Below are 230686 nucleotides of genomic sequence, written 5' to 3'. Positions count from 1 at the left end.
CATCTGCTGTAGTATACCCTCCTCCAGCCGCACTACCTTTGACTGTTCCCATAAAAATATTTTTTTGAAACTTGTTAGGATGTATATTCGAAAGTGTATATCCTTCTGCAGCATTTTCAATAGGATGATCGATGTCAAATAATCCCGTATTCTTCATACCTGCTATAGAAAAAATATTGTCTTCTATATATTGTTCATAAGATATTTTAGAAACTTCTTCAATAATCTTAGCAAGTAGTATATAGTTTGTATTTCTATACGAGAATCTTTCATTTGGCTTAAACTCCATTGGTTTATTTTCATACAATGATGCTAAATCGTTCATATTCCTATAAATATCTTTGGAAGTATTTTTCAATTCTTCTGTACCAAAATAATTAGGCATACCACTTCTATGAATTAGAAGTAACCTAACGGTCACAGAATCTCTTACGACTTGGTTAGGGTAATCAGGAATAAACTTCCCAACATTATCATCTAATGATAACTTTCCTGCTTGAATTAATTGAAAAATTGATACAGCTGTAAAAGATTTCCCAATTGAAGCATATGAGAATTTTGTATTTATATTATTTGAAACTTTATGTCCTAAATGTGCATATCCATATGCTTTATTAAACAATACCCTATCTTCTTTAGCTATTAAAACAACACCACTAAACCCATCTATAGAGTTTAAATAGCTTTCTATTTCCAATATTTCAGAAGGAGTTTCATTTAATAGGTTTTTTTCTTGATTACTAAAAAGTGTAATTAGGGATACAAGAATCCAGATTGTTGCTTTCATTAGTTTTGATAATTTTATATTAGTGCTTTAAATTTTAAGCAAAAGTGAGAAGCCTGAATAGATAAACAGGTTAAGTAGAGGTTAATAGAAGAGTTAATGTACTTAGCTAAAAATGTACTGTATCATTAACTTTAGACATCTTTCCTTAAAAACAAGCATCTTCAAAGGTATTCAACGTTAACGTTCGGTTAATGAGGTCGTTTTATAATGTGAAACTTAGCTTTATTAATACTTTTGAATTGTTGAATGTAACACATGAAAAACAAAAACACCATATTAATTATAACATCAATACTCGCGTTATTGGCCTTATCTGTAATACAAGCATATTTAATAAGTAATACTTATCAATTAGAAAAAGATGCCTTTATTAAAGAAACTAAAAGCGTTATTTCTAATATCGATATTAGTCGTGATAGAGTATTAGATTCATTATTTTCTGATGCTTGGGGAGGTGATTTAAGTAATCACTTATCAGATTATATAAACAAAAGAATCTCTAAAGATGATGTCGTAAAAGAAGCTAAACTTAAAGCTGATAGCATAAATTTAATTTTCATTACTTACTACAAGAAAAAACTAGAAGCATTAGGGTTGACATATGATATAAAGTTTAAGAAAACACTAGAAAGTATTGTCATTTTTCAAAATAATACATTAGATAGTATTTATTCATCTACTCCTAATACACAATTAAAACTATTTGGTGATGATTTTGCTTTAGAAGATGGTAATACAATCAATGATGCTAGATGGTTTACTGAATTTGATTATTTTGATGACTCCGGAGATAATCTAATTTCACGTTCATATGATTTAGAAGTAAGAACAAATGAATCTATAGAAATTAAAGATTGGAAAGAAATTGTTTTAAAAAGAATGACAACTCTTTTATTAGCATCCTTATTAATCTTTTTGTTTGTGATAGGCCTTTTATACTATTCTATCAAAAAGCTAATCAATCAAAAAAAGATTACTGCCGTTAAAACTGATTTCATTAATAATATTACTCACGAACTCAAAACCCCTTTAGCTACTCTAAGCATTGCCTCCAAAAGTTTAAAAAATATTGATATTCAAAAATCTAAAAAAGCTTTTAATAACACCTTAAACATTGTTGATAGGCAAAATAATCGTTTACAAAAACTTATTGATCAAGTAATGACTAATAGCCTGAGTTCAAAAGACATTGTATTACATAAAGAGCAAGTAATAGATAATCTTTATTTTAACAATCTTATTGAAGATTTTAAACTCTCAACGCAGCATAAAAATATTTCAATAAAAAATGAGGTTTATTCTCCTGAAGTATTAATTAGGATAGACACATTTCATTTTACAACTGCTTTACTAAATATTCTCGAAAATGCTGTAAAATATGGAACTGAGAGTATAGATATCAAAATTAAAACTGAATTACAGAATACCAACTATATTATACAAATTCAGGACAATGGTATTGGTATTTCTGAAAAAAATCAACAATATATTTTCGATAAATTTTATAGAGTAAGTCAAGGGAATCTGCATAATACAAAAGGATTAGGACTTGGTTTATATTATACTAACCAAATTATTAAAGCTCATAACGGATCTATTACATTTACTAGTGAAATAAATATGGGTAGCAACTTTATTATAAAAATACCTTTAAACTAATGCATAAAACTCAAGTATTATTAGCTGAAGATGATTTTGATTTTGGATCTATTTTGAAGCAATATCTGGAAATTCACGATTTTGAAGTCACTTGGGCAAAGGATGGAAAAGAAGCTTTGGAACTGTTTAAAAGTTCACTATCAAAAAATCATGTCTTTAGCATTTGTGTTTTTGATGTTATGATGCCAAAAATGGATGGTTTTACTCTAGCTGAAAAAATAATAACTATAGATCCTGAAGTTCCTTTTGTGTTTTTAACGGCAAAAAAGATGAAAGAAGATAAAGTAAAAGGTTTGAAACTAGGCGCCGATGATTATATCGTTAAACCATTTGAAGCAGACATTTTAGTACTTCGCCTAAAAAATATATTAAAACGTTCGAAAAAGGTATTAGTATCCTCAAAAAATGAACATAGTTTTAACATAGGCAACTATGTTTTTGACCCTTTAAATTATCACTTAAAGATAAATGATACTGTACAACATGTTACTGAAAAAGAAGCACAATTAATTCAGTATTTATACAAAAACAAAAATCAAATGATAAAGAGAGATAACTTACTTAAAGACGTTTGGGGAAGTGATGATTTCTTTTCTGGTCGAAGTATGGATGTATTTATAAGTCGACTACGTAAATATTTTAAACAAGATCCTAGCATAGCTTTAGAAAGCACACGTGGTGTTGGATTAACCTTTAAAATTCCTTTTTGACATTAATTAAAAAACGACAATCATGAAAACAATACTAATTTCAATCAGTTTTATCACACTTAACACTCTTAGCGTTTTTTCGCAACAACTACCACCACCACCACCTAAGCCTCCTATAATGGGAAATAATACCTCTGGTTATTATTCTAAAAACACATCGATTGGTATTCATGATAATCAAAAATCTAATGTTTCTATTTCTATCTCTAGTACCGATGCATTCTATAAATTAAAAGCGAAGTTTCCTAAGGATAGAACTTTGGAAATCAAAGATGTTCTGATGAGTGAAATGGGTAGCAATAATTTGGTGAGTAAAAAAAATCAAGATATCTGGTCAGTAAAATCAAATGGAGATGATATATATGAAATCAATTTAAGAAATGGTAATATCTCAATGTATATTGATAAAGAAGTAGCATCTTCGGCGCTTGTTGAAAAATTTGGAGATATAGGGTTGATAATCAAATCTTTCATTTCTGGTAATGACGATGATAACTCTGAAATGCGTGAAGCTGATAGATTACAACGTGAGGCAGAGCATATGAAAAGAAATGCAGAACATATGCAACGTGAAGCAGATAGACTAGCTATTTCTAATCGTAATCATGATGCAACTCGCTATAGCAACCAAGCAAAAGAATATCAGGAAAAAGCTAATCTTATGGAAGAAGAAGCCAAACATAAGGGAGGTGTGAGCTCTATTATTAGGAAATTGTTAAATGATAATAAAACATATTTTAATGATAATAATACATTTCCTAATTGGAAATGGCCAGCATTCCAGAAAGAACTTCTTACTTATTCATCAAAGAATAATATTATACGTAATGATACGGAAATAAATTTATATACTGATGAATCTGGTATCTATATCAATGGGGGAAAATTAAACAACTCTCAGGAGTCTCATATTACTGGCTTGTTTAAAGCCCATGATTTAGAGTTCGAAAATTTTTCCTTTAATAAAGAAAAACAGCATATTGTTGTTATAGATGGATCTCATTTAGATATAGAAAAATTAATTGATAGTATGGTTGAAAAAGGGCTTTTGTCTTCAAAAACCAAAAACACAAAAATAGAGATAAATGGCACTAGCGTTATTAAAGATGGTAAGTCATTGTCAAGTTATAATGTAGAAATATATAATGATTTACTGCACCAACATAATGTTATACCAGCTCCTGGGAAAACTATAGAAATTTTAAAATCTAAAATTTATAAGGTAGGTTACGATGTTGGTGAAAAATCTTTCATAGGAACATGGTTCCATAATAATTAAAAAAGCGCCAATTGGCGTTTTTTAGCTTTCATTTTCATCATAATCTGGATATAGAAAATGATTATATGGAAAACGTTGTACATGAATTTTTCTAACCTCATCATACACACGCTTTTTAAAATCTTCAAGATTCTCTTTATTTAATGCCGAGATAAATAAAGCGTTATCACCAATTTTAGCCATCCATGTATTTTTCCATTCTTGTAATGAATAGTTGGCTTTTGTTCGTTCGGCAATTAAATCGGTATCATCAAACGGCTCCGCCTCATAAGCATCTATTTTATTAAATACCATGATGGTTGGTTTATCATCACTTTTAATATCAGTCAAGATGTTTTGTACCGATTCTATGTGTTCTTCAAAATTTGGGTGCGAAATATCTACAACATGTAATAATAAATCGGCTTCACGAACTTCGTCTAAGGTGCTTTTAAAAGATTCTATTAATTGAGTAGGTAGTTTTCTTATAAAACCAACCGTATCACTCATTAAAAAAGGCAGGTTTTTAATCACAACTTTTCTAACAGTAGTATCTAAGGTTGCGAATAATTTATTTTCGGCAAACACTTCAGATTTACTTATCACATTCATAAGTGTCGACTTCCCAACGTTGGTATAACCCACTAAAGCCACTCTAACCAATTTACCTCTATTGCCACGTTGCACTTCCATTTGTCTATCTATCTTCTTAATTTTATCCTTAAGAAGTGCTATTTTATCTCTTACTATACGTCTATCTGTTTCAATTTCGGTTTCTCCTGGTCCACGCATTCCAATACCACCTTTTTGTCTTTCAAGGTGTGTCCACATACCTTTTAAACGAGGTAATAAATATTGACATTGTGCTAATTCTACCTGTGTACGTGCATAACTTGTTTGTGCACGTTGTGCAAAAATATCTAGGATTAAATTTGTTCTATCTAGTACCTTACAGTTAAGTATTTTACTAATATTTCGCTCTTGTGCTGGCGATAATTCATCATCAAAAATAGCTGTACCTACTTCATGTTCTTCAATATAAAGCCTAACATCTTCCATCTTTCCTGTTCCTATAAAAGTTTTGGGATTAGGCATATCCATTTTTTGAGTAAAACGCTTTAAAACGTCTCCTCCAGCTGTATAAGTTAAAAACTCCAACTCATCTAAATATTCTTTAGACTGTTCCTCGTTTTGATCTTGGGTAATAATTCCTATTAAAACCGCTTTTTCTAATGCTATGTCTTTCTTTTCTATCATAAATGAAGATGCAAAGGTACAAATAGAAATGCAGATTATAATTGTACTTAGGCTAATAAGATTTTAGTATTTTAGACGCTTATTGAGACATATGACCACAAATTACCATACCATCGCTTTTTATAATCTTGAAAACTTATTTGATACTTTTGATGATAAATTTACATTTGATGATGATTTTTTACCGAAATCGGAAAAAAACTGGACTGAAAAACGCTATCGAAAAAAAGTTAGAAAATTAGGCTATGCCATTTCTAATATTGGGGTAAAAACAGCAAAAATATATCCAGCAATTATTGGCTTAGCTGAGGTTGAAAACAAACTGGTAATTGATGACCTCCTAAATTCTAAGTTTTTAAAAGACAAACCGTACAACTATGTCCATTACGATTCGCCTGACGAACGAGGAATAGATGTCGCAATGCTATATGACACAAATGTCTTTGAGGTAATTAACTCTGAAGTATTCCCTTTAGATTTATTTGATGAAGATGGTAGCAGAGATTATACTCGAGATATTTTAATGGTAGAAGGCAAACTAAATGATGAGCGTATGTATTTCATAATTAATCATTGGCCTTCACGACGACAAGGTACAGAAGAAAGTGAACCAACTAGACTCTTAGCATCAAATAAGGCTTTAGAAGTTATTTCTAAAATAAAAAGTGAAGATGGGCATGCAAAAATTATCATTATGGGCGATTTTAACGACGGTCCTTTAAACAAAAGTGTCAAGCAATTGGTTCATACTGAAGATTTATTTAACCCTATGGAACAACTTAAGTCGTTTTTTAGAGGAAGTTTAAGTCATCGTCGACAATGGAATTTATTTGATCAAATATTATTCACTACTAACTTTTTTGAATATCAAAAAGGGGAACACAGTTTTTCTAAAGCTGATATTTTTGATAAAGACTTTTTAAGACAATATAAAGGTAAGTACAGAGGAAATCCTTTTAGAACATTTGTTGGCAAAATATACAAAGGAGGTTATAGCGATCACTTTCCTGTGTATATTCACTTAAAACGTTCTTAAAACTTATTTAAAAGCAATAAAGAAAGTGCTATGCAACCTAAAGGAAGCAACCATAGAATCCAAACATTATAATCGCTATATTTTTTTTTATTTGATTTAGCATTTAGTACCATTCTTCTTTTTCCTGAGTTAACCATCCAATTTTTAAAATAAATAATTAGTGAAGCTATCACAAATAATGTCCACGCATTTGAAGAAGACATAGTTTCAACTTTCATCTGATTAAAAAATTCAGAAAAGAAAACCCCTAACAACAATAATAATGAGCATTGTAATAAGGACATATAAAAAACAACAATGGTATTCGTCTTTTTTTTTAATCTTGGCTTATAATGATTAAAAATATTCAATGCAAATTGGTCAAAAATGTTCATAATTTAGGTCATTAAAAAAATAAGGTCTGCTTTTAAAAGCAGACCTTAAAAGTATAAAATATAATTAGGATTAGTTTGTTCCTAATACTCTAAAATCTTCTACATGATATGCGCCATCTAATTGCGTATCTGTTCCAGATCCTGTTACTTTAAAAGCCACATACAATGTTCCTGTGTAAGATGATATATCTATTAATCCTGAGTCTTGAAACGAGTACCAAGAATCGCTTTGCTTAGCTAAATTAGCTTCAATTGGTTGCCAAGTAGCAGCCAATACATCTGTACCATTGAAATCGGTAGACACAAACACTTCTAATGTATTATCAGGAGAATCTAAATGGTGTTGCGCTGTTTGGAAGTTTAAAAACTCGTTGTCTTGAGCATCCATATTTATTCCTGGAGATACTAACCATCCAATATTAACATCGTCGCCGGTAAAATAACCGCTAAATTCTGCATAACCATTACCACTAAATACTTGTTCTGTCCATAGCTCTCCACCAACCTCGGCAAAATTAGTCCATCCAGGTAAATCTAAATTTGTATTATCTACAGCTGCATCAAAATCTTCTTCATAAATAACATCAAAGTCATTTATATTTAAAGGTGTACATTTTGAGTCTGTTAAATTAACATCGTCAAGACTATTTAAAACCATAACAATATTACTTCCATTAAACGTTTTACTAATTACACCAGCAATTGTTCCGCCTGCATCTGTTGTAAGGATTACATTTTTAAAACTTGCAAATGAACTTGTTTCTAGTGGGAAATTAACATAGCTAAATCCTTCGCAGCTTTCCATCATTCTTGAAGTATCAAAATCATCACTCTCATCTACATAAGATTCTCCTTGTAAACTATTTGGAAATTGTACGTTTTCAACCATTACAAACATTCCAACATGAGAATCATTAATTTGAGAAAATGTTAATACTTTTGGCGAAATAGTTTCTGTCACTTCAGATCTAAAAACATGCTTCGGAATTTGGTTAGCGGTGATTTCTTCTATCTCTTCGCCATCATCACTAGGTTTCCCACCTATACCAATAACATCATCACCTGAACGTGTTTCACCAAGATATAATCCTTTTAAATTAATATACACTTCACGCCCAAAGTTAAATTGATTGTAAGAATCGGTTAAATTTAGCACCACTTTTAAAGCCGAAGTTGGGTTTGTAGGATGGTCTTGAATAAAAAATTCCTTATAAAAATTCCCTGTAGCATCCGAAGAGCTTACGTATCCTTTTACATAAACATCCGATACTATTTCAGTTGCTTGACGAAATACAAATTGGTCTTTTAATTCGGCTATCGTCATAGGCGTAGCAGAACTAGAAAGTAATGCAGCTAATCCTTGATTATTTTCATCGCCTAAAGACGTTGGTACTGTAAAGTCATCGTCTTGAACACAAGAAACCATAGCTAAAGTCGCTACAGTAACCATTATTAAAGTTAATATTCGATTGAATTTACTCATGGGTCTATTTTTTTTGGATTCCGTGAATACTTCGTATTTCATTGTTTGTGATATTATATTTTTCATAATTATTTTTTTTTAAAATCTGAAGTTTAGGTTAAGAAAATACGTGGTGCCTCTACCATACCAATACTTTGGTCCAAACACACGTTTAGGATTGGCATTATCATCTCTTAACTCTCTAAAATTGGCGTTTCTCCCTTGTTCAAAACCTCCTGTTTTATATTCTTTATCCAGTAGATTATTAACACTAGCAAATAAACCAATAAAATAATCGCCAATTTTCCAGGATTTACCTCCAATGGCATTAACCGTCATGTATGAATCAAACTTTTCTTGCTTTAAAAGCTCTCTTGCTAAATCGGGATCGTAATCGTTAAATGGCAACCCATCATTATCCAAATAGAAGTTTTGTGTTCTTGTTAATGGGCTAATATCTACATAAGCATTTGAAAAGAAATTGGCTGTTGCGCCAAACCACCAATAATCTGGGTCTCTATATTCAAATCCAACCGAGGAAGCGCGTTGTGGTCCGCCAGCAATTTTGTAGTCTTTTAAATTGGCTTCTTCAAAATCTTGAAAACCATTATCAAAATCATCAGAAGTTAAAATAAGGTTGGGGTTATTGTCATAAGTATACTGTCCTATTGAAGATGCTCCTTTCAACTTGATAGTTGGTGTTACTTGTGCTTCAATACCTAATTCCCCTCCAAAATGTTTTTTATTCACCCCTTGAAGGATCTCTTGTACAAAAGCTGTGTTATCACCTCCAACACCGTCGGCAAAGAAGAATGAAATTTCATTTGCATCTTTAATAGTTGTATAATAACCCGTTAATCTTGCTTTAACTATTGGCGACCTGAATATGTAGCTAGCATCTGCAGACATTATTTTTTCTTCAGTAATACCTACTCCGCTTTGATCTCCAACAACACTATGATTTTCTCTTGAATTTGAAAACGTGTTACGTAATGAAGGTGCTTTAGAAATATATGCTGCATTCACATCAAATAAATGCTTTCCGGTTAGCTTGTAAGTAAAACCTCCCTTAGCACCTAATCCATTAAATTTTACTTTTTTTCCTTTACCGAAAGAATTGTCTTTGACTATATTTCCGAATTCATCAACCACAATATGTGCTTGATGCTGATACAACCCCTCTCTTTGGTATTGTGTATTTGTTATACTACCAGCTAAGTAAAAATCTATTTTGTTATATTTAAAGATTGCTTGAATATGTGTACTAATAACATCGGCTGTAAGGTTATAATTATATTTAAACTTTTCACCATCACCAACAACTCTATCAGGATTTCTAAAGTCATATTGATAGCCATCAAAAGAATCTACATTTAAATAGCCAGCAGTGCTTCCTAGCATATCGGTTATTTGTGCAAAATTTTCAGACTTCAATTGTCTTAAGTTTAAGGCTCCGTTTAAAGTAATGTTATCTGAAATCTCAGTATTGAAAATCGTGTTTGCAGTGAATTGCGTATCGTCACTTCTATCTTCATAAAGTACATAAGCTGCGTTATTACCGCTTGTATTATTGGTTATGTTGGCGTCATAAATTCGGTTCCAGTTTATTTGTCCTTTGTTTATGAAGTCTTGCTCAAACTCATAGGCATTCTCTAAATCATCTCTAGACACCCAATAACTAGGCAAGTTTTGGTAATATGCTGGACTTGGATTTGCACCTCCAGCATAATCTAAACGACTGTTACCTAACTCCCCAAATTGATATGCTAGATTGGTGTTTAATGTGGTCTTCTCGCTAATATTCCAATAATGGTTTAACATGATGATTGGTTCATCGGTACGCTTAACTCTTGAGTTACGCTTTTCGCCATCTTGCCAACCCCAATACTCATTGTATCTAATATCTTTTAAATCGTAAACCTCTTGTGTATTTGGAGAAGATTTACCTCTTCTATTTGGCGCATAAATTCCAGTGAAGTTCATACTGTGTTTGTCGTTAATTCGTTTTTCAACAGAAGCGAAAAATGAATTAGCATCGTAAAAGGTTCCATCTTGAAAACCTTCATTTCCCCAGCGTCTTCCAAGTGACATTGAATATGCCCAACCACCTTCTACTAAACCAGAAGCATAAGACGCCATCATACGGTTTGTATAACTTCTATTCGAAGATGAATAAGTAATACGACCACCTTTTTTATATTGTGATGCTCTTACATTAATATTGGTTGCTCCTAAAATACCTCCAAAGTTGTAAGCCGATGGTGGTATGCCATTTGTAAATTCTTGATTTCTCATTACATCATTTAAGCCTCCCCAATTACTCCATTGTGGTCTTCCATTAAACATTTTGTTCATTTCAACACCGTTAATGAGGATAGTCCCGTTTTCCGAATCGAGTCCTCTCACTCTAAAAAATGAAGAACCAAATTCAAAAGCCGCAGTACGTAAAAAGATATCTTGCGAAGATTGCAACAATCCAGATATATTATCAGCTCCACTAGTATCATCATTCAATTCATCATCAGACAATGTTATTGTAAACAAATCGGAAGAGTCTGAAACATCTATTCTCAAAGACATGTCTGTTATATTTACAGTACTTCCTTCATTAACTACAATTGGATATCTTGCTGTAATATAACCTTGCTTAGATACGTTTAATACTTGCTCACCCAAAGGGACATTTCTTGTAAAGCTAAATTCCCCATTAGTATCCGTTTTAGTTGAATATAAAGTTTCTTCAATAGTAATTGTGACTTCGGGAATTGGTAGGCTAGTAACTGCATCTTTTACACTCCCTTTAATAATAGTTTGCTGTGCAAAAGCAGTAGAGACTAGAAAAACTCCCAATAAAAAAATTAGTATGTTTTTTTTCATTTTAATTTTTAAAATTAATATTTTTTTACTCTAAAAAAATTTAGTTTTTTAGGCTTACTAATTTACACAAATTCTGACTAATATTTACCTTTGGCTTAAGTTTTGATTGTATCTTAACAGCTTTATAATATACATTTAAATGAAAAAAATAAATTATATAATAGTAGTAGCACTTCTTTTTTCTTTTGTAAATACCAATGCACAAGAAAAAAGAAAATTTAGGGTGCATACTGTGGCTTTTTATAATGTTGAAAACTTATTTGATACTATTAACAATCCAAATAAGTTTGATGAGGCTAGCCCAATAATGGAGCTTAACTTTAATAGAGGAGATGTTTATAAAAAGAAAGTCCAGAATATGGCTCGAGTTATATCTGAAATTGGTGCAGATGTCTCTAAAAATACACCTGTAATTATTGGTCTATCGGAAGTAGAAAACAGAGAGGTTGTTGAAGATTTAGCAAATGACCCAGCTTTAGTTGCAAAAAATTATGGTATTGTACACTTTGAATCTCCTGATGCTAGAGGAATTGATGTTGCATTAATGTACCAAAAAGAATTTTTTACTCCTACTAATACTAGCAATCATGAATTGAAAATTTATGATGATAATACTGGAAAACGTGTTTATACTCGTGACCAATTATTAGTAAGCGGAAAACTTGAAGGAGAAACGATACATGTAATTGTAAGTCATTGGCCTTCAAGAAGTGGTGGAGAAGCAAGAAGTAGACCTAAACGTATTGCAGCAGCCAAATTAAATAAGCGTATCATAGATTCTTTGCAAGCCATCGATCCTTATGCCAAAATATTTTCAATGGGAGATTTCAATGATGACCCAACTAATTCAAGCTTTAAGGATGTTTTAAAAACAGAGAAAAACAAAGAAGATGTAAAGCTTAAAGGTATTTACAACCCGATGGAAGACTTTTTTAAAAAGGGATTAGGGTCTAATGCCTATCGAGACGCTTGGAGTTTATTTGACCAAATACTAATTACAAAACCTTTATTGGAAAAAGATTATTCATCTTATAGGTTTTACAAAGCTGGTATCTTTAACAAACAATATTTAACAAATAAAAAAGGGAAATATAAAGGCTATCCTTTTAGAAGTTTCGCTGATGGTGGCTTTACAAATGGTTTTAGCGATCATTTCCCTGTCTATGTTCATATTATTAAGGAAGTGTACTAATGGGGCTTCTCATATTCGTAAAATAAAAAAGCAGCAATTTTAATTGCTGCTTTTTTATTTTAGTTAGGCCATTTATCCCAAGGAATTCTAGATAAAAACAGAATTAGTGCAATTAAATAAAAGATAGTAATTGTTTTAAATTTAGGTGCTGACGTTAACTTCTTTTTATGTTTAGAATAGCCAATAGTGATTAAGGCTACTGCTAAAATATTTACAAATGGGTGTTCTACTAAATACAATCTAATTGAGGCAGTTTTCATTACTTCACTACCCATTTCACTCCACATATCGAACATAGGAGATACAAAATATAATACTATACCAATTAATAATTGTATGTGAGATACTATTAATCCAAAAAGAGAAATTCTAAATGCTTTTGCATCGTATTCTTTTTTTCCTACAAGTCCTAATATGGCATTTAATACACCTAGCAATAGGGTAAATAATATTAAATATGCCCAATACGAATGGAGTATTTTTACAATATCATACATAATTTTTGTTTTGTTAGTTGATACTCAAAAATAGTGATTTTTATTCATTAAAAAACCTGCTCAATTAGAGCAGGTTTTTTAATATCTATAATTAGAATATTAGAATTTGTAACGTAAGCTTACATTCCAAGTTCTACCTAAGCCAAAGTAACCTTGATTACGATTGCTAATTCCTTTAAAATTAGCTTCTCCACCTGTTGCTTCTATGTTTGTTCTTAAGTCAGAAAGATAAATCTCATAGAACACGTTATTTACGTTTGCTCTAATGTTTACAGACTTGTCTTTATCTTTTCCTACTAACATTTTGTATGATACCCCAGTATCAACAATCTTGTAAGCAGGTAATCTTAAATTTTCTTTAACTGCCCCTACATCAGCATAAAGTCTATCATAAAATCTAAAGTCAGCATCCCAAGAAAATCTTTCAGCTAAATCAACATCAATACCAAATCCTAAAGAGAATTGTGCCGCATCACCAACTTGGCCGCCATCTACATCATCTTCAAATTCCGAAATAATATTTCTGTCCTCATCAGTAATTTGAGTTGTAGATGACCCTTTAAATTGCCAGTTACCAGCAGACATAAATCCGTTAACTCTAAATCCATCAGATGGTCTTGCTACAAAATCTATTTCAACACCAGAGTGTAATTGCTCTACACCAAAGTTTAGCGTATTTTGAACAACACCACCTACAACATTAGATGAACTTACAACTCTATCTTTCCAAGATGTTCTATATAAGTTTACATTAGCAGAGAATTCTCTTGTACTATAAGAATATCCCGCTTCAAGACCAAAAATAGTTTCGTTTTGGTGACCAGGACTTACTTGGTTATTAAACTGAGGAAAGATATTATCATGATAAGGTTGTCTTGAATAAAGTCCTGCATTAACATATGCCTTATTTTCTTCAGCTTCATCTAATACAAATCCTAAGCCACCTTTAACATTGTAACCAATGTTGTTTACTTTCTCAGAGTCAACTGCATCCACAGTTCCTGAAGGAAGTGGTGTTCCAGTCCATTGCGATGATGTACCATCTATAAGTGATTGGTCGGCATACTGATAATGATCAAAACGTTGGTGTGATTGATTTGATAGTGCTCCTTGGAAGAATGCAGAAAATCTATCAGTAGAATATTCTAATTGAGTAAACAAACCTGCATAAGAAATACGCTCGTCATTACTATAAGCAATTTTCTCGTCTTCATCAAACTTAGCGAACATAGCTGTCCATGGGTTTGCAGCCATGTCTCTAGTTGTAATTACGTTTTTATAAGTACCAAAAGATCCATATGTTTGATGATTTTCATCTCTTAAACGAATATTTTCTTGCCATGAAGTTAAACCGTGAAAATTTTCAACAATTCTAAAATGTTCTCCATAGTATGTTCTTAAATCTAAACCAACATTAAATGAAAGGTTTTCGCTAAGTTGTGTTTCTAAATTAGAAACAACTCCATACCAACTGTGTAAGTTCATTGACGAACGAGTAATATATCCGCCCTCTGCAGCAAAGTTTCCTCCAGCTCCAGAAGTTGATAAGTTGTAAGCATAAATTGCATCATAATCTATACGTCCTTCAGCAGTTCTAATACGACTACCTCTGTTTCCAGTTCCTCCACCTCGTCCCCAAGATGCATATAACACAGTAGATAAATTAGTATCGTCACTAATTTTATAATCCCAGTTTAAGTTGGCAACAGGTTTATGGTAAAAGTTTCTTCTTTCAGTCATATATTTACCTTTGTAGGTCCCCCAGTTATTGTTATATCTCCTACCGTACTTCTCATAATCAGATAATCTTTTTGAAAAGTTTTGATCATGAAACTGAGGTGCTCCAGTAATTAAAAAGTTAAAGTTATGAGTCTCGTTAGGTGTATATCCTACAGATAAGAAATATGTTTGACCAGCCCCAAAGTTTCCTTCGTTGTAGCCATCACCTTGCCAGTGAGATAACATAAAGCTTGCTCCCCAACCCTTTTCAGATTTCCCAGTACTGTATTGGTACGTTGTTTTAATGTAATCGTTATTAGCTACACCAGCATATACAAATCCAGATTCTCTTTTATCAGTAGTTTTAGTTACAAAGTTTGTTGTACCACCTACTGAAGAAATTGCTAATTTAGAAGAGCCTAGTCCTCTTTGAATTTGAACTGCACTTGCAATATCGTTAATTCCAGACCAGTTTGACCAATACATTCTACCATCTTCCATACCATTAATTGGTTGTCCGTTTAATAGGTAAGCTGTATTCTCTTGTCCAAAACCACGAACGTTAATTCTAGAATCTCCAAATCCACCTGCTTGACCTGCAACATAAATTGAAGGTGTGTTTACAAGTGTCATTGTAATGTCTTGCGTTCCAATTTTCTTTTGAATCTCAGCAGCTGTAATAGTAGACACGGCTACTGGTGTTTTTCTATCATCGGCTAAATCAATAAGTCCTGTACCAACAACAACGATTTCTTCTAAAGCGTTATCAGGAAACAATGTAACTGTTCCTAAGTTAGTATTACCATCAAATTTCAACGTTACAGATTCATATCCTACATAAGATATAACTATCTGTCCTGAAGCTGCTTGAGTGGTTAAAGTGAATTTCCCATCAAAATCTGTAGATGCTCCATTTGTTGTTCCTTTTTCAAGGATGTTTGCCCCAGGTAATGGAGCATTCAGTTCAGAATCCATAATGATTCCTGTAACTTTACTTTGAGCTATTGTATTTGAAGTAAACACTAATGCTAAAGCAAGTAATAAAAATTGAGTAGTTTTTTTCATACTGAAAAATTAAATTGATTTTTTAGTTCTAGGCAAAATTAACTATTAGTTGTCATTATTCATTAACTTATAGTTAAGAATTTTACCGCTGCAAATATACATACTATTGTTGAATTTTAACAAATTTTAACTTAATAACCTTTAGTAGAAAAACTCAACAATTACTTCGATGAACTCCTATAATGATTAATAAGATTTTTAGTAGAAGAATCGTGGCTCTTACTTTTGGAATTATTAAACTCTTCCAATACACTTGTGGCTAACTGTTTTCCTAACTCAACACCAAATTGATCGTAACTATAAATATTCCATATTACACCTTGTACAAATATTTTATGTTCGTATATAGCAATTAACTTCCCAAGACTTTTTGGCGTTAGCTTATTTATAAAAAATGTTGTCGTTGGCTTGTTGCCCTTAAACACTTTAAACGGACTTAATTGTCTTATTGCTTCTTTTGATAATTTAGAATTTAGTAACTCTTTTTCGACCACTTCTTTAGGTTTACCATATAGTAGTGCTTCCGTTTGCGCAATAAAATTAGATATGAGTTTATCTTGATGGTCTCTATTACCATGCAAACTTTCTTTATAACCTATAAAATCGGTAGGGACTAATTTTGTTCCTTGATGCAATAATTGAAAAAAAGCATGTTGGGAATTTGTTCCTGGTTCCCCCCAAATTATATTCCCAGTTTGGTAATTAACCTTATCTCCATTTCTAGCAATCGTTTTTCCGTTGCTTTCCATAGTCGCCTGCTGAAGATATGTTGTAAATTGATTTAAGTACTGTGTATATGGTATTATTGCCTCGCTTTGAGTCTTAAAAAAATTATTATACCAAATACTTATAAAAGCTGTAATTACAGGAATATTTGATTGAAACGGCTCGTTTTTAAAATGCTTATCCATTTTATGAGCACCTTCTAATAAGTTTTCAAAGTTTTTATATCCAACCGATAAGCTTATACTTAACCCAACTGCACTCCATAATGAAAATCGTCCACCAACCCAATCCCACATTGGAAATATATTATCTTCTAAAACACCAAAATCTTTAGCTTTTTCGATATTAGTAGATACTGCAACAAAATGTTTAGAAACACTACTCTTTTTTATAGATTGTAAAAACCATTTTCTAATGGTATTGGCGTTGGACAATGTTTCCTGAGTGGTAAATGTCTTAGAAACAATAACAAATAGGGTTGTCTCTGAATTTAACTTTTTTAAAACTTCATTAACATGGTCGCCATCTACATTGCTAATAAAATGAGTTGTTAAATGGTTTTTGTAAAAGCTTAAAGCATCAACAACCATTGATGGACCAAGATCGGAACCACCAATACCAATATTTACAATATCTGTAAATGGTTTTCCAGTAAACCCTTTTGACTTACCACTTACAATATTATTTGTAAAAGTTTCGATTTTTTTCTTGGTTTCGTAAATCTTAGGAATGATGTTTTCGCCATCAACAAATATTTGAGCAGTTTTTGGTGCTCGTAAAGCAGTATGTAATACTGCTCTGTCCTCTGTTTGATTTATTTTATCTCCTGAAAAATAGCTAGATATAGCTTCTTTTAATTCAATTTCTTCTGCTAATTCCAAAAACAAATCAATGGTTGATTGAGTAATTCTATTTTTCGAATAATCCACAAAAAAATCGTCCCACCTTATAGTAAAACGATTTGCACGATTTGCATCTTCTTCAAACCATTGTGTCATGTGAACATTTTCTATATCTTTAAAATGTTCTTCAAGCTTTTTCCAAGCTTTAGTTTTGGTTGGGTTGATGCTCTTTAAAGCCATTATTTTTCGGTTATTAAATCGTCTTCTACCAATATTTGATTATCTAAAACCTTAGTACTATCTATTTTAATTTCCAGTTGATTCCTTAAAAATTCAATACCATCTAGTTGAGCTTTAAGTGGCTTAATAAACTCTAAATACTCAGCCTTAAGACTATCAGAAATCGGTTCTGCTTCAGGTAGCTTTTGTTTAAAAGGGTCTACTTGTTTTCCGTTTTTCCAAAAACGATAGCACACATGAGGCCCTCCTGTGTTTCCAGTCATACCTACCCAACCAATAACATCTCCTTGTTTTACAAATTGTCCAACCTTTACATTTCTGTTTTTCATATGCAAATACTGGGTGCTATACGTAGCATTGTGCTTTATTTTTACATATTTACCATTACCTCTAGTATAACTTGAACTAGTTACTGTACCATTTGCTGTTGCTAAAATAGGTGTACCAATACTTGCCGCAAAGTCAGTTCCTTTATGAGGTCTTACTCTATTGCCATAATAGGCAATGCGTCTTTTTAAGTTATACCTTGAAGACACACGACTAAATTGCACAGGTGCTTTTAAAAATGCTCTACGTAAATTTTTAGCGTCTTCGCTAAAGTAATCTTTAAATCCTCTTTCTTTATCGGTTTCAAATTCAAAAGCATAAAAAGGTTCTTTGTTATGCTCAAAATAGGCCGCTTTTATTTTATGAACTCCAACATAAGTACTATCGTCAATATATTTATCGGTGTAAATTACTTTGAATTTATCGCCTTGTTGCAATCTATTAAAATCAATAGTCCATGCGTAAATATCGTCAGCCATCATATATGCCAACCTCTGGCTTAATCCTAGTTCGTCTAATACTTGAGAGATATTTGATCCAGGAGCAATGGTTCCTGTTGCCTCTTTTTCAACATATTTAATTGGTTTTTTATTGGAATATGCATGAATAGAATCTTGGAAATTAATAACTACATAATCTTCCTTATTAGGCTGATAAATAAAACATGTTGGTAATTGTAAAGAGTCTTTAGAGCAAAGTAGTGTATATGGTTTTCCTTCTTGAAGTCTTGCAATATTAAAAGAATCTTTGGTTTTTTCAACGATGTTATAAATTTGAGGATATCCTATCTTATTCCGTTCTAGTATTTGACCAAAACTATCCCCTCTTCTTATAGTATCTCTTACTACAATGAAATCGTTTAGGTTAAAGCCAAACTCATATTTTTCGATTTCTTTCTCTTCTTCTAAAGCTATTTCATCACTATTAATATCTACTTTTGGTTCTTGTTTACAAGATACTATTCCAACAGATAATGTAAATATTAAAAGCCCCTTTTGAAGTTTTTTATTCTGAAAAATCATATTAAACATTTTCTCCCCAATTATCTATTTCTTGTTGACTCCAAAGTTCTGGAAAAAATATGCGTTTTTGGTACTTTGGATGCATGTATTTTTGCCAATCACTTCCGCCAGTTGCTTCACCATCTCCTTCTGGCCCCAAAATATAGTGCACAGCAGCTTGATAATGTGCCATAACCCAAGTGATATTTACCGTATAGTCATAATGTCTCATCGCTTTAACTAATGCTTCATTTTTTTGATCTTTATCTGGCAACTCTTTAAATCTTGACCATAAATTTTTGGTATTATAAATTTTCATGAAAGTTATAAACTCTTCCTTGTAACGGTTTTCAAAATTAATTAAGAGCTTAGATTTACTTCCCGTTTTATAGTCTTTTCCTGCTGCTTGCCAATACAAATGCTCAAAAGCATGTTCAAAAGCTGTATTTCTATCTATCGTTTTTCTAAATCTACTATCGATTAGGTTGATAAGCTCGGTTGAAGCAAACTCGATTTTTCTATATTGCCCACTTTGAAACCCACTTGCAGGTGTTAAAGTATGCCTAAATTTACTGTACTGCTCGACATCCATTCCTTCTCGCATAATATTAAAAGAGGTCGTTAGCATATCAAAATATCGACTAATACGCATGAGCTTTTCTTCAAAGAATTTAGCTGTTAAGCATTTATTTTCAGCAACTTGAGAAATCTCCCAAAGAATCATTTTAAAAAGCAACTCATTTATTTGATGATAAGTAATAAACACCATTTCATCGGGAAACGTAGTACGTTGTATTTGAAGACTTAACAAGGCATCCGTATGAATATAGTCCCAATAAGTAATAGAGTTTGAATATAGTAAACCCTCTAGGTAGTTTTCGGTATCTTCACTCTCGGCGTCGTACTTTTGTTGAATTTTATTTAATAAGTGGGTATAATCTGGTTGGTTAGACATAATTATTAATCAAATTGTATTTCAAATGGGTGCTTCAACCCTTTAAAAGCTTCTAAATCAGCTCTTAAAGAGCCTATAGCTAAGTCTGCTTTTAATCGCAAAGGTATTTTATTTTTATCAGCGCTTACCCATAAAGTTAAACTTTCTTCTTCTTTAAAAACACGTCCAGCCATAACATATGGCCTAAACATTAAGCATTTTACTTTTCCAAAATTAGTTTTAATAGTTTCTTCACCTAAGTATTTTAGTTTGAAATTATAGTTTTCAAAGTCAAAAAACATGGTTAAATTTACTTCATCACCTGGTTTAATATTTGTAGTATCGTAATTATTACGCAAATAATAAAATGCAGATACCATATCTTGTACACCAAGCTCAGTATCATGAATCGTTTTTCTTTTTTTCTTAATATTATTTACGTAAGCTTTTTGATTTACTTGATCAAATTCTATCTCTAGATTTTTGGTATGACCTCCTTCATTAATATCTCTTATAAACTTATAAGGCAGATTACTTTCTTTATCAAAGTAACTTTCATATCTGTCTCTTACTTTAAAAAACCAACCTATTGCACCAGTTGTTTTTCCTTTGCCAACAACATGAAATACAGGTTTCCCTTCTAATTTCTTTTCTTTTATTTCCATAGTGGCTTCACCAGCTTTCATCCAGCCACTATAGCTCATTTTAAATTTAAACCATTCTCCTGATTGATATGCAGACTCTTGTTGGGCAAACAAAGGTATACATAGCAGTAATACAAGTAATATAAGTAGATTTTTTTTCATAATTTGAGTAATTATACTAAAACCATTTAATTAAGTTTTTATTGTTTATAATACTTGAAAATACAATTACTGTTCCAAAAGTATTAAAACCAAAAAACTCTATCGATATAATCAATAGAGTTTTTAAGCTAATTTTAGTTAAATATTTGTTATAATGTACCTCTATTTGCTTGTTCACGCTCAATAGACTCGAAAAGCGCTTTGAAATTTCCCGCTCCAAAGCCACGTGCTCCCATACGTTGAATGATTTCAAAGAATAATGTTGGTCTATCTTCAACTGGTTTTGTAAAGATTTGCAATAAATAACCTTCTTCATCAGCATCAATCATAATTCCAAGACTTCTTAAAGTTTCAATGTCTTCTCTAAGTTCATGACTAAACTCTTCTAATCTCCTAGGGACAGCTCTATAATAAGCTTCTGGAGGTGTAGATAAAAACTCCACGCCTCGTGCTCTTAGTTTAGACACAGTAGTAATAATATCATCGGTAGCTACAGCAATATGTTGCACTCCTGGACCTTCATAAAAGTCTAAATACTCTTCAATTTGTGATTTCTTTTTCCCTTTAGCAGGTTCATTAATTGGAAATTTAATTCGTCCATTACCATTACTCATAACTTTACTCATTAATGCTGAGTATTCTGTATGAATTTGTTTATCGTCAAAAGACAAGAAATTTTCAAAGCCCATGACATCTTCATACCATTTTACCCATTGGTTCATTTCTCCCCAACCTACGTTACCAACCATATGATCTACAAATTTTAATCCTACCGAAGTTGGATTATAATCTGATTCCCATTTTTGATAACCAGGAAGAAATGTCCCGTTGTAGTTTTTTCGCTCTATAAACATGTGAACCGTTTCACCATAAGTATGAATTCCTGCTTTAACAACCTCACCAAATTCATCATTCTCAATCACAGGCTCCATGTAAGATTTTGCACCTCTGCTAGTAGTTTCTTGATAAGCACTACGTGCGTTTTCTACCCAAAGTGCAACTACTTTTACCCCATCGCCATGTTTTACAATGTGGTCATTAATTGGTGAACTACTATTTAATGGTGTAGTTAGTACTAATCTTATCTTATCTTGAACTAATACATAGCTAGCTCTATCTCTTACTCCAGTTTCTAATCCTGCATATGCTAAAGATTGAAATCCAAATGCAGTTTTATAAAAATGGGCTGCTTGTTTTGCATTACCTACATAAAACTCTACATAATCTGTTCCAAGAAGCGGTAGGAAGTCTTGCGCTCCTTCAAATATTTTTTCTAAACCGTAGTTTACTGATTTTATTTCTTTACTCATGATATTAATGATTTTCTTCTAACCAAGATTTAAAATAATCTTCGTCAGCTATTTTTAATGCTTCTTCAGTTACTTGTAATGGTTTAAATGTATCTACCATTACTGCAAGTTCTAGTGTGTCTTTTTTTCCAATACTACGTTCCATAGCTCCTGGGTGTGGCCCATGAGGTATTCCAGCTGGATGCAACGAAATGTGTCCTGCCTCAATATCGTTTCTACTCATAAAATCACCGTCTACATAATACAAGACCTCATCACTATCTATATTGCTATGATTATAAGGTGCTGGAATTGCATCTGGGTGATAATCATATAAACGAGGGACAAAACTACATACCACAAAAGCTGAAGTTTCAAAAGTTTGATGTACTGGAGGCGGTTGATGAATGCGTCCTGTTATAGGTTCGAAATCGTGAATTGAAAACGCATATGGGTAATTGTAACCATCGTAACCTATCACATCAAAAGGGTGTGAGGCATATACCATTTCTATAATTTCTCCTTGCTTTTTTATATTAATTAAAAAATCTCCAGATTCGTTATATGTTTCTAATTCTTCTGGTCTACGTATATCTCGTTCACAAAAAGGCGAGTGCTCTAACAATTGTCCAAACCAATTTCTATAACGTTTTGGGGTATATATTGGACTGTAAGATTCTACAATAAAAAGACGATTATCTTTGGTATCAAAATCTATTTTATAAATCATTCCGCGCGGAATAATTAAATAATCCCCATACTTAAAATCTAAATTTCCATACATAGTACGCAGTTTTCCTGTGCCTTTATGAATGAAAATCATTTCGTCTGCATCTGTATTTTTATAAAAATAGTCTTGTGCTTTATTTTGTGGAGCAGCTAAAATAATATTACAATCGCTGTTTGTAAGTACTGTTTTTCTACTTTGTAGATAATCGGCTTCTGGTTTTACTTGAAACCCTCTAAACCTATAGGATTGAATATTATTAGCTTTAGCAACTTTTGGAGCAACACTATACTGCTTTTTAATAGCTTTTACTTGTGTTGGTCTTTGCTCATGATAGCTATTGGTTGACATCCCATCAAATCCAATGGTACCAAAGAGTTGTTCGTAATAATAATCTCCATTTGGTTTTTTAAAAATGGTGTGTCGTTTAGGTGGTATTTCCCCTAGTTTATGATAAAATGGCATTTTTTAAAATATTTATTTGGTTAATTTTAATTGTTAATTGTTATCTAAACACTTAGTTAAGATACAGTTTCACAACTAATACAATAAAATTTATACTAAGATAATTAATTAAAAAGATTCCTGTCTTGTTCTTCAGCCAAAGTTATGGCAACATACGAATGCAGGAATGACAATGACAACTTACTCAGGATTTCTCTTGATAAGATAATGTAAAAGAAGTAATAAGTATTTCCAAAAAGATTTCATGATATTACAAATATCGGAAAATTAATTGAATGTTATTAAAACCAAAACCCTATATTAAAAAACCATTTACTTTGGCTTGTTTCTGGTGACCAAGTATATTTTGCTTCAATGGGTCCAATAATGGTATCAAAACCATATCCTAAAGCGTAACCACTATAGTCTGGCGTTGTAATCCATTCGCCATCTGTAAAAATATTATCATCTACATTAGCATAATTAGCCGAAAAATTAAAATGATGATTTTTCACAAACTCATAATCCATATTAATAAGTCCTTTTACAAAACTATCTCCAATGATTGAAATATGGTCATAGCCATAAAATGAGATGAAATTATTTATAAAATTATTACCATACCCTCCTAAAGCAAAGCTTAAGGATTGATTAGAATTATCACCAATTCTAAACCCTCCTTCAGAACTTAAGATAATTGAAAATTTACTTGATAAACTAAAAGCATATCCAATATTGGCTTTTGCAAAAGAAAACTGTGCAAAATTGTTATTAAAATCTGATGATGATAAATACAAATGAAAATCGCTATCAAATAAAAATCCACTTTTGGGAAAATATTTATGGCTATAAGTGTCAAACTTCAGTTTGCCAAACAAGCTTAAAAAATCGCTATTCTCAAACGTTGTTTCTTCTGCATTAGGATTTGGATTATTTACAATAGTTTCAGAAGTGATTTGAAGTTTTTTATGCTCTGCTCCCAACATTAAGGACAAATCTTTTCTAAATAATGTTTGCAAGTAAAATTGATTGGTAAAATCTTTTAACTCAATGTCTAATTTATTTAACCCAGTTGTTGCGATTTCTACTTCACTCAATAATAATGAAGCACTTATATCTTTATGAAATGTATTGAATCTAGATCGTAAACCGATACTCCAATAAAAACCCTTATCTATATAATATTCTAAATTATATCTAATGTTATCCCCAAGAATAATGTCTAAAGTCGCAACATCATTATTTAATAATAATCGCTTTTGGGTTAAATTAATTAATGCTGCGCTTTTGTATAAATCGTCATAATGAGCACCTAGTTTTAAATAAGTTTTAGTATCACTTTCTTTTAGAGTTGCTAGTAAATCATGACCATCATTTTTAGGCTTAAATTGGTATAAAAAGCTGTCAAAATTATTAGTTGCTACTAAATTATTTACGCCTCTTGTAAATTCTCTATAATCAGTTTTTTCGTTTGCTTTTATTTTTAATTTACCTAACACATAAGCCCTTGTGTATTTTTCATTTCCACTTAAGAATATATTATTAATCTTAATACTATCTATTTTAGCTATTGAATATTTTGGTTTAGTATTCTCAGTCGCTAATTCTTTTAGCGCTTTTATACTTTTAATTGCTGCTGCTTCTCCTCTTTTAATTATTTGTTCGCCATCGTCAAAAGACACTACTGTAAATTCTTTAATATCTGGTTTAATATAAATATCGGTCCTAGTGGACTTTTCTTTCATATCCTTTATAGTTCTATAATTATTTATTTGTAATAAAATTTCGGGTGCGGATTTTAGGTTTTCTCTAGTTGATAAATCATCTTGCACATCAACACCAATAATAATATCCATACCTTTTGCTTTGAGCTCATCTATTGGATAGTTATTAACCACGCCTCCATCAATTAATATTTGATTATTAATCGTTACTGGTTGAAATAACGACGGAAAAGCACCACTAGCTGCAATGGCTTGTGCCAAACTTCCTTCATTTAACACAACTGGTTTTCCAGTTTCTACATTGGTTGCAATACATAAAAATGGAATTGGTAAGTTTTCGAAGTTTTCTATATCACTTACATGAAGCGTTAACTTAGAGAATAAATTAAACACATTTTGCCCTCTAGAAATTGCTGAAGGTAATTGTATCTTAAAATTGTTGAAAGGGATTGAAATAGCATATTTCTCAAAATTTTCTCGCTCATAAAACGTCTTAGACGCTCTTGGGAGATCATCTCCAATTAGTTTGTCAAAATCTATCCCATTAAATATTTTCTCTAGTTCTTTTCCAGAATAACCTGAAGCATAAAGCGACCCAATTACAGCTCCCATACTTGTACCTGAGATATAATCTATTTTTATACCAAGACTGTCAATAGTTTTTAAAACACCTATATGAGCTAATCCCTTTGCACCACCACCACTTAGCACTAAACCTATTTTAGGGTTTGGCTTTTCAAGAGTATCATTTTGTGCCTTCGTAGAAAACGAAATGAGCATTAATAGGGTTAATATTGCTACGTTTCTTTTCAAATTAGCTTTCCTCTTTCATCAAACATTTTTAAATATTTTTCGAATCCTAATTCTGAACCAAAAGTAGTATCATGATAAACAACCATACCATCTTCTAATTTTATATAAACACTATCATATTCAGAATCTAATATCACATCTATTATCTTTTTATTCTCAAATACATTTTTGAAATTAGTTTCTAATTCAACAATTTTTTCCTCATCATTCCATTCTAATAAATAGTCATGGCCTAATTCATACTTTCTTTTATTGTTAATTTCAAAAATATATTTGTATAATAGTAAATTACCCAATCCTTCAAACCAAAATGTAGTAAATGGCTCCCTAGTTCGATAAATTCGAATTAGAAATGAATTCACAATTTCAGATTTAAGCTTTTCAAAATTCTTCATTTCTCATGGTAATAACTATAAATTTTTTGAGCTCTTGATACACCTACAACATCTTCTAGTTCATCCAGCTTTGCATACGAAATTCGTTTTACTGATTTAAACTGTTTTAACAACTCCACAATGGTTTTTTCTCCAATACCTGGTATAGTTTCTAACTCCGTATTTAACGCACTTTTACTCCGTTTATTTCTATGGTGTTCTATACCAAAACGATGTGCTTCATTTCGTAATTGTTGAATAATTTTGAGTGTCTCGCTTTTTTTATCTAAATATAATGGAATTGGATCATTTGGATAGAATAATTCTTCTAAACGTTTTGCAATTCCAATAATGGCAATTTTTCCTCGTAAATTTAATTCATCTAAACTCTTTAATGCTGAAGATAATTGACCTTTTCCACCATCAATAATAATCAATTGTGGTAAGGATTGTTTTTCGTCTAATAATCGTTTGTAGCGTCTGTAAACCACTTCTTCCATAGATGCAAAATCGTCTGGGCCTTCAACAGTTTTTATATTAAAATGTCTATAATCTTTTTTACTGGGTTTTCCATTTTTGAACACAACACATGCAGCCACTGGATGAGTTCCTTGAATGTTACTGTTATCAAAACACTCTATATGCCTAGGTTCTTCTTTAAGTCGTAAATCAGCTTTCATTTGTGCCATAATACGATTAGCATGTCTATCTGGGTCTACAATTTTCACTTGTTTTAATTGCTCTAATCTATAATATTTCGCATTCCTAATAGATAAATCTAGAATGTGTTTTTTGTCGCCCAGTTTTGGAATAGTTACCTTTATATGGTCTCCAATATCAATTTTAAAAGGCACATATATTTCTTTAGATAAAGAATTAAACCGCTGCCTAATTTCTATAATAGCAATCTCCAATAGTTCTTTATCTGTTTCGTCTAGTTTCTTTTTTATTTCAAGCGTGTGTGAGCGCACAATAGAACCTAACGAAATTTGCAGAAAATTCACATAAGCATAGCTTTCGTCACTTACAATGGAAAACACATCTACATTGTTTATCTTAGGATTTACAATGGTAGATTTGGCTTGGTAATTTTCTAGAATGTCTATTTTTTCCTTTACTTTTTGCGCTTCTTCAAAATGCATCTTTCCCGCGAGATTATTCATTTGTTGTTTGAATCGCTGTAAAGAATCTTTAAAATTTCCTTTTAAAATTTCACGAATTGCCTTTATATTTTCATCATATGCCGAAACCGTTTCATATCCTTCACATGGCCCTTTACAATTTCCTAAATGATATTCTAAACACACTTTATATTTTCCTGCTTCAATTTTTTCTTGCGATAAATCGTATTTACATGTTCGCAATTGATACAAACCTCGTATTAAATCTAACAAGGTGTAAACAGTTTTTACACTTGTATAAGGACCAAAATATTCGCTTCCATCTTTTATAAGCCTCCTTGTTTGAAAAACTCTAGGGAAGCGTTCATTTTTTATACAAATCCATGGATATGATTTGTCATCTTTAAGCATCACATTATATCGTGGCTTGTGCTTTTTTATAAGATTATTCTCTAGCAAAAGCGCGTCAGTTTCAGTTTCAACCACAATGTGTTTGATGTTTGCTATTTTTTTTACAAGAATGCGAGTTTTGCCATTCTCGTGCGTTTTAGTAAAATAAGAGCTGACTCTTTTTTTTAAATTTTTAGCTTTTCCGACATAGATTATAGCATCATTTATATCATAATATTGATATACTCCTGGTAAATTCGGTAGGGTTTGCAGTTGTATTTCAAGAGGAGATTTCGCCATTACTCAAAGGTACTAATTCAAACTAAAAAAGATATAATTTCTAATATCTTTATCAGTATATTTCGCCACTTATTTAAATCCATTTATGATGAAAAAAAATATTGGTAGAGTTGACATAGTTGACTTTCCAAAGTTAAATTTATTTGATGTAGCAGTTAAAATAGATACTGGAGCTTATACTTCAGCAATACACTGTTCAGAAATTATTGAAGAAAATAATACACTGCGATGTACTTTTAAAAGTAAAGGACATCCAAACTTTAACAGCAGAGATATTGTTTTTGATAATTACACATATACTGATGTAAAAAGTAGTAATGGATTTAAAGAAAATAGGTTTAAAATAAAGTCTGAAGTTATATTCTTTGGAAAGAAGTACAAGATTAACTTAACTTTAAGCACACGAGACGATATGAAATTTCCAGTGTTAATTGGAAGACAGTTTTTAAGCAAAAAGTTTTTGGTTGATGTTGATTTGGAAAATGAATCGTATAAGAACAAAACATTATGAATATTGTAATTTTATCAAGAAACCCTAATTTATACTCTACACGTCGTCTTATAGAAGAGGGTGAAAACAGAGGTCATGAAGTTGAAGTCATAGACCCTTTGAAATGTGATATTATTATAGAAAAGGAAAAACCAACCATCTATTATAAAGACAGGTATCTTGATTATGTTGATGCTATTATCCCACGAATTGGTGCTTCGGTAACTTTTTATGGCTGTGCTGTTGTACGGCAGTTTGAAATGATGAATGTGTTTACCATTTGCACATCAGATGCTATACAACGTTCACGTGATAAACTACGAAGTCTCCAAAGACTAAGTAAAGCAGGAATAGGAATGCCAAAAACCGTGTTTACAAATTATTCTAGAGATGTTGAAGAAGTCATAGAGCATGTTGGTGGTACTCCAGTAATTATAAAATTATTAGAAGGCACTCAAGGTCTCGGTGTAGTGCTAGCTGAAACGAAAAATGCAGCAGAGTCTGTCTTGGAAGCATTTAATGGATTACAAGCTCGAGTAATTGTTCAAGAATTTATAAAAGAGGCTAAAGGTGCTGATATTAGAGCTTTAATTGTTGATGGACAAGTTGTAGGTGCTATGAAGCGTCAAGGAAAAGAGGGTGAATTTCGTTCTAATTTGCATCGTGGTGGTTCTGCCAACATTATTAAACTAGATACTGATGAGCTAAAATTAGCAATGAATGCATCTCGTGCTTTAAAACTTCCCGTTTGCGGTGTCGATATGCTACAATCTGCTCGTGGGCCATTATTGCTGGAAGTAAATTCAACTCCTGGATTGGAAGGTATAGAAACCGCAACTCATAAAAACATTGCGAGAGCAATTATTACTTTTATTGAACGTAATAGAAACTAATTAAAAAATTTCCGTTTTCACGGAAAATAAATATGAGCGAAAAAGATATTTTAGAAATATTAGGTGAAAAGGTTGCTCTTGGTAAAAGCGCAACTGTTAGTTTTAATGTGGCAAAATTGCACACTCAAAACACCATTGATGTTCCTGTAATTATTGAACGTTCAAAAAAACCTGGTCCTACTATTTTAATTACTGCTGGAATTCATGGTGATGAAATAAATGGTGTAGAAATTGTGAGGCAAATTATAGCTAAAGGCATCAACAAGCCTAAAAAAGGAACTATTATTTGTATTCCTGTGATTAATGTTTTTGGGTTTATTCACATGGATAGGGAATTTCCAGATGGTCGCGACCTAAATCGTGTGTTTCCAGGAACTAAAGGTGGTTCATTAGCAAGTAGAGTTGCTCATAAATTAATAACTGAAATTGTACCTCATGCCGATTTAATAATGGACTTTCATACTGGTGGTGCAGATCGATTTAATTCAGCACAAATTAGAATCAAGAAAAAAGAACCTGTTTTAAACGAGCTAGCCGAAGTTTTCGGCGCACCTTTTGTTTATTATTCAAAGAATCTCAATAAATCGTTTAGAAATACAAGCTATAAATTAGGCATTCCGATGCTTCTTTTTGAAGGTGGTAAGTCCTTTAATATTGATGCAACAATTACAAATACTGGAGTTAATGGAGCTAAACGTGTACTACACCATCTTGGTATGCTGAAAACTAATTTTAAAGTTTCTCGACCTAAAAAAGCTACTATATATATATCGGATAGTAAATGGCTTAGAGCAAAATATTCAGGAATGTTTAAAGCTTCGGTTACAATTAATTCATTCGTAAATGAAGGCAACGTAATTGGACATATCACAGATCCATATGGAAGCTTCAATCATTTTGTAAAAGCACCAAATAGTGGTTATATCTTCAACATTAACGAATCACCTTTAGTGTATCAAGGTGATGCAATTTTTCATATTTCTACAAAATTAGAAGAATGACAAAAAAAGAATTAAGAAAAAAATACAAAGAATTAAGAAATAATTTATCTTTTGAAAACATTGAGGAAAAAAGTTTAGCAATTTCTAATCAATTATTGACTTTAGATATTTGGGACAAATCATTCTACCATATTTTTTTAACGATTGCTGTGCATAAAGAAATTAATACTGATTATACTCTAAATATTCTAGCTGGGAAAGACAAACATATTGTAGTATCTAAAAGTAATTTTGAATGCGTAAATCTTGAAAACTATTTGCTTACAGATAGTACTATTATTAAAACTAACCATTGGAACATTCCTGAGCCTGTTGATGGCATACCAATTGAAAGCTCAAAAATTGAAGTTGTTTTTGTGCCATTATTATGCTTTGACAAAAAAGGACATCGTGTAGGCTATGGTAAAGGGTTTTACGATAATTTTTTAAGCGATTGTAATCCAGAAACTATAAAAATTGGATTATCATTATTTGAAGTTGAAGAAGCTGTTGATGATGTTTATGAAGGTGACATCCCTCTTAATTACTGTGTAACTCCTGAGAAGATTTATCAATTTTAGTTACAAAATTTTATTCCCGACTTTTGATGAATCCCTTTGATTTCTGAAGATATTTCTGCAAAAAGAGGAATGTGTCTCTCTTTATTCTTTCGCTCTAATTTTCTAACTATATTAATCATTTTAAAGTAGTTTTTATAAACTAAATTGTCATCAAAATTGACTAATAACACATCATTATTTAGAAAAACTTTTTCAATATCTTCTAAATCATCAAAGTTAATCAGTTCCTTCTCTATCTTAATTCCATTGTTTCCTATAGAAACACATGAATAACTTTTCCCCTCTAATATTTCATCAATGATTTCTTGCTGGTCAGAATACAATTTGTGTTTAAACTCAGCTGTCCAATGCATAGGTGGCGGTGGTGGAGGCAATAAAAACCCCATCTCCGTTTCTTCATTGATTCTTCTAATACTATCATTGTATCTCCTATCCTCTTCTTCTTGTTTTTTTGTTGTTTTCTTTTCTATATGTTGATACCTGAAAAAAGATTGATGATTTCTAAAGCCTAATCCTTTTAACAAGTCTTTATCTTCAACACTTCCTGTTTTATAATATGTATTATACATATAAACACTCGCTATTTCAGTTTTAATTTTATCAATAATTTTATAAGGAACTACTTTATCTATGTATAAAAAAACTTTTGTAAAAACTATATCTTCAATAGGTAATTTATATCTTATGTAACTTAAACGTTTACCTAATTCGCTAATCTCGATTTGTTCTTCTTCTAAATAGACGGCATTTTCTTTGTCAACATAAATACTAATTATAGGAGATGTATAATTTACTTTTATCTCTTCTATACCTAATGGTAATTCTATTTTGCTAGTTTGTGCCTTTGTAATAGGAACAATAAGAATAATAAAAATTAATGAAAATAGATGTTTATTTACAGTTTGCATTAGCTTTAAATTTAGTCTTAGTTCAAATTTAGAGTATTTGATTACATTAATCTAAAGACATTATTTTGTCTCCTTACTTTTACTAACTTTTTCTTATGAAATTTCTTTAACCTTTGGAAAGGCTTTCCTATTAAAAACAATCAATATTCCAACACCTGTACTTATTGCCATATCTGCAATATTAAAAACAGGATTAAAAAATGTAAAATAACTGTCTCCATAAAATGGTATCCATTCAGGTAAATACCCTTTCCACATTGGAAAATGTAACATGTCTACCACTTTACCATGCAATAAACTATCATAACCTCCTCCTTCTGGAAATGCTGTAGCTATTTGCCCATAGCTATCATTAAATATCACACCATAGAAAACAGAGTCAATAATGTTACCAAATGCACCAGCAAATATTAATGAAACAGCAATAATAAGTATTTTAGGACTCTTGCGTTTTATAGAGCTTAAAAGCCAATATCCAATACCAAATATCGCAACTAACCTAAAACTTGTAAGTATAACCTTTGCAGTTCTATCTGTAATAAGTGATGTAAAATCGCTAAGTTTTGCTCCCCAAGCCATTCCATCATTCTCTACAAACAAAATACGAAACCAATTAAAAACTTTAATTTCTTCGCCAAGTTCAAAATGTGTTTTTATATAAACCTTAGATACTTGGTCTATAAAAAGAATTATAATAATTAAAAATGAGGTTTTTTTTAAGGACATTGTGTTTTTTAAATTGCTCCTAGTGATACAAGAATGGCAAATATATATAAAATAAAAACGCCTCTAGAACGAGGCGCATAGACTAGTATATTTTTAATGTTTTATTGCATGTTCTTAGCTTCAATGCTTAAAGTGGCATGTGGTACAAGCTCTAATCTCTTTTTATTGATTAGTTTTCCTGTAACTCTACAAATTCCATAGGTTTTATTTTCAATTCTAATTAAAGCATTTTTTAAATCACGAATAAATTTTTCTTGTCTAATTGCTAAAGCAGAATTAGACTCTTTACTCATAACAGCACTTCCTTCATCAAACGCTTTAAACGTAGGAGAGGTATCATCTGTCCCATTATTGTGATCGTTCATGTAAGCACTTTTTATTAATTCTAAATCGTGCTGTGCTTTTTTAATTTTTTCTTGAATAAGCACTTTAAATTCAGCTAAATCTTTATCTGAATATCTTACTGTATTTCCAGCTGCCATATTTTTAAATTTTTTGAATAAACAATTTCGTATTTACATCATCAAAAGCAATTTCTATACCATTATTTAAGTCTTCTAAAATTTCCAACTCATCTGTTAATGTTTCGGTTTTTATATACTCTAAATTTTTATTTATTGCGTTAATAATCTGTTCATCTTTTTGAAATTGTACTGCAATTCTATCTGTTAATTCAAAACCAGAATCTTTACGTAAATTTTGAATTCGGTTTACTAATTCTCTTGCAATACCTTCTTTTTTTAAATCATCCGTTAATGTTACATCTAAAGCGACCGTTAAAGCTCCTTGACTTGCAACTAGCCAACCTTCAATATCTTGTGATGTAATCTCAACATCAGATTTCTCTAAAGTAATACTTTTTCCATTAATTTCAACATCTAAAATACCGTTTTGCTCGATATTTTTAATATCCTCAGCTTTAAAGTTATTAACCATTTGGGCAACAGCTTTCATATCTTTTCCAAAACGAGGCCCAAGCACTTTAAAATTAGGTTTTATCTGTTTTACCAAAATATCTGAAGCGTCTTCTAAAACCTCAACTTCCTTTACATTTACTTCAGATTTTATTAAATCGGCAACAGCTAAAATTTCCTGTTTTTGAGTTTCACTACTAATAGGAATCATTATTTTTTGCAATGGCTGACGCACTTTAATCTTTTCCTTAGCTCGTAACGACAAAACTAGTGATGATATTGTTTGAGCAGCTTCCATTTTACGTTCTAACGACTTGTCAACAAAACTTTTATCAAATTTTGGGAATTCTGCCAAGTGTACACTTTCAAACTGTTCAGTTTGTGTTGTCTTAGTTAAATCTAGATACAACTTATCCATAAAGAAAGGCGCAATTGGCGCTCCTAGCTTTGCAATGGTTACCATACAAGTGTATAGTGTTTGGTAAGCTGAAATTTTATCTTGCTGGTAATCGCCTTTCCAAAAACGTCTTCTACTTAAACGTACAAACCAGTTACTTACATAATCTTGTGTGAAATCTGAAATTGCTCTTGCCGCTTTTGTTGGTTCATAATCTGCATAAAATTCGTCAACCTTTTGGATTAATGTGTGTAATTCTGACAAAATCCAACGGTCAATTTCTGGTCTTTCATTTAGTGGAATATCAGCTTCAGCATACCTAAAATTGTCCAGATTTGTATATAAAGTAAAGAATGAATATGTATTGTAAAGCGTTCCAAAGAATTTACGTTTTACTTCTTCAATCCCTTCTAAATCAAACTTTAAATTATCCCATGGGTTCGCATTTGAAATCATATACCAACGTGTTGCATCTGCTCCATAAGTTACTAGTGTTTCAAAGGGATCTGTTGCATTTCCTAAACGTTTGGACATTTTTTGCCCATTTTTGTCTAACACCAATCCATTTGACACAACATTTTTATAAGCAACAGAGTCAAAAACCATGGTTCCAATTGCATGAAGTGTATAAAACCAACCACGTGTTTGATCAACACCTTCTGCTATAAAGTCCGCTGGGAATGATTTGTTTTGGTCAATTAATTCTTTATTCTCAAAAGGATAATGCCATTGTGCATAAGGCATAGATCCTGAATCAAACCACACATCAATTAAATCGCTTTCACGTTTCATTGGTTGACCAGATGGCGATACTAATACAATCTCATCAACAATATTTTTGTGTAAATCGATTTTAGCATAGTTTTCTTCGGAGTTATTACCAACCTCAAAATCTTCAAAAATATCTTTTGCTAAAACACCTGCTTCAACAGCCTTTTGCATTTCAGTCTTTAATTCTTCAACAGAACCTATACAAAGCGCTTCTTTACCATCTTCAGTTCTCCAAATTGGTAATGGAATTCCCCAATAACGTGAACGAGATAAATTCCAATCGTTAGCATTGGCTAACCAATTACCAAAACGTCCAGTTCCAGTCGATTTTGGTTTCCAATTGATCGTATCGTTCAATTCTACCATACGCTCCTTAACGTCTGTGATCTTAATGAACCAAGAATCTAACGGATAGTATAGAATTGGTTTGTCTGTTCTCCAACAGTTTGGATAACTATGTTTGTATTTTTCAACCTTAAAGGCTTTGTTTTCTTCTTTTAATTTAATAGCGAGTTCCACATCAACTGAGCGCTCTGGAGCTTCACCATCGTTATAATATTCATTCTTAACGTATTTCCCTGCAAATTCTCCAAGTTCTGGTCTAAATTTACCTTGTAAATCTACAAGAGGAACTAAATTTCCATTGTCGTCTTTTACTAACATTGGAGGAATTTCTGGTGTTACTTGTTTTGCAACTAACGCATCATCAGCTCCAAAAGTTGGTGCCGTATGTACAATTCCTGTACCGTCTTCAGTGGTTACAAAATCCCCAGAAATAACTCTAAACGCATTTTCAGGATTATCGTTAGGCAACGCATACTTAAGTAATTGCTCATATCTAATTCCTAGCAAATCTTTTCCTTTACATTCGGTAGCAATTAAAAATGGAACCTTTTTATCATCTTTTGAATAGCTTGAAAGCTCAGACACATCTTTAGTTTGATAATATTTTCCTGTAAACTGTTTTGTAACTAAATTTTTTGCAAGAATAACATGAACAGGTTCAAAAGTATATTGATTATAAGTAGCTACTACAACATAGTCAATTTTAGAACCGACTGTTAGTGCTGTATTACTTGGCAAGGTCCAAGGAGTTGTTGTCCAAGCAAGAAAATGTAAATGATCAAATCTTTTAAGAAACTCAGGTAAAGACTCTTTGTTCACTTTAAACTGAGCCACAACTGTCGTATCCGTTACATCCTGATAAGTTCCTGGTTGATTTAACTCATGCGAGCTTAAACCAGTTCCAGCTTTAGGTGAGTAAGGTTGAATGGTGTAACCTTTGTAAAGCAACTTCTTATCATAGATTTGCTTTAACAACCACCAAACTGACTCCATGTATTTTGGTTCGTAAGTAATATATGGATCATCCATATCTACCCAATAACCCATTTTTTGGGTTAGGTCGTTCCAAACATCTGTATAACGCATCACTGCTTTACGACAAGCCGCATTATAATCTTCTACAGAAATAGTTTTACCTATATCTTCCTTAGTAATTCCTAGTTCTTTTTCAACACCAAGTTCTATTGGTAATCCATGAGTATCCCAACCAGCTTTACGCTTTACTTGGTAGCCTTTCATGGTTTTATATCGAGGGAAAATATCCTTTATAGCACGCGCTAAAACGTGATGCACCCCTGGAAGTCCATTTGCAGAAGGTGGTCCTTCAAAAAACACATAAGGTTTATTTCCTTCTCGTGTTGTGACACTTTTTTCAAACACATTGTTTTCTTGCCAATAGTTTAGAATTTCTTCGGCTACTTTTGGTAAGTCAAGTCCTTTATATTCAGGAAATTTAGTACTCATTCTGTCCTATTTGATTTCGAGCTGCGAAATTAAGGAATTTTTAGAAAAATGATAGTCTGATTTCGAGTATTTTAAACGATAAACTCTACCAAATCCTCAATCTTTGAAATAAGTTGAATTTTAATAGCTGTGTTTTTTAATGAAATCTTATTGTATTTAGACACAAAAATGGTAGAGAAACCTAGCTTTTCTGCCTCTAGAACACGTTGCTCAACACGCTGTACAGGGCGAATTTCTCCAGATAGTCCAACCTCAGCCGCAAAACAAAAGTCTTTTTGCAACGCTTCATCTTCATTAGAAGATAAAATAGCTGCAACTACAGCTAAATCTATTGCTGGGTCATCAACCGTAATGCCTCCCGTAATATTTAAAAATACGTCTTTTGCACCTAATCTAAAACCAGCTCGTTTTTCTAAAACAGCTAAAAGCATATTTAAGCGTTTGGCATTAAAGCCTGTTGCAGAGCGCTGCGGTGTGCCATAAACTGCAGTACTTACTAAAGCTTGGACTTCTATCATTAATGGTCGCATACCTTCTAAGGTTGCTGCAATCGCATTCCCTGATAATTCTTCGTCTTTTTTAGAAATAAGTATCTCGGATGGGTTTGATACTTCTCGCAAGCCTGAACCTTGCATTTCGTAAATACCAAGTTCGTTGGTGGATCCAAAACGGTTTTTGTTGGCTCTTAAAATTCTAAATACATGATTTCTATCGCCTTCAAATTGCAAAACCGTATCCACCATGTGTTCCAGTATTTTTGGTCCTGCGATGTTTCCATCCTTTGTTATATGACCAATAAGTACAACTGGAGTTGCAGTTTCCTTAGCAAATTTTATAAGCTCCGTGGTGCATTCTTTTATTTGAGAAATACTACCTGAAGACGATTCAATATAATCACTATGTAGTGTTTGAATGGAATCAACTACCACAATATCTGGCTCTAAAGCTTCTATTTGCTTGAAAATATTTTGTGTCTTTGTTTCAGTAAGAATGTAGCAATTACTACTGTTAGGATTAATGCGTTCAGCTCGCATTTTAATTTGCTTCTGGCTTTCTTCACCTGAAACATATAAGGTTTTATAAGGTAATTTTAAGGCTATTTGAAGCAATAAGGTACTTTTTCCAATTCCTGGTTCGCCTCCTAAAAGTGTTAAGGATCCTGGGACAATGCCACCTCCAAACACACGATTAAATTCTGCATCACTAGTTTGAATTCGAGCTTCTTGTGATGTATCAATTTCATTTATTAATAATGGTTTCGATACTCGCTTTGACGAATTTAAAGGTGATTTCCAATCGCTTTTTTCAGGTTTTTGAATCACTTCCTCCGCTATAGTATTCCACTCTTTACATGCAGAACATTGTCCTTGCCATTTTGAAAACTGATTGCCACAATTTTGGCAGAAATATGTCGTTTTTACTTTTACCATTTAAAACCCAAAATCTCTTTTTATTGCATCTGCTCTTTCTAACATTTCATCTTTGGTGTAACCTCCAATTTCTTCTAAAATATAAGCCGATTTATAGGTTCGCATCGCTTTTTTAGGCTCCCCTGTTTCTTCATAAAAACGTCCTAAATAATAACTTCCTAGTAATGTATCTGGGTATTCTTTTCTTGCTAATTTCCCAAGTGCTTCGTATTCTTCAAATGTTTTGTTTTTTTCTATAGCAGCAGCAATAGCCTTAAAGTCGTTGATGAGTACTTGTTTTTTAATATTAAACAACTCATTAATCATTTGGTATTTTTCATTTAAATACTCTACTGGAGAGGTTTCTAAAGTTAAAATGCGTTCGGTATATTCTTTTTTACTAATAGGTTGAAACACAAAGAAAATACTTTCCAATGCATTTGGAATGGCGTGAGTTGGTAATGAATAATGTGTTGGCCCTTCAAACTCGTTGAAGGCAAAAAACATATTGTTCTTTTCTAAAGCTGAAAGTCGAGCATTTAAAAGCTTTGCATCTTCTCTAAGTGGTTTTATATCGTTAGTTGAAGTTGCTAAATAATAGAAAATTTTCTTCTCAATCTCGTTTAACCTAGTAGGTAGGTTTTCTAGCATACTCATTGCTAAATCTGGGCTTAATGCCATATAAGCATTAAAAAGCGGTTCTTTTTTAAATAAGTAGTAATTTATAAAATTGGCTGTTTCGCCATGTCCAACAGCGACTTTAAAATTGGCCGTTCTATACTTTTCTTCTATATACGGAATAAGCTCCATCCCTATAAACTCAAAGAATTTTACGCCAGATTCTACTGGAAAATAGGTTTGATCGGAATAATAATTATCGTCACCTCTTGAGTTTACTTGATTTATCCCGACAACAATAGCTTCAGGCATGTCTTCCCAATAGGAATAATAATCTACATTTCCAGCTACAGGTTCAAATAGATAATCGCCATCAAAAACGATGAAAATAGGATATAGCTTTTCTAAGTTTTCTTCGTAATTTCTTGGTAGTTGAATTTTTAACTCTCTTGAGGTTCCAAGTTTTGCTGATTGAAACTCCTCATATATCGTTTGTGAATTTACAAAGCTAAAACTAAGAAAGCTTATAAAAATGGCTAGTTTAAATTTCATTTTAATTCGATTTGAGATTTGATTATGGCAAGGTAAACAATTAGGGCTAAAAAATGAAGCTGTATATAATCGCTTTTACTTTTTTGTTATATCTCGTTCTTAAACAAGACAACAAATAACTACTTTCTATTATATATTGGTAATAATATAAATGAAATTGTCCCAAGAACAATCAAAAGTACTGTTTGCGAAGTCCAAACGATCCACCCAAAAGCAACGCTTGGTGTTTCAGGTATACTAAATAATGAAAATGCAGCACCTATTGCTAAAGGATAAATAAATATTCCTCCATTAGTTGCGGCTATTGTAAAACTAGCAGCTATGAATCCAATAAGTATTGCCGCAAAAGGTACATTATCAATATCAGAAACTGCGAATGAAGTGAAATAAAACATTAACACATACATTATCCAAATGAAAAAGGTGTGAAAAATAAATGCCCATTTCTTTTTCATTTTAAAAATACTTGTGGCTCCTTCAAAAATACCTTGAATAAAGACTCTTATTTTTAACAATATCCCTGATTTTGCTTTTGAAATTATTAAAAAGAATAAAACTCCGAAAAGAATAATCCCTATCAACCCAACGACAATTGTTAGTGGATTAAAGTTTTTTACTAACAACTCTTTAATAAATTCATATTGAATAAAAAGTGTACCAAGAATTATCAATAACATTACTAATAAATCTGCCACTCTTTCAGCTACTATAGTGCCAAAACCCTTTTCAAATGGTACTTTTTCATAGTTTGCAAATATTGCAGCTCTCAATACTTCGCCAGATCTAGGTATCCCAAAATTAGTTAAATAGGCTATAAATACAGCCATAATACTATTAGGCAATTTAGGTTTATAACCCAATGGTTCTAACATAAATTTCCACCTATAAGCTCTGGATAAATGACTTAATACACCACAAAACATCCCTACAAACACCCATAGATAATTAGCCTTTTCGAAATACGGAATAATTTTGTCTATTGGAAGTTTTGAAAAAGTATACCACCCAAAAAAAACCGCTAATACTAGCGGAATGACAATTCTGATTGCTTTTTTGGTTGATTTATTCAAAAATTATTTTAATAAATTGGTGTTTTCGTCTGGAAAAACTAACGATGGTTTAAATATTTTAGCCTCTTCAATATCCATAAATGCATAGGTTATTAAGATAAGCGTATCTCCAACAGATACTTTACGTGCAGCAGCACCATTTAAAGTGATTTCCCCGCTATTTCTTGGTCCTGGAATTACATAAGTATCAAGACGCTCACCATTGTCGTTATTTACAATTTGAACTTTTTCTCCTTGAATGATATTTGCAGCATCCATTAAGTTCTCATCTATGGTAATACTTCCTATATAGTTTAGGTCAGCACCTGTACATTTAACTCGATGAATCTTAGATTTTACAACTTGTATTTGCATTGGGCAAAGGTAATTAATTTAGTGCGATATTATCTATAAGTCTTATCTCTCCAGCATAAGCCGCAACAAACGCACGATATTTTTTTGATTTAGATTTTCTTTTTACTGGTTTTAAGGTATTTATGTCGGCAATTATAAAATATTCTAACTCTAATAGTTGATTTTTTTCAAATTGTTTTTTAACCCATTCCGTAATTTTAGTAGCACTTTTTGTGCCAAATTTATTCTTAGCTTCTTGTAAAGTTTTATAAATAAACGGTGCTTCTTTTTTATATTCAGGCAGTAACCTTTCGTTACGAGAGCTCATTGCAAGACCTGTAGCTTCGCGATGTATTTTACATCCAACTATTTTTACAGGTAAGCTGTTTTTTTCTACTAACCTTCTAATAATTTGTAGTTGCTGAAAGTCTTTTTCACCAAAATAAGCTTTATTAGGCGTAATGATTTCAAAGAATCGTTTCACAATAGTGCCGACACCATTAAAATGTCCATCTCTAAATTCACCTTCCATTTCATTTTCCAAACCATCGAATTCAAATTTAGTTGACTTTGCCTTCTTTCCATAAATATCTTCAACTGTTGGAGCATACACAAAAACCTTAGATTTAAATGCTCCTTTTAGTAATACTACATCTCTTTCTAAAGTTCTAGGGTAATTTTTAAGATCTTTTTTGTTATCAAATTGCGTAGGATTAACAAAAATACTCACGAAAACAACATCATTTTCTTTTAAAGCTTTACTTATTAGAGACAAATGACCTTCATGTAAAGCACCCATAGTAGGAACAAATCCAATAGAAATGTTAGTTTTTCTTAAGTCTAAGATTATGTCTTTAATCTGTTCTTTTGTGTTTGCTACTTGCATTTTATAAAAAAATTAACAGCTTGCAAACATAATATATTACTGTTAATCTGCATAATTTTTGTAATTTTGCGTGTTTTTTATTCTAAAATTAAAGCAGAAGCGTTTATGAAAGATAAGAGAATATTGTATGTGTCCTCTGAAGTAGTGCCATATTTACCTGAGACAGAGATTTCTTCAATGTCCTTTGAGGCACCAAGAATGGTAAACAAACAAGGAGGTCAAATACGAATATTCATGCCAAGATATGGAAACATTAATGAAAGAAGGCATCAGCTTCATGAAGTAATTCGACTATCTGGAATAAATTTAGTGATTAATGACTTAGATATGCCGTTAATTATTAAAGTGGCATCTATCCCAAAAGAAAGAATTCAAGTTTACTTTATTGATAACGAAGAATATTTTAAGCGTAAAGCAACTTTAACAGATGAAAATGGGAAGTTATTTACCGATAATGACGAACGTGCTATTTTCTTTGCAAAAGGAGTTATTGAAACTGTTAAAAAATTGAATTGGGCGCCAGATATTATTCATGTTCATGGATGGTTAGCGTCATTACTTCCTCTTTATTTAAAAGAATATTATAAAGACGAACCTCTTTTTAATGAGAGTAAAATAGTTACTTCATTGTACAATCAAAGCTTTGATGATTCGTTAAATAAAGAAATGATTAATAAAGTTAAATTTGATAATATCGATGAGTCATCAATAAAGGCTTTAGAAACACCTACTTATAATAATATTATGAAAGTAGCTATAGATTACTCTGATGCTTTAATTGTTGGATCCGAAAGTATTCCTGAAGAATTACAAGACTATTTAAAAAATTGCGAAAAGCCAGTCTTAGAATATCAATATCCAGATGAATTTGCTGAAGCTTATACAGCATTTTATAACACCCAAGTTTTAAGTTAAAAAATACATGAAAAAGAATAAAATTTTATTACAAAACTTAGCTCTTTTGGCTATAATTGCTACTGTATTTGCTGCATGTGAAAGAGATTTTGCTAATTTAGAATCAGATGTGGTAAACTCCGAAAATACAACACATTTTAACGCAGATGTTGTAACTTACCCTATAGTCACTTACAATAAAAACATATCTGCATTTCATTCTAGCAGGCTTCCTTCAAACTTAATTGGGTATTATAACGATCCTGTATTTGGAAGTTATTCAGCTAATTTTGTTGCTCAACTTTCACCAAATCTCTTTAATCCAAATTTTGGCGAAAATGTAGTTTTAGATTCTGCGGTACTTACAGTCCCTTATTATAGTAGAGTAACTGGAACTAATGAGGATGGTGGTTCTGACTATGCATTGGACTCAGTTTATATAGATACTCCTATTAAGCTATCCATTTTCCAAAACAACTATTTTTTAAGAGAATTTGATCCAAATTCAGACTTAAATCAATCTCAAAAATATTATTCAAATGGCGCGCTTTCAGAATCAGTTCAAATAAATCCTGCAGATTTGGAAGGACAGCTTATTTATGATGCAGACTTTATACCTAGTGAAAAACAAATTGTTTTAAAAGGGTTAAATGAAAACGGAGAAGCAGATTCAACTTTTGTTGCACCATCGATAAGAGTTCATATAAAAGATGCCTCTACTGACACATATTGGCAACAATTGTTGTTTGACAAACAAGATGACCCAGAATTAAGTAATCGAAATAATTTTCTAAACTATTTTAGAGGACTTTACTTTAAAGCTGAAGGCATAAGTGGTTCAGGATCAATGGCGATGCTTAATTTTAATTCTTCAGACGCAAATCTTACCATATATTATACAAGCGATAAAGATAATACTGATGAAGATGGTGATGGTATTCCTGATTATGCTGATGTAGACAGTAATGGGGACAATGTAAATGATAATGGAACTGACACTGACAGTGATGGCATTAACGATGCGCATGATGTTGATGAAACAGGAGGAACTGACATAAATAATAACGGAATTGATGATAATTTAGACTCTAATAAAGGTGAATATACAATGAACTTTTATAGGAATTTGATTAATCTAATGGACAACAATTTAATCGCAATTCCTCCTGGTAATGAAGCTGTAGGCGATGAAAAACTCTATTTAAAAGGTGGTGAAGGATCCATGGCTGTTATTAATTTATTCAATGGTGATGAAAATGGTAATTCTCCAGAATTCGATCAGTTTAAAAGTGATTTTAAAAACGGTGATACACCAAAGAGATTAGTTAATGAAGCTTATTTAGAATTTTATGTAGATCAAAGTACTGTTCAAGGAAATGAACCTGACAGAGTTTTTCTTTATGATTTAAATAATAATACAGCACTAATTGACTATTTTATAGATCAATCTGCAAGTGGTACAACAGTAAATGCTAAAATAGACCATTTATCTCCTTTAAAAAGAGAAGACGATGATCCAGAAGGTGATGGTATTAAATACAAAATACGAATAACCGAGCACATAAAGAACCTTTTTGTTAATGATTCAACTAATGTAAAATTAGGCTTAACGGTAATTTCTGGAGTAGGTTCAATTAATATGCAAGAGCTTCTAGACAATAGTGATGGTGTTAAAGCAATTCCTAACGGAACTCTTTTATCACATAAAGGCACTGTCCTTTTTGGAAATAATACAACCAATGAAGCAAAAAAAGCTAAATTAACTATATATTATACTGAACCTGAAAACTAAAAGTTATGTGTGGTATTGTTGGATATATTGGACATAGAGAAGCTTACCCTATTATTCTTAATGGGCTTAAACGTTTAGAATATAGAGGTTATGATAGTGCAGGAATTGCTTTGTTTGATGGTAATGAGATAAAGCTATCTAAAACGAAAGGTAAGGTTGACGATTTAGAGAAACGAGTAGCTAGCGAAATATCTACACAAGGAAGTCTTGGAATTGGTCACACACGTTGGGCAACACATGGTGTTCCTAACGATGTTAACTCACACCCTCATTATTCAAATTCTGGAGATTTAGTTATTATCCATAACGGAATCATTGAGAACTACGAAGCCTTAAAAAAAGAACTTCAAAAAAGAGGCTACACTTTTAAATCTGATACAGATACAGAAGTTCTAGTAAACCTTATTGAAGACATTAAAAAAAGCAACAATGTTAGATTAGGAAAAGCAGTTCAAATAGCTTTAAATCAAGTTGTTGGAGCTTATGCTATTGCTGTTTTTGATAAAACAAAACCCAATGAAATTGTAGTCGCTCGTTTAGGAAGCCCACTAGCAATTGGTGTTGGTGATGATGAGTTTTTTATTGCAAGTGACGCAACACCTTTCATAGAATATACCAATAATGCCATTTATTTGGAAGATGAGGAAATGGCAGTAGTAAGAAGACATAAAGACGTTAAAATTCGTAAAATCAAAGACGATTCTTTAGTAAGCCCCTATGTTCAGGAATTACAACTTAATCTTGAGCAAATTGAAAAAGGTGGTTATGAGCATTTCATGCTCAAAGAGATTTTTGAACAACCTCACGCAATTAGAGACACCTATAGAGGTCGTTTATTAAGCAATGAAGCTATTATTAAAATGGCTGGTGTTGAAGATAACATGAAAATGTTTTTGAACGCCAATCGCATTATTATAGTTGCATGTGGAACCTCATGGCATGCAGGTTTAGTTGCCGAATACATATTCGAAGATTTAGCGAGAATTCCTGTTGAAGTTGAGTATGCCTCTGAGTTTAGATATAGAAACCCTGTAATCGATAAAAATGATGTAGTTATTGCTATATCACAATCTGGCGAAACAGCAGATACTTTAGCTGCAATTAAATTAGCAAAGTCTCATGGTGCATTTGTGTTTGGTGTTTGTAACGTCGTAGGATCTTCCATTGCAAGAGAGACAAATGCAGGTGCATATACACATGCTGGACCAGAAATTGGTGTAGCATCTACAAAAGCTTTTACAACTCAAATTACTGTTTTAACCTTAATAGCTTTACGATTAGCTAGAGCAAAAGGCACTATGTCAAGTTCAGATTTTAGACGTCATTTAGTAGAGTTGGAAATGATTCCTGATAAAGTTAAACAAGCTTTAGAATCTGATGCTTATGTAAAAACTATTGCTGAAATTTATAAAGATGCCAAGAACTTTTTATACTTAGGTCGTGGCTATAATTTCCCAGTAGCACTGGAAGGTGCATTAAAGCTTAAAGAAATCTCATATATTCATGCAGAAGGTTATCCAGCTGCTGAAATGAAGCATGGTCCCATTGCTCTTATTGATGAAAATATGCCAATTGTAGTTATAGCTACAAAAAAAGGGCATTATGAAAAAGTCGTAAGTAACATTGAAGAGATTAAAGCTAGAAAAGGAAAAATTATTGGTATTGTTACTAAAGGAGATACAAGTGTTCGGAAATTAGCAGATCATGTTATTGAAGTTCCAGAAACAATAGAGTCTCTTACTCCGCTTTTAACAACAATCCCATTACAACTACTATCCTATTATATTGCAGTATTGTTAGAAAAAAATGTAGATCAACCTCGTAATTTAGCAAAATCTGTTACTGTAGAATAAGATTTCTTATTTAAAATTAATCCAAATTTAAATTTTAAGATAATCACTATTCAAAAAGTCTTATATTGTACAATCTATTTACTATGCGTGCATAGTTGTTTTGTTTTTTTATATTGCACCAATAGTAAAAGTGAATTTTAATTATAAAATTAAATTAATACCCAATATGAGAACTATTCTAAAAATTTTTCTATTATTCTTTTGCGTATCATCCTATGCGCAAACTACTATAAAAGGTAAAGTTACCGACGATAGTGGACAGCCGCTCCCTGGAGCCAACATTATTATTGTTGGCACTTCTACTGGGACTATGACAGATTTTGATGGTAATTATACCTTAAATACAAGTCAAACACCTCCATTTACAATTCAAGTAAGTAGCGTTGGTTTTGAAACACTAACAAAAGAGGCAACAACAAATAACCAAGTAATTGACTTTGCTTTAAAAGAAGGTAGTGAATTAGATGAAATTGTAATATCAGCATCAAGAACTCCTGAACGAATCTTTGAGTCTCCTGTAACCGTTGAGCGTTTTGGTTTAAAAGAAATTAAAAATACGGCATCAGCTGACTTTTATGATGGGCTTGAAAATTTAAAAGGGGTAGATGTAAATACTAACAGTTTAACATTTAAGTCAATTAATACTCGTGGATTTGCAACATTTGCAAACAACCGTTTTATGCAATTGGTAGATGGTATGGACAATTCAACACCAGCTCTTAACTTTCCAATTGGAAATTTAGTGGGTATGATAGAAACTGATGTTCAAAGCGTAGAATTACTCCCTGGAGCATCATCAGCATTATATGGTGCAAATGCTTTTAACGGAATTTTATTTATGACTAGTAAAAACCCATTTGACCATTCTGGTATTAGTGGTTATTACAAACAAGGAATGACTTCTCAAGAAGCAAATGGTGATAACACATATACAGACTTTGGTATAAGAGCCGCCTATAAGTTTAGTGATAAATTTGCTGGAAAAGTGAATTTCGCATATTTAAAAGGAACTGATTGGGGTGCAACTAGTGAAGTTGACAAAAATTCTACTGGAGGGACAAGAGCTTCAAATATAAACTATAATGGTATAAATGTTTATGGTGATGAAGTAGCAACCAATATAAGATCGGCTTCTGGATTAGGAATCATTCCTGATGTTGTAGTAAGTAGAACTGGTTATAATGAAAGAGATTTAACTGATTTTAACGCAGAAAGTGTAAAAGCAGATTGGGGGTTATATTATAGACCTTGGGCAACCGATTTCGAAATTTCCTATGTTGGTAAAGTAGGAACTGGTACAACTATTTATCAAGGTTTAAATAGATATAATATTAGAAATTTCTTTCAAGAACAACATAAACTAGAATTAAAAAATGACAATTTCTTCTTAAGAGGTTATGTTGTTGCAGACAATGCTGGAGATTCATATGATATGGTGTTTACTGGAATCAACATACTTAATGCATGGAAACCTCACTCGCAATGGTTTCAAGAGTATATAGGTGCTTATGCTGGTATTGAACTAAGCGGAAACCCCCTAGGTTTAAGCGAAGAACAAAAACATGCTGCTGCAAGATCAGTAGCTGAACAAGGAAGATATGAACCTGGGACACCAGAGTTTAAAGCTGCTTTTAATAGAAGTGTAAATGATCCTGATTTAAAAACAGGATCTAAATTCCAAGACGCTTCTAAATATTATCATGCAGATGGTAATTACAATTTTAGCCATCTAATTGATTTTGCAGACATCCAAGTTGGTGGTTCTTATAGACAATATAGTCTAAATTCTGGAGGTACTATTTATACAGATTTAGATGGACCAATAGATTATTCTGAATATGGAGTTTATACTCAAATTCAAAAAGAATTTGATTTTAATGATGATTTAAGCTTAAAATTAACGGGATCTGTTCGATATGACAAGTCTGAGTTTTTTGATGGTTTTGTTTCTCCACGTATTTCGGCAGGCTTGACTGTAAATGAAAATCATAATATTAGAGCTTCAGCTCAAACCGGATTTAGAAATCCAACAACTCAAGATTTATTTATTGGATTAGATTCTGGACAAGGATTCTTAGTTGGCTCTTCACCTGATAACTTGGCAAGATGGTCAAGAGATTTACCAGTAAGTGCATCAGGTCAGTTATTAGGGCAACCAGCTACTATTACTCAAACTGGCGCTGCACCTTATACTAATTCGTATACAGGCAGTTCATTAAAAGCCTTTGGAGCTACTGGAAATCCTGCTGTTTTAGAAGTTGCAAACCCAGATTTAATAAAACCTGAACAAGTTACATCCTACGAAGTAGGATACAGAGGTAAAATAAATAGATTAATTGTAGATTTCAGCGTTTACTATAATAGTTATAAAGATTTTATTTCTCAAGAAGGCGTAGCATCTCCATTGTATGGTACAGCTGGAGATGGTTCTTTATCTATTTTAGCAATAGCAAATGGAGATTTCCAAGGGTATAGTGCCTATACTAATGCAAATGCAAAAGTTAATTCATATGGCGCTTCAATTGGAATATCTACTAAAGTTTTTGGTGATTTTGATTTAAGTGGAAGTTATACTTTTGCAAAATTAGATTTTGACCAAGGAAAGTATCCAGATTTTGTAACAAATTTCAACACTCCTGAACATAAGTTTAAGGCTTCTTTTGGGAATACTAACTTATTTAAAAACTTTGGTTTTAATCTAGCCTACAGATTTAGTGACGATTATTACTGGGAAGCTACTTTTGGTGATGGTGTTGTCCCAGAATTTCATGTACTTGACGCACAAATTAATTTAAAAGTTCCTAGTTTAAAATCAACTTTTAAAGTTGGTGCTACAAATTTATTAGGAGACGAATATTTCACAGCCTTTGGCTCTGGATTCATCGGTTCTCAATACTATATCTCATGGACAATTAACAACTTATAAAATGAAAACAAATATTATGAATACTAAATATATATGGCTGCTATTAATCTGTTTAGGTTTTGTAGCATGTAACGATCCAGAAGATTTCATTGACCCAGTTGAGCCAGAAGTAGTACTCCCTCCTCTAACTGCTGGAAGTGCTGATTTTTCTAAATTTGTATCAGTAGGAGCATCGTTTACAGCAGGTTATGCTGATGGTGCTTTATTTAACGCTTCACAACAAAATTCATTTCCAAATATAATGGCTGAGCAGTTTGCTAAAGCTGGTGGTGGTTCGTTTACACAACCAATGATGACTGGTAATTTTGGTGGTTTAGCATTAGGAGGAACAAGAATAGCTGATCCTCGACTTGTTTTTGGAGGCGCTGGACCTGTACCACTGGAGTCTATAATTGGACCTATCATTGTTGCTACTGATATAACAAACAATCCAACTGGACCATTTAATAATATGGGAGTCCCTGGAGCCAAGAGTTTTCATTTATTAGCACCTGGATATGGAAATGTAGCTGGAGTTCTTTCAGGACAAGCAAATCCATATTATGTCCGTATGGCCTCAAGTCCAACTGCAACTGTATTAGGAGATGTCATCGTGCAAGCGCCTACTTTTTTCTCATTATCTGAAGTTGGAGGTAACGATGTTTTAGGGTATGCAACCTCTGGTGGAACTGGGGTTGACCAAACTGGAAATTTAAACCCTGCTACTTATGGAAGAAATGATATTACAGATCCAAATGTATTTGCACAAGCATTTAATGGAATGGTGACAACACTTACATCTGGTGGAGCCAAAGGTGTTGTAGCAAATGTGCCGAATATTACTGATTTACCTCATTTTACCACAATACCATATAACCCTGTGCCACTAGATGCGGCCACTGCTGGTGCTTTAAATGCTGGATATGCCACTTATAATGGTGGACTTCAACAAGCGTTTGCTGCGTTAACAGGGACGGGTTTATTTACTCAAGAAGAATTAGATAGGAGAACTATTAATTTTGTTGAAGGGCAAAATGCTATGGTTGTTATTGATGAAGATTTAACAAATTTAGGAGCTATTAATCCTGCTTTTTCTGGAATACCACAATATAGACAAGCAACAGCAGATGATCTCTTTATATTATCATTATCCTCACTAATTCCTCAAGGTTACGGAACTCAAATTCCTTTAGAGGATAAATGGGTGTTAACTCCTGAAGAACAAACAGCTATTCAAACAGCTACTGATGCTTATAATGCAACAATATCATCCGTTGCTTCTGCTAATGGTGTAGCTCTTGTAGATTTACAAACTATTTTAAATCAAGCAGCTACAACAGGAATCCCTTTTGATGATTATATTGTAACAGCCGATTTAGTTACAGGTGGAACAGTTAGCTTAGATGGTATTCACCTTACAGCAAGAGGTTATGCATTTATGGCTAATAAGTTTTTAGAAGCTATTGACGCTACATACGGTTCAAACTTTGTTGCCTCAGGAAATGTGGCAAAAGCTAATGATTATGGTGTTATGTATTCTCCTGGATTATAATAAAAAACTATATTTATAAATCTTTAAAACCCAGAATTTTGTTCTGGGTTTTTTGTTTTTCTTTTGAAGAAAATAGCACTCTATTCTCAACTTAAAAAAACTTATGCTTTTTGACAATAATTATATATGGTTTTTTAATTAAAACTCATATATTTGCAGCGCGAAAAACGAGCTGTTTTTCAATTAAAATTTAAGCAAAAACAATAAACACATAAGTAATGTCAAAAGTTACAGGTAAAGTTGCACAAATAGTAGGTCCAGTTATCGATGTTGAATTCGGTGCTGGTGCTGAACTTCCAAAGATTTATGATTCGTTAGAAATTAACAGACCTGATGGTTCTATTTTAGTACTAGAAGTACAATCTCACATTGGTGAGGATACTGTACGTACTATCGCCATGGACTCTTCTGATGGCTTAAGTAGAGGTACAGAAGTTACTGCAACTGGTGCTCCAATACAAATGCCAATTGGTGACGATGTTTATGGTCGTCTTTTTAATGTCATTGGAGATGCTATTGATGGTCTTGGAAATTTACCTAAAGCTGGAGATGCTGGCTTACCAATTCACCGTCAAGCGCCTAAATTTGAAGATTTATCAACATCTACTGAAGTTTTATTTACCGGTATTAAAGTAATCGATTTAATTGAGCCTTATGCAAAAGGTGGTAAAATTGGTTTATTTGGTGGTGCTGGTGTAGGTAAAACAGTATTAATTCAGGAGTTGATTAACAATATTGCAAAAGGTCATGGTGGTTTATCAGTATTTGCCGGTGTAGGTGAAAGAACTCGTGAAGGAAATGACCTTTTAAGAGAAATGTTAGAATCTGGAATTATCCGTTATGGTGATGATTTTATGCACTCTATGGAAGAAGGGGGATGGGATTTATCTAAAGTAGATAAATCTAAAATGAAAGAATCTAAAGCAACATTTGTATTCGGACAAATGAATGAGCCTCCTGGAGCACGTGCACGTGTTGCCTTATCTGGTTTAACTATTGCTGAATATTTCCGTGATGGTGCTGGTGAAGGACAAGGAAAAGATGTGCTTTTCTTCGTAGATAACATTTTCCGTTTTACACAAGCTGGTTCTGAGGTGTCTGCATTACTTGGTCGTATGCCTTCTGCGGTGGGTTACCAACCAACATTAGCAACTGAAATGGGTGCTATGCAAGAGCGTATTACTTCAACAAAAAGAGGTTCTATTACATCTGTGCAAGCGGTTTACGTGCCTGCAGATGATTTAACAGATCCTGCGCCTGCTACAACTTTTGCTCACTTAGATGCAACAACAGTATTATCTCGTAAAATTGCTGAGTTAGGTATTTATCCTGCAGTAGATCCATTAGATTCTACATCAAGAATTTTAACTGCTGATATTTTAGGAGCTGAACATTACGATTGTGCACAAAGAGTAAAAGAGTTATTACAACGTTATAAAGAATTACAAGATATTATTGCTATTCTAGGTATGGAAGAATTATCTGAAGAAGATAAAATGGCTGTAGGTAGAGCTAGACGTGTACAACGTTTCTTGTCTCAACCTTTCCACGTAGCAGAGCAGTTTACAGGTATCCCAGGTGTTTTGGTTGATATTAAAGAAACTATTAAAGGGTTTAACATGATTATGGATGGTGAATTAGATCACTTACCTGAAGCTGCGTTTAACCTTAAAGGAACTATTGAAGAAGCTATTGAAGCTGGAGATAAAATGCTTGCTGAAGCGTAATTTAATATAATTAAAGAATGCATTTAGAAATTGTTACACCAGAGGCCACTTTATATAGTGGAGAAGTAGAATCGGTTGCTGTTCCAGGAGTGAATGGTGAGTTTGAGATGCTAAAAGATCACGCACCAATTGTTTCTTTATTAAAGGAAGGATATGTAAAAGTTCATGGTAATATTCAACTTGATGAAGACGTAGAGGATAAATTCACAAAATCGGATAAAGGTGTGTGGTTAGCCATAAATTCTGGTACTATTGAAATGAATGATAATAAAATTATTGTCTTAGCTGACTAAATTTAATTAGCTCAAAATATAAAAGGCGAAACTATTAGTTTCGCCTTTTTCTTTACCTATACTTTAATAAATATTTTCTTTCTATATAATACGTTTGCTAGCAATAAATAAAACCCAATTACTACTAAAGCATACAGAAAAGAAGAAAATTTATCACTAAAAAAATCATACGTGAAAAAGGTGTCGTATAGCCATGAATGTATTCTTTTATTTTCTCCAATTTTTGTTAAATAAAATGCCTTAGCAACAAACCCAGATAAGAAAAAAATGGTTATAGCGTTCATCCCAACTTGCTTGAAAATAGCTCCAAACTTAATATGCTTTATGTCTTGCAAATAGTAAATTATTGCCAAAATTAAAGTTGCCCACCCACTAGTTACTAATACAAAACTACTACTCCAAATAGCTTTGTTTAACGGAAACCAAATACTCCAAGTATAACCAACTACTAAAAAAATTAAAGAAATAATGATAAGTTTCAAAACTTTACTCGCATAATTACCTATTAATATCCTTGCTATTAAAACCCCTGAAATACAAGATACAATAGCAGGTAATGTGCTTATTAATCCTTCTGGATCATAATCGTCTTTCCACATATGTTCCCTAAGTATATTTGAATCTATGTACATTGCCCAATTATTTGAGGCTCTATCAAACGTTGGCAATGTTCCGTCTGGTAATGGAATAAACCCTAAGAATATCCAATAGCTAATTAAAATTGCTAATCCAATTCCGAGTAAAACTTTCCAATTAAAATTTAAATAAAGAATTGCTGAAACTAAAAACACTAACCCTATACGTTGTAAAACACCAGGAATTCTAACTATTTCTAAATCTCTAAAAAAAGGAAAATATGGTAAAAACCATGCAAGGAAAAAACCTAAACCGAATAACTTCAAGCTCCTTATAATTATCTTTTTATAAGTAGACTTATTCTTTGGTTTATTTCTATAAGCCAAATGAATTGAAATGCCAACAATAAATAAAAAGAACGGGAAGATTAAATCGGTTGGTGTTAATCCATGCCATTCGGCATGCAATAATGGTGCATAAACATGACTCCAAGTTCCTGGATTATTCACCAATATCATTGCAACAATTGTCAACCCTCGTAATAGATCTACAGACTCAACTCTATTGCTAGAAATCATCTTATAAGATGTTAGTCTTTATTTTTTTCCAAAGTTTTATTAAAATAAATCCCGAAATCAAAGCCAAGCCTGATAGTGTCAATGCGCTCGTATATTCGCCATAAATATAATGTCCTGTCGCAAACATAACACTGTAAATTAACACACAACCTACTAACATGGCGATTATTCCTGATGGTACACTCCATCCTTCATTAGAATCTATTATTTCGATGTTTTCTGCACGTGCTTCATTAACGACTTTATTCCATCCAGGTCCACCTGGTTGAATTTTTTTATAAAACTGTTGTAAGACTTCTTTTCTTTCTGGTTGTGTTAAATAAGTTACAGCTATCCAGACTATAGAAGTTATTAATACTATAAACGGAAATTTTGCCCAAGAAGGCATAAGTGCATCGTTCCCAAACAATGTTTCCCCTAAAGAAGTAAATGTAATTAACACGGATACTATTCCTGAAACAAACATTGCTGAAATTTCACTCCAAGCATTAATGCGCCACCAAAACCAACGCAAAATAAAAATGAGTCCTGTTCCTGCTCCAAACATTAAAATAATATCAAACAACTGAAGTGCATTTTGTAAAACAAGTGCAAATAAGGCACTAAAAACCATTAACAATACCGTAGAAATTCTACCAACCGCAACTAATTGTTTTTCTGATGCGTTTTTATTTATTTGTTGTTTGTAAAAGTCATTTACTATATATGAACTTCCCCAATTTAAATGCGTAGAAATAGTACTCATATAAGCTGCAACCAAGGATGCTAAAACCAATCCTAATAAACCACTAGGGAGTTTAGTAAGCATCGCAGAATAAGCTAAATCATGCCCTAATTTATCTTCTGCCACATTAGGAAACGCTTCTTGTATGCTTGCTAAGTCTGGAAAAATAATAAGGGAGGCCAATGCCACAATAATCCATGGCCAAGGACGTAAAGCATAGTGCATAATATTAAAGAAAAAAGTAGCACCAATAGCATGATTTTCATCTTTAGCCGCCAACATTCGTTGTGCAATATAACCTCCACCACCAGGCTCTGCTCCTGGATACCACGAACTCCACCACTGTACTGCCAGCGGAATTATGAGTAAGGTTATTAAGGCTTCAGTATTACTAAAGTCTGGTAAAATATTTAATTTGTCTGCTACATTTTCATGCTGAAGCAAACTTTCTAAACCACCTATTTCTGGCAACCCAACTAAATAATATGCTGCTCCTATGGCTCCTGCCATTGCAGTGAAAAAAAGAATAAAATCTGTATAAACGACTCCTTTAAACCCTCCTAAGGCACTAAAAACAACTGTAATAACACCTGCGTATAGAACCGTTTCTAACGGCTCTAGTCCAAGCATGATGCTTCCAATTTTAATTGCCGCTAGCGTAACCCCAGCCATCGCAAGAATATTAAAAATAATTCCTAAATAAATTGCTCTAAAACTTCGCAAGAATCTTGCAGGAGCACCTCCATAGCGCAATTCATAAAACTCAATATCGGTATTTATTTTAGATTTTCGCCAGAGCTTTGCATAGACAAAAACAGTAAGAAGCCCTGTGATTAAAAATGCCCACCATACCCAATTACCTGAAACACCATTTGTTCTTACAATATCAGTAACTAAATTTGGGGTGTCTGTAGAAAAGGTAGTTGCTACCATAGATACTCCTAGTAACCACCAAGGCATACTTCTTCCTGATAAAAAGTATTCAGCAGAACTTTTTCCTGATTGTTTTGACACATAAATGCCTATAAAAAGAGTAATTGCAAAAAAAGTAATTATGAGAATAATGTCGATTGTAGATAATTCAATCATTGTTATAAATTTAAATTTAAGGTAAAATACTAAAATTATTAGTAGTAAATAACTAATTCGAAACAAATCAAAAGGTTTAAGTTTAAAGACAGTTTTCTTAAATTCTTTTTTATTTTTGTAATTCCTTCTTAATGACAAAAAAGTGACTATTTTTAATTATAAAAATATCGTATATAACGAAGCGGGGAAGTTTGAAGACACACGTTTTGAAAAGATTCACAATGTCATTTTCGAATCTTCGCAAGAAGCATCAATCTTAGTAGCACAAGAAATAGCTACATTAATTAAAGAAAAAGCTTCCAAAAACAAACCTTGTGTTTTAGGGTTGGCAACAGGTTCTTCCCCAATAAAAGTTTATGAGGAATTAGTAAGAATGCATAATGAAGAAGGCTTAAGCTTCTCTAATGCTATCACTTTTAACTTGGATGAATATTATCCTATGGATAAACATAACATTCAGAGTTATTGGTACTTCATGTATGAGCATTTGTTTAATCATATAGACATTCTACCAGAAAATATTAATATCCCAGATGGTGATGTAAATAGCGAAAACCTTTATCAATATTGTATAGATTATGAATTAAAAATTGATGCTGTTGGAGGGTTAGATTTTCAGCTCTTAGGAATTGGACGAACAGGCCATATTGGGTTTAATGAACCTGGATCCCATTTTAACTCTGGTACAAGAAACATTACTTTAGATCATATCACAAGAGTTGATGCAGCTCCTGCTTTTTTAGGGATAGATAATGTCCCAAAAAAGGCAATTACTATGGGAATAGGCACTGTTAGAAAAGCAAAACGTATTGTGCTTTTGGCTTGGGGAGTTAATAAGGCTGAAATTGTTAAAAAAACTATAGAAGGAATGATTACTTCAAATGTTCCAGCTACTTATTTACAAGAACACAACAATACTACATTTATTTTAGACACTGGAGCATCATCAGATTTAACAAGAGTAAAAACTCCTTGGCTAGTTACTTCCTGTATTTGGACAGAAAAGCTAAAGTTGAAAGCAGTTGTTTGGCTAAGCGAGCTTACAAATAAAGCCATTTTAAGGCTTACTGATAAAGACTATAATGATAATGGAATGTCAGACCTTCTTACCAAAGAAGGGACTGCCTATGATTTAAATATAAAAATGTTTAATAAGCTCCAACATACTATTACAGGGTGGCCTGGAGGAAAACCAAATGCAGATGATTCTAAAAGACCCGAAAGAGGTACTCCTGCTAAAAAACGTATTATTATTTTTAGTCCTCATCCAGACGATGATGTTATCTCAATGGGAGGAACTTTTGATCGGCTCGTAGAACAAGGCCATGAAGTACACATTGCTTACCAAACTTCTGGTAATATTGCAGTATCAGACGAAGAAGCTTTGAAATTTGCTGAAATAACTAACGCATTTAGTTCTGAAACTGATAAATCCAAAAAAATTATTAAGTTCTTAAAAGAGAAAACCAAAAATAATGTAGACTGTGATGAAACTAGAAAACTAAAAGGATTAATTCGTAGAAGCGAATCTTTAGCAGCAACGAGATACTTAGGCCTTGAAGATAAAAATGTGCACTTTTTAGACTTACCTTTCTATGAAACAGGAACTATAAAAAAGAATAATTTATCACAAGATGATATCGATATAATGTGTAGCTTAATTGAGCATGTTAAACCACATCAAATTTATGCGGCTGGGGATCTTGCAGATCCTCATGGAACTCACAAAGTTTGCCTTGATGCATTATTTGCTGCTCTAGATGTTCTAAAACCTAGACCCTTTATGAATGATTGTTGGGTTTGGTTATATCGTGGTGCATGGCACGAATGGGAATCTTATGAAATAGAAATGGCTGTTCCTATGAGTCCCGATCAAGTACTTAAAAAACGTCATGCTATATTCTATCATCAATCTCAAAAAGATGGAGTAATGTTTCAAGGAGACGATTCCAGAGAATTTTGGATGAGAGCTGAGGAACGCAACAGGAAAACTGCCAATAAATATAATGCTTTAGGTTTAGCAAATTATGCTGCAATGGAAGCTTTTGTAAGATATCATTTTTAAACATATTATTTGAATGAGATTTCTACTAGCCTTTTTTAGTCTTTTTGCCTCTTTAGTTGCACCCAAACATAAGTTAATAAAGAGGCTAATCCTAAAAATGATTTAATAGGTATCTGGAAAATGATATAACTTCTATAATTGCACATCGTAAAACGATTTGACTAGGCTAGCACTTATAATTTAATGCCATGGCCTAAAGAAATATTTAGCGACAATACTAAACATATAATTAATAGCGATATTACTATCTAAACTAAATAACTTTTTTAGCTATAGTTCCAATATATTAAAGCCCAGTCTTGCTGATTAGATTTGTATGTATGCAAAAGTTTAAACCCAACAGCATAGTGGGCATTTAAAGACCTTGTATTCTCCTCATCAACTTCAGTAACAATTAAATCGAAATTAGTTTGTAATTCGCGTTTCATATAGTTATATAACCCTTTAAAAATGCCTTGTTTTCGAAAAGCCTTATCAATGCAAATTTGTCCCATAACTATATATGATTTGTTATTTTTCAGACAACTATCTATCTGCTGAAACATGGGCTGTAATACTTCAATATCATTTTTGAACTCTTCAAGCATACATAATGCATATCCTATTACTTTATTAGCTTTCTTTGCAAGAATATGAGGACATTTATCATTCATTGCTTTTAAAACTTCAAAAGTATGGTGTACTGTTACAAATCCTTCACGTTGCTTCTCGTTGTCTGAAATTTTTGATAATATATTATTGCGTTGAAGTTCTAGAATTTGATGTAATTCTTCTTCTGTTTCAGCTCTCTTATATTGAACTTCTAGCTTCAAAATATTACACCTTCTTTATCACATTAGTTACTATTCCCCAGATAATGAAATTATTTTCTGGTGTAATCTTTATAATAGGATAATTTGGGTTTTCCGGCTGCAACCAAACTTCATCTTTACTAACCTTTAATCGCTTTACTGTAAATTCTCCATCCAAAAAGCATACAGCAATTTTATTATGCTCTGGTTCTAAGCTCCTATCAATGACTAATAAATCATTATCATTTAACCCTGCATTTATCATTGATTGTCCACTTACACGTGCAAAAAAAGTAGCTTCTTTATTCTTAATAAGTTCTTCATCTAACGATAATCGTTGTTGCTTAAAATCTTCTGCAGGAGAAGGAAATCCAGCTGATATTCCTGTATCTACAAGTATTGCGCCTAAGCTATTTGTTTTTTGAGGTGTAAAAAAGACCATGTTTTTTGTTTTATACATTAATCTGCTAGTTTATTTTGTTATTCCTGCGAAGGCAGATATCTATTTATTTAACTTATTTACTATTTATTGGATTCCTGCCTTCGCAGGAATGACAATCACTTTATTGTTATAATCTCTTTTATATCTGTAGTATACCTTGGTGATAAACGTTCTTGACGCATTTTCCAGGTACGCTCCAAATCCTGATTACCGAGTTTTATTTTATAATCTTTATACTTTTTATTAATACCGTCAATAGCTATCATTAAAGGTTTATGTTTAGGGTTTTCATATTCAAACATATTTAGCTGATGATTATACGTAGGAACTAATCCTGTTACAATAACACCTGCACGTTTATATTTTATGCCTTTTTTAAAAATTGACGAAACAGCTTCTACCGCATGTTTACAAATGGTTAATGTTGAGTCTGTAGGATATGTTAATTTCACTACCTCACTAACCCGATGCTGTTCTAATTGCTTTTTATGTCTATCGCTACTTAATAAAACGATAATCATATAACAACTAGATTCTTGTTTTCGTAACTTTTCTGCACAACTCGTCGCAAAGGTTGAAATACGCTCTTTTATATTGTCAATATCAGAAAACGTATATTCAAAACTTCGCGTCGTTGCTATTGCTCTTTTCGTTTGAAGTTCATCTAACTTTAAAGTTGAAATACCCTCTAAATCTTTTTTTAGTTTCCATTCGGTTATTGAGAAATTCTTGCGAATCCACTCATCAGATAATTGTATAAAATCAAATGCGGTTTTGCAGTTTTTTAAAGCTAATCGTTTTTGAAGCCCTCTTCCTATTCCCCAAACGTCTTTTAATTTAATCCATTTTAAGGCTTTAATTCGCTTCTCTTCAGAATCTATAACATAAACCCCTTTAGTCTCTTTAGGGAACTTTCTTGCTATTTTGTTAGCAACTTTACTTAATGCTTTTGTTGGTGCAATCCCTACACATGTTGGAATACCTGTCCATTTTAAAATGCGCTGTCTTATTTGATTTCCATAATCATCAAAATTATATTCATCAAATCCTATAAATTCTAAAAAAGCTTCATCAATACTATACACCTCCACATCTGGAGTAAATTGGTGTAAAATTGACATTACCCGACTGCTCATATCTCCATACAAAGGGTAGTTTGACGACAATACTTCTATACCATTAACTTTACAAAACTCTTCCCATTTAAAAATTGGTGCTCCAAAGGGAAGTTGTAAATCCTTAGCTTCATCGCTCATGGAAATAACACAACCATCATTATTACTTAAAATAGCAACAGGTTTTTCACGTAAATTAGGATTAAATACGCGTTCACAAGAAGTATAAAAATTATTACAATCAACTAAAGCAAACATGCTTATAAAGGTACATATTTGCTTTAGTTTTTAGTATGCTATAAATCTTAAATTATTTACTTTTTTTAATCAACCAAGCTTCTCGTGTAGCTTTTTGTTTATCGCTAGAATTCTCGTTTATACCTATAGCGTATGAAGGATCTGGTTTAAAAGTTATGGTTGTTTCTTTTTTGTTTTCTAAACGCTCATATACCACTTTGGCTACATCTCCTACTTTAAACTTCGTTATTATGGTATTGAAATCTAATTCATCACTTATTACATAGTCTCCTACTTGAATAATAGTATCTCCATTTTCTAATCCAGCTTCATAAGCTGAAGAACCAATTGTGGTGTTTCCAAAAACTTTCCCATCTCTCACACTTGCTCCAAAACTTACTTTTGTATCATCTTGAGTTAATGATACTCCAACATTTTCAAACAAACGCTTCATTTGTGGCATATCACTTTTGTATATGTAATTATTAAAAAAATTATCTCCAAACTCTTTTCCTGCATACTCGCTAAGCGCATTGTGTAAATCTGGAATAGTATATGGCTGTTTTTTCTTTCCAAATTTAGTCCAAACCGATTTCATGTAATCATCTAAATTCAGATCGTTTTCACGAAGTGATAAATCCAATGCTAACCCTAAAGCACTTCCATACGAATAATAAGAAATAAATGTATTACCTCTATTTACTGGGTCTACCGAACGAGCTGCATCTACAAACGGTGCTTGATAACTCATTTCTATAGGATTAAAAAATTGTCTCCCAGGAGAGTTCCATACATAATTAAACGTTCCTGTAAGTCCGTTTACATAATCTTCCTGACTCATTAATCCTGCACGACAAAGAACTAAATTGGTATAATAACTTGTAAATCCTTCGGCAAACCAAAGCTCTCCACTCATATTTGCTTCTTCAAAATCGAAAGGTTCTAAAGATTGCGGACGAATACGTTCTACATTCCAAGCATGAAATAATTCGTGAGATACTGTACCAATATTACTATTCATACCACCATCAGCTAAACTTCTAGTAGATGTTAAAACTGTTGAATTTCGATGTTCCATACCATCTCCTGATGCATTAGGGATATAACAAGCTAAGAAATAATAGTTATCATAATCGAAATCGGGTAATTCTCCATAAACTGCTTCTTGTTCTAGTACTACTTTCTTTACTTTGTCAAAATACTCATCCAATTCAGCGTCTGTTCCATTATGGTGTAATACTAAATGTACAGTTTGCCCATTTACATCAAACGAACGAACACCATGATTACTAATTTCCGTAGGACTATCCATAAAATATTGTAAATCTTTGGCGTAATAGGTGTTTCCTGCTTTATGTTTTAATTGGGTTGCAATTTTCCAATTTAAGTCTTCACGAGCATTAAACGTTACTTCTATTTCATCATTAGCTAAACTTGGTGCGTATATAAATGTTGCTGGAATGTTTAAATGTGCATGTGTTTCGTCTATTTGTGCATAGGTTCCATCACTTCTATTGGCGAATAATGTATATGATACTTTTAAAGTACCATCATGTCCATTTACTTTCCATGAATAAGGATCTGGTCTTGTAGTTTCCAGTTCGTTTCCTTGTCCGTCGGTTACTTTAACTGCATATACATTTTTCATAAATTCATGTAATGCATAACGCCCTGGAGAAGTACGACTCATTCTAAATTCTACTTCACCAGATTTTAAATTGGTAAATGTTGCTTCGACATTTGCTTCGTGATGTACAGCATTTTCAAACGAAATAGCATAGGTTGATGATACACCTTTTGATGTTTCTTCCGTATTTGATTCTTTGCAATTGAAAAATGCTAAAAGTGTAATTAATAAAAATATTTTTTTCATGATTGATAAGTGAATAGTGTTTTTGAAGCATCTAAGATAGTATTTTAATCTCTATGCAAATTAACCATAATTGCTATATTTGATTGTGCAACAAGTAGTAACTTATATAGAACGACAAAACTCTTTAAAATGGCGTATTCTTGTAGCTCTTTTTTATACAATTGCACTAGGTCTTTTTATTTACTTTCTTATTACTATGGATTTTTCTCTTAAGGAAAAACATTTTTATGCTCATTTTGATACTCTAAAAATCATTTTTCCTATCATCTTTTTGGCAATCTATTTTTATTACAACATAAATTGCTATTTTGATTTTGATAAAAAACTTTTTAAAAGGGAGTTTACAATAGGAATTTTTAGATACGGTAAGTGGCAACCTATGCCAAAATTTGACTATATTTCTCTTTATGCAATTAATGAAAGTACATTTCAAGTCAATCTATGGAATAATAAAAATAAGCACTGGGATCTTTATGAAGAGTTTAATTTTAAAGATGCTTTTCTAATAGCTTTTGAGTTATCAGAACTCTTAAATGTTGATTTATTAGATGCTACTCAAAGAAATAATTTTAGATGGATAGACAAAAAAGCAACTATCGAATCTGGGGAAATTAAACATCTAGACTAATCTTCAACATACTCCAAAATATCACTTGGTTGACACTCTAATGCTTTACAAATAGCTTCCAAAGTTGAAAAACGAATAGCTCTTGCTTTGCCAGATTTTAGAATCGATAAGTTTGCTGTGGTTATACCAACAATTTCTGCTAAATCTTTACTCTTCATTTTCCGTTTGGCTAGCATAACATCTAGATTTACAATAATTGGCATAAGCTATATCTATATGGTTAGGTCGTTTTCTTCTTTAGCCTCTTTTCCTCGTTTAAAAATCTCTGCCAATAAATAAAATGCCAAACCACAAGGAATCAATAGTGAAAATTCTGTTTTAAGTTCTGTAAAGAAATTAAAAGAAGACTTTCCAATTAAAGCCAATAAAAATCGTAACACTAATACATTTATAGTGTAGGCAATAAATATATTTCCAATCTTCTTGAAGTAAGAAATATTTTTATCGCTAAAGTAATTGTCCTTATCAACTTCATTTAAAATGGATAAAAAATAACTAAACCCATAAATAAGATAGCCTCTCCAAAAAAAGAGTCCAGCACTAATAACATAATAACTCCACTTAATCGCATTTTTAGAAGTAAACCAACTTTCATTTTTATTTGCCGTTTTTGCCCAATTTTGAAATTCTTTAAATTGCTCCAAATCAAATTCTCTAATATCATTTAGTAACACTGAAACTGCTGTCAATAAAACAGCATAAGTTATCACTGTTAAAATAGTCGTGTTATTTTTCATGTTTTATCTATTATATGGTCGTTCGTTAATCCAGTTAAAACCTCTGGAGTTTAGATTAAATTTTTCATGATCTATTTTCGTAAATATAATACTTAACGTATCTGATTCTATGATTCCATCCAGTTGAAGAAATTCAGAATTTGGATTTTCATAGTTGAAATTATAATCTTCAGATTCTAAATCCTCTTTATGTATCATTACTTTTTTAAATACTGAGTCTGTTACAAATTTATATTGATGTTTTACATCGTCCATTGTCTTTACAGTTGCTTCATCTTTTAAGTCAATAATAAGATATCGCCATCTATACTTATCTGTAATTAAGGGTTGTAGTGTATCCCCATTTTTGATAAAGTGTGTAGCTTCCCAAATACCATAAAGTAATGGTTTTTTTCTGTTTTCTCCTCTATGTCTTTCTGTTGTATAAAAATTGAAGGAAATAAAACTTACAATAATAAACAAGCCAATAGATTTAATCCAAAAAATGACTTTATGATATTTAGCATTTTTAATAGGATGATAATAATTGTATTTTTCTACAGCTTTATTTTTTACGAATACTTTCAAAAACCTGTGGTCTGTTATAAATATCACTAAAGCCATTAAGACTAGATGAACTGAAAGTAATTTGACAGGAATATCATAACAAAAATTCATCATAGCTACTTGAGTCATTACTCCTATAATTATAAATGAGCCAAGTGTTTGTGTTCGTCTAGGTATTAACAGTAAACCACCAAGCACTTCCATAAATCCCACAAATACATTAAAGCCTTTTGAAAACCCCATATATGTCCAAGCTAACCCCATTGGAGAAAAATCGCCTAAAGGGTCAAGCAAATGTGTTAGTGAAGCTGATGGGAATTGAAGTTTAAAAATCTTTACAAATCCATAAAGAAACATTGCAGCTACTAAAATAATACGCAGAAATACTAAAAACCAATACAAAAGTTTATTATAACTTTTATGATTTCTATCTATAATACTCCAAACAACAACCGTTAAAAAAGTTAAAATTATAGTTACAAATAACGTTAAATACCCATAAGTATGATCTCCACTACCATTACCACCTACCTCATATTTGTAATTTATTTTAAAAACCTCTCCACCAATCCATCTAAATGGTACTTCAAAAAGAGGGTTTAAAAACATTAGAAGTATGTAGAAAACAAAATAAGCAAATAGTAATCTGAATATGATTTTACTTAATGGGTTCCATTGTTCTTTATATTCTTGTGTAAAAATCTTCATATAAAATTAATAGCTAAATATTATAGTCAGTTACTAACTGTGTTTTTTCGTTAAATGTGTTACAACAAAACAGCATAAGTGACTATGATTAAATAGTTAAATCGTTTTCATATTGAAGTTCTAACCCTCTTTTAAACAATAAAGAAAACACGTATACAATACCTGCTATGTATATAAATTCGCTAGATAGAAGCGTTGCCTTTATTCCTGTACTTGCTTCTAATATACCTACATGAATATTATGTATTACTACTATTGCCCAAAGACATATAAGGCTAAAGCTTATTCTTTGCATTAATCTTAATGCGTTGACATTAAAAGGCCTTTGTATATTTAAATTACTTAAAAGCTTTATTATAAGAAAAGCAATATAAGCTTGAATACTAAACTGCAAAATCCTATAAAAAACCAGTATAGTATAATGAACTTCACTATTTTGTTTATAAACGAAATAACTCATTCCTTCATACAAATCCTTTGCAGCATCTACATTACCAAAACTCACAAAATAAGATATCACAATAGCGCCAGCTTTAATGGACAATCCAATAAAAGCAATCCAAGCAAAAACATGCATTATTTTAAGTATTCTTTTTGTTTTCATAATTTTCTTTACTTATTCATAAACCAATGTACATGACCGCAATTATTACATATATAATTTAATGCGCTCTTATTTGCCCAATCTAGTTTAAAAAAGGTCATCTTAGGGGTATTCATTAAAGTCGTTCTTCCCCAAAATTTGTCATGCTTACAAACGTTGCACTCTAATTTATTCCCTTTAACTATTCTTTGTTTTACTTCTTGATTATTAGACATAACTTCGTTTTATTTTTGATTAATTGATATTACAAATATATAAAAATTATCGAAAAACAATAATTTATTTCTTTAAAAAGATAATTTATGTGATTTTAAGGTTTTTGCTAATTCTTTATCCTTCCATTATCTATATTTGTTTCTATGAAGTCTTTTCCTAAAAAATTACAAACAAAACTCGATCAAAGGCAAGAGGTTAATGCGCTTCGCCAATTGGGTAGTCAAAACAGATTGATTGACTTCGCTTCTAACGATTATTTGGGATTTTCGAAGTCTGAAGTTATTTTTAAAAGAACGCATCAATATTTAATTGATAATAGTTTATTTACCAACGGAGCTACAGGATCTCGTTTACTATCAGGAAACCATTCATTATATAAAGAAGTAGAAAATCTATTACGCAAGTTTCATAAAAGTGAATCGGCACTTATCTTTAATTCTGGTTACGATGCCAATGTTGGTTTTTTCGCTTCAATACCTCAACGCGGTGATACTATTTTATACGACGAATATATACACGCCTCTATTCGCGATGGTATTTCTATAAGCAATTCTAAAGCCTATAAATTTAGGCATAATGATTTAGCTCATCTTGATGAGCTGCTGAAACGAATTCAGCATGATGAAACCATATATGTGGTTACAGAAAGTGTGTTTTCTATGGATGGTGATTCTCCAGACTTAAAATACCTATCTAAAATTTGTAATGAGCATGATGCGTATATAGTTGTTGATGAAGCGCACGCATTAGGTGTATTTGGTGAGCATGGTAGTGGATTGATTCAAGAGCTTGGTTTAGAAAATAAAGTATTTGCACGAATTGTAACCTTTGGAAAAGGATTAGGATGTCATGGTTCAGCTATTTTAGGCAGCACATCTTTAACAGAATATTTAGTGAATTTTGCTCGACCCTTTATTTATACAACAGGATTACCACCTCACTCTTTAGCAACTATTAAAAGTGCTTATCAGGAATTAACAATAACGAATAGTATTGGTGTGCTTCGAAAAAATATTGAATGGTTTAATTCTGAAGTGCAACAACTAGAACTGGAACATTATTTTATAGAAAGTAATTCAGCAATACAATCTTGTATATTATCAGGAAATCAAAAAGTAAAATCTTTAGCTACTTTATTACAAAATAAAAGCTTTGACGTAAAACCAATTTTATCACCAACCGTTCCTGAAAGACAAGAACGATTACGCTTTTGTTTACACAGTTATAATTCAGAAAAAGAAGTAACACAAGTGTTAACTCTGTTGGCTACTTTTGTAAAAGAAATCAATTAATTCATGCAAAATAATTATAAGATATTAGCAGTATTTGAGTATTCAACTGAAGCTCAAGTAATGACTTCAAAATTAGAGTCGGAAGGGATTAAAACAATGCTAATGGATGAAAAAACGATAGACTCCGATCCACTCATAAGTCAAGCCATTGGTGGTGTAAAACTTATGGTTCATGATGATGATTTTACAAAAGCTGTAGAGATTTATAATCAAATAAGAGTATATCAAAAAGATAAAAATGGTGATGATTTACATTGTGCTTCTTGCAATTCTAATCGTATTTTAGTAGCACCTCCTGAGCGCAAAAACATTTTCTATATGCTATTCCCATTCTTTGAAAAAACAAAGTATATCTGTAACGAATGTAAAACCATTTTTTAATGAAAAAAATATTTATAACAGGTATCTCTACCGAAGTAGGAAAAACAATAGCTTCTGCAATTATTACAGAAGCTCTAGAGGCCGATTATTGGAAACCTGTGCAAGCAGGAGAATTGAATAATTGTGATACATTAAAAGTTGAAAAATTAGTATCTAACTCAAAATCAAAATTTCATCCAAACAGTTATGCGTTACAAACACCTATGAGCCCTCATGCTGCCGCAAACATTGATGGTTTAACTATAAATTTAAAAGCAATTAGAGAGCCAAAAACTAAAAACAACTTAGTAATTGAAGGCGCTGGAGGTTTATTAGTGCCTCTAAATGATACTGAAACAATTCTTGATATTATCAAACCTCAATACCATGTTATCGTAGTGTCTAGACATTACTTAGGAAGTATTAATCACACCCTTTTAACAGTAAACTTGTTGAAAGAAAGAGGATTTGATATATCTATTCTTTTTAGCGGGAACGAACACCCAACAACAGAAACCGTTATAAAAAAAATGACAGGAGTTCCTGTTATTGGACGTATAGAAGAAGAACCTTATTTTGATAAAAATGTGATTAAAGAATATGCTGAACATTTTAAAGGAACTTTAGAAAAACTGACGTCACCCTGAACTTGTTTCAGGGTCACATAACCAATAGAAAATAGAACTATTAAAAAATTTAAACTCAAAACCTTAAAACTTTAGATTACTCATAATATGAGATGCTGAACCAAGTTCAGCATGACGCAAACAATGAAATATGTTATAACAAATAAACAACTCTGGTTTTATCCCATCCTTTTTGGGTTTCTAGGAACCACTATTGGTCTTGTTTTACGTTACGCTTTTACTGGAGAATTTGCAAATTTTCCTTTTAAAAATGTATTGCATTCGCATTCGCATGTGATGCTCTTAGGCTTTCTATTTAATGCCTTAGTTGTTTTAATTTGGGGCAATTTCACAAGTGGTATTGATAAAAAATCGTATCAACTTTATTTAGCATTACAAGTTTGTGTTGTAGGGATGCTTATAACTTTCATAATCCAAGGTTATGCTTTGTTTTCTATTCTGTTTTCCACATTACATTTATGGATAAGTTATGTGTTACTAATTCGTCTATGGAAACGACTGCAAGGAAATAGACGCTTCATCCAACTAATTAAAGTTGGAATCCTATTTCATTTTATTTCCTCGATTGGACCATATTGTTTAGGTCCTTTAATGGCTATGGGTATGCAAGATTCGCCATGGTATCAACAGTCCATTTTCTTTTATTTACATTTTCAATATTTTGGATCTCTTTTTATCTGGTTTTTAGTTGTGCTCTTACAAAGATCCACCGTTATTTTACAAAAGAGGCATTTGCAAATAATAGCCATTAGTTTAATTGGTCTTTATACACATTCATTAGATTATAGCTTTAATCATTGGGCAATTCAACTTATTGGGTCATTGAGTTCCATAGGGCTCTTAGTTGTATTACTTAGTTTTTGGCGTGCTTTTATGTTTGTAAAAAGACCCTATCAGGTTATCTATTTCATCTTACTATTTATTGCGTTTTGCAACATCATAGGTAGCCATCCTTTTATTGCTTCTCAAGTAGAACAAAATCGCTTCTTGTTGATTGCATGGTTACATTTATTGTTTTTAGGTTTGTACGTTCCTTTTATTTGGATAGAACTTAAACACAAAATTTCTAACTATACATGGATTATTTATAGTATTGCCTTTCTCTTTTCTCAATTAATTTTAGTGTTCCCAAATACACTATACAATCTATTAGATATATCGGTAATGTGGTTGCTGTTTATTGCATATTTTGGTGTGTTCTTAAGTGTGAGTGTTGTACATTTGACCTATCTATTTAAGAGTAAATAAATGTCATTACAAGAACGCGATAAAAAACATCTGTGGCACCCTTTAACACAGCATAAACTACATCCAAATCATTTAGCAATTACCAAAGCTAAAGGTACTTTATTATATGATGATAAGGGGAATGAATATATTGACGGAATTGCATCATGGTATACTTGCATGTATGGACATTGCAACAAGTATATAACTACCAAGGTTTCTGAGCAAATGCAACAACTAGATCATGTGGTTTTTGCAGGATTTACGCATGAACCAGCTGTTAAACTTTCTGAGGCTTTAATTGACATTTTACCCAACAATCAACAAAAACTGTTTTTCTCAGATAACGGATCAACTTCAGTAGATGTAGCTATAAAAATGGCATTACAATATCATTTTAATAATGGCGAAAAACGCGGAAAGATTATTGCCTTCGAAGGTGGTTTTCATGGGGATACTTTTGGTGCCATGAGCGTATCTGGACTATCTGTTTATAATGGCCCTTTTGAAGAGTTTTTTATTGATGTAGCTCGTATTCCAGTTCCAACAAAAGATAATTTTGAAGATGTAAAACAACAATTTATAACACTTCTTGAAACTGAAAATGTAGCAGCCTTTATCTATGAACCTTTGGTGCAAGGTGCAGCTGCAATGAAAATGTTTGAAGCATCCCTTTTAGATGAACTACTTAGTATTACAAAAAAACACAATGCTTTAGCTATTGCTGATGAAGTAATGACTGGCTTTGGAAAAACTGGTAAAAACTTTGCTTCAGAACATTTAACAAATCAACCAGATATAATTTGTTTAGCAAAATCCTTAACTGGAGGATTAGTACCTATGGCGATTACATCTTGTTCTCAAAAGGTGTATGATGCTTTTTTAAGTGATGATATTTCTAAAGGCTTTTTTCACGGACATACCTATTCTGCAAACCCAATAGCCTGTACTGCTGCTCTAGCTGGAATGGAATTACTAAAATCGGAAGACATTCAAGATAGCATAATACGCATTATACGATCACATAAAACATTTGATAATCGCATTAAAAACCACCCAAAAGTTGCAGAAACAAGACAATTGGGAGTTATTTATGCACTTGATTTAAATGTGGAAATGGAGCGTTATGGGAGCTTACGCAATCAGTTATTTAAAATTTTTATGGACAATGGCGTCTGTTTGCGACCGTTAGGAAATACCATCTATATTTTAGCTCCTTATGTAATTACAGAAAAGCAACTAGAAAAAGTGTATACAGTTATTGAAAAAACTTTAGACACCATCTAAAACCTTATCTAACAAGTTGATTTTTTCTTTACCTTCTTTAATTAAAACGTAAAGCTTTTCATATATCCATTCGCCATCAACTTTTTCCCCTTTAATAGTTACAGAACCTTTTCCTTTGAGGCCTTTAATTGGAATTGTAATATCTACATGTCCCGAATCACCTCCTTCTAAAGAAATATTTCCTTGCATGATACCATTTGTGTCAATATCCTCTCCTAAAATAGCCATTACTTCAGGACTATTTGATGCTTGTTCTACAGCATATGTATAAGGTGTGGAGTTAGTAATGGCACTTGAAACTCCAAATATTATAGCTCCAATACCAAAAACAAATAATAAGATAATTGTTAAGCAGCCTCCTACTGGAATTAACCAAGGCCAATTTCTGTCAAACCAACTCTTCTGTTTAATTTCTTCCATAATAATAGCTTTCTATAAAGATAAGTTATTTATAAAATCTAATTGTTACATTTTTGCTATGCTCCTTTTTTAAATACCTGTATTTTTGCCAAAAGAAAAACCACGTGCATAAACCCATTTCAATTACTGCTATTTCTTCTATTTCACCATTAGGAAATAATCTAGAGACTGTTTGGAAAAACTACCAAAATAAAGATCACTGTTTTACTGAGAAAAAATTTTCACACGGTACAGCTTTAGTTGCTGCAATTAATGATGAGTCAAAAAAAGAAATAGAAAAATTAAGAATCTCTGATAATAAATATAAATCCTTAGATAACTCGGTATTATATGCCATTTTAGCATCCAGAAATGCTATAAAAAAAGCACAATGGAATACCTCGGATAACTTTGGAATAAATATTGGTTCTTCACGAGGAGCTACAGCACTTTTTGAAACCTATCATAAAGAGTTTTTACAAAATAATAAAGCCAATACCTTATCATCACCTACCACAACACTTGGTAATATTTCATCTTGGGTTGCTCATGATTTACAAACTAAAGGTCCAGAAATTAGTCACTCTATTACATGTTCTACTGCGTTGCATGCGTTATTAAATGGAATTGCTTGGATTAATTCAGGAATGACAGATAAATTCTTAATTGGAGGAAGTGAAGCGCCTTTAACTTCCTTTACAGTTGCACAAATGCAGGCTTTGAAAATCTACTCTAAAGGCTCTAACGATTATCCGTGTAAAGCTCTTGATTTAGGCAAAAAACACAACTCAATAATTTTGGGAGAAGGCGCATCAGTTGCTTCTATGGAAAAAGGAAGAACTGAAAATGCACTAGCCATAATAGAAGGTTTTGGTTATGCCACAGAAGTATTAGAACACAATGTTTCTTTGTCAACTGATGCTGAATGTTTTCAAAAATCGATGTCGATGGCTTTAGGTAATTTGTCTCCTAATGATATTGATATTATAGTTACTCATACTCCAGGAACTATTAAAGGGGATCAGGCAGAAGTAAACGCAATTGAAAAAATATTTTGTAACAAAATTCCTGCATTGACTACTAATAAATGGAAAGTAGGACATACTTTAGGTTCTTCTGGAATGCTAAGTATTGAATTTGCAATTTTGATGTTACAGAAACAACAGTTTGTTGCAACCCCTTTTTTTAATAATAATTCACTTCCGAAAAGCATTAACAGAGTTTTAGTAAATGCTGTAGGATTTGGAGGGAATGCAGTATCCATTATACTTTCAATATAACTTGATTTAAAGTTAATATTTTTCCTTAATATAGTGTAGTATAATTTTGCTTTGCAAAAGTAAAGTTTCTATATTTCTAATCTTAAAAATTTCAAATTATGGAACAATGGTTTTCAAATTTAGAATTGCTAGCAAAAATATATTGGCTCATTTCAATTATTGGATCCATTATTTTTTTAATAGTAATAATTTTAGCTTTTACAGGAGGTGATGCCGATGAGGTTGAGGTTGATGCTGAAATTGATGCTGATACTGGCATGGGCTTTCAGTTTATCACTTTTAAAAATCTTGTTGGGTTTTTTACACTTTTTGGCTGGAGTGGTATTGCTTGTATAGATGCGGGTCTTTCTACAACCCTTACAATAATTATTTCTACACTCTCTGGATTACTTATGATGAGTATTATGGCTACTATGTTTTATTTTATGCAAAAATTAAGCGATAGTGGTACCTTAAATTATAAGAATGCTATTAACGCTATAGGAGAGGTGTATCTCACCATTGGTGCCAACCGTTCTAAAATCGGCAAAGTAAGTGTAAGCGTTCAAGGCGCTATGCGAGAGCTGGATGCGCTCACAGATTCTTTTACAGAATTAAAATCGGGAACCATCATTAAGGTAATAGATGTCACCGAAAACGGAATTTTAATTGTCGATATTACGAGAAAACCAATAGAACCAATAAAACAACATACTTATGAAATCACTGATAACTCAGGAAGCCTTTAATCTAGGACTTCCCATGGCTCTTATTTTTGGAGTATTATTTATATTCCTTTTTTTAATCGTACTCATACGACGTTATAAACGTTGTCCTTCGGATAGAATTCTAGTAGTTTATGGTAAAGTTGGAGGTGGAAAATCTGCTAAATGTATTCATGGAGGCGCGGCATTTATTTTGCCAGTAATTCAGGATTATCAATTTTTAGATTTAACACCAATTTCTATTGAAGTAAATTTAGTTAATGCCTTAAGTAAACAAAATATTCGTGTAAATGTTCCTTCTCGTTTTACAATTGGTGTTTCCACAGAACCTGGAATTATGCAAAATGCTGCTGAAAGGCTTTTAGGTCTAGGGCAAAATGAAATTCAAGAATTAGCACAAGAAATTATTTTTGGTCAGCTGCGTTTGGTAGTTGCATCCATGGATATTGAGGAAATTAATTCTGATAGAGATAAATTTTTAACCAATATTTCTCAAAGTGTAGAATCTGAACTTAAAAAAGTGGGTTTAAAACTCATCAACGTAAACATTACAGATATTGTTGACGAGTCAGGATATATAGAAGCTTTAGGTAAAGAGGCTGCTGCACATGCTATCAATGCTGCGCGTAAATCGGTAGCGGAAAAAACAAGGGATGGCTCGATTGGTGAGGCCAATGCCGTTCAAGATGAACGTACACAAGTTGCCGCAGCAAACGCCCAAGCGGTAGAAGGTGAAAATACTGCAAAAATTGCAGTAGCAAACTCCGACTCTTTGCGTCGTCAAAGAGAAGCTGAAGCCGAGCGTGTTGCTATTGCATCAGAAAAAGTACAAACAGCAAAAGCATTACAAGAGTCATATTCTGCTGAGCAAGAAGCAGAAGCAGTAAGAGCTGAAAGAGAACGTTCTTCTCAAATGGCAGACATAATTGTTCCAGCTGAAATTGATAAACGTAAAGTAGAGATTGATGCAGAAGCTGAGGCTGAAAAAATTAGAAGACGTGCAAAAGGGGAAGCAGATGCTATTTTATTTAAAGCGCAAGCAGAAGCCCAAGGGTTATATGAGGTATTAACAAAACAAGCGGCAGGTTTAGATCAAATCGTGAAAGCGGCAGGTAATAATTCCAAAGATGCTGTACTACTTTTAATTGCCGATAAATTACCCGAATTGGTAAAAACACAAGCAGAAGCAATCAAAAACATTAAAATTGACAAGGTGACTGTTTGGGAAGGAGGCAATTCAAAAAATGGTAAAACCTCTACTGCAAATTTCTTGTCAGGAATGTACCAATCTGTGCCTCCATTGCAAGAAATGTTTAATATGGCAGGAATGGAATTACCTGAATATTTAAAAGGTAAAGACCTGAAGTATAAAGAACCCAAGACTGAAGAAACCTCTTCGGAAAATCAATAATACTTAAACTCGCTTTCCAAGCGAGTTTTTTTAACTTATATTATATAAAAAAGACCTCTTAAAAATCTGTTTTATTATTTTTGTACTATGAATGAAACGAGACACAACTGGACCAAAGAAGAAATTCTAGACATTTATAATAAACCAATGATGGAGTTGCTTTATGAAGCAGCTACTATTCATCGCAAACAACACGATCCAAATGTTGTTCAAGTAAGTACATTATTATCTATTAAAACTGGAGGTTGTTCTGAAGATTGTGGCTATTGTCCTCAAGCGGCTCGCTATCATACCAATATTGAAGGGAATGATTTAATGACTGTGCAACAAGTAAAAGCCCAAGCTTTACGAGCAAAGTCTACTGGTAGTTCTAGAGTTTGTATGGGAGCTGCTTGGAGAAATGTCAAAGATGGCGAAGAATTTGACCAAGTTTTAGAAATGGTTCGTACTATAAATAAGCTAGATATGGAAGTATGTTGTACACTCGGTATGATTACTGAAAATCAAGCAAAGCGTTTGGCCGAAGCTGGTTTATACGCTTACAATCATAATTTAGATTCATCAGAAGAATATTATAAAGAAGTAATTTCTACTAGAGGTTATCAAGATCGTTTAGATACCATTGATAATGTAAGAAAAACAAATGTAACCGTTTGTTCTGGTGGTATTATTGGTATGGGAGAAAGTCTAGAAGATAGAGCTGGTATGCTTGTTGCCTTATCTACTTTAAATCCTCAACCTGAATCAACCCCTATTAATGCATTAGTTGCTGTAGAAGGAACACCTTTAGAAAATGAAAAACCTGTTGATATCTGGGAAATGATTCGTATGGTTGCAACTACTAGAATAGTAATGCCTGAAACTCAGGTACGATTAAGTGCAGGACGCACCCAAATGAGTCGTGAAGGTCAAGCTATGTGTTTCTTTGCAGGTGCTAACTCTATTTTTGCAGGAGACAAGTTACTTACTACACCTAATCCAGATGTAAATGAAGACCTAAAAATGTTTGAAGTTTTAGGTTTAAATCCACAAAAACCATTTACTAAAAAAGTACAACCGCAAACTGTAGAAGCGACCGAATCCAATTATAACTCTTTAGGTGAAAAACCAAAGTGGACGCGACCAGACCATAAAATTGAGCGTAATGAAATAGCAAAAGAAAAAGCTAAGGCACTTAAATAGTAATTTAATTCCATAAACTATCCACAATTTTTTTAAAGTAATTGTTGTTTTTACCTATTAAAAAACAATAAGCCTATAAATTAATTCGTTTTCTTAACTTTGTTTTCTACATTAAAATTATAGCATTTGAAACTAAATCTTCAAGACGTTCCTCGTGTTAAAACTATCACTAAAGAGGACTTTATAAAAAATTACTTTAAGCCACAAAAACCCGTGGTAATTGAGTGCTTTATTGAAGATTGGCCAGCCTATTCTAAATGGAATCTAGATTACATGAGGGCTATAGCAGGAGATAAAACTGTCCCTCTATATGATGATAGACCAGTAGATTATAAAGACGGTTTTAATGAGCCACATACCACGATGAAAATGAGCGAGTATATTGATTTACTCAAAAAAGAGCCTACAAAATTCAGAATCTTTTTGTGGAACATATTAAAAGAAGTACCACAACTACAAAAAGATTTTAACTATCCTAATTTTGGGTTACGCATTATGAAAAGCTTGCCTATGCTCTTTTTTGGAGGTAAAAATTCTTATACTTTTATGCATTATGATATAGATTTAGCCAATATTTTCCATTTTCATTTTGAGGGTCAAAAACAATGTATTTTATTCGACCAAAAGCAAAACAAATATTTATATAAAATCCCACATTCACTTATAACGAGAGAAGATATTGATTTTGCCAATCCTGATTTTAAAAAATGGCCTGCTTTAAAAAATGCTAAGGGTTACATTACTAACTTAAATCATGGTGAGGTATTATACATGCCTGAAGGGTATTGGCACTACATGAAATATATTACGCCTGGGTTTTCAATGAGTTTACGAGCTATTGCTAGAAATCCTAAAAACTTAGCAAAAGCAATTTATAATGTATTTGTTATGCGCAATTTTGATAATGTAATGCGGCGTTTAAAAGGTCAAAAATGGATTGATTGGAAAAACGAACAAGCAATAGTTAGAACTAACAACCTATTTCAAAAAAATTAATCTTTCCATCCCCAAGGTGCAGATGGAATATCTATTTCCTTAGTTAAATCAAAAGTTACTTTAAACACTCTGGGAGTTCCTAATCGTCTTAAATTATAAGAAAACTCTTTATCATTTAAGGTAATCCACCATACATTTGTTGAAGCCGCAGGAATTAAATTTTTAGTTTCTTCATCTGCAGGAAAAATTTGAATAGTAGATTGTCCTGCATTAGTTGTTTTACCACCATACATGGTAATTTTATCTTCTGTCCCATCTTCATGTCTATGATCGTGCTTTAACAGAATTCGATTATTTTCAAAAGTTAATACCCAAGTTCTAGATTTATCGTCTCCAACAAAAAACGGAATCTTGATAACATTATCACTACAAGAGCGTACATGCATTACCAATTTCTTTCCTCCAAATTGTTCGTCATTTTCAGGTAAAACCAAAGTACCTTCAAACGATTTTCCACATATATTTTGGAGAGCATTCCAAAAATGTTTCGCTTCACTTTTCTCTTGTGAAAACATTATAGAAAAACTAAGCAATATTAGAAGTGTAATACTATTTCTCATAGATATAAATTTATTAAGAAAGATACTGTTATTTAATCAATTCATTTACTTTATCGTATACTAAAAAAGATTCCCAGCCTCGGTATAACAAATAATCTGTTAGCTTTTTCTTTTTCTTGTATTTATCCTTTTCATTAATAGAATTATATCTTTTTTCAGCTAAATCATTAAAAATCTGTATATATTCTTTTTCATCTATTTCCGCAAGTGCTTGATTAATATTAGTTATAGATATATCTTTTTTCTTTAGTTCTATAACTAACCGACGCTTTCCCCATTTCTTAATTTTTAATTTGCCACTCACAAATACTTTAGTGTAACGTTCTTCATTTAAAAAATTATGCTGTAATAGATGCACTATAATTACATCAATAGCTTCAGGAATCATATACATCTCTTTTAGTTTTTGAGCTACTTCTTTATGGCAACGTTCCTGATAAGCGCAGTAATATTCAAGCTTCTTTTTAGCTTCGTCTATTGTATAAGTGTGTTTATTAATCATCCTCAAAAATAGTAATTGAAACCAAATAAGGCACTAATTACAAACTCTAAAAATTTCTTCAACGATTAATTATTACTACTAATTACGGATTTTCCGTAGCAAGTTTATGGTTTTACCGTAGTAATAAGACTAAGTTTCTAGATATATTTGAATTAATTACCTAAAATAATTGCCCTACTATTTTGTTTATCAGATTAATAGCAAATGAAATATAAAATTACTTTTATACTCCTTTTTGGGGCTCTATACTTTAGTCATGGGCAAACTATATTTTCTAACGAAATAACCGACACTGATCCATCTACCGATAACCCTTATGTAAATGGACAGTATGTTGATCCAAATATTACTGTTTCTGGAATAGGAAGAGGTCCTGGGTTAACTCGTGTTCAACCTGCACGTGGGGCAAATACTTATGCTGCTTACAATTTTTGGACTAATGACTTACATACTGATGATTATTTTGAGTTTGAGCTAACACCAAATATTGGGTACAGCATTGACTTTATTAATTTTATTTATACTGGAAGGACGATAAATTTTTACGATACGCCACCAACTAACATCTCTATTAGGAGCAGTTTAGATGGGTTTTCTAGTAATATTGGTACTCCAACTTTAACAGGAATTAACACTATAGATTTGTCTAGCACAACATATCAAAAAATCACTTCTGCTATTACGTTTAGAGTATATGCTTGGGGAGGAGCTCCACTAGGGATTTTTGGAATTGATGATTTTGAATTTAATGGTTCAGTAAATGCAATTCCATGTTATGGAGGAACAACTTATACTTGGCAAGCTGGTAATTGGGATATTCCAGGAACACCAACAGTGAATGACCCTGTTATTATTAATGATGTTTATAACACAACTACAAATGGAAGTTTTACAGCTTGTAACTTAACAGTAAATGCAGGTAATACATTAACCGTTACTAACGGTAATTACATAGAAGTTGAAAATGATATAATCGTTGATGGTACTATAATTGTAAATCCTCAAGGTGCTGTCGTTCAAAATAATAATACAGCTACCGTTACCAATAATGGATTAATACAAGTTGTAAAGAAAACTGCTCCTATGAATGATTGGTATGAATATACCTATTGGAGTTCTCCTGTATTTGGCGAAACAATTGAAACAGGTTTGTCTTTTTCACAACCTGATAGACGTTTTTCCTATAATGGTGCCAATTTTTTAGATGCAACTATGGAAACTAACAATAACAATGCTACTGTTCCTGGTCAAGATGATATTGATGACAACGGTGATGATTGGGCTTTTGTTAGTGGAGCTACTGTGATGACTCCTGGAGTTGGATATGCTTCTACTCATTCACAAGCTCTTTTTATTGGACCTCCATTTTCTAGTCCGCCATATCAATTTGATTACATTTTTGAAGGCCCTTTTAATAATGGTGTTATTACTGTTCCTGTTTATAGGAATGATTCTAATACAGATGATAATAATTGGAATTTCATTGGAAACCCATATCCTTCTGCTATTGATGCTGATTTGTTTTTAGCCTCTAATAGTATTATTGCTACTAACACACCTCATAATGCTGCTTTGGATGGTGCTATCTTTCTTTGGTCACAAAATACTGCACCTTCTAATACCGCTAACGGAAATCAAAATTTAAACTTTGCTGGTTCTGACTATGCAGTTATTAATGCCATTGGACAAACTGCTGGTGGTGATGGTACAATACCATCAAGAAACATCCCTTCTGGTCAAGGTTTCTTTGTTGTTTATTCTGATGCTGCTACTCCTGATGCTACTACTGGTGATATTAGTGAAGGGACTGTTGTTTTTAATAATTCTATGAGAGTAACTGGTAATAATGACCAGTTCTTTAGAGCTTCTAATAAAACGAATAAACTGTGGTTAAACTTAACTTCAGATAATGGAGTCTTTAACCAAATTCTTGTCGCTTATGCTAAAGGGGCTACTGATGCTAATGATGGAATGGCATATGATACGCCTAAAAACTTAGCTTCTGATGCTTCGGCTATTTTATACTCCATTATAGAAAATGATCCTAAGAGATTTGTTATTCAAGGAAAAGATATGAATAGTATTAATAAAGATGAAGTTATTAAAGTTGGCTACTCTACTAAAATAGATATCGCAACAATTTATACTTTGTCTGTTCCTCAACTACAAGGGAGCTTTTTAAATGATAATCCTATATTTTTAAAAGATAAGTTATTAAACGTGCTCCATAATTTAAAAGATAATGATTATAACTTTACTTCGGAAGTTGGAGAATTTAACGATCGTTTTGAAATTGCTTTTAGCGAAGCTGCTTTATCTTTAAATGATATCGCTTTTGATGAAAATGCGCTTTCTATTATTGAACATAAAAATGGAGATGTACAGTTTAAGTTAAACGCTTCAAATAAAATGAATGCCATTAAAATTATTGATCTACAAGGACGTGTTTTATATGATTTTAATGTGAATAGTAATAACGAAACTTTAAAACTAGCTAACTTAAGGCAAGCGCCTTATATCGCTAAAATTACACTGGATAATAACAACGTTATTACTAAAAAAACTGTTAAAAAATATTAACTACTCTTTAAGCTTACTCTCTTTTTAGTTATAAATATCTTCTTACTTGTTAAAATTGGATTGTTTTTCGTCTAAATAGTTAAAAACATCGACGTACTCCTTTTTTTATGTTTCTGTAAGTACTTGATTTACATTAATTTTGAGAAGTTGTTTTCTTTTTTACTAAAGTTATAGTTATCTAAACTATAAAATTAGATATAACTCTAATATTTTAAGCTTAGCAAATGAAATACAAAATTACATTTATATTACTTTTTTTAGTTTCTAGCTTTAGTTATGGGCAAAGTATTTTTACAAATAATATTGATGGAGTTGGCGGAAATCAGCCAAATAATTTCAATCCTTTCACAAATGGTCAAGTTATTGATCCAAATATTACTGTTTCTGGAATAGGAAGAGGAACTGGATTAACTGGGACAAACACAAATAATAGATATAATGCCTCAAGTTGGAATACTGCAACATTGGATGCTAATTCTTATTTTGAATTTACATTAAATCCAAATGCAGGTTATGAAATTGATTTTATCAGTTTTGAATATACAGGTCAAACTTCAGCTACTGGACCAACAAATTTAGCTATAAGAAGTAGTGTTGATGGATATATTTCTGATATAGGTGTTCCTGCTTTTACTGGATCAGCTATAGATTTATCTAACGCTACATATCAAAATATTACTACTACAATTACTTATCGGGTTTATGGTTGGGGAGCTTCTAGTGTAAATGGAACTTTTAGTATTAATGACTTTACTTTTAATGGTTCAGTAAATGCAATTCCATGCTATGGAGGAACAACTTATACTTGGCAAGCTGGTAATTGGGATATTCCAGGAACACCAACAGTGAATGACCCTGTTATTATTAATGATGTTTATAACACAACTACAAATGGAAGTTTTACAGCTTGTAACTTAACAGTAAATGCAGGTAATACATTAACCGTTACTAACGGTAATTACATAGAAGTTGAAAATGATATAATCGTTGATGGTACTATAATTGTAAATCCTCAAGGTGCTGTCGTTCAAAATAATAATACAGCTACCGTTACCAATAATGGATTAATACAAGTTGTAAAGAAAACTGCTCCTATGAATGATTGGTATGAATATACCTATTGGAGTTCTCCTGTATTTGGCGAAACAATTGAAACAGGTTTGTCTTTTTCACAACCTGATAGACGTTTTTCCTATAATGGTGCCAATTTTTTAGATGCAACTATGGAAACTAACAATAACAATGCTACTGTTCCTGGTCAAGATGATATTGATGACAACGGTGATGATTGGGCTTTTGTTAGTGGAGCTACTGTGATGACTCCTGGAGTTGGATATGCTTCTACTCATTCACAAGCTCTTTTTATTGGACCTCCATTTTCTAGTCCGCCATATCAATTTGATTACATTTTTGAAGGCCCTTTTAATAATGGTGTTATTACTGTTCCTGTTTATAGGAATGATTCTAATACAGATGATAATAATTGGAATTTCATTGGAAACCCATATCCTTCTGCTATTGATGCTGATTTGTTTTTAGCCTCTAATAGTATTATTGCTACTAACACACCTCATAATGCTGCTTTGGATGGTGCTATCTTTCTTTGGTCACAAAATACTGCACCTTCTAATACCGCTAACGGAAATCAAAATTTAAACTTTGCTGGTTCTGACTATGCAGTTATTAATGCCATTGGACAAACTGCTGGTGGTGATGGTACAATACCATCAAGAAACATCCCTTCTGGTCAAGGTTTCTTTGTTGTTTATTCTGATGCTGCTACTCCTGATGCTACTACTGGTGATATTAGTGAAGGGACTGTTGTTTTTAATAATTCTATGAGAGTAACTGGTAATAATGACCAGTTCTTTAGAGCTTCTAATAAAACGAATAAACTGTGGTTAAACTTAACTTCAGATAATGGAGTCTTTAACCAAATTCTTGTCGCTTATGCTAAAGGGGCTACTGATGCTAATGATGGAATGGCATATGATACGCCTAAAAACTTAGCTTCTGATGCTTCGGCTATTTTATACTCCATTATAGAAAATGATCCTAAGAGATTTGTTATTCAAGGAAAAGATATGAATAGTATTAATAAAGATGAAGTTATTAAAGTTGGCTACTCTACTAAAATAGATATCGCAACAATTTATACTTTGTCTGTTCCTCAACTACAAGGGAGCTTTTTAAATGATAATCCTATATTTTTAAAAGATAAGTTATTAAACGTGCTCCATAATTTAAAAGATAATGATTATAACTTTACTTCGGAAGTTGGAGAATTTAACGATCGTTTTGAAATTGCTTTTAGCGAAGCTGCTTTATCTTTAAATGATATCGCTTTTGATGAAAATGCGCTTTCTATTATTGAACATAAAAATGGAGATGTACAGTTTAAGTTAAACGCTTCAAATAAAATGAATGCCATTAAAATTATTGATCTACAAGGACGTGTTTTATATGATTTTAATGTGAATAGTAATAACGAAACTTTAAAACTAGCTAACTTAAGGCAAGCGCCTTATATCGCTAAAATTACACTGGATAATAACAACGTTATTACTAAAAAAACTGTTAAAAAATATTAATCTTATTATCGAATAAATGTTAAAAGCGAAGATTTCTCTTCGCTTTTTTGTTCTTATAGACTATACTTTAAAGATAAAATGACGTTAGTCCCTGGAGCAGCAATACCAGAGGAGTAAGGTCTATATAATTGATTTGTAATATTTTCAATTGTAGCAATTAAGGATGTAGATGGACTAATATGATATTGAGATCTAAAATTTAAGGTATACCAAGATGGTGCATACGGTTTTCCATTCTCATCTAAGGCAAAAATATAATCTACTAATGAAGATGCTAGTTGATTGTTAGATAATTCTCCATTATAATTTATAAATGCATCGCATTTTAATTTGTTTTTATCCCAAATTAAATGCGTGTTTCCAAAACTTGGAGCCACATGCCTCACTGGAACTTCTATTCCATCCTTATCCTCTTCAGTCCCTCTAGTAATACTATATTGTGATGTTAATTTTAAATAGTCATTAAAAGAGATTTTAACTCCAGCTTCAAAACCATAAATCCATGCTTTAGAAGCATTTTGGATTGCTTGAATATCACTCAATTCACCATCATACATCATTTGAGTTTCTCCATTTAAAGTAAAATCACGTCTAACCAATGCATTATCAAGATAGGTGTAGTAGGCTGCTAAATCGAAAATTACGTCATCATTAATATTTAAAACTAAGCCTAATTCACCTCCGTAAGCATATTCGGATTTTAAATTAGTATTGGGTACTACAACAGATCCTGGTTCAGAATCAAATATTTTACCCACATCATCAATATTTGGTGCTCTAAATGCTGTAGATGTGTTTAATTTCCACAATAATATTTTGTTTGGTGCCCAACTGATACCTGCTGTTCCCGTAAAAGCACCAGTATTAATACTAGCATCGCTAAAAGGCAGGTTTAAAAATGCATTGTTTTCTTCTAAATTTGCATTTATAGATATATGATTAAACCTAATACCTGATTGAAATGTAAACTTACTATTTGGTTTATATTTATAACTCGTATATGCTGCAATAGACTGCCAAGTAGAGCCATGAGGATACCTTGTTGCAATAGGTTGAGATGTATTTGAAGAAATAGAAGTTTCTTTTGCTTTAGAACCAACTGTATTATAAACATATTCTGCACCATAGAATAACCTTGAAGTGTCGGATAAGGTTTTTTCAAAATCTAAATTGGCAGTTAACACATCTACATTTTCTTCTCTAATTCTTCTTGAATCTGAGTATAAATTTCTATCTATTCTACTTTCTTGGAAATTCTGATAAGCTGCGGTAACCTTAAAGTTATCGTATAAATTAGATTTGCTACTTAAAGTGGTCATTTTAATATTTCCCATAAACCATTTTTGTGGGCCATAACTCCATTCAGCAGAGCGCAGTTCATTACCACTATACCTCATAAGTCTATCATATCGTGGGTAATCAGAAGTTACGGAATAATGTATTCCTAGATCAAAATGCAATTTATCATTAGCTTTATAATGAATTTTCTCAAGCAGGTTTATTTGGTTGTAACCCGTAAATTTTTGTACTCTTGGATCATCATTTTGGGTAATAATATCTATACCATTACTAGTATTTACATATTCATTACGCAAATAATCATTAGGTCCAAATTTTCCCATTTTTAAATCGTCAAAATCTGTATAACTTACACTGGTCAAAAATGCCCAATTTTTATACCCTAAATTAACATCTAAATGGCCTGTTTTTTCATTTGAAGCAGAAGTATATCTTAAAATGGCATTTGTCTTTAACAACAATGAATCCGATTCTGATAATTTTGGTTTTTTTGTATAAAAATTCATAACACCACCTATAGCATCACTCCCATAGATAACGGATCCTGCACCCAAAATCACCTCTGTATTTTGAATAGCAAAAGGGTCTATAGATATAATATTTTGCACATTACCTCCTCTAAAAATAGCCGTATTCATTCTAACATCATCAACCGAGATTAAGAGTCTATTTGTAGAAAATCCTCTTATTAAAGGGCTTCCGCCTCCCATTTGACTTTTTTGAATAAAGACTTGTCCCGAGTTTTGAAGCAAATCTGCACTTGTTTGCGGATTACTAAACACCACATCTTCTGCCTTAATACTCATTATTTTTTGAGGCACTTCTTTTTTGCTTTGCTCAAACTTTGAGGCAGAAATTACAATTTCATCCAAATCTTGCGATTTAGACTTTAAATAAATAATATTTGTAATATTTGACTTAACAAGTGTCGTTGTAATATGTGCAATATGTTGAAAAGTTATTTTTTCATTTTCAGAAAAAATATCAAGTACTATTTTGCCATCAAATCCAGAAATAGTGCTTTTCGTTTTACTCGAATTATATGCTGCTACGCCTAAAATTGGTTCGCTAGTTGTTGCATCTAAAACTGTTATTTCCTGGGCACTAGTGAAGAGACAAAAAAAACATAAAAAAAAGAAACAAAGGCTTCTCATATCTTAACTAAATACTTGATTTAAAATTGATAAAGATTTCGGGTGTTTAAATCCGTCCAAATGTAGCTTAAAATAGAGTAATATCATACTTAAAAAATCACGTTTTTGAGATGATGTTATCTCCAATAATTTACTATCATCAAATTTTATGCCTAAGCACTGTTTAAGTATTGTTAAATTATTTCCTGTAATACAGTTAGAATTCGTTTTGATGTTTTGAAATTTACCTTCTTCTAAATTAAAATATGTACTGTTTATTGTTTTAGGGTTTTCTGGATAAAAACCTAAATATTTTGTGAGTTCTGTTAAAAAAAGTAAATGAAAATTAGTGTTAGTTTCACTTTCATCAAACCATATCATGGTGGTTTCTAAAAAACTATACAAAGCCTCGTTCTTTTCTTCTTCAATTAAAATACTGGACAAAACTTCGGATAGAAACATGGCTATAGTACTTTTAATAACATTGGTATGTAATGAACTATAATATGTCTGAAGTTTTATGTCTCTTAAATAGTTTAAAGAGCGATTTTCTTTATGGTCAGCTTCTATTTCTAATAAACTCAAAGGTTGAAAATAAGCAACTTTAAATTTCCCTTTTTTAGTTTTTAACGCATTTTTTACTAAATAAGAAATAACTCCAAATTTTTCGGTATAACACTTAATAATAAGATCGTGATCTTTGTACTTAATTTTTGATAAAACAATGGCTTTTGTAGAAATTATCATTGCCTAATTATCATTAGCTTTAAGACTTTTGTTTCTAGGGATCCCATGTCAGAAATCATTACAAGATATACCCCTGAAGCAACGGTATTATTTGCCATATTTTTTCCGTTCCAATAGGCTGTTCCTCCATCTATTTCAAGGTTATAACCTCGATATCTTGAATTTGCTCTAGATTGTGCTTCAGCTACTAAGTTTCCTTCAATATCAGTAATCTTAATATTAACATTATCTGTAATATCTTTTATTTTTACTTTTTCGGTAGTAATATTAAACTCGGGTCTTACTGGGTTTGGATACACATATGCATCGACTAGTTCTTCGGTAGGAGAAGAACCTCCAGATTTAAAAGACATCAATCCTTTATCCGTACCAATGTAAATCACTCCATTGACATCATCGATACTTACATCATTTACATTGTTAGACGGGAGCGGTGAGTTGTCTTTCGTGAAATGATAAATTGTTTGTTGACCATCTGGCGAAAAATAATATAACCCAGCTCCAATTGTAGCTACCCATTTATTATTTGACCCATCGACTTTAATATCGGATATAAATTGGTCTTGAAGCAACTCTTTAGGAATGCCATTATCCAATATTACAATTTCATCAGTCGTCAAGTTTTCATCATTAAAAAACCCAGATACATTATAAAGTACTCTCAAACCTATGTCTGTTCCAATCCATAATTGGCCTCCTTTATCCAAAGCGATGGCTCTTACAGATTTTTCTGGTAGATTCCCGTTTTCTTTATCAACGTTTCTAAATATAAAATTCCCTCCATTTTCTTTAAAACCAATGACCCCATAAGAAAACGAAGCAATAAATATATCGCCTGAAGGAGCTAATAAAAGTTCTTTAAATCCAATATTGTCGGTTAAAGCATTAGGAATTAACTCAGTAAAATCAAAGCTTCTCCACAAATTTGAATTTGGGTCGTATGATTTTAAAGGCTTTTCTACTAAACCTGTAAGTGACCATAGTACACCATTATCATCAAATGTAGTCCCAGAAACTCTAATACTTTTATAATTTGGTGTACTAGGTAAAACTAAAGACTCTAAGCCGCTATTAGTCTCATCTAGCCTTTGTGTTGCCATACCGTCATTAATTTCTAACATCCCATCATGAAAAGAACTTACAAATACTTGTTGTGGGTTTAAAGGGTTAATCGAAATGGCATTTAAATTTCGTAATCCAAAAACATTTTCATAAGAAATATTATTCCATTTATCGTCAAACAATTGACTAACACCTTCATTTTTAAATGGGCTTGGATTGTAGAACTTTGTATAGTCTCCATAAGAAATCCACACATTCCCAAATCCAGAGGTAATTGAAAACACATCGTTTCTTAATGGTCCATCTGGGTGTATTTCTAGAAATGTTGCTACATCTGCTTCTATTGTTCTTAAAACTCCAAATCCATTAGAGCCAATATAAATCCCTTCTTGTGTTACTGTAGAAGATGTAAAAGTAGTGTCAAATTCTATTGTTAACGTTGGGTTTACCAAAAGATTGAAATCAGAGTCATAAATATAAACATTATCTTGGGTCGTTATAACTAATTGATTGTTTGAGCTTTTTATGTCTAATGGTTGTCTTGGGTAGACTGCCAATTGATTAAGTGTTGTGCCGTTTATTTCATAAATTCTACTATTCGTAGAGGTACAGTATAACTTATTTAAAACTGTCTCAATTCCATTAAAATTACTTGTTGATATTTGTTCCCATTCTTGAAAATCTATTAAGTTTGGGCTACTCAATAAACCTCTTTTAATACCTCCACCACCTTCACAGGCTGCATAGATATAACCATTGAAAATTGTTGATTGATTAACTTGTATTTGCGATCCTCCATTTCCAATATAATAGGTGTCTCCAAATTCTAACCTAGATAAATCAAAGACCGAAATTCCAAAATCTGCTGAAATAAAAATATATTCATCAAGTTCCCTAAAATGGTTAATTCTTTTATTATTAGGTGGAATTGTATTTTTATCTAAAATATCGACTACAGTTGTCATTTCTTCAGTAGATTCATTAAAAACCTCCATCAATCCATTTTCATATCCTATAATTAGTAAATTATAATTCTCGCTATAATGAATTGTTGAAATTAATTCTCCAGACAATCCAGTAACTGTAGAAATTGTTTCTAACTCTTGAGTTATTAAATCATAACTGAAAATAGCATTTTCAGAAGCTGCATAAATTTTTTCTTGACTCGCTACTACATCTTTAATGTTCAAATACGAAAAATGTCCTTCCCAAAGCAAAGAAGTACTTTGAGCATTTAAAAAAAACACGCCAATAAGTGCAAAAAATATTATAAAAAACTTCTTTTTCATTTATTTATTTCAATAGTCAAATATATTTATTACTAACGACAAATACAGTGAAATCATATATATTAAAAGTAAAAAGCTTCCAGAAATCTGGAAGCTTTAGAACTTATTTGGTTTGTTTGTCTTTTAAACAACTCCTTGATCCAGCATTGCATCTGCTACTTTAACAAAACCTGCAATATTAGCACCTCTTACATAGTTAACATATCCATCTGCACCTGTTCCATACTTTACACAAGATTCATGAATATCGTCCATAATTCTATTTAGCTTAGCATCAACCTCTTCTCTTGTCCAATTTAAACGTAATGAGTTTTGACTCATTTCAAGGCCTGAAGTTGCTACACCTCCTGCATTAGACGCTTTTCCAGGCGAGAATAACACTTTTGCATTTTGAAAAGCTTCAATAGCTTCTGGGGTTGTTGGCATATTTGCTCCTTCTGCAACTGCAATAACATTATTTGATATTAATACTTGTGCTTCTTCCTCATTTAATTCATTTTGAGTTGCACATGGTAATGCTATATCACACGAAATAGACCATGGTCTTTTATCAGCATGAAATATTGCCGAAGGGTATTGCGAAGTATATTCACTTATTCTTCCTCTTTTAACATTTTTTAAATTCATTACAAAAGCTAATTTATCAGCATCAATACCATCTGCATCATGAATAAATCCAGAAGAATCAGATAAAGTAACAACTTTAGCTCCCAATTCAGTTGCTTTTTCACATGCAAACTGGGCAACGTTTCCTGAGCCAGAAATAACAACTGTTTTTTCATTAAAAGAATCTCCCTTTGTTGCTAGCATATTTTTAGCAAAATAAACTGTACCATAACCTGTTGCTTCAGGACGAATTAAAGATCCTCCATAAGCTATACCTTTGCCTGTCAATATTCCTGTGAACTCATTTCTAAGTCTTTTATATTGTCCAAACATGTAACCTATTTCACGACCACCAACACCAATATCTCCAGCTGGAACATCAGTATTAGCGCCTATATGACGAAAAAGCTCATTCATAAACGACTGACAAAAACGCATTACTTCGTTGTCGGATTTTCCTTTTGGATTAAAATCTGATCCTCCTTTTCCTCCACCCATTGGTAAAGTGGTCAATGAGTTTTTAAATACTTGCTCAAAACCTAAAAATTTAAGTATACTTAAGTTAACACTTGGGTGAAAACGTAAGCCTCCTTTATAAGGTCCAATTGCAGAATTAAATTCTACTCTAAATCCTCTATTCACTTGAGTATTTCCGTTATCGTCTACCCATGGCACTCTAAAAATGATCGTTCTTTCTGGTTCTACCATTCTTTCAAGTAGCATTTTACCTTGATATTTTGGGTTTTCCTCAATAAACGGAATTACCGTTTCTGCAACTTCGTGCACAGCTTGCATAAATTCTGGTTCGTTACCATTTCTTTCTTTAACAAGCTCCAAAAATGCATCTATTTTTGCTTTCATTTATATAATTTTGAAGTAATAATAAATCATTAAATTTTTATGAGCACAAATATACATTATCTTAAAAAAAAATTATCTTTTTTTTATTATTTCACAATAACTTTTTAATATTAGTTGTTATTTATAATGAATATTTAATTTATACGTTTAATCGGATTAATTTGTTCGTTCGTCGAAGTTTTTTATATTTGCTCATATTAAAGCCATAAACGGCAAATAATATCTATGCTTAACCTTAAACAATTAGTTTCACTAATATGCATACTTACCTTTTTCCAGGTATCCTTTGCTCAATTAGGTTTTTCTCATGAAATTGGGGTTATAGCAGGTCCTGTACAATTTAGGTCAGATTTTGGACAACGACAAAATGAAAAAAATAACTTTGGGAATTCAGGATATGGTATTGGCGTTATTCATTATTTAAACTTTGCTTATAGTGCAGATTGTAACTGTTATACGACTTACAATTATTTTAGTGATCATTTTAAGTTAAGAAATGAAATTTCATACAACAAAACTCAACTAGAACATCTTGGAGCATGGGTAGCTCCTCATAAAACTACTACTGAAGCTAACCAATTAAGGGCTCATAAAGGTGTTGCCGAAAATTTTGATGTTGGAACTCAAATTGAGTTTTTTCCAAAAAGTATTCGAGATTTTCAAGGTTTCGCTTATAGGTTTGCACCTTTTATAAGTCTTGGAGTTCATTATACTTATTCTACCCCTGAAGTCTCAACAACCTATGGAGATGGCGATATTAACAATTCTAATAACTTTTACTCTTTTTGGCAAGATGGATCTGTAAGTAACGAACCCGTTAGCGGATGGTCAATTGTAACAAGTATAGGTACTAGATATAAAATTGGAGTACTATCAGACCTTATGATAGATCTTAGATGGCAATATTACGGAAATGACTGGGTCGATGGTTTAAACCACCAACTGGAATCAAATAAATTTAACGATTGGTTATTATGGCTTAATGTAGGTTATATCTATTATCTAGATTAAACTAAGCGCCTGCTTTAAATCGTCTATTAAATCTTTTTCGTCTTCAATTCCAACGCTTAATCTAATTAAAGAATCTACAACTCCTGTTTTTTCACGTTCTTCTTTAGGAATACTTGCATGCGTCATACTAGCTGGATGACCAGAAAGTGATTCAACACCTCCTAAGGATTCGGCAAGTGTAAATATTTTTAGGTTTTCAACTATCTTAATTGACTTTTCATAATTGTTCCCTTTTGTCGTAAAAGATAACATTCCTCCAAAATCTTTCATTTGTTCTTTTGCTATGTTATAATTTGGATGAGTTTTAAAACCAGGCCAATACACTTTTTCTATTTTTGGATGAGATGCTAAATATTCAGCTACTGCTTTACCATTTTCACAGTGTCTCTGCATTCTAACATGCAATGTTTTTATGCCTCTAAGTACTAAAAAACTGTCTTGAGGTCCACATACAGCTCCACTTGCATTTTGAATAAAATAAAGCTTTTCGGCTAGTTTTTCGTCTCTTAACATGAGTGCTCCCATAACAACATCGCTATGGCCTCCTAAATATTTTGTAGCAGAGTGCATTACTATATCTGCTCCTAAATCTAATGGTCGCTGTAAATATGGTGTTGCAAAAGTATTATCGACAGCCAACAACACATTGTGCTTTTTAGCTACAGTTGCTAATGCTTTTATATCAATAATATTTAGCATTGGATTTGTAGGTGTTTCTGTCCAAATTAATTTTGTGTTTGCATTAATTTTTTCTTCCACATTAGAAACACTTTCCATTCCAACGAAATGAAATTTAATTCCAAATTTTTCAAAAATATGCTTAAACAAACGATACGTTCCTCCATATAAATCGTTAGTAGAAATGACCTCGTCTCCAGGCTCTAAAAGTTTAATTACTGCATCAATAGCTGCTAATCCAGAGCCAAAAGCCAAACCATAATTTCCATTTTCAATACTTGCAAAAGCATTTTCTAGAGCCTTACGTGTTGGATTGTGAGTTCTTGAGTATTCAAACCCTTTATGACCTCCAGGAGTACTTTGGGCATACGTAGATGTTTGATAAATTGGAGGCATTACTGCTCCATAAGCAGGATCATGTTCTTGGCCTCCATGAATGGTCTTGGTATTAAACTTCATCTTTCTAATTATTTGCAACAAATGTATATATAATTCGTTGTATTCAAAAGTATACAATATCTTTATAGTATTAATTCAAAATAATTGTGTTGAAAACAAAATATGCTGCTTTATTTTTATTAATAATGGTCTTTTCTTGTGAAGAAACAACCTTAGTAAGTTTTAGTGAAACAAATACCCTTCATGAAGATAATGCTATCATAGAGCTAAACATCCCTAAAGCAGAAGGTGCTTCGGCTCAAGCTAAAGCAATTAACAAAACAATTGAAAACCATATTGCAAATATGTTGGTATTTCTTGAAGAACCCTCAGATACACTTCAATTAAAATATGCTATAAAAACCTTTGATTCTGAATATAAATCTTTTAAAGACGGTTTTGGTGAAAATGCCATGGTTTGGGATGCTAGTGTTGATGGGGAAGTGACTTACCAATCATCTGAACTTATCTCTATTGCAATAAATGGTTATATTAATTCTGGTGGTGCACATGGAAATTTAAATGTCACTTTTTTTAATTTTGACTCCTCGGGAACTCTCTTAAATCTTGATGATTTATTTATCGATAAAGAAGGTTTAATTAAGGTTGCAAAAACATATTTTGAAGAAGAAATCAAAGGCAGTGAAGTTAATTATTTTTTCGGAAAACCTTTTTCTCTTCCTGCAAATATTGGCTTTAATGACGAAGGTGTTGTCTTTTTCTATAATGTTTACGAAATAGCATCTTACGCTGATGGAATTACTGAATTTACAGTGCCTTTTGAAGCTATAGAAAGTTTCTTAAAAATTTACTAGTCTTTAGGCTTTGTTAGTTTTTTAACAATTGGTTCTACGGTTAAACCTTGTCCTATTATTGAAAATGCTACAATTATATAAGTAATTACTAAAAACAATTCCTTATGCATTTCTTGAGTTAAACTTAAAGCTAATGCAATAGAAATACCACCTCTTAAGCCTCCCCAAGTCATAATAATATTAGTATTAGGAACAAACTCTAGTTTTTTATCAAAAAATTTAATTGGCCCCCAAAGAGATACAAATCTTGCTAAAAGTACAATTGGAATCCCTAATAAACCAGCTATGATATAACTACCTTCAAATGTTAATACTAACATTTCCATACCAATCATTACAAATAAAATGGTATTCAAAAACACATCTATAAGTTCCCAAAATTTATCAACATAAGCTTCAGTAATTTCAGACATTGCAGAATTTCTAACAGTATCATTGCCAACTATGAGTCCTGCAGTTACCATTGCTAATGGTGCAGACATATGCAAACTTTGAGCTAGAAGTGTTCCCCCCATTACAGCCGCTATAGTAATAATAACCTCTACTTCATAATCGTCTATAGAGCGCATCATTCTATATGTAATCCACCCAAGAATTAAACCTAAAACAATTCCTCCTAGTACTTCTACAGCAAACATTTCAGTAATGTATCCTAAAGTAACATCACTTCCTCCTTCGGCTATTTTAAAAATTGTTAAAAATATAACAACCCCAACACCATCATTAAACAAAGATTCTCCAACAATTTTAGTCTCCAGTTTTTTAGGCACTCCAGCTTTTTTCAATATTCCAAGTACTGCAATAGGATCTGTTGGTGAAATTAAGGCTCCAAACAGCAAGCAGTAAATAAAATCTACTTGTAATCCTACTAATTGAAGTACATAAAACATAATAATTCCAACCAAAAAAGTTGACATCAATACACCTAGTGTTGCGAATACAAATACTGGCCATCGTTGAACTTTTAGCTGTGCGAAATTAGTATGTAATGCTCCTGCAAAAAGCAGAAAACTTAGCATAATATCAAGTAACACAGTTTTAAAATCTATTTGAGAGATGAGTTCTTTTTCTCTAATTAATAAGGTATCATCAAATTGACCAATAACCACAATTATAAGAGTAAATACAATTGTAATAATCATTAAACCTATGGTAATTGGTAATTTTAAAAACTTAACATTTATATATCCGAAAACTGCCGATAAAACTGTTAAGACTGCTACTACTGAAAAATAATCCATAATGCTATAATGCTCTTTTTAATGCTAAAATATACCCTAGGTGAATGCCTTCATGAAAATTATTAAAAGCAATTGCTTCTTCAACATTTGTCATTGTACTATTGGTAGATGTTGTATAAGTGTTATATTGTTTAAATACTCCTTTTTTATAATCTTCTTCGGTTTGTTTCAATGTAGAAAATAATAGACCCTTAATCTCTTCAACTTCTTTTTGCGTAACATTTCCTTCTACTTTCGTGCCTTTTCTATATTTGGCCACTAAATCATCATTTGTCATCATAGGCAATCCAGATAAGCCATACACTAAAAGCTGCTGAGTTACTATTACATGTGCTAAATTCCAAATGATGTTGTTGTTGAATCCTTCTGGAACTTTGTTCAGTTCTTCTAATGAACATTTCTCAAAAAAAGAGTTTAAAATAGTTCTGTTTTTTAAAGTGATATCAAATTGGTAATTCATTTTATTTAATTAAAAATATAAGTATTAATCTTAATTGATTTTCTTTGTAAAGTTAATGTTTGTTTATCATGAAAAAAATATACTTTTTAAAAACTTGTAATACGTGCATACGTATTATTAAGGAGCTTAATCTTCCTTCTGATTTTGTGCTTCAAGACATCAAAGAACAATCAATTACTGTTTCTCAGTTAGAAGAAATGCATAAATTAGCAGGTAATTATGAAGCTCTTTTTAGCAAAAGAGCTAAGCTTTATAAAGAAATGGATTTAAAAAACCAGTCGCTTAAAGAAGCCGATTATAAACACTACATTTTAGATCATTATACTTTTTTAAAACGTCCAGTAATTATTTTAGACAATCAAATTTTTATTGGTAACTCACAAAAAACTATTAAAGCAGCTAAGTCTCAAATTGAAAAATTGTAGTTTGTAGGGAATTAAAAAAGTTGAGACTAATACTACGATGAATCATTTTAAAGTAGTTACCTATAATACTGTAAGTGCAATTTCTTCTAAACAATGGGGAGAACTTGGATGTACCAGTAATGTCTATTTTAGTCCAGAATTTCTTAATTCGTTCGAAGTCTCTAACCCAAACATAGATTTCAAATACATTGTTGTAGAGAAGAATGACAATGCCATTGCTTTAGCTCTAATTCAAACCATTGAGTTAAGTGTAGACGTCATTTTAAAAAATATAAAATTAGCTAGTTGGTTAAAAAAGATATTTCATAGGCTATTCTGTAATAATTCTATGAAAATTATGACAAATGGAAACATTTTTTTAAGTGGTGAACATGGTCTTTATCTAAAAAATGAAACCGATAAAATTAAAATCATAGATGTTATCGCAACTGAAATAAATTCAATTGCAAGAAGCATTAAACCCCTTCATGCAATTGTCTTAAAAGATTTTTTAAAAGACTCTTTACCTTTAACATGTTATTTTGAAGATTTTGGCTTTACTGCAATGCGCATTGAACCAAATTTAATTTTGAAACTTGACAATGACTGGAAAAACTTTGATGATTATAAAAACAATTTAAAGTCTAAATATCGAGTAAAAGTTAATAAAGCTGATACATCTAGTAGTTCTTTAACCGCACGTTTATTTACTGAGGAAGATTTTGCAATTTATAAAGACCAGCTTCAATCGCTATATGAAAATACTATTGCTAATGCCAATTTTAATGCACAAGTTTTAAATTTAGATACCTATATACATTTACGAGAGAGATATCATGATGATTTTATAGTAAAGGCTTATTTTTTTAAAAACGAATTAGTAGGCTTCCTTTCTGCCTTAGCAAATAATAATCATTTAGATGCTCATTTTATTGGTTTGAATTATAGCTTAAATAGAGAACACGCTATTTACCCAAGAATTTTAAATGATTATGTACGAATTGGTATTGAAAAACGTGTGTCTCATATTAATTTTGGACGAACAGCTTCTGAAATAAAAACAACCATAGGCGCTATTCCAACAGATTTAACCTGTTATATAAAACATAAAAAACCATTCATTAATGCAATTATTAAGCTACTAATTAAAAGAGTAAAAATAAAGGAGTTTAGGCAGCATACACCTTTTAAAACAAAAAAAGAGGCTATAAAAGCCTCTTAATTTAATATTCTACTTCCTTTTAAGCCCAAGCGTTAAGCAATCCTCCCATTAACGCAAAAGTTAAAACCCAATACCCTACATTAATTAGTACGTACTTAGCCGATTTCATTTCGAACAAGGCATTTGTTGCAAATACAGGTAACACTACCATTACAGCAACTAAAACTCCATGAAAAGCTCCATGCTTAAAGGTCATAAACTCACCTTCAGGTCCATGAGGCATTCCTGGGCCTCCGCCTGTCATTACTTGAGTCCAAAGAAAAAATCCTGCTATAAATGCAAAAACCACTGCTAATCCATAGGTTTTTCCAGGATTCATGTTTTTAGCTTTTTCTTCAGTCATGCCAGATTCTTTCATCCATGCAGTTCCAAAAACTTTAGGATGATACCAAGTAAATCCTGTTACTAAAGGTATAATTGCTGCTACAATTAGGGCAATCCAATTAACATCAAATTCTTCCATAATATTATTTGTTTAGTTAGTGTTTTATGGTATTAAGTTAGTAAAAAATCTTTTACAACACGCTGTCAGGGAGGTCAATAGGTTTTTTAATTAAGTTTTTAGTGTCTTCTTTTGTCAGAATTTTAAAGTTTTTAGTTCTTGGGAAACCTTCTATTTTTTGCAAGAATTCGTTTGATATTCTTCCAAATCTTCGTGTTTCTAAATCCATCCATGAAAACAACATTTCGGCATTGGCTAGGTTTTTCCCTAATTCATTATAAAAATTATGCTCCATTTTTATAAAGCGTCCATCCTCACTCATTCCCGAAACTTCTAAACTTACTTTTATCTTATCATCTAGTTCAATTTCTTTAAAATAATACACATGTTCATACATCACAATTGGTCCCAAACCAAAATTGTTAATTACATCTAAACTTAATCCATGACTCATTAAAAAACTCATTCTAGTATCACTCATATATTCTACATAAGTTGAGTTTCCTAAGTGCTTATTTGCATCTAAATCATTCCATCTAATATCAAATGCTTTTATATACATATATTTTAGTTTGCTATAAAGGTAATATTTACAGTTTTATGTTTCAATTTTATGACTTCATTACTTAAGTGATTTAATTATCTTTGTGCAACTTTAAATTTTACAAATGATACAATCAATGACAGGTTATGGAAAATCTGTACTTCAGTTTCCAACTAAAAAAATTTCCTTAGAAATAAAATCGCTTAATAGCAAAAACCTTGATTTGAACACACGTATGCCATCAGTCTATCGTGAAAAAGAATTACATATTAGAAAACTTATTGCATCGCATCTTGTAAGAGGTAAGATAGATTTTTCTTTATATCTAGAAATTACTGGTGAAGAAACTACAAGCAAAGTAAATAAGCCTGTTGTAAAAACCTATATGCAACAACTAAAGGATGTTGTTGATGGTGATGATACTGAATTATTAAAAATGGCTGTAAGGTTTCCTGATGCTTTAAGTACCGAACGTGATGATATTGATGCTGACGAATGGAAACAAATTGAAGATGGTATTAAAGCAACTTTAGAAAAAATTAAGGACTATAGACTCCAAGAAGGAAAAGCCCTAGAAAGTGACTTTAACGATCGAATTAAAAACATTGATAATCTACTTGAACAAGTAATAGCTATTGACCCAGAACGTATCGAAAATGTTAGAGAGCGACTTAGAAAAGGGATTGCTGATCTAAAAGAAAAAGTAGACGAAAATAGGTTTGAGCAAGAACTCGTTTACTATATTGAAAAATTTGATATTACTGAAGAAAAAGTACGACTTCATAATCATTTAGAATACTTTGTCAAGTCACTAAACTCAGCTGATTCCAATGGAAAAAAGCTTGGGTTTATTGGTCAAGAAATAGGTAGAGAGATTAATACTATTGGTTCTAAGGCTAATTATGCGCCTATGCAAAAATTAGTAGTACAGATGAAGGATGAATTAGAAAAAATTAAAGAACAATTATTAAATGTACTTTAATTATGAGTAAGGGTAAACTAATTGTATTCTCAGCACCTTCAGGATCTGGTAAAACAACTATTGTACGACATTTGTTAAAACAGCCAGAACTTAATTTAGAGTTTTCTATTTCTGCAACTTCTAGAGATAAAAGAGGAGAAGAAATCAACGGAAAAGATTACTATTTTCTATCAGCAAAAGAATTTATTTCTAAAATTAAAAAGGATGAATTTTTAGAGTGGGAAGAAGTCTATCGTGATAATTTTTATGGCACTTTAAAAACTGAAGTTGAGCGTATTTGGGCAATGGGGAAGCATGTTATTTTCGATATTGATGTGTCTGGAGGATTACGTATAAAAAGAAAATTTCCAGAGCAGACATTAGCAATTTTCGTAAAACCACCAAGTATCGATGAACTTAAAATACGCCTTAAAAAACGTAAAACAGAAAGTGAAGACAAAATAAATATGCGTGTTGCAAAAGCCTCTGCTGAGTTAGCAACTGCTCCTCTTTTTGATGTGATTATAGAAAATGATTCTTTAGACAAAGCTTTAGATGAAGCTTATACTTTGGTAAACAATTTTATAAATCCAAATACTTGAAAAATGAAAGTTGGTCTTTATTTTGGCACGTTTAATCCTATTCATGTTGGTCATTTAACCATCGCCAATCATTTGGCTGAATATAGTGACCTTGACCAAGTATGGTTTGTAGTAACACCACATAGTCCTTTTAAAAAGAAAAACTCCTTGCTTGATGACTATCAACGTCTAGAGATGGTATATCTTGCCACAAAAGATTATCCAAAATTAAAAGAAAGTAACATTGAGTTTGGACTACCTCAGCCAAATTACACAGTAAACACATTAAGTTATTTAGAAGAAAAATATCCCGAAAATGTATTTGCACTCATTATGGGAGAGGATAATTTAAAAAGTTTTCATAAATGGAAAAACTACGAGGTAATTTTAGCAAGGCATAGTATTTATGTGTACCCAAGAATCTCGGAGGGTAAAGTAAACCACCAATTTGAAGAGCATCCAAATATTGTAAAAGTTGATGCGCCAATTATGGAGTTATCTTCAACCTTTATAAGAAAATCTATTAAAGCTGGAAAAAACGTCAAGCCTATGTTGCCAGAACACGTTTGGCAATACCTTGACGAAATGAATTTCTATAAATAAAATTGTTAAAAACTTAAATATTATTGTTTTTATTTTAATTAGTTAGGATTCCTTACTATATTTATATCAAACTTTTAAATATAAAACTATGAGTAAGTCTATTTTTTATCACGCTGGATGCCCTGTATGTGTAAGTGCAGAACATGACATTATCGATTTAGTTGGATCTAACAATGTTGAAATTATTAATATTGGTACAGAAAGAACTAAAATTGAAGACGCTGAAAAAGCAGGTGTAAAGTCTGTTCCTGCATTAGTAACACCAACTGGAAATGTACTACACATTAACTTTGGTGCATCTATGGCTGATGTAAAAGGTTAATTTTTATTTTTAAAAACAAGTTAGGATGACTAACTTTACCTGTCGATACAATTCGGCAGGTTTTTTTATGAGCAAAAATGTTTTTAATCCAGAGTATCAAAACAAGAATATTTCCAGTAAAATTGTCGCTGGTCTTGAGCGCATTTCAGAAGTATTTAGAGTACTATTATGGGATAAAGCAAAACAGTTTGGCTTAAGCCCTATTCAAATTCAAATACTAATTTTTATTGCTTACCACAAAACTGAGCTCTGTAATGTTAGCCATTTGGCAAAAGAGTTTAACCTTACAAAGCCTACTATTAGTGATGCTATTCGTGTATTACATAAAAAAGAGTTTATCATTAAAGATTTTTCGCAACATGATAGTAGAAGTTATTCTATACTTTTATCTAAATCTGGCAAACAAATAGTCTCTCAAACCGAGAGTTTTGCAAATCCATTACAACAACAAATAAACACCTTTGCAACTGAAAATTTAGATGATTTATTTAAAACCCTAAGCACATTAATTTATAAGTTACATAAAACAGAGATATTAACCGTACAGCGTACTTGTTTTGGATGTAAATTTTACAATATGCGCATGCAAAAAGACTATTGTAATTTATTGGAAAAAGAATTAATAAACTCGGATATTAGAATAGATTGTCCTGAATTTGAAGAAAAAATATAAAAAACCCAGACCTTCAGGTCTGGGTTTTTCTTTATATATAAATTGATAGATTTAGTCTAAGGCTGGAATACGCAATACTTGACCTGGGTAAATTAAATCTGGATCTTTAAGCATTGGCTTGTTCGCTTCAAAAATTACAGGATACTTCATCGCGTTTCCATAAAATTTCTTGGCTATTTTCCCTAAGGTATCACCACTAACAACCGTATGAAATTGAGCTTCTGGTTCTACATGCTCAACTGTCATTTGGTCGTTTACAGTTGCAATTCCGTTAGAATTTCCAACAACCAATACCACTTTTTCTTTTGTTGCTTGATCAAAAGCTGCACCTCTAATTCTTGCATTTTCTCCTTCAATGTGAATCTCTAAGTTTTCAACTTCTAATTGCAAATCTTTTACGGTTTGCATCATGTGCTCCGCTGCCGCTGCTTCTGCCTTTCTTTTTGCTTCTAATGCTTCAGCAGCCTCTTCAGCATCAGTTTTACCAATTCCAAAAACTTTTGCTCCTGCATTTTTAATAAATGAAAATATTCCCATTATTTTGTTTGTTTTAAGGTTATTAAATAATATCTCATAAAGTTCTTAAAATGTTATTGTAACTCCAATTATTGTTAATAACTCTATGTACTGTTTTAGACACAACAGTTTATTTATAGTCACTATAAAAAGAGAAACTGCTTAGAAATATAAATTCTAAGCAGTTTCAAAACTAAAATAACCAACCAAAATTCTAGCTTCTTGTGTTAACCCGTGGGTTATCTTTCTTTTCTGTTTTTTGTTTACGCTTTTTTTGAGATTTAGATGTTTTAGTATCTGTTGTTCTCATATATTCTATATATCCTCTTCCTTCAAATTCGTAATAGGTTCCAGATGTAGGATGATATAATTCTATTTGCGCATCATTAAGAACGTTTAATTCAAAATATTCATTGTCAAAATAATCGTAATCTAATGTTAAAGTTTTTAAGTAGTTATTATTCGCAACATCATGTACTCCGTATTTCCCAGAATAATCCCAGTAAATATTAGCAACATTGCTTACATTTTCATCTTGCGAACTTCTAAAATCTGAATCATCGCCACCAGATAAAAACTGTAAATAGTTTTCGTAATCAAACTCGTTTAATGCACCTACATCACTTGTATATGTTTTTTCCCAAGCTTCATATTCTTGTAAGAAATAATGAATATTATCGTAGAACACAAAATCATAGTCGAAGTTACTACGTTGGTAACCGTTTAAAAAATATGAGGTGTCGTTGTTTGGGTTATACAATTCGATGGTATTAGAATCAATTTGATACACATCAAAGGTGTTAAATCCATCAATATCATGATATATATCTAAAATCATATCATAAGTACCATAGCTTCCTACTGGAATGCCAAAACCATTTCCTTTGCTTCCAATACCAACTAAGTTATTGTTTGCGTAAAGCGTACCGTTTTTAAAAGAGATTGTAAATGCAATTTGTAAAAACGTAGTTTCACCAGTTCCAATTGTTTTATTAATATCTACATACCATAACTCATGAGTATTTAATAACTGATTTAAAGATATTGATGGTTCGTCATCAACAATAACTTCTGTATAACAAGAAGTAAATAATAGTGCTACTAGAGCAAATCCTGAAAGTAGTTTTAAAGTCTTCATAAGCTTTTCTTTTAACATTTATACTTAGAGCTTTTCAAATTACGTGCCAAAATCATAACTCTTTGATTGTCAGCAAAAAATGAAGCACTATATTTTATGTATTTTTGAAACCATGAATTCTAATTATTAGTGATGTCAGATTTAAAGTATGCGGTTTTTGGAGGCGGAAGTTGGGCTACTGCTATTGTAAAAATGCTATGCGAAAATTTAAATGAAGTTGGCTGGTATATGCGCAACAAACAAGCCATAGACTATATAAAAACGCACCAGCACAACCCAAGTTATTTAAGCTCGGTCGAGTTTAATTTATCACAATTAAAACTTAGTAACGACATTAACGAAACAGCTACTTATGCTGATGTACTTATTTTTGTAATCCCTTCGGCATTTGTGCATAATGAGCTTGAAAAACTAACGGTTGATGTCTCTAATAAAACCATAGTATCGGCTGTAAAAGGTATTATTCCAGAATCTGGTTTGTTGGTTGGTGAACATTTTCATGAGTTTTATAACATTCCATTCGAAAATATAGGTGTCATTGCTGGGCCTTGTCATGCCGAAGAAGTGGCTTTAGAGCGCTTGTCGTACTTAACCATTTCATGTGCCGATGCTACAAAAGCGCAAGCCATTGCAGATGCGTTAAGCAGCGACTATATTAAAACCAAAATTAGCGACGATATTATTGGTACTGAGTACGCTGTGATGCTCAAGAATATTTACGCCATTGCAGCTGGAATTGCACATGGGTTGGGTTATGGCGACAACTTCCAGAGCGTATTAATGAGTAATGCCATTCGTGAAATGAAGCGGTTCATTAAGAAGATGCATAAAATGAAACGTAATATTAATAACTCTGCTTATTTAGGCGATTTATTAGTAACTGGTTACTCTGTATTTTCTAGAAACCGCATGTTTGGAAACATGATCGGTAAGGGTTATACCGTAAAATCTGCTATGATGGAAATGAGTATGGTGGCTGAGGGTTATTATGCGACTAAAAGTGCACATTTACTAAATGAAAAAAACAAAAAGAAAACTAAACTACCAATAATTAATGCGGTATATGCCATTTTATATGAAGGTAAAGATGCCAAAAAAGAGTTTAAGAAACTGACTGAGAGGTTGGATTAACTCGCTTGACTTTGTCAAAAAAATATCGAACTTAGTTTAACAACAGATATAAACAATTAAAAAAGTTTATATCAAAGCACTAAACAAAATCACCTCATCAAAACACCTCGTACTTCCATTAAAGGAACTGGTTGCAATACCTTTTTATTAATCGTGTTTTTTCTAAACACATAGGTTTTATCGAACATTTTGTTGTTCTCAAAAAACGTCACCTTAAACTCATTGTTTAATGCTAGAATATCTTCTTGCATAAGTTCAATTTTAGCGTAGCTTTTAGCTGGTAATTTTTCTAATTTATGGCGCATGGTAGACGTCGTTTTTGTTTCAGAATAACCTCTAGTTACAATTAACACCATTTCTAGAGCAACATCTTTATCATTAATGATATACGCGTTCCAATCGTGAGTTTTGTAAACGTCGTTGTACTCATTTACAACAGCTACATACACATTTGATACTTCTGGGATTTGGATATCTTTTTTCATAATTCTTTATCAAAAAGTGTTTGTTCAGAAATCTATCTATTGTTTCAATCTAATTAACCCTAATCGTATTAATCTGAGATTCCTCCACTTCAGTCGGAATGACAATGCTTAAGAATGATGAGAAAAAACACTCGTTACTGTCATTTCGAGCTTGTCGAGAAATCTCAAACAGCATCATTCAAAAAAGTCCAATCAGGATTTTTAAAATTAATCAACCTTTCTTTTTTAGCTCTATTCCATTTTTTAAGTTGTTTCTCTCTTTTAATTGCTTCTTCAATTTCAAAAAAATGCTCAAAATAGATTAAGTATTTACAATTATACTTATGAGAAAATGATTTGGAATGTGCTTCTGGGTTACTATGATAATACAACCGCTCCTTTAAATTATTTGTTACACCTATATATAAAACAGTTTTGTTTTTGTTTGTTAAAATATAAACGTAATAATTATGTGCTGCTTTAATCTTGTTCATAGAAAAAGATTCCTCCACTACGGTCGGAATGACATTAACCTCGTAATGACAATAAATTATAAGGCCGACTTGAATTGATCTAAGAATCGTACATCATTTTCGCTTAATAAACGAATATCTCCTATTTGGTGTAACAACATCGCAATTCGGTCAATTCCCATTCCAAAAGCAAAACCAGAATATACTTCAGGGTCGATGCCACAATTTATAAGCACATTAGGGTCTACCATACCACAACCCATAATTTCTAACCAACCTGTTCCTTTGGTGATGCGATAGTCAATTTCGGTTTCCAGTCCCCAATACACATCCACTTCAGCACTTGGTTCAGTAAATGGAAAATAGGATGGACGCAACCTGATTTTAGACTTTCCAAACATTTCAGTTGTAAAGTATTGCAGTGTTTGTTTTAAATCCGCAAAGCTTACATTTTTATCTATATATAATCCTTCTACTTGATGGAAAAAGCAATGCGAACGCGCCGAAATAGCTTCGTTACGGTATACTCTTCCTGGAGAAATGGTACGAATTGGAGGTTTGTTGTTTTCCATATAACGTACTTGCACAGAACTTGTATGTGTACGCAACAAAATATCAGGATTCGTTTGAATGAAAAAGGTATCTTGCATATCACGTGCTGGATGATATTCTGGCAAGTTCAATGCAGTAAAGTTATGCCAATCGTCTTCAATTTCAGGACCTTCACTAACGTTGAATCCAATACGTGAAAAAATATCTATAATTTGATTCTTAACTAACGAAATAGGGTGGCGCGCTCCAATTTGCACAGGTTCACCAGGACGTGTTAAATCTCCAAAACTCCCTTGAGTTTCGTCTTTTCCTTCTAACTCTTCTTTTAAAGCAGTAACTTTTTCTTGAGCAGTCGTTTTTAATTTGTTAATGACTTGCCCAAATTCTTTTTTTTGTTCATTTGCCACGTTTTTAAACTCAGCAAAATAATCGTTAAGCAATCCTTTTTTTCCTAAATACTTAATTCGGAATGCTTCTATTTCGTCCATAGATTGAGCAGAAAATGCTTCTGCTTCCTCAATGAGCTCTTTAATCTTATCAATCATGATATCTCTTTCAAAATAATGAGCAAATTTAACAAATCTTATGTTATAAACTCTGCTTGAAGAAAATAGTTTACAATGGCTTCTTTCATTAAAACACTTTGCTCGCCAGCTTTTAAATTTGGTAATTCTTCCTTTATAATATAATGTGGCCAACCTTGTTCATCTATATAATCAAACGTATAATACCCATAAGGTTCCAACAATCTACAAATAGCAATATGCATAAGGTTGAGTTTTTCATCTTTTTTGAATTTGCGATGTAACTGTCCTAATTCCTGAACACCAATTAAATAGATAACTGCATCCAAATCTAGAGGATCACCATCAGCAAACTGAGTGGATAGTTTATCAACCACTAACTCCCATCGCTGCTTTAACTGCTCGTCTCTTGCCATACTTATTTTTCGTTAAAACGAAAATCTTTTTTAATTTTTAAATCACAAAGTTACAGAGATATAAAATACTAAGGAAACTCTATCGTTATTATTACACCACACTTTTAATTTCTTTTTTTGAATTTAAAATATGTAGGTTTGTAAAACACATATTTGTATGAATATTTTAGATATCATTTTAGGAGCCCTAATTCTATTTGGTCTAATTCGCGGACTTTCAAAAGGTCTTTTTGTAGAAGTTGCTTCTTTAGTTGCACTTATTGCTGGTGTGTTTGGTGCTATTCATTTTAGTGATTTTGCTGCTGGTTTTTTAGAAACCAAAGTAGATTGGAACGAACAAACCATTAATATTACTGCATTTGCCATAACCTTTGTAATAATTGTATTAGTTATTTCTCTAGCTGGAAAAGCATTGACAAAGCTAGCAGATTTTGCTGCTTTAGGAATGTTAAATAAACTTCTTGGTGGTGTTTTTGGTGCGTTAAAAATTGGTCTGATTTTGAGTATTGCATTGATGGTTTTTAGCAAAATGAATAGAACCATTCCCTTTTTAGAAGCTGACAACATAGAAAATTCTGTACTATACAAACCAGTAGAATCATTAGCTCCTATGATTTTTCCTTACATTATAAAAGAAGAATTGCCTGCAGAAACAGCATCTTCAAAAAAATAAATAAAAAGCCGCTAATAAGCGGCTTTTTTTATTACTCATTACATGTCTATAATAATTCTACTTTTCCTGAAGATAGCATATAAACACCTCCAACTATAGTTATCTCTCCATTGTCTTCCATTTCTTTTAGAATTGGACTTCTCTCGCGTATTCTGTCTATAGTAAGTTTTACATTGTTGGCAACAGTTGCTGCAACAAAATCGTTGTTAGATGAGTTTGCTTCACCTTCAACTGTTTCTGAAGATAGTTTTACTGCAGGAGTAATGTTACTTAATAAATGTGTTATGTTACCTAACTCTACACCATCGCAAGCTGCTTTTACAGCACCGCAAGCTTCATGACCTAGTACAAAAACTAATTTACTTCCTGCAACTTTACAAGAATACTCCATGCTTCCGAGTATATCTGTGTTTTCAAAGTTTCCAGCTACACGAGCTACAAAAACATCTCCAATTGCTTGATCTAAAACCGTTTCTACTGGTACTCTAGAATCAATACAAGATAGTACTACAGCTTTTGGAAATTGTCCTCCTACTGTTTGTTCAACCAAAGCTTTATTGTCTACACTTTGAGTATTTCCAGATGTAAATCTTTTGTTTCCTTCCATTAAATCAGTTAATACTGATTGTGGCGTTAATGTGTCTTGAACTTCTTTTGTAATTGCTATGTTTTTCATGATTTTCTTTTTTTAATTTTTAATGTACGTCTTTTATATTTTGTTTAATCCAACTTACACAGTCGTTGAAATCTTTAAAGATATGTTCTTCTGGAATAAAATCTGGAATGATATCAATTCGCTCCATCATGTATCGAGGTTGTTTTAATAAATTTACAAACAGCACTTCTATTCCTTTAACTTTTAAATCTTGTAACATATCTTCCATTGCATATAATCCTGATTGATCCATATATTGCATACGCCCTAACCTCATTATTACTGTGGATGCTGTATCTGGTATTTGTAGTCTGAGTTGCTGGAAATCGCTTGTAGAACCAAAGAATAAAGGTCCTTTTAGGTGTTTAATAAACACTTCTTCTTTAAGATTTTCTGGAAATCCTATTTCATCTTTCCAAGCTTCTTCTTTTAATGGTTTTACATCACTACGTTCAGCTGTTAAATCTCCTATCTTTTTCATAAACATTAAAGAGGCTATTACCAAGCCAATACCAACCGCATACACTAAGTTCCAGAATGTTGATAACAATAATACAACTACCATTACAACGACTTCTGAACTTAATTTAAAAGGCCCAAATTTAATATCTCTTGGTAGAACTGGTATTGCTCTTAAGCCTTTATAATCCATTACACCGATACCAACTGTAATTAAAATTCCAGCTAAAACAGCAGCAGGTATTTTTGAGGCTAATGGCGCCAATGCCAATAATATTATTAATAACATAACACCAGCAATCATACCTGAAAGTTTTGTTTTTCCTCCAGAATTAATATTTACTACTGTTCTAATTGTAGCTCCTGCTCCAGGAATTCCTCCAAATAATGCTCCAATAGTATTCCCAATTCCTTGTCCTACTAGCTCTTTGTTAGGTTTATGCTTTGTTTTTGTCATATTATCTGCTACAACGCTTGTTAACAAAGAGTCTATTGCCCCTAAAAGTGCTAACGTTAGTGCTGTAAAAATATACGGTGTAATAGAACCTAAGCTAAACTCACTAAAAATTTCGGTTCTAATAACTGGTAACCCTTCAGGAATCCTTTCTATTGGTTGATAATCTAACTTAAATCCAATAGCTATAGAGGTCATTACAACTAAAGCCACTAATGTACTAGGGACTGCTTTTGTAATTCTTTTAAATCCATAAATAATAAAAATAGTACCTACTGCTAATATTAGTTCAAGCCAATTAATATTTTGTAAGGCTCTAGGTAACACTTTAATTGCTCCCAAAACTCCCGAGGCTTCTTTGGCTGCTAAAGTTTGTGATTCTTTAAGAATTTCATCTGGCGTTACTTTTTCAGCTCTATTTATTGTTTCTTTAAAGTCTTCAAGCACTAAAATGCCTTCTCCAGCTTCTTCTTTAAGAATGTTTTCTAATATCAATTCTTCGGCTACTGGCTTAAATTCGCTTACAAACTCAACATCGTCTTTTGGGTAATACCCAATTGATGGTAAAATTTGAGTTACTAAAATTATAACTCCAATAGCTGTCATAAAACCAGAAACTACTGGGTAAGGAATATATCTTATATACTTTCCAAGACCTAAAATTCCAAGACCAATTTGCATTAATCCTGCTAAAATAAATACTGTTAATATGGCTGGAAGCGCTTTGTTAACATCGCCATCGTTTACCGCAATTATACCAGCAATAACCACCATACTTACGGCTGTCATTGGCGCTGTTGGTCCAGAAATTTGCGTGTTTGTCCCTCCAAAAAGAGCTGCAAAAAAGCTAATAAAAATAGCTCCATACAACCCTGCACTTGGACCTAATCCTGAAGAAACTCCGAATGCTAATGCCAATGGTAATGCTACAATTCCTGCTGTAACACCTCCAAAGATATCGCCTCTTAAATTTGAAAATAAATTTTTCATGGTTATTTAGTTGTTTTTGTGTTTTTTAAAAAGTAAAAAACGTTATTATATTAAATTGATCTCGACTTGTGGTTTCAAAAAACTGATTCATATAACCAGCTTCTAATCTTAATGCATTACTAATATTATATCCTAAACCTGCATAAACTCTGTTTCTATCGAAAATAGAGCTCTTCGTATTTAAGAAAATTTCATTGTAAGCAGAAATATAATATTTATTTGCCCCTTTTTCTTTTTTATCTAATGGGATATTTAAGCCTAAAAAATACCTAAACCGCATTTTAAAATCGGATTCTACAAACCGTTGTTCAAATCTATATCTATGATTTAATTTTACATTGCCTACCGTTTGTTTTGATGTAAATTGTTGAAAGATTCGATGTTCATTTATTGAAACTTTATCATCTGTATTACCTAAATAGTTTTCAGATAATATATAACCATAACCCATTAAGACATTGTTTTTACTCTCGTTAAAGGTATAGCCTATACCTGTTCTAAGTAACAACTGCTCTAAATCGCCAATAGCATTGTAGTTTCTATATTGAACTTCGTTATGGATGTTCCACTTGTCGTTTAATTTTTTGTTTCCTATATAAATAAGCCAATTACCAAAGTTACTATCTTGACTTTGAGCAAATATTGGTAGCATTAAAGCAATGATTAATGCTACTAGGTTTATTTTATTTTTCGTATTAATTTTCTTCATTCTATGCTGTTTTAGGTCTTAGTTTAAAAAACTCGATATAACTATCTGGGTTTTCTACGATACCTCTTTCTGAAATTAATTTTATATCAACATTTCTTGCCTTTGCTTTAAACGCAAAGTCTTCAAGGATTTCAATAATATCATTATCTAAAAATCTTGTCTTTCTTACATCGAACTCTAAAAAAGAGTTTTCAGGAAGTCTATCAAGTTCCTTTAAAATAGCTCCTTTATTAAAGAATGTTACTTCTTCAGCTAAGGTCATTTTTAATCTTTGTTTGCCGTTGCTTTTATCTTCTATATGCAAAAAGTGTGAGTTTTGGTAACTCTTAATAAGTATAACCACCACGCCAACTGCAAGTCCTAACCCAATACCGTATAAAAGGTCTATAAAAACAATTCCTAATACTGTTACAGTAAACGGAATAAATTGTTTCCAACCCATTTGATACATTTTTTTGAATAATGCTGGTTTAGCTAGCTTATAACCTACAATTAATAAAATGGCTGCTAAAACAGACAAGGGAATCATATTTAACAATCGTGGAATTAAAATCACTGAAACCAATAATAATAAACCGTGAATAATTGCCGATAATTTACTTTTACCTCCCGATTGAATATTTGCCGAACTACGCACAATAACTTGAGTAATTGGAAGACCTCCAACTAAACCTGAAACAATATTACCAGTACCTTGTGCTAATAACTCTCTGTTTGTTGGAGTTACATTTTTATTAGGGTCTAATTTATCTGTAGCTTCAACACATAAAAGTGTTTCTAAACTAGCTACTAAAGCAATAGTAAATGCTACAATCCATATATCTGGATTCGTAATAACACTAAAGTTAGGGAAACTAAATTGTGCTAAAAACGATGCAGCATCTTCAGGTATTGGTACATTTACTAAATGTGATTCGGTTATTACTAATGAGTTATTTGATTGTGTTAACGCATAAAAAATAATCCCAATAGCTACTGCTACCAAAGGTCCTTGAATGATTTGAAAAAGTTTTCCCTTTTTAGATAATATTTTATCCCAAAATAATAATATGGCTAATCCAACAACTCCAATTAATGTAGAGCCAATTTGTATATGGTCTACAATTTTTAGTAATTGAGTTAAAGTACTTTCATCATTTACATTAAAAAGCGCGAATGTTTTATCGTAACCAAAAAAGTGTGGTATTTGTTTTAAAATAATAATAATACCTATACCAGTTAGCATCCCTTTAATAACAGATGATGGAAAATAATAACCAATAATTCCAGCTTTTAAAAATCCAAATAGAAGCTGTATAACTCCAGCTATAACAACTGCTACTAAAAAGTTTTCATAGCTTCCTAAGGTTCCTATTGCAGTTAATACAATAGCGGCTAAACCTGCAGCAGGACCTGAAACACCAATTTTAGAGCCGCTTAAGCTTCCAACAACAATTCCACCTATAATTCCTGCTATAACTCCTGAGAAAAGTGGAGCTCCACTAGCTAATGCAATACCTAAACATAGAGGCAATGCAACAAAAAATACGACTATACTCGCAGGTAAGTCATTTTTAATATGTTTAAACATTTAATAAATAATTTAATTAATCAAAAAAAGATTACTCTTTTATTGAACATTTAATTTTAGTAAGGGATTACCTTAAATCTGTAATTATTAAATGTTTAGCTCAGGAGGAGGAGATGTTAATTCTTTGAATAAAGAATTATAATTTTCAAAATGAATATTACGTAAGCTTACTAAACCATAATAGTTTGCATGGTCTACGTTGTCTTTTAAAACAATTTTAACTTTAAGGTCTTTACCTTTCTCTTCTCCTTTTTCTTCTCCTTTTTCTTCTTCAGGAGCATCAACAAGGATTGAAATATCATAGTTATTGTCAATCACAGCAAGTATATTTGGTGCTAATGTAAACCCCAAAAATATAACTGTAAATAATAGTGCTACGATTGTTTTATTCATCTAAAAAATTTGAGTAGCAAATATACTTTTTGATTTTGTTAAAATTGTTAAGTAAATATTAAATATTGTTCAACAACTTAATATCTTCAAATGGTATCCAACCAGTTTTACCATCTGCAAGTTTTATTTTCACCCAATTTTCATCATAACGCTCTAATACTTGCACTTTTGTGCCTTCATGTAAAGTAAAAGCTACTTCACTTCGTAAATTAGGATCTATTTTTATGTCTGTTTCTTTAGCAAAAACTATTGCTGGCTTGTCTTTTTGTACGTATTGATATTTTTGATAAGCAAAGAACAAACAAACCATTGACAAAATAATTGCTGATGAACTAATTACAAAAGCTAAACGCTTCTTTGTAGTAGCACTTGAAAAATAATATCCTAAAAATAGAATTGCAAAAACCATAACTAACCCTATCGAAAACAGAGCCCAAGTATCGAAACTAAAGGTGTTAATGATATTTTTACTTATTCTTGATAATCCAATTTCTGGTACAACTTCAATATCATCTATAGTCATGTTTTGAGCAAAACTCAAATTAGCTTTAATGTCTTTGTTTTTTGGAGACAATTGCAAAGCTTTTTCATAATAATAAATACTAGGTGCTATTCTATTAAGTTTATAGTAAGCGTTTCCAAGATTAAAATACAATTCGCTTGAATGAACATCGTTACTCAAGATTCTTTCATAACTTTCTATTGCTTCTTGGTAATTCCCTTCGTTGTATGATTTATTTCCAGCATCGAATAGCACGTCGTTTTGAGCGCTTAAAGAAATGCTTAATAAAAATGTTAGTATGTACCCTATTTTTCTTGCCATACTATCGTTTAATTTGCTTGTCAATAATAGATATTACTCTTGCTGCCTTACTATAATCTTGCTGCATTTCAACATTAGAAAAAGGTGTATACCTTGCTAATTCGCAGCTTTTTAGTAAATCAATAAACTCTATTACTGCATCATTATTAACAGATTTATTGATTAATAATTCTTGAATTTTATCCTTACTAAAATCGCTTGTTTCTATGTGAAGCTTCGATTTTAAATAATTATGTAAAGCTCGTTCCATTGCATTATAAAAAGCTTCTTTGTCTCCAAGTGTCTTTTTAGCTTCTCCTAAATATTTTCTAGCTAATTTATTGGCTGTTCTAACTTTGTTCCCAACAACATCATTGTCTCTCTCTTCTTTTTTATGCCTTAAGAAAATTGCCAATGGAATAACTAAAAAGGGTACTAATAGTAAAATCCAAAACAATCTAGATTTAAAGAAATATGATGGTTCTTTAGGGATAAAATTCGTCTTAGTTTTAAACGACATAAATTGCCCTCCAGACTGAGTTATTGGTTGCTTTGTCATATTTAATGAAGAACTCTCATTAATGGCTTCATTGTTATTAATTGGCCCTTCGCTAACGTTTACAACAACTTCATCAGACGTGATAGTTTTATATTTTTTAGTTTCCAAATCAAAATAGGAAAACGATACACTTGGTATAGGGTATTTTCCTTGGAAAGAGGGCACGATAGTATATGTATCAGATATTTGGCCTTGCATTCCAGTTAAGTTTGTAGAAACCTTTTCGCTATGTTCAGGTTCATAAACTTCTAATGAGCTTGGTAAGGTTAATTTAGGAAGCTCAAAAAGCTTTAAATTTCCTTTTCCAGAAACTTTTACTGTAGCTTGTAATGCTTCTGTTGCTTTTAACTCGTTTTTGTTTGTAGATACTTCGAAGTCGAAACTACCAACTGCACCCGAAAAATCCAATGGCTTACCTGCTTCTGGTAAAGCTTTTACATTAATCGTCCTACTCCCAGCTGTCACAGTACGACTTACTGTTTTTAGCAATCTACTGCCAAAAATATCCCGTCTATTAGTTGGTACTTGTACTTTAACATCCAATGTTAATGGTTCAATATTAAGCTTACCTGTTTTTTGAGGATAAAGCACTGTTTTTCTTAGCACTACATATCTATAATCTTCACCGTTATATTTACTATTTATTAACTTTAATTCCTTTACATTAATATTCTGACTCCAAAAATCGGTATACCTAGGATTGTCTAATTCTCGCCATGTTTCAACTCCTGTATTTGGGGAAATATATAGTTTATAAACAACAGTAATAGCTTCATTTAAATAAGGGTTTGTTTTGGATACTTCGGCAACTAAATGAATACTTTGCGATGCAATATAATTAGGATCATTAGGGTCTTTTGGCTTTTCTATCGCTGCCGTTACCTCTATAGTAACTGGAAGCGTTTTATAAATTTCTCCATCAATTTCGATAGTCGATTGCCCTATTGTAAATTTTCCTCTCTTCTTTGGTGCTAAAAAATAACTATAGGTTTTAGAAAACGATCTAACACCATTTATCCATGAATTATTAATAGCTTGACTTGGGCCTCCAACAATTGTAAAATTTTCAAAACTTGGAGGATTGAAATTGTCACCATCCTTATTCATTACAAAATCGATACGTAAACGCTCGTTTATGCCTAATTTTTTCTTGCTAACTTTTGCTTCAAAAGTAACTTGAGCTGATGCAAAACAGGTGATTAAGAACGCAATTATATGGAGCTTGAGTTTCATTTTACCAATCTTTTTCGGCTTTTACTTTCTTTCCTTGAGCTTTCTTTGCATTTATTTTTTGCTGCACCTTTTTCTCTTCATTATTCATTGCTTCTAACAAGTTTTTAACCTGCTGAGGCGATAATTTTCCTGGTTGCTGCTGTGGTTTGTCGTTCTTATTTTTTGGATCGCCGTCTTTCTTTTTATTTTCATCATCTTTAGGCTTTCCTTGATCATCCTTTTCATCATCACCATCTTTTTTGTCTTGATCGCCTTCATCTTTATTCTCATCTTTTTTCTCACCATCATCTTCCTTTTCTTTGTCCTCTTTCTTCTCGTCTTCTTTGTCTTCGTCTTTTTTGTCCTTATCCTTATTTTTATCTTCGTTTTGCTGCTGCTCTTTAGCACATTCTTTGGCAACTACAAGGTTGTATCTTGATTCTTCATCATTTGGATTATTTCTTAGTGCATTTTTATAAGCCTCTACTGCTTCTTTACACTTTTTTTGCTTCATTAAAGTATTGCCTACATTGTGAAATGCTCTATGCTTTTCTTCTTTGGTTTTAGCAACATTAGCAGCTTCGATATGTCTTAATAAGGCTTCATCATAGTTTTTTGTTTCGTAATAGGCATTTCCTAAATTATAGGCTCCTACGGCATTACTAGGTTTTTTAGAAATAGCTTTTCTATATTCTTTTTCTGCTGAAATAAAATCATCTTCAATCAAGGTATTTCCTTGATACACAAAATCGTTAGATTTTTGTAACGCTTTATCTTTTTCCTGTGAAAACACACTAGAAACAGAAAAGATTAATATGAAGAATAATAAATGTTTCATAACAAATAGTTCTCTTTGAATTTGAAAAAACTTACCGAATAATAATATTTTTTTACGTGAATATATCATAAGTTTTCGTTAAATAAATTTAAACGGTTTAACCATGCTGTTTTACGTTCTAGCAAAAATATATCTACTAATAAAAAGAAAATTCCAAATGCTAAAAACCATTGAAATTGATCTTTATACTCTGCAAACTGTTTAGCTTCAAACTCCTTTTTATCCATGTTATTTAAAATATCTCGGATAGTTTCAACGACTTCGGAAGTATTGTTGCCATTAATATATTGTCCGTTAGCTTCTTTGGCTATGTCAATTAATGTTTCTTCGTTTAACTTAGTAATAACGGTTTCTCCTTGATTGTCTTTTTTATAATTAAGGGTAATACCATTTCGTTTAATTGGTATTGGAGCTCCTTTCTTCTCACCCACACCAATCGTAAATATTTTAATGCCTTCATCGCTAGCTTCTTCGGCTATTGAGGTTGCAATATTGCTGTGATCTTCTCCATCTGAAATAATAATGAGTACTCTGTTTGTTTGCTCTTCATCATCATAATACGTTTTTGCTAATTGAATTGCTTCATCTATTGCTGTTCCTTGAGAAGACAGCATATCCGTATTCATACTTTGCAAAAACATTTTTGCCGAAGCATAATCGGTAGTAATTGGCAGTTGCGGAAAAGCTTTTCCTGCGTAAGCGATAATACCAACTCTATCGCTTGCAAGGTTATTTATAATTTGAGTAACTAATTGTTTAGATTTTTCGAGCCTGTTGGGTGCAATATCTTCTGCTAACATACTTTTAGAAACATCGACTGCAAAAACAATATCTACTCCTTGACGCTTAATGGTTTCTAGCTTAGTTCCAATTTTAGGATTTACCATAGCAATTGTTAAACATGCAAAAGCTAAGGATAAAACCATTACTTTTAATATTGACTTAAAAGTGGATCTATTTGGGCTTAAGCGTTTTAATAAATGGTCATTTGCAAATCTTTTTTGCACACGTCTTTTCCAAATTTGAAGCACCAAAAAGAGAACCACTATCACTGGAATGATAAGTAGTAGCCAAAACCATATTTTTTCTTCTATTTGATACATCCTTTTCAGTATTCAGTTTACAGTAACAGTATTCAGTTACTTGGTTCGTACATTCGCTTTTGTCTTTGTTCTTAATTCTTTTCTCTTTATTCTATATTTATACAAAGCTTCTAAAAATTGTAAATCGTAATAATAGTTCTATTAACAATAATATGCCTGCGAATAACACTAATGGACGGTATTTTTCTTCGTAATTATAGAACTTAAATTCTTCGACATCTGTTTTTTCTAATTTATCAATCTCTTTATAAATTTCTTTTAATTTTCTATTATCGGTTGCTCTAAAATATTGTCCTCCTGTAACATTTGCTATCTCTTTTAATAGCTCTTCATCAATTTCAACTTGTACTCTGCCATATTGAAACTGCCCTGTTGATTGGCTTTGAGCAATTGGCGACAATGCCATTCCGTTTGTACCTAAACCTATCGTATAGGTTTTAATTCCATATTCTAAAGCTAATTCACTAGCTGTGCTTGGATCTATAAATCCTGCATTGTTTACACCATCTGTCAATAAAATGATAATTTTACTTTTTGCTTTACTGTCTTTTATCCTATTTACAGCTGTTGCTAATCCCATTCCAATCGCTGTTCCTCCATCAATAATTGTATTGTACTTAATATCTCTTAAAGAGCGTAAAACGATAGATTTGTCGCTTGTAATTGGTGTCTTTGTATAGCTTTCTCCAGCATATTCTACAAGCCCAATTCTGTCGTTAGGTCTTCCATTAATAAACTCTGCTGCAACAGTTTTTAAAGCTTCTAATCTATTTGGTTTTAAATCTTTTGCCAACATACTTGCAGATACATCTATTGCCATCACAATATCTATACCTCGCGTTGTTTTTGTTTTTGTGGACACATCAACCGTTTGTGGTCGTGCTAAAGCAGTAATTAATAATGCCAAAGCAACTAAACGTAATAGGAATAAAATATGTCTAAATTTTGGCAACAACGAGTTTCCTGTTTTAAATCCTTTAATGCTAGAAATTTTAAACTCAGCTGTTTGCTTTTTATATTTAAATACATGCCATAAAATAGCTAAAGGTATTACTAAGAATGCCCAAAACATTTGTTTATTTAAAAAGTCTATTCCTTCAAACATTTATTCTTCGTCTTCTATTTTAATTAATTCAATAGAGTTTAAAATACGCTCCATTATTTGGTCGGCATATACATCGTCTTTTTTCCAAACTAAAATTACTTCTTGTAATAGATTTTGAGTTGTAAACCCAAGAATTACATAATTCCCTCTTTCTTCGCTTCCTTTTTCAGTAACAAAATCAGCTGTCCCGAAAGTTTTTATCCCTTCTTGACCGTTAGGTGTTATAAATTGTTCACTTTTAGTAATAATGTTTTTGGCGCCTCGATTCTCAAAGTTTTTAAGATGTGCTTCTGCAACTTGTCTAAGGTCTATTTTATTTTCGTCTTCTTTGGAGTCTCCCTGTTCCTCTCCTCCTGGAGGTTCAGTTGAAGCCATTTTTGTTGAAATAACTGCAATATCAAAATTGGTGTTTGCATTGCCATACCCAAAAGCTGCTACTTGCATTTGGCCTTTTAGATGCTCGGGTAAATTATTAGATTTTCGTTCTAGCACTTTAGGTGTCGTAATAATAACGCCTGGAGCTCCATATTCACTTGTTACCCAATCTTTCTCTTCCAAGAGTTCTAAACTAGAATCCCCAAAAATAGTATCCTTAACATATTTAAATCCAAAATACATTCCAAAGCCAATATAGGTAGCAATTAACAAGGCTATTGACGCTACAATTGTAATAACAACTTTTCTTTTTCTTCTATTCTCTTCTAATTCTTCTTGATATTTTAAATCTGCTAATAGTTCTTCTTCTGTTGGTTCTGGAAGCGACTCTTTTACGTGGTCAATCTCCATATCAATGGTATTTCTATCCATTATAGCCAACTCTTTATCTGGTTTAGACTTTGCAAACTTTACTAAATCTGCACGACGTAAAATGGTGTCAATATTTTTTATATCCTCTTTACTAAGGTCTATTTGATTTCCATCTTTTAACAAATACAACCTGTTTATTAGTTCTTCGGTAGTACTTTCTAATGCGTGATCATATACTTTTTCGTCAAGATACTTTCTAATGATTCCTGTTAGTTCGGAATAATATTCTTTTATTTCTTCGTTTTGAAGATATCCTGATTTATCTAGTTCTAGTAAAGCCAATTTTGCTCTTTCATAAGGCGGTAATAGTGCTACTTTTTCTTCTTCAGTCAATGGTTTTTCTCTCCAAATAAACCAGTACAATAAAAAAGCTACAAGTGCTAAGGATAAAATTATAATAAGAAGATACAGCCACCACTTGCTTGGACTTTTATCTACCTCAATAATTGGTTTGATACTATACAAAGGCTGTAGCGTCGTATCAACTTCTATAGTCCTTACCTCAACTTTTAATGAGTCCGTAAACGCTTCATAGTCTCCTATCAATATTTTTTGTCTAGGAATAGTATACGTTCCTGAATCAAATTGTGTGAGTCCGTATTTTTTAATTAATTTAAAGCGATCTCCTAGTTTTGTGGCATCTACCTTGTAGGATTCTATCATCTCCAAAGGTAAAAATGTTTGTCCTTCAGGAAAGACAACAAGGCTTGAGGTATCTACTTCAACTTCAATACTAAAAATTAATTCTTGTCCAATTTTTATAGTTGTAGAATCTATTGATGAAGATATTTTTTGTGCAAATGAGACTATTGAAAATAACGCAAAGCAAAAAGACAGAACAATTGTTCTATACTTTTTTGCTTTAAAATCTATATTTTCTAATTTATAATTCATCACTCTTTTATCCTCTTCTCTTAAAATATCCTAACAATTTTTTTACATAACTTTCATCGGCACGACAATCAATAACTCCTGCTCCAGATTTTGTAAAACTATCCTTATAATAATTCACTTTTTCATTATAAAATTTCCCGTAGTTCAATCGCACTTTCTTTGAAGATGTATTAACTAACATTAACTCGCCTGTTTCCTCATCTTGCATTTGGACCATTCCAAGATTTGGAATGCTTTCTTCATGCTTATCATACACTCTAATTCCTGTAACGTCGTGTTTTTTTGCAGCAATTTTCAATGTGTGTTCATAATCATCCACAATAAAATCGCTTAGTACAAAAACAATTGCTTTCTTCTTCATTACATTTGACAAAAACTTCAAAGCTTCTGCAAAATTTGTGTTTTTACTTTTTGGATGAAACTCAATTAATTCACGAATAATACGCAACACATGAGAGCGTCCTTTTTTTGGTGGAATATATAGCTCCACTTCATCCGAAAATAAAATAAGTCCAATTTTATCATTGTTTTGAGTTGCAGAAAAAGCTAATGTTGCCGCAATTTCTGTAACAATTTCATTTTTAAATTGGTTAACTGTTCCAAACAATTCAGATCCTGAAACATCTACCATTAGCATCATGGTCAGCTCCCTTTCTTCTTCAAAAACCTTAATATGAGGTTCGTTAGTTCGAGCTGTAACATTCCAATCTATATTACGCACATCATCTCCATATTGATATTGACGTACTTCACTAAAGGTCATACCTCGCCCTTTGAAGGTAGAATGGTATTCTCCTCCAAATATGTGATCAGACAAACGACGTGTCTTAATCTCAATTTTTCGAACTTTTTTTAGTAACTCTTTAGTATCCATTTTTCCTCTCTCCCAACCCTCTCTCCAAAGGAGAAAGGGCTTTTAAAACTTTAATTTTTAACTACCCTTTTAAAGTCCTTCCCAAAGGGAAGGATTTAGGATGGGATTATGGCACTTCAATCTCGTTAACAATTTTATTGATGATGTCTTCTGAAGTCACATTTTCTGCCTCGGCTTCATAAGTAATACCTATTCTGTGGCGCAATACATCATGTACAACTGCACGAACATCTTCAGGAATCACATAACCTCTACGCTTGATAAATGCATAACACTTTGCTGCGTTTGCAAGATTAATACTTCCACGTGGAGATGCTCCAAATGAAATAAGTGGTTTTAAATCGGCTAATTTATATTTCTCTGGATAACGTGTCGCGAAAACAATATCCAAGATGTATTTTTCAATTTTTTCGTCCATATAAACTTCTCTTACTGCTTTTTGAGCATTAAGAATTTGTGTAACTGAGACCACTGGATTAATTTTTTCGAAGCCTCCTCTTAAATTGGCGCGAACTATAAGTTGTTCTTCATCCATTTTTGGATAATCAATAACCGTTTTTAGCATAAAACGATCCACCTGTGCTTCAGGTAAAGGATAAGTCCCTTCTTGTTCTACAGGGTTTTGAGTTGCCATTACCAAAAATGGTTTGTCTAAAATAAACGTTTCATCACCAATAGTTACTTGCTTTTCCTGCATTGCTTCTAATAAAGCTGATTGCACTTTTGCTGGCGCTCGGTTAATCTCATCAGCTAATACAAAATTTGCAAAGATTGGTCCTTTTTTAATAGAAAAATCGTTTTCTTTTATGTTGTATATTAATGTTCCAACAACATCTGCAGGCAACAAATCTGGTGTAAATTGTATTCTACTAAAACTACCATCTACAGCTTGCGACAATGTATTAATTGCTAATGTTTTTGCCAACCCAGGAACGCCTTCAAGTAATATATGACCTTGTCCAAGTAAACCGATAAGCAAACGCTCTATCATGTGCTTTTGACCTACAATTACTTTATTCATTTCTAAAGTAAGTAAATCAACAAAAGCACTCTCTTTTTCTATTTTCTCGTTAATCGTTTTAATGTCAATTGTACCTGTATCTTCTATCATTTTCTTATTTTTTTGATGCGTGAATATAACACTCCTTTTTCAACACCGCAAATTGTTAAAATATTTCGTGTGTTGCTGTTAATAATTGGTTAAAAAATCCACTGTTTAAAAGTAGTTTTAAGCTTTTGTTTGCTATTTTTAAACTTATTTATCCAAACTTACTTTTTAAAAATTACTATTACATAATGAATAAAAATAAAACAGCATTAATTACAGGAGCAACAAGTGGTATAGGAAGAGCAACTGCTCATGAATTTGCAAAACATGGAATTAGATTAATTTTATGTGGCCGACGACAAGATCGTTTAGATACCATAAAAAGTGCTTTGTCAAAACAAACCGATGTCATTACTTTAAATTTTGATGTTAGAAATAAAACTGAAGTTTTTAATGCTATCGCTTCACTTCCAGAACATTTCAAACATATAGATATTCTAATTAACAATGCAGGAAATGCGCATGGTTTAGACCCTATACAAACTGGTGACACTGATGACTGGGATGCTATGATGGACATTAATGTAAAAGGGTTATTATATGTTAGTAAAGCAGTAATCCCGCAAATGACCGAAAGGCAATCTGGACATATTATAAATATTGGTTCGTCAGCTGGAAAAGAAGTCTATCCAAAAGGAAATGTCTATTGTGCTAGTAAGCATGCTGTTATTGCCATTACAGATGGAATGCGCATTGATTTAAATCCATTTAACATTAAAGTGACAGCCATTAATCCAGGGCTAGTTGAAACTGAATTTTCGCAAGTTCGTTTTAAAGGTGATGCTATTGCCGATAATGTTTATAAAGGTTACAAAGCGTTACAACCACAAGATATTGCAGATATTATTTATTTTGCAATTTCAAGACCTTCTCATGTTAATATTGCTGATTTGTTAGTATTTCCAACTGCTCAAGCTAATAGTGTCACTGTAAATAAAAGTCTTTAATTTAATAAGATTCCTGCCTTCGCAAGAAATGCTATGATTAACAAACGCTTGCTTATTAAAAACCTATTAGCTCACAATGATGAGAACAGTTTTTATGATAAAAAGCGAAAAATAAACATTAGTGAACGAGAAGGGAAAGCAAAATTTTTAAAGCATATTTGTGCGCTTTCCAATAGTAACCCTAAAAACAATTCGTATATCGTTATTGGAGTTGAAGATGAGGATAATAACATTGTAGGCGTCGATTTTTTTGATGATAGTAAAATTCAAAACCTCATCAATGCCTATCTTACAAACCCTCCAATTGTGCAGTACGAAAACATTCCGTTTCCACATTTACCAGATGACAAAGTGGTTGGCTTAGTAACCATTAGACCAATTAACAAAATTACCTCATTACGAAAAAACATCTGGAAGTATTATGGTGGCTCAGTCTTTTTTAGAGATGGCAGTATGAGTATGCCCAAAGTTTTTGATATTGAGATTAAAGACATCAATTCCGAAATTGTTGCTGCCATAGAAAACCATGCTCAGAATAATATTGAGCATACGTTGAATGGTGTGTTTGATTTTTTACAAAAACGAAAAGATTATAATCCAAAATATAAAGTGTTTAAAGAATATTTTGTCATGTGTTGGGCTGGACAAAAAAAAGTGGTAAAGAACGAAGTGTTTTACTCAAGAGTCGATATAGAATTAATAAACGAACAAGTACGTTTGTTTTTTTCAACTCTTGATGAAGTATCTATTGAATATGACAACCATTCCTTTAAAATAATTGAATATGTTAACTTAGGGTTGCAAGGAACTAATAAGTATTTTCAGCTTGAAAAAACTATTATCAGTTTTGGTGAAAGTGCTAATTATACTATTGACACGCAATTGCTTTTCGAACCTCCACAATATGATAAAAAAGTATTGCATCATATTTACAATTCTAACAATGCCCTTTTAAAAAACATTCAACTTGGGACATTACTTAATAAACAGCAAGAATTGGATTTAAAAAATCTTCCTGTGACCTATTTAATTTGTTATTTCAATGGGTTTGAAGATGCGATTGATAAACTAGAAGACGCAAAATCACATTTAAAAAAGCATAGTGATGAGGTTTATCAACTTTATAAAGAGGCGATTCGAATTTTAAGAAAAATCAAGTACAATTAGAAACAAAAAGCCACATCGAATGATGTGGCTTTTACTATATATGTCTAAATACTTTTAAAGATCAAACTTTATACCTTGAGCTAAAGGCAATTCATCAGAATAATTAATAGTATTTGTTTGTCTACGCATGTACACTTTCCAAGCATCAGATCCAGACTCACGTCCTCCACCTGTTTCTTTTTCACCTCCAAAAGCACCTCCAATTTCCGCACCAGAAGTACCAATATTAACATTGGCAATTCCACAATCAGAGCCAGCATACGACAAGAATTTCTCAGCTTCTTTCATTTCATTCGTCATAATTGCAGAAGATAATCCTTGAGCAACACCGTTTTGTTTTTCAATAGCATTTTCTACATCACCAGAATATTTCATTAAATATAAAATGGGAGCAAATGTTTCATGCTGTACAATTTCAAAATGATTTTTAGCTTCAATAATTGCTGGCTTCACATAACAACCACTTTCGTAACCTTCACCTTCTAAAACACCACCTTCAACTAGTACATTTCCGCCTTCAGTTTTTGCTTTTTCAATAGCTGCTAAATACGTATTTACTGCATCATGGTCTATTAATGGTCCAATATGAATCTTTTCATCCAAAGGGTTACCAATAGTTAATTGTCCATAAGCACCAACAATAGCGTCTCTTACTTTATCGTAAACCGATTCGTGAATAATAAGTCGTCTTGTTGATGTACAACGTTGTCCACAAGTTCCAACTGCTCCAAAAACAGCACCAGGAACGACTACCTTTAAATCTGCTGTAGGTGTAATAATAATCGCATTATTTCCACCTAACTCTAATAAGGATTTTCCAAAACGCTCAGCAACAGTCTTACCAACAATACGTCCCATTCTAGTCGAACCAGTTGCAGACACTAGAGGAATTCGAGCATCTGTGGTTAAAAATTCACCTACTTTATAATCTCCATTGATGATACAAGAAATTCCTTCTGGTAAATTGTTTTCTTTTAAAATTCCAGCAATTATGTTTTGACAAGCAACAGCACATAAAGGTGCTTTTTCAGAAGCTTTCCAAACACAAACATCACCACAAATCCAAGCTAAAGCAGTATTCCAAGCCCAAACAGCTACAGGGAAATTAAATGCTGAAATAATTCCAACAACACCAATTGGATGCCATTGTTCTCTCATAACATGCCCTGGACGCTCTGACGGAATCGTTTGACCGTTTAATTGTCTTGATAATCCAACTGCAAAATCACAAATGTCAATCATTTCCTGAACTTCACCATAACCTTCTTGCAAAGATTTACCCATTTCATAAGAAACTAATTTCCCTAATGGTTCTTTTAAGTCTCTCAATTTATTTCCAAATTGACGAACAATTTCTCCACGTTGTGGCGCAGGAACGTCTCTCCAAGATAGAAATGCTTTAGTAGCTGCATCCATCACTTTGTCATAATCTGCTCTTGTCGTAGTTTTTACTTTCCCAATTAGTTGTCCATCTACAGGTGAATATGATTCAATAATTTCACCGTTCGAAAAATTATTAGACCCTGTTGAAGTTCCTTCATTTATATCATTAACACCTAGTTGTTTAAGTGCTTTTTGTATGCCAAAATTGGTAGCAACTGCTTCCATATAATCAATATTTTAATTTGTATTTATTTAGCTGCGAAGATACTAATTTATTATATTTTTATAGTTGAATAATTAGTTTAAGATTTTGGCTTGTACTTGATTTTAATACTTATTTAACATTCGTTGGAAGTCTAAACACATAAAATCTTCCGTAATTATTTAACAAGAGATTACTTACGCTCTTTTAACAAATTCGTTCAATTAAATACTATTTACAATTATGCAGCTAAAAAAATCTCTTGTCGTTTTCCTTCTCACAATAGTTGCTTTTTCATGTAAGCAAAAAGAAACTCAAACTAATAATCTTTTTAAATTCAAGGATTATATTAACTACACAACGTCTGGGTTGGTTTCTGTTACAAGTCCAATAACTATCAATCTTGTAAAAACTGTAGATGGTTGGAAACCTAACGAAGAGGTTTTAACAAATGTAGTAAGTATTTCACCTAAAGTCTCTGGAAAACTCATCTCTAAAAGTAGCAATCAGCTTGTGTTTATTCCTGAAAATTCCCTACAACCTGATACTGAATACTCAGTAAGAGTTAATCTTAAAGATATTTACGAAACTATGCCGAAAGGTTTTGAAAATTATACGTTTCAGTTTAAAACCATAAGACCAAATTTTTCGGTTATCACCAACGATTTACAATCTTATAGTAAAGAATGGCAATATATTCAAGGTGTTATTAAACTAGCAGATGTAGTAAACCTAGAAGATGCTAAAACACTTATTGGAGCTTCTCAAAACAACAAAGACCTTTCTATAAAATGGGATGAATCTATTGAAAAAGCTCGAATATTTGAATTTAAAATAGATAGCATTCATCGTGATATTGATGACTCAAAAGTAACCATCAATTGGAACGGAAAATCCATCAATGCCAATAATAAAGGCGAAAACACCATTGCCATTCCAGGTATTAACAACTTTTCGATTGTAGATGTAAAAGTAGAGCAATCACCTGAGCAATATTTATCCATTAATTTTTCCGACCCATTAAAAAAGCAACAAAATTTCGACGGTTTAGTAACATTAGAAGGCGTTACAAACCCAAAATATATTGTGGATGGTAACGTATTAAAGGTTTATACAGATTCACGTGTGGTTGGTGATATTCAAGTCGATGTGTTTCAAGGCATACGAAATACTGACGATTTTAAACTAAGAACACCTTTTTCAGAATCTATTTCTTTTGAAGCGCTAAAACCTCAGGTTAGACTTATTACAGGAGCAGGAATTTTACCTAATTCACAAGATTTAAGATTCAATTTTGAAGCGGTTAATCTTAAAGCGGTTGATGTGCGTATCATTAAAATTTTCGAGGATAACATCCTTCAGTTTTTACAAGACGATAACATTGGCAGTAACAGCGATTATAGTATTAAACGTGTTGGACGACGCATTGCAAAGAAAACCATTCCGCTTATAAAAGATGAAACTATAAACACAGGAAAATGGAAAGCCTACAGCATTGACTTATCTGAATATTTCAAGGCAGATGCTGGAGCCATATATCGTGTTGAATTAAGCTTTAACAAAGACTATTCACTTTACAATTGCGAGAATAATGAAGCTAACTCTGAAAATGAAGACTATTATGAAGATGAATATTATAGTGATGAATCGTTGGCTGAAAGCTCAGATGAAGACCTTCGCGAAGAACAATATTGGGATAACGTTGTTTACAATTATAAGCGCTATTCGTATAACTGGAGAGAACGAGATAATCCTTGTCATGATGCATACTATAATCAAGAACGTATGGTTTCTGGCAATCTCATGGCCTCAAATCTTGGTGCAATTGTAAAAAGAGGTACTAACAATTCGTTTCATTTTGCAGTCACCAATATTTTAAACACCAATACTGAAGCGAATGCAAAAGTAACATTGTATAACTTCCAGCAGCAACCACTTGCTTCAAAAATAACTGATGCTGATGGCTTCACTATTATAGATTCAGATACCAATGCTTACTTTGCTTTAGTTGAAAAAGGAAATAACACGACTTATGTAAAACTCAACGAAGGGAACTCGCTATCCTTAAGTAAGTTTGATGTCTCTGGAAAAACATTACAACGTGGATTAAAAGGCTTTATTTATGGCGAACGTGGTGTTTGGCGACCAGGAGATTCGTTACACTTAACCTTCATGTTAAACGATAATGCCAACCCTTTACCAAAAGGACATCCAGTAAAAATGGAAGTCACTGATGCAAATGGAAAGCTAGCCTACAGAAATATTACACAAAACGGATTGAATAATGTATATAGCTTTTCTGTACCAACATCGCCAGAAGATAAAACAGGAAATTGGAACGCTAAAGTTTCCGTTGGTGGCGCAAACTTTTATAAAACATTAAAAGTTGAAACCGTTAAACCCAACCGTTTAAAAATTAAACTGGATTTTGAAGACGAGGTACTTTCAATCACAAAACCATTACAAAGTAAACTCAGCGTTAATTGGCTTCATGGTGCACCTGCTAAAAACGTCAAGGCTGAAATAAAAGCAAAATTTAGCACAACTTCAACTGGATTTGAAACCTATCCAAAATATGTGTTTAGTGATCCAACACGTTCATTCAATACAGAAGAAATTACCATTTTTGAAGGTAATGTAAATGCTGAAGGTATCGCAAACGTGAATAAGAAATTAAACGTTGGCGCCAATGCTCCAGGAATGTTAAACGTATCATTCTTAACCAGAGCATTTGAAAATGGAGGTGATTTTTCTATTGATGCGTTTGGTAAAAAGTATGCGCCTTATAAATCGTTTGTTGGTCTGCGTTCGCCAAAAGGAAATGCGTATGGCTCGTTTTATACAGATGAAAATCAAACATTTGAAATCGTAGTTGTTGATGCCAAAGGAAAACCTATACAACGCAATAATCTTGAAATAAAAGTTTATAAAACTGAATGGCGTTGGTGGTGGAATTCCTCTTATGATGATTTAGCTTCCTATGAATCATCAAGCTATCACACACCTTTTACGAGTAGTACAGTCAATACAAATGCGAAAGGCGAAGCCAATTTCAACATCAATATTCCAGATGATGAAAGTGGTCGTTACCTTATTCGCGTGTATGACAAAGAAAGTGGTCATGCTACAGGACGCGTTGCTTATTTCTACAGAAATTGGTGGCAACGCAATTCTGGAAACGACAAAGAAGCCGCAAAAATGTTAGTCTTTGCTGCTGATAAAGAAACCTATACAATTGGTGAGGAAGCTAAAGTTACATTTCCTTCTGGAACCGAAGGTCGTGCATTAATTAGTATTGAAAATGGTACAGAAGTACTTAGTACAAAGTGGGTGAAAACTCAAAAAGGTGAAACCATTGCAAGCATTCCTATTACTAAAGAAATGACACCCAATGTGTATATCAATATTTCTTTGTTGCAACCTCATGCAGTCACCGAAAATGATTTACCTATTAGGCTATATGGCGTAATTCCAATTATGGTGGAAGATAAAAGCACGATTCTAGAACCTCAAATTTCTATGCCAAATGTGTTGCGTCCAGAGCAGAATATCACTGTGAAAGTCAGCGAAAAAAACAACAAAGCAATGACTTATACTGTGGCGTTGGTTGATGAAGGCTTACTGGATTTAACACGTTTTAAAACACCAAATGGTTGGGACGAACTTTACGCTCGTGAAGCACTTGGCGTAAAAACTTGGGATATTTTTGATGACGTGATTGGTGCTTACACTGGAAGCATCGACCAAGTGTTTGAAATTGGTGGAGATGGCTCTGCTTCCGAAGGCAAAAAGAAAAAAGCCAATCGCTTTAAACCAGTGGTAAAATTTTTAGGCCCTTTTGAGCTTAAAGCAGGAGAAACCAAAGCGCACAACATAAAGATTCCAAAATACATTGGCTCTGTTCGTACCATGATTGTGGCTGGAGATTCTAAAAATGCAGCGTATGGTAGTGTAGATAAAACAACACCTGTTAAAAAGCCATTAATGGTACTCGCTACCTTGCCTCGCAAATTAAGTCCTGGTGAAAAAGTAACACTTCCTGTGACTATTTTTGCTATGGAAAACAACATTAAAAATGTCAATATCAGTTTAAAATTGAGTGATGGCATTTCAATCATTGGTAATAAAACTCAACAACTCACTTTTGCAAAACCTGATGAGCAAATGGCATATTTTAAATTGGATGTTAGCAAAGCAAAAGGGATTAATACTCTTGAAGTGATGGCTTCTGGACATGGTGAAACATCGTCATATCAAGTAGAAATTGATGTAATGAATCCAAATCCATATAGCACCAAGGCAACCGATTTTGTTTTGGAAGGCAACACATCTCAAACTATAGATGTTGAAACCTTTGGTGAAATTGGAACTAATAGCGCAAGCGTTGAGTTTTCAACTTTGCCTCCAATGGATTTCGCTGGAAGATTGCAATATTTAATTCGCTATCCACATGGCTGTGTTGAGCAAACTACCTCTGGTGTGTTTCCGCAATTATATCTTTCAGATATTTTCGATTTAACTTTTGAAAAGAAAAAAACTATTGAAAATAATGTGAAAAGTGGTATTAAAAGATTGTCTCATTTTCAAAGACCTAATGGTGGTTTATCCTATTGGAGTGGTCAAAACAATGTTAATGATTGGGGAACGTCGTATGCTGGACACTTTATGATTGAAGCAGAGAAAAAGGGTTATGTATTACCATTAACCTTTAAGAGCAATTGGGTACAATATCAAAAACAAGCTGCTAAAGCGTGGCGACCAAGCTATAAATATTACAGAAGTGATGTCGCTCAAGCCTACAGACTCTATACCTTGGCATTAGCTGGACAACCAGATTTGGCATCGATGAACCGATTAAAGGAATTTTCAGAATTAAGTAACGATGCTAAATGGCGATTAGCTGCTGCTTATGCACTTGCTGGACAACCTGAAGCTGCAAAAGCGATTTCAGCCACAGCAAATATAGAATTTAGTAGCGTGCAATATGATTATTACACTTATGGTTCGGTTGATAGAAATAGAGCTATGGCACTGGAAACCATGGTCATCCTTAAAGATTCCAAAACTCGTGATATGGCTGAATTAGTTGCAAAACGTTTGTCATCAAGTCAATGGATGAGTACGCAATCTACTTCATATAGTCTATTGGCTATGGCAAAAATGGTCAACGAAAATGGTGGCAAAGATTTGAGCCTAACATTCAAACTTAATAATGGTAACCAAGAAATTATTGACACTAAAAATGCCATTTCACAACGTGATTTAAACATCAACGATGGTAATAATCAAATTGTGGTCAACAATACAAAAAACAATACCATTTATGCTCGTGTGATGACTTCTGGAAAATTGCCATTAGGAAAAGAAATTTCAGAGCAAAGAGGATTAAAAGTCTATTTGACTTATAAAGATTCACAAGGCAATACCATAGATATTACTAAGTTACAACAAGGTCAAGATTTTGTTGCAAGCATACAAGTTACTAACCAGAAAAATGAACCAATCAACGATGTGGCACTCACCCAAATTTTCCCTTCCGGATGGGAAATAGTAAATACGCGTTTTACTGCATTTGGAGAGGCAGCCACGAATCAAGCTGATTATACAGATATTAGAGATGACCGCGTAAATTTCTATTTCAATCTGAATAAAAGCTCGAATGATGGAAGCACAAAAACCTTTAATGTGCTGTTAAACGCTTCGTATTTAGGAACCTATTATTTACCAGGAACACAAGCCGAAGCGATGTATGATAATGACTATTTCGTGAGGACGAAAGGTCAGTGGATTGAAGTAATTAAATAAACAAATTTGGTCGGTTCAAAGAAATCTTCTAATAAGTAGAATCATTTTTTGAATGAAATTGTCACCTTGAGCGCAGTCGAAAGGTCTCAATAATACTATCTGATTTTATCGGACTGACCTTTAACACCTTAAAAAAAATGAAAACAATAATAAGTTTATTAGTAACAATTGTAGCATTTGGCTACGTAGAAGCACAAGACATTCAATACGTTAATGCCGAAAACGGATTAATAGTAAGAGAAAAACCAAGTCAAGGCGCCATAAAAGTTGGTATGTTGGACTATGGAACAGCAATAGAAATTACCGAACACACCAATTTAAAACTCGACGTTGTCGATGGTGGCACAAAACTTACTGGTGAATGGGTAAAAGTAAGAGGTATTGACGCTTACGAATTCTTTGAAGAAGGCTATGTTTTTAATGGTTATTTAACCGAAGAAAAACTAGAAAAGCGATTTAAAACAACTTATGATGAGTTTACTGTTACCATTGAAGGCGTTACAGAAAAGGAAAGAATAAAAGGAGAAATTAATCCAGACTTTAATGGCGTATTGTTCTTTAAGCTAAATGATAATGAAACATTAGAAGGTAAAACTGTTAGAGTGAAACATCATCAAGAATTTAGAACTATTGAAGTATTCCAAAAGCATGAAAACAGCATTGCAATTTCTGATGATAAATCGCACTGCGATATCATTAACTGGCAGCATTACTACTCTAGCTGGAAGCCTTTAAAAACCATTTCAAGCAATAAGAAGTTTGAAGCTTTGCCAATTTCAGAAAAAGAAGCAAGCAGATTTATAGACGTAAATATTGAAGAATTAAAAACGGTTGTTAACGATGCGTGTGGCGAAACTTGGAGTGACGCTATAAAAGATGCTGCCTCTTTGAATGACTATCCTACAAAAGTTGTGGTAAGCAAACTATATTTACGCATTTTAATGACAGATATTGATGGCTATAAAACAGAGAAGATAATTATCTTTGAAGTACCACTTAATAGTCAAACAAAAAAAGAGTCTTATGCAAAACTTTAAACCATACTACGCAGTAATATTTACATCCACTTTAACTAAAAACAATGAAGGCTATAGTGAGATGGCACAAAAAATGGAAGATTTAGCCAAAACCCAATCTGGATTTTTGGGTATTGATAGTGCACGAGAAGATGTAGGTATTACAGTGAGTTATTGGGAAAGTTTAGAGGCTATAAAGACATGGAAACAACATTCAGAGCATTTAATAGCACAACAAAAAGGGCGTGAGCAATGGTACAGTTGGTACAACACCAAAATTTGCAAAGTAGAGCGTGAATACGAGTTTAATAATATATAAACTTCCTTCCCTATTTTAGGGAAGGTGAATTTAATTCTACTAAAAGAATTAAATTCGGAAGGGTAAAATTATAAAGGAATGAGTGAAATCCATAATCAAAAACATCTTGAAGAGCGCAGGAAAGAACTTAGAAAAAATCTAACTCCTGCCGAAGCAACCTTATGGAAATCATTACAAAGAAAACAACTAAAAGGAAGAAAATTTAGAAGACAACACAGTATTCAAAATTTTATAGTTGATTTTTATTGCGCTTCTGAGAGATTAATAGTAGAACTCGATGGTGCTGTTCATTTAGATTTTGCACAACAAAATTATGATTTGGAAAGAACTGATATTCTTGAAAATCTTGGACTCAAAGTAATTCGGTTTGAAAATCGGTTGATATTTGAGAATTTATCCGAAGTATTAGAAGAAATCATCTGTCATTTTAAAACCACCTCGTCTTCTGAATAAAAATTCAGAAGCCACTCCTCCTTCAAAAGAAGGAGAGTTGTGTGAATAAATTTTAATAGGATGAAATTCCTTCCCTTATCAAGGGAAGGTGGATTTGATTTCACCAAAAAAATCAAAGACTGAAGGGTTATGAAAAAAATAATAAGCTACATAAAACGTAACAAAATAAAATCAGCAGTAGTAATAATGCTGCTGATTGCTTATTATTTCTGTTTGCCAAAACAACTGTTTACGGACCCAACAGCAACGGTTATTGAAAGTCGGGATGGAGAATTGCTTGGTGCTATTATTGCTAAAGATGGTCAGTGGCGATTTCCTCATAACGATAGTATTCCTGAAAAATTCAAAGAATGTTTAATCTTGTTTGAAGATGAATATTTCTATAAACACCCTGGATTTAATCCTATCTCAATTTATAAAGCTCTAAGAGATAATATGAGTTCTGGTGAAGTGAAGCGAGGAGGAAGCACACTCACACAACAAACCATTCGTCTGTCTCGAAAAGGAAAATCAAGAACATATACTGAAAAAATCAAAGAGATTATCCTTGCAACAAGGCTTGAGTTAAGATATTCAAAAGACAACATTTTAGCTTACTACACAAGCAATGCACCTTTTGGTGGTAACGTCGTTGGACTTGACGCAGCCTCATGGAGATATTTTAATAGAAACGCTAACGACTTGTCTTGGGCAGAAAGCGCTACACTAGCAGTGTTGCCAAATGCACCAAGTTTGATTTATCCTGGAAAAAACCAAGAGCGTTTACTCAAAAAACGTAATACGCTTCTTGAAAAACTATTAAAAAACGAGGTTATTGACACCTTAACTTATGAATTATCAATTCTAGAAGAATTGCCTCAAAAACCCTATCCTTTACCGCAAATAGCGCCTCATTTATTGCAAAATGTTGCCAAAAGCAATTATGGAAAACGTATAAAAACATCTATTAAAAAACAAGAACAAGAACAAACCAATGCCATTGTAAAAAATCACTATAATCAATTACGCCAAAACGAAATTCATAATATTGCGGTCTTGGTTTTAGATGTCAACACACGAAAAGTTGTGTCGTATGTTGGCAATGCGCCAACCGATAAAACACATCAAAATGCAGTAGATGTCATAACCAAGCCACGAAGTACAGGAAGCATTTTAAAACCCTTTTTATATGCTGCTATGTTAGATGCTGGCGATTTATTACCAAATACTTTAGTTGCAGATGTACCAACGCAATTTGGAAGTTACAATCCGCAAAACTACAGCAAGGAATTTGATGGTGCAGTTACTGCCAAACGTGCTTTGGCTCGTTCGCTTAATGTACCTTCAGTAAGATTATTGCAACAGTTTGGTTTAGATAGATTCTACCATTATCTCAAGCAATTAGAATTAAAAGACATAAAAAAGAATGCCAATCATTATGGTTTATCCTTAATTCTTGGTGGTGCCGAAAGCAATCTTTGGGATTTATGTAAAAGTTATGCTGCTATGGCTGGAACCGTTAATCATTTCAATGAAAACTCAAGTCAGTATTATACAAACGAGTTTTTAGAGCCTACTTTTTATGCAGATACTGAAATAAATTTTGGTAACCTCAATGATGAAAAAATCATTTTTGATGCAGCTTCCATTTACCTCACGTTTGAAAGTATGAAAGAAGTAAATAGGCCTGAAGGCGACGAAAACTGGCAGTTCTTTGACTCCTCTAAACAAATAGCTTGGAAAACTGGTACAAGCTTTGGTTTTCGTGATGCTTGGGCCATTGGTGTCACTAAAGATTATGTAGTTGGTGTTTGGGTTGGCAATGCTGATGGTGAAGGTCGTCCAGGATTGGTTGGTGTACAAACTGCGGCGCCTATTTTATTTGATGTGTTTGATATTTTGTCTCATAGTGAATGGTTTAGCAAACCTTTTGATGAAATGCAAGAAGTGGATATTTGCTCAAAAAGTGGTTACAGAGCATCTCCTAATTGCAACGAAACAGAAACCAAGTTTATTCAACTTAGCGGTTTAAAAACCAAACCCTGCCCTTATCATCTGTTGGTGCACTTGGATGCCTCAGAACAATATCAAGTGAACTCTTCTTGCGAATCGTTAGCAAATATTAAAAACACATCGTGGTTTGTGTTGCCTCCTTTAATGGAATATTATTATAAGTCTAAAAACCCGTTTTACAAACCCTTACCTCCTTACCGAAGTGGTTGTGTGTCTGAAGGAGCTATAACCATGCAGTTTATCTATCCAAAACAATCTGGTAAGTTCTTTTTACCTAAAGATTTTGACGGAAACACGAATGAACTTATATTAAAAATAGCTCACTCAAAACCAGAAACAACCGTTTTTTGGTATTTGGATAACACTTTTATTGGCAGTACTAAAGCCATTCACGACATGGCTATTTTACCAAAATCTGGACAACACTTAATTACAGTTGTTGACGAATTTGGGAATGAAGCCAAGCGGTTAATTGAGATTTCGGAATAAATTTTTAACTTTAGTTATCTCTAAAATAATAACTTATGCCTGCGTTTCCAAAACCTAACTTCGTATATAATTTTGACCTCAATGCTGAGCTTCAACATTTAATTAATCATAAAGTCACGCGTCAAGTTCCAGAAAAGTCTGATGATAAATTACTCATTGCTACTTGGAATATTGCTAACCTCGGACTTCAAGATAGATGGAACGAACACTACAAACTTATTGCCGAAATTATTAGCTGGTTTGATGTGATTGCTGTTCAGGAAACCAATGATAATCTTATCGGTTTAAACAATATTGAGCTTGAATTACCTAATTACTACGATGTCATTTTTTCGGATAAAGGTGGGAATAATGAGCGTTCTGTTTTTATTTTTAACAATGAAAAAGTGAGTTTATTGCAACTTATTGGTGAGATAGCTATTCCTCCAAAAGATTACAAGCATATAAATCTTGCTAATGTTAATTCTAAATTTACTGGATTTGATAGAAATCCTTATTTATGTTCATTTGAATGGAATAATGAAAAGTTAATCTTTATTACTGTTCATTCGTTTTTTGGAAGCGAGGCTAAAAAAGACATTGAGCGTAGAGCCTTGGAAGCTTATGCTATATCTAGGTATGCAGATTTAAGAAAAAACTCAAAATATGCCTTTTCAAAAAACATTATTACTATGGGAGACTTTAATATTCCTAAAGTTGAAAAAGGAGATCAAACTTATGATGCACTAATGAAACGTGGTTTAAAGCTTCCTGAGCATTCCACACAAATTTATTCCAATATTAATAACGACAAACAATACGACCAAATAGCATTTCTACCAGATTTAAAATCTAAAATTATAGCCCATGGTGTGTTTGATTTCGATAATGCTATTTTCCCAGATTTATGGCAAACTAATGTCTCGAATTTTAAAAAATATTTGAAGTATTATGTTTCTGACCACAGACCAATGTGGATAGAGTTGGAATTGTAACTACCTCAACGGAAATCCTTTTGCTGCCCACCATGGATGCATTTCAATTACTAATCGTCCTGCTTTTACCATTGGGTCTGCATTAGCCAAACTATCTGCCATTTTAAAAGTTGGCACATTGTAAATGGTAATACCACTTATATCACTATCATCATCAAAAGGGCCTGAAATATCTGCATAACCAAGCTCGTACATTTTACCTAAATGAGCCATATGAGCTGCTTGAAGGTTATTGGCTTCTTCTTCAGGTTGAGAACGGTTTGGGCCTTTTTTTAAAAACGCAATAAAATACTTTTGCATGATGATAGTGTCTTGCTTTTTTTCATCTACATAATCAAAAAGCTCAAAACCTTTGGCTAATAGCTCTTCTTTTAACTCTTTAGTAGATTTTCCTTTGTTTTCTATTGGCTCTTCAACAACTACAGGATTGTCTTTTGTTTCACTTTTACATGCTACAAAAATCAATAGAATTACGATGCTTAACATTGTTTTTTTCATTATTCCCAAGTATTAAATGGTTGTTTACTTAATTGTGAATTGTAATATTTAATATTTCCTGTGACTTCTTCTCCTAACCAATCTGGTTTTGTAAATACCTCATCTTCATTTTCTAATTCCACTTCAGCAATTAGCAATCCTTCATTATCTCCATAAAACTCATCTACTTCGAAAACATGATTATTAACTTTTACTTCATAACGTAACTTGTCAATGATTCCTTTTTCGCAAAATTCTAATAATGCTTTTGCATCCTTTTTAGAAATATCTTTTTCCCATTCAAAACGTAATAAACCATCTTTAGACGACAATCCTTTTACCGTCAATATGCCTTTATTATCTTTAAGTCGAACCCTTACTGTTCGTTCAGGATCACGATTTAAAAACCCTTGGATAATTCTAAATTTCTGGTATGCTTCTTCTTTAAAAGCATTAGAGGTTACTAAAAATTTACGTTCTATTTCTATCATGTTCACTTTCCACAAAAGTGGAATTTAATTATTTGTTCTCGATACATTTTCTTTAAAAAAAGAAAACACTCGAACTGACATATCTTATAAAAACCTAAATTTACGCTATGCCAAACGATTTACCAATAAGAAAAATTATTCATGTAGATATGGACGCGTTTTATGCGTCTGTCGAGCAAATGGATAATCCTGAACTTAAAGGTAAACCCTTAGCGGTTGGTGGTGGTGGAAAAAGAGGTGTTATTAGTGCTGCAAGTTATGAAGCGAGAAAATTTGGCGTAAAAAGTGCCATGTCTGGAAACTTAGCTATTAAGCTTTGTCCTGACCTCATTTTTGTGAAACCCAATTTTGAACGTTATAACGAAATTTCGAAAAAAATTAGAAAAATATTCTACGATTTTACCGATTTGGTAGAGCCACTATCGCTAGATGAAGCCTATTTAGACGTGACACACAATAAAAAGGGAAATCCAAGCGCATCACTCATTGCTAAAGAAATTAGGCAGCAAATTTTTAATGATGTTGGCTTAACAGCTTCCGCAGGGATTAGCATTAATAAATTTGTGGCAAAAATTGCAAGCGATTATAATAAACCAAATGGACAAAAAACAGTTAATCCAGAAGAGGTTTTGGAGTTTCTTGAACAATTAGACATTAGAAAATTTTATGGTATTGGTAAAGTCACTGCCGAAAAAATGTATCAAAAAGGCATTTTTACTGGAAGAGATTTAAAAGCAAAGTCGCCTGAGTACCTAGAAAAGCATTTTGGAAGGTCTGGAAAATCGTACTACTATATTGTACGTGGTATTCATAATAGTGAGGTCAAGCCACATCGCATTAGAAAGTCGTTGGCGGCTGAACGTACCTTTTTTGATAATCTAACAAGCGAAGTCTTTATGCTTGAAAAACTAGAGCAAATTGCTAATGAAGTTGCAAAGCGTTTAGAGAAAAGTAAAGTAGCAGGAAAAACCATTACTTTGAAAATAAAGTATAGCGATTTTACCTTGCAAACACGAAGTAAAACTTTGCCATATTATATAAGTGATACAGCTATTATTTTAGATACCGCAAAAAAATTATTATATCAGGATACGTTAAAAGAATCGGTTAGATTATTAGGGATTTCATTATCTAATTTGAATACCGAAACCAAGAAAAAACCTGAAACCAAAAGCGTTAGTGTGCAATTGAAGTTTGAGTTTTAACTGTTTGACTTTATCAAAAAATTCTCGAACTTTGTTTAGCACTTGATATAGAACATTGAAACATTATATATAATAACTACAGTGTGCAACCTAACCCCAATAGTGAAAAAACAACCTAAAAATATAAAAGCCCAAGTACATTTAAATGAATAATCTAATTGTAATTTTAACATATGGTTCATTGTTATTGCTTTCATTTCTATTAATAGCAAATCCAGTAAAAGTCAACAAGAAAGCAAATTTTTGTTTTGGAATCATGCTTTTTCTATGGTCAACTTTTTGGTTCGAAGAAATTTTTACTTTAATTGGTTTTGATTTTCAAAACGATACGTTTTGGATGCCTATTCGTTTTTTTCAATTTTTAACACCCATTGTCTTTTATTATAGTATCGCTTACTACGCAAATCCTAATTTTAAATTCAAAAAAAAAGATTTGATGCATTTAGTCTTTCCAATTATACTACTTGCTTTTTTAGTGATTAAACAAGCTTATAGAGACAACCCTAACATATCAAAGGCTTTAAATGCGCTTGTAATTATTCAAGCATTTTATTTTATCATCCTTTCATATATTAAAATTCAAAAGCATAAAAAAAGAATTCGTCTGTTTTCATCAAATACTGTTCAAATTGACCTCAAATGGTTAGAGTTAATAATTCTTGCGATATTAATTTTGGTTGCATTTATTGGTGTTTATAATATCCTGTTTAGAGGATTAGATTTAAACATATTTGCAAATATTGTATCGCTATCAATTATATACTTTATTGCTTTTAACTCATTAAAACAAAAAGAAATTTTCTTACTGGATGAAAACCAACGAAACCTAATTATTACGTCAGATGAACAATCGAAAACAAAAAAACGAAAGGTTATTTCTGATGATGAATTAGAAACTCTTAAGTTTAAGCTTATTGATATTATGAATACTATGAGACCATATTTAGATTCAGAATTATCCCTTACTCAACTAGCAGAAATAACGGAATTAACTCCTCATCAACTATCATATTTAATAAACATTGGATTCGATGAAAACTTTTTTTGGTTCGTAAACAGGTATAGAGTTCAAAGAGTGAAAGAATTGCTTTCTGACAAACAAAACAATTATAAAACTATACTTGGGATTGCTTTTGAATCTGGTTTTAATTCAAAAACATCATTTAACACAACGTTTAAAAAAATTAGTGGGCAAACACCTTCAGAATTTAAAAAAAGTAGTTCTTCTTTATAACGTTAAACTTTTAAAAAACGTACTCATTGAATATCAAATAGTTATATTCTATAAAAAATAGGTTCTACAATATAACTTCGAACATAAAAACAAACATTCTTATCTAATTTTGGAGATCATATAACGACACTCTATTTTATGGTCAAGAATATTTTTTTGTTCGCTTATTTAATCTCAACCTTCTTTATTAATGCCCAAGATTTAACGCAAAACATTAAAGGTAAAGTAATCGATAATTCTTCGAAAGAACCTATCCCTTTTGCCACAATAGTAATAAGAGGTACTGACCCAATTATTGGAACAACCTCTGATATGGATGGAAACTTCCTTATTGAAAATGTTCCTATTGGTAGATATGATTTGGAAGCTTCTTACTTAGGCTATGAGCCAGTTATATTTCCAGAAGTTATCGTAACATCGGCTAAAGAAGTTGTTCTAACCATAACTCTTACAGAAAGTGCGTTTGCATTAGATGAAATCGTTATAAAACCTAGACTTGTAAAAGCTAAACCTCTCAACAAAATGGCAGCTGTTAGTGCACGAATGCTAAGCGTAGAAGAGGCAAATAGATACGCTGGAGGTTTTGATGATCCAGCACGTTTGGCATCATCTTTTCCAGGAGTAGCCAGTAGCCTTAGTAACAATGCAATTGTTATTAGAGGAAATGCACCTAAATACTTGCAATGGAAAATTGAAGGTATTGAAATACCTAATCCAAATCATTTTGCAGATTTAGGATCTTTTGGTGGTGGTGGATTAACAGCCTTAAGTAGTAATTTATTAGCAAACTCTGATTTCTTTACAGGAGCATTTCCTGCTGAGTATAATAATGCTTTGTCTGGAGTTTTTGATATTAGAATGCGAAATGGCAATAGCTCTAATTTTGAACATAGTTTTGACATTGGGGCTATTGGGATAGACTTCGCCTCAGAAGGCCCACTAAATATAAAAAACAATGCTACATATCTCGTAAATTACAGATATTCAACATTAGGTCTTGTTTCATCTTTGTTACCAGAAGGTGCGGAAGGCACAAATTACCAAGACTTATCTTTTAAAATAAAACTCCCTACAAAAAGAACCGGATTATTCTCTATTTGGGGAATTGGATTGATAGATAAATCTGGTATAAAACCTAAAACAAAAGTTGAAAAACAAATCTACTATCAAGATATTGAAAAACAGGATGTAAAACAGTATATGGGAGCATTTGGGTTAAATCACAGACTTATTTTTGAAAATTCTGCATATTTAAATTCTACATTAGCAATATCTACAAATGGTATCGATTTAAAAACAGATAGACTAGATGATAATTCACAATTGCAACCAGAAAATGAAATAGATAATATAAACTACAACATTACTTTTAAGTCATTCTTAAATAAAAAATTCAATTCAAAACACACTAATAAAACAGGAATTACACTAAGAGGCTTAGGATTTAACATCAGTTTAAAAGAAAATCAAGATACTACAAATGGCTTAAACACATTAGTTTCAGAAGAAGGCTTCAGTTCTTTAATATCTGGACATTCAAGTTCTTCTTTTTCATTTAAAAATTGGCAATTAAATGTTGGTTTAAATGCTCAGCTATTCACATTAAATAATAGTTTTACACTTGAACCTCGTTTGGGAATAAGTCATGAATTAAATGACAAGAATATAGTAAGTTTTGGTTATGGTTTGCACAGTAGAATTGAACCCCTAAATATTTATCTTGCTACTACCAATAATTCAAGTTCCAATCAAGCTAATAAAGATTTAGATTTTTCAAAAGCACACCACTTTATATTTACATATGATTGGCATATTTCAGAAAAAACACATTTAAAGGTTGAGCCTTATTTTCAATACTTATTCAACATTCCCACTATAGAAAGCACTACAACGTCTCTTATAAATTTACAAAATGATTGGTTTATAAATGATACATATATTAATAATGGAAAAGGAAAAAACTATGGTTTAGACTTAACTTTAGAGCAATACATAAACAATGGTTTCTACTATTTAATTTCTGCTTCTATATTTGATTCTAAATACAAAACAGATAATCAAAAATGGTATAACACAAGGTTCAATAAAAACTATCTTTTTAATGCTTTAGCTGGAAAAGAATTTAGAATTGGAAAGAATAAACAAAATGTTCTTGGATTAAACTTAAGATTAAGTATACAAGGAGGTGATAGATATTCAATAATTGATAATACCGCTTCTGTAATGGAACAAGATGTTATTTATAATGAAACGACACCTTTTACAGAAAAAGCAAAAACGTCATTTATGACTCATTTTACCATGAATTACGAATGGTACAAAAAGAAAACTACTCAAAAATTATCTCTAAAAATATTAAATGCAACAAATTACAAAGAATTCCAAGGTCATCGATATAATATTAAGACCAATATAGTTGAAGAATTTAGAGAGGCATTAATAATTCCAAATATTAGCTACAAAATATCATTTTAAATTAAAAGACAGCTCACAACAAAGATGTATAACCCGTAACTAAACGTTAAACAAACCTTTCCTTTAAAAACTACAACTCGTAATTTCGGTAACACGTAAGGTATTTACCATTCCTTTGTCTTGTATAGGCATTGCTGCTAAACTAATAAGCATGTCTCCAACATCTAAATAGCCTTTTTTGCAAGCAATGGCATTTACATCTTCAATGGTTTCATCGGTACTTACAAACTTATCATAATAAAAAGCCTTAACTCCCCAAAGTAAATTGAGTTGTGTTAAAATACGTTTGTTTGATGTAAATACTAAAATGTGCGCATCTGGTCGCCATGCCGAAATTTGAAACGCTGTATAACCACTATTTGTTAATGTAGAAATTGCTTTTGCACTTATCTCGTTAGCCATATTAGCTGCATGATAACAAATAGATTTAGTTATATATCTATTTGTGCGAATATGAGGTGGCTCTTGTGGTACTTTAATTAATTTCGAGTTCTCTACACTTTTAATGATATTAGACATTTGTCGTATCACTTGCACTGGATAATTACCTACAGACGTTTCTCCTGACAACATTACTGCATCTGCACCATCCATTACCGAGTTTGCTACATCGTTAACTTCAGCTCTTGTTGGCGTTAAGCTGTTAATCATTGTCTCCATCATCTGGGTGGCAATAATTACTGGAATTCTTGCTTTTTTAGCACGCAACACTAACTTCTTTTGAATAAGCGGTACTTCTTCAGCTGGAATTTCTACTCCTAAATCACCACGCGCTACCATTAAGCCATCGCAGTAGGCTACAATTTTATCAATATTCTCTACAGCTTCAGGCTTTTCAATTTTAGCAATTATTGGAATTTTATGCTCACTATGCTCCTTGATAAGTTCTTCAAGTTGCATTAAATCTTCTGCGTGACGTACAAAAGATAGAGCAATCCAATCAACATTTTGTTCAATAGCAAAAATGGCGTCTTTAATATCTTTCTCAGTTAACGCAGGTTGAGATATATTTGTATTTGGAAGGTTGACTCCTTTTTTGGATTTTAAAGGTCCTCCTTGAATAACTCTTGCTTTTACTTCACTTTTCTTATCGGTTGAAACTACTTCAAAAATTAACTTTCCATCATCCAATAATATCCGTTCTCCAGGTTTTGCATCTTGCGGAAATCTGTCGTAGGTCATGTATACACGTTCCTTTGTACCTTCAAACTTTTTACCTGTAGCAAATATTATTTCATCACCTTCATTTACAATAACTTCTTCCTGCATTTTGCCTACACGTAATTTTGGACCTTGTAAATCTCCCAAAATTGCAGCATTATAACCATACTCGTCGTTTAACTCTCTAATAAGCGCAATTCTCTTTTTTACATCATCATAATTAGCATGTGAAAAATTAATACGAAACACATTTGCACCTTCATCTAGCATTGCTTTAAGTGTTTCTTTTTTGCTTGTCGATGGTCCTAGGGTTGCAACTATTTTGGTTTTTTTTCTTTTATTAACCATTAATTAAAAATTAAATTGTCTTTAGATTTTAACTGCATTACATCTATACTGTAAACTGCAGCAATCTGAGATATTTCTTGAATTTTTTGAATTATTGCTTTTTCGTCAATAAAATTTCCATCATTGTCAATTTTCAACAAATAATTCACTTTTTTATACTCTGGGATTAAATTATGTATTCTTAATATACTGCTTTGTGCTTCAAATAATAATCCTGTACTTGCTATACTCTCTTCTTCTTTTTTACAAACATTAGACACTAAATTCCAAATCATTTGTTGCTTTTTATCTTCCCATTCAAAAATAGAAAAAGATGAAGCTGTATATTTAAAATCTAGGTCTTGAGGTTTTCTTTGTAAATTTATTTGAAGCTGTTTATTTAAAAGGTAGGCAACACGATAATCTTCAATAGTGCAATGAATTGCTAAAAGAGAATATGTTTCAACATCAAAATCATCAACAAGTAGCTTGTGTAACGCCATAACGTTTAAATTATGAAATGTAAATATAGTATTTTAACACTACAATTACTTATGTTTTTTGTTACTTGATAATAAAATAGCACGAAAACGATTTAGTAGCAACTTTAATTTAAATAGCTCTAGAAATTTTTCCCTGAAATGCAAAGAATGCTCGTTTTGATGCTTTCTCTTCTGCTTTCTTTTTTGAAGTAGCTCTGGCCTTTGCAATGACCTTGTTATTTATAGATAATTTTACAGAAAAGTGTTTTAATTGATCATTTCCTGTATCCTCATAAACATTGTAATTGAAGTTTTTCTTTTCTTTCTGGCACCACTCAATTAGTAAGCTTTTGTAGCTAATAACTTTACCTTCTAATGTTTCTATATCTACATGAGGTATAATAACGCGCTTATAAATAAACTTTTCACAGACAGAATATCCTTTATCTAAAAATATAGCACCTACTAAAGCTTCAAATAAATTACCGTGAATATTATTTCCGAAATTATCGGTTGGTATTTTACTTACGACTAAATCTATAAGGTTTAACTCTTTTCCTAATTCGTTAAGGTGCTCTCTACTTACAATTTTAGAACGCATTTTTGTTAAGTAACCTTCATCTCCTTGAGGTACTTCTTTAAATAAATGCGTTGCAATTACCGCACTAAGCATAGCATCTCCAACAAATTCTAATCGTTCGTAATTAATAGGAGTTCCCTCCCCGTCACGAATATTCATTGACCTATGGGTAAAAGCTTTTTTATAGAAGTCGATACTTTTAGGCTGAAACCCTAAAATTTGATGTAATTGAGCAAAAAAATTCCCGCCTTCATCAGAACGGGAATTTTTTTTCAATATGTTACGAATGAATTTCATTCGGGATTTAATCTAGTTTCTTGAATAATACACAAGCGTTGTGTCCGCCAAATCCAAATGTATTACTCATAGCAACCTTAACGTCTCTTTTTTGTGCTTTGTTTAGAATTAAATTCAAGTTAGAATCTATAGTCTCATCAACCACAGTATGATTTATTGTTGGTGGTACAATACCATGTTCTATTGCAAGAATTGATGCAATAGATTCAATAGCACCAGCAGCACCTAATAAATGACCAGTCATCGATTTAGTAGAATTTATGCTAATGTTTTTAGTATGCTCTCCAAACACTTCACTAATCGCTTTTAACTCAGCCACATCACCTAGAGGTGTCGATGTACCATGAGTATTTATATGATCAACTTCAGAAGGAGAAATTCCAGCATTTTCTAAACAATTTCTCATTACAGCCATAACACCAATTCCTTCAGGGTGAGGAGCTGTCATATGATGAGCATCAGAAGACATTCCGCCTCCAACAACCTCAGCATAAATCTTAGCACCTCTTGCTTTAGCATGTTCGTAATCTTCAAGAATAATAGCTCCTGCTCCTTCGCCTAATACAAAACCGTCTCTGGTTGCATCAAATGGTCTAGAAGCTGTTTCTGGGCTTTCATTTCTTGTTGATAAAGCATGCATAGCATTAAAACCACCCATTCCAGCAATGGTTACTGCTGCTTCACTTCCTCCTGTAACAATAACATCACAATGTCCTAAACGTATATAGTTTAAAGCATCAATCATTGAGTTTGCTGAGGAAGCACATGCAGATACCGTTGTATAGTTAGGCCCCATAAATCCATGTTTAATAGATATGTTTCCTGGTGCAATATCTGCAATCATTTTAGGGATAAAGAATGGATTGAATCTTGGTGTTCCATCTCCTTGTGCAAAGTTTAAAACTTCGTTCTGGAATGTTTCCAAGCCTCCAATTCCGGCTCCCCAAATAACACCTACTCGTAGTTTGTTTATTTCATCTAAGTTTAGCTTAGCATCTAAAATAGCCTCATCTGAAGCTACCATAGCGTACTGTGCAAACCTATCCATTTTACGAGCTTCTTTTCTATCAAGAAAATCTGTAGCGTTAAAGTTTTTTAATTCACAAGCGAACTTAGTTTTGAACTTTTCGGTGTCAAAATAAGTTATAGGCGCAGCACCACTCTTACCATTAATTAGTCCATCCCAATATTCATCTTTGGTATTTCCTATAGGTGTAAGTGCTCCTAACCCAGTAACTACAACTCGCTTTAGTTCCATAAATAACTATTACTTATTTTGCGGCTTCAATATATGATACTGCTTGACCTACTGTTGCAATGTTTTCAGCTTGATCATCTGGAATTTGAATATCGAATTCTTTTTCGAACTCCATAATTAATTCAACAGTGTCTAATGAATCTGCTCCTAAATCGTTTGTGAAGCTAGCTTCAGTTACAACTTCGTTTTCATCAACACCTAATTTGTCTACGATAATCGCTTTTACTCTTGATGCAATGTCTGACATAATCTTTAAATTTTAAGTTTTAATTAGATGGCAAAAATAAAAAACTTTATTTTAAAAATCACTTTTACCGATAAAATGTGCTTTTAATTTACTAAAATCGGCAGAAGTATTTTTGTTTTGCCCTAATTGTTAATTATTATTCTTTTTTTTGTTTGAATAATATAACATTGATTGTCTGTAAATGAAACGAATTGTAATCTTTGCTTCCGGAAGTGGAACTAATGCTGAAAATTTAATAAAGTTTTTTCACAACAGAGAAAATGCTTCTGTTATTCAGGTACTAACTAACAATCCTCATGCCAAAGTTATTGATAGGTGTAATAATTTAAAAATCAGTTGCTTGTCATTTAATCGAACTGCTTTTTACAAGACACCCCACGTGTTGGATATTTTAAATAACGTGAACCCAGACCTTATAGTTTTAGCAGGTTTTTTATGGAAATTTCCAGAAAATATCTTAAAGACATTTCCAAATAAAGTCATTAATGTGCATCCGGCCTTATTACCAAATTATGGAGGAAAAGGCATGTATGGTATGCATGTACATGAAGCGATTGTTGCTAATAAAGAAATAGAAACTGGTATCACAATTCACTATGTAAACGAACATTATGATGAAGGTGCTATAATTTTTCAAGCAAAATGCGAGGTTTTACCTACGGATTCGGCTAAAGATGTGGCTGCAAAAATTCATGAATTAGAGATGAAATATTTCCCGAAGGTGGTTAATTCACTTTTAAATGGCTAAAAAAAAGAAAAAATACTATACTGTTTGGAAAGGACATCACACAGGTGTTTTTGAATCTTGGAATGATTGTAAAGCACAGATAAAAGATTATCAAAGTGCACAATACAAATCTTTTGCAACTTTTGAGGCGGCAAAAAAAGCATTAAAAGGTAATTACAAAGACTATATTGGTAAAGCTAAAAAATTCACCTCAGAGCTCACAGAAGAGCAACTTAAAAAAATTGGTCAGCCAAATTACAATTCCATCGCTGTTGATGCCGCTTCTAGCGGAAATCCAGGAAAAATGGAGTATCGAGGCGTAGATACTAAAACCAAAAAGCAATTATTTATTCAAGGCCCTTTCGAAGAAGGCACTAATAATATTGGTGAATTTTTAGCGATAGTACATGGTTTGGCTTTTCTAAAACAAAAAAACAGTAATCGTATTATTTATACAGATTCGAAAACTGCAATAAGTTGGGTTAAAAAGAAAAAATGCAATACAAAACTAGAACGTTCAGAAAAAAATAAAGATATTTTTGAACTGGTCGATAGAGCCATAAAATGGTTAAAAACCAACAGCTACAACACAACTATTGTAAAATGGGAAACCAAAGCTTGGGGGGAAATTCCTGCCGATTTTGGTAGAAAATAACATTATTGGCGCCATTTTAACCAAACAGTCAATATAAGGTCTGTAACATTTCCGCCAGCACTTCCAATTCTTGCTATTAAGTATTCTCCAGCATCTATATCAATATTTAAAGCTGTGTTCATATATTCCCTTGAAGCAAGATTATAAGATGTAGAACTAACTAAACCTACAGAGTCTCTAATTTCTAGGGAGAAATCCTTAGAAGTGTTTCCTCCACGAGCTCTTGCTGATATGTGTACAATGGTTGCATTCATTGGAATGAGGGCGCCAGTATTTTGATTACCAAAATTCCCCATAAATCTCAGTACTTCATTCGTCCTGCTCCCTCCTCTACCATAAAGCAAAGTTGTATTCTCTATACTTAACCATTTTGTTCTGGTTAAATCGTACATATACAATTTATCCCCAATGACCGATAATTGACCATCTGCTGTTCCAACTGGCGCTGTTTGCGGATTTATTTCTAGCGCAGGAATTCCTGTGTTTGAAGTTTGAATTTCTAATTCGGATGTGGGATTGGTTGTACCAACACCTACCTGACATAGCATAATGTTGGTACTTAGGCACATAAATAGTGCCATAGTTCTAGATATTTCCATCTAAAAGAATGTTTAAATTAATAACAATTGACCTTGCTAAGATATAAAAAAAAGTATAACTATTTCTTTTATAATACAGTACGTAATTTTGTAGTGTTTTATAATTAATCATATTATATTTGCACTGGATTTTTAAACCACTTTATGGGCAAATTAGTGATTGTTGGTACTGTAGCTTTTGATGCTATTGAAACCCCTTTTGGAAAGACTGATAAAATTCTTGGTGGCGCAGCAACTTTTATAGGGCTAGCGGCATCTCAATTTAATGTAAACTCAGCCGCTGTATCAGTAGTTGGAGGTGATTTTCCTAAAAAATACTTAGATCTTCTTCAAAATAAAAATATTGACATTTCTGGAATAGAAATAGTAAAAGAAGGCAAAACCTTTTTCTGGAGCGGTTTATATCACAACGATATGAATTCTCGCGATACACTTGCTACAGAATTAAATGTATTAGCTGATTTTCAACCTGTTGTACCTGAAAACTATAAAGACGCAAAAGTAGTTATGTTAGGAAATCTTCATCCTTTAACACAATTAAGTGTTTTGGAGCAAATGAATGAAAAACCTAAATTGGTAGTATTAGACACTATGAATTTTTGGATGGATAACGCGCTTGAAGATTTACATAAAGTCATCAAGAAAATTGATGTTATTACTATTAATGATGAGGAAGCTAGACAACTTACTAGAGAATACTCTTTAGTAGTTGCTGCTAGAAAAATTCATGATATGGGACCAAAGTATGTAGTAATTAAAAAAGGAGAACATGGCGCATTATTATTTAATAATGATAATGTGTTTTATGCACCAGCTCTTCCTCTAGAAGAAGTGTTTGACCCAACAGGAGCAGGAGATACATTTGCTGGTGGTTTTGCAGGCTATTTAGCTAAAACCGAAGACCTTTCTTTTGAGAATATGAAAAATGCTGTGATTTACGGTTCAACATTGGCCTCTTTTTGTGTAGAAAAATTTGGCACAGAACGCATGGTCAATCTAAAAAGTGATGAAGTCCACAAACGACTTCAGCAATTTAAAGCCTTAACACAATTTGAAATAGAATTAACATAAACTAACGCGCTCATAAATAGAGCGCGTTTTTATTTTTATAAACAACAACTAATGAGTGACGCTTTAAAACATGAATGTGGAATTGCCCATATTAGACTTTTAAAACCTTTAGAATATTATAAAGAAAAATACGGTAGTGCCTTTTATGGTGTAAATAAAATGTATCTGCTAATGGAAAAGCAGCACAATCGTGGACAAGATGGTGCGGGTTTTGCTAGTATAAAGCTAGATACAAGACCTGGTGAAAGATACATAAGTAGAGTGCGCTCTATACAACAGCAACCTATTCAAGATATTTTTGCTCAGATTAATGAGCGTATTAATAAAGAGATTACTGAAAATCCAGAATACGCAAATGATGTTGATTTGCAAAAACGACATATTCCCTACATTGGAGAAGTATTGTTAGGGCATGTTAGATACGGAACTTTTGGGAAAAATAGTGTAGAAAGTGTGCATCCGTTTTTAAGACAAAATAACTGGATGCATAGAAACCTAATTATGGCAGGAAACTTTAACATGACCAATGTTAAAGAGCTTTTTGGAAACTTAGTAGACTTAGGTCAACACCCTAAAGAATATACCGATACCATAACCATCATGGAAAAAGTTGGACATTTTCTGGATGATGCGGTTAGTAAAATTTATAAAAATTTAAAAAAAGAAGGGTATAGCAAAAGCGAATGCTCTCCATTAATTGCTGAACGACTAAATATTGCTAAAATTTTAAAAAGAGCTGCAAAAAATTGGGATGGTGGTTATGCTATGGCTGGTTTAATTGGTCATGGTGATTCGTTTGTACTTCGTGACCCTGCTGGTATTCGTCCTGCATATTATTATAAAGATGATGAAGTTGTCGTGGTTGCTTCGGAGCGTCCAGTAATTCAAACAGTTTTTAATGTTGATTTAAATGATGTGAAAGAACTAGATCCTGGTCATGCTATCATTACCAAAAAATCTGGAGAAGTTGCTATTAAGCAAATATTAGAACCTTTAGAAAGAAAAGCATGTTCGTTTGAACGCATCTATTTCTCAAGAGGAAGTGATTCCGAAATTTACCAAGAGCGTAAATTATTAGGTAAACTCATTATGCCTAAAGTGTTAGAAGCAATAAACAACGATATTAAAAACTCTGTCTTTTCATATATTCCGAATACTGCTGAAACATCATTTTTTGGAATGATTGAAACTGTCGAAAACTTTTTAAATAAGAAAAAAACCAAAGCCATATTAAGTGGTGGTGGAAAAATGTCGGCCAAAAAAGTTACTGATATCCTATCTGAACATCCAAGAATTGAAAAAATAGCTATTAAGGATGTGAAATTAAGAACTTTTATTACTGAAGACAGTAGTCGTGATGATCTTGTAGCCCATGTCTATGATATTACTTATGGTGTAATAAAACCCGAAGACAATCTTGTAATAATAGATGATAGTATTGTAAGAGGGACTACGTTAAAGAAAAGTATCTTAAAAATGATGGATCGATTAAACCCCAAAAAAATAGTAGTTGTTTCATCGGCTCCACAAATACGTTATCCAGATTGTTATGGAATAGATATGGCTAACCTAGAAAGCTTAGTAGCTTTTAGAGCAGCTTTATCTCTTCTAAAGGATAATAATAAGTATGATACTGTTGAAAAAGTTTATAATAAATGTAAAGCTCAAGTTGATTTAGAGGATAAAGAGGTTGAAAATTTTGTGAAAGAAATATATGCGCCTTTTACCGATGAGCAAATTTCTGACAAAATATCTGAGCTTTTAAGCGATGACTCTTTAAATGCAGAGGTTAAAATAATCTTTCAGTCGGTAGAAAACTTGCATAAAGCGTGTCCAAAAAACCTTGGAGATTGGTATTTTACCGGTAATTACCCAACTATTGGAGGTAATCGAGTGGTTAACAGGGCTTTTATTAATTTTTACGAAGGAAATAAGGAACGTGCATATTAGCGAAAAAATATGTTTTTAGTCTTTTAATCTATAAAATTAGGTCTTTAAACTAAAAAAAATGCAGTTCGTCTAATATTTATAGGCTTTCACCAAATTACGTATACTTTAGTATCACCATAACATAAGTAGGTTAAGTTCATGGTAGATTTGGGGCAAAAAAAGGTGAACTCTCGTTCACCTTTTTTTATGCATGTAAGTTAAATCCTAACTTACTGAAAATAAAATTTTTACCTCTCTTTTTTTAAGCAAATTCCTCCTTATCTCTTGATATACGCTACTTTCAGTCAATCTCATTTTAGCCTAATTTATAAGTATTTTGTCTAATAAATTCAATTATTAGAAATAAACGCCCTTATATTTACATCACCATAACATAAGTAGGTTAAGTTTATGGTAGATTTGGGGCAAAAAAGGTGAACATCTCGTTCACCTTTTTTATTTTTATACTAATCTAGTTTTTAAAAATAAAAAAAGGCAACCTAAATAGATTGCCTCCTAAATATTTATAAGCTAAACGTTATTTAGCTTCTGCATAACGTCTTTCTACTTCATTCCAATTAATTACATTAAAAAATGCTTCAATATAATCTGGTCTTCGGTTTTGATAATTTAAATAGTATGCGTGTTCCCAAACATCCAATCCTAAAATTGGTGTCCCACCACATGATACTCCTGGCATTAATGGGTTGTCTTGATTAGGCGTTGAGCATACCTCAACTTTTCCACCTTTATGAACACACAACCAAGCCCAACCTGAACCAAATTGAGTTGCAGCAGCTTTACTGAAAGCTTCAACAAAAGCTTCCTTGGAACCATAGGCTGCTTCAATCGCATCTTTCAATTCTCCAGATAAATATCCTTTCCCTTCTGGATTCATTACATCCCAAAATAAAGAGTGGTTGTAAAAACCTCCTCCATTATTTCTAACTGCACCATTGCTCATATCTAAATTAGTTAAGATATCTTCAATAGATTTTCCCTCTAAGTTTGTTCCTGCAATGGCTGCATTTAATTTAGTTGTATAACCATTGTGGTGTTTTGAGTGATGTATTTCCATTGTGCGTGCATCAATATGAGGCTCTAAAGCATCGTAAGCATATTTTAATTTCGGTAATTCGAAAGCCATAATTTTAAGTTTTTATATTAATATTTATTTTCAAACCAAATTTACAATAAAGCTTTAAGTTTTATATAATTAAGTTATTAAGTTTCCTTATTTTGGTATAAAAATTTTCTTTTCTTGAACTCATCTTCATTTAATATATATAATGCTTCTGCTGGAAGTGGTAAGACCTATACTTTAGTTAAAGAGTATTTAAAAATACTGTTTAAATCGCCTTATAAAGATGCTTATAAAAACATACTCGCCATCACATTTACTAATAAAGCTGTTGGAGAAATGAAAGAGCGAATTATTGACACGCTCAAAATATTTTCTTCGGAATCGGTTATTGAAAACCCCAATAGTATGTTTACAGATATTTGTATAGACCTTAATATTAGTGCAAAAGAGCTCACTAAAAAAGCTCAAAATATTTTGGAAAACATTATCCATAACTATGCTGCTTTTGACATTTCAACCATAGACAAGTTCACACAAAGGCTTATTAGAACATTTGCTTACGATTTACATCTTCCCTTAAATTTTGAAGTTGAACTAGACACAGACACCCTTTTAGCAAAAGCTGTTGATAATTTAATTGCTCGTGCAGGAACAGAAAAAGAGCTTACAAAAATCTTGATTGACTTTGCCATTGAAAAAGCTGATGATGATAAAAGCTGGGATGTAACTTATGATTTTAATCCAATAGCGAAATTGTTGGTCAATGAAAATCATGTGCCTTATGTTGAGCTGCTAAAAGACAAAACCTTAAAAGATTTTAAATCGCTAAAAAAATTCATAAAAAAAGAACTCAAAAGAACTTCTAAAATAATACAAGAAGAATCAAAAGCTGTTTTAACTCTTATAAATGAAGCTGGTTTGGAGTATAACGCTTTTAGTAGAAGTTCTCTTCCAAATTACTTCATTAAATTAACCTACAAAGATTATAATGTCTCTTTCGATTTAAATTGGCAAAGAAATTTAATTGAAGGAGGGACTCTTTACCCTAGTCGAGTTACACAAGATATTTCAAGCATTATTAATAATATACAACCAGAGCTAATTTCAGGATTTCAAAAAACTAAACAAGGTGTTGTTAATTATATTTTTCTCCAAAATTTTTATAAGAATATTACACCTCTTTCTGTGCTTAACGAAATAAACAAAGAGGTAGCTAAAATTAAGGAGGACAAAAATATATTACTGATATCGGAGTTTAATTCAATCATTAGTAAGCACATCAAAGAGCAGCCTGCACCATTTATATATGAACGCATTGGCGAAAAATTTAAGCATTATTTTATTGATGAATTTCAAGACACTTCTAAAATGCAATGGCAAAATTTAGTACCGCTTCTTGAAAATTCTTTATCTGGTGAAAATGGAAGTGTGATGCTGGTTGGAGATGCAAAACAAGCTATTTATAGGTGGAGAGGTGGAGAAGCAGAACAGTTTATTGGTTTATATAATGGCAACAACCCTTTTCATCTTGAATCGAAAGTAGAAAAACTCCCTGTTAACTATAGAAGTTATAAGCAAATAATAGCATTTAATAATGCTTTTTTTAAACATTTATCATCTTTCGTTTTTAGTGATAATGGCTATGCCCAATTATACCAAAACAGCCATCAGGATACGTTTAAAAACAATGAAGGCTATGTGAATATTAACTTTTTAGAACTTAGTAGAGAGGGTGATAAAGACAACGAATATCCAAAAGAAGTATTAAAAACCATAAATAATTGTTTAGAGAATGGCTTTGACTTAAAAGACATTTGTGTGCTTGTAAGAAAGAAAAAGGAGGGTGTAGCTATTGCTAATTATTTGTCGGAATTTGGCATAGATATTATTTCTTCGGAAACATTGCTTGTTGGTAATTCTCCTGAAGTAGCATTTATTGTCAACCTTTTAAAGTTTATCCTAGAACCAAATAATCTTCAGCTAAAAATAGAGGTTCTTAGTTATATTGCAACTCATAAGCTTCAAGTTGATGACATACATTCATTTTATAAAGAATTTATTGCACTAAACATCCATGACTTCTTTTTAAAGTTAAATGCTCTTGGGTTTAATTTTAACTACAAAGAAGCACTTCAAACTTCAGTTTATGAAGTTATAGAGGCTGTGATTTATGGATTTAAACTTGTAGATATATCTAATGCCTATGTCCAATTTTTCTTAGACTACGCTTTGGATTATGTAAACAAAAAGAATTCTAATTTGGCAGATTTCATCACTAGTTTTGAAACTAAAAAAGATAGTTTAACCATTGTGTCTCCAGAAGGACAAAATGCTGTTAAAATTATGACCATTCATAAATCTAAAGGTTTGGAGTTTCCAGTTGTTATTTTTCCTTATGCCGATTTAGATATTTATAAAGAGAATAGTCCTAAAATTTGGTTTCCGTTAAATCCTGAAAAATATCAAGATTTTAAAGCTGCTTATTTAAATTATAATAAAAACATTGAAGCTGTAAACGAAGATGGAGAAATGTTATACGCACAACATCAATCAGAATTAGAATTGGACAATATTAATCTTCTTTACGTTGCCCTAACAAGACCTATTGAGCAGCTACATATCATAAGCGATAAAAAACTCCTTAAAAATGGTAATGAAAATTTAAACAGTTATAGTGGTTTATTCATAAATTATTTGAAGCATAATAGTCAATGGAATGATACCCAACTACGTTATTCTTTTGGTGACCAGAAAAGATTATCTAAACCAGAAAGTGATACTGCAACAACCCAAAAACAAACACAATTCATTTCTGTTCCTAAAAAAAATCATGGTATTAATATTATTGCAAACTCTGGATACTTATGGGATACTAGTCAAAAAGATGCCATTGAAAGAGGTAATCTAATCCATAATATTATGTCCCAAATAAAAACCAAAGACGATATCGATTTTACCTTAGAAAATTTTATTTCGGCAGCAATAATCAACCCTTCTCAAGCAATAGAATTAAAAACAGTCATTGAAAACATAGTCAATCATCCTTTACTAACATATTTATTCAATCCAGATCTAACTGTTTACAACGAAAAAGATATTATTACAAAACAAGGAGAAATATTACGTCCTGACAGAATCGTAATAAACACTAAAAACGAAGCTACAATTGTAGATTACAAAACAGGATCTCCTAATAACAGCCATGTAAAGCAAATAGAAACGTATAGTAGTGCTTTAAGAGATATGTCATATAACGTAAAAAAGGGAATACTAATTTACACGAACGATTCTATAGAAATAAAAGAAGTGTAACTTTGCAAAAAAATAAAATTATGTACGGAAAAATAAAAGAACATTTACTAAAAGAAATTCAAGACATAAAAGATAACGGCCTTTACAAAGAAGAACGTATAATAACCTCAGCTCAAGGCGCCGAAATCATATTAAACACAGGAGAAACCGTTTTAAATTTTTGTGCCAACAACTATTTAGGATTGTCCGCACACCCAGAAGTTATTCAAGCTGCGAAAGATACTATGGATACTCATGGTTTTGGAATGTCGTCTGTACGTTTTATTTGCGGAACACAAGATATACACAAAGAATTGGAACAAAAAATTGCTGATTTTTATGGTACTGAAGATACTATACTTTATGCTGCGGCTTTTGATGCTAACGGCGGAGTTTTTGAGCCTCTTTTAACTGCTGATGATGCCATAATCTCTGATTCTTTAAACCACGCTTCTATTATTGATGGTGTTCGTTTGTGTAAAGCAGCGAGATATCGCTATAAAAACAATGATATGGCTGATCTTGAAAAGCAACTTCAAGATGCAAATACTAATGGAGCTCGTTTTAAAATTATTGTAACAGATGGTGTGTTTTCTATGGACGGTCTGGTAGCGCCTTTGGATGAAATTTGTAATCTAGCAGATAAATACGACGCCATGGTTATGATAGACGAATGTCATGCAACAGGCTTTATAGGAAAAACGGGAAGAGGTACTTTAGAAGAAAAAGGTGTTATGGGTCGCATAGATATTATTACTGGAACCTTAGGAAAAGCTATGGGAGGTGCTATGGGCGGCTATACAACAGGTAAAAAGGAAATCATTGATATGTTGCGTCAACGTTCTAGGCCTTATCTTTTTTCTAACTCATTAGCCCCAGCAATAGTAGGAGCATCAATAAAAGTATTTGACTTACTTTCAAACGACACAACATTGAGAGATAAGCTAGAATGGAATACCAATTACTTTAAAAAAGGAATTAAAGAAGCTGGCTTCGACATTGTAGATGGTGATTCTGCTATTGTTCCAGTAATGCTGTACGACGCTAAACTATCACAAATAATGGCTAACAAATTACTTGAAGAAGGTATTTATGTAATTGGCTTCTTTTTTCCAGTTGTACCAAGAGAAAAGGCAAGAATTAGAGTACAATTATCTGCAGCTCATGAAAAAGAACATTTGGACAAAGCAATTGCTGCCTTTATTAAGGTGGGCAAAGCACTTGAAATTGTTTAGAACCTTTATAGATACTAGCTTTTTAATATGAAAAAGCCAATATTTTCCTATATTTGTCTTTGTTAATAAATTTTAACAACTTACTTTTGTTTACAATTAACACTTAAAATTAAAATTATAGAATATGAAAAATCTTAGCAGATTAATGTTCGCTTTGTTGCTAGTAATTGGTTTTAGCAATGTAAACGCACAAGACGACAACAATCCCTGGCAAATAGGCGTAGGGTTTAACGCCGTTGATTTTTATCCAGTGGGAGATAATGCTCCGCTTGGTGGGACATTTGAAAAATTCTTTGACACAAATCATTACAACATGTTACCGTCATTATCAACTCTTTCAATTTCAAAATACTTAGGAGATGGATTCTCATTAGGTTTTATTGGATCGGTTAATAAAATTAATTCTTTTGGTGACGCAGATGTGAACGGTTTAAGTTATTACGGTACAGATGGTATTATAAAATACAGTCTAGGTGAAGCTTTAAACTGGAACACTCTTGAGCCTTATTTAGCCGTTGGCGGTGGTTATACATGGGTTGATGATGTTGGAGCTGGAACAGCAAATGGTTCTTTTGGGATCAATTATTGGTTTAGTGAGAACATTGGTGCAACCATTCAGTCTAGCTACAAGCACTCTTTTGAGGACTATTTAGCTAAACATTTCCAACATTCATTAGGTCTTTCAATTAAGTTTGGAGGAAAAGATACTGATGGTGATGGTGTTTATGACAAAAACGACGCATGTCCTGAAGTTCCTGGTTTAGAAGCCTTCAATGGTTGTCCAGATAGCGATGGTGATGGTATTGAAGATTCAAAAGATACTTGCCCTAACGAAGCTGGTTTAGCTGAGTTTAATGGTTGTCCAGATAGCGATGGTGATGGCGTTTCAGATAATAATGATAACTGTCCTAATGTAGCTGGTTTAAAATCTTTAGCTGGTTGCCCAGATGCTGATGGTGATGGTGTAACTGATGCTAGTGATAACTGTCCTAACGAAGCTGGTCCAGCTGCAAACAATGGTTGCCCTTGGCCTGATACTGATGGTGATGGTGTGTTAGATAGAGATGATCAATGTCCTAATGAAGCTGGTACAGTAGCTAATAATGGTTGTCCAGAGATAGTAGTTCCTACTGTTGAAGTTCAAAATCAATTAACTGAATATGCTAGAACTATAAACTTTAATTCTGGTAAATCTTCATTCAAATCTGGTACTGAACCAACATTACAAGCAATTTCTGCGATATTGAAAGAATATCCAAAAGCTAACTTTACTATTGAAGGACATACTGATAGTACTGGAGGTAAAGCTTTAAACCAAAGATTATCTGAAGAAAGAGCAAATGCTGTTATGGATTATTTAGTAAATAACGGTATCTCTGCTGCAAGACTATCTGCAAAAGGATATGGGCCAGATATGCCTATCGATAGTAACCGAACTAGAGCTGGTAGAGCTGCAAACAGACGTGTTGAAGTAAAACTAGTAAATAATTAAATAAATAATTTCTCAATTATATATAAAAACGCTTCGAGATTTCGAAGCGTTTTTTATTTTTATACAATGCCAAGTTTTATAAATGATGTTCTAAAAGATCTAGAGAATAAAAAGGTAAATTTATCTAAAGTAAATTTTATACTTCCAAGTAAACGTGCAGGTGTTTTTTTACGTAATGAAATATCTTCTAGTGCCTCTAAAACAATTTTTGCGCCATCTATTAGCAGTATTGAGGAATTTGTTGAAGAACTTGCTCAACTTAAAAAAACATCTAATACTGAACTTCTTTTTGAGTTTTACAATATTTACAAAGCTCAAACTCCAAAAGAACAAACAGAAGCTTTTGAGAGTTTTTCTAAATGGGCACAAATACTCCTACAGGATTTTAATGAAATAGATCGTTACTTAATTAATCCTAGGTCTATATTTGACTACTTAAGTGCCATTCAAGATATAAACCATTGGTCTTTAGAAAAAAATCAAACACCCTTAATAAAAAACTATTTAGTCTTTTGGAAGCAGTTATTTACTTATTACACTTCACTTACAGATGAGCTTATTAAAAAAGGGAAAGCATATCAAGGTCTAATTTATAGAGAAGCAGTTGAGAATTTAGAAAGTTATATTCAGCTTAACCCTCATAAACAGCATATCTTTCTTGGGTTTAACGCTTTAAATAATTCTGAGAGTGTTATAATTCAAGAACTTCTTCAAACTGGTTTGGCAAGTATTTATTGGGATATCGATGAAGTGTTCTTAAGTAATGCTAACCATGATACAGGTTATTTTATTAGACAACATAAAAAAAACTGGACGTATTTTAAAAACCAACCTATAAAGTGGGCTCATAATCACTATAGTAAAAATAAAGACGTTTCAGTAATAGGCATTCCTAAAAATGTTGGACAAGCAAAATACGTAGGGGAATTGCTCTCAAAATTGAAATCTGAAAAAGGAAATCTTAATAACACAGCTGTGGTTTTAGGTGATGAAACACTATTACTTCCAATTTTAAACTCATTACCAAGTACTATAGATGCTTTAAATATCACTATGGGATTTCCATTAAAGTCAATTCCATTAGCTTCATTGTTTGATCAGTTGTTTTTGTTGCATAAAGATAATGGCACTTCCTATTACTATAAAGATGTTATTGCAGTAATGTCTCATCCATTTATTAGACCCTTATTTATAAATACAGATAAAGATTATGGTCAATTTATTATAGATAGTATCTATAATAACAATTTAGTGTTCCTAACCATTAAAGACCTTTTTAAGCTTGCCCCAAAATGTGAAGTACTATTAAATTTGTTATTCGAAAATTGGAATAACAAAGCAACTTTGGCGATCCAAAACAGTTTAACGCTTATACTTAGAATAAAAGAAGGGTTAGATAAAAACAAAGATCAAAGTGTACTCGCCTTAGAATACCTTTATAGATTTAATGAAATTTTTAATTCTCTAAGTGACCTTAATTCAAAATACAATCATATAACTACTATAAATTCATTGTATAGTATTTATAATGAATTATTGGCGAACGAAAACTTAGATTTTCAAGGTGAACCTTTAAAAGGTTTACAAATAATGGGAATGTTAGAATCTAGAGTATTGGATTTTGAAACTGTTATCATTACCTCTGTTAACGAGGGTGTTTTACCTTCAGGAAAAAGCAATAATTCTTTTATTCCTTATGATGTAAAATTAGAAAATCTATTGCCAACTTATAAAGAAAAAGATGCCGTATATACCTATCATTTTTATAGACTAATTCAGCGAGCAAAACATGTTTTTATTATTTATAATACGGAGCCAGATGTTATTAATGGTGGTGAAAAAAGTAGATTTATTACACAGTTAGAAATTGAAAATATTCATACTATTCAACATAAAATTGTAACTCCTATAACCCCCAAAATAACAAATACGCTAAAGTCTATTCCAAAAACAGACAATGTTATTTCTACTTTAAAATCACTCTCAAAAAAAGGGTTGTCTCCATCATCACTAACTAACTACATTAGAAATCCATTAGATTTTTATTATAAAAAAATATTAGGAATAGAAGAATTTAATGACGTTGAAGAAACTGTTGCCGCAAATACCCTTGGAACCATTGTTCACAATACTTTAGAAGATCTCTATAGACCATATCAAGGGGTTGTACTTAATTCTGATTTGGTGAAAAAAATGAAACCAAAAGTTGATGCTAGGGTATCTCATCATTTTAAAGATATTTATAAAGAAGGAGACATAACAAGAGGTAAAAACCTCATTATTTATGAAATTGCTAAACGCTATGTACTAAACTTTTTAAACAACGAAATAAGAGATTTAGAACAAGGTAATGAGATAAAAATAATTGAAATTGAAGCAGATTTAAATGTTGAAATTACCATTAAAGAGCTGGGGTTTCCTATGATATTAAAAGGAAAAGTAGATCGCGTAGATGAGTATAATGGAACACTTCGAGTTATAGACTATAAAACAGGAAAAGTAGGTCAAGGAGATGTTGAGGTGGTAAATTGGGAAGATATTTCTACAGATTATAAAAAATACAGCAAAAGCTTTCAAATACTTATGTATGCTTATATGATGAACATCAAAAATCCTTTTAATGGGAATATTGAAGCTGGCATTATTTCGTTTAAAAACCTAAACGCAGGCTTCCTTAAATTTGGTAAAAAAGATGCTGCTAATAGCAGAAAAAAAGACACCTTTATAACCGCTGAAACTTTAGAATGTTTTGAAACTGAACTTAAAAGATTAATTCTTGAAATCTATAACCCTAACATTCCTTTTACAGAGAAAGAAATAGATTAATGAAAACTATTAGCAACTTAATTCTTAAACGAAACCATAAAAAACCCATCTTAATTGATGCTTTTTACTCTCTGGACAAAAAAGACCAACCTATCGTTATTTTTTGTCATGGATATAAAGGTTTTAAAGATTGGGGAGCATGGAACTTAATGGCAAAACAAATTACCAAAGTAGGATGTTGTTTTATTAAATTTAATTTTTCTCATAATGGTGGAACTATGGAGAATCCCATTGATTTTACAGACTTGGAAGCCTTTGGACACAACAATTACACAAAAGAGCTAGACGATTTAGATGATGTTATTGATTGGTCTCAAAACTATTTTCTAAATAATCTGTTTGTCAACGCAAAAAATATTTATCTAATTGGGCACAGTCGTGGCGGAGGTATTTGCATACTAAAAGCATCTCAAGATAAACGAATTACTAAGCTCATTACTTTGGCAAGTGTAAGTGATTTCGAAAAACGTACAGCAACTATTGGTAATTTAAAAGAGTGGAAAGAAAAAGGTGTTAAATATGTTTTAAATGGTCGCACAAAACAACAAATGCCACATTACTATCAGTTCTATGAAGATTTTATAGCCAATAAAAATCGCCTTAATATTGAAAAAGCAGCAAAAAGCATAAGCATTCCACAGTTAATTATTCATGGAAATAACGATACGTCTATTAATATTAAGGAAGCTAAAGAACTACACCAATGGAATCCTAAAAGTAAATTAGCAATTATTGAAGGAGCAGATCATGTTTTTAACACAAAACACCCTTGGGACGCTGATGAGCTTTCTCCAGAGTTAGAATTGGTTGTAAAGCTAATCACAAACTTCTTATTAGTGGAGAAGATCGGGCTCGAACCGACGACCTCTTGACTGCCAGTCAAAATATTTATCTTACTATTTATTTGCTATTTTATATTAATCCTACTATTTATAGTAGATTCAAATATAAGTGTTTTTGTTTTGTTTTGCTTTAGTGTATGCAAATTTTGTATTTTTGTATGCAAATTATATGCAACACTTAATTGATTATGAAGAAAGATTATGCTATTTCAATTTACCTCGATAAAAGAAGAGCGAAAGCAAACGGTAAGTTTCCTGTTAAATTAAGAGTGTTTGCTTCTATTTCACGAAAGCAAAAACTATATCCAACCATCTTTGATCTCACAGAGAAAGAGTTTGAAAGTATATGGCTATCTACTAAGCCTAGAAACGAAAACAAAAGAGTAAGATTAAAAATTCAGTCCGTCGAAAACAGGGCTGATGATGTTGCAAAAGAACTTAACCCTTTTTCTTTTGAACATTTTGAACGAAAACTATACAGAAAAAAAGGTGAAGGAATCAAAGTTAGCTATCATTATACTGAACTGATTAAAGAATACAAAAAGAATGATAGATTAGGAACAGCAGATTCATATAAATACAGTGAAAAAGCTATTCAGGAGTTTGTAGAGAACAGTCAAAAGAAAAATTACTCTAAACTATCCTTTTATGATATTGACAAATTCTGGTTAAATGATTTTGAAAAGTATCTATTACACACAAACAGAAGTAATACTACTGTTGGAATTTATTTAAGACCATTAAGAGCTATTTTTAATAAAGCTATCGAAGAAAATGAAATAGAAAAGGAATTATACCCATTTGGTAAAAGAAAGTATCAAATACCTGCTTCAAGAAGTGTCAAAAAAACTCTTTCAAAAGAACAGTTAAGTGTGTTATTTAATTCAACTCCAAAAACAAAAGAACAACAAAGAGCAAAAGCTTTTTGGTTTTTCTCTTTCAACTCTAATGGAATGAACATTAAAGACATTGCTCTTTTAAAATTCAAAAACATTGATAATGATACTATAAAATTTTATCGTGCTAAAACTCAATTCACTTCAAAAACTGATTTGAAATTAATTACAATATACTTAAATGATTATATGAAATCATTTATTAAGGAGTATGGCAATACTAATAAACATCCAAATAATTACGTGTTTAATATTTTGTCAGAAGCAATGACACCTGAAGAACAAAGAAATAAAATCAAAAATTTTACTAGATATATTAATCAACATCTAAAAAAACTATGTGAATCTATAGGATTGCCAAATGAGATTTCAACTTATTACGCAAGACACAGTTTTGCCACATCATCGATAAGAAAAGGAGCTTCTATGGAGTTTATGCAAGAAAGTCTAGGGCATAAAGACATTAAAACCACACAAGCCTATTTTGATGGTTTTGAAGATGAAACAAAAAAAGAGTTCGCAAACCAAATAATGAATTTTTAATCTATGTCTTTCCTTCATAAATATGATTTTCTTGAAGCGTTCAATATGGATCAAATACTTCATCATAGTTTTAGTTCCAAAAATGGAACTATAGATGGTGAAGGTGTCGAAGTTATTTTAGAAAACTTAGAAGTTTGTCATTATGTGTCAGACCAAAGTGAAAAATCATTAATCCTACAATATCTTGAACCAAAAATAATTCAATACGAAATTGAATTAGCATCGATAAATGATTCTATCAATAACCTATTAAAAACCGACAGTCTGTACGAATGGAAAACAACCACACATAGATACTTCTTTTACTACTTAAAGAGAAAAATTGAAGCTTTAAAACTATGGGTTGAAGAAAAAAGGGTTTACTATTCAGTAAAAACAACCGATAGTCAAAAATTAACAATGAGTCAAATTGCTTTAAAGTGCTATTATTCTGGTGTCCAGATTACGAGGCATAATGGTGATGCGATAGCCAATCGTTATAGATATAATTCAGGAGAAAAACTTTATCAAAAATATACACATTTTTGTGACCCTATTAATCGCAAAGGGAGTCCATCAAGTCCTGTAACAAGAAAAAAATTCCTGAATAAAATTGCATTATTAGAGTCGGTTATAAAATTACTGCCTAAAGAATTTAATAGCAGAGCAAAAGATGAATTGAAGGCTTTAAAAAACTTGTTTAAAGCAGAATCTGAAAATTTGTAACCAATTGTAACCAGTTACCTATTTAACAAAAGGCAAATATTTGTATGGTAAAATTTAAATACTATACAAAATGGAAAATCCTTTTACACCTTTAAATGCTCGTCTTGAAAACATAGAAAATCTCCTATTAGATATTAAACACGGATCTAATAATAGTAATGCCGTAATTCATTCAGATCAATGGCTAGACCTCAACCAACTTATCAATTACGATCCTGAAAAAAGAAGTAAATCTACATTTTATGGTTATGTACATAACCAAACAATCCCTTACCATAAAAATGGCAAAAAACTATTGTTTTTGAAGGCTGAAATTGATGAATGGCTGAAATCAGGTAGAAGAAAAACTACTTCTGAGCTAATGATTAATGCTGAAAATTATATCAAAAGAAAAACATCATAACAAATAAAACTAACTTCTATTGTTTTTTAAGTTATGAAGCCTAATAAGCCTATTATTCTTTATTTACCTGAAGGTTTTGAACAAAAATTAGATTTGTACTTATCTCTGAATCCTCCAAAATTTAGCGTTCAAAAAGAATACTTCTATTATGTTATTCACCATATTATTTCGCGAAAAATCATCCGTAGTAAGAGTGAATTTGTTGCATTGGATAAAATTTCTCTGAAAACTATAACAGTCTCTAATATAGATAGATATATTAAAATATTAAAAAATGGTGAATTTATTATTAGTGATGGAACTTATTTGTCAAATACTAAATCGCTATGGTATAAGTTAAATCCTAATTTCCTTAATGACATTAATCCATTAGAAATAGCAGCTGATTCAAAGCTTGGAAAAAAAATCATTAAAAATATACGAAACTCAAAATCTCATTATAATCGTTTGCCATATCACTTAAAGTTAATGAAGAAAGAATTCATGCAGCTAAATTTTGACTATGACGGAGCTTATAACTGGATACAAAACAATTCATCTGAATCATCAAAATTAAGCCACTTACTTTCCGTAAATCAACTTCAAGATAAGAGGTTTAGGTATTTCAAGAGAAATAAAACCAATTATCGATTAGATACTAACCTAACTAATTTCAAAAGTGAGTTAAAGCAATTTATTATAGGGGATTATGTTAGTTTAGATTTAAGAAATTCTCAACCCACATTATTAGGTATATTATTATTCAACTTATTTACTCCTAACTTAAATACCTTATGTCCACATTTTGAAAGAAAGAATTTAGTTAAAACCTTTGGGGTGATGGCTCTTAAAGAAATATCAAAACTTCACCAAAACAATAAAAAAGAAAATATGGTGAATTTAAACTTGTACCTAAGTGCTGCTTTAAAAGGCAACCTCTATGATGAATTTGTTGAATTAAATAATAAAACTGCCAGTAGAACTGAAATCAAGGATGTTATTTTTAAAGTCTTATTCTCTCAAAATAAAATATACAGAAATCACGAAAAAATCATTCCTTACGAAAAAGAAAAGAAAATATTTTCAAGTGCTTATCCATTTATCTATGAAATAGTAAAGATCCTAAAAAATAAAAATCACAGAAACTTATCTATTTATTTACAGACCATTGAAAGTTATATTTTCATTGATTGTATCTCTAAGAGATTGGTTGAAAACGGAATCATTCCCTTAACTATACATGATTCTGTAATAATAAAGTCAGTTCATCTAAATAAAGCGCGAGGAATAATCGAGGATATGTTTTTAGAACAGGTTGGATTAGTACCAGCCTTCAAAGTTGAAAAAACAGGAGCGCTATGTAATTAATTATTCAAAAAACTCACTAGGTTCAATCTCGAAGTACTCACAAATTTTAATGAGTGTACTGTAAGATATATCACGCTTCCCTCTCTCTATCCTTCCAAAGTTAATACCTGTATCATTAAGACACATAGCTTGTGTTAGCTTTCTTTCCTTTCTTAAAGCTTTAACACGCTGCGCCAATTCTAATAAAACAGACTTATCAACTGTACTTTTCATAAGTACCGTAAAGTCATTTTATTTTTATTTATATCCGAGTACCGTTCGGTATGTTTTTTTATATTTGAAATAAATCAAAACATTATGAAAACGCTACTACTAATTTTTACAGCCTTACTAATAGTTTCATGCAATCAAACTGATAAAATAATAAGTGAGGAAGACATTGAAGAAGTCTATAATAATGGAGCTAAATATTGTATAGGTAAAAAAGTAGTATATGAAAGTGGTTATAAAGAAAAAGTTGGTAAATGGATGTATTATTATCCTAACGGTACAATTCTTCAAGAAATAGACTATAATGAGGTAGGTGATATTGTTAGTTTAAAGGAATATGATGAAGATGGTAAATTAAGCTCTATGGCTACAGATTCTGATGAATCCAGAATTCACATAGAATATTATGAGAATGGGAATATTAAGTATGAAGATGTTATGAACAAATATACTGAGAAAGAAACTGTTGAAGTGGATGAAAATAATAGCGCTGAGGTAGAAGTTGAATCCAATCAAGGTGTAATTAAGGAGTACTATAAAAATGGACAAATAAGAACCGAAAGAAGATATGAAGATGATTATCAAACAGGAGTTGAGAAATTTTGGAATCAACAAGGTCAATTAGTGCTAGAAATTGAACATTAAGGTCTATTTATTATTCATCTGAATACCCAAGCTTAGACAGGTTAATTGATCTATGTCTTTAATTAGGGGAAAGCCCCTTTTAAAAAGTACCCACCCTTCCGTTTTTAAATCTATTGTCAATACTTTTCAGGTTTTTATATGTGTCTAAGGCTAGAACAGTCGCATTATACTGATTTGTATTAATCTCCTTCCTTTGTCGAGAATAATGCTATTTAGTGTGTGATTTAGTAGGGATTGTGGAGAAAACGCATTAAATATGTAGTAATTATATACATATAGGTAATAATTCTAAATCAATTATTACGAAAGGATTAATTCGCAGACCAGTAATAATCTATTATCCGAGAGAGAGTCCTTTTATATTAATTCAACGATTTATATTAATTCTAAAGAAAATAGTACTCAATTGATTTAAGATTATTTTATATTTGAGTACATAATTCTCCCTATTATTAAAATTAAAATCGACTAAATGTCCGAAGAACAAAAAAAGCTCTTGGAGCAACAACTGTGGAATATTGCCAACGAACTACGCGGTAAGATGGATGCAGACGAGTTTAGAGATTACATACTTGGTTTTATATTCTACAAATACCTTTCAGAAAAACAATACTTATATGCTAATACGCTTTTAGAAACTGAAACAATAAAGGATTATCTAAAGGTTACAGATACAGATGATTTAAACGCAATACGAGAAGAATCTTTAATAAAGCTTGGTTACTTCTTAAAGCCTGATGAATTATTTAGCTCTTTAGCAAAAAAAGGTAATGCCAATACTGAAACAGAAAGTAATTTTATTTTAGCTGATTTAGAGAGTATCTTAAATGGTATTGAACAAAGCACAATGGGTACTGAAAGTGAGGACGACTTTAATCAACTTTTTGAAGATTTAGACCTCAACAGTACCAAGTTGGGCAGAAGCACAGAGGCAAGAAACAGCCTAATTGCTAAAGTTTTATCGCATTTAGATAAAATAGACTTTGCTTTAGAAGATACAGATGCTGATGTATTAGGCGATGCATACGAATACCTTATTTCGCAATTTGCAAGTGGCGCAGGGAAAAAAGCAGGTGAGTTTTATACACCACAACAAGTATCTAAAATATTAGCACAAATTGTTACTACAGGTAAAAAGCGTTTAAAAAATGTATATGACCCTACTTGTGGTAGTGGTTCTTTACTGCTGCGCGTAGCAAGAGAAGTTGAGGTTGATGATTTTTTTGGACAAGAACTCAATCGTACTACTTACAATTTAGCTCGTATGAACATGATTTTGCACGATGTTCATTACCGTCGTTTTGATTTAAGGCAAGAAGACACCCTTAAAGCACCTCAACATTTAGATAAACGATTTGAAGCCATAGTAGCCAATCCGCCATTTTCGGCTAAATGGGAAGGCAAAAACAACCCTTTAAATGAAAACGATGAACGCTTTAGTCAATACGGACGTCTAGCACCAACCAGTAAAGCCGATTTTGCTTTCTTGCAGCACATGGTGTACCAATTAGCCGATAATGGCACAATGGCAATTGTATTGCCTCATGGTGTATTATTTAGAGGGGCAGCTGAAGGTGTTATACGTAAGTATTTAATTAACGATTTAAACTATCTTGACGCAGTTATAGGGCTGCCACCTAATATCTTTTTTGGTACAGGCATACCAACTTCAATATTGGTATTAAGTAAGTGCCGAATTAATGACAATAATATTTTATTTATTGATGCTTCTAAGGAATTTGAAAAAGACGGTAATAAAAACAAACTCAAAGAAGAGCATATACATAAAATTGTAAAAACCTTTAGAAAACGTAAAGCCGTTGATAAGTTTAGTTATGTAGCCAATATTGATGAAATAATGGAAAATGACTATAACCTCAATATACCGCGTTATGTAGATACATTTGAAGAAGAAGAACAGATTGATTTAGATGTAATTTCTAACCAATTACAAGGTTTAGAAAAAGAGATTTCTGACACTAACACAACCATAGCCAACTTTTGCAAACAACTCAATATTAAAACCCCTTTTTAATATGAGTGAGTTTATTCAAAAGCCAAAATTGAGATTTCAAGAGTTTAAAGATGAGTGGATAAAACAGAAGTTATCTTCGAGAATGGAAGTTTTTAGAGGAGCAAGTCCAAGACCTAAAGGAGATCCTAAGTATTATGGAGGGAAAGTTCCAAGATTAATGATAGAGGATGCTACGAGAGATGGAAAATATGTATATCCTTCTATAGATTCACTCACCTTAGATGGAGCTAAGAAAAGTAGATTTTTGGTAAAAGGAAATGTTGTTTTAAGTTGTTCAGGAACGAATGTCGCTATTCCAACTATCCTTGCAGTAGATGCTTGTATTCATGATGGTTGGTTAGGGTTTAAGAATTTAAAAGAAGTAAATAGTGAATTTCTTTACTATCTGTTTCTTAGGCTTTATGAGAAAATGCAAGGTGAAGCAACAACAGGAGGGGTGTTCAATAATTTGACAACATCCATTTTGAGAGATTTAAAATTGAATTTCACAGGATTAAATGAGCAAATAAAGATAGCTTCTTTTTTAAGAGAAGTAGATGTGAAAACCTCTCGATTAAAAAATAAAATATCCCTTTTAGAGCAATATAAAAAAGGTATCATGCAACTACTATTTAGCCAAGAATTACGATTTAAAAATGAGGTTGGAAATAATTATACAAATTGGGAAGAAAATAGTATAGGGAATATTTTTTATTCTGAAAAAGGCAACGGCATTCCTAAAGGAGAACTTACCGAAAAAGGAAAAAGGAAATGCATTCTTTATGGAGAATTATATACAAAATACAATGAAGTTATATTTGACGTAGAAAGTAGAACCAATAGCGGAAATGGTTTAGACTCTAAAAAGGGAGATTTACTAATCCCATCTTCAACTACAACAACAGGCATAGACTTGGCTAATGTAACAGCATTAAATTTTGAAAATGTAAAAATAGGTGGAGATATTATTGTATTACGTTCAAATCAAAAAATAAACAATGTTTTTTATGCTTATTATTTGTCAAATTTTAAAAAGTATAAAATTGCATCAAGAGCACAAGGAATAACCATAGTTCATTTATACTTTAGTAGCATAAAAGATATAGTAATTGATGTGCCTTCTCTTGATGAACAAACAAAAATAGCTAACTTTCTATCTGTTATTGATGATAAAATAAGATTGGTTAATACTCAATTAGAAAACACCCAACAATTCAAAAAAGGCTTATTACAGCAGATGTTTGTATAGTTTATGAAAGAAACATTTATACATAACGAGATATGGCTACTCACCACAATTGGAAGTTTTCAACGTGCCAATTTGTATGATAAAAAAGTAGCGTCAAACGAAGAAGAGCGTAGAAATTTCAGGGTTGACTTACATAAGCTAATAAAAGAAATAGCACTTACTCAATATATCAAAACTATCAGTGAGCGCAAGCATATTGAAAACATTAAGAATATTAGTCATTTTACAGCTAAAAGTGATTTTTCATATTTGTTAAATAATGGGCAATTAAATTTTGGCGTGAGTCAAAAATTGCTCAATCTATATTTAAAATATTTATGGTGTACAAATTCTATTAAAACACCTCCACACTTTCCTGTGGATAGAATTATACAAGAAAACCTCAACAAAGAAGCCAAAAATTTAGGCTTAAAAAAGAGAGCAGTAACATCTTGGACAAAGATGAAAAATGAAGACGATTACATGGAAGTAATAAATTACGCTAAACAGTTTTTACAAAACAGCAAGTTCAAAAGTTTAGCAGATTTAGAGCTTAATTTATTTGAAAGGAGTTAAATATTTAATGAAGAAAATGTTGTAAAAAAACAAAACCCAGTGGTTTGATATACAGGGACTACTGGGAATAAGATGGTACAAATATAATACATTTTAGTACATTTTAGTACATTTTAGTACATTTTAACACATACAAGCGTACATAAATGATCATAAACGTATATAAAATAAGGCAAAAAGCATACCAAATATGAAGTATAGCGATTTTGAATACATAATGTCAACACCACGAATAAATCGCTATTTAGGTGCGTGTAATAATGACACAAGAAAGGCAATGACATTATATCGCAAAAACTTAAAACTATCACAAGAATTGTTTACAGTTATTAGTTGTTTTGAAGTAGCGTTAAGGAACGCTATTGATAGACATTATACAAATATTTATGGTGCTAATTGGTTGAGAGATTTTGCAAGAGTTGGAGGTTGTTTTGATAGTGGTAGTACTTATAAAAGTAGAATAGCAATTAACGAAACCATGTCAAAATTAGGTGTATTATACTCACATCCCAGATTAGTTTCAGAATTAGGTTTTGGTTTTTGGCGATTTCTATTTGCAAGAAATCAGTATCGATTAGCAGGAAGATCATTACAGCATATATTTCCAAATTTGCCAACTACAACTAGGTTAGTTCAATACAATGCAGCAACTATTTTTGATAAATTAGAAAGGGTTAATAAAATAAGAAATAGAATTGCACATCACGACCCAATTTGTTTTAGACATGGAATGAATCAAATAAATACAAATTTTCCCTTGTCATATTATAATACCATAATAGAATTATTTGGTTGGTTAGATATAGATTCAACGGAATTATTGTACGGTTTAGATAAGGTTAATAAAATAATAGACGAAATAAATAACTTATGACTACTCAGCCTGAATACATATTAGAAGAGAGTTTAGTTCAACAGTTAGTCGATTTAGGCTATAAAAAAGTCGTTATAAAGGATGAGGATGCTTTAATAGCTAACTTAAAAATGCAACTTGAAAAACATAATAATTGCAGTTTATCAGATGCAGAGTTTAAACAAGTCCTAAATCACTTATCTAAAGGTAATATATACGAAAGAGCAAAAGCCCTTAGAGACAAAATAACTTATACTAAAGACGATGGTAGTACAGGTTATTTAGAATTGATTAATCAAATTCATTGGTGCAAAAACCAATATCAAGTGACACATCAAGTCACTATGGAAGGTACATATAAAAACCGCTACGATGTTACTATTTTAATCAACGGTTTGCCTTTAGTGCAAATTGAATTAAAACGTAGAGGCTTAGAGTTAAAAGAAGCCTTCAATCAAACTAACAGGTATCAACGTCATTCGTATCAAGCAGGAAATGGCTTATTTCAGTTCATACAGTTATTTGTTATAAGCAATGGTGTGAACACTAAGTATTACGCCAATAATCCTATTAAAGCACGCTCATTTAAACAAACATTTTATTGGGCAGATGTAAATAATAAAATTATCACTCAAATTAGTGAGTTTACAGAGCAGTTTTTAGAGCCTTGTCATGTATCTAAAATGATAACAAAGTACACGGTTTTAAATACAGCTAAAACCCTTATGGTATTACGCCCATATCAATACTATGCTACTGAAGCTATTGTTGAGCGAGTAAAAAACAGTAATAAGTTTGGTTATATATGGCATACCACAGGATCAGGCAAAACACTAACATCATTTAAAACAGCGCAAATATTAACGAATCTTGAAGGCGTTAAGAAAGTGGTGTTTGTTGTAGATCGTAAAGATTTAGATTATCAAACCATTAAAGAGTTCAATAGTTTTAGTGAAGGCAGTATAGATGCCACAAACAATACTAGGGCTTTAGTTAAACAATTCTCAGACGATACTAGCCTGATTGTTACCACAATCCAAAAGTTAAATACAGCTATTTATAAACCCAAATACTTAGAGAAGATGGATGCTCTAAAAAACGAGCGTGTAGTATTTATTTTTGATGAGTGCCATAGAAGCCAGTTTGGAGATACGCATAATAGAATAAAAGACTTTTTTCAAAATGCACAGATGTTCGGTTTTACTGGAACACCTATTTTTAAAGACAATTCAGTTAAAAATGAATTAGGTAAGCGAACTACTAAAGATTTGTTTGACGAGTGTCTGCACAAGTACGTTATAACTGATGCTATTAGGGATAAGAACGTTTTAAAGTTTGCCATTGAATATATAAGCACCTTTAAAAGCAAAGAAGCTGATGAGATAATTGATATTAATGTAGATAGTATTGATAAGGTTGAGGTTATGGAAGCACCTCAACGTTTAAATAATATTGCTGATTACATTATCGCTAATCATAACCGTAAAACGCACACTAAGAAGTTTACCGCTATCTTTTGTGTTTCTAATGTTAAGACACTTATAAAATATTATGAGCTGTTTAAAGTAAAGAAAGAGGAAGGTAAACATGATTTAAAAGTAGCTACAATCTTTTCATATAAAGCAAATGAATTAGATGAAGATGCAAACGGCTTTATACCTGATGAAGATTTTGAGGATTTTAGAGTAGATGAGCCTACTTCAGCCTATTCACATACAAGAGAAAAATTAGATAGATTTATTGCTGATTATAATGGAATGTTTCAAACAAACTATTCTACCAATGAGTTCTATTCCTACTATAAAGATATTGGTAAACGTGTCAAGCATAGACAGGTAGATGTTTTGTTGGTTGTAAATATGTTTTTAACAGGGTTTGATTCTAAATTGCTGAATACTATTTATGTAGATAAGAATCTTAAATATCACGGACTTATTCAAGCATATTCACGTACTAATAGAATATTAGATGAGGTTAAATCACAAGGTAATGTTGTTTGTTTTAGAAACCTTAAAAGTGCCACAGACGAAGCCATAACGCTCTTTTCTAATAAAGAAGCTATTGAAGAAATTATCGTACAACCTTACGAGAATTACACGACTAAATTTGAAGAAGCTATTAAGCGATTATATGATATAACACCAACAGTTGATAGTGTAAATGAATTACCTTCTGAAAATGAAAAATTAGAGTTTGTTAAAGCCTTTAGAGAGTTAATGCGCTTAAAGAATGTGTTAACAACATTTACTGAATTTAGTTATGATGATTTAGGCATTTCAGAGCAAGAGTTTGAAGATTACCAAAGTAAGTATTTAGATATTCGAGATGATGTTAAAAAGGAGAAAGAAAAAGTGTCAATCCTCAATGACATTGATTTTGAGTTAGAACTAATTAGACGTGATGAAATTAATGTAGCTTACATTCTAACCTTGTTGGCAAAATTATATGAGTCTAAAAAACCTAAAGACCAGGAACAGCAACGTAAAGCCATTTCTGATATGTTGGCTTCGGATAGTCAGTTAAGAAGTAAGAAGGAGCTAATTGAACGCTTTATTGAGGAGAACTTACCATTAGTTCGAGATTCTGATTTAGTAGCTGATGAGTTTGATAACTATTGGACGAATGAAAAGAAAAAGGCAGTAAAACAATTAAGTGAAGATGAGAATTTAGATTACAAAAAACTAGTTGATGTCATTAGTAATTATTTGTTTACAGAAAAAGCACCATTGCGTGACGATGTAATTGGATTATTAAACAAAAGACCAAGTCTAAAAGAAAGGGCTTCTATATCTGAAAGAATAACAACCAAAATAACCGATTTTATTGAGACTTTTATTAATGGGATGGGGTGATTATAACTTGTTATATTTTATGAAGATAAAAACCAAATACGATATTTCTATTAATACTGTTAAAAAAAATATATGGAAATAGTTAAGTTCCTGAATTTATCACCACAAAATTCTAAAGGACTTCATGTTCCTTTGTATCGAAATGCAAAAAAATTATATAATGACGCTTTATTGATTACCGACATTAATAAGTCTTATAGTACATCCGTTTCTCTTTTAATATTAAGTTCGGAAGAAATTGTTAAGGCAATATTGGTTTTAATGCACTCAGAAGGATATAAAGTATATCAAATAGATAGTGCAAAAAAATTCTTTCATGATCACAAAATTCGTCATCAGATTGCCCAGTTAATTGAATCAGGAACTGGTCTTTTTGAAATGATGATTGTTTGGGAAGAAGAAAGGAAAAAGAAAATAATTAATACTAAAGCGAAATGGCTTAATGATTTAGTTCATTTTATAAAGGATGGATACAAGGCAATCCAACCAATGCTAAAAACCAAAGAAAGAATAGAGAAACTAGAGCAGTTTAATGATTTAAAAAATCAAGGGTTGTATGTTAATTATGAAAATGGAATTATTGATCCTCAAAATCAGATATTAAAGGAAGATTTTGAGGAAGTTCATCAAATGGTAAAGCGAATATTTTATTATTATAAAGGGCTTAGAGTTTTTTTTCATCCAATGTTAAAAAATCATATACCAAAATCTGAAATAGAACAGGGTAAAAAAGACTTAAAGTTTTTTGTTGAAGATGCTATGAAAGGATTTTCCTTTAAAGACTTAAAAACTTAAATGACATATTTAGAATATTTAGAATAAGTAGTTTTGTTAAACACATACTGTAATGGTTTAATAACGTGACTGTTATAATTATCCAAAAAAAGTTGGTCAAATCAACAAATTTTGTATCTTTAATAAGATTTTAGTGCCAAAAAAATCATAACTACTTGACTTTCAAAACATTATTTATTTCGGCATCTTCTTTGATACAAACTATTCAGTTTGTATATTTGCACACATTTTTTCATTATGAGAATTAAACAATCTGGTAAAAATTACGGTAAAAGGCATGTTCCTAAGATGGAATACGGCTCAGAATTGTCTGTATCTGATATGGAGGACTTAGGAGAAAACATAATTGATAATGCTGACAGAAAATCCTGTGAGCAGTTAAATATTCAATTTGATTCCTATGTTAAATTTCATGATGTAGATGACAGTATTAAATTGTTGATTGATTCTCCTCAGACAGAATTTATTTCTTAGATATTTTAAATGACTGATTCTAAAGGTGCTAATCTTGACTCAATAAGATTACAGAGGTTGGATTTTTTCCAAAACTGCTGTGATAAGCTTATCATTGAATTCGGTGAAATTTATGAAAATGGAGCAAATGGCTCAGATAATACTACTCGCCCTCATAGTAATTTTCTTGCAACCATATTTGATCAGTTGAAGAGTAAAGAATTAATTGAATCTATAAAGTTTGTTGTAGATAAAAACTCTGCTCTACTTATTAATGAGAATTATTGGTTTATGCTTGACAACATTGCGAGAAAAATTATAAATGTTGGCAAAAATGATGATGATGGAGAATCTTCAGTTGATGTTTATAAAATTCTATCTATTACTGAATTTGCTGTTATAGCTACCCAACCTGTTGTTCTTGAATTCAATGGAGACCTTGAAGAGGGGTCTAGGCTATTTAAACAGCTTACAATAACAGAAAGATTAGTTAACGGTTATTTTGCTTGGGTTTGTGCTTATGAATTTTTGTCTAGTTGGACATCTCTAAAGGATTTAACATATAATAAGGAAGAATCTAAACAGCTTGAACTTGATAAAATCTGGAAAGATATTCAATTCTATAAAGAAGACATCCCTGAAAGGGAAAGAGCTCTTACTATTTTTGTTGAACATATAAGAATCGTATCTAACTCAAATCCTATAAGCTTTCCTATTTGGACTAATGCAATGTGGTGGAGAATGTTGCTTTTACATATACAGGATAGAGTTAGCAAAGAAATTAAGGAAAACCCACCAAAGACATAAATACATTGCTGAATCAATTTAACCAACCTCTTATCGTCAGCAATTCTACTCTTTTTGTAGATGAAATTCGAAGTTATTTTGATAATTATAAAGCTTTTTCTAGTAACCTACTCAATTCTCATGTTGAAACACAGGAAGATATAGATTATTATGAAACTAAAATTCAAAAAAACATTGAATCTATCAGTGAATGCCTAGTCAGTTATAGAAATGGACATAGAATTGAGAGTGCCAATAATTTTCAGCTATTAATGCTTCAAAACCTTAAAAGGTTAATGATGATGCTTAGTAGCCCAGAAACAGAAAAAAAAAGCAATCACGTTTTCTATAGAATTCGTAGGGGTCTTGTTGATTTAGATGAAAGAAAAAAAAGCCCTAACCACACTTTATTTCATTTACCTTTTAATTTGAGGCATCTTGTAGGAACTGGGAGATTTAATTCAGCAGGGATACCAATACTGTATTTAAGCGATTGCCTTAAAATACCTTATTATGAATGTGACGAACCAAAGACTGCTTTTTGTGATGATTCTGATGGTTTTAATAATATGAATATTGGGTTTTTTCGCAATGTTAAATCTTTTAAATTTTTTGATTTTAGCATTCAAGCGTGGGAAGACCTGATAGAAAAACATAACAAAAGACCGACAGAATCTCCTTTATTAAACTATTTAGTTCTGTATCCTATAATCGCTGCAATTCATGTTAAAATAAATTACTCCTATAGTGTTAACTTTCGCTTTGACTATGTCTTCTCTGCTCTTATAATGGATTTTGTAAAAAACCTTGAAAAAGATAATGTCTTTAGAGACATTGGTCTTTTATTACCCATTTTTTCTATAAAGTATAGCTCTGTAAAACTTTTTTCCAAGCAAACAACCATAAATAGACATAATGAGTGTTATTCATTACATAATTATGCCTTTATGGCTAATTATTATGATAGTCACTCTCATTGTATTAAACTTGAAAGTATATTCTTAAAAAATCATAACCATAAAGAATTATACAGCGAAAGCCCTTTTTTTGAGAAATATAAAAACAAAGCATTGACTGAAAAGGATATTTTAGATATTGAAAGCTATTTAAAGAGTTGATTTATGCAAATTGTATGCAAATATTGGTTAAAAAATATTCTTAATTTACCAAAAACCTTTCTATCACTAGTGGAGAAGAGCGGGCTCGAACCGCCGACCTCTTGACTGCCAGTCAAGCGCTCTAGCCAACTGAGCTACATCCCCTTTTTTTATTTCATACCTCTCAGTACAAGTACAGGTCGAGAGCTATGAAAATCCTTTTTTAATATAACATTCTTTTCCCATTTCTTGGTAAAGAATCCACGTTTACGACGAACTACACATAACATATCAGGATCATTTGATTTAAAGTGCTCTAATACGCCTTGAAACGTCGTAGCGTTTTCAGTTTTAGTAATATTGGTAACCATATCTTTTAATGTATCATTGACATCAAAATCTCCTTCATTATAATACGTGGTTTTTACCAACAATAAATTTACAATAGCTTTAAACTTTTCTTTAATATCCGATAACGGTTTTAAAGCATTGTTATTTTTAATAATTGCCGATTTTACTGCCAATAAAACTCTAGTGATAGGTTTAAACGTGTAACCCTCAGGCACTATTAATGCTGGGATTTGAGTTTGTTTAATGATTTTTCCAGATGTTTTTCCTAAAAACACTTCGTCTTTAATAGAGTTTGTTCTTGGTTCTATTAGAATTAAATCAATGTCCGCTGCTTTACAAGCTAATTCTAGTGTATCAACTAGCTTCCCTTTTAATACTCTTACAACTACTTCAACTCCTTTTGTATCAATTTTTGACATTAAGCTGTTTAAGTACTCTTTACTTTCTCGCTCTAAAATATGGTCTATCTTAATCATGGTTCCTGCTTTAGTATAGACATTATATACTTGTACTATATAAAGTTTAGCGCCAAATGATTTTGCAAAGTCAACAGCATATTGCAAATGACTTTCTGCATTTTTTGAGGATCCCACAGGAACTAAGATATTCTTCATAATCAAAATTTTAAAGACTAAATTTACTGAAAATTTACTGCAAAAATAAGCATTAATAATAATTAGTATTAAATAACCTTTTGACTACAAATATTAGCTTAAAACATATTAATAAGTTGGCAATTCCTGCACTAATTGCTGGAGTTTCCGAGCCCATACTATCTATTACTGATACAGCAATTGTTGGTAACATTAGTATGAATGCAACTGAATCTTTAGCTGCTGTTGGAATTGTAGGTACATTTATTTCTATGCTTATTTGGGTTTTAGGGCAAACTCGTAGCGCTATTTCCTCTATAGTTTCTCAATATTTAGGAGCTAATCAATTGAATGAAATTAAAAGTTTACCAGCTCAAGCAATTTTTTTAATTACCTCATTAAGCCTATTAATTATTCTATCTACTTATCCTTTTGCAGAAAATATTTTTAAGCTTTACAATGCTTCAAATCTCATTTTAGACTACAGTGTAGATTATTATAGAATAAGAGTTTTCGGATTTCCTTTTACACTTTTCACAATTGGCGTTTTTGGGGCTTTTAGAGGTTTACAAAATACTTTTTACCCTATGATTATTGCGCTTATAGGCTCACTATCTAATATTATCTTAGATGTCATTCTAGTTTATGGTGTTGAGGGTTATATAGAACCCATGAATATTAAAGGTGCTGCTTATGCCAGTGTTATTGCTCAGTTATTAATGGCAATGGCAGCGGCTTATTTTTTGCTTAAAAAAACACCAATTCCATTAAAAGTAAACTTTCCATTTAATAAAGAAATTAAGCGTTTTATTTTTATGATTCTTAATTTATTTGTGAGAACTTTAGCTTTAAATGTGACACTTTTTTTCGGAAGTGCTTTTGCAACAAGCTATGGCGCCTCCTATATTGCAGCTTATACCATTGCCATTAATTTATGGTTTTTAGGAGCTTTTATTATTGATGGCTATGCAAGCGCTGGAAATATCCTATCAGGAAAGCTATTAGGTGGAAAAGAATATAAACTACTAATAAAGTTAAGTAATAAACTTATTAAATATGGTGTCGTTATTGGTATTATCATGGCAATAATTGGTGGAATATTATACATTCCTTTAGGTGCTTTATTTACTAAAGATGAAATGGTTTTAAAAGAGTTTTATAAAGTTTTCTGGATTGTATTAGCAATGCAGCCACTTTGCGCTTTAGCATTTATTTTTGATGGTATTTTTAAAGGACTTGGTAAAATGCGTCATTTGCGTAACGTATTATTGTTCTCCAGCTTCATCGTTTTTATTCCAATACTATTTGTTCTAGATTATTTAGATTATAAACTTTATGCCATTTTTATAGGGTTTACGTTTTGGATAATAGCAAGAGGAATCCCTTTAATTATAAAATTTAGACAACTATTTTTGCCTCTTTCACAAAAGACGTAACTTTGACTTAATAATATAACTTATGATTTTAGCAACAATTCTCCAAGAAGTAGATATTGAAGAGAAACTAAAAAACGCACCTGATAACGGTTATGAAATTGGTGTATTTATTGGTTCTATGATACCTTTTGTTGTTTTAGCAATCATAGCTTATACTATTTATTATTACAATAAAAAACGAGCAAACAAAGAATAACATGGGTGGAAGTAAACTTTTTCTAGTGCTAGCGATTGTATTGATTATAATCTATTTTTATAACCGAAACAAAAGACGTTAATGAGCAATATTCGTATTACAAAGCAGTTTTCGTTTGAAACTGGACACGCTTTATATGGTTACGATGGTAAATGTAAAAATGTTCATGGACATAGCTATCGATTATATGTCACAGTTATTGGCAAGCCAATTTCAGATAATTCTAATGTAAAATTCGGTATGGTCATTGACTTTGGTGATCTTAAAAAAATCGTTAAAGAAGAAATTGTCGATATTTTTGATCACGCTACGGTTTTTAATAAGAACACGCCTCATGTTGAATTAGCAAAGGAGCTCGAAGATAGAGACCATAATGTATTACTTGTAAATTATCAACCAACTAGCGAAATGATGGTGATTGATTTTGCTTCAAAAATCAAAAAAAGATTGCCAAATAACGTTGAGTTATTTTCTTTAAAACTGCAAGAAACTGCGACCAGTTTTGCTGAATGGTTTGCAAGCGATAATGAATAAAGCTACGCACATAACAGTTCCTGAAGGGAAGAAAATTTATTTTTCATCAGATAATCATTTGGGTGCTCCAACCCAAGAACAATCTCGTCCTCGCGAAAAAAAGTTTGTAGCATGGTTAGATGAAATTAAAACAGATGCTGCTGCCATATTCTTGTTAGGAGATTTGTTTGATTTTTGGTTTGAGTATAAAAAAGTAGTACCTAAAGGCTTTACAAGAACCTTAGGAAAACTTGCTGAAATATCTGATTCTGGAATACCAATTTATTATTTTGTAGGTAATCATGATTTATGGATGAATGGATATTTTGAAGATGAGTTAAACATTCCTGTTTTTCATAAACCTCAAGAATTTTTCTTCAATCAAACATCTTTTTTAATTGGTCATGGTGATGGTTTAGGACCAGGAGACAAAGGCTATAAGCGTATGAAAAAAGTGTTTACGAACTCATTTAGCAAGTGGTTATTTCGTTGGTTGCATCCAGACTTAGGTGTTCGATTAGCGCAATATATGTCTGTAAAAAACAAATTAATCTCTGGCGATGAAGATGCTAAATTTCTAGGTGAAGACAACGAATGGCTTGTACAATATTGCAAGCGTAAACTTCAAGAAAATCATCGCGACTATTTTGTGTTTGGTCACAGACATTTACCCTTGGAAATAGATTTAAAATCTAATTCTAAATACATCAACCTAGGCGATTGGATACATTACTATACTTATGGTGTATTTGATGGTAAAAAAATGGCCTTAAAAAAGTATTAGTCTTCTCTCTCATGCGTTTCAAGATCTTGCTGTAAATCTAACCCTCGCAAAGGCTTATTCTTAACACCAATTACAGCAACAATAATAAGTGTTACTGTACCACCAAGTACAACCGCTAAAGGCGCACCAAAAAGTCGAGCTGCTAAACCACTCTCTAATGCCCCTAGCTCGTTAGACGACCCAACAAACATGGAATTAACTGCTCCTACGCGCCCTCTCATTTCATCTGGTGTTTTAAGTTGTAGTATGGTTTGACGGACTACCATTGAAATACCATCAAAAACACCAGAAAAGAACAATGCTATAACGCTAAGCCACATTAATTTTGAAGCTCCAAAGATTATCATACAAACTCCAAATCCAAAAACTGAAACGAGTAATTTCTTTCCTGTATTTTTAGTGATAGGTATATACGTAGTTGCTAACATAGTAATAATACTACCTGAAGAAAGCGCTGCATTTAATATTCCAAACCCTTTTGGTCCTGCATCTAAAATATCTGTTGCAAATACAGAAAAAATTGCAACTGCACCTCCAAACAAAACAGCAATCATATCTAAGGTTAACGCGCCTAAAATAACTTTATCGTTAAACACAAAACGAAGACCCGCCTTTAAACTTTCTTTCACTGATTCAGTAGCGCCTTTATTTAAAATAGGTTTTTGAGCTATTAAAAAGACAAGCAATAATGCCAGCATTACTAATAAGAATATAATACCAAGCGTGTAGTTTACACCTATCCATGCAATTAAAAACCCCCCACATAAAGCACCAAAAACAGTAGCGCCTTTCCATGTACTACTACTCCATGTTGCTGCATTAGGATATATGTTTTTAGGAACAAGTAGTGCAATAAGTGAAAAAATAGTTGGACCGAAGAAAGCCCTCAAAACACCACCAAAAAATACTAATCCATAAATTCCGTATAAAATTGTATTAGTTTCCCATGAGGATTCTATATGGGTTGACGTTAGCCAAAATAATCCAAAACTTATTAAAGAAAATAGAGCAATACAAAGTGCGAATAGATTTCGCTTTTCCTTTTTATCAACAATATGTCCTGCAAATGGTGCAAGGAAAAAAGCAGGTAAAAATTCACAAAGACCAATAATTCCAAGCGAAAGTGGGTTCTTCGTCATAGCATATACTTGCCATTCAATAACTATAAATTGCATAGACCACCCAAAAATCAATGCAAAACGTACTAATAAAAAAATGTTGAATTCTTTAATTCTTAATGCTGCGTAAGGGTCGTTTTTTTTCATATTAAGATTTAATATCTCTCAACTTTAATTGAAGTGACGTTCTTCCTTGCCAATGATTTTCATCAATAGAATACACCGCTTTAAATACTTTCCTATCTTTAATCAAGCTCAACTTATCTCCTAAACCAAACCCAATACAAACAAACTTTTCTTTTCCAGATTGTGTCACAGTGATTCGTAAATGTTTATCGTCTTCACCAACACACTTACCATAACCTGTATCTCTTAAATTATTAGTCAAAAAAATTGGCGTCATATTTCCTGGTCCAAAAGGCGCTAGTTGACGTATTATGCGCATTAATTTATCATTTATCTGAGGTAAATCTATTTGCATATCCACTTTTATCTCTGGAGTCAATAAAGATGTATCTATAGTTTTTGATACCTCATCTTCAAAAGCCTGTTTAAAAGCTTCATAGTTTTCTTCTTTAAGTGTTAATCCTGCTGCATATTTATGACCTCCAAACTGTTCAATGTGTTCACTACAAGCTTCTAATGCGTTATATACATCGAATCCAGAAACCGAACGTGCTGAAGCCGCCAACTTATCTCCACTTTTAGTAAATACCAACGTTGGTCTGTAATAGGTTTCTGTTAGTCTAGAGGCTACAATACCTATGACACCTTTGTGCCAACTATCTTGATAAACCACTGTTGTACAACGTTCTTGTTCATTATGACTTTCAATTTGCTGAAGTGCTTCTTCTGTGATTCTCTTGTCTGCTTCTCGTCTGTCTGTGTTAAAATCTTCAATCTCAGCCGCATATTCTTCAGCCAATTTTATATCCATTTCGGTTAATAATGTCACTGCATAATTACCATGTTTCATACGTCCCGCTGCATTAATTCTAGGCGCTACAATAAAAACAACATCAGTAATAGTAAGTTCCTCTTTTTTAACTTGACTAATTATTGCTTTTATCCCAGGTCGCGGGTTGGCATTAATGACTTGCAATCCGAAATATGCTAATACTCTATTTTCGCCAGTAATTGGGACAATATCAGCTCCAATTGCAGTAGCAACCAAATCTAAGTATTCGGTTAAATCTTCAACACTTTTATTTTCTTTTGAAGCTAAAGCTTGTATAAGTTTAAAACCAACACCACAACCACAAAGCTCTTTATAAGGATATTCACAATCATCTCGCTTTGGGTCTAAAACTGCAATTGCATTAGGAAGTTCATTTCCTGGTCTGTGGTGATCACAAATAATAAAGTCGATACCCTTTTCTTTAGCATAGGCAACTTTATCAATCGCTTTTACACCACAATCTAAAGCGATAATGAGTGAAAAGTCATTGTCCTGAGCGAAATCTATTCCTTTAATTGAAACACCGTAACCTTCATCATATCTATCAGGAATATAAGTAGCTACATTGTCCGTTCTTGTTTTTAAATAGGAAGACATTAAAGCTACCGAAGAGGTGCCATCAACATCGTAATCGCCAAACACTAAAATGTTCTCATTCTTAAAAAACGCAGTTTCAATGCGCTCAACAGCTTTATCCATATCTTTCATCAAGAATGGATTGTATAAATCACTTAAACTTGGTCTGAAAAAGGTTTTAGCTGCTTCATACGTTTCAATTCCTCGTTGTAATAACAATGTTGCAACAACATCATCAACTTGAAGAGCTTCTTTTAATAGAGCTACTTTTGTAGCTTCTGATTTTGGCTTAAGCGTCCAGCGCATTAATAACTAAATTATTTATTATGGTAATGTATTTCGGTATCTAGCTTAGCAAACTGACGAAACATTTCCATAACGCCACAGTACTTATCAACTGAAAGATCAACTGCTTTTTTTATTTTCTTTTTATTTAAATCTTTTCCATAAAAATGATAATCCAATTTCACCTTATGATAATACTTTGGGTGTTCCTCAGTTAATTCACCAGTTACATCCATTTTAAACTCATAATCAGTTACTTTCATCTTATCAAGTACAGATATTACATCCAATCCTGTACATCCAGCTAAAGCTGATAACATTAAAGATTTTGGAGCTAATCCCTTACGCTTATCTACTCCTTCAACTTTATCATCAATCAAAAAGGTGTTTCCGCTCATGTTCCCAGATTCAAAGGTTACTCCTCCTTTCCACTCTGTGGTAATTTTATTTATCATATTCAAAGATTTTTCGTTTCTTGTGTAAACAAATATTTTATTAATTCTGACACAAAGAACATCCACAAAATAAATTTTACTATCGTACTATTTTAGTAGAATGGATGTTTCTTGTTAGTTCAAAAATACTATTAAAAAACTAAAAAATATAGCAATATGCCATTAGTAACACCATTATCTGCAGACCACGATTTAGAAACAAAACAATTAGCTGAATTTTTTAACGAGACACTTGGGTTTTGTCCAAATTCGGTATTAACAATGCAACGTCGTCCAGCTATTTCTAAAGCGTTTATTAATTTAAATAAAGCGGTAATGGCTAATGAAGGACGTGTGACTTCGGCTTTAAAAAGAATGATTGCTTGGGTAAGTAGTAACTCTACTGGTTGTAGATATTGTCAAGCACATGCTATTAGAGCTGCTGAACGCTATGGTGCAGAACAAGAACAGTTAGATAACATTTGGGAATATAGAACGCATCCTGCTTTTAACGAAGCGGAACGTGCTGCTTTAGACTTTAGTTTAGCAGCAAGCCTAGTACCAAATGCTGTTAATGAAGATATTAAAAAACGACTCCATGAGCATTGGAATGAAGGCGAAATTGTGGAAATGTTGGGAGTGATTTCATTGTTTGGCTACCTCAACCGTTGGAATGATAGCATGGGAACAAGTATTGAAGAAGGCGCTGTTGAAAGTGGTGAACAATATTTAGGAAAACATGGTTGGGAGAAAGGGAAACATGTTTAATTCGCACTAAAATTTGTTTTGTATAGCATAAAAATCACATATTTGCAGCTAGAATTGAAAAACACAATAGTACATATTGCACCAAAATCACTGTTTTGCCAGTGGGATTATCGAGGAATGAATGAATTATTTCTACGACAAGGACGTTATGTATCTATTTTTAATCATTAAATAAGAGATGATTTAAACACAAAAACTATAAATAGTACGAGCGTCCAAGAAATTGGACGCTTTTTTTATGAAAAAAATCAAAGAATTTGAAAATAACTTTTAAAAACTAAAATATTAAGCATTGAAGAGTAAGCAACTGGGAGACAAACACTTGCACACAAACTCAAGTATCCGTTAAAAAACGGACAGGAATTCCTTTGTTTAATTTTAAACATAACTAATTGATTTTCAGTAAATTAAATTAAAATTTTATTTGTTTTTTTAAAAATAGTTTTCATCTTTGCATCGCAGTTTTAAATAACTATTGCAAAAAAATATTAATAATTAAAAACAAGAAGCCATGCTAAGATATATGATAGCATTACAACCTTTAAGTTATGACCTCGAGTCATTTACAAGGCTTCGGTATTTTCTGTAGATAACTTTCCAGAAAAGAATCCGAAGCAAACAAACTGTTTCGGATTTTTTTATTCCAAAATTTTAAGAGTACATCAATCTGATCAGTTTTAAGAGCATCCTAAAAAGATGCATTTAAGACAGTAATAATCTATTTAATAAAACGAAAATGGAAAATAATTTATATAACAACTATTTATTCCGAGCCATTGAAGCATATCCTTATGAATTGGAAAAAGCGATAGAAGCACTAAACTATGCACTATCATACAATCCAAAAAGTGTTAAAGCGCTTTGCTTAATGGCAAGAATACAAAATGAACAATTAGGTGATTATGAGTTAGCAAAAGAGTTTTACGAAAAAGCTTTGATGAGTCGTTTAGATATTCCTGATGTGTATCCAGACTATATAAGACTTTTAATAAATAATGAAGATTATGAAGAAGCTCAAAAATTAATTGAATTTGCGAGACAAGTAAAAGGAATTGATAAGGCTGGAATAGAACTAACTCAAGCAAGCTTGTTTGAAGCTAATTTAGAGTTAGATAAGGCCGACAAAGCCTTAAATGATGCAAAGCTTTTAGGTATGAATAATGACTTTATTAATTATGTTGATGAAGTGATTTCTCGAGTTAATAAAAAGCGAAAAGTTTTAAATAAAATAAATCGAGAGGCCGAAAACAAAAAAACTGAAACTGTAGACAAACCAGAGACAAGCTGGTTCCGAAATCGGTTAAATAATTTATTATAAAAACGAAAGGAGAAAAAATCGGCAATCTTGTCTTGCCGATTTAATGGGAACTCGTCAACGTTGGAGAGTTGGTGCAGATTGTAAACCTGTTGCTTAAATGCTAAGAAAGTTCGAATCTTTCAGTTCCCACAAACAGTATCGTAGTTCAATGGCTAGAGCGCTCGGTTGTCTCCCGAGAAGTTGCGAGTTCGAATCTCGTCGATACTGCTAAGCAGTTCAAGAGATGAGAAGTTTACCCTGAGCGCAGTCGAAGGGAGTCTCGTCGGTACTGCAAAACTGAGAAGATAACGATGGTTGTTTACTCGCTTTGGAAGTGAAAGGTTGTAGGTTCGAATCCTGCTTCTCAGACAAAGCTGCTCTATTAGCATAGTGGTTAGTGCATCTGGTTTTCTCCCAGAAGACAAGGGTTCGATTCCCTTATAGAGTACAAAATGAGATATAGCTTAATAGGTAGAGCATCGCTCTCATAAGGCGAGGGGTTTAGGTTCGATTCCTAATATCTCAACAAATGCAGGAATGGCGAAACGGTAAACGCACTCGACTTAGAATCGAGAAACTGGGAGTTCGAATCTCTCTTCCTGTACTAATACTCTACTAGCCCAATTGGAAGAGGCAACAGTTTTAAGCGCTGTTAAGTCCAAGTTCGAATCTTGGGTGGAGTACAATTAAACTCATGGTGTAATGGAAAGCACTCAAAGCTACGGACTTTGAAGTATAGGTTCGAATCCTATCTGTTCCACACTAAAGTATCAAGCGGTCTTGTTGGGTGTTTCGGTATAGCACTATTGTATAATACGATGCAGCGATGTATTTCGTCTTATGTTCAACTAGACTTGAAGGTTTGTTGATTACCAAAAATCAACTCAAGTTCGTGTGGGTTCGAATCCCACTGTCCTTATATAGGATATGGCGGAACGGAAGACGCGCTAGATTTTGGTTCTAGAGAACAGTTGACATTCTGTAAAGTGTCCACAAGCACAGGTTCGATTCCTGTCGAGGTCACTAAAGTTAGATCTCGTAGCTCAGTCTGGTTAGAGCACTGCACTCATAATGCAGGTTGAAAAAGCTCATCATCTTTTAAAACTGATGGCCAATGCAGTTTGTCACACTGCTCAATAAAAAAATGACAGAAATAGTGGATAGCAAGTCGGCTTTAATAAAACATTAGTGTTCAATAAAAGCAGTCTTGAAAGTGCCTTGAAATACTGATTTTTAATAGCAGACATTTTTACTGCTTTGTATTAAGAGAATTGTATAAATCTGAATATCGATTCATATTGTTGTCACAATACTTAACACTAATTATAGACACTATTAATATGAGTATTTCCGCACCAGAAAGATGATTTGCTTTCTACTATTTTAATGATGAAAAAAGTTTGAAAAATATACTTCAATTAATAATGAACTAGTCATTACAAGTTGAAGTTGGCAACCCTTCCGTTACAGGTTTTGCCACGTCCATAGTGGACAAATTAGATTGTTTAATTTAAAATTTAGAAATGATGAAACGAGTAAGAATTAATGCGGGAAAAGTAGGATTGGTATTCAAAAAAGGTGATTACAAAAGAGTAATTACTCAAGGAAAGCACTGGCTTGGTTTTAATGAGCGTGTGTTGGTGTATGACCTTGCAAATACCTTTGTGGCTCCAATAGCTTTAGAACTCTTACTAAAAGACGAAATGTTGGAAGCAATGTTAGACATTATTGAAGTTAAAGACAGTGAGCTAGTTTTAGTTTACGAAAAAAGAAACTTCAAAACCGTTTTAACAGCTGGACGTTACGTGTACTGGAAGGGTTTGATTAAACGTGAATTTGTGCGTGCCGATTTGAGCAAAATTTATATTACTGAAAAAATTGACAAATCATTATTCAGTAATTATGAATTGAGCAAATACATCAGAACTTTTGAGGTCGCCGCTTACGAAAAAGCTGTGCTTTTAGTTGATGATGTGTATACAAAAACTCTAGATGGAGGTACATACAGATTCTGGAGAAACGATACTACAATTAAAATTGCTAAAGCTGATTTACGTCAGTTGCAATTAGAAATTGCTGGTCAAGAATTGTTAACTAAAGATAAAGCTGCAATTCGTATCAACTTTTACACACAGTATAAAGTAACAGATATTGAAAAAGCTTTACTAGAAAACAAGGATTATGAAAAGCAGTTATACATTGCTATGCAATTAGTATTACGTGCTTACATTGGTGCTTACACATTAGATGAATTGCTAGAGCGTAAAGAAAATATTGCGGAAGCAGTATTTGAAGATGTTAAGGCAAGTGCATCAAAATTAGGTGTTAATGTTTTAAGCTGTGGTATTAGAGATGTGATTTTAACTGGAGATATGAAAGAGATTATGAATCAAGTTTTAGTCGCACAAAAAAAAGCTCAGGCTAATACTATTACAAGACGTGAAGAAACAGCTTCAACACGTAGCTTGCTAAATACGGCAAAGTTGATGGAAGAGAATAACATGCTGTACAAGCTAAAAGAAATGGAGTATGTTGAAAAAATCGCTGAGAAAATTGGTGAAATCACAATCTCTGGCAATGGAGGTGTTGTAACACAATTGAAAGAGATTTTCTCTGGAAAATAAGTGGGTGTTTAAATGCGCTAGTATAAAACTAGCGCATTTTTTATTTTAAACCTTACTAGAAATAGTGAGGTTTTCTCTTTAATAGTTTTTAATCGTTATGAACTACTTAATGCAATAGATTTGTTTTGATTTCTACTTATGTTGTCATTTATAATCGTTCCAAACCACTTAATATAATAGATTTGTTATGTTTAATACATGTGAGTTATGAAAACATATTTAATAATAGGAGTTATTAGTTCAATTGCTTTAGTAATTAGAACACACATCAAAGAAAAAGAGAAAAGAAAAAGAATCTTAGAATTTAAAGAGATGGACAATTCTAAAATAAATGCCATCGGAAATTATGAAAAGAAATCTTCTTTTTGGCAAAGAGTTAAAAACAAAAAAAGATGAATAATTTTGTTTTAAGAAGCTTCCTTTATTTAGTTCTCAAAACTTCCAAAACAATCTTCGCTTTATCGCTAATCGCTTTTTGAGTTGCTTCAATGTTAGATTTAATTTGGCTTTCATCACTTACCATATCACTTGTGGTACTTGCTGCTTTTACATACCAATCTTTCCAAGTGTTAATAATTTCGATTTGCTCTTCTAGAGTATCACCATTTTCAATAGCTAATTCACTTTGTTTTTGTTCTTCTTCTAGACGATTAATAGCTGCTGCTTCTATGCTTTCTAAAACTCGTTTTGCAGTAGTTTCATCTGAGTTTACCAACTCAATTGCAGAGACCAATGCACCGGTTGCAACATTCTTTAAAGTAGTTTTAGAAACCTTGTCGATTCTGTCATTATCTGTGTGGTAAAACTGGTCGGTGAAATGCCAAAACAACACACTTGGAATATTCCCTCGTAAAAATGGTACATGGTCGCTTCCGCCTTCAAAAGGATTGGTATTCACGATCCAGTTAGCACGCTTTCCTTGTTCCTTAAATTTTTCAATTACAAAATCGTTTAAATAATGAGGTGTCATGTCTTCAACTTTTAATGGTCGTCCTCCCCATTCAGTATGTTTATCGTTTCCTCGTGTCCAAATAGCACTTGGATCTGGCATTTTTTCAATTAGAAAAGAACCTCCAGTTTTTTCAGTATCTTCTCCAACCATGTCCAATGATATTCCCCATTTAATATCTTTAGCTCTAATACTATCTTCTTCTACATAACGTCTTGTTGACACAATCTCGTCTCCCCAAAGGAAGGTTAATGTTCTCTTTGGTGAGAATCTTCCATCTTTAAAAAGTTTAGCTGCAACAGAAGCCATTTCCAATGTAGCTCCAACACCTGAAGCATTGTCGTTAGCTCCTGGTTCTTGAACATGCGCACTAAAAGCCAAACGCTCTTTAGGCAATTCTCTACCCTTAATATCTGCGACAATTGTTAATTCTTCCGAAGGGTATATGTTGGTTTCAACTTTTACATTTAACGTGGTTTTTCCATTCGATAAGCTATTTTTTAATCGCTCTTTAGCTTCAAAAGACATGGCAATTCCCCATGCTTTGCTCACAGAATCTAATGGAATTGAGCGAAACTGGATAGATGTTGTGTTTTTTTCTGGTTGTAGATAATCAGGGTTATTATAGGTAATGATACCAACTGCGCCTCCTTCGGTAACTGCAGTTTTAAATATTCGCCCTGGATGAGTTTCAGCAAACACAATTTTTCCTTTTACATCTGTTTCTCCTAGCTTTTTTATGTCTTCTATATAAACTACCTCAGCTGTATCGCCTTCTTCGGCTGTGCTATACGAATTTAGATCTATCATATTTCGGTTTGTTACATGACTAAGTAGAGGACTTTCCTCTCCATTGATGATTACCGTAGCATCAACCGATTCCCACGTAGGTCTTTTTAATGGCCTTGTTTCAATTCGGTAGGTTAAAAAGTCATCTTCAGTAGCATTTTCTTCTAAAACATAACCGTCTTTTTCAAGCTGTTCGGCAATTCTGTAAACACTTTTATTAAATCCTGTATTCCCAACAACACGCCAATACTTTTCTACAAATGCAGTAGTTTCATAGGCTAAATCTCCTGTGAGCTCTTCATTTACTATATCAAAGTATTCTTGGATAGTTATTTCGTTGGTCTTTTTGCATGAAAAAAAGATGATTGTAAATGCTGTTAATAGGTAAATGAATTTTTTAGACATAATCGTGAAGTGTTTAGACTATAATATTACAACTTTATGAGATAATTTTAGCAACTTTATTTTTAAGTGTTGGAACAACCTCAGCTTCAAACCAAGGGTTTTTTGTTAACCAAAATCGATTTCTAGGTGATGGATGAGGCATTACAAAATGCTGAGGCAAATATTTTGAATAGTTGGCAACCGTTTCGGTAAGTGTCTTTTTAGCTGAATCTTTTAGATAATACTTTTGAGCATACATCCCAATTAAAATAACGAGTTTAAGGTTTGGCATTAAATTAAATAATGATTCATGCCATTGTGGTGCGCATTCTGGTCTTGGTGGCAAATCACCTGTTTTTCCTTTTCCAGGGTAACAAAACCCCATAGGAATTATGGCAAATTTTGTTTCGTCATAAAAATCTTCATCCGGTACACCTAGCCATTGTCGTAGTTGCTTTCCACTAGCATCATCCCAAGGAATCCCAGAATTATGAACTTTCGTTCCTGGTGCCTGACCAATAATTACGATTTTTGAATTAGGATGTGCAGACACTACTGGTCGTGGCCCAAGCTGTAAATGCTTAGAACAAATAGTGCATTGGCTAATATTGTGAAGTAATTCTTGCATTATTTAAGTCCAGCAACAACAATTACAATTTCACCTTTTGGTGGCTTATTTGTATAATGCTCTAATACTTCTTTGGCTGTTCCTCTAATGGTTTCTTCATAGAGTTTAGTCAATTCTCTAGATACAGAAAGTTGTCTGTCTTCACCAAAATACTCACAAAAATGAGTCAAAGTTTTAATAAGCTTATGTGGAGATTCATAAAAAATCATGGTTCTGGTTTCTTCAGCGAGTAGTTTTAACCTTGTTTGACGCCCTTTTTTTACAGGTAGAAACCCTTCAAACACAAATTTATCGTTTGGCAATCCTGAATTCACTAACGCAGGTACAAATGCTGTTGCTCCTGGTAAACAGTCTACTTCAATATTATTTTCAATACACGCTCTTGTGAGTAAAAATCCAGGGTCAGAAATAGCAGGCGTCCCTGCATCACTGATTAAAGCAATGGTCATTCCAGAATTTAGTTTTCGGATAATTGCCTCAACCGTTTTATGCTCATTATGCATGTGGTGAGACTGCGAAGGTGTATTAATATCAAAATGTTTTAATAGTTTGCCAGAAGTTCTTGTGTCTTCAGCTAAAATCAAATCAACTTCTTTTAATACCTCAATGGCTCTTAAAGTTATATCTTGTAAATTCCCTATAGGCGTTGGAACAATATACAGTTTGCTCATTTACTCAAACTTACTTTGAATAATGTCCATGAAACGTTGTTCAAACTCTTCCTTACCCTCCCAATGGTTATAATCTGGCTTAATAATATTTTGGATTAGCGTACTCACCTCTTCAAAATTTTGAGATGTATTAATTTGAGACACAACGCGTTCAAAATCTTCACTATTACCGTCAAATAAATGCTTTATAAAAGCTATTTTATCGTTTAATCCAAAAGTCAAAGCTTTTCCTTTTAAAGCATCGTTTAATGTTTTTTTGGTATCTTCTTTTGCTTGAGTTTTTGTAGGGCTTACTGCCTCAAAAACTGGCATATCTTTAAATCCTGCTGTCAATTCTTCAAAGGCATCATCTACAGGGATAACCGATTTAAGAAAATCATCGACTCCCTGCGTTTCTTGAGGCATTTGAGCGACAATATCTTTAATCTTTTCAATAGCAGGCTCCATAATACCATCATCTTCTATTTCATCTAGATTTACATAAATTCTATCACCGACTTCAACATTATCGCTTACTTTATTGTTGAACGCTTGATCTAGCATACCAAAAAAAGAGGAGTCACTTCCAATGGTTGGTATATTATCTTCAAAATTTTCTTGAGCAAATTTTAAAACAGATAATTTTTCATACAATGCCTCAACTTCAGCATGCATTTTTAAAACATCTTCTTTCCCTTTTAATTTTAGAATTCTATGCGCTATACTAATTAGCTCTGATTCTAGTTTCTTCTTCATAACTTTTAAATTTAATGCGCTTTTCGTTTTTGATTTTTAATAAATTTACGCCACCTTTATACAAACGAATATTTGCATTATTTTAGTGTTAAAATTACAAAATGTTTCTCGAAAATACAGTAAATCATAAAGAACAATTTGGTTGGATTGAAGTTATTTGTGGCTCAATGTTCTCTGGAAAAACAGAAGAATTGATTCGCAGGCTTAAACGCGCTCAATTTGCAAGACAAAAAGTTGAGATTTTTAAACCTACTGTTGATGTGAGATATGATGATGAAATGGTTGTTTCACATGACTCAAATGAAATACGTTCAACACCAGTTCCTGCGGCTGCTAATATACCTATTTTAGCTGATGGTTGCGATGTGGTAGGCATTGATGAGGCTCAATTTTTTGATGATGAAATTGTAAGAGTTTGCAATGATTTGGCAAATAAAGGTGTAAGAGTTATTGTTGCTGGATTAGATATGGATTTTAAAGGAAATCCATTTGGGCCAATGCCTAGTTTAATGGCTACAGCCGAATATGTTACTAAAGTTCATGCGGTTTGTACAAGAACTGGAAACTTAGCACAGTACAGTTATAGAAAAGCAAAAAGTGACGATTTAGTTTTATTAGGCGAAGTTGACGAATACGAGCCTTTAAGTAGAGCTGCATTTTATAAAGCCATGTTAAGAGACAAAGTGCGTAACATGAATGTGAATGATGCTGAAGAAGTTTCTTCAAAACTAAAAACTGGTAATGGTTAAGGCTCAGGAAACGGTTCTTGAAATAAACCTAAATGCGCTTACGCATAATTTTGAATATCTTAAATCGAAACTTCAAAAGAACACTAAATTTTTAGCAGTAGTAAAAGCATTTGCTTATGGTAGTGATGCTGAAGAAATTGCACTTCATCTTCAAGGATTAAATGTTGATTATTTTGCTGTAGCTTATACATCAGAAGGTGTTATACTTCGTGATGCAGGTATAACTAAACCCATTTTGGTATTGCACCCACAGCCTGTAAATTTTAAAACAATTATTGATTACTGTTTAGAGCCTAGTTTACACAGCGCTCGTCTTTTAAAAAGCTTTATCTATTGTGCCGAGAAAGAAAATCAGTCAAATTACCCTGTGCATATAAAGTTTAATACAGGTTTAAATAGGCTTGGCTTTTGGGAAAATGATATTGATTATATTTTGTCTCAGCTAAAAGACAATCATTCAATTAAAATAGCGTCTATTTTTTCTCATCTTGCTGCTAGTGAAGATTTAGGAGAAACAGAGTTTACTAAATCTCAAATATCTAGCTTTAAGAGCATTTCAAAAAAATTAGTTGATTCTTTAAGTTATATGCCCTTTCTTCACCTTTGTAATACTTCCGGTATTTTAAATTATCCCGAAGCGCATTTAGATATGGTAAGAAGTGGTATTGGGCTTTATGGTTTTGGTAATTCTGAAAAAGAAAGCAAAAACCTTAAACCTATAGCTGCATTAAAATCGGTGATTTCTCAAATACATTATATAGAAAAGGGAGAAACTGTTGGTTATAATAGGGCTTTTAAAAGCAGTGCTTCTAAAAAAACCGCAACCATACCAATTGGTCATGCAGATGGTATTGGTAGGCACTTTGGAAACGGTAAGGGATTTGTGTTTATCAATAAAGAAAAAGCGAATATTATTGGAAATGTTTGTATGGATATGATTATGGTAGATGTAACACATATTAGGTGCAATGAAGGTGACGAAGTAATCATATTTGACAATCAACATACAGCCGAAAATTTAGCCGAATCTGCTAATACCATATCTTATGAATTAATTACCTCTATTTCAAGACGTGTAAAACGAAAAATTATAAAATAATTTTAAGATTATTTTAACATTTAATTTTTTTCGTATTTTAGAGCTTAATTAACTAAAACATTAAACTATTATGCTTAAAGAATTTAAAGAATTTGCAATGAAAGGCAACTTAGTCGATATCGCTGTTGCTTTTGTAATGGGTGCTGCTTTTAACAAAATAGTATCTTCATTCACTGGCGGAATTGTATCTCCGCTCATTGGATTAGTATTCAAATCAGATTTTAAAGATCAAAAAATGATACTCCAAGAAGGTGTTGCTGACGAATCAGGAAATATTGTTGGCGAAGTCGCTTTAATGTGGGGAGAGTTTCTTACAAATCTTATTGATTTTATTATTGTTGCTTTTGTAATGTTCTTAGTTATAAAAGGCATCAATAAAATGAAGAAAAAGGAAGAACCTGCTCCTGCTCCTCCAGCTGGACCATCTGACAATGATTTATTAACTGAGATACGTGATTTGTTAAAGAAATAACATATTATCTTTACTTGTTAAAAAGCCCTTGTTTTTAAAAAACAAGGGCTTTTTTTGTGAGATTATTCAAGCATCAAATGAATAAATAACTACTTTTGCTTTTCAAAATTTAAATTAGATGAAAGTAGCTATTGTTGGCGCTACCGGAATGGTAGGCAATGTTATGTTAAAAGTTCTTGAAGAACGTAATTTTCCTATATCGGAATTAATACCTGTAGCCTCAGAAAGAAGCATTGGAAAAAGTATTGAGTATAAAGGGACTTCCTATAAAATTGTTAGTATTAGTGATGCTATTTCCATGAAGCCAGATATCGCTTTATTTTCTGCTGGAGGAGATACATCTTTACAGTGGGCTCCAAAATTTGCTGAGGCAGGAACGACGGTTATTGATAATTCTTCTGCCTTTAGAATGGATCAAGACAAGAAATTAGTGGTTCCTGAAATTAATGCTCAAGCTCTTACAAAGCAAGATAAAATTATTGCAAATCCTAACTGTTCGACCATTCAATTAGTTCTCGCTTTAGCTCCATTGCACAAAAAATACAAAATGAAGCGTGTAGTTGTATCGACCTATCAGTCAGTTTCTGGAACAGGTGTGAAAGCAGTACAACAACTTGAAAATGAAATAAACGGTATTGATGGAGAAATGGCGTACCCTTACCCAATTGGAAGAAATGCATTACCACATTGCGATGTTTTTCTAGAAAATGGTTATACAAAAGAGGAAATGAAACTAGCCAGAGAGCCACAAAAAATATTAGACGATAGAACTTTTTCTGTAACTGCTACTGCAGTAAGAATTCCTACAGCTGGAGGGCATTCTGAGTCGGTAAATGTTCAATTTGAAAACGACTTTAACTTGCAAGATGTACGTGAATTATTAGCGAAAACTGAAGGCGTCATTGTGCAAGATAATCCAAGTGCAAATATCTATCCAATGCCAATTTTAGCACATGGAAAAGATGATGTTTTTGTTGGCAGAATTAGAAGGGACGAAACACAGCCTAATACATTAAATATGTGGATTGTTTCAGATAATTTACGCAAAGGAGCAGCTACTAATGCTGTTCAGATTGCAGAGTACTTACACGCAAACAGACTATTCTAGCTTAAGCCCTGTTGTTTATAGGAAAAAACTGCCTTTCAACATATTGTATGGAATTTTTGGCATTATAACTAATTAATTACTAGCGGCTTTCCCTTTTAATTAAATTAGCTATCCAAATTTTCTATAAATGACAAAAAAATACTCCTGTTTAATAGGGCTTTTGCTATTTGTATTTTCTTGTACATCGTGTTCGGAAGAGGATAGTTATGTACAAGTTGAACCTGCACCCACATCTCCCGTTTCTCTAAACTTAGAGAATGTTCCTTATTCAACACTTTCAGAATACAATTTTTTTGAAGGTAAAATGTCTGATTTAAAACCTGTTTATGGTGTTCTACCGTACAAAATTACAAGTGGGTTATTTATAGACTATGCAAAAGCACAAACATTTGTCTGGATGCCAAAAGGCTCTAAAGCAAATTATGTTAACGACCATAGTGTATTAGATTTTCCTGATGGAGCCGTTTTAATTACCAGTCATTATTTTGAAAATGTCTTACCAGAGAAGAACAGAAAAATGATTGAAACTCGCCTTATTATAAAAAAAGAAGGAGAATGGATTTTAGTTAATTATAAGTGGAATGATGAGCAATCTGAAGCATTTTACACAACTGAAGGCAGTTTTGTTAATGTTAAAATTGAAGACAATAATGAAACAAAAGCTGTTAACTATAAAATACCATCATATAATGAGTGTTTCACTTGTCATAACAAATATGATGAAATATTGCCTATTGGTCCAAAACCCCAGAACATAAATGAAGACCTTCTTTTTAAAGATGGGATTAAGAATCAATTAAAAAAATGGGCGGAATTTGGATATTTAAACACCTCAAATATTCCTTCTGAAATAGTTTCGGTAGTTGATTGGGCAGACATATCACAACCTTTAGACTTAAGAGTTAGGTCATACCTAGATATTAATTGTGCACACTGCCATACAGATAAAGGCTACTGCGAATATGCGCCAATGAGATTTTCTTTTAAAGACACCTACGATTTTGTAAATATGGGTGTTGACGTTGAACACAATTTTGAACTCGAAGAAGGCTTATCCCATATTGTGGCTCCAGGAAAACCAAAAGAATCAGCTTTGCTATTTAGGCTTAAATCAACCTTAGACGAATATAAAATGCCAATTATGGGAAGAAACCTTCAACATAAAGAAGGTGTTCAGCTTATAGAGCAATGGATTAACTCATTAGAAAACACGAATCAATAAAATATTATAATATCCCAATCATTATGAAAACAAAATTACTCTTTTTAATCATTTGCATAGCGCCTTTTGCTATTAAGGCTCAAAGTAGTTCAAATACTTGTGCAACAGCTGATAGCGCAACTCATATAACAAGCGCGGGAACCTACTCAATAACCTCTTTTGATGGTACTGCACCAGTTCCAGGTTGTTCTCCTGGTAGCATTGCTAGTAATGGTGAGTGGTTTGCTTATACACCAACTAACGATTATCAAGTTGAAATTTCTTCAGATATTGCCGGAAATGACGGAAAGGATACTAAAGTTCAGGTATATGATGGAACTTGTGGCTCTTTAAATTGTATAATTGGTAATGATGACTATGATAACTATACTGTTTATGCTCGTTTATCTAATGTTAAATTTACCGTTCAGGCAAACACAACATATTATATTGCTTGGGATAACAGGTATGATTCTTCTTCTTTTGATTTTACACTAACTGAAGCGCCTGTATTAGCTATTAGTTTTAATGAGCAAGTAAGATCTGGCGGAGGAACTTTAAGGGGTGCTGTAGATATGAACAATGATGGATTAGATGATATTGTATCCATCGTTGCTAAAAATGTAAATGATAGTAATGTTTATGATATAAATATTCAAGAACAAGTACCAGGCGGAGGATTTACAGGTCATGATTACCCAGTTTCGGCACCCTATAGTGCTTCATGGAGCTTAGCTGCTGGTGACTATAATGGTGATGGATACAATGATCTTGTTTGGGGAAATGGTTCTGGAGTAAATATTATAAAAGCAACTAATAGTGGAACCGATTATGCCATTGTAGAAACCAAAAGCGGCATTTTTACACAGCGTACAAACTTTGTGGATATTAATGAGGATGGTCGTTTAGATGTTTTTATCTGTCACGATATAGCGCCAAACATTTATTATATGAATGAAACCAGTGGTTTAGAATTCTATCAAGGTGCAGATGCAAATGGAGTTCCTGAAGGTTTAGGTATTTATCCATCTGGTGGCAACTATGGTTCTGTTTGGGTAGATTACGACAATGATGGCGATATTGATATGTTTTTGGCAAAATGTGGTGGTGGAGAAGAGAGACGAAAAAACCAATTATTTAGAAATAACGGAAATGGCTCTTATACCGAAGTTGCTGTAGCTGCAAATTTAGCTGATCCTATTCAAACTTGGTCTGGAGCTTGGGGAGATTATGATAATGATGGTGACATGGATGTTTTTATTGGTGGCTATAGTGGAGCATCACATAAAATGATGCGTAATAATGGTGATGGTACATTTACTGATGTTACTGCAACAACAAATTTAGGATTCTTCACTTACACAGGTATTGATAATGCTCCTGTGGACTTTAATAACGATGGGTTTATAGATATTCTCTCTAACGGAAATGTTTTACTAAACGATGGCAACTCTACTAATATGTCATTTACTGCATATACTTCAGGAATGCCACCTCAAGGTGCTATTGGTGATTTAAATGATGATGGGTTTATGGATGTAACAAGTGGTTCTAAAATATATTATAACAATGGAAACCTTAATAATTACTTTAAAATAAAGTTAGTAGGAAATGGTCTAAACAAGGCTGGAATTGGAGCACGAATAGAAATTACTACTAGTTCTGGAACTCAAATACGTGATGTTAGAAGTGGAGAAGGGTTTAGATATATGAATAGTTTAACGACGCATTTTGGTCTCGGTACTGATACTAATATTACATCTGTTAAAGTATATTGGCCCTCTAATACCGTAGATATTATTAATAATGTTAGCGTAAATCAATCTATTACTTTGGCTGAAGGATCTACTCTAAGTACTCAAACTGAGACTTTCGCTGAAGATCTAACGTTGTTTCCAAACCCAGCGAAAAGCACATTATATGTTCGTACTAAATATAACTTAAGCGATGCGATTTATACCGTTTTTGATATTTCAGGAAAGCGTGTTTTAAATAGTAAGTTTGGAAAAGATAACACTGTTAATGTGTCATCTTTAAGCACTGGAACTTATTTCCTTAGAGTCATGCAAGATGGATTGTCTCATACTCAAAAATTTATTAAAGAATAATATATTTATTGAACTTTTATATTAAAGCCATCTAAGTTAGATGGCTTTTTTTATACTATTTTTACCTCTAAATACATTTAATGCTTCAGGTTCAAAACATTTCCTTTGGATATCATAAAAATATAGTTGTAAAAAACATTAATTTCTCTGCGCTGCCAGGTGAAAACATATCAATTATTGGAGAAAGTGGCTCTGGTAAAAGTACGTTGTTAAAACTGATACATGGAGAATATGATTTAGGTAAAGGTAGCATCTACTGGAAAGATGAGCCCATTTTAGGCCCTAGCCACAACTTAGTTGTTGGCTACCCTTTTATGAAATATGTCACTCAAGAGTTTGATTTAATGCCTTTCATAACGGTAAAAGAAAATATTGGAAAATTCTTGTCAAACTTTTATCCAGAAGAAAAACAAGAACGAATCAACACTCTTATTGATATTGTAGAATTAAAAGAGTTCGCAAATGTAAAAGTTCAATATTTAAGTGGTGGACAAAAACAGCGTGTAGCATTGGCAAGAGCTATTGCTTTAAAACCAGAAATTATTTTATTAGACGAGCCCTTTAGTCATATAGATAATTTTAAAAAACAATCTTTACGACGCAATCTATTCAAGCACTTAAAAGAAAATAATATTACATGTATTGTTGCCACTCATGATAAGAATGATGTATTACCATTCTCCGATAAAATGATTGTGCTTCATAAAGGAGAGCTTATTGCTAATGATACACCTAAAGAGCTTTACAGTAATCCTCCTTTGCCTTTAGTTGCCTCTTTTTTTGGTGAATTTAATACCATAGAGCCTTATGGTATTTTGTATGCACATCAACTAGAAGTTGTCAATAATTCTAAAATAAAAGCTACTGTAAAACATAATTATTATAATGGAGATTATTATTTAATTGAAGCATTATTGAATGATAAGTCCATTTTTTTTGAAACTTCTCACGAGCTTAAAATAGATCAAGAGATTTCCCTTAAAATTACTAATAGGTAGTTATTCTATTTTTTTAATTTCAATACTATTTCTGTTAAAATTAATACTATCTCCTGCTGTTTTACCGATAAGCAATTTACCAATAGGTGTATTAGCCGAAATCGCATAAAAAGATTCATGATCAACTACTAAATTTCCTGCACTTATTGAAATGAAATAATTCAATTGGTTGGTATATACTAAAGAACCTAGTGTAACAATAGTAGATTTTTTATCAAGACTTACTTTCGATAAAACCATTTTTGTTTTATTTATTTCAGCTAATTGTTGACCAGCTTTTTCTCTCTCAAGCTGCAACATGGCTCTTCCAGTTTCATGTTTGTCTCCAGCGCTACTTTTGGTTTCCGACTGAAGTGCATTTTGTAATTCTTCTATGCTTTTTTGAATTGTTTGAAATCTATTCTCAATAAAAGCTTCACAAGATCGATATAGCTTTTGCTTCAAATTCATTCTAACAGTCTAGATGTTTTTTTATATACAACACCTCGTTCTTTTAAATAGTTTAAGAAATAGTTAAAACACACTTCATTTTTTCCAATTAACTCTGGTGGAAAAACACCTTTCTCGCTAAACAATCCTTCTAAGAATAGATTTGCTGCAGCTGTGGCAGTATAACCTGTACTTCTAGACATAGATGAGGTTTGCGTATCTGGACAATACTCATCATAAAGATTATACACAACCTCTTCTATTTTCCCATTCTCGTTTTCGCCTTTAACTGTTACACGCATAACCGTAAGTTCTTCTTCAGTTTCTCCAAGTTTCCACTCGTTAAATAATACTTTACTTGTAAAATCTAATGGTGATACTTTATTGCCATTAACTTCAATAACTTCTTCACTAAAAAAGCCGCTTTCCTTAAGTACTTTAATATACTCCACATGTCCTGGATAACGTAAGGTTTTTTCTTTCATATTAGGAATATGAGACATGGTATAAATTATCGACCTCAACCCATCTGAATTAAAAGATTCTAATGTTCCAATGTTATCAAATTCTAAATATTCGCAATCCGTTAACGCCTCTCTTGTAATAACTTGGCTGTTTTCTACATAACGAGCTGGTCTTGTATATTCCTCAATAACATCTACTGGAGAAAATGGTGCTTTATAACAAAATGGCCATTTTTTAATTTTTGGTAAGCCTCCAACTAAGCACTCAAAATCTGTGAGCTTCATTTTTTCATTATAATACCCAAGAATAACGTTATCCATTCCTGGAGCTACTCCACAATCTACAATTGCAGTAACATTCTTTTCTTTAGCTAAAGCATCTAATTCCAAAGAGTTTTCAGGGAAAAAAGAAATATCTATAACATTCTTTTCTGCTTCAATAATAGCTTTAAGTGTTTCAAACCCAAGAAATCCAGGAACTGCGCAAATTACCAAATCAAAATCTTTAATCATTGATTTAAGGGTTTGCTTATCAGTTACATCTAATAATAAAAAATCAAGATCTGTAGATTTTTGTTTTACCTTTTCTAAAGCATGTACATTAACATCTGTTAAGGTAACCTTGTGTGTTTTTGCTATATCTATAGCCATGGCACTGCCCACCATACCAGCGCCTAATACAATAATATTATTCATTAAAAGAAATTTAAAAGTTGAAAAAAGAATTTAAAGTTTGAAGTAAACGAAAAAGGAAGCTAAAGCCCCGGAATTAATACCCAAGGCATCTCGTTTGTTTTTAATTTTCTTTTTTTAGTCATGAGATAAATGTACAACTTAAAAATAAGCCATAAAAAAACTCCGAAATTAATTTCGGAGTTTTTTTTACTTAATCTTTATACTGCTCATCCATTTTAAAATCTTCCATGAATTTAGTGGTATAATTTCCTGCTAAATAATCTGGATGATCCATTAATTGTCTATGGAATGGAATTGTAGTCTTTATACCTTCAATTACAAATTCGTCTAAAGCACGCTTCATTTTGTTTATTGCTTCTTCACGGGTTTGAGCTGTTGTAATTAACTTAGCTATCATCGAATCGTAATTTGGCGGTATTGAATATCCTGCATATACGTGAGTGTCTAAGCGGACTCCATGACCACCTGGAGAATGCAGTGTTGTGATTTTTCCTGGTGACGGTCTAAAATCATTAAAAGGATCTTCTGCATTAATCCTACATTCGATTGAATGTAAATTAGGCGTATAATGTTTCCCAGAAATTGGCACACCTGCAGCAACCAATATTTGTTCACGAATCAAATCGAAATCAATTACCTGTTCGGTAATTGGGTGCTCTACTTGAATACGTGTATTCATTTCCATAAAATAGAAATTTCTATGCTTATCCACTAGAAACTCAACGGTTCCTGCTCCTTCGTATTTAATGTATTCTGCTGCTTTTACTGCTGCTTCTCCCATTTTTTTACGCAAAGCATTAGTCATAAATGGAGAAGGTACTTCTTCTGTTAATTTTTGATGACGTCGTTGAATCGAGCAGTCTCTTTCTGATAAATGACAAGCTACTCCTCTAGAGTCTCCAACAATTTGAATTTCAATATGTCTAGGCTCTTCAATGAGCTTTTCCATATACATATCATCATTACCAAAAGCTGCTTTAGACTCTTGCCTTGCAGACTCCCAAGCTTCTTTCAAGTTTTCTGGTTTCCATACAGCACGCATCCCTTTTCCACCACCACCAGCAGACGCTTTAAGCATTACAGGATATCCTGTTTCTTCAGCTGTTTTAATACATTCTTCAAAAGTTTCTATAACACCTTCGCTTCCAGGAACACATGGTACTCCAGCAGCTTTCATAGTCGCTTTTGCATTTGCTTTGTCTCCCATTCTATCAATCATTTCAGGAGATGCACCAATGAATTTAATATCATGTTCACCACAAATTTTTGAAAACTTAGCATTTTCAGATAAGAATCCATATCCAGGGTGTATTGCATCGGCATTAGTAATCTCTGCAGCAGCAATAATATTAGACATTTTTAAATAAGACTCGCTACTTGGTGCAGGACCAATACAAACAGCTTCATCTGCAAACTTTACGTGAAGACTTTCGGCATCAGCTGTAGAATATACTGCAACTGTTTTAATTCCCATTTCTTTACAGGTTCTAATAACACGTAGTGCTATTTCCCCTCTATTGGCTACTAATATTTTTTTAAACATCTTTTTCGAATTAGATAATTAGACAATTGGATTATTCGATTATTCGATTATTAGAATAGCATACATCTAACAATCAAGGGATCTAATAATCTAAAATTAAGATGGGTCAACCAAAAATAATGGTTGGTCAAATTCTACTGGAGAAGAATCATCAACTAATATTTTTACTATTTTACCTGAAACTTCAGACTCTATCTCATTGAATAGTTTCATTGCCTCAATAATGCAAAGTACATCCCCTTCAGCGATAGTTTGTCCTACCTCAACAAATAATGGTTTATCTGGTGAAGGTTTTCTATAGAAAGTTCCTATGATTGGTGATTTAATTGTAATATATTTTGAGTTATCTTCTGTTGCTACAGCTTGTGGAGCATCTTGTACAGGTGCCGAAGTTGCAGCTGGAGCAATGGCTTGCGTCATTTGCGCTTGAACTGGAACTTGCTGTAATATTGTGGTTTCAGAATCTGATCCTGTTTTAATGGTAATTTTAATATCATCCATTTCAAGTTTAACCTCACTTGCACCTGATTTGGCAACAAACTTGATTAGGTTTTGAATCTCTTTTAAATCCATAATTTAGCTATTTTAGTTTAGTTAGTGTTGTTAAGAATTATATGCCCATTTCAAATAAATGGAACCCCAAGTAAATCCGCCTCCAAAGGCAGCAAAAATTATATTATCTCCTTTTTTAAGTTGCGATTCGTAGTCGTGTAATAATAACGGAAGCGTAGCTGATGTAGTATTGCCATACTTCTCAATATTCATCATTACTTTATCTTTGTCTAGTTCTATTCTATTGGCAGTAGCATCAATAATACGTTTATTAGCTTGATGAGCAGCTAACCATGCAATATCATCTTTTATTAGGTTATTGCGTTCTAATATTTTTACTGCTACATCTGCCATATTAAATACAGCATTTTTAAATACCGTTTTTCCATCTTGAAACACATAGTGTTTCCCATCATTAAAAGCTTCTTGAGTTATAGGATATGACGAACCTCCATATGTTGCCTGCAAAAACTCTCTTCCCGAGCCATCACTTCTAAGGTATTCGTCTTGAAGTCCTAAATTTTCTTCATTCGGTTCAAATAATACAGCTCCTGCTCCATCACCAAAAATGATGCAAGTAGCTCTATCTTCATAATTAATAAATGATGAATTTTTATCTGCGCCTATTAGTAATACATTTTTATATCTTCCTGATTCAATATATTTAGCGGCTGTCGACATTCCAAATAAAAAACTTGAGCAGGCTGCTTCTAAATCAAAAGAAAAGGCATTTATGGCTCCAATTTGTGTGGCTGTATAAGCAGCTGTGGATGCTGCCTTCATATCGGGAGTTGCAGTTGCAACTATTACAAGTTCTATATCTTTTGGATCAATTCCTTTTTTGCTTATTAAATCTTCTGCTGCTTTAATAGCTAAAAAAGAAGTTCCTTTACCTTCATCTTTAAGGATTCTTCGCTCCTTAATTCCTGTTCTAGTTGTAATCCATTCATCATTTGTATCAACCATTGTTTCCAATATTTGGTTGGTTAATACATATTCTGGCACGTATGCGCCAACAGCTGTAATTGCTGCTGTGATCTTACTCATAGTTATAGTTTAGTTTTGAACAAAAAATCACAAAATTGACGTAAAACGTCAAAAAAGTGATGAAAAATACCACTTTTTGAACAAATAATGCTGCAAAATAGGTGTTTTTGACTTCAAAAAAAATTTATCATAAAAAAAACGCTCACAAGTGAGCGCTTAATTATTTTGTGTGCATATTGCTTATGCTATATTTTCCTCTTGAGAATTATCTACTAATACCTGACCTCTGTAATAAAGTTTTCCCTCATGCCAATGAGCTCTATGGTATAAGTGCGCCTCTCCTGTAGTAGGACACGTAGCAATTTGTGGTACAGTTGCCTTGTAATGTGTTCTTCTCTTATCTCTTCTTGTTTTCGAGATTTTTCTTTTAGGATGTGCCATTTTCTATAATTATTTATCCGTTAATAGTTTTTTTAATGTATTCCAACGAGGATCAATATCCTCATTTTCTGTTTTTTCATCTAAGCTTTTTGGGCTTAATTCTTCAAGTTTATTGAGTATTTCTGAATTTAAAGTCCCATCTATTACTCCTGGATGAACTCTTTTAAATGGTACCGATAACACAATTAATTCATATATATATTGCGAAATATCAACTTCATATTCGGAATGAGGTATAATTAAAATCTCCTCATTTTCATCATTGTATTCATTCCCAAACTTTACAACCAAATTAAAATCATTTTCAATAACTTGGTCGAAAGGTTCGTTTGTTAAATCACAGTTTATATTAACTGTTCCTGACACTATAAAATGCAATTCTAAAAGAGTGGTTTTTTTATTTAAAACAACTTTTACATCAAGATTTGCATCATTAAACTCGTCGTACTCAAAATGGTTAAAGAACTTATTTTCAATTTTATACTCGAAATTATGTTCTCCTTGTTTTAATCCTATAAATTGAATTATAAACTCTTTCAGTTTCTTCATCTTCACATTTATTTCGAGCGTGCAAATATATAAAATTATATTTACCTATTTAGGGTTATAAACATTTTTTTGTTTATATCTTTTGTCTTTGCTTTTTTAATGGGTTGCTACTAATTTTTTTGAACTCTTGACGATTCTTAAAAATTTGAATCCCAGCATATAATGCTTCTTTAAAAGAACTATTATCTGCTTCTCCTTTTCCTGCTATTTCATAGGCTGTTCCATGGTCTGGAGAAGTCCGAACACCACTTAGCCCTGCTGTAAAATTTACGCCTTGTCCAAAAGACAGGGTTTTAAAAGGAATAAGCCCTTGATCGTGGTATGCGGCAATGATTGCGTCAAAATTCTTATAACTATTTGAACCAAAAAAACTATCAGCCGAATATGGACCAAAGACTAATTTTCCTGTTTTGCGTATATCTATTAATGTTGGCTTTAAAATATCATCGTCTTCTGTTCCAATAACACCATTATCTCCAGTATGAGGGTTAATGCCTAAAACCGCTATTTTAGGTTTCCTTATTCCAAAGTCTATTTTTAATGTTTTACTAATTGTCTCAATTTTTGAAGTGATTAGTTCTTTGGTGATTTTTGATGAAACTTGACTAACAGGAACGTGATCTGTGAGAAGGCCTACTTTTAAATCGTCTGTAACCATAAACATAAGCCCTTCTCCTGCTAGTTCTTTAGATAAGTAATCTGTATGTCCTGGAAAGTTGAAAGATTCTGATTGAATATTGTGTTTATTTATTGGAGCAGTAACCAATACATCTATTTTTTTTTCTTTTAAATCATTTGTAGCTGCTTTAAAAGATTTAATAGCATACTCACCTATCTTCATATCTTCACCGCCAAAATTAATAGCAACATTTTCCTTCCATACATTTAAAACATTTATTTTTCCATGTATAGCTTGTTCAGGTTTATGAATACTATTAAAATTTATACCACTTTTAAAATGATTTTTTAAAAACGCTATTGTTTTAATAGATGCATAAATAATAGGTGTGCAAAAATCAAGAATTCTATCATCCTCAAAAGTTTTAAGAATAATTTCGCCACCAATCCCATTAAGATCTCCTATGGATATACCTACTAAAATTTTTTCCTCGCTTCTCATTAGTAATGATGACTTTTGTTTGTAATTTTGATGGTACAAATTTAACTAAATAAAACCGTTATATGTTTACTGGTATTATAGAAGATCTTGGAATAGTTAGAGACTTGATAAAAGATAAAGAAAATATTGATATCACTATTAAAAGTAATATAACCCATGAGCTAAAAATCGACCAAAGTGTCGCTCATAATGGTGTTTGTTTAACTGTTGTAAATTTAAACGATGATGAATATACTGTAACTGCGATTAAAGAAACAATCGATAAGTCTAACATTGGAGCCTTAAAAATTAATGATAAAGTAAATCTTGAAAGGGCTATGAAACTTGGTGATAGGCTAGATGGTCATATTGTTCAAGGACATGTAGATCAAATCGCAACATGTACAAAAGCAATAGAACTTAACGGAAGTTGGGAATATACTTTTAAATATGACTCTTCATTAGGAAATCTTACTATTGAAAAAGGTTCGATAACAATTAATGGAGTAAGTCTTACGGTTATTGACTCTAAAAAAGATACATTTAGTGTTGCAATAATCCCTTATACTTACAAGCATACAAATTTTAATAACCTTAAAAAAGGCTCTATTGTTAACTTAGAATTTGATGTAATAGGAAAGTATGTAAGTAAGCTTCAAAAAATGTGAACTCTTAACTCTTAGGTTTTGATTTAATGAAATTGAGGCACTTAATTACTCCATATAAAAGAGCCAAAACAAAAACAAAAATAATTGCATCATCTATAGGTAACCCTGGGGGTGGAGGTCCTGAAGGAGGCGGGGGTGGAGGTCCTTGATAGGCATATGTTGCATTAACAAAAACAAATAAGATTTGGGCAATTTTCATATTGTTTTTTGAATCATTTTGATGTAAATGTATGAAAAAAAGCCAGTTATCAAAAAAAACTACACACAAAAAACATCTATGAAGCGTTAAAAAACAACGACAAAATGTATACTCTTAGTACTCTTGACAACGACTAATTAATTATTTTTTTGAAAGAATTAATTACACTATATAACTCTTTCATTATCCCTTTATTATGCTAAAATAAAGTTTTGTGTGTATTTTCTACAAGTTTTTTAACTTTATTTATATACTTCAGTAAAAAATCACAATACTTCATACTCAGCGATTAATAGTTTATACAACTATTTTGACTTTTGTAAAAAAGAAAAGCCTAACATCTCTGTGAGGCTTAATTTTAAAAAGTGGTCCCACTTGGGCTCGAACCAAGGACCCTCTGATTATGAGTCAGATGCTCTAACCAACTGAGCTATGGGACCAAATTAGGCTGCAATATTACTACTTATTTTATTTCTCCGCAAGTAAATTATTCTTTATTAATGCGCTCTTGGCATAGCTCGATGAGTACTCCATTAGTTGATTTTGGATGTAAAAAAGCTACTAACTTATTATCTGCTCCTTTCTTTGGTTTTTCATTTAAAACAACAAAACCCTCCTTTTTTAGTCGTTTAATTTCTTGTTCTATATCGTCAACATCAAACGCTATATGATGAATACCTTCACCCTTTTTATCTATAAACTTTGCAATAGGGCTATTTTTGTTAGTAGCCTCCAAAAGCTCAATTTTATTCTCTCCTACTTTAAAGAAAGACGTTTTTACACCTTCACTTTCTACTGATTCTGTTTTATAATGTGGTTCTCCAAAAAGTTTTTCAAATAACTCATTGGAAGTTTCAATATTTTTAACCGCAATACCTATATGTTCAATTTTATTCATCATAATGCAAATTTAATTTAAAACACTAACGTTTTAAAGCTTTAACAATTGAAATGTATTATTTTTGCCATATGGAAAGTAATAGACAAAAAAAAATAGCTTCAGTTTTACAACGAGATTTGGTAGATGTACTTCAAAATGCAGCGACTCAAGGTGGTATGAAAGGTGTAATCATTTCGGTAACAAAGGTTAATGTAACAGTCGATCTTTCTATTGCTAAAGTGTATTTAAGTATTTTTCCAATTGATAAAGGTTCTGAGTTGTTGGAAGGTATAAAATCTAATGCTTCTTTAATTAAGCATGAATTAGCACAGCGTACTAAACATCAGTTAAGACGTATGCCTCAGCTCGCTTTTTTTATTGATGATTCTTTACAATATATAGACCAAATTGATCGTTCTTTAAAGGGCTTAGACAATCCATTGGATGATCCAGATTTATTAGAAAAAAGAAAGAAAAAATAGTTGAGCTTCCCTTTTTATATCGCAAAACGTTATCTGCTTTCAAAAAGCAGTAATAATGCTATTAATTTTATTACAATAATTGCAGCTGTTGGTGTAATTATAGGCAGCGCTTCTTTGTTTATTGTGCTTTCTGGTTTTGCTGGTTTAAAAGATTTTAGTGTTCAATTTACCTCTTTTATAGACCCCGATTTAAAGGCAATTCCAAAACAAGGAAAATCATTTATTTTTTCCGAAGATTTAAAAAATAAAATAAACAATATTCAGGGTATAGCTTCTTACTCTAAAATTATAGAAGAACGTGCTGTATTAAATTTTCAAGATAAAAATCTCATTGTAACCCTAAAAGGCGTTGATGAACATTATCCACAATCCACAATAGATTCTCTTAGTATTGTTGGTCAGTGGTTTGAACGAGGAACAGACCAAATAGTTGCTGGCTCAGGAGTTTCTAACAACTTGTCTTTTGGTGTTTTTGATTACGGCAAAACTATAAAAGTTTCCGTTCCCAAGCCTGGTAAAGGATTGCCTTCTTCTGTTAATTCAATTTTTAAATCGGTTAATGTTGTGAATTCTGGAATTTTTGTGGTTAATGAAGACCTTGACAATTCTATGGTTTATGCTAATTTAGAAACTGCACAGTACTTACTTAACTACAATCAAAATCAGGTAAGTGGTATTGAATTTTTACTTAAAGATATCGAGAATATTGAGGCTGTACAAGAAGAACTTGAGCGTACTTTGGAAGGCGCTTTTGTGCTTAAAACTAGAGAGCAACTTAACGATGCGCTATACAAAATGCTAAATACCGAAAATCTCGCTGTTTATTTAATTTTTACGCTGGTATTGATTATTGCTCTTTTTAATGTTATTGGTTCCATAATTATGATGATTCTAGACAAAAAAAAGAACCTTAATACCCTGTATAATGTTGGTGCTACGGTAAAAGATATTAGAAAAATCTTCTTTTTACAAGGAAGCTTAATGAGTGTTTTGGGTGGAACTATTGGCTTGTTTTTAGGCTATCTTGTTGTAGTGTTACAGCAACAGTTTTCACTTCTTATGATAACCGCTAATTTCCCTTATCCTGTAAGCATACATTTAGAAAACATTTTTATTGTATTTATTACCATAACTATTTTAGGAGTCTTGGCTTCAAAATTAGCTTCTTCTAGAATTACAAAACGATTAATTGTTGAGGCTTAAACAAACTGAAAATCCGAGAACTTATCTTCAACTTCGTCAAAAACAGCAAAGACATCTTTTGCATCATCGCTAGTTACCATTTTCATTCGGTATTCTTTAAAATGTGGAATCCCTTTAAAATAATTTGTATAATGTCTTCTGGTTTCAAAAACACCTAATTTTTCGCCTTTCCAGTCTATTGCCATTTGTAAGTGTCTGCGAGCTGCTTCCACTCGTTCAGATAATGAAACTGATGGCAAATGCTCTCCCGTTTCAAAAAAGTGTTTTACTTGTTTAAAAAACCAAGGATTTCCTATGCTTGCACGACCAATCATTGCACCATCCAAACCAAAACTGTCTCGCATCAGCATAGCTTTTTCTGGCGAATCTACATTGCCATTTCCAAATACAGGAATATGCATTCTAGGATTATTTTTGACCTCAGCAATTGGTTTCCAATCGGCTTCGCCTTTATACATTTGTGCTCTTGTTCTACCGTGAATTGCTATGGCTTTACAGCCAACATCCTGAAGTCTTTCGGCTACCTCAACAATTTTTATGGAATCATGATCCCATCCCAAACGTGTTTTAACAGTTACAGGTAAATTGGTGCGTTTTACCATTTCGGCAGTGAGTTGCTCCATTAAGCAAATATCTTTTAAGATTCCAGCTCCAGCGCCTTTGCTTACCACTTTTTTTACTGGACAACCAAAGTTGATGTCTATAATATCTGGATTGGATTTTTCAACAATATCAATGGTCTGCAACATACTTTCCATATTGGCACCAAAAATTTGGATGCCTACAGGACGCTCTTTTTCATAGATGTCGAGTTTCATGACACTTTTAGCTGCGTTACGAATAAGCCCTTCGCTAGATACAAACTCTGTATACACTACATCCGCTCCTTGCTCTTTGCACAATGCACGAAACGGAGGGTCGCTTACGTCTTCCATTGGTGCTAACAACAATGGGAAATCCGAAAGTTCAATGTCTCCTATTTTTACCAATACTAAAACTTTATTTCAGCAGTCGCTTCCTTACCATCTCGCTTGTAGGTAACCTTAGTCGTGTTTCCTGCTTCAAATACAGATAAAGCCCTCATATAACTCATCATGTCTGTAATAGTGCTGTCACCTAGCTTTACTATAACATCGCCTTTTTTAAGTCCAGCTGTTATCGCTGGTTTATCTTCAGATACTCCATCTATGCGCATACCTTCACCATCATATAAATAATCAGGCACAACACCTAAACCTACTTTAAACCTTGGTGTTTCCTCACTTTCATTCTTGGTTTTCCTAAAGGCTAATTTTCCATTATCGTCTAAATCTGTAATAATATCAAAAATGTATTCTGATATTAAATTCATTCCGTCATAATTCAACTTCTCCGAATCATCTCCAGGTTTATGATAATCTTCATGTTGTCCTGTAAAAAAGTGTAACACAGGAATATCAACTAAATAAAACGATGTGTGATCTGAAGGACCAACACCAGATTCGTTTTCAATAATTTTAAAATCTTTATTGCTTGAACTAATAACTTGCTTAAAGTAAGGTGACGTACCAACACCATAAACAGCCAATGTACTATCTGCTTTTAAACGACCAACCATATCCATATTAAACATGTAGTTAATAGAATCTGTTGGTATCGTTGCGTTTTTTGCAAAGTAATTAGAGCCTAAAAGCCCCATTTCTTCGCCTGAAAATGCCATAAACAAATAGTTGTTATTTGTGTTTGTTTCCTTAAGCTTGCTAACTAAGTTTAGCATAACAGCAACACCACTTGCATTGTCATCTGCGCCATTATGTATGGCTTTTTCTTCTGATCTATCTAAAGAACCTTCTCCTCCGTAACCTAAGTGATCATAATGCGCGCCTATAACTACGGTTTGTGACGCATTATTATCAATAAATCCTAAAACATTTCTTCCAGTAATACTGCCATCTTCATTTACCGTTGTAAATTTTGCTTCGGAGTGTGGGTCCGTTTTTGGAGTAAACGTAAAGTCTTGAAAATACCCATTTGTGCCTTTACCCTCAAGCCCTAAATCTTTAAAACGCTTTGCAATATAATCTGCAGCTGCTTTCTCTCCATTTGTACCTGTACCTCGTCCTTCTAATTTATCATCGGCTAAAAAAGCTACGTCTTCTTTAATTTTATTTTCTGGTGTGTATTCTTTCTTGCATCCTATTAACGATAAAAAAAGAACCAATAGCAATATTTTTTTCATATTATAAATCTTATTTTAGCGCAAAATTAGACATTAATTGCCATTTATATAAAGAATTATGAAAAAAACCTATGCGCTTATTATCCTTCTAGGGCTAGTTATAATATCATGTAAATCTGAAAAGAAAGGAAGTTCATCAGATGCTGAATCTGGTGCAACAAAACAATGGGTAGATTCTTTAATATATCCTGAAGAAGTTCACTTTAAATCCATTCGTCAAGTAACCTTTGGAGGTGATAATGCTGAGGCTTATTGGAGTTTTGATGATAAGCAAATTGTTTTTCAGTCTAATAACAAGAATTGGGATGTTGAATGTGACCAAATGTTTTTGATGAATGCTGATGAAACTTTTGATAAGATTGTTCCACCAATGGTAAGTACTGGTTTAGGAAGAACAACTTGCGCGTATTTTTTACCAGATAACAAACATTTTGTTTATGGATCAACACATTTAGGTGGTAATGAGTGCCCTCCAGCTGCTTTACGTAGAGAAGGGAAATATATTTGGCCTATCTATGAAAGCTATGATATTTTTGTTTCGGATTTAGAAGGAAATATTACAGCCCAATTAACAAACGAACCTGGATATGATGCTGAAGCTACAGTATCTCCAAAGGGAGACAAAATAGTGTTTACATCTATGCGAACTGGTGATTTAGAGTTGTTCACCATGAATATTGACGGTACAGATGTGAAGCAAGTAACTCATGAATTAGGGTACGATGGTGGTGCATTTTTCTCACCAGATGGTACAAAATTAATTTTCCGTTCTTCTAGACCTAAAACTGAAGAAGAAATTAAAGAATATAAAGATTTATTGGCTGAAGGCTTAGTACAACCAACCGAAATGGAATTGTATATATGTAATGCTGATGGGAGTGATTTGCGTCAATTAACAAACCTAGGAAATGCCAATTGGAGTCCATTTTTTCACCCAAGTGGTGAGAAGATTTTATTCTCTTCTAACTTTGAGGCAGAAAGAGGGTTTCCTTTCAATTTATACATGATAGATCTTGATGGGAAAAACTTAAAACGTATTACTCATGGTGAAACATTTGATGCTTTTCCAGTGTTTTCTAATGATGGAAAAAAGTTAATCTTTTCTTCAAATAGAAACAATGGTGGTGGTCATGATACCAACTTGTTTATTGCTGAGTGGCAGGATTAAAAAATTAGTGATTATTACTAAGCCTTTCTCTTTCTTCTACTGAACTTGTGCGCTCGTTCGTTGAAAGTTTTGTGTTTCCAAACTTGTATCTAAAACCAAGCCTAATGTATCTGTTATCTAGATTCACATCGCTTGTGCTATTTTGGTCAGCAAACCTTGTAGTCCAATAAAAATCTTGTTGGTTAAACAAATCTGAAACCAATAATGATAAACTTCCTTTTCCTTTAAAAAGAGTTTTTCTAATTGAAAAGTCAGATGCAAGTCTAGAATTAATTACCTGTAACGCTTGAACATTTTTGTGAATATATGTTAGAGTGAAATTTGCAACTAAGCTATTGTCTTTTAAGAATGAAAAATCGTTTTGAAAAATGGTATAGTTTGACCATTTTCCTTTAGAAAATGTGTCCCCAGAAAATGTCGCGTTGTCTTGATATTTATAAAATGATGTGCCAAAGTAAGTGCTCCATTTTTGTGTGATGTTAAAATTTGCTTCAAAATCAAATCCAATTTCTTCAGTATAATTAATGTTTACTGATGTATACGCAAGTGTATTATTTATGTTGTCTTGAATTGGTAACTCAAAAATATTGTTCTTGTATTTTTTATAATAGGTTTCTATTACAAACATATTGTTTATAGAAAACCCTAATTTGTATTGGTCGGTGAAAAAAGGTTTTAACCCAGGGTTTCCAGTGACATAAGTGTTATCGTTTAAATAATACCTAAACGGATTTAAATAACTGTAATTAGGTCTTGAAATGCTTCGTTTATAATTAACATAGATGTTCAGTTTTTCAGAAGCTTGAAGTCCTAAATTTGCCGTTGGGAACCACTCTAAATAGTTTTGGTCATTATTTCCTGTTACCGATTCAGATTTTGCTTCAATATTGGTTTGCTCTACTCTAAGTCCAGTGCTTAAGGTCCATTTTTCCCAGCTTTCATCAAAGCTTATATAGCCAGCAAAAACTTTTTCATTATAATCAAACGCATCCGTTTTGTTTTGGTCTTTAACTGGCGAGCCATTTATTATATCGTAATGTTTTATTTCACTGCTAGTGGTTACATCACTAAATTTTGCACCAATCTCAAAGTTTGAAGTCTCGCTTATAGGTAAAGAATAATCTGCTTGTGATGTAAAAATTTCCGTGTCTTGATCTGATCGGGTTTTAAATGTATTATTATTGTCAAACGAGCCGTTCCTTAAAAAATAATCGGTAGTTACACCTTGTTTCCTTCTATAATCGTAATTGGTGTAATGTGAGTTAAACGACAATCTACTATTATTCTCGTACCTACGAACAAAATCTAAATTAAAGCCCATATTATGCTTAACATCTCTAGATATGTTGTTGGAAATAAAACGCGAAACATCATTTGGATTGTTTGGTAAAATATCTGTTTTACTGTAGGTTTTTCTTTTATAGTATGGGACAAACTGCATATTTGTAGCGGCACTTAATGTGGTTTTTTCATTAATGTCCCAATCAAAGTTAGCATTGGTATTGTGGGTTTCAGTCCAAGTATTTCTATCTATATTTGTATTCCAAAATTGGTTATTAGAAAAATCAATGGTTTCTTTATCGACACGATCAACTTTTCTTTTTCCATAATTATAGTTTGCAAAAAAACTAATGTTTTTACCTTTAAAATAATTGGTCATTCCATAACTGGTTTTGGGAAAAACACCCTGTGTTACATTACTAAATGCACTTCCGTTATAACCAGAAATCACATTTTTAGTCATTATAATATTTAAAACTACGCCACTTTCAGCATCATAACGTGCTGGAGGATTTGTAATAACCTCAACCGATTTAATATTAGAAGCGGATGTGCCTTGTAGCAACTCTACTATTTCACTTGACGAAATGTGTACTTTTCTATCATTAATATATACTGTTGGCTCCGATCCTTTTACTGTAATTGCATCGTTCATTACAATAACGCTCGGAGTGTTTCTCAAAACCTCCATTAAATTCCCTTCACTTAAGGCTGTTTTTTCAACATTAAATACCAATCTATCAACCTCGCGTTTAAGTGTTGGCTTTTTATAAACCAGTTCTATTTCAGATAACGCTTCAATAGATTCTTCTAGAACAAGTGCTGGGATTTGGGTATCTTGAGCAATAGTTATACTAGAATAATTATCAATGTAACTTATGAAACTCGCCTTTAAGATATAGGTGTTAGGCGCAATATTATTAAATATAAACTTTCCGTTATCGTCTGATGTTGTGCCAGAAACTATAGACGAGTCCTGCGATCTAAGAAGTAAAATGTTCGAATATGCAATTGGATAGTTTGATTTATCAATAATACTACCTGAAAGCGTAAATGTTTGAGACCAAATAGTTGTCGTGCTTAAAAAAAGTAATATTAAATAAAAAATCCTCATAATCCGTTTAATAGCTTTTGCATTTTCCAAACACAAACTTATAACAATAAATTGAAACGAAATTACGTCTTTACCGTAATCTTTAAACCTGTCTCTTATTGGTTTTGCAAAAATTATTTTGTGTATTTTTGCGGTCTGGTAAAAATACCTCCTAAAAGGATAGATGAAAAAGATTAGAAACTTCTGCATTATTGCACATATAGATCACGGAAAAAGCACGTTAGCCGATAGGTTACTAGACTTTACTGGTTCTGTAACTGAGCGTGAAAAACAAGATCAGCTTTTAGACAGTATGGATCTTGAAAGAGAACGTGGTATTACTATAAAATCGCATGCCATTCAAATGGATTACAACTATAAAGGTGAAGATTATGTTCTAAATCTTATAGACACTCCTGGTCATGTAGATTTTTCGTATGAAGTGTCTAGGTCAATTGCTGCTTGTGAAGGTGCTCTACTAATTGTAGATGCAGCACAAAGTATTCAAGCGCAAACTATTTCTAACCTATATCTTGCATTAGAAAATGATTTAGAAATAATTCCTGTACTTAATAAAGTAGATTTACCAAGTGCTAACCCCGAAGAAGTTACGGACGACATTGTTGATTTACTTGGTTGTAAACCTGAAGAGGTAATTCCTGCCAGTGCAAAAACTGGATTAGGTATTGAAGATATTCTTACTGCCATTATAGAGCGAATTCCTGCTCCAAAAGGAAATGTTGACGAACCTCTACAGGCTTTAATTTTTGATTCGGTTTATAATCCATTTCGTGGTGTTGAAACTTATTTTAGAGTTATAAATGGTTCTATAAAAAAAGGACAAAACATTAAGTTCATTGCTACTGGTAAAAATTACTTTGCCGATGAGGTTGGTACTTTAAAACTCAAGCAATTTCCGAGACAAGAAATAAAAGCTGGTGATGTTGGCTATGTAATTACTGGAATTAAGGAAGCTAAAGAGGTTAAAGTTGGAGATACCATTACAGATGCTAAAAACCCAACAACAAATGCTATTGGAGGTTTTGAAGATGTAAAACCTATGGTTTTTGCTGGAATTTATCCTGTTGATACCGAAGATTATGAAGAGCTTCGTAACTCAATGGAGAAATTACAACTAAACGATGCGTCTTTGGTTTTCACACCTGAAAGTTCTGCTGCACTTGGTTTTGGTTTTCGTTGTGGTTTCTTAGGAATGCTTCACATGGAAATTATTCAAGAACGTTTAGAGCGTGAGTTTGATATGACCGTAATTACAACGGTTCCCAATGTGAGCTATTTTGCATACACAAGAAAGCATCCAGATCAAGCTATTGTAGTTAATAATCCATCCGATTTACCAGACCCTTCGGGCTTAGATCGAGTTGAAGAACCATTCATAAAAGCAACTATTATTACTAAAGCAGATTTTGTAGGTAATGTGATGTCTTTGTGTATTGAAAAAAGAGGTCAAATTACTAATCAAACATATTTAACAACCGAACGTGTTGAATTATCTTTTGATATGCCTTTAGCAGAAATTGTTTTTGATTTTTATGATCGTTTAAAAACGGTTTCAAAAGGGTATGCTTCTTTCGATTATCACCCAATTGGTATGAAAACCTCAAAATTGGTTCGTGTAGATATATTATTAAATGCGCAGCCAGTCGATGCGCTTTCAGCATTAATTCATGCGGATAATGCTCAGCATATTGGTAAAAAAATGTGTGAAAAATTGAAAGAGCTTATTCCACGTCAACAATTTGACATTCCTATACAAGCAGCAATCGGGGCAAAAATTATCTCAAGAGAAACCATCAAGGCACTTCGTAAAGATGTCACTGCAAAATGTTATGGTGGTGATATTTCGCGTAAACGAAAGTTATTAGAAAAGCAGAAAAAAGGTAAAAAACGTATGCGTCAAGTAGGAAATGTTGAAATACCTCAGCAAGCGTTTATGGCTGTTTTAAAGCTAAATGATTAATTTTTCATTCTATATTAATCATCATTTTGTAGTCTCAACATCAAACGGTTTCCCTAAATACACTAGCTTACTTCCTTCATCTACATCTTTAACCTCTTTGTTAAAAGATGATATGATATGCAACTCGCCTGTATGGTCTTTTACAAATAAAGGAATGATGTCTTTATCATTATTGGTTATTTCAATAAGTTCAAGATAATGGGCTTCATCTTTTAGATTAATTTCTTGAATCGAAGGAAATTTTTGGGTTACCTCAGAAAGTGTGTTATAATCATCTGTTTGACTAAATAGTCCTTCTTTTGGGTTGTTCTGATCGTCTAACATTTCATCTTTTGTAACGAGTCTAAATGAACCATTTTCTCCAAACTGTTTCCCAAATTTATCAATAGCATATTTGTTAATGTCTGAATTTCCCGTTAAAGCCATTAAATACCCAACATCGTTCAATTCAATATTATCTGTCAGTGTTTCAGAATAAATATTAGTATCAAAAGCCTCTAGCCCAAGATCTTTAGCTTTTTTAATATTGGTTTGATTACTATCTATTAACACAACGTGTCTTCCGTTGTTTTCTAAATAATGCCCTAACAACCTTGACACTTTTGAAGCACCAATAATTAAAATGCCTTCTGATTTTGTTAAAAACACACCCACTATTCTGGCAAATAAACGTGCTGTGGTAGCATTTAATAAAACGGTTCCAAGCACTATCATAAAAACCAAAGGCGTTATGTATTCTGCGCCTTCAACACCTTCTTTTATCAACTTACTACCAAAAAGAGACGCAATACCTGCGGCAACAATTCCTCGTGGTCCAACCCAGCTAATAAATAGTTTTTCATTGAGCTTAAGATTTGAGTTGTAAGTGCTTAAAAATACTGCTAAAGGCCTGACTACAAATACTACTGCGGCAAATAATATACCTGTTTTCCAGCTATATAGTAGCTCTAAATCTTCAATATTTATATTAGCAGCCAATAAAATAAATAGTATGGATATTAACAATACACTTAGTGATTCTTTGAAATACAAAAGTTCTTTCAAGTTTTCAAGTTTTCCATTACCGAGTACCATTCCCATGACAACAACCGCTAGTAGCCCTGATTCGTGAGCAAATATTTCAGACTCTACAAACACCAGTAAAACTGTTGAAAGCGACACCACGTTAAGTAAATAGTGAGGTATTAACTTTTTGTTTATTGCAAATGCCAAGGCGTGAGCAAAAGTGAATCCGAATGTAGTTCCAAAAAGTATAATCTTTCCAAACTCCATAAGTGCTGTTTTTGTAAAACCACTATCGCCTCCTACACTTATAAACTCAAAAACTAATACAGCTACCAATGCACCAATAGGGTCAATAAGAATGCCTTCCCACTTCAAAACCGCAGACACGTCTTTTTTAAGGGGAATGTTTCTCAAGATAGGTGTAATAACTGTTGGGCCAGTTACAATAATCAGCCCAGAAAATAAAAATGAAATTTCCCAACTTAAATCAAAAACGAAATGTGCTAAAATACCTGCGGCAAAAAATGTAACAGCAGATCCTAGAGTAATTAACTTGGTAATTACTGGTCCAACATTTCTTATTTCAGAACGCTTTAATGTTAAGCCTCCTTCAAATAAAATAATGCTTATGGCTAACGACACAAAATAGTATAATCCTTCTCCGGGAAAAAGTCCTTTTTCTCCATTCCATATTGGTTCTATCCATTTTGCTCCATCTTCACTTAAAAATTCTGCTGCAATTGGGCCTACTAATAAGCCAATTAAAATTAATGGTAAAATTGCAGGAATTTTAAAACGCCATGCAACCCATTGAGCTAAAATTCCTAAAATAATGATTCCTGCTAGTTCTAACATTTTTATTGCTTTTTTGTGAAAATACTAAACAAATATAATAGTAAAAACGACCCAAAGATTTAAATAGTTGTAGTTTTTGAAAAAGTACTATCTTACAAAACTTATTAATATAAGATAAATAGTATTGTCTCTAAAACCATTTAAAAAAATAGGAATTGGTGTTACCTTTTCCCCAAATCTCAAAGCCAATATTCATGAAGCCTCAAGGCTAGCATTAAGATTAAAGTCTAATTTAGCATTGATACATGTTGGAGAACAATCAACTGACAAGGATGCCAAGTTTAATGCTATATTAGAGCCTTTTGTAAAAAAAGGGCTTGTTTTTGAGATAATTTTTAAGCCAGGAAACCCTGTTGATGTCATTTTATCTATCACTAATGAAAAAAATATAGATTTATTGATTCTTGGAGCGCTTCAGCGAGAGAACTTTTTAAAATACTATGTTGGGTCAATCGCTAGAAAAATTACTAGAAAGGCACAATGTTCTGTTTTGTTACTAATCAACCCTTCTGTTGAGCATATAGCTTGTCAGCATATAGTTGTAAATGGATTAAAAGACCCAAAGACTACTCAAACTATTAATACAGCTTTTTATGTTGCTCATCAACTTAATTCTGAACGTATTACAATTGTAGAAGAAATTAATCAGGATGAAATAGCTATTAAAGTTGATGACGATAAGTCCTTAAGAAAAACTAATATTTTAAAAGAACGGATTAGACAACGAGAAGCTTCAAGAATAAATGAAATTATTAAAACCATTGATAGTGAATACACCAAAAACATATCTATAAAGTCTCAGCCAATTTTTGGAAAGCAAGGATACTCAATAGGTCATTATGCTCAAATAATGCGAGCTGATTTATTGGTGATGAATGCATCTTCAAAAATGACGTTTTGGGATAGATTATTTCCTCATGATATAGAACATATTTTAACCGAATTACCAACTGATGTATTAATCATTCAATGAGTCCAAAGAAAAATATTCTGATAGGTTTTTTAAAATCTATGCCAAAAAACATTTTTTCTGGTTTTGTGGTAAGTCTTATTGCTTTACCATTAGGTCTTGGACTAGCCATGGCAAGTGATGCTCCTCCTATTGCTGGAATCATCGCTGCAATAGTTGGAGGCCTATTGGTTTCAATTTTAGGCGGAAGTCATGTAACCATTTCTGGGCCTGGTAATGGGTTGGTTGGTGTTTTATTGGTTGCAATATCAACGTTGGGATTGGAAAGTGCTTATGCTGCAATTATCTTTTCTGGAATCTTAATGATTCTTTTGGGGTTTCTTCGTTTAGGTAAACTGGCTGATTTCTTTCCCTCTTCTGCAATTCAAGGTATGCTTGCTGCTATTGGTTTGATTATTCTGGGCAAACAATTTCATATTATGTTAGCTCATAAAATAGATAGAGCCGATACAATCGATTACTTATTGGAAATTCCTTACACAATTAATGATGCTATTCACTATACAAATACAGGGTTGATTTATGCAGCAATCATAGGTGTTTTTAGTTTGTGTATCATGCTGTTCTATCCTAAAATTAGAAATAAATACCTGCAATTGATACCTGCGCCTATGTGGATTGTTATTTTATCTATTGGTTTTAGTTATTATTTTGAGTTAGTAGCGCATGAGGCTAACCCAATAGATAAAAATTACATGATTTCAGGAATACCAAATATCAGCACTATTATTTCTGAAATACCGATTATTGATTTTAGCAAAATTGGAACATCTGCTTTCTGGGCAAGTGTCGTTGCTTTAACTCTTATTGCTAGTATAGAGTCGTTGTTAAGCATAAAAGCGGTTGATAAGCTCGACCCTCAAAAAAGACGCTCTAATGTTAATAGAGATTTAAAGGCGCTTGGATTAGCTTCAGTTGGTAGTGGTTTCTTGGGAGGGTTAAATGTTGTAACGGTTATAGCAAGAAGTTCTGTTAATGTAAACAATGGAGGAAGTAATCGTTCGTCAAATTTTTTCCATGCACTTTTTTTAGTCATTTTCATAGTGCTTTTTAGTACTGAATTAAAACGAATTCCGTTGCCAGCGTTAATGGCAATACTTGTGTTTACTGGCTACAAACTAGCCTCTCCTAAAACCATCAAAAATATATTTTCGATAGGTAAAGAACAGCTTATTATATTTTTTGTAACGCTATTTGTAACGCTAAAGGTTGGTTTAATTACTGGAATCTCTTCTGGTGTTGCTGTAACATTTATTATTCATATAATTATGAATAAAGGAGTGTCATTATTTGCTAGAAATGTTTTAAAGCCAAATGTTCTTATGTTTAAAGAAGATGAAGGCGGCAATTATTATGTGAGTGTTAAACACTTTTGTAGTTTCTTGAATTTTTATAGACTAAAGGAAAAGTTAGATGCTATTCCAGAAGACCAAGATGTTGTGGTAGATTTTTCTTTATGCCAATTTGTTGACCATACTGTGATGGAGAATCTTAATGATTATCAAGAATTATTTACTAAAAGGGATGGTCATTTTGAGGTAATTGGTTTAGATATGCACGATACCGATTCAAAACACCCTTTTGCCATGAGGCGTTTGTTACCTGTTCCTAATTTAATCAAGAATAGTTTAACTAAACGACAATCTGCAATAGAAAGTTTTGCTAAGGATTATGGGTTGAATTATAATGCTGACAAACAAAGGGAAACGCATTTTTTAGATTATTTTTTATTTTTTAGAACCAAAAAAATTAATCACATCTACAATAAACTATCTGAAAAAAATCTAGCAATAAAACTGTTTGATATTGAGTTTTCTGAAGGGGAGTTTATTGCAAAAGAAGTTGTGCGTTCAACTATGCTACATATTCAATTAGATAAAAACATTCCTGAATTTACCTTAGATAGAGAAGGGTTTTTAGAAAAAGTATATGCATTTGCGGGATTCAAGGATATTCCTATTCAAGACCATAGTGATTTTTCTAAACGTTTTTATCTTCTTGGTGAGGATGTTGAGGCTATAAAAACATTTTTTAATGACGACATTACTCATTTCTTCGAGAGTAATCCATATTATCATATTGAAAGTAACGGAAATGCAATTTTAGTGTTTGGTAAAGAGCGGTTAGCTAGCATAAAAGAGATAAAAGCACTATTTGATTTTGGGAAGCGCCTAAAAGACGTTATCTCTTAATATATTCTTAACTTTTTCTTGTAATTCTTCTCATTTTATTACTTTGCAATAACTATGAAATTATATCCTATAAACGCCGGAAATTTTAAATTAGATGGAGGAGCCATGTTTGGTGTGGTGCCAAAATCTTTATGGCAAAGAACCAATCCTGCCGACAGTAATAACATGATTGATATTGCGGCACGCTGTTTGTTAATTGAAGATGGTAATCGGTTAATTTTAATTGATACTGGAATGGGAGATAAACAAAGTGATAAATTCTTTGGGTATTATTATTTGTGGGGAAACAACAGTATTGATGCCTCATTGAAAAAATATGGCTTTCATCCTGATGATATTACCGACGTGTTTATGACGCATTTACATTTTGATCATTGTGGTGGTAGTATCAAGTGGAACAAAGATAGAACAGGTTATGAGTCAGCTTTTAAAAATGCGCATTTTTGGAGCAATAAAAATCACTGGGAATGGGCAACAAAACCGAATAAAAGAGAAAAAGCATCGTTTTTAACTGAAAATATTATTCCGATGGAAGAAAGTGGTCATTTAAAATTTGTTGACCTTCCAAGTGACAAGGTTTTAAAAAATTCACCATTAGGTTTTGATATTTTCTTTGCCGATGGTCATACCGAAAAACAAATGATTCCACTTATTAAATACAAAGATATAACCATAGCTTTTATGGCAGATTTATTACCAACTGTTGGGCACTTACCTCTTCCGTTTGTAATGGGTTACGATACAAGACCTCTTTTAACGCTTGACGAGAAAGATGTGTTTTTAAATATGGCAGCCGATAACAGCTTTTATTTATTTTTAGAACATGATGCACATCATGAAATAATAACAGTACAGCACACCGAAAAAGGTGTGCGCTTCAAAGAAAAACTTACTTTAAATGATTTATAAAAAATGAAAAAACTTAACCTCTTTATTTTAGGCATACTAACAATGACTTTGTTATTTGGCTGTGGATCTTCTGCCGCTATTTTGTCAACACCTATTGAAAATATTGACAATACACCCTTAAAGTATACAGAGCTTTCTGAAAACGAATCTAAAAACTGGATGCATTTAGATTTGGTAAAAGATACCATTCCTGGTATGAGTGTGAATAAAGCTTATAGCGAAATCATTAAAAATAGAAAAGGACAAACTGTTGTTGTTGCTGTTATTGATGCTGGAATAGATACAAATCACGAAGACCTAGATGATGTTATTTGGATAAATAAAAAAGAGATACCTAACAACAATAAAGATGATGATGATAATGGTTATATAGATGATATTCATGGTTGGAATTTCCTAGGTGATACTTATGATGAACAACTTGAATATGTGCGTATTTTAGTAAGTGGTGACACTAGTCATCCTAGGTATGCCGACGCAAAAGCTGAATACGATAGCGAATATCAAAAATACAGCGGTTTAAAAGCTCAATATGATCAAATAATTCAGCAAATAGTCGCTTCGGACAAAGCGGTTGCTAAACATTTAAATAAAAAAGATTACACTAAAGAAGAAGTTTTTGCCATTAAAACAACCGATCAGTCCTTGTTAAGGGATGTTTCAGTAATAAAACAAACTTATGGATTTGGTATTGGTACTATTAAAGAAACTATTAACGCCATAAATAGTGATTTAGAAAACATTAACGAACGATTAAATGTTAACTTAAATAAAAATCTAAAAGGAAGAAAAACTGGAGACAATCCTAACGATTTTTCTCAAACAACATATGGTAACAATAATGTTAACCCAGTTAAAAACGAAGAACTACATGGTACACATGTAGCAGGAGTTATAGCTGCGGAGCGTAATAATGGAAAAGGAATGAACGGTGTTGCTAATAACGTTAAAATAATGGCATTAAGAGCAGTACCTAATGGCGATGAATATGATAAAGACATCGCTTTAGCAATTAGATACGCCGTTGATAATGGGGCAAAAATCATTAATGCAAGCTTTGGCAAGTACTACTCTCCTCATAGTGATAAAGTGCAAGAAGCTTTGATATATGCTGCGCAAAACGATGTGCTTTTTGTTAGTTCGGCTGGAAATGAAGGTTTAGATTTAGATGAAAAATCCAGTTACCCTAACGATCACAAAAATGGTTCAGAAATTATTGATACTTATGTATCGGTTGGTGCTATTGATTCTAAATATGGATCAAATCTAGTTGCTTCTTATTCCAATTATGGTAAAAAAAATGTTGATGTATTTGCTCCTGGATCTCAAATTTATTCTCCTAAACCAAATAATGAATATGATTTTATTGACGGAACATCGTTTGCTGCACCAGCTGTTTCAGGTGTAGCTGCCTTAGTACGTTCGTACTATCCAAAACTTACGGCAGTACAAGTAAAACAAATCATCATGGATTCTGGTTTACAGCTTCCAGCAAAGGTTACGGTTCCTGGTAGTCAAAATTCTGTCAAATCATTTGGAGAACTGTCAAAATCTTCTAAACTTGTAAACGCTTATAACGCTTTGATCATGGCAAGCAAAATATCAAATTAATAATATTACACTATAATTTTATGAAAACTCTATTCTCAAGAATTCTTTTAATAGCTATCTTTTTAGTTGGCGTTAAATCAAACTCGCAAAACAATCCTAATCCTGGGTATTGGCAACAACATGTTGATTATACCATGGAAATAGATATGGATGTTGAAACTTTTCAATACCAAGGGAAACAAAAATTAGTCTATACCAATAATTCACCAGATGTTTTAGATCGTGTGTTTTATCATTTATACTTAAATGCCTTTCAACCTGGTAGCAATATGGATATGCGCTTACAGAACATTGCAGATCCAGATGGAAGAATGGTAACAAATGTTGGTACTAAAGAAAATCCAATTATTGAAAGTAGAATTAGTAAGCTAAAACCTAATGAAATTGGCTATATTAAAGTCGCGTCGTTAACACAAAATGGAAAACCACTTGAATATGATGTAGTTGATACAGTTTTGGAGGTAAAGCTAGCAACTCCAATAAAACCAGGTGAAAAAGCAACTTTTGATATGGTTTTTAGTGCGCAAGTGCCTTTACAAATTAGAAGAAATGGTAGAAATAGTCGTGAAGGTATAGATTTATCTATGGCTCAATGGTATCCTAAATTAGCAGAGTACGACTTTCAAGGTTGGCATGCCGATTCATATATAGCAAGAGAATTTCATGGTGTATGGGGAGATTTCGATGTTAAAATATCTATAGACAGAAATTATGTGATTGGCGGAACTGGTTACCTTCAAAATCCAGAAGAAATAGGACATGGCTACGATGCAAATAAAACTAAAGGGCCTAAGGGTTCTGGTAAAAAATTAACATGGCATTTTAAAGCGCCAATGGTACATGATTTTACTTGGGCTGCTGACCCAGATTACAATCATGATACTCTACAGGTGCCAGATGGACCTATGCTTCATTTTCTATGGAAAGACAATCCTGAAACCAATGAAAACTGGAAAAAACTTCAACCTGTAACATCTCAGTTAATGCAATATTTCAGTGAGCATATAGGTAAATATCCTTACGAACAATACTCGGTTATTCAAGGTGGAGATGGTGGTATGGAATACGCTATGTGTACTTTAATTACTGGCGGAAGAAGTTTAAACGGATTGATTGGTGTAACATCTCATGAAATGGCGCACACATGGTTTCAATTTTTATTGGCTACGAACGAAGGTAAACATGAATGGATGGACGAAGGGTTTACTAGTTACATTAGTTCATCAGCAATGAACGAAATAGGCGGAAGAAATAGAGAAAACCCACACCTTGGTTCTTACAGAGGCTACATTAGATTAGCAAACTCAGGTTTTGAGCAACCTCTTACAACACATGCTGATCGTTATGATATTAATGGTGCTTATGGTACTGCTGCCTATAGTAAAGGTGCTGTGTTTTTAGCACAGTTAGGCTATGTAATTGGTGAAGATAATTTAAAAGCAACTATTAAAAAGTATTTTGATGATTATGCGTTTTCACACCCAACTCCAAATGATGTCATTCGTACTGCGGAAAAGGTTTCTGGATTAGAATTGGATTGGTATTTAATGGATTTTGGACAAACTACGAATACTATTGATTACGGAATCACATCGGTAGAAGCAACTGATAAAGGAACAACTATAAAATTAGACAGAAAGGGGTTAATGCCAATGCCTATTGATTTAAGAGTTGAATATGTTGATGGAACTTTTGAAGATTTTTATATTCCATTAGAAATGATGCGAGGTGAAAAACCTACTCCAAAAACAACAACAATATTACCTGATTGGTCTTGGGCTAATAAAAGCTTTAGTTTTGGTATTCCTGCAGACAAAAGCAAGATAAAATCTGTTACCATTGATCCAATTAAAAAAATGGCTGATGTTGATGACTCAAATAACACTATTAATTTAGTAGAAACAAAAGAGGAATCAATTAAAAAAGATCCAAAAATAAAGGGTTAATAATATTTAAGAAATAAAATATTAATTACAAAAAAGTGTCTTAGTTAAGACACTTTTTTGTACCATTTTAGATGTTTATACATCTCTTTTTTTGATGTTCTTTCTCTGTTAAATAACAGCATGTATGTGGTGTTTTTTTGCTTGTTTCTATAACCGAATAAGTGAAAAATTTGTTTGGCTAGATACTTGGCTACTTTTAGGTTTACTCTCAAAACACCTTTTTCTTTATCCATCCAAGTAATACCTGGAAGTATTGTTATTAAAGTGTCCAGTTTCATTTTTCTAATAATCTCTGAAATTTTTAAGAAAAATGGATGAATTTTTTTTATAATAAAGAATCCCTCATTGCCTTTCGTTTGATAAAGCGGCATGAATATTTTTGCTGTGTATGGCGAATTTATAGTTTTGTTTTTTGCTGTGGCAAGTTGCTCTCCTTTTTTTACATTTTGAAAACTCTTAAAATTAGGAATCATTTTAAAGTCCTCACCATTTAGTCTATGTAAATAAACTACCTCAAAAATTTCTTTGTTTTGATTAGATTCACTTGCTAAAGTAGAATAATACGCATCATAATTCTTTACACTTTCTTTTTCTAACGCTTTAGCATAAACAAGGCTTAGAAAAATAAAAGCAACATTATTACTTATTGAATTTAAATCGTCATGTTGCCCAGACTCAAACCCAAGAGAGACATAGCCTAATTGGTTAATATAACTCAATAGTGGTCCATCTAAATATTCTTCAACACCCAATACTATTGGAACAGGAAAGAGGCTTGAAAACTTTCTGTTAATTAAAGCATCATTAATAGTAATAAATGGCAATGTTTTACTTGAGGTTGTGTGTAAATCTATAAAATAGAACGGTCCTTCGTCTTCTTTTAGAATTTGCTTTAATATATTATATAACTCTTGTTGTTCTGCCTCTTCACAGTTTAGTTTGGTTTTGCTTTTTAATTGACTTAAGTTTTCTTTTAGCCAAACCCTATTAAGGTCTTCATCTATATATCTTTGATTATTTTTTAGTGCATTTAAATTTCCTGAAATACCATATATGGTGCCTGTTACCTGATTTGGGTTAATTTTTTCAAAAGCTTCTTTAAGAGCAAACACTCCAGCCATTTCATTGCCATGAATCCCTCCAAAAAAAACGATTGTTGGTCCGTTACATTTTCCTTTAATTTTACCTATTAATCTATCAACTAAAATAGAGGAGTTTAATGCTTTGCTATAAATTTCCACCATCTATTATTTATATGTCTTTTGACGTTATTATTCCTATTAACTTGTTTTGTTCAACCACTGGAAGGCTATTTATATTATGCTTTTTCATTAGTTTACTAGCATCTGTAGCGCTTGAGTATTGGTTAATGGTGATAATATCTTTTTGCATAATATCTTTAATACTGTGCTTTCCTTTTTGGGGATTTCTTTTATATTTTTCCATATCTGTTGATGATAATAAACCAACAAGCTCTTTTTCTTCATTAATTACTGGCATATGGTTGAATTTTTTCCACCTCATAATGCTAATCACCAAATCAAGGCTATCACTTACATCAACTGAAAAAATATCCGAACTCATAGCATGCTTAACTATTTTGTTAGGAACAAACTCTGGTATCGTGTCTTTTTTTATCACATTCCAAGTAGATATTGGGTATTCCTTTTGCTGTTTTTTATACATTTTACAGGTTAGTATTTGTATGGCCTCAAATCGTTTTTTAGTTTTTAAAAGGTTTCTATAGCTTTTTATAGCCCATTGAGATCCATTATTTGTGGTAACTCTATTTTTTATAATTTTTAAGTAATATTCTGCATCTTTTGGTGAAACTCCCATTTTATATAAGCCTTTATATGCCATTGGTAGTAATTCTTCTAAAATTAATTCATGGCTAGGTCTTATTTCGCCATTCCAATGGAATTGAGTATTCATACCGTATCTAGCGGCATTGAAAAAATTACTTTTAGCGTCTTTAAAGTCCATTTTTTCGTGAATATTGTCATACATTTTAGGTTTTCCCATCATTACTCCTACCCAAAATACCATATTAGCAATTTCGTCAAGCATCGTTGGTCCAGACGGAATATATCTGTTTTCTATTCTTAAATGTGGTTTTCCACCACCAACACCATAACAAGGTCTATTCCAGCGATAAACAGTACCATTGTGTAGGTTTAATGCCTTTAGTCCTGGTATTTCTCCATTTTCAAGCATATCAACACTATCTTTTTTAAATTCTGTTGTTACCAGGCTTCTGAACCTTGAAACGTTATCTCTGAAAATATCTGCAACACTTCCTGTTGACCAATTGCTACCAAAACTTACTCTTGATTGCTTTTCGTTTAATAAAAATGAGTTTGCTCTAGTATCTACGCTTTGTGTAAATAATGCTATTCTGGTTTCGCTCCATAGCTCTTTTCCAAACAAAAGTGGAGAATTTGTGCATACGCTTAAGACAGGTCCAGAAATGGCTTGAGCCCAATTATAGGTATCAATAAATGTATCTGGGTCTACTTGTAAGTGCATCTGGAAACTTGTATTACATCCCTCAAGCATTACTGTATCATGTAGTAAATTTATCTCATCAATGCCTTTAATATGAATATTAAAATCTTGCTTCCTTGACTCTTTTATCGCTTCATTTAACACATAGTATCGTTCTATTGGTGTCATATTTTGTATGCCTATGTGCTTTAACGTAAGTGTTGGCAGTATTCCTGTTAATAAAATCTTTGTTTGTTTTTTATTGGCAACTGTGCTTGCCTTTTTTATTAGTTCTGATAGTTGTTTATGTAGACTAGAAAAACAATCATTTTTTAATTCGATTGGGTCTAAATTTATTTCTAAATTATAATTGCCAATTTCGGTTGTAAAATGACTGTCATTAATGTCTTTTAATATTTCTACAGCATTATTGTTTGGTAAAAATTCATTATCGACCAAGCAAAATTCCTGTTCTGCACCTATCCTAATAGGTGTTTTCTCAATTAAATTATTATTAATCATAAAATCGAGAGCCTCTATGTCTTTAAGCAAATGAAAGATATAATTAGCTTTATCTTCCTTGCTTGTAAGTTTTGTTACTTTTAATTCTCCCATAAAAATTAGAAATTTAAGCTGTGTTAAATTACTATTACTTGACTTTTTAAAACATGATTTTTATCATACATGAAATGAGTGTTGTATCTTGCCAATTGTTAAGGCAAACAAATGGATACTTCTTATTCTAGAAAAGAAAAAT

General features: G+C 32.3%; 202 protein-coding genes and 8 tRNA genes (2 of these 210 cut by a window edge). 108 read left to right on the top strand and 102 right to left on the bottom strand.

The genetic code is table 11. The annotated features are described in order from the left end of the window. Positions 1–787 carry the 5' portion of a serine hydrolase gene (locus ABGB03_RS15325; protein ID WP_347923610.1) on the bottom strand. The gene continues 650 nt to the left of window position 1, outside the view, so 787 of the gene's 1437 nt are visible here — the first part of the coding sequence; the start codon lies at positions 785–787; the stop codon falls past the left edge of the window. Positions 788–1042: 255 nt separating this feature from the next. Here ABGB03_RS15325 and ABGB03_RS15320 point away from each other — a divergent pair, with 255 nt between their 5' ends. Genes ABGB03_RS15320 through ABGB03_RS15310 form a run of 3 tightly spaced genes read left to right on the top strand, consistent with a single transcriptional unit; the run spans position 1043 to position 4435 of the window. Beyond that, positions 1043–2446, top strand: a complete 1404-nt coding sequence (locus ABGB03_RS15320) for a HAMP domain-containing sensor histidine kinase (RefSeq protein WP_347923608.1) — start codon at positions 1043–1045, stop codon at positions 2444–2446. Next, positions 2446–3156 carry a response regulator transcription factor gene (locus tag ABGB03_RS15315; RefSeq protein ID WP_347923606.1) on the top strand — a complete coding sequence of 237 codons (711 nt, stop codon included), beginning with the start codon at positions 2446–2448 and terminating at the stop codon, positions 3154–3156. Before ABGB03_RS15320 ends, ABGB03_RS15315 begins: the two co-directional genes overlap by 1 nt. Before the next feature lie 22 nt (positions 3157–3178). Continuing rightward, positions 3179–4435, top strand: coding sequence for a hypothetical protein (locus tag ABGB03_RS15310; protein WP_347923604.1), 1257 nt, complete (start codon positions 3179–3181; stop codon positions 4433–4435). 21 nt (positions 4436–4456) lie between these two features. Here ABGB03_RS15310 and hflX read toward each other — a convergent pair whose 3' ends face one another. Beyond that, entirely contained in the window at positions 4457–5671 is a 1215-nt protein-coding gene (gene hflX, locus ABGB03_RS15305) for a GTPase HflX (protein WP_347923602.1), read from the bottom strand. A 91-nt stretch (positions 5672–5762) separates the two neighbouring features. Here hflX and ABGB03_RS15300 point away from each other — a divergent pair, with 91 nt between their 5' ends. Continuing rightward, complete coding sequence (locus tag ABGB03_RS15300) at positions 5763–6707, top strand: endonuclease (RefSeq protein ID WP_347923601.1); 945 nt, start codon at positions 5763–5765, stop codon at positions 6705–6707. On the opposite strand, the gene ABGB03_RS15295 is transcribed toward ABGB03_RS15300, so the two are convergent. From ABGB03_RS15295 to ABGB03_RS15285, 3 genes are all read right to left on the bottom strand, one after another. Continuing rightward, complete coding sequence (locus ABGB03_RS15295) at positions 6704–7081, bottom strand: hypothetical protein (protein ID WP_347923599.1); 378 nt, start codon at positions 7079–7081, stop codon at positions 6704–6706. The genes ABGB03_RS15300 and ABGB03_RS15295 overlap by 4 nt on opposite strands. A gap of 70 nt (positions 7082–7151) precedes the next feature. Then, on the bottom strand, positions 7152–8630 hold the full coding sequence (locus ABGB03_RS15290; RefSeq protein ID WP_347923597.1) for a DUF5689 domain-containing protein: 1479 nt from the start codon (positions 8628–8630) through the stop codon (positions 7152–7154). 12 nt (positions 8631–8642) lie between these two features. Further along, positions 8643–11420, bottom strand: coding sequence for a TonB-dependent receptor (locus ABGB03_RS15285; protein WP_347923595.1), 2778 nt, complete (start codon positions 11418–11420; stop codon positions 8643–8645). 139 nt (positions 11421–11559) lie between these two features. Between ABGB03_RS15285 and ABGB03_RS15280 the strand changes: the two genes are divergently transcribed. Then, positions 11560–12612: an endonuclease/exonuclease/phosphatase family protein gene (locus tag ABGB03_RS15280; protein WP_347923593.1), complete on the top strand. Its 1053-nt coding sequence runs from the start codon at positions 11560–11562 to the stop codon at positions 12610–12612. 59 nt (positions 12613–12671) lie between these two features. Here ABGB03_RS15280 and ABGB03_RS15275 read toward each other — a convergent pair whose 3' ends face one another. The 11 genes from ABGB03_RS15275 to uvrC all read right to left on the bottom strand — a co-directional run bounded on the left by ABGB03_RS15275 (position 12672) and on the right by uvrC (position 27951). Then, positions 12672–13109 (bottom strand): hypothetical protein, encoded by a 438-nt coding sequence (locus tag ABGB03_RS15275; protein WP_347923592.1) that lies wholly within the window; start codon positions 13107–13109, stop codon positions 12672–12674. Between the two features lie 99 nt (positions 13110–13208). Continuing rightward, positions 13209–15893, bottom strand: a complete 2685-nt coding sequence (locus ABGB03_RS15270) for a carboxypeptidase-like regulatory domain-containing protein (protein WP_347923590.1) — start codon at positions 15891–15893, stop codon at positions 13209–13211. A 161-nt stretch (positions 15894–16054) separates the two neighbouring features. Beyond that, positions 16055–17701 (bottom strand): glucose-6-phosphate isomerase, encoded by a 1647-nt coding sequence (gene pgi / locus ABGB03_RS15265; protein WP_347923588.1) that lies wholly within the window; start codon positions 17699–17701, stop codon positions 16055–16057. After that, complete coding sequence (locus tag ABGB03_RS15260; RefSeq protein ID WP_347923587.1) at positions 17701–19050, bottom strand: peptidoglycan DD-metalloendopeptidase family protein; 1350 nt, start codon at positions 19048–19050, stop codon at positions 17701–17703. Before ABGB03_RS15260 ends, pgi begins: the two co-directional genes overlap by 1 nt. A gap of 1 nt (position 19051) precedes the next feature. After that, on the bottom strand, positions 19052–19984 hold the full coding sequence (locus ABGB03_RS15255) for a tryptophan 2,3-dioxygenase family protein (protein WP_347923585.1): 933 nt from the start codon (positions 19982–19984) through the stop codon (positions 19052–19054). 5 nt (positions 19985–19989) lie between these two features. Next, entirely contained in the window at positions 19990–20769 is a 780-nt protein-coding gene (locus tag ABGB03_RS15250; protein ID WP_347923584.1) for a DUF3108 domain-containing protein, read from the bottom strand. A 149-nt stretch (positions 20770–20918) separates the two neighbouring features. Further along, positions 20919–22079, bottom strand: a complete 1161-nt coding sequence (gene hppD / locus ABGB03_RS15245; protein ID WP_347923582.1) for a 4-hydroxyphenylpyruvate dioxygenase — start codon at positions 22077–22079, stop codon at positions 20919–20921. A 4-nt stretch (positions 22080–22083) separates the two neighbouring features. Beyond that, positions 22084–23250 (bottom strand): homogentisate 1,2-dioxygenase, encoded by a 1167-nt coding sequence (locus ABGB03_RS15240; RefSeq protein ID WP_347923580.1) that lies wholly within the window; start codon positions 23248–23250, stop codon positions 22084–22086. Positions 23251–23531: 281 nt separating this feature from the next. Next, complete coding sequence (locus ABGB03_RS15235; protein WP_347923578.1) at positions 23532–25766, bottom strand: patatin-like phospholipase family protein; 2235 nt, start codon at positions 25764–25766, stop codon at positions 23532–23534. Beyond that, on the bottom strand, positions 25763–26161 hold the full coding sequence (locus ABGB03_RS15230; protein WP_347923576.1) for a hypothetical protein: 399 nt from the start codon (positions 26159–26161) through the stop codon (positions 25763–25765). Before ABGB03_RS15230 ends, ABGB03_RS15235 begins: the two co-directional genes overlap by 4 nt. Then, positions 26158–27951, bottom strand: coding sequence for an excinuclease ABC subunit UvrC (gene uvrC / locus ABGB03_RS15225; RefSeq protein WP_347923574.1), 1794 nt, complete (start codon positions 27949–27951; stop codon positions 26158–26160). Before uvrC ends, ABGB03_RS15230 begins: the two co-directional genes overlap by 4 nt. Before the next feature lie 85 nt (positions 27952–28036). On the opposite strand from uvrC, the gene ABGB03_RS15220 reads away from it, so the two are divergent. From ABGB03_RS15220 to ABGB03_RS15205, 4 genes are read left to right on the top strand one after another with little or no spacing between them, the layout of a single operon-like run. Next, entirely contained in the window at positions 28037–28462 is a 426-nt protein-coding gene (locus tag ABGB03_RS15220) for a RimK/LysX family protein (RefSeq protein WP_347923572.1), read from the top strand. Then, complete coding sequence (gene rimK, locus ABGB03_RS15215) at positions 28459–29334, top strand: 30S ribosomal protein S6--L-glutamate ligase (RefSeq protein WP_347923570.1); 876 nt, start codon at positions 28459–28461, stop codon at positions 29332–29334. The genes ABGB03_RS15220 and rimK overlap by 4 nt, the downstream gene beginning before the upstream one ends. A gap of 32 nt (positions 29335–29366) precedes the next feature. Continuing rightward, a complete protein-coding gene (locus tag ABGB03_RS15210; RefSeq protein WP_347923568.1) occupies positions 29367–30335 on the top strand; it encodes a succinylglutamate desuccinylase/aspartoacylase family protein in 969 nt (322 codons plus the stop codon). Beyond that, entirely contained in the window at positions 30332–30895 is a 564-nt protein-coding gene (locus tag ABGB03_RS15205; RefSeq protein ID WP_347923566.1) for a 5-formyltetrahydrofolate cyclo-ligase, read from the top strand. The genes ABGB03_RS15210 and ABGB03_RS15205 overlap by 4 nt, the downstream gene beginning before the upstream one ends. Here ABGB03_RS15205 and ABGB03_RS15200 read toward each other — a convergent pair. The 9 genes from ABGB03_RS15200 to panC all read right to left on the bottom strand — a co-directional run bounded on the left by ABGB03_RS15200 (position 30892) and on the right by panC (position 41288). Continuing rightward, a complete protein-coding gene (locus ABGB03_RS15200; RefSeq protein WP_347923564.1) occupies positions 30892–31803 on the bottom strand; it encodes a biopolymer transporter ExbD in 912 nt (303 codons plus the stop codon). The genes ABGB03_RS15205 and ABGB03_RS15200 overlap by 4 nt on opposite strands. A 93-nt stretch (positions 31804–31896) precedes the next feature. After that, a complete protein-coding gene (locus ABGB03_RS15195) occupies positions 31897–32529 on the bottom strand; it encodes a lipoprotein signal peptidase (RefSeq protein ID WP_347923562.1) in 633 nt (210 codons plus the stop codon). Between the two features lie 101 nt (positions 32530–32630). Continuing rightward, positions 32631–33011 carry a TraR/DksA C4-type zinc finger protein gene (locus ABGB03_RS15190; protein ID WP_347923560.1) on the bottom strand — a complete coding sequence of 127 codons (381 nt, stop codon included), beginning with the start codon at positions 33009–33011 and terminating at the stop codon, positions 32631–32633. Positions 33012–33015: 4 nt separating this feature from the next. Continuing rightward, positions 33016–36420 carry an isoleucine--tRNA ligase gene (ileS, locus tag ABGB03_RS15185; protein ID WP_347923558.1) on the bottom strand — a complete coding sequence of 1135 codons (3405 nt, stop codon included), beginning with the start codon at positions 36418–36420 and terminating at the stop codon, positions 33016–33018. Positions 36421–36491: 71 nt separating this feature from the next. Beyond that, complete coding sequence (gene radA / locus ABGB03_RS15180) at positions 36492–37850, bottom strand: DNA repair protein RadA (protein WP_347923556.1); 1359 nt, start codon at positions 37848–37850, stop codon at positions 36492–36494. Beyond that, a complete protein-coding gene (locus ABGB03_RS15175) occupies positions 37851–38999 on the bottom strand; it encodes an alpha/beta hydrolase-fold protein (RefSeq protein ID WP_347923555.1) in 1149 nt (382 codons plus the stop codon). Positions 39000–39118: 119 nt separating this feature from the next. Beyond that, complete coding sequence (locus tag ABGB03_RS15170) at positions 39119–40069, bottom strand: lysylphosphatidylglycerol synthase transmembrane domain-containing protein (RefSeq protein WP_347923553.1); 951 nt, start codon at positions 40067–40069, stop codon at positions 39119–39121. Positions 40070–40072: 3 nt separating this feature from the next. Continuing rightward, positions 40073–40423 (bottom strand): aspartate 1-decarboxylase, encoded by a 351-nt coding sequence (gene panD / locus ABGB03_RS15165; RefSeq protein WP_347923551.1) that lies wholly within the window; start codon positions 40421–40423, stop codon positions 40073–40075. A gap of 13 nt (positions 40424–40436) precedes the next feature. After that, positions 40437–41288: a pantoate--beta-alanine ligase gene (panC, locus tag ABGB03_RS15160; protein WP_347923550.1), complete on the bottom strand. Its 852-nt coding sequence runs from the start codon at positions 41286–41288 to the stop codon at positions 40437–40439. A 105-nt stretch (positions 41289–41393) separates the two neighbouring features. On the opposite strand from panC, the gene ABGB03_RS15155 reads away from it, so the two are divergent. From ABGB03_RS15155 to ABGB03_RS15125, 7 genes are all read left to right on the top strand, one after another. After that, positions 41394–42203 carry a glycogen/starch synthase gene (locus ABGB03_RS15155; RefSeq protein WP_347923548.1) on the top strand — a complete coding sequence of 270 codons (810 nt, stop codon included), beginning with the start codon at positions 41394–41396 and terminating at the stop codon, positions 42201–42203. A 7-nt stretch (positions 42204–42210) separates the two neighbouring features. After that, a complete protein-coding gene (locus tag ABGB03_RS15150) occupies positions 42211–43974 on the top strand; it encodes a DUF4270 domain-containing protein (RefSeq protein WP_347923546.1) in 1764 nt (587 codons plus the stop codon). Positions 43975–43979: 5 nt separating this feature from the next. Beyond that, positions 43980–45827, top strand: coding sequence for a glutamine--fructose-6-phosphate transaminase (isomerizing) (glmS, locus tag ABGB03_RS15145; protein WP_347923545.1), 1848 nt, complete (start codon positions 43980–43982; stop codon positions 45825–45827). Positions 45828–45993: 166 nt separating this feature from the next. Further along, entirely contained in the window at positions 45994–48753 is a 2760-nt protein-coding gene (locus ABGB03_RS15140; RefSeq protein ID WP_347923543.1) for a TonB-dependent receptor, read from the top strand. 1 nt (position 48754) lies between these two features. Beyond that, complete coding sequence (locus ABGB03_RS15135) at positions 48755–50284, top strand: G-D-S-L family lipolytic protein (protein ID WP_347923541.1); 1530 nt, start codon at positions 48755–48757, stop codon at positions 50282–50284. A 218-nt stretch (positions 50285–50502) separates the two neighbouring features. After that, a complete protein-coding gene (gene atpD / locus ABGB03_RS15130; protein ID WP_347923539.1) occupies positions 50503–52011 on the top strand; it encodes a F0F1 ATP synthase subunit beta in 1509 nt (502 codons plus the stop codon). A gap of 17 nt (positions 52012–52028) precedes the next feature. After that, the gene (locus ABGB03_RS15125) at positions 52029–52304 is read left to right on the top strand and encodes a hypothetical protein (RefSeq protein ID WP_347923537.1); all 276 of its coding nucleotides are present in this window, start codon (positions 52029–52031) and stop codon (positions 52302–52304) included. A gap of 56 nt (positions 52305–52360) precedes the next feature. Here the strand turns inward: ABGB03_RS15125 and ABGB03_RS15120 are convergent, their stop codons facing one another. Both ABGB03_RS15120 and ABGB03_RS15115 read right to left on the bottom strand, forming a co-directional pair. After that, positions 52361–53458 (bottom strand): heparan-alpha-glucosaminide N-acetyltransferase domain-containing protein, encoded by a 1098-nt coding sequence (locus ABGB03_RS15120; RefSeq protein WP_347923535.1) that lies wholly within the window; start codon positions 53456–53458, stop codon positions 52361–52363. Between the two features lies 1 nt (position 53459). Then, positions 53460–55271 carry a sodium:solute symporter family protein gene (locus ABGB03_RS15115; RefSeq protein WP_347923533.1) on the bottom strand — a complete coding sequence of 604 codons (1812 nt, stop codon included), beginning with the start codon at positions 55269–55271 and terminating at the stop codon, positions 53460–53462. 142 nt (positions 55272–55413) lie between these two features. Between ABGB03_RS15115 and nagB the strand changes: the two genes are divergently transcribed. Then, complete coding sequence (nagB, locus tag ABGB03_RS15110; RefSeq protein ID WP_347923531.1) at positions 55414–57336, top strand: glucosamine-6-phosphate deaminase; 1923 nt, start codon at positions 55414–55416, stop codon at positions 57334–57336. A 266-nt stretch (positions 57337–57602) separates the two neighbouring features. On the opposite strand, the gene ABGB03_RS15105 is transcribed toward nagB, so the two are convergent. The 4 genes from ABGB03_RS15105 to ABGB03_RS15090 all read right to left on the bottom strand — a co-directional run bounded on the left by ABGB03_RS15105 (position 57603) and on the right by ABGB03_RS15090 (position 61794). Then, entirely contained in the window at positions 57603–58148 is a 546-nt protein-coding gene (locus tag ABGB03_RS15105) for a GNAT family N-acetyltransferase (RefSeq protein ID WP_347923529.1), read from the bottom strand. A gap of 4 nt (positions 58149–58152) precedes the next feature. After that, positions 58153–58587, bottom strand: a complete 435-nt coding sequence (gene umuD / locus ABGB03_RS15100; protein WP_347923527.1) for a translesion error-prone DNA polymerase V autoproteolytic subunit — start codon at positions 58585–58587, stop codon at positions 58153–58155. A gap of 98 nt (positions 58588–58685) precedes the next feature. After that, positions 58686–59942: a Y-family DNA polymerase gene (locus ABGB03_RS15095; protein ID WP_347923525.1), complete on the bottom strand. Its 1257-nt coding sequence runs from the start codon at positions 59940–59942 to the stop codon at positions 58686–58688. 52 nt (positions 59943–59994) lie between these two features. Next, on the bottom strand, positions 59995–61794 hold the full coding sequence (locus tag ABGB03_RS15090; RefSeq protein ID WP_347923523.1) for a peptidase M61: 1800 nt from the start codon (positions 61792–61794) through the stop codon (positions 59995–59997). Positions 61795–61879: 85 nt separating this feature from the next. On the opposite strand from ABGB03_RS15090, the gene ABGB03_RS15085 reads away from it, so the two are divergent. Beyond that, positions 61880–62422, top strand: coding sequence for a hypothetical protein (locus ABGB03_RS15085; protein ID WP_347923521.1), 543 nt, complete (start codon positions 61880–61882; stop codon positions 62420–62422). Here ABGB03_RS15085 and ABGB03_RS15080 read toward each other — a convergent pair. The 4 genes from ABGB03_RS15080 to ABGB03_RS15065 form a co-directional block, all read right to left on the bottom strand. Further along, positions 62419–62625 carry a helix-turn-helix transcriptional regulator gene (locus ABGB03_RS15080; protein ID WP_347923519.1) on the bottom strand — a complete coding sequence of 69 codons (207 nt, stop codon included), beginning with the start codon at positions 62623–62625 and terminating at the stop codon, positions 62419–62421. The genes ABGB03_RS15085 and ABGB03_RS15080 overlap by 4 nt on opposite strands. Positions 62626–62634: 9 nt before the next feature. Further along, positions 62635–63159 carry a DUF2975 domain-containing protein gene (locus ABGB03_RS15075; protein WP_347923517.1) on the bottom strand — a complete coding sequence of 175 codons (525 nt, stop codon included), beginning with the start codon at positions 63157–63159 and terminating at the stop codon, positions 62635–62637. 3 nt (positions 63160–63162) lie between these two features. Then, complete coding sequence (locus ABGB03_RS15070; protein WP_347923515.1) at positions 63163–64413, bottom strand: DoxX family protein; 1251 nt, start codon at positions 64411–64413, stop codon at positions 63163–63165. Positions 64414–64501: 88 nt separating this feature from the next. Beyond that, on the bottom strand, positions 64502–65017 hold the full coding sequence (locus ABGB03_RS15065; protein WP_347923513.1) for a DUF2975 domain-containing protein: 516 nt from the start codon (positions 65015–65017) through the stop codon (positions 64502–64504). A gap of 359 nt (positions 65018–65376) precedes the next feature. On the opposite strand from ABGB03_RS15065, the gene ABGB03_RS15060 reads away from it, so the two are divergent. The 5 genes from ABGB03_RS15060 (at position 65377) to bioA (ending at position 70046) form a co-directional block, all read left to right on the top strand. Beyond that, positions 65377–66525: an aminotransferase class I/II-fold pyridoxal phosphate-dependent enzyme gene (locus ABGB03_RS15060; RefSeq protein WP_347923511.1), complete on the top strand. Its 1149-nt coding sequence runs from the start codon at positions 65377–65379 to the stop codon at positions 66523–66525. A 3-nt stretch (positions 66526–66528) separates the two neighbouring features. After that, the gene (locus tag ABGB03_RS15055; RefSeq protein WP_347923509.1) at positions 66529–66906 is read left to right on the top strand and encodes a DUF2007 domain-containing protein; all 378 of its coding nucleotides are present in this window, start codon (positions 66529–66531) and stop codon (positions 66904–66906) included. After that, the gene (gene bioD, locus ABGB03_RS15050; protein WP_347923507.1) at positions 66906–67532 is read left to right on the top strand and encodes a dethiobiotin synthase; all 627 of its coding nucleotides are present in this window, start codon (positions 66906–66908) and stop codon (positions 67530–67532) included. Before ABGB03_RS15055 ends, bioD begins: the two co-directional genes overlap by 1 nt. 111 nt (positions 67533–67643) lie before the next feature. Beyond that, positions 67644–68780: a hypothetical protein gene (locus ABGB03_RS15045; protein WP_347923505.1), complete on the top strand. Its 1137-nt coding sequence runs from the start codon at positions 67644–67646 to the stop codon at positions 68778–68780. Further along, positions 68781–70046 carry an adenosylmethionine--8-amino-7-oxononanoate transaminase gene (gene bioA, locus ABGB03_RS15040; RefSeq protein ID WP_347923504.1) on the top strand — a complete coding sequence of 422 codons (1266 nt, stop codon included), beginning with the start codon at positions 68781–68783 and terminating at the stop codon, positions 70044–70046. On the opposite strand, the gene ABGB03_RS15035 is transcribed toward bioA, so the two are convergent. Then, positions 70032–70466 (bottom strand): cytochrome c oxidase assembly factor Coa1 family protein, encoded by a 435-nt coding sequence (locus tag ABGB03_RS15035; RefSeq protein ID WP_347923502.1) that lies wholly within the window; start codon positions 70464–70466, stop codon positions 70032–70034. The two genes, bioA and ABGB03_RS15035, sit on opposite strands and share 15 nt — an antisense overlap. 104 nt (positions 70467–70570) lie before the next feature. Between ABGB03_RS15035 and ABGB03_RS15030 the strand changes: the two genes are divergently transcribed. From ABGB03_RS15030 to ABGB03_RS15010, 5 genes are all read left to right on the top strand, one after another. Continuing rightward, positions 70571–71725, top strand: a complete 1155-nt coding sequence (locus ABGB03_RS15030; RefSeq protein ID WP_347923500.1) for a beta-ketoacyl synthase N-terminal-like domain-containing protein — start codon at positions 70571–70573, stop codon at positions 71723–71725. A 98-nt stretch (positions 71726–71823) separates the two neighbouring features. After that, positions 71824–72453, top strand: a complete 630-nt coding sequence (locus ABGB03_RS15025) for a hypothetical protein (RefSeq protein WP_347923498.1) — start codon at positions 71824–71826, stop codon at positions 72451–72453. After that, positions 72422–73840 carry an SPFH domain-containing protein gene (locus ABGB03_RS15020; RefSeq protein WP_347923496.1) on the top strand — a complete coding sequence of 473 codons (1419 nt, stop codon included), beginning with the start codon at positions 72422–72424 and terminating at the stop codon, positions 73838–73840. Before ABGB03_RS15025 ends, ABGB03_RS15020 begins: the two co-directional genes overlap by 32 nt. Before the next feature lie 87 nt (positions 73841–73927). Continuing rightward, a complete protein-coding gene (bioB, locus tag ABGB03_RS15015) occupies positions 73928–75022 on the top strand; it encodes a biotin synthase BioB (RefSeq protein ID WP_347923495.1) in 1095 nt (364 codons plus the stop codon). Between the two features lie 126 nt (positions 75023–75148). Then, positions 75149–76018, top strand: coding sequence for a cupin-like domain-containing protein (locus ABGB03_RS15010; RefSeq protein WP_347923493.1), 870 nt, complete (start codon positions 75149–75151; stop codon positions 76016–76018). On the opposite strand, the gene ABGB03_RS15005 is transcribed toward ABGB03_RS15010, so the two are convergent. Both ABGB03_RS15005 and ABGB03_RS15000 read right to left on the bottom strand, forming a co-directional pair. Beyond that, positions 76015–76578: a hypothetical protein gene (locus ABGB03_RS15005; RefSeq protein WP_347923492.1), complete on the bottom strand. Its 564-nt coding sequence runs from the start codon at positions 76576–76578 to the stop codon at positions 76015–76017. The genes ABGB03_RS15010 and ABGB03_RS15005 overlap by 4 nt on opposite strands. Positions 76579–76606: 28 nt before the next feature. After that, on the bottom strand, positions 76607–77080 hold the full coding sequence (locus ABGB03_RS15000) for a RecX family transcriptional regulator (RefSeq protein ID WP_347923491.1): 474 nt from the start codon (positions 77078–77080) through the stop codon (positions 76607–76609). Between the two features lie 204 nt (positions 77081–77284). On the opposite strand from ABGB03_RS15000, the gene ABGB03_RS14995 reads away from it, so the two are divergent. Beyond that, positions 77285–79660 carry a T9SS type A sorting domain-containing protein gene (locus ABGB03_RS14995; RefSeq protein WP_347923489.1) on the top strand — a complete coding sequence of 792 codons (2376 nt, stop codon included), beginning with the start codon at positions 77285–77287 and terminating at the stop codon, positions 79658–79660. Positions 79661–79884: 224 nt separating this feature from the next. Beyond that, complete coding sequence (locus ABGB03_RS14990) at positions 79885–82251, top strand: T9SS type A sorting domain-containing protein (RefSeq protein ID WP_347923487.1); 2367 nt, start codon at positions 79885–79887, stop codon at positions 82249–82251. Between the two features lie 53 nt (positions 82252–82304). On the opposite strand, the gene ABGB03_RS14985 is transcribed toward ABGB03_RS14990, so the two are convergent. The 4 genes from ABGB03_RS14985 to gdhA all read right to left on the bottom strand — a co-directional run bounded on the left by ABGB03_RS14985 (position 82305) and on the right by gdhA (position 89248). Beyond that, entirely contained in the window at positions 82305–84704 is a 2400-nt protein-coding gene (locus ABGB03_RS14985; protein WP_347923485.1) for a TonB-dependent receptor, read from the bottom strand. A 3-nt stretch (positions 84705–84707) separates the two neighbouring features. Further along, positions 84708–85430, bottom strand: a complete 723-nt coding sequence (gene recO, locus ABGB03_RS14980; RefSeq protein WP_347923483.1) for a DNA repair protein RecO — start codon at positions 85428–85430, stop codon at positions 84708–84710. After that, complete coding sequence (locus tag ABGB03_RS14975) at positions 85427–87781, bottom strand: two-component regulator propeller domain-containing protein (RefSeq protein ID WP_347923482.1); 2355 nt, start codon at positions 87779–87781, stop codon at positions 85427–85429. Before ABGB03_RS14975 ends, recO begins: the two co-directional genes overlap by 4 nt. A 123-nt stretch (positions 87782–87904) precedes the next feature. Continuing rightward, on the bottom strand, positions 87905–89248 hold the full coding sequence (gene gdhA / locus ABGB03_RS14970; protein WP_347923480.1) for an NADP-specific glutamate dehydrogenase: 1344 nt from the start codon (positions 89246–89248) through the stop codon (positions 87905–87907). Between the two features lie 225 nt (positions 89249–89473). Between gdhA and ABGB03_RS14965 the strand changes: the two genes are divergently transcribed. Beyond that, on the top strand, positions 89474–90259 hold the full coding sequence (locus ABGB03_RS14965) for a glutamate dehydrogenase (RefSeq protein ID WP_347923478.1): 786 nt from the start codon (positions 89474–89476) through the stop codon (positions 90257–90259). Here the strand turns inward: ABGB03_RS14965 and ABGB03_RS14960 are convergent. Beyond that, positions 90251–91396, bottom strand: a complete 1146-nt coding sequence (locus tag ABGB03_RS14960) for a cystathionine gamma-synthase (RefSeq protein WP_347923476.1) — start codon at positions 91394–91396, stop codon at positions 90251–90253. The genes ABGB03_RS14965 and ABGB03_RS14960 overlap by 9 nt on opposite strands. Before the next feature lie 89 nt (positions 91397–91485). On the opposite strand from ABGB03_RS14960, the gene ABGB03_RS14955 reads away from it, so the two are divergent. Beyond that, positions 91486–92190, top strand: coding sequence for a DUF3298 and DUF4163 domain-containing protein (locus ABGB03_RS14955; protein ID WP_347923474.1), 705 nt, complete (start codon positions 91486–91488; stop codon positions 92188–92190). Here ABGB03_RS14955 and ABGB03_RS14950 read toward each other — a convergent pair. Beyond that, positions 92187–93431, bottom strand: coding sequence for a sodium:proton antiporter (locus ABGB03_RS14950; RefSeq protein WP_347923472.1), 1245 nt, complete (start codon positions 93429–93431; stop codon positions 92187–92189). The genes ABGB03_RS14955 and ABGB03_RS14950 overlap by 4 nt on opposite strands. Positions 93432–93435: 4 nt before the next feature. Continuing rightward, positions 93436–93891 carry a DinB family protein gene (locus tag ABGB03_RS14945; RefSeq protein ID WP_347923470.1) on the bottom strand — a complete coding sequence of 152 codons (456 nt, stop codon included), beginning with the start codon at positions 93889–93891 and terminating at the stop codon, positions 93436–93438. Between the two features lie 68 nt (positions 93892–93959). Between ABGB03_RS14945 and ABGB03_RS14940 the strand changes: the two genes are divergently transcribed. Together ABGB03_RS14940 and ABGB03_RS14935 are read left to right on the top strand one after the other, a co-directional pair. Continuing rightward, complete coding sequence (locus ABGB03_RS14940; RefSeq protein ID WP_347923468.1) at positions 93960–94316, top strand: ArsC/Spx/MgsR family protein; 357 nt, start codon at positions 93960–93962, stop codon at positions 94314–94316. A gap of 37 nt (positions 94317–94353) precedes the next feature. Continuing rightward, positions 94354–95517 (top strand): hypothetical protein, encoded by a 1164-nt coding sequence (locus ABGB03_RS14935; protein ID WP_347923467.1) that lies wholly within the window; start codon positions 94354–94356, stop codon positions 95515–95517. 19 nt (positions 95518–95536) lie between these two features. On the opposite strand, the gene ABGB03_RS14930 is transcribed toward ABGB03_RS14935, so the two are convergent. Both ABGB03_RS14930 and ABGB03_RS14925 read right to left on the bottom strand, forming a co-directional pair. Beyond that, positions 95537–95980, bottom strand: a complete 444-nt coding sequence (locus ABGB03_RS14930) for a DUF1761 domain-containing protein (protein WP_347923465.1) — start codon at positions 95978–95980, stop codon at positions 95537–95539. A 52-nt stretch (positions 95981–96032) separates the two neighbouring features. Continuing rightward, entirely contained in the window at positions 96033–96521 is a 489-nt protein-coding gene (locus ABGB03_RS14925) for an acyl-CoA thioesterase (protein WP_347923463.1), read from the bottom strand. A 106-nt stretch (positions 96522–96627) separates the two neighbouring features. On the opposite strand from ABGB03_RS14925, the gene ABGB03_RS14920 reads away from it, so the two are divergent. The 5 genes from ABGB03_RS14920 to ABGB03_RS14900 all read left to right on the top strand — a co-directional run bounded on the left by ABGB03_RS14920 (position 96628) and on the right by ABGB03_RS14900 (position 99643). Next, a complete protein-coding gene (locus ABGB03_RS14920; protein WP_347923461.1) occupies positions 96628–97485 on the top strand; it encodes a YicC/YloC family endoribonuclease in 858 nt (285 codons plus the stop codon). 2 nt (positions 97486–97487) lie between these two features. Further along, on the top strand, positions 97488–98066 hold the full coding sequence (gene gmk / locus ABGB03_RS14915) for a guanylate kinase (protein WP_347923460.1): 579 nt from the start codon (positions 97488–97490) through the stop codon (positions 98064–98066). A gap of 3 nt (positions 98067–98069) precedes the next feature. Next, a complete protein-coding gene (nadD, locus tag ABGB03_RS14910) occupies positions 98070–98648 on the top strand; it encodes a nicotinate (nicotinamide) nucleotide adenylyltransferase (RefSeq protein WP_347923459.1) in 579 nt (192 codons plus the stop codon). A gap of 88 nt (positions 98649–98736) precedes the next feature. Next, on the top strand, positions 98737–98970 hold the full coding sequence (locus ABGB03_RS14905; protein WP_347923457.1) for a thioredoxin family protein: 234 nt from the start codon (positions 98737–98739) through the stop codon (positions 98968–98970). A gap of 25 nt (positions 98971–98995) precedes the next feature. Then, positions 98996–99643: a MarR family winged helix-turn-helix transcriptional regulator gene (locus tag ABGB03_RS14900; protein ID WP_347923456.1), complete on the top strand. Its 648-nt coding sequence runs from the start codon at positions 98996–98998 to the stop codon at positions 99641–99643. Between the two features lie 51 nt (positions 99644–99694). Here ABGB03_RS14900 and lysM read toward each other — a convergent pair whose 3' ends face one another. Both lysM and ABGB03_RS14890 read right to left on the bottom strand, forming a co-directional pair. Further along, a complete protein-coding gene (gene lysM, locus ABGB03_RS14895) occupies positions 99695–100180 on the bottom strand; it encodes a peptidoglycan-binding protein LysM (protein WP_347923454.1) in 486 nt (161 codons plus the stop codon). A 193-nt stretch (positions 100181–100373) separates the two neighbouring features. Then, entirely contained in the window at positions 100374–101297 is a 924-nt protein-coding gene (locus ABGB03_RS14890) for a nicotinic acid mononucleotide adenyltransferase (protein ID WP_347923452.1), read from the bottom strand. Positions 101298–101426: 129 nt separating this feature from the next. Here ABGB03_RS14890 and ABGB03_RS14885 point away from each other — a divergent pair, with 129 nt between their 5' ends. Further along, complete coding sequence (locus ABGB03_RS14885; RefSeq protein WP_347923450.1) at positions 101427–102428, top strand: NAD(P)H-dependent glycerol-3-phosphate dehydrogenase; 1002 nt, start codon at positions 101427–101429, stop codon at positions 102426–102428. A gap of 89 nt (positions 102429–102517) precedes the next feature. On the opposite strand, the gene ABGB03_RS14880 is transcribed toward ABGB03_RS14885, so the two are convergent. The 4 genes from ABGB03_RS14880 to ABGB03_RS14865 form a co-directional block, all read right to left on the bottom strand. Continuing rightward, on the bottom strand, positions 102518–102913 hold the full coding sequence (locus ABGB03_RS14880; protein ID WP_347923448.1) for a hypothetical protein: 396 nt from the start codon (positions 102911–102913) through the stop codon (positions 102518–102520). A 164-nt stretch (positions 102914–103077) separates the two neighbouring features. After that, a complete protein-coding gene (locus ABGB03_RS14875; protein WP_347923446.1) occupies positions 103078–103386 on the bottom strand; it encodes a GIY-YIG nuclease family protein in 309 nt (102 codons plus the stop codon). A 56-nt stretch (positions 103387–103442) separates the two neighbouring features. Next, positions 103443–104462, bottom strand: coding sequence for a phenylalanine--tRNA ligase subunit alpha (gene pheS, locus ABGB03_RS14870; RefSeq protein ID WP_347923444.1), 1020 nt, complete (start codon positions 104460–104462; stop codon positions 103443–103445). A 38-nt stretch (positions 104463–104500) separates the two neighbouring features. Then, positions 104501–104857: a hypothetical protein gene (locus tag ABGB03_RS14865; RefSeq protein ID WP_347923443.1), complete on the bottom strand. Its 357-nt coding sequence runs from the start codon at positions 104855–104857 to the stop codon at positions 104501–104503. Between the two features lie 157 nt (positions 104858–105014). Here ABGB03_RS14865 and ABGB03_RS14860 point away from each other — a divergent pair, with 157 nt between their 5' ends. Continuing rightward, entirely contained in the window at positions 105015–105530 is a 516-nt protein-coding gene (locus ABGB03_RS14860; protein WP_347923441.1) for a CvpA family protein, read from the top strand. Between the two features lie 46 nt (positions 105531–105576). Here ABGB03_RS14860 and ABGB03_RS14855 read toward each other — a convergent pair whose 3' ends face one another. The 13 genes from ABGB03_RS14855 to ABGB03_RS14795 all read right to left on the bottom strand — a co-directional run bounded on the left by ABGB03_RS14855 (position 105577) and on the right by ABGB03_RS14795 (position 120065). After that, the gene (locus ABGB03_RS14855) at positions 105577–106206 is read right to left on the bottom strand and encodes a carbonic anhydrase family protein (protein ID WP_347923439.1); all 630 of its coding nucleotides are present in this window, start codon (positions 106204–106206) and stop codon (positions 105577–105579) included. A gap of 19 nt (positions 106207–106225) precedes the next feature. Further along, complete coding sequence (locus tag ABGB03_RS14850; RefSeq protein WP_347923437.1) at positions 106226–108088, bottom strand: SulP family inorganic anion transporter; 1863 nt, start codon at positions 108086–108088, stop codon at positions 106226–106228. A gap of 25 nt (positions 108089–108113) precedes the next feature. Further along, a complete protein-coding gene (locus ABGB03_RS14845) occupies positions 108114–108797 on the bottom strand; it encodes a DUF2490 domain-containing protein (RefSeq protein ID WP_347923436.1) in 684 nt (227 codons plus the stop codon). Position 108798: 1 nt separating this feature from the next. Continuing rightward, complete coding sequence (locus ABGB03_RS14840; protein WP_347923435.1) at positions 108799–110367, bottom strand: SulP family inorganic anion transporter; 1569 nt, start codon at positions 110365–110367, stop codon at positions 108799–108801. An 87-nt stretch (positions 110368–110454) separates the two neighbouring features. Continuing rightward, a complete protein-coding gene (locus tag ABGB03_RS14835; RefSeq protein WP_347923433.1) occupies positions 110455–110760 on the bottom strand; it encodes a hypothetical protein in 306 nt (101 codons plus the stop codon). Positions 110761–110818: 58 nt separating this feature from the next. Further along, the gene (locus ABGB03_RS14830; RefSeq protein WP_347923432.1) at positions 110819–111583 is read right to left on the bottom strand and encodes a tetratricopeptide repeat protein; all 765 of its coding nucleotides are present in this window, start codon (positions 111581–111583) and stop codon (positions 110819–110821) included. Between the two features lies 1 nt (position 111584). Further along, on the bottom strand, positions 111585–113354 hold the full coding sequence (locus ABGB03_RS14825; protein WP_347923431.1) for a BatD family protein: 1770 nt from the start codon (positions 113352–113354) through the stop codon (positions 111585–111587). A 1-nt stretch (position 113355) separates the two neighbouring features. Then, positions 113356–114171: a tetratricopeptide repeat protein gene (locus tag ABGB03_RS14820; RefSeq protein WP_347923429.1), complete on the bottom strand. Its 816-nt coding sequence runs from the start codon at positions 114169–114171 to the stop codon at positions 113356–113358. A 65-nt stretch (positions 114172–114236) separates the two neighbouring features. Then, on the bottom strand, positions 114237–115274 hold the full coding sequence (locus ABGB03_RS14815; RefSeq protein ID WP_347923427.1) for a VWA domain-containing protein: 1038 nt from the start codon (positions 115272–115274) through the stop codon (positions 114237–114239). Positions 115275–115371: 97 nt separating this feature from the next. Then, positions 115372–116379 (bottom strand): VWA domain-containing protein, encoded by a 1008-nt coding sequence (locus ABGB03_RS14810; RefSeq protein ID WP_347923426.1) that lies wholly within the window; start codon positions 116377–116379, stop codon positions 115372–115374. Beyond that, positions 116380–118080, bottom strand: coding sequence for a hypothetical protein (locus tag ABGB03_RS14805; protein ID WP_347923424.1), 1701 nt, complete (start codon positions 118078–118080; stop codon positions 116380–116382). A 7-nt stretch (positions 118081–118087) separates the two neighbouring features. Then, a complete protein-coding gene (locus ABGB03_RS14800; RefSeq protein ID WP_347923422.1) occupies positions 118088–118954 on the bottom strand; it encodes a DUF58 domain-containing protein in 867 nt (288 codons plus the stop codon). Positions 118955–119060: 106 nt separating this feature from the next. Beyond that, on the bottom strand, positions 119061–120065 hold the full coding sequence (locus ABGB03_RS14795) for a MoxR family ATPase (protein WP_347923420.1): 1005 nt from the start codon (positions 120063–120065) through the stop codon (positions 119061–119063). Between the two features lie 185 nt (positions 120066–120250). On the opposite strand from ABGB03_RS14795, the gene ABGB03_RS14790 reads away from it, so the two are divergent. Further along, entirely contained in the window at positions 120251–121009 is a 759-nt protein-coding gene (locus tag ABGB03_RS14790) for an SDR family NAD(P)-dependent oxidoreductase (RefSeq protein WP_347923418.1), read from the top strand. Between the two features lie 33 nt (positions 121010–121042). Next, positions 121043–122176 carry an ATP-binding protein gene (locus ABGB03_RS14785; protein ID WP_347923416.1) on the top strand — a complete coding sequence of 378 codons (1134 nt, stop codon included), beginning with the start codon at positions 121043–121045 and terminating at the stop codon, positions 122174–122176. Between the two features lie 54 nt (positions 122177–122230). Here the strand turns inward: ABGB03_RS14785 and ABGB03_RS14780 are convergent, their stop codons facing one another. Further along, complete coding sequence (locus ABGB03_RS14780; protein ID WP_347923415.1) at positions 122231–123784, bottom strand: aldehyde dehydrogenase family protein; 1554 nt, start codon at positions 123782–123784, stop codon at positions 122231–122233. A 220-nt stretch (positions 123785–124004) separates the two neighbouring features. Between ABGB03_RS14780 and ABGB03_RS14775 the strand changes: the two genes are divergently transcribed. The 6 genes from ABGB03_RS14775 to ABGB03_RS14750 all read left to right on the top strand — a co-directional run bounded on the left by ABGB03_RS14775 (position 124005) and on the right by ABGB03_RS14750 (position 134809). Next, the gene (locus ABGB03_RS14775; protein WP_347923413.1) at positions 124005–129566 is read left to right on the top strand and encodes an MG2 domain-containing protein; all 5562 of its coding nucleotides are present in this window, start codon (positions 124005–124007) and stop codon (positions 129564–129566) included. Between the two features lie 137 nt (positions 129567–129703). Beyond that, positions 129704–130603, top strand: a complete 900-nt coding sequence (locus tag ABGB03_RS14770; RefSeq protein WP_347923411.1) for an SH3 domain-containing protein — start codon at positions 129704–129706, stop codon at positions 130601–130603. Next, complete coding sequence (locus tag ABGB03_RS14765; protein WP_347923409.1) at positions 130590–130901, top strand: antibiotic biosynthesis monooxygenase; 312 nt, start codon at positions 130590–130592, stop codon at positions 130899–130901. The genes ABGB03_RS14770 and ABGB03_RS14765 overlap by 14 nt, the downstream gene beginning before the upstream one ends. Positions 130902–130979: 78 nt before the next feature. Further along, positions 130980–131354 carry an endonuclease domain-containing protein gene (locus ABGB03_RS14760; RefSeq protein ID WP_347923407.1) on the top strand — a complete coding sequence of 125 codons (375 nt, stop codon included), beginning with the start codon at positions 130980–130982 and terminating at the stop codon, positions 131352–131354. A 129-nt stretch (positions 131355–131483) separates the two neighbouring features. Beyond that, complete coding sequence (gene pbpC, locus ABGB03_RS14755) at positions 131484–133835, top strand: penicillin-binding protein 1C (RefSeq protein ID WP_347923405.1); 2352 nt, start codon at positions 131484–131486, stop codon at positions 133833–133835. Positions 133836–133870: 35 nt separating this feature from the next. Then, complete coding sequence (locus ABGB03_RS14750) at positions 133871–134809, top strand: endonuclease/exonuclease/phosphatase family protein (RefSeq protein ID WP_347923404.1); 939 nt, start codon at positions 133871–133873, stop codon at positions 134807–134809. Here the strand turns inward: ABGB03_RS14750 and ABGB03_RS14745 are convergent, their stop codons facing one another. Together ABGB03_RS14745 and ABGB03_RS14740 are read right to left on the bottom strand one after the other, a co-directional pair. Beyond that, entirely contained in the window at positions 134810–135307 is a 498-nt protein-coding gene (locus ABGB03_RS14745) for a YciI family protein (RefSeq protein WP_347923402.1), read from the bottom strand. It abuts the gene before it with no gap. Then, positions 135307–135777, bottom strand: a complete 471-nt coding sequence (locus tag ABGB03_RS14740) for a CYTH domain-containing protein (protein WP_347923400.1) — start codon at positions 135775–135777, stop codon at positions 135307–135309. Before ABGB03_RS14740 ends, ABGB03_RS14745 begins: the two co-directional genes overlap by 1 nt. Before the next feature lie 107 nt (positions 135778–135884). Between ABGB03_RS14740 and dinB the strand changes: the two genes are divergently transcribed. From dinB to ABGB03_RS14725, 3 genes are all read left to right on the top strand, one after another. Then, positions 135885–136982 (top strand): DNA polymerase IV, encoded by a 1098-nt coding sequence (gene dinB / locus ABGB03_RS14735; RefSeq protein ID WP_347923398.1) that lies wholly within the window; start codon positions 135885–135887, stop codon positions 136980–136982. Between the two features lie 145 nt (positions 136983–137127). After that, on the top strand, positions 137128–138216 hold the full coding sequence (locus tag ABGB03_RS14730) for a helix-turn-helix domain-containing protein (RefSeq protein ID WP_347923396.1): 1089 nt from the start codon (positions 137128–137130) through the stop codon (positions 138214–138216). Between the two features lie 138 nt (positions 138217–138354). Beyond that, a complete protein-coding gene (locus ABGB03_RS14725) occupies positions 138355–140691 on the top strand; it encodes a TonB-dependent receptor (protein WP_347923394.1) in 2337 nt (778 codons plus the stop codon). Positions 140692–140754: 63 nt separating this feature from the next. On the opposite strand, the gene pyk is transcribed toward ABGB03_RS14725, so the two are convergent. The 5 genes from pyk to ABGB03_RS14700 all read right to left on the bottom strand — a co-directional run bounded on the left by pyk (position 140755) and on the right by ABGB03_RS14700 (position 145043). Beyond that, positions 140755–142200, bottom strand: a complete 1446-nt coding sequence (gene pyk / locus ABGB03_RS14720; RefSeq protein ID WP_347923392.1) for a pyruvate kinase — start codon at positions 142198–142200, stop codon at positions 140755–140757. Further along, complete coding sequence (locus ABGB03_RS14715) at positions 142200–142682, bottom strand: IPExxxVDY family protein (protein WP_347923390.1); 483 nt, start codon at positions 142680–142682, stop codon at positions 142200–142202. The genes pyk and ABGB03_RS14715 overlap by 1 nt, the downstream gene beginning before the upstream one ends. A 109-nt stretch (positions 142683–142791) precedes the next feature. Then, entirely contained in the window at positions 142792–143538 is a 747-nt protein-coding gene (gene rnc, locus ABGB03_RS14710; protein WP_347923389.1) for a ribonuclease III, read from the bottom strand. A 7-nt stretch (positions 143539–143545) separates the two neighbouring features. Next, the gene (gene fabF / locus ABGB03_RS14705) at positions 143546–144796 is read right to left on the bottom strand and encodes a beta-ketoacyl-ACP synthase II (RefSeq protein WP_347923387.1); all 1251 of its coding nucleotides are present in this window, start codon (positions 144794–144796) and stop codon (positions 143546–143548) included. Positions 144797–144809: 13 nt separating this feature from the next. Beyond that, positions 144810–145043, bottom strand: a complete 234-nt coding sequence (locus ABGB03_RS14700; protein WP_013869581.1) for an acyl carrier protein — start codon at positions 145041–145043, stop codon at positions 144810–144812. A gap of 181 nt (positions 145044–145224) precedes the next feature. Here ABGB03_RS14700 and ABGB03_RS14695 point away from each other — a divergent pair, with 181 nt between their 5' ends. Together ABGB03_RS14695 and ABGB03_RS14690 are read left to right on the top strand one after the other, a co-directional pair. Beyond that, positions 145225–145791: a phosphoribosylglycinamide formyltransferase gene (locus ABGB03_RS14695; protein WP_347923384.1), complete on the top strand. Its 567-nt coding sequence runs from the start codon at positions 145225–145227 to the stop codon at positions 145789–145791. Next, complete coding sequence (locus ABGB03_RS14690; RefSeq protein ID WP_347923382.1) at positions 145784–146425, top strand: ribonuclease H family protein; 642 nt, start codon at positions 145784–145786, stop codon at positions 146423–146425. The genes ABGB03_RS14695 and ABGB03_RS14690 overlap by 8 nt, the downstream gene beginning before the upstream one ends. A 2-nt stretch (positions 146426–146427) precedes the next feature. On the opposite strand, the gene ABGB03_RS14685 is transcribed toward ABGB03_RS14690, so the two are convergent. Continuing rightward, entirely contained in the window at positions 146428–147024 is a 597-nt protein-coding gene (locus ABGB03_RS14685) for a hypothetical protein (protein WP_347923380.1), read from the bottom strand. Between the two features lie 144 nt (positions 147025–147168). On the opposite strand from ABGB03_RS14685, the gene ABGB03_RS14680 reads away from it, so the two are divergent. Continuing rightward, positions 147169–148095 carry a PfkB family carbohydrate kinase gene (locus ABGB03_RS14680; protein WP_347923378.1) on the top strand — a complete coding sequence of 309 codons (927 nt, stop codon included), beginning with the start codon at positions 147169–147171 and terminating at the stop codon, positions 148093–148095. Positions 148096–148146: 51 nt separating this feature from the next. Further along, the gene (locus tag ABGB03_RS14675; protein ID WP_347923377.1) at positions 148147–150045 is read left to right on the top strand and encodes an amidophosphoribosyltransferase; all 1899 of its coding nucleotides are present in this window, start codon (positions 148147–148149) and stop codon (positions 150043–150045) included. Positions 150046–150562: 517 nt separating this feature from the next. On the opposite strand, the gene ABGB03_RS14670 is transcribed toward ABGB03_RS14675, so the two are convergent. Continuing rightward, positions 150563–151171 (bottom strand): superoxide dismutase, encoded by a 609-nt coding sequence (locus ABGB03_RS14670; RefSeq protein ID WP_347923376.1) that lies wholly within the window; start codon positions 151169–151171, stop codon positions 150563–150565. Between the two features lie 114 nt (positions 151172–151285). Here ABGB03_RS14670 and ABGB03_RS14665 point away from each other — a divergent pair, with 114 nt between their 5' ends. The 9 genes from ABGB03_RS14665 to ABGB03_RS14625 all read left to right on the top strand — a co-directional run bounded on the left by ABGB03_RS14665 (position 151286) and on the right by ABGB03_RS14625 (position 164688). Next, positions 151286–154420 (top strand): UvrD-helicase domain-containing protein, encoded by a 3135-nt coding sequence (locus ABGB03_RS14665; RefSeq protein WP_347923374.1) that lies wholly within the window; start codon positions 151286–151288, stop codon positions 154418–154420. Positions 154421–154440: 20 nt separating this feature from the next. Beyond that, positions 154441–155634 carry a glycine C-acetyltransferase gene (gene kbl / locus ABGB03_RS14660; protein ID WP_347923373.1) on the top strand — a complete coding sequence of 398 codons (1194 nt, stop codon included), beginning with the start codon at positions 154441–154443 and terminating at the stop codon, positions 155632–155634. A 124-nt stretch (positions 155635–155758) separates the two neighbouring features. After that, on the top strand, positions 155759–157126 hold the full coding sequence (locus ABGB03_RS14655) for an OmpA family protein (RefSeq protein WP_347923371.1): 1368 nt from the start codon (positions 155759–155761) through the stop codon (positions 157124–157126). A gap of 66 nt (positions 157127–157192) precedes the next feature. Beyond that, positions 157193–159952, top strand: a complete 2760-nt coding sequence (locus ABGB03_RS14650; protein WP_347923369.1) for a PD-(D/E)XK nuclease family protein — start codon at positions 157193–157195, stop codon at positions 159950–159952. Next, positions 159952–160824, top strand: a complete 873-nt coding sequence (locus ABGB03_RS14645) for an alpha/beta hydrolase (protein ID WP_347923367.1) — start codon at positions 159952–159954, stop codon at positions 160822–160824. The genes ABGB03_RS14650 and ABGB03_RS14645 overlap by 1 nt, the downstream gene beginning before the upstream one ends. A 158-nt stretch (positions 160825–160982) precedes the next feature. Next, a complete protein-coding gene (locus ABGB03_RS14640; protein WP_347923365.1) occupies positions 160983–162233 on the top strand; it encodes a site-specific integrase in 1251 nt (416 codons plus the stop codon). A 3-nt stretch (positions 162234–162236) separates the two neighbouring features. Further along, positions 162237–162938 carry a hypothetical protein gene (locus ABGB03_RS14635; protein ID WP_347923363.1) on the top strand — a complete coding sequence of 234 codons (702 nt, stop codon included), beginning with the start codon at positions 162237–162239 and terminating at the stop codon, positions 162936–162938. 70 nt (positions 162939–163008) lie between these two features. After that, a complete protein-coding gene (locus ABGB03_RS14630) occupies positions 163009–163341 on the top strand; it encodes a helix-turn-helix domain-containing protein (protein WP_347923361.1) in 333 nt (110 codons plus the stop codon). A gap of 33 nt (positions 163342–163374) precedes the next feature. Next, positions 163375–164688: a hypothetical protein gene (locus ABGB03_RS14625; RefSeq protein ID WP_347923360.1), complete on the top strand. Its 1314-nt coding sequence runs from the start codon at positions 163375–163377 to the stop codon at positions 164686–164688. On the opposite strand, the gene ABGB03_RS14620 is transcribed toward ABGB03_RS14625, so the two are convergent. Further along, positions 164689–164901: a helix-turn-helix transcriptional regulator gene (locus tag ABGB03_RS14620; RefSeq protein ID WP_347923358.1), complete on the bottom strand. Its 213-nt coding sequence runs from the start codon at positions 164899–164901 to the stop codon at positions 164689–164691. Between the two features lie 84 nt (positions 164902–164985). Between ABGB03_RS14620 and ABGB03_RS14615 the strand changes: the two genes are divergently transcribed. The 10 genes from ABGB03_RS14615 to ABGB03_RS14570 all read left to right on the top strand — a co-directional run bounded on the left by ABGB03_RS14615 (position 164986) and on the right by ABGB03_RS14570 (position 176218). Continuing rightward, positions 164986–165543, top strand: a complete 558-nt coding sequence (locus tag ABGB03_RS14615) for a hypothetical protein (protein WP_347923356.1) — start codon at positions 164986–164988, stop codon at positions 165541–165543. A 472-nt stretch (positions 165544–166015) separates the two neighbouring features. Beyond that, the gene (locus ABGB03_RS14610) at positions 166016–167578 is read left to right on the top strand and encodes a type I restriction-modification system subunit M (protein ID WP_347923354.1); all 1563 of its coding nucleotides are present in this window, start codon (positions 166016–166018) and stop codon (positions 167576–167578) included. A gap of 1 nt (position 167579) precedes the next feature. After that, entirely contained in the window at positions 167580–168806 is a 1227-nt protein-coding gene (locus tag ABGB03_RS14605) for a restriction endonuclease subunit S (protein WP_347923352.1), read from the top strand. 3 nt (positions 168807–168809) lie between these two features. Further along, positions 168810–169361 carry a hypothetical protein gene (locus ABGB03_RS14600; protein ID WP_347923350.1) on the top strand — a complete coding sequence of 184 codons (552 nt, stop codon included), beginning with the start codon at positions 168810–168812 and terminating at the stop codon, positions 169359–169361. A gap of 190 nt (positions 169362–169551) precedes the next feature. Beyond that, positions 169552–170235 carry a hypothetical protein gene (locus ABGB03_RS14595; RefSeq protein ID WP_347923348.1) on the top strand — a complete coding sequence of 228 codons (684 nt, stop codon included), beginning with the start codon at positions 169552–169554 and terminating at the stop codon, positions 170233–170235. Then, positions 170232–173066, top strand: a complete 2835-nt coding sequence (locus tag ABGB03_RS14590; RefSeq protein WP_347923346.1) for a type I restriction endonuclease subunit R — start codon at positions 170232–170234, stop codon at positions 173064–173066. The genes ABGB03_RS14595 and ABGB03_RS14590 overlap by 4 nt, the downstream gene beginning before the upstream one ends. 72 nt (positions 173067–173138) lie before the next feature. After that, the gene (locus ABGB03_RS14585) at positions 173139–173861 is read left to right on the top strand and encodes an AbiV family abortive infection protein (protein ID WP_347923344.1); all 723 of its coding nucleotides are present in this window, start codon (positions 173139–173141) and stop codon (positions 173859–173861) included. Between the two features lie 288 nt (positions 173862–174149). Next, complete coding sequence (locus ABGB03_RS14580; protein ID WP_347923343.1) at positions 174150–174335, top strand: hypothetical protein; 186 nt, start codon at positions 174150–174152, stop codon at positions 174333–174335. A 9-nt stretch (positions 174336–174344) separates the two neighbouring features. Further along, complete coding sequence (locus ABGB03_RS14575; RefSeq protein ID WP_347923341.1) at positions 174345–175121, top strand: hypothetical protein; 777 nt, start codon at positions 174345–174347, stop codon at positions 175119–175121. 5 nt (positions 175122–175126) lie between these two features. After that, positions 175127–176218, top strand: coding sequence for a hypothetical protein (locus ABGB03_RS14570; protein ID WP_347923340.1), 1092 nt, complete (start codon positions 175127–175129; stop codon positions 176216–176218). 70 nt (positions 176219–176288) lie between these two features. Here the strand turns inward: ABGB03_RS14570 and ABGB03_RS14565 are convergent. Together ABGB03_RS14565 and ABGB03_RS14560 are read right to left on the bottom strand one after the other, a co-directional pair. Next, a tRNA-Ala gene (locus ABGB03_RS14565) sits at positions 176289–176362 on the bottom strand. 5 nt (positions 176363–176367) lie between these two features. Beyond that, the gene (locus tag ABGB03_RS14560) at positions 176368–177162 is read right to left on the bottom strand and encodes a universal stress protein (protein ID WP_347923338.1); all 795 of its coding nucleotides are present in this window, start codon (positions 177160–177162) and stop codon (positions 176368–176370) included. Positions 177163–177242: 80 nt separating this feature from the next. Here ABGB03_RS14560 and ABGB03_RS14555 point away from each other — a divergent pair, with 80 nt between their 5' ends. The 4 genes from ABGB03_RS14555 to ABGB03_RS14540 all read left to right on the top strand — a co-directional run bounded on the left by ABGB03_RS14555 (position 177243) and on the right by ABGB03_RS14540 (position 180070). Beyond that, positions 177243–178577 carry an MATE family efflux transporter gene (locus ABGB03_RS14555; protein ID WP_347923337.1) on the top strand — a complete coding sequence of 445 codons (1335 nt, stop codon included), beginning with the start codon at positions 177243–177245 and terminating at the stop codon, positions 178575–178577. 22 nt (positions 178578–178599) lie between these two features. After that, a complete protein-coding gene (locus ABGB03_RS14550; RefSeq protein ID WP_347923335.1) occupies positions 178600–178773 on the top strand; it encodes a hypothetical protein in 174 nt (57 codons plus the stop codon). A gap of 81 nt (positions 178774–178854) precedes the next feature. After that, on the top strand, positions 178855–179307 hold the full coding sequence (locus ABGB03_RS14545) for a 6-carboxytetrahydropterin synthase (RefSeq protein ID WP_347923333.1): 453 nt from the start codon (positions 178855–178857) through the stop codon (positions 179305–179307). Positions 179308–179317: 10 nt separating this feature from the next. After that, a complete protein-coding gene (locus tag ABGB03_RS14540) occupies positions 179318–180070 on the top strand; it encodes a UDP-2,3-diacylglucosamine diphosphatase (RefSeq protein WP_347926426.1) in 753 nt (250 codons plus the stop codon). Here ABGB03_RS14540 and ABGB03_RS14535 read toward each other — a convergent pair. From ABGB03_RS14535 to ABGB03_RS14525, 3 genes are read right to left on the bottom strand one after another with little or no spacing between them, the layout of a single operon-like run. Then, on the bottom strand, positions 180067–181335 hold the full coding sequence (locus ABGB03_RS14535; RefSeq protein ID WP_347923331.1) for an MFS transporter: 1269 nt from the start codon (positions 181333–181335) through the stop codon (positions 180067–180069). The genes ABGB03_RS14540 and ABGB03_RS14535 overlap by 4 nt on opposite strands. Before the next feature lies 1 nt (position 181336). Continuing rightward, complete coding sequence (gene recJ / locus ABGB03_RS14530; RefSeq protein ID WP_347923329.1) at positions 181337–183028, bottom strand: single-stranded-DNA-specific exonuclease RecJ; 1692 nt, start codon at positions 183026–183028, stop codon at positions 181337–181339. Positions 183029–183039: 11 nt separating this feature from the next. Then, positions 183040–183462: an OsmC family protein gene (locus ABGB03_RS14525; RefSeq protein WP_347923327.1), complete on the bottom strand. Its 423-nt coding sequence runs from the start codon at positions 183460–183462 to the stop codon at positions 183040–183042. Positions 183463–183618: 156 nt separating this feature from the next. Here ABGB03_RS14525 and ABGB03_RS14520 point away from each other — a divergent pair, with 156 nt between their 5' ends. The 10 genes from ABGB03_RS14520 to ABGB03_RS14475 all read left to right on the top strand — a co-directional run bounded on the left by ABGB03_RS14520 (position 183619) and on the right by ABGB03_RS14475 (position 188526). After that, entirely contained in the window at positions 183619–184209 is a 591-nt protein-coding gene (locus ABGB03_RS14520) for a carboxymuconolactone decarboxylase family protein (protein ID WP_347923325.1), read from the top strand. 736 nt (positions 184210–184945) lie between these two features. Beyond that, entirely contained in the window at positions 184946–185527 is a 582-nt protein-coding gene (locus ABGB03_RS14515) for a hypothetical protein (RefSeq protein ID WP_347923323.1), read from the top strand. Positions 185528–185661: 134 nt separating this feature from the next. Continuing rightward, positions 185662–185734, top strand: a tRNA-Asp gene (locus ABGB03_RS14510). A gap of 69 nt (positions 185735–185803) precedes the next feature. Next, a tRNA-Pro gene (locus ABGB03_RS14505) sits at positions 185804–185875 on the top strand. A 7-nt stretch (positions 185876–185882) separates the two neighbouring features. Next, positions 185883–185954, top strand: a tRNA-Glu gene (locus ABGB03_RS14500). Between the two features lie 5 nt (positions 185955–185959). Then, a tRNA-Met gene (locus tag ABGB03_RS14495) sits at positions 185960–186032 on the top strand. Between the two features lie 5 nt (positions 186033–186037). Beyond that, positions 186038–186110: transfer RNA gene (locus ABGB03_RS14490), tRNA-Leu, on the top strand. 5 nt (positions 186111–186115) lie between these two features. Beyond that, positions 186116–186189: transfer RNA gene (locus tag ABGB03_RS14485), tRNA-Leu, on the top strand. 840 nt (positions 186190–187029) lie between these two features. After that, positions 187030–188130 (top strand): slipin family protein, encoded by a 1101-nt coding sequence (locus ABGB03_RS14480; protein ID WP_347923321.1) that lies wholly within the window; start codon positions 187030–187032, stop codon positions 188128–188130. A 207-nt stretch (positions 188131–188337) separates the two neighbouring features. Next, positions 188338–188526 (top strand): hypothetical protein, encoded by a 189-nt coding sequence (locus ABGB03_RS14475; protein WP_347923319.1) that lies wholly within the window; start codon positions 188338–188340, stop codon positions 188524–188526. Between the two features lie 25 nt (positions 188527–188551). On the opposite strand, the gene ABGB03_RS14470 is transcribed toward ABGB03_RS14475, so the two are convergent. Genes ABGB03_RS14470 through ABGB03_RS14455 form a run of 4 tightly spaced genes read right to left on the bottom strand, consistent with a single transcriptional unit; the run spans position 188552 to position 192286 of the window. After that, positions 188552–190273, bottom strand: coding sequence for a M28 family peptidase (locus ABGB03_RS14470; protein WP_347923317.1), 1722 nt, complete (start codon positions 190271–190273; stop codon positions 188552–188554). Positions 190274–190307: 34 nt separating this feature from the next. Next, the gene (locus ABGB03_RS14465) at positions 190308–190880 is read right to left on the bottom strand and encodes a uracil-DNA glycosylase family protein (protein WP_347923315.1); all 573 of its coding nucleotides are present in this window, start codon (positions 190878–190880) and stop codon (positions 190308–190310) included. Then, positions 190880–191551, bottom strand: coding sequence for a 16S rRNA (cytidine(1402)-2'-O)-methyltransferase (rsmI, locus tag ABGB03_RS14460; protein WP_347923313.1), 672 nt, complete (start codon positions 191549–191551; stop codon positions 190880–190882). Before rsmI ends, ABGB03_RS14465 begins: the two co-directional genes overlap by 1 nt. Next, positions 191552–192286 carry a hypothetical protein gene (locus ABGB03_RS14455; RefSeq protein ID WP_347923311.1) on the bottom strand — a complete coding sequence of 245 codons (735 nt, stop codon included), beginning with the start codon at positions 192284–192286 and terminating at the stop codon, positions 191552–191554. 101 nt (positions 192287–192387) lie between these two features. On the opposite strand from ABGB03_RS14455, the gene ABGB03_RS14450 reads away from it, so the two are divergent. The 7 genes from ABGB03_RS14450 (at position 192388) to ABGB03_RS14420 (ending at position 200021) form a co-directional block, all read left to right on the top strand. Beyond that, positions 192388–193035 carry a thymidine kinase gene (locus ABGB03_RS14450; RefSeq protein ID WP_347923309.1) on the top strand — a complete coding sequence of 216 codons (648 nt, stop codon included), beginning with the start codon at positions 192388–192390 and terminating at the stop codon, positions 193033–193035. Beyond that, positions 193028–194134 (top strand): alanine racemase, encoded by a 1107-nt coding sequence (alr, locus tag ABGB03_RS14445; RefSeq protein ID WP_347923307.1) that lies wholly within the window; start codon positions 193028–193030, stop codon positions 194132–194134. The genes ABGB03_RS14450 and alr overlap by 8 nt, the downstream gene beginning before the upstream one ends. A gap of 70 nt (positions 194135–194204) precedes the next feature. Then, the gene (mscL, locus tag ABGB03_RS14440) at positions 194205–194606 is read left to right on the top strand and encodes a large conductance mechanosensitive channel protein MscL (protein WP_347923305.1); all 402 of its coding nucleotides are present in this window, start codon (positions 194205–194207) and stop codon (positions 194604–194606) included. Between the two features lie 118 nt (positions 194607–194724). Further along, positions 194725–195714: an aspartate-semialdehyde dehydrogenase gene (locus ABGB03_RS14435; protein WP_347923304.1), complete on the top strand. Its 990-nt coding sequence runs from the start codon at positions 194725–194727 to the stop codon at positions 195712–195714. A gap of 127 nt (positions 195715–195841) precedes the next feature. Next, entirely contained in the window at positions 195842–196936 is a 1095-nt protein-coding gene (locus tag ABGB03_RS14430; protein ID WP_347923303.1) for a hypothetical protein, read from the top strand. Between the two features lie 23 nt (positions 196937–196959). Further along, entirely contained in the window at positions 196960–199023 is a 2064-nt protein-coding gene (locus ABGB03_RS14425; protein ID WP_347923301.1) for an FG-GAP-like repeat-containing protein, read from the top strand. An 80-nt stretch (positions 199024–199103) separates the two neighbouring features. Beyond that, the gene (locus ABGB03_RS14420) at positions 199104–200021 is read left to right on the top strand and encodes an ABC transporter ATP-binding protein (protein ID WP_347923299.1); all 918 of its coding nucleotides are present in this window, start codon (positions 199104–199106) and stop codon (positions 200019–200021) included. On the opposite strand, the gene ABGB03_RS14415 is transcribed toward ABGB03_RS14420, so the two are convergent. From ABGB03_RS14415 to pdxA, 8 genes are all read right to left on the bottom strand, one after another. Beyond that, positions 200022–200471 (bottom strand): 3-oxoacyl-ACP synthase, encoded by a 450-nt coding sequence (locus ABGB03_RS14415; protein ID WP_347923297.1) that lies wholly within the window; start codon positions 200469–200471, stop codon positions 200022–200024. Continuing rightward, on the bottom strand, positions 200468–201610 hold the full coding sequence (locus ABGB03_RS14410) for a saccharopine dehydrogenase C-terminal domain-containing protein (RefSeq protein ID WP_347923292.1): 1143 nt from the start codon (positions 201608–201610) through the stop codon (positions 200468–200470). The genes ABGB03_RS14415 and ABGB03_RS14410 overlap by 4 nt, the downstream gene beginning before the upstream one ends. Before the next feature lie 190 nt (positions 201611–201800). Continuing rightward, positions 201801–203153: an acetyl-CoA carboxylase biotin carboxylase subunit gene (gene accC, locus ABGB03_RS14405; protein WP_347923291.1), complete on the bottom strand. Its 1353-nt coding sequence runs from the start codon at positions 203151–203153 to the stop codon at positions 201801–201803. A 96-nt stretch (positions 203154–203249) separates the two neighbouring features. Then, the gene (accB, locus tag ABGB03_RS14400) at positions 203250–203726 is read right to left on the bottom strand and encodes an acetyl-CoA carboxylase biotin carboxyl carrier protein (RefSeq protein ID WP_347923289.1); all 477 of its coding nucleotides are present in this window, start codon (positions 203724–203726) and stop codon (positions 203250–203252) included. Positions 203727–203756: 30 nt separating this feature from the next. Further along, positions 203757–204752, bottom strand: a complete 996-nt coding sequence (locus ABGB03_RS14395; protein ID WP_347923287.1) for a beta-ketoacyl-ACP synthase III — start codon at positions 204750–204752, stop codon at positions 203757–203759. A gap of 180 nt (positions 204753–204932) precedes the next feature. Beyond that, positions 204933–205133, bottom strand: a complete 201-nt coding sequence (rpmF, locus tag ABGB03_RS14390; protein WP_167607365.1) for a 50S ribosomal protein L32 — start codon at positions 205131–205133, stop codon at positions 204933–204935. 9 nt (positions 205134–205142) lie between these two features. Further along, positions 205143–205682, bottom strand: coding sequence for a DUF177 domain-containing protein (locus tag ABGB03_RS14385; RefSeq protein WP_347923285.1), 540 nt, complete (start codon positions 205680–205682; stop codon positions 205143–205145). A 73-nt stretch (positions 205683–205755) separates the two neighbouring features. Continuing rightward, a complete protein-coding gene (gene pdxA / locus ABGB03_RS14380; protein ID WP_347923283.1) occupies positions 205756–206802 on the bottom strand; it encodes a 4-hydroxythreonine-4-phosphate dehydrogenase PdxA in 1047 nt (348 codons plus the stop codon). Between the two features lie 62 nt (positions 206803–206864). Here pdxA and ABGB03_RS14375 point away from each other — a divergent pair, with 62 nt between their 5' ends. Then, positions 206865–207449: a riboflavin synthase gene (locus ABGB03_RS14375; protein ID WP_347923281.1), complete on the top strand. Its 585-nt coding sequence runs from the start codon at positions 206865–206867 to the stop codon at positions 207447–207449. A gap of 26 nt (positions 207450–207475) precedes the next feature. Further along, a complete protein-coding gene (locus ABGB03_RS14370; RefSeq protein ID WP_347923279.1) occupies positions 207476–207598 on the top strand; it encodes a hypothetical protein in 123 nt (40 codons plus the stop codon). Positions 207599–208014: 416 nt separating this feature from the next. Here the strand turns inward: ABGB03_RS14370 and ABGB03_RS14365 are convergent. After that, a tRNA-Ile gene (locus ABGB03_RS14365) sits at positions 208015–208088 on the bottom strand. Positions 208089–208135: 47 nt separating this feature from the next. Then, complete coding sequence (gene mce / locus ABGB03_RS14360; RefSeq protein WP_347926424.1) at positions 208136–208546, bottom strand: methylmalonyl-CoA epimerase; 411 nt, start codon at positions 208544–208546, stop codon at positions 208136–208138. A 71-nt stretch (positions 208547–208617) separates the two neighbouring features. Here mce and rbfA point away from each other — a divergent pair, with 71 nt between their 5' ends. Both rbfA and ABGB03_RS14350 read left to right on the top strand, forming a co-directional pair. After that, positions 208618–209010, top strand: a complete 393-nt coding sequence (gene rbfA / locus ABGB03_RS14355) for a 30S ribosome-binding factor RbfA (RefSeq protein ID WP_347923277.1) — start codon at positions 208618–208620, stop codon at positions 209008–209010. After that, complete coding sequence (locus tag ABGB03_RS14350) at positions 209011–210213, top strand: FtsX-like permease family protein (RefSeq protein WP_347923275.1); 1203 nt, start codon at positions 209011–209013, stop codon at positions 210211–210213. Here the strand turns inward: ABGB03_RS14350 and dusB are convergent. Together dusB and ABGB03_RS14340 are read right to left on the bottom strand one after the other, a co-directional pair. After that, positions 210210–211202 (bottom strand): tRNA dihydrouridine synthase DusB, encoded by a 993-nt coding sequence (gene dusB, locus ABGB03_RS14345; RefSeq protein WP_347923273.1) that lies wholly within the window; start codon positions 211200–211202, stop codon positions 210210–210212. The two genes, ABGB03_RS14350 and dusB, sit on opposite strands and share 4 nt — an antisense overlap. Before the next feature lie 2 nt (positions 211203–211204). Beyond that, complete coding sequence (locus tag ABGB03_RS14340; protein ID WP_347923271.1) at positions 211205–212431, bottom strand: M20/M25/M40 family metallo-hydrolase; 1227 nt, start codon at positions 212429–212431, stop codon at positions 211205–211207. A gap of 58 nt (positions 212432–212489) precedes the next feature. On the opposite strand from ABGB03_RS14340, the gene ABGB03_RS14335 reads away from it, so the two are divergent. After that, positions 212490–213599, top strand: coding sequence for a hypothetical protein (locus tag ABGB03_RS14335; RefSeq protein ID WP_347923269.1), 1110 nt, complete (start codon positions 212490–212492; stop codon positions 213597–213599). A gap of 4 nt (positions 213600–213603) precedes the next feature. Here ABGB03_RS14335 and ABGB03_RS14330 read toward each other — a convergent pair whose 3' ends face one another. Further along, the gene (locus tag ABGB03_RS14330) at positions 213604–215994 is read right to left on the bottom strand and encodes an outer membrane beta-barrel family protein (RefSeq protein WP_347923267.1); all 2391 of its coding nucleotides are present in this window, start codon (positions 215992–215994) and stop codon (positions 213604–213606) included. A 163-nt stretch (positions 215995–216157) separates the two neighbouring features. Here ABGB03_RS14330 and lepA point away from each other — a divergent pair, with 163 nt between their 5' ends. After that, positions 216158–217954 (top strand): translation elongation factor 4, encoded by a 1797-nt coding sequence (gene lepA, locus ABGB03_RS14325; protein ID WP_347923265.1) that lies wholly within the window; start codon positions 216158–216160, stop codon positions 217952–217954. 21 nt (positions 217955–217975) lie between these two features. On the opposite strand, the gene ABGB03_RS14320 is transcribed toward lepA, so the two are convergent. Further along, positions 217976–219814: a cation:proton antiporter gene (locus tag ABGB03_RS14320; RefSeq protein WP_347923263.1), complete on the bottom strand. Its 1839-nt coding sequence runs from the start codon at positions 219812–219814 to the stop codon at positions 217976–217978. A 124-nt stretch (positions 219815–219938) separates the two neighbouring features. Here ABGB03_RS14320 and ABGB03_RS14315 point away from each other — a divergent pair, with 124 nt between their 5' ends. From ABGB03_RS14315 to ABGB03_RS14295, 5 genes are read left to right on the top strand one after another with little or no spacing between them, the layout of a single operon-like run. Continuing rightward, complete coding sequence (locus ABGB03_RS14315; protein WP_347923262.1) at positions 219939–220787, top strand: universal stress protein; 849 nt, start codon at positions 219939–219941, stop codon at positions 220785–220787. Then, positions 220784–222976 carry a SulP family inorganic anion transporter gene (locus ABGB03_RS14310; RefSeq protein WP_347923260.1) on the top strand — a complete coding sequence of 731 codons (2193 nt, stop codon included), beginning with the start codon at positions 220784–220786 and terminating at the stop codon, positions 222974–222976. Before ABGB03_RS14315 ends, ABGB03_RS14310 begins: the two co-directional genes overlap by 4 nt. Before the next feature lie 54 nt (positions 222977–223030). After that, a complete protein-coding gene (locus tag ABGB03_RS14305; protein ID WP_347923258.1) occupies positions 223031–223885 on the top strand; it encodes an MBL fold metallo-hydrolase in 855 nt (284 codons plus the stop codon). A gap of 3 nt (positions 223886–223888) precedes the next feature. Further along, positions 223889–225496 carry a S8 family serine peptidase gene (locus ABGB03_RS14300; RefSeq protein WP_347923256.1) on the top strand — a complete coding sequence of 536 codons (1608 nt, stop codon included), beginning with the start codon at positions 223889–223891 and terminating at the stop codon, positions 225494–225496. 20 nt (positions 225497–225516) lie between these two features. Further along, positions 225517–227442 (top strand): M1 family metallopeptidase, encoded by a 1926-nt coding sequence (locus ABGB03_RS14295; RefSeq protein ID WP_347923255.1) that lies wholly within the window; start codon positions 225517–225519, stop codon positions 227440–227442. Between the two features lie 44 nt (positions 227443–227486). Here ABGB03_RS14295 and ABGB03_RS14290 read toward each other — a convergent pair whose 3' ends face one another. After that, positions 227487–228686, bottom strand: a complete 1200-nt coding sequence (locus tag ABGB03_RS14290; protein WP_347923253.1) for a succinylglutamate desuccinylase/aspartoacylase family protein — start codon at positions 228684–228686, stop codon at positions 227487–227489. A gap of 7 nt (positions 228687–228693) precedes the next feature. Then, positions 228694–230544: a CBS domain-containing protein gene (locus ABGB03_RS14285; protein WP_347923252.1), complete on the bottom strand. Its 1851-nt coding sequence runs from the start codon at positions 230542–230544 to the stop codon at positions 228694–228696. A 111-nt stretch (positions 230545–230655) separates the two neighbouring features. Here ABGB03_RS14285 and ABGB03_RS14280 point away from each other — a divergent pair, with 111 nt between their 5' ends. Continuing rightward, positions 230656–230686, top strand: partial view of a ribonuclease P protein component gene (locus tag ABGB03_RS14280; RefSeq protein WP_347923251.1) — the 5' end (the start) only. Its footprint extends 341 nt past the window's final position; 31 of the gene's 372 nt are visible here — the first part of the coding sequence; it begins with the start codon at positions 230656–230658; the stop codon falls past the right edge of the window.

Origin of the sequence: Pontimicrobium sp. SW4 (genome assembly GCF_039954625.1) — a bacterium.
GTDB lineage: Bacteria > Bacteroidota > Bacteroidia > Flavobacteriales > Flavobacteriaceae > Pontimicrobium.
Note: the sequence above shows the minus strand (reverse complement) of the source record. Positions and strands in the feature narration are given on the sequence as shown.

Coding starts and splice junctions, on each gene's coding strand:
- ABGB03_RS15320 (WP_347923608.1), top strand. CDS start 1,043: ATGAAAAACAAAAACACCATATTAATTATAACATCAATACTCGCGTTA.
- ABGB03_RS15315 (WP_347923606.1), top strand. CDS start 2,446: ATGCATAAAACTCAAGTATTATTAGCTGAAGATGATTTTGATTTTGGA.
- ABGB03_RS15310 (WP_347923604.1), top strand. CDS start 3,179: ATGAAAACAATACTAATTTCAATCAGTTTTATCACACTTAACACTCTT.
- hflX (WP_347923602.1), bottom strand. CDS start 5,671: ATGATAGAAAAGAAAGACATAGCATTAGAAAAAGCGGTTTTAATAGGA.
- ABGB03_RS15300 (WP_347923601.1), top strand. CDS start 5,763: ATGACCACAAATTACCATACCATCGCTTTTTATAATCTTGAAAACTTA.
- ABGB03_RS15295 (WP_347923599.1), bottom strand. CDS start 7,081: ATGAACATTTTTGACCAATTTGCATTGAATATTTTTAATCATTATAAG.
- ABGB03_RS15290 (WP_347923597.1), bottom strand. CDS start 8,630: ATGAAAAATATAATATCACAAACAATGAAATACGAAGTATTCACGGAA.
- ABGB03_RS15285 (WP_347923595.1), bottom strand. CDS start 11,420: ATGAAAAAAAACATACTAATTTTTTTATTGGGAGTTTTTCTAGTCTCT.
- ABGB03_RS15280 (WP_347923593.1), top strand. CDS start 11,560: ATGAAAAAAATAAATTATATAATAGTAGTAGCACTTCTTTTTTCTTTT.
- ABGB03_RS15275 (WP_347923592.1), bottom strand. CDS start 13,109: ATGTATGATATTGTAAAAATACTCCATTCGTATTGGGCATATTTAATA.
- ABGB03_RS15270 (WP_347923590.1), bottom strand. CDS start 15,893: ATGAAAAAAACTACTCAATTTTTATTACTTGCTTTAGCATTAGTGTTT.
- pgi (WP_347923588.1), bottom strand. CDS start 17,701: ATGGCTTTAAAGAGCATCAACCCAACCAAAACTAAAGCTTGGAAAAAG.
- ABGB03_RS15260 (WP_347923587.1), bottom strand. CDS start 19,050: ATGATTTTTCAGAATAAAAAACTTCAAAAGGGGCTTTTAATATTTACA.
- ABGB03_RS15255 (WP_347923585.1), bottom strand. CDS start 19,984: ATGTCTAACCAACCAGATTATACCCACTTATTAAATAAAATTCAACAA.
- ABGB03_RS15250 (WP_347923584.1), bottom strand. CDS start 20,769: ATGAAAAAAAATCTACTTATATTACTTGTATTACTGCTATGTATACCT.
- hppD (WP_347923582.1), bottom strand. CDS start 22,079: ATGAGTAAAGAAATAAAATCAGTAAACTACGGTTTAGAAAAAATATTT.
- ABGB03_RS15240 (WP_347923580.1), bottom strand. CDS start 23,250: ATGCCATTTTATCATAAACTAGGGGAAATACCACCTAAACGACACACC.
- ABGB03_RS15230 (WP_347923576.1), bottom strand. CDS start 26,161: ATGAAGAATTTTGAAAAGCTTAAATCTGAAATTGTGAATTCATTTCTA.
- uvrC (WP_347923574.1), bottom strand. CDS start 27,951: ATGGCGAAATCTCCTCTTGAAATACAACTGCAAACCCTACCGAATTTA.
- ABGB03_RS15220 (WP_347923572.1), top strand. CDS start 28,037: ATGATGAAAAAAAATATTGGTAGAGTTGACATAGTTGACTTTCCAAAG.
- rimK (WP_347923570.1), top strand. CDS start 28,459: ATGAATATTGTAATTTTATCAAGAAACCCTAATTTATACTCTACACGT.
- ABGB03_RS15210 (WP_347923568.1), top strand. CDS start 29,367: ATGAGCGAAAAAGATATTTTAGAAATATTAGGTGAAAAGGTTGCTCTT.
- ABGB03_RS15205 (WP_347923566.1), top strand. CDS start 30,332: ATGACAAAAAAAGAATTAAGAAAAAAATACAAAGAATTAAGAAATAAT.
- ABGB03_RS15200 (WP_347923564.1), bottom strand. CDS start 31,803: ATGCAAACTGTAAATAAACATCTATTTTCATTAATTTTTATTATTCTT.
- ABGB03_RS15195 (WP_347923562.1), bottom strand. CDS start 32,529: ATGTCCTTAAAAAAAACCTCATTTTTAATTATTATAATTCTTTTTATA.
- ABGB03_RS15190 (WP_347923560.1), bottom strand. CDS start 33,011: ATGGCAGCTGGAAATACAGTAAGATATTCAGATAAAGATTTAGCTGAA.
- ileS (WP_347923558.1), bottom strand. CDS start 36,420: ATGAGTACTAAATTTCCTGAATATAAAGGACTTGACTTACCAAAAGTA.
- radA (WP_347923556.1), bottom strand. CDS start 37,850: ATGGTAAAAGTAAAAACGACATATTTCTGCCAAAATTGTGGCAATCAG.
- ABGB03_RS15175 (WP_347923555.1), bottom strand. CDS start 38,999: ATGAAATTTAAACTAGCCATTTTTATAAGCTTTCTTAGTTTTAGCTTT.
- panD (WP_347923551.1), bottom strand. CDS start 40,423: ATGCAAATACAAGTTGTAAAATCTAAGATTCATCGAGTTAAATGTACA.
- panC (WP_347923550.1), bottom strand. CDS start 41,288: ATGCAAGTAGCAAACACAAAAGAACAGATTAAAGACATAATCTTAGAC.
- ABGB03_RS15155 (WP_347923548.1), top strand. CDS start 41,394: ATGAAAGATAAGAGAATATTGTATGTGTCCTCTGAAGTAGTGCCATAT.
- ABGB03_RS15150 (WP_347923546.1), top strand. CDS start 42,211: ATGAAAAAGAATAAAATTTTATTACAAAACTTAGCTCTTTTGGCTATA.
- glmS (WP_347923545.1), top strand. CDS start 43,980: ATGTGTGGTATTGTTGGATATATTGGACATAGAGAAGCTTACCCTATT.
- ABGB03_RS15140 (WP_347923543.1), top strand. CDS start 45,994: ATGAGAACTATTCTAAAAATTTTTCTATTATTCTTTTGCGTATCATCC.
- ABGB03_RS15135 (WP_347923541.1), top strand. CDS start 48,755: ATGAAAACAAATATTATGAATACTAAATATATATGGCTGCTATTAATC.
- atpD (WP_347923539.1), top strand. CDS start 50,503: ATGTCAAAAGTTACAGGTAAAGTTGCACAAATAGTAGGTCCAGTTATC.
- ABGB03_RS15125 (WP_347923537.1), top strand. CDS start 52,029: ATGCATTTAGAAATTGTTACACCAGAGGCCACTTTATATAGTGGAGAA.
- ABGB03_RS15120 (WP_347923535.1), bottom strand. CDS start 53,458: ATGATTTCTAGCAATAGAGTTGAGTCTGTAGATCTATTACGAGGGTTG.
- ABGB03_RS15115 (WP_347923533.1), bottom strand. CDS start 55,271: ATGATTGAATTATCTACAATCGACATTATTCTCATAATTACTTTTTTT.
- umuD (WP_347923527.1), bottom strand. CDS start 58,587: ATGTATAAAACAAAAAACATGGTCTTTTTTACACCTCAAAAAACAAAT.
- ABGB03_RS15095 (WP_347923525.1), bottom strand. CDS start 59,942: ATGTTTGCTTTAGTTGATTGTAATAATTTTTATACTTCTTGTGAACGC.
- ABGB03_RS15090 (WP_347923523.1), bottom strand. CDS start 61,794: ATGAAAAAAATATTTTTATTAATTACACTTTTAGCATTTTTCAATTGC.
- ABGB03_RS15080 (WP_347923519.1), bottom strand. CDS start 62,625: ATGCCAATTATTGTAAATCTAGATGTTATGCTAGCCAAACGGAAAATG.
- ABGB03_RS15075 (WP_347923517.1), bottom strand. CDS start 63,159: ATGAAAAATAACACGACTATTTTAACAGTGATAACTTATGCTGTTTTA.
- ABGB03_RS15070 (WP_347923515.1), bottom strand. CDS start 64,413: ATGAAGATTTTTACACAAGAATATAAAGAACAATGGAACCCATTAAGT.
- ABGB03_RS15065 (WP_347923513.1), bottom strand. CDS start 65,017: ATGAAAACAAAAAGAATACTTAAAATAATGCATGTTTTTGCTTGGATT.
- ABGB03_RS15060 (WP_347923511.1), top strand. CDS start 65,377: ATGAAGTCTTTTCCTAAAAAATTACAAACAAAACTCGATCAAAGGCAA.
- ABGB03_RS15055 (WP_347923509.1), top strand. CDS start 66,529: ATGCAAAATAATTATAAGATATTAGCAGTATTTGAGTATTCAACTGAA.
- bioD (WP_347923507.1), top strand. CDS start 66,906: ATGAAAAAAATATTTATAACAGGTATCTCTACCGAAGTAGGAAAAACA.
- ABGB03_RS15045 (WP_347923505.1), top strand. CDS start 67,644: ATGACGCAAACAATGAAATATGTTATAACAAATAAACAACTCTGGTTT.
- bioA (WP_347923504.1), top strand. CDS start 68,781: ATGTCATTACAAGAACGCGATAAAAAACATCTGTGGCACCCTTTAACA.
- ABGB03_RS15035 (WP_347923502.1), bottom strand. CDS start 70,466: ATGGAAGAAATTAAACAGAAGAGTTGGTTTGACAGAAATTGGCCTTGG.
- ABGB03_RS15025 (WP_347923498.1), top strand. CDS start 71,824: ATGGAACAATGGTTTTCAAATTTAGAATTGCTAGCAAAAATATATTGG.
- ABGB03_RS15020 (WP_347923496.1), top strand. CDS start 72,422: ATGAAATCACTGATAACTCAGGAAGCCTTTAATCTAGGACTTCCCATG.
- bioB (WP_347923495.1), top strand. CDS start 73,928: ATGAATGAAACGAGACACAACTGGACCAAAGAAGAAATTCTAGACATT.
- ABGB03_RS15005 (WP_347923492.1), bottom strand. CDS start 76,578: ATGAGAAATAGTATTACACTTCTAATATTGCTTAGTTTTTCTATAATG.
- ABGB03_RS15000 (WP_347923491.1), bottom strand. CDS start 77,080: ATGATTAATAAACACACTTATACAATAGACGAAGCTAAAAAGAAGCTT.
- ABGB03_RS14995 (WP_347923489.1), top strand. CDS start 77,285: ATGAAATATAAAATTACTTTTATACTCCTTTTTGGGGCTCTATACTTT.
- ABGB03_RS14990 (WP_347923487.1), top strand. CDS start 79,885: ATGAAATACAAAATTACATTTATATTACTTTTTTTAGTTTCTAGCTTT.
- ABGB03_RS14985 (WP_347923485.1), bottom strand. CDS start 84,704: ATGAGAAGCCTTTGTTTCTTTTTTTTATGTTTTTTTTGTCTCTTCACT.
- recO (WP_347923483.1), bottom strand. CDS start 85,430: ATGATAATTTCTACAAAAGCCATTGTTTTATCAAAAATTAAGTACAAA.
- ABGB03_RS14975 (WP_347923482.1), bottom strand. CDS start 87,781: ATGAAAAAGAAGTTTTTTATAATATTTTTTGCACTTATTGGCGTGTTT.
- gdhA (WP_347923480.1), bottom strand. CDS start 89,248: ATGAAAGCAAAAATAGATGCATTTTTGGAGCTTGTTAAAGAAAGAAAT.
- ABGB03_RS14965 (WP_347923478.1), top strand. CDS start 89,474: ATGCTTAACCTTAAACAATTAGTTTCACTAATATGCATACTTACCTTT.
- ABGB03_RS14960 (WP_347923476.1), bottom strand. CDS start 91,396: ATGAAGTTTAATACCAAGACCATTCATGGAGGCCAAGAACATGATCCT.
- ABGB03_RS14950 (WP_347923472.1), bottom strand. CDS start 93,431: ATGGATTATTTTTCAGTAGTAGCAGTCTTAACAGTTTTATCGGCAGTT.
- ABGB03_RS14945 (WP_347923470.1), bottom strand. CDS start 93,891: ATGAATTACCAATTTGATATCACTTTAAAAAACAGAACTATTTTAAAC.
- ABGB03_RS14940 (WP_347923468.1), top strand. CDS start 93,960: ATGAAAAAAATATACTTTTTAAAAACTTGTAATACGTGCATACGTATT.
- ABGB03_RS14935 (WP_347923467.1), top strand. CDS start 94,354: ATGAATCATTTTAAAGTAGTTACCTATAATACTGTAAGTGCAATTTCT.
- ABGB03_RS14930 (WP_347923465.1), bottom strand. CDS start 95,980: ATGGAAGAATTTGATGTTAATTGGATTGCCCTAATTGTAGCAGCAATT.
- ABGB03_RS14925 (WP_347923463.1), bottom strand. CDS start 96,521: ATGTATATAAAAGCATTTGATATTAGATGGAATGATTTAGATGCAAAT.
- ABGB03_RS14920 (WP_347923461.1), top strand. CDS start 96,628: ATGATACAATCAATGACAGGTTATGGAAAATCTGTACTTCAGTTTCCA.
- gmk (WP_347923460.1), top strand. CDS start 97,488: ATGAGTAAGGGTAAACTAATTGTATTCTCAGCACCTTCAGGATCTGGT.
- nadD (WP_347923459.1), top strand. CDS start 98,070: ATGAAAGTTGGTCTTTATTTTGGCACGTTTAATCCTATTCATGTTGGT.
- ABGB03_RS14905 (WP_347923457.1), top strand. CDS start 98,737: ATGAGTAAGTCTATTTTTTATCACGCTGGATGCCCTGTATGTGTAAGT.
- ABGB03_RS14900 (WP_347923456.1), top strand. CDS start 98,996: ATGACTAACTTTACCTGTCGATACAATTCGGCAGGTTTTTTTATGAGC.
- lysM (WP_347923454.1), bottom strand. CDS start 100,180: ATGGGAATATTTTCATTTATTAAAAATGCAGGAGCAAAAGTTTTTGGA.
- ABGB03_RS14890 (WP_347923452.1), bottom strand. CDS start 101,297: ATGAAGACTTTAAAACTACTTTCAGGATTTGCTCTAGTAGCACTATTA.
- ABGB03_RS14880 (WP_347923448.1), bottom strand. CDS start 102,913: ATGAAAAAAGATATCCAAATCCCAGAAGTATCAAATGTGTATGTAGCT.
- ABGB03_RS14875 (WP_347923446.1), bottom strand. CDS start 103,386: ATGAACAAGATTAAAGCAGCACATAATTATTACGTTTATATTTTAACA.
- pheS (WP_347923444.1), bottom strand. CDS start 104,462: ATGATTGATAAGATTAAAGAGCTCATTGAGGAAGCAGAAGCATTTTCT.
- ABGB03_RS14865 (WP_347923443.1), bottom strand. CDS start 104,857: ATGGCAAGAGACGAGCAGTTAAAGCAGCGATGGGAGTTAGTGGTTGAT.
- ABGB03_RS14860 (WP_347923441.1), top strand. CDS start 105,015: ATGAATATTTTAGATATCATTTTAGGAGCCCTAATTCTATTTGGTCTA.
- ABGB03_RS14855 (WP_347923439.1), bottom strand. CDS start 106,206: ATGAAAAACATAGCAATTACAAAAGAAGTTCAAGACACATTAACGCCA.
- ABGB03_RS14850 (WP_347923437.1), bottom strand. CDS start 108,088: ATGAAAAATTTATTTTCAAATTTAAGAGGCGATATCTTTGGAGGTGTT.
- ABGB03_RS14845 (WP_347923436.1), bottom strand. CDS start 108,797: ATGAAGAAAATTAATACGAAAAATAAAATAAACCTAGTAGCATTAATC.
- ABGB03_RS14840 (WP_347923435.1), bottom strand. CDS start 110,367: ATGTTTAAACATATTAAAAATGACTTACCTGCGAGTATAGTCGTATTT.
- ABGB03_RS14835 (WP_347923433.1), bottom strand. CDS start 110,760: ATGAATAAAACAATCGTAGCACTATTATTTACAGTTATATTTTTGGGG.
- ABGB03_RS14830 (WP_347923432.1), bottom strand. CDS start 111,583: ATGGCAAGAAAAATAGGGTACATACTAACATTTTTATTAAGCATTTCT.
- ABGB03_RS14825 (WP_347923431.1), bottom strand. CDS start 113,354: ATGAAACTCAAGCTCCATATAATTGCGTTCTTAATCACCTGTTTTGCA.
- ABGB03_RS14820 (WP_347923429.1), bottom strand. CDS start 114,171: ATGAAACATTTATTATTCTTCATATTAATCTTTTCTGTTTCTAGTGTG.
- ABGB03_RS14815 (WP_347923427.1), bottom strand. CDS start 115,274: ATGTATCAAATAGAAGAAAAAATATGGTTTTGGCTACTACTTATCATT.
- ABGB03_RS14810 (WP_347923426.1), bottom strand. CDS start 116,379: ATGTTTGAAGGAATAGACTTTTTAAATAAACAAATGTTTTGGGCATTC.
- ABGB03_RS14805 (WP_347923424.1), bottom strand. CDS start 118,080: ATGAATTATAAATTAGAAAATATAGATTTTAAAGCAAAAAAGTATAGA.
- ABGB03_RS14800 (WP_347923422.1), bottom strand. CDS start 118,954: ATGGATACTAAAGAGTTACTAAAAAAAGTTCGAAAAATTGAGATTAAG.
- ABGB03_RS14795 (WP_347923420.1), bottom strand. CDS start 120,065: ATGATAGAAGATACAGGTACAATTGACATTAAAACGATTAACGAGAAA.
- ABGB03_RS14790 (WP_347923418.1), top strand. CDS start 120,251: ATGAATAAAAATAAAACAGCATTAATTACAGGAGCAACAAGTGGTATA.
- ABGB03_RS14785 (WP_347923416.1), top strand. CDS start 121,043: ATGATTAACAAACGCTTGCTTATTAAAAACCTATTAGCTCACAATGAT.
- ABGB03_RS14780 (WP_347923415.1), bottom strand. CDS start 123,784: ATGGAAGCAGTTGCTACCAATTTTGGCATACAAAAAGCACTTAAACAA.
- ABGB03_RS14775 (WP_347923413.1), top strand. CDS start 124,005: ATGCAGCTAAAAAAATCTCTTGTCGTTTTCCTTCTCACAATAGTTGCT.
- ABGB03_RS14770 (WP_347923411.1), top strand. CDS start 129,704: ATGAAAACAATAATAAGTTTATTAGTAACAATTGTAGCATTTGGCTAC.
- ABGB03_RS14765 (WP_347923409.1), top strand. CDS start 130,590: ATGCAAAACTTTAAACCATACTACGCAGTAATATTTACATCCACTTTA.
- ABGB03_RS14760 (WP_347923407.1), top strand. CDS start 130,980: ATGAGTGAAATCCATAATCAAAAACATCTTGAAGAGCGCAGGAAAGAA.
- pbpC (WP_347923405.1), top strand. CDS start 131,484: ATGAAAAAAATAATAAGCTACATAAAACGTAACAAAATAAAATCAGCA.
- ABGB03_RS14750 (WP_347923404.1), top strand. CDS start 133,871: ATGCCTGCGTTTCCAAAACCTAACTTCGTATATAATTTTGACCTCAAT.
- ABGB03_RS14745 (WP_347923402.1), bottom strand. CDS start 135,307: ATGAAAAAAACAATGTTAAGCATCGTAATTCTATTGATTTTTGTAGCA.
- ABGB03_RS14740 (WP_347923400.1), bottom strand. CDS start 135,777: ATGATAGAAATAGAACGTAAATTTTTAGTAACCTCTAATGCTTTTAAA.
- dinB (WP_347923398.1), top strand. CDS start 135,885: ATGCCAAACGATTTACCAATAAGAAAAATTATTCATGTAGATATGGAC.
- ABGB03_RS14730 (WP_347923396.1), top strand. CDS start 137,128: ATGAATAATCTAATTGTAATTTTAACATATGGTTCATTGTTATTGCTT.
- ABGB03_RS14725 (WP_347923394.1), top strand. CDS start 138,355: ATGGTCAAGAATATTTTTTTGTTCGCTTATTTAATCTCAACCTTCTTT.
- pyk (WP_347923392.1), bottom strand. CDS start 142,200: ATGGTTAATAAAAGAAAAAAAACCAAAATAGTTGCAACCCTAGGACCA.
- ABGB03_RS14715 (WP_347923390.1), bottom strand. CDS start 142,682: ATGGCGTTACACAAGCTACTTGTTGATGATTTTGATGTTGAAACATAT.
- rnc (WP_347923389.1), bottom strand. CDS start 143,538: ATGAAATTCATTCGTAACATATTGAAAAAAAATTCCCGTTCTGATGAA.
- fabF (WP_347923387.1), bottom strand. CDS start 144,796: ATGGAACTAAAGCGAGTTGTAGTTACTGGGTTAGGAGCACTTACACCT.
- ABGB03_RS14700 (WP_013869581.1), bottom strand. CDS start 145,043: ATGTCAGACATTGCATCAAGAGTAAAAGCGATTATCGTAGACAAATTA.
- ABGB03_RS14695 (WP_347923384.1), top strand. CDS start 145,225: ATGAAACGAATTGTAATCTTTGCTTCCGGAAGTGGAACTAATGCTGAA.
- ABGB03_RS14690 (WP_347923382.1), top strand. CDS start 145,784: ATGGCTAAAAAAAAGAAAAAATACTATACTGTTTGGAAAGGACATCAC.
- ABGB03_RS14685 (WP_347923380.1), bottom strand. CDS start 147,024: ATGGAAATATCTAGAACTATGGCACTATTTATGTGCCTAAGTACCAAC.
- ABGB03_RS14680 (WP_347923378.1), top strand. CDS start 147,169: ATGGGCAAATTAGTGATTGTTGGTACTGTAGCTTTTGATGCTATTGAA.
- ABGB03_RS14675 (WP_347923377.1), top strand. CDS start 148,147: ATGAGTGACGCTTTAAAACATGAATGTGGAATTGCCCATATTAGACTT.
- ABGB03_RS14670 (WP_347923376.1), bottom strand. CDS start 151,171: ATGGCTTTCGAATTACCGAAATTAAAATATGCTTACGATGCTTTAGAG.
- kbl (WP_347923373.1), top strand. CDS start 154,441: ATGTACGGAAAAATAAAAGAACATTTACTAAAAGAAATTCAAGACATA.
- ABGB03_RS14655 (WP_347923371.1), top strand. CDS start 155,759: ATGAAAAATCTTAGCAGATTAATGTTCGCTTTGTTGCTAGTAATTGGT.
- ABGB03_RS14650 (WP_347923369.1), top strand. CDS start 157,193: ATGCCAAGTTTTATAAATGATGTTCTAAAAGATCTAGAGAATAAAAAG.
- ABGB03_RS14645 (WP_347923367.1), top strand. CDS start 159,952: ATGAAAACTATTAGCAACTTAATTCTTAAACGAAACCATAAAAAACCC.
- ABGB03_RS14640 (WP_347923365.1), top strand. CDS start 160,983: ATGAAGAAAGATTATGCTATTTCAATTTACCTCGATAAAAGAAGAGCG.
- ABGB03_RS14635 (WP_347923363.1), top strand. CDS start 162,237: ATGTCTTTCCTTCATAAATATGATTTTCTTGAAGCGTTCAATATGGAT.
- ABGB03_RS14630 (WP_347923361.1), top strand. CDS start 163,009: ATGGAAAATCCTTTTACACCTTTAAATGCTCGTCTTGAAAACATAGAA.
- ABGB03_RS14625 (WP_347923360.1), top strand. CDS start 163,375: ATGAAGCCTAATAAGCCTATTATTCTTTATTTACCTGAAGGTTTTGAA.
- ABGB03_RS14620 (WP_347923358.1), bottom strand. CDS start 164,901: ATGAAAAGTACAGTTGATAAGTCTGTTTTATTAGAATTGGCGCAGCGT.
- ABGB03_RS14615 (WP_347923356.1), top strand. CDS start 164,986: ATGAAAACGCTACTACTAATTTTTACAGCCTTACTAATAGTTTCATGC.
- ABGB03_RS14610 (WP_347923354.1), top strand. CDS start 166,016: ATGTCCGAAGAACAAAAAAAGCTCTTGGAGCAACAACTGTGGAATATT.
- ABGB03_RS14605 (WP_347923352.1), top strand. CDS start 167,580: ATGAGTGAGTTTATTCAAAAGCCAAAATTGAGATTTCAAGAGTTTAAA.
- ABGB03_RS14600 (WP_347923350.1), top strand. CDS start 168,810: ATGAAAGAAACATTTATACATAACGAGATATGGCTACTCACCACAATT.
- ABGB03_RS14595 (WP_347923348.1), top strand. CDS start 169,552: ATGAAGTATAGCGATTTTGAATACATAATGTCAACACCACGAATAAAT.
- ABGB03_RS14590 (WP_347923346.1), top strand. CDS start 170,232: ATGACTACTCAGCCTGAATACATATTAGAAGAGAGTTTAGTTCAACAG.
- ABGB03_RS14585 (WP_347923344.1), top strand. CDS start 173,139: ATGGAAATAGTTAAGTTCCTGAATTTATCACCACAAAATTCTAAAGGA.
- ABGB03_RS14580 (WP_347923343.1), top strand. CDS start 174,150: ATGGAATACGGCTCAGAATTGTCTGTATCTGATATGGAGGACTTAGGA.
- ABGB03_RS14575 (WP_347923341.1), top strand. CDS start 174,345: ATGACTGATTCTAAAGGTGCTAATCTTGACTCAATAAGATTACAGAGG.
- ABGB03_RS14560 (WP_347923338.1), bottom strand. CDS start 177,162: ATGAAGAATATCTTAGTTCCTGTGGGATCCTCAAAAAATGCAGAAAGT.
- ABGB03_RS14550 (WP_347923335.1), top strand. CDS start 178,600: ATGATTTTAGCAACAATTCTCCAAGAAGTAGATATTGAAGAGAAACTA.
- ABGB03_RS14545 (WP_347923333.1), top strand. CDS start 178,855: ATGAGCAATATTCGTATTACAAAGCAGTTTTCGTTTGAAACTGGACAC.
- ABGB03_RS14535 (WP_347923331.1), bottom strand. CDS start 181,335: ATGAAAAAAAACGACCCTTACGCAGCATTAAGAATTAAAGAATTCAAC.
- recJ (WP_347923329.1), bottom strand. CDS start 183,028: ATGCGCTGGACGCTTAAGCCAAAATCAGAAGCTACAAAAGTAGCTCTA.
- ABGB03_RS14525 (WP_347923327.1), bottom strand. CDS start 183,462: ATGATAAATAAAATTACCACAGAGTGGAAAGGAGGAGTAACCTTTGAA.
- ABGB03_RS14520 (WP_347923325.1), top strand. CDS start 183,619: ATGCCATTAGTAACACCATTATCTGCAGACCACGATTTAGAAACAAAA.
- ABGB03_RS14515 (WP_347923323.1), top strand. CDS start 184,946: ATGGAAAATAATTTATATAACAACTATTTATTCCGAGCCATTGAAGCA.
- ABGB03_RS14480 (WP_347923321.1), top strand. CDS start 187,030: ATGATGAAACGAGTAAGAATTAATGCGGGAAAAGTAGGATTGGTATTC.
- ABGB03_RS14475 (WP_347923319.1), top strand. CDS start 188,338: ATGAAAACATATTTAATAATAGGAGTTATTAGTTCAATTGCTTTAGTA.
- ABGB03_RS14470 (WP_347923317.1), bottom strand. CDS start 190,273: ATGTCTAAAAAATTCATTTACCTATTAACAGCATTTACAATCATCTTT.
- ABGB03_RS14465 (WP_347923315.1), bottom strand. CDS start 190,880: ATGCAAGAATTACTTCACAATATTAGCCAATGCACTATTTGTTCTAAG.
- rsmI (WP_347923313.1), bottom strand. CDS start 191,551: ATGAGCAAACTGTATATTGTTCCAACGCCTATAGGGAATTTACAAGAT.
- ABGB03_RS14455 (WP_347923311.1), bottom strand. CDS start 192,286: ATGAAGAAGAAACTAGAATCAGAGCTAATTAGTATAGCGCATAGAATT.
- ABGB03_RS14450 (WP_347923309.1), top strand. CDS start 192,388: ATGTTTCTCGAAAATACAGTAAATCATAAAGAACAATTTGGTTGGATT.
- alr (WP_347923307.1), top strand. CDS start 193,028: ATGGTTAAGGCTCAGGAAACGGTTCTTGAAATAAACCTAAATGCGCTT.
- mscL (WP_347923305.1), top strand. CDS start 194,205: ATGCTTAAAGAATTTAAAGAATTTGCAATGAAAGGCAACTTAGTCGAT.
- ABGB03_RS14435 (WP_347923304.1), top strand. CDS start 194,725: ATGAAAGTAGCTATTGTTGGCGCTACCGGAATGGTAGGCAATGTTATG.
- ABGB03_RS14430 (WP_347923303.1), top strand. CDS start 195,842: ATGACAAAAAAATACTCCTGTTTAATAGGGCTTTTGCTATTTGTATTT.
- ABGB03_RS14425 (WP_347923301.1), top strand. CDS start 196,960: ATGAAAACAAAATTACTCTTTTTAATCATTTGCATAGCGCCTTTTGCT.
- ABGB03_RS14420 (WP_347923299.1), top strand. CDS start 199,104: ATGCTTCAGGTTCAAAACATTTCCTTTGGATATCATAAAAATATAGTT.
- ABGB03_RS14415 (WP_347923297.1), bottom strand. CDS start 200,471: ATGAATTTGAAGCAAAAGCTATATCGATCTTGTGAAGCTTTTATTGAG.
- ABGB03_RS14410 (WP_347923292.1), bottom strand. CDS start 201,610: ATGAATAATATTATTGTATTAGGCGCTGGTATGGTGGGCAGTGCCATG.
- accC (WP_347923291.1), bottom strand. CDS start 203,153: ATGTTTAAAAAAATATTAGTAGCCAATAGAGGGGAAATAGCACTACGT.
- accB (WP_347923289.1), bottom strand. CDS start 203,726: ATGGATTTAAAAGAGATTCAAAACCTAATCAAGTTTGTTGCCAAATCA.
- ABGB03_RS14395 (WP_347923287.1), bottom strand. CDS start 204,752: ATGAGTAAGATCACAGCAGCAATTACAGCTGTTGGCGCATACGTGCCA.
- rpmF (WP_167607365.1), bottom strand. CDS start 205,133: ATGGCACATCCTAAAAGAAAAATCTCGAAAACAAGAAGAGATAAGAGA.
- ABGB03_RS14385 (WP_347923285.1), bottom strand. CDS start 205,682: ATGAAGAAACTGAAAGAGTTTATAATTCAATTTATAGGATTAAAACAA.
- pdxA (WP_347923283.1), bottom strand. CDS start 206,802: ATGAGAAGCGAGGAAAAAATTTTAGTAGGTATATCCATAGGAGATCTT.
- ABGB03_RS14375 (WP_347923281.1), top strand. CDS start 206,865: ATGTTTACTGGTATTATAGAAGATCTTGGAATAGTTAGAGACTTGATA.
- ABGB03_RS14370 (WP_347923279.1), top strand. CDS start 207,476: ATGAAATTGAGGCACTTAATTACTCCATATAAAAGAGCCAAAACAAAA.
- mce (WP_347926424.1), bottom strand. CDS start 208,546: ATGAATAAAATTGAACATATAGGTATTGCGGTTAAAAATATTGAAACT.
- rbfA (WP_347923277.1), top strand. CDS start 208,618: ATGGAAAGTAATAGACAAAAAAAAATAGCTTCAGTTTTACAACGAGAT.
- ABGB03_RS14340 (WP_347923271.1), bottom strand. CDS start 212,431: ATGAAAAAAATATTGCTATTGGTTCTTTTTTTATCGTTAATAGGATGC.
- ABGB03_RS14335 (WP_347923269.1), top strand. CDS start 212,490: ATGAAAAAAACCTATGCGCTTATTATCCTTCTAGGGCTAGTTATAATA.
- ABGB03_RS14330 (WP_347923267.1), bottom strand. CDS start 215,994: ATGAGGATTTTTTATTTAATATTACTTTTTTTAAGCACGACAACTATT.
- lepA (WP_347923265.1), top strand. CDS start 216,158: ATGAAAAAGATTAGAAACTTCTGCATTATTGCACATATAGATCACGGA.
- ABGB03_RS14320 (WP_347923263.1), bottom strand. CDS start 219,814: ATGTTAGAACTAGCAGGAATCATTATTTTAGGAATTTTAGCTCAATGG.
- ABGB03_RS14310 (WP_347923260.1), top strand. CDS start 220,784: ATGAGTCCAAAGAAAAATATTCTGATAGGTTTTTTAAAATCTATGCCA.
- ABGB03_RS14305 (WP_347923258.1), top strand. CDS start 223,031: ATGAAATTATATCCTATAAACGCCGGAAATTTTAAATTAGATGGAGGA.
- ABGB03_RS14300 (WP_347923256.1), top strand. CDS start 223,889: ATGAAAAAACTTAACCTCTTTATTTTAGGCATACTAACAATGACTTTG.
- ABGB03_RS14295 (WP_347923255.1), top strand. CDS start 225,517: ATGAAAACTCTATTCTCAAGAATTCTTTTAATAGCTATCTTTTTAGTT.
- ABGB03_RS14290 (WP_347923253.1), bottom strand. CDS start 228,686: ATGGTGGAAATTTATAGCAAAGCATTAAACTCCTCTATTTTAGTTGAT.
- ABGB03_RS14285 (WP_347923252.1), bottom strand. CDS start 230,544: ATGGGAGAATTAAAAGTAACAAAACTTACAAGCAAGGAAGATAAAGCT.